Source organism: Pseudalkalibacillus berkeleyi (genome assembly GCF_021608225.1).
Lineage (GTDB): Bacteria > Bacillota > Bacilli > Bacillales > Fictibacillaceae > Pseudalkalibacillus > Pseudalkalibacillus berkeleyi.
Genome location: NZ_JAKIJS010000001.1, coordinates 2,768,232 through 2,987,061 on the forward strand (window position 1 = coordinate 2,768,232; position 218,830 = coordinate 2,987,061).

198 protein-coding genes, 3 tRNA genes, 2 pseudogenes and 1 riboswitch (1 of these 204 running past the window's edge) are annotated in these 218,830 nt (G+C 39.7%); of the genes and pseudogenes, 55 read left to right on the forward strand and 148 right to left on the reverse strand.

Annotated elements, in window-relative coordinates:
* Positions 1 to 170 carry the start of a response regulator gene (locus tag L2716_RS14425; protein WP_236337486.1) on the reverse strand. 199 nt of this gene lie to the left of the window's left edge, so 170 of the gene's 369 nt are visible here — the first part of the coding sequence; its start codon is at positions 168 to 170; its stop codon lies beyond the left edge, outside the window.
* 169 nt (positions 171 to 339) lie between these two features.
* Here L2716_RS14425 and L2716_RS14430 point away from each other — a divergent pair, with 169 nt between their 5' ends.
* Complete coding sequence (locus L2716_RS14430; RefSeq protein WP_236337488.1) at positions 340 to 861, forward strand: DUF2529 family protein; 522 nt, start codon at positions 340 to 342, stop codon at positions 859 to 861.
* A 527-nt stretch (positions 862 to 1,388) separates the two neighbouring features.
* On the opposite strand, the gene pyrG is transcribed toward L2716_RS14430, so the two are convergent.
* From pyrG to L2716_RS14480, 10 genes are all read right to left on the reverse strand, one after another.
* A complete protein-coding gene (gene pyrG / locus L2716_RS14435; RefSeq protein WP_236337490.1) occupies positions 1,389 to 2,993 on the reverse strand; it encodes a CTP synthase in 1,605 nt (534 codons plus the stop codon).
* A gap of 515 nt (positions 2,994 to 3,508) precedes the next feature.
* Positions 3,509 to 4,027, reverse strand: coding sequence for a DNA-directed RNA polymerase subunit delta (rpoE, locus tag L2716_RS14440; RefSeq protein ID WP_236337500.1), 519 nt, complete (start codon positions 4,025 to 4,027; stop codon positions 3,509 to 3,511).
* A gap of 437 nt (positions 4,028 to 4,464) precedes the next feature.
* On the reverse strand, positions 4,465 to 7,728 hold the full coding sequence (gene icmF / locus L2716_RS14445) for a fused isobutyryl-CoA mutase/GTPase IcmF (RefSeq protein ID WP_236337501.1): 3,264 nt from the start codon (positions 7,726 to 7,728) through the stop codon (positions 4,465 to 4,467).
* A 245-nt stretch (positions 7,729 to 7,973) separates the two neighbouring features.
* The gene (locus L2716_RS14450; RefSeq protein ID WP_236337503.1) at positions 7,974 to 8,615 is read right to left on the reverse strand and encodes a TetR/AcrR family transcriptional regulator; all 642 of its coding nucleotides are present in this window, start codon (positions 8,613 to 8,615) and stop codon (positions 7,974 to 7,976) included.
* Positions 8,616 to 8,617: 2 nt separating this feature from the next.
* On the reverse strand, positions 8,618 to 9,580 hold the full coding sequence (gene meaB, locus L2716_RS14455) for a methylmalonyl Co-A mutase-associated GTPase MeaB (protein ID WP_236337505.1): 963 nt from the start codon (positions 9,578 to 9,580) through the stop codon (positions 8,618 to 8,620).
* A gap of 30 nt (positions 9,581 to 9,610) precedes the next feature.
* A complete protein-coding gene (locus tag L2716_RS14460; RefSeq protein ID WP_236337507.1) occupies positions 9,611 to 10,753 on the reverse strand; it encodes an acyl-CoA dehydrogenase in 1,143 nt (380 codons plus the stop codon).
* Between the two features lie 495 nt (positions 10,754 to 11,248).
* Positions 11,249 to 12,391 carry an acyl-CoA dehydrogenase gene (locus tag L2716_RS14465; protein WP_236337508.1) on the reverse strand — a complete coding sequence of 381 codons (1,143 nt, stop codon included), beginning with the start codon at positions 12,389 to 12,391 and terminating at the stop codon, positions 11,249 to 11,251.
* 32 nt (positions 12,392 to 12,423) lie between these two features.
* On the reverse strand, positions 12,424 to 13,275 hold the full coding sequence (locus L2716_RS14470) for a 3-hydroxybutyryl-CoA dehydrogenase (protein WP_236337510.1): 852 nt from the start codon (positions 13,273 to 13,275) through the stop codon (positions 12,424 to 12,426).
* A 21-nt stretch (positions 13,276 to 13,296) separates the two neighbouring features.
* Positions 13,297 to 14,484: an acetyl-CoA C-acetyltransferase gene (locus L2716_RS14475; RefSeq protein ID WP_236337512.1), complete on the reverse strand. Its 1,188-nt coding sequence runs from the start codon at positions 14,482 to 14,484 to the stop codon at positions 13,297 to 13,299.
* A 154-nt stretch (positions 14,485 to 14,638) separates the two neighbouring features.
* Positions 14,639 to 16,771, reverse strand: coding sequence for a (Fe-S)-binding protein (locus L2716_RS14480; RefSeq protein ID WP_236337514.1), 2,133 nt, complete (start codon positions 16,769 to 16,771; stop codon positions 14,639 to 14,641).
* Positions 16,772 to 17,007: 236 nt separating this feature from the next.
* Between L2716_RS14480 and cls the strand changes: the two genes are divergently transcribed.
* Together cls and L2716_RS14490 are read left to right on the forward strand one after the other, a co-directional pair.
* Entirely contained in the window at positions 17,008 to 18,204 is a 1,197-nt protein-coding gene (gene cls / locus L2716_RS14485; RefSeq protein ID WP_236337515.1) for a cardiolipin synthase, read from the forward strand.
* Between the two features lie 71 nt (positions 18,205 to 18,275).
* Positions 18,276 to 19,049, forward strand: a complete 774-nt coding sequence (locus tag L2716_RS14490; RefSeq protein ID WP_236337518.1) for a class I SAM-dependent methyltransferase — start codon at positions 18,276 to 18,278, stop codon at positions 19,047 to 19,049.
* A 43-nt stretch (positions 19,050 to 19,092) separates the two neighbouring features.
* Here the strand turns inward: L2716_RS14490 and L2716_RS14495 are convergent, their stop codons facing one another.
* From L2716_RS14495 to speE, 8 genes are all read right to left on the reverse strand, one after another.
* Entirely contained in the window at positions 19,093 to 19,551 is a 459-nt protein-coding gene (locus L2716_RS14495) for an RDD family protein (protein ID WP_236337528.1), read from the reverse strand.
* A gap of 84 nt (positions 19,552 to 19,635) precedes the next feature.
* Positions 19,636 to 20,394 (reverse strand): alpha/beta fold hydrolase, encoded by a 759-nt coding sequence (locus L2716_RS14500; RefSeq protein ID WP_236337890.1) that lies wholly within the window; start codon positions 20,392 to 20,394, stop codon positions 19,636 to 19,638.
* Between the two features lie 23 nt (positions 20,395 to 20,417).
* Positions 20,418 to 20,591, reverse strand: a complete 174-nt coding sequence (locus L2716_RS14505; RefSeq protein ID WP_236337530.1) for a XapX domain-containing protein — start codon at positions 20,589 to 20,591, stop codon at positions 20,418 to 20,420.
* Positions 20,592 to 20,848: 257 nt separating this feature from the next.
* Complete coding sequence (argS, locus tag L2716_RS14510; protein WP_236337532.1) at positions 20,849 to 22,519, reverse strand: arginine--tRNA ligase; 1,671 nt, start codon at positions 22,517 to 22,519, stop codon at positions 20,849 to 20,851.
* The gene (locus tag L2716_RS14515; RefSeq protein WP_236337534.1) at positions 22,516 to 22,953 is read right to left on the reverse strand and encodes a YwiB family protein; all 438 of its coding nucleotides are present in this window, start codon (positions 22,951 to 22,953) and stop codon (positions 22,516 to 22,518) included. Before L2716_RS14515 ends, argS begins: the two co-directional genes overlap by 4 nt.
* A gap of 97 nt (positions 22,954 to 23,050) precedes the next feature.
* Positions 23,051 to 25,144 carry a PAS domain-containing sensor histidine kinase gene (locus tag L2716_RS14520; protein WP_236337536.1) on the reverse strand — a complete coding sequence of 698 codons (2,094 nt, stop codon included), beginning with the start codon at positions 25,142 to 25,144 and terminating at the stop codon, positions 23,051 to 23,053.
* 258 nt (positions 25,145 to 25,402) lie between these two features.
* On the reverse strand, positions 25,403 to 26,275 hold the full coding sequence (gene speB, locus L2716_RS14525) for an agmatinase (RefSeq protein WP_236337540.1): 873 nt from the start codon (positions 26,273 to 26,275) through the stop codon (positions 25,403 to 25,405).
* Positions 26,276 to 26,285: 10 nt separating this feature from the next.
* Entirely contained in the window at positions 26,286 to 27,113 is an 828-nt protein-coding gene (gene speE, locus L2716_RS14530; RefSeq protein ID WP_236337542.1) for a polyamine aminopropyltransferase, read from the reverse strand.
* A gap of 273 nt (positions 27,114 to 27,386) precedes the next feature.
* On the opposite strand from speE, the gene L2716_RS14535 reads away from it, so the two are divergent.
* Positions 27,387 to 29,453 (forward strand): transglycosylase domain-containing protein, encoded by a 2,067-nt coding sequence (locus tag L2716_RS14535; RefSeq protein ID WP_236337543.1) that lies wholly within the window; start codon positions 27,387 to 27,389, stop codon positions 29,451 to 29,453.
* A gap of 467 nt (positions 29,454 to 29,920) precedes the next feature.
* Here the strand turns inward: L2716_RS14535 and L2716_RS14540 are convergent, their stop codons facing one another.
* Positions 29,921 to 30,472 carry a YwhD family protein gene (locus L2716_RS14540; protein ID WP_236337544.1) on the reverse strand — a complete coding sequence of 184 codons (552 nt, stop codon included), beginning with the start codon at positions 30,470 to 30,472 and terminating at the stop codon, positions 29,921 to 29,923.
* A 196-nt stretch (positions 30,473 to 30,668) separates the two neighbouring features.
* Here L2716_RS14540 and L2716_RS14545 point away from each other — a divergent pair, with 196 nt between their 5' ends.
* Entirely contained in the window at positions 30,669 to 31,979 is a 1,311-nt protein-coding gene (locus L2716_RS14545; protein WP_236337545.1) for an NCS2 family permease, read from the forward strand.
* A gap of 200 nt (positions 31,980 to 32,179) precedes the next feature.
* The gene (locus L2716_RS14550) at positions 32,180 to 33,019 is read left to right on the forward strand and encodes a glycerophosphodiester phosphodiesterase (RefSeq protein WP_236337547.1); all 840 of its coding nucleotides are present in this window, start codon (positions 32,180 to 32,182) and stop codon (positions 33,017 to 33,019) included.
* A 306-nt stretch (positions 33,020 to 33,325) separates the two neighbouring features.
* Here the strand turns inward: L2716_RS14550 and L2716_RS14555 are convergent, their stop codons facing one another.
* From L2716_RS14555 to L2716_RS14580, 6 genes are all read right to left on the reverse strand, one after another.
* Entirely contained in the window at positions 33,326 to 33,694 is a 369-nt protein-coding gene (locus L2716_RS14555; RefSeq protein ID WP_236337548.1) for a DnaJ family domain-containing protein, read from the reverse strand.
* A gap of 111 nt (positions 33,695 to 33,805) precedes the next feature.
* Positions 33,806 to 34,855, reverse strand: a complete 1,050-nt coding sequence (locus L2716_RS14560) for a ribonucleotide-diphosphate reductase subunit beta (RefSeq protein ID WP_236337550.1) — start codon at positions 34,853 to 34,855, stop codon at positions 33,806 to 33,808.
* A complete protein-coding gene (locus tag L2716_RS14565) occupies positions 34,845 to 37,073 on the reverse strand; it encodes a ribonucleoside-diphosphate reductase subunit alpha (RefSeq protein WP_408005312.1) in 2,229 nt (742 codons plus the stop codon). Before L2716_RS14565 ends, L2716_RS14560 begins: the two co-directional genes overlap by 11 nt.
* Before the next feature lie 200 nt (positions 37,074 to 37,273).
* Positions 37,274 to 37,476, reverse strand: a riboswitch (cobalamin riboswitch).
* Between the two features lie 229 nt (positions 37,477 to 37,705).
* A complete protein-coding gene (locus L2716_RS14570) occupies positions 37,706 to 38,215 on the reverse strand; it encodes a YwgA family protein (protein WP_236337560.1) in 510 nt (169 codons plus the stop codon).
* Positions 38,216 to 38,228: 13 nt separating this feature from the next.
* The gene (locus L2716_RS14575) at positions 38,229 to 39,521 is read right to left on the reverse strand and encodes an HD domain-containing protein (protein WP_236337564.1); all 1,293 of its coding nucleotides are present in this window, start codon (positions 39,519 to 39,521) and stop codon (positions 38,229 to 38,231) included.
* A 434-nt stretch (positions 39,522 to 39,955) separates the two neighbouring features.
* Entirely contained in the window at positions 39,956 to 41,194 is a 1,239-nt protein-coding gene (locus L2716_RS14580; RefSeq protein ID WP_236337566.1) for a dicarboxylate/amino acid:cation symporter, read from the reverse strand.
* A gap of 364 nt (positions 41,195 to 41,558) precedes the next feature.
* On the opposite strand from L2716_RS14580, the gene lipL reads away from it, so the two are divergent.
* Positions 41,559 to 42,401 (forward strand): octanoyl-[GcvH]:protein N-octanoyltransferase, encoded by an 843-nt coding sequence (gene lipL, locus L2716_RS14585; RefSeq protein ID WP_236337892.1) that lies wholly within the window; start codon positions 41,559 to 41,561, stop codon positions 42,399 to 42,401.
* A 261-nt stretch (positions 42,402 to 42,662) separates the two neighbouring features.
* Here the strand turns inward: lipL and L2716_RS14590 are convergent, their stop codons facing one another.
* Both L2716_RS14590 and pta read right to left on the reverse strand, forming a co-directional pair.
* The gene (locus tag L2716_RS14590; protein WP_236337568.1) at positions 42,663 to 43,112 is read right to left on the reverse strand and encodes an SRPBCC family protein; all 450 of its coding nucleotides are present in this window, start codon (positions 43,110 to 43,112) and stop codon (positions 42,663 to 42,665) included.
* Between the two features lie 376 nt (positions 43,113 to 43,488).
* Positions 43,489 to 44,460 (reverse strand): phosphate acetyltransferase, encoded by a 972-nt coding sequence (gene pta / locus L2716_RS14595; RefSeq protein WP_236337569.1) that lies wholly within the window; start codon positions 44,458 to 44,460, stop codon positions 43,489 to 43,491.
* 334 nt (positions 44,461 to 44,794) lie between these two features.
* On the opposite strand from pta, the gene L2716_RS14600 reads away from it, so the two are divergent.
* The 4 genes from L2716_RS14600 (at position 44,795) to gerQ (ending at position 47,721) form a co-directional block, all read left to right on the forward strand.
* On the forward strand, positions 44,795 to 45,571 hold the full coding sequence (locus L2716_RS14600) for a sporulation protein (RefSeq protein ID WP_236337571.1): 777 nt from the start codon (positions 44,795 to 44,797) through the stop codon (positions 45,569 to 45,571).
* 247 nt (positions 45,572 to 45,818) lie between these two features.
* Positions 45,819 to 46,565, forward strand: a complete 747-nt coding sequence (hemQ, locus tag L2716_RS14605) for a hydrogen peroxide-dependent heme synthase (RefSeq protein ID WP_236337572.1) — start codon at positions 45,819 to 45,821, stop codon at positions 46,563 to 46,565.
* Positions 46,566 to 46,725: 160 nt separating this feature from the next.
* Positions 46,726 to 47,157: a cell wall hydrolase gene (locus L2716_RS14610; protein WP_236337582.1), complete on the forward strand. Its 432-nt coding sequence runs from the start codon at positions 46,726 to 46,728 to the stop codon at positions 47,155 to 47,157.
* 138 nt (positions 47,158 to 47,295) lie between these two features.
* Positions 47,296 to 47,721 (forward strand): spore coat protein GerQ, encoded by a 426-nt coding sequence (gerQ, locus tag L2716_RS14615; RefSeq protein WP_408005313.1) that lies wholly within the window; start codon positions 47,296 to 47,298, stop codon positions 47,719 to 47,721.
* A gap of 107 nt (positions 47,722 to 47,828) precedes the next feature.
* On the opposite strand, the gene L2716_RS14620 is transcribed toward gerQ, so the two are convergent.
* The 15 genes and pseudogenes from L2716_RS14620 to L2716_RS14690 all read right to left on the reverse strand — a co-directional run bounded on the left by L2716_RS14620 (position 47,829) and on the right by L2716_RS14690 (position 60,624).
* The gene (locus L2716_RS14620; RefSeq protein ID WP_236337584.1) at positions 47,829 to 48,200 is read right to left on the reverse strand and encodes a DUF423 domain-containing protein; all 372 of its coding nucleotides are present in this window, start codon (positions 48,198 to 48,200) and stop codon (positions 47,829 to 47,831) included.
* A 70-nt stretch (positions 48,201 to 48,270) separates the two neighbouring features.
* Complete coding sequence (locus L2716_RS14625; protein ID WP_236337586.1) at positions 48,271 to 48,555, reverse strand: helix-turn-helix domain-containing protein; 285 nt, start codon at positions 48,553 to 48,555, stop codon at positions 48,271 to 48,273.
* Positions 48,512 to 48,718, reverse strand: coding sequence for a YvrJ family protein (locus L2716_RS14630; RefSeq protein ID WP_236337588.1), 207 nt, complete (start codon positions 48,716 to 48,718; stop codon positions 48,512 to 48,514). Before L2716_RS14630 ends, L2716_RS14625 begins: the two co-directional genes overlap by 44 nt.
* Positions 48,702 to 49,232 carry a sigma-70 family RNA polymerase sigma factor gene (locus L2716_RS14635; RefSeq protein WP_236337597.1) on the reverse strand — a complete coding sequence of 177 codons (531 nt, stop codon included), beginning with the start codon at positions 49,230 to 49,232 and terminating at the stop codon, positions 48,702 to 48,704. Before L2716_RS14635 ends, L2716_RS14630 begins: the two co-directional genes overlap by 17 nt.
* A gap of 343 nt (positions 49,233 to 49,575) precedes the next feature.
* The gene (locus L2716_RS14640; RefSeq protein WP_236337599.1) at positions 49,576 to 49,854 is read right to left on the reverse strand and encodes a YwdI family protein; all 279 of its coding nucleotides are present in this window, start codon (positions 49,852 to 49,854) and stop codon (positions 49,576 to 49,578) included.
* 698 nt (positions 49,855 to 50,552) lie between these two features.
* Positions 50,553 to 50,918, reverse strand: a complete 366-nt coding sequence (locus L2716_RS14645) for a DUF1499 domain-containing protein (protein WP_236337601.1) — start codon at positions 50,916 to 50,918, stop codon at positions 50,553 to 50,555.
* Between the two features lie 113 nt (positions 50,919 to 51,031).
* Positions 51,032 to 51,457 carry a chemotaxis protein CheX gene (locus L2716_RS14650; RefSeq protein WP_236337602.1) on the reverse strand — a complete coding sequence of 142 codons (426 nt, stop codon included), beginning with the start codon at positions 51,455 to 51,457 and terminating at the stop codon, positions 51,032 to 51,034.
* A gap of 375 nt (positions 51,458 to 51,832) precedes the next feature.
* Positions 51,833 to 52,426 (reverse strand): annotated as a pseudogene (locus L2716_RS14655) (DsbA family oxidoreductase); the annotation flags it as partial.
* Positions 52,427 to 52,636: 210 nt separating this feature from the next.
* On the reverse strand, positions 52,637 to 53,266 hold the full coding sequence (wrbA, locus tag L2716_RS14660; RefSeq protein ID WP_236337604.1) for an NAD(P)H:quinone oxidoreductase: 630 nt from the start codon (positions 53,264 to 53,266) through the stop codon (positions 52,637 to 52,639).
* Between the two features lie 167 nt (positions 53,267 to 53,433).
* Positions 53,434 to 53,868 (reverse strand): MarR family winged helix-turn-helix transcriptional regulator, encoded by a 435-nt coding sequence (locus L2716_RS14665; protein ID WP_236337605.1) that lies wholly within the window; start codon positions 53,866 to 53,868, stop codon positions 53,434 to 53,436.
* A 121-nt stretch (positions 53,869 to 53,989) separates the two neighbouring features.
* Positions 53,990 to 55,975 (reverse strand): TRAP transporter permease, encoded by a 1,986-nt coding sequence (locus L2716_RS14670; RefSeq protein WP_236337606.1) that lies wholly within the window; start codon positions 55,973 to 55,975, stop codon positions 53,990 to 53,992.
* A complete protein-coding gene (locus L2716_RS14675; protein ID WP_236337607.1) occupies positions 55,968 to 56,483 on the reverse strand; it encodes a DUF1850 domain-containing protein in 516 nt (171 codons plus the stop codon). Before L2716_RS14675 ends, L2716_RS14670 begins: the two co-directional genes overlap by 8 nt.
* Before the next feature lie 152 nt (positions 56,484 to 56,635).
* Positions 56,636 to 57,607, reverse strand: a complete 972-nt coding sequence (locus L2716_RS14680; protein WP_236337608.1) for a TAXI family TRAP transporter solute-binding subunit — start codon at positions 57,605 to 57,607, stop codon at positions 56,636 to 56,638.
* 83 nt (positions 57,608 to 57,690) lie between these two features.
* On the reverse strand, positions 57,691 to 58,083 hold the full coding sequence (locus L2716_RS14685) for an SLAP domain-containing protein (RefSeq protein WP_236337609.1): 393 nt from the start codon (positions 58,081 to 58,083) through the stop codon (positions 57,691 to 57,693).
* 189 nt (positions 58,084 to 58,272) lie between these two features.
* Positions 58,273 to 60,624 carry an FdhF/YdeP family oxidoreductase gene (locus L2716_RS14690; RefSeq protein ID WP_236337610.1) on the reverse strand — a complete coding sequence of 784 codons (2,352 nt, stop codon included), beginning with the start codon at positions 60,622 to 60,624 and terminating at the stop codon, positions 58,273 to 58,275.
* A 284-nt stretch (positions 60,625 to 60,908) separates the two neighbouring features.
* Between L2716_RS14690 and L2716_RS14695 the strand changes: the two genes are divergently transcribed.
* On the forward strand, positions 60,909 to 62,387 hold the full coding sequence (locus L2716_RS14695; RefSeq protein ID WP_236337611.1) for an amidase family protein: 1,479 nt from the start codon (positions 60,909 to 60,911) through the stop codon (positions 62,385 to 62,387).
* On the opposite strand, the gene L2716_RS14700 is transcribed toward L2716_RS14695, so the two are convergent.
* The 12 genes from L2716_RS14700 to L2716_RS14755 form a co-directional block, all read right to left on the reverse strand.
* Complete coding sequence (locus L2716_RS14700; RefSeq protein WP_236337612.1) at positions 62,384 to 62,950, reverse strand: cysteine dioxygenase; 567 nt, start codon at positions 62,948 to 62,950, stop codon at positions 62,384 to 62,386. The two genes, L2716_RS14695 and L2716_RS14700, sit on opposite strands and share 4 nt — an antisense overlap.
* Before the next feature lie 21 nt (positions 62,951 to 62,971).
* A complete protein-coding gene (locus L2716_RS14705; RefSeq protein WP_236337613.1) occupies positions 62,972 to 63,898 on the reverse strand; it encodes a DMT family transporter in 927 nt (308 codons plus the stop codon).
* A gap of 127 nt (positions 63,899 to 64,025) precedes the next feature.
* Positions 64,026 to 65,204 carry a beta-aspartyl-peptidase gene (gene iadA, locus L2716_RS14710; protein ID WP_236337614.1) on the reverse strand — a complete coding sequence of 393 codons (1,179 nt, stop codon included), beginning with the start codon at positions 65,202 to 65,204 and terminating at the stop codon, positions 64,026 to 64,028.
* A gap of 152 nt (positions 65,205 to 65,356) precedes the next feature.
* On the reverse strand, positions 65,357 to 66,052 hold the full coding sequence (locus L2716_RS14715; RefSeq protein ID WP_236337615.1) for an MOSC domain-containing protein: 696 nt from the start codon (positions 66,050 to 66,052) through the stop codon (positions 65,357 to 65,359).
* A 113-nt stretch (positions 66,053 to 66,165) separates the two neighbouring features.
* Entirely contained in the window at positions 66,166 to 66,351 is a 186-nt protein-coding gene (locus tag L2716_RS14720; RefSeq protein WP_236337616.1) for a hypothetical protein, read from the reverse strand.
* A gap of 57 nt (positions 66,352 to 66,408) precedes the next feature.
* Positions 66,409 to 67,020: a YczE/YyaS/YitT family protein gene (locus tag L2716_RS14725; protein WP_236337617.1), complete on the reverse strand. Its 612-nt coding sequence runs from the start codon at positions 67,018 to 67,020 to the stop codon at positions 66,409 to 66,411.
* A 66-nt stretch (positions 67,021 to 67,086) separates the two neighbouring features.
* Positions 67,087 to 67,593, reverse strand: a complete 507-nt coding sequence (locus L2716_RS14730; protein WP_236337618.1) for a DUF6886 family protein — start codon at positions 67,591 to 67,593, stop codon at positions 67,087 to 67,089.
* Positions 67,590 to 68,183: a histidine phosphatase family protein gene (locus L2716_RS14735; protein WP_236337619.1), complete on the reverse strand. Its 594-nt coding sequence runs from the start codon at positions 68,181 to 68,183 to the stop codon at positions 67,590 to 67,592. Before L2716_RS14735 ends, L2716_RS14730 begins: the two co-directional genes overlap by 4 nt.
* 132 nt (positions 68,184 to 68,315) lie before the next feature.
* Positions 68,316 to 69,389, reverse strand: a complete 1,074-nt coding sequence (locus L2716_RS14740; RefSeq protein WP_236337620.1) for a GGDEF domain-containing protein — start codon at positions 69,387 to 69,389, stop codon at positions 68,316 to 68,318.
* A 15-nt stretch (positions 69,390 to 69,404) separates the two neighbouring features.
* On the reverse strand, positions 69,405 to 69,938 hold the full coding sequence (locus L2716_RS14745) for a DUF420 domain-containing protein (protein ID WP_236337621.1): 534 nt from the start codon (positions 69,936 to 69,938) through the stop codon (positions 69,405 to 69,407).
* Between the two features lie 253 nt (positions 69,939 to 70,191).
* Entirely contained in the window at positions 70,192 to 71,244 is a 1,053-nt protein-coding gene (locus tag L2716_RS14750; RefSeq protein WP_236337622.1) for an FUSC family protein, read from the reverse strand.
* A 43-nt stretch (positions 71,245 to 71,287) separates the two neighbouring features.
* Positions 71,288 to 72,061 (reverse strand): SDR family NAD(P)-dependent oxidoreductase, encoded by a 774-nt coding sequence (locus L2716_RS14755; RefSeq protein ID WP_236337623.1) that lies wholly within the window; start codon positions 72,059 to 72,061, stop codon positions 71,288 to 71,290.
* 240 nt (positions 72,062 to 72,301) lie between these two features.
* Between L2716_RS14755 and L2716_RS14760 the strand changes: the two genes are divergently transcribed.
* From L2716_RS14760 to L2716_RS14775, 4 genes are all read left to right on the forward strand, one after another.
* Positions 72,302 to 73,447, forward strand: a complete 1,146-nt coding sequence (locus L2716_RS14760) for a hypothetical protein (protein ID WP_236337624.1) — start codon at positions 72,302 to 72,304, stop codon at positions 73,445 to 73,447.
* Positions 73,448 to 73,531: 84 nt separating this feature from the next.
* Positions 73,532 to 74,665 carry a S1C family serine protease gene (locus L2716_RS14765; protein ID WP_236337625.1) on the forward strand — a complete coding sequence of 378 codons (1,134 nt, stop codon included), beginning with the start codon at positions 73,532 to 73,534 and terminating at the stop codon, positions 74,663 to 74,665.
* A gap of 303 nt (positions 74,666 to 74,968) precedes the next feature.
* Complete coding sequence (locus L2716_RS14770; RefSeq protein ID WP_236337626.1) at positions 74,969 to 75,517, forward strand: 5' nucleotidase, NT5C type; 549 nt, start codon at positions 74,969 to 74,971, stop codon at positions 75,515 to 75,517.
* Positions 75,514 to 76,443, forward strand: coding sequence for an NAD(P)/FAD-dependent oxidoreductase (locus L2716_RS14775; RefSeq protein WP_236337627.1), 930 nt, complete (start codon positions 75,514 to 75,516; stop codon positions 76,441 to 76,443). Before L2716_RS14770 ends, L2716_RS14775 begins: the two co-directional genes overlap by 4 nt.
* Before the next feature lie 232 nt (positions 76,444 to 76,675).
* Here L2716_RS14775 and hflC read toward each other — a convergent pair whose 3' ends face one another.
* The 4 genes from hflC to L2716_RS14795 all read right to left on the reverse strand — a co-directional run bounded on the left by hflC (position 76,676) and on the right by L2716_RS14795 (position 82,008).
* Positions 76,676 to 77,608, reverse strand: coding sequence for a protease modulator HflC (gene hflC / locus L2716_RS14780; RefSeq protein ID WP_236337628.1), 933 nt, complete (start codon positions 77,606 to 77,608; stop codon positions 76,676 to 76,678).
* Positions 77,601 to 78,545, reverse strand: a complete 945-nt coding sequence (gene hflK, locus L2716_RS14785) for an FtsH protease activity modulator HflK (protein ID WP_236337894.1) — start codon at positions 78,543 to 78,545, stop codon at positions 77,601 to 77,603. The genes hflC and hflK overlap by 8 nt, the downstream gene beginning before the upstream one ends.
* A 202-nt stretch (positions 78,546 to 78,747) precedes the next feature.
* Positions 78,748 to 81,147: a penicillin acylase family protein gene (locus tag L2716_RS14790; protein ID WP_236337629.1), complete on the reverse strand. Its 2,400-nt coding sequence runs from the start codon at positions 81,145 to 81,147 to the stop codon at positions 78,748 to 78,750.
* 21 nt (positions 81,148 to 81,168) lie between these two features.
* Positions 81,169 to 82,008 (reverse strand): cytoplasmic protein, encoded by an 840-nt coding sequence (locus L2716_RS14795; RefSeq protein ID WP_236337630.1) that lies wholly within the window; start codon positions 82,006 to 82,008, stop codon positions 81,169 to 81,171.
* Positions 82,009 to 82,264: 256 nt separating this feature from the next.
* Here L2716_RS14795 and L2716_RS14800 point away from each other — a divergent pair, with 256 nt between their 5' ends.
* Together L2716_RS14800 and L2716_RS14805 are read left to right on the forward strand one after the other, a co-directional pair.
* Complete coding sequence (locus L2716_RS14800) at positions 82,265 to 83,365, forward strand: mechanosensitive ion channel family protein (RefSeq protein WP_236337631.1); 1,101 nt, start codon at positions 82,265 to 82,267, stop codon at positions 83,363 to 83,365.
* On the forward strand, positions 83,362 to 84,234 hold the full coding sequence (locus tag L2716_RS14805; protein ID WP_236337632.1) for a hypothetical protein: 873 nt from the start codon (positions 83,362 to 83,364) through the stop codon (positions 84,232 to 84,234). The genes L2716_RS14800 and L2716_RS14805 overlap by 4 nt, the downstream gene beginning before the upstream one ends.
* Before the next feature lie 43 nt (positions 84,235 to 84,277).
* Here the strand turns inward: L2716_RS14805 and L2716_RS14810 are convergent, their stop codons facing one another.
* Positions 84,278 to 84,496 (reverse strand): DUF2188 domain-containing protein, encoded by a 219-nt coding sequence (locus tag L2716_RS14810; protein WP_236337633.1) that lies wholly within the window; start codon positions 84,494 to 84,496, stop codon positions 84,278 to 84,280.
* 119 nt (positions 84,497 to 84,615) lie between these two features.
* Here L2716_RS14810 and L2716_RS14815 point away from each other — a divergent pair, with 119 nt between their 5' ends.
* Both L2716_RS14815 and L2716_RS14820 read left to right on the forward strand, forming a co-directional pair.
* A complete protein-coding gene (locus L2716_RS14815) occupies positions 84,616 to 84,738 on the forward strand; it encodes a YuzL family protein (RefSeq protein WP_236337634.1) in 123 nt (40 codons plus the stop codon).
* 113 nt (positions 84,739 to 84,851) lie between these two features.
* On the forward strand, positions 84,852 to 85,826 hold the full coding sequence (locus L2716_RS14820; RefSeq protein ID WP_236337635.1) for a YbgA family protein: 975 nt from the start codon (positions 84,852 to 84,854) through the stop codon (positions 85,824 to 85,826).
* 126 nt (positions 85,827 to 85,952) lie between these two features.
* Here L2716_RS14820 and L2716_RS14825 read toward each other — a convergent pair whose 3' ends face one another.
* Positions 85,953 to 86,636: a uracil-DNA glycosylase gene (locus L2716_RS14825; RefSeq protein WP_236337636.1), complete on the reverse strand. Its 684-nt coding sequence runs from the start codon at positions 86,634 to 86,636 to the stop codon at positions 85,953 to 85,955.
* A 186-nt stretch (positions 86,637 to 86,822) separates the two neighbouring features.
* On the opposite strand from L2716_RS14825, the gene L2716_RS14830 reads away from it, so the two are divergent.
* The 4 genes from L2716_RS14830 (at position 86,823) to bshB2 (ending at position 89,871) form a co-directional block, all read left to right on the forward strand.
* A complete protein-coding gene (locus L2716_RS14830) occupies positions 86,823 to 88,073 on the forward strand; it encodes a GNAT family N-acetyltransferase (protein ID WP_236337637.1) in 1,251 nt (416 codons plus the stop codon).
* Between the two features lie 25 nt (positions 88,074 to 88,098).
* Entirely contained in the window at positions 88,099 to 88,665 is a 567-nt protein-coding gene (locus tag L2716_RS14835; RefSeq protein WP_236337638.1) for a GNAT family N-acetyltransferase, read from the forward strand.
* A gap of 114 nt (positions 88,666 to 88,779) precedes the next feature.
* Complete coding sequence (locus L2716_RS14840) at positions 88,780 to 89,112, forward strand: YojF family protein (protein ID WP_268964067.1); 333 nt, start codon at positions 88,780 to 88,782, stop codon at positions 89,110 to 89,112.
* A 90-nt stretch (positions 89,113 to 89,202) separates the two neighbouring features.
* Positions 89,203 to 89,871, forward strand: a complete 669-nt coding sequence (gene bshB2 / locus L2716_RS14845) for a bacillithiol biosynthesis deacetylase BshB2 (protein WP_236337640.1) — start codon at positions 89,203 to 89,205, stop codon at positions 89,869 to 89,871.
* Positions 89,872 to 89,911: 40 nt separating this feature from the next.
* Here the strand turns inward: bshB2 and L2716_RS14850 are convergent, their stop codons facing one another.
* Positions 89,912 to 91,381 (reverse strand): potassium/proton antiporter, encoded by a 1,470-nt coding sequence (locus L2716_RS14850; protein ID WP_236337641.1) that lies wholly within the window; start codon positions 91,379 to 91,381, stop codon positions 89,912 to 89,914.
* Positions 91,382 to 91,475: 94 nt separating this feature from the next.
* On the reverse strand, positions 91,476 to 91,919 hold the full coding sequence (locus tag L2716_RS14855; RefSeq protein WP_236337642.1) for an RrF2 family transcriptional regulator: 444 nt from the start codon (positions 91,917 to 91,919) through the stop codon (positions 91,476 to 91,478).
* A gap of 210 nt (positions 91,920 to 92,129) precedes the next feature.
* On the opposite strand from L2716_RS14855, the gene hmpA reads away from it, so the two are divergent.
* The gene (gene hmpA / locus L2716_RS14860; RefSeq protein ID WP_236337643.1) at positions 92,130 to 93,347 is read left to right on the forward strand and encodes an NO-inducible flavohemoprotein; all 1,218 of its coding nucleotides are present in this window, start codon (positions 92,130 to 92,132) and stop codon (positions 93,345 to 93,347) included.
* A gap of 41 nt (positions 93,348 to 93,388) precedes the next feature.
* Here hmpA and msrB read toward each other — a convergent pair whose 3' ends face one another.
* Positions 93,389 to 94,357 (reverse strand): peptide-methionine (R)-S-oxide reductase MsrB, encoded by a 969-nt coding sequence (msrB, locus tag L2716_RS14865; protein ID WP_236337644.1) that lies wholly within the window; start codon positions 94,355 to 94,357, stop codon positions 93,389 to 93,391.
* Between the two features lie 290 nt (positions 94,358 to 94,647).
* Complete coding sequence (locus L2716_RS14870; RefSeq protein WP_236337645.1) at positions 94,648 to 95,817, reverse strand: class I SAM-dependent methyltransferase; 1,170 nt, start codon at positions 95,815 to 95,817, stop codon at positions 94,648 to 94,650.
* 159 nt (positions 95,818 to 95,976) lie between these two features.
* On the opposite strand from L2716_RS14870, the gene L2716_RS14875 reads away from it, so the two are divergent.
* On the forward strand, positions 95,977 to 96,333 hold the full coding sequence (locus L2716_RS14875) for a DUF488 domain-containing protein (RefSeq protein ID WP_236337646.1): 357 nt from the start codon (positions 95,977 to 95,979) through the stop codon (positions 96,331 to 96,333).
* A gap of 61 nt (positions 96,334 to 96,394) precedes the next feature.
* Here L2716_RS14875 and L2716_RS14880 read toward each other — a convergent pair whose 3' ends face one another.
* Positions 96,395 to 97,327: an SDR family NAD(P)-dependent oxidoreductase gene (locus L2716_RS14880; RefSeq protein ID WP_236337647.1), complete on the reverse strand. Its 933-nt coding sequence runs from the start codon at positions 97,325 to 97,327 to the stop codon at positions 96,395 to 96,397.
* Positions 97,328 to 97,375: 48 nt separating this feature from the next.
* A complete protein-coding gene (locus L2716_RS14885) occupies positions 97,376 to 97,948 on the reverse strand; it encodes a TetR/AcrR family transcriptional regulator (protein ID WP_236337648.1) in 573 nt (190 codons plus the stop codon).
* 159 nt (positions 97,949 to 98,107) lie between these two features.
* Here L2716_RS14885 and L2716_RS14890 point away from each other — a divergent pair, with 159 nt between their 5' ends.
* Positions 98,108 to 98,542: an SRPBCC family protein gene (locus tag L2716_RS14890; RefSeq protein ID WP_236337649.1), complete on the forward strand. Its 435-nt coding sequence runs from the start codon at positions 98,108 to 98,110 to the stop codon at positions 98,540 to 98,542.
* 44 nt (positions 98,543 to 98,586) lie between these two features.
* On the opposite strand, the gene mscL is transcribed toward L2716_RS14890, so the two are convergent.
* Entirely contained in the window at positions 98,587 to 99,066 is a 480-nt protein-coding gene (gene mscL / locus L2716_RS14895; RefSeq protein WP_236337650.1) for a large conductance mechanosensitive channel protein MscL, read from the reverse strand.
* Positions 99,067 to 99,225: 159 nt separating this feature from the next.
* Here mscL and L2716_RS14900 point away from each other — a divergent pair, with 159 nt between their 5' ends.
* Positions 99,226 to 100,176, forward strand: a complete 951-nt coding sequence (locus L2716_RS14900) for an isopenicillin N synthase family dioxygenase (RefSeq protein WP_236337651.1) — start codon at positions 99,226 to 99,228, stop codon at positions 100,174 to 100,176.
* A 49-nt stretch (positions 100,177 to 100,225) separates the two neighbouring features.
* Here the strand turns inward: L2716_RS14900 and L2716_RS14905 are convergent, their stop codons facing one another.
* The 3 genes from L2716_RS14905 to desB form a co-directional block, all read right to left on the reverse strand.
* A complete protein-coding gene (locus tag L2716_RS14905; RefSeq protein ID WP_236337652.1) occupies positions 100,226 to 101,119 on the reverse strand; it encodes a hypothetical protein in 894 nt (297 codons plus the stop codon).
* 121 nt (positions 101,120 to 101,240) lie between these two features.
* Positions 101,241 to 103,073, reverse strand: a complete 1,833-nt coding sequence (locus L2716_RS14910) for a cation:proton antiporter (RefSeq protein ID WP_236337653.1) — start codon at positions 103,071 to 103,073, stop codon at positions 101,241 to 101,243.
* 414 nt (positions 103,074 to 103,487) lie between these two features.
* Positions 103,488 to 104,549, reverse strand: coding sequence for a Delta(10) desaturase DesB (gene desB, locus L2716_RS14915; RefSeq protein ID WP_236337895.1), 1,062 nt, complete (start codon positions 104,547 to 104,549; stop codon positions 103,488 to 103,490).
* A 295-nt stretch (positions 104,550 to 104,844) separates the two neighbouring features.
* On the opposite strand from desB, the gene L2716_RS14920 reads away from it, so the two are divergent.
* The 3 genes from L2716_RS14920 to L2716_RS18420 all read left to right on the forward strand — a co-directional run bounded on the left by L2716_RS14920 (position 104,845) and on the right by L2716_RS18420 (position 109,561).
* Positions 104,845 to 106,383, forward strand: a complete 1,539-nt coding sequence (locus tag L2716_RS14920) for an FAD-dependent oxidoreductase (RefSeq protein WP_236337654.1) — start codon at positions 104,845 to 104,847, stop codon at positions 106,381 to 106,383.
* A 79-nt stretch (positions 106,384 to 106,462) separates the two neighbouring features.
* Entirely contained in the window at positions 106,463 to 108,019 is a 1,557-nt protein-coding gene (locus L2716_RS14925; protein WP_236337655.1) for a glycine betaine uptake BCCT transporter, read from the forward strand.
* A 405-nt stretch (positions 108,020 to 108,424) separates the two neighbouring features.
* Entirely contained in the window at positions 108,425 to 109,561 is a 1,137-nt protein-coding gene (locus L2716_RS18420; protein ID WP_236337656.1) for an ATP-binding protein, read from the forward strand.
* Between the two features lie 83 nt (positions 109,562 to 109,644).
* Here L2716_RS18420 and L2716_RS14935 read toward each other — a convergent pair whose 3' ends face one another.
* Both L2716_RS14935 and abc-f read right to left on the reverse strand, forming a co-directional pair.
* On the reverse strand, positions 109,645 to 110,301 hold the full coding sequence (locus L2716_RS14935) for a YdeI/OmpD-associated family protein (RefSeq protein WP_236337657.1): 657 nt from the start codon (positions 110,299 to 110,301) through the stop codon (positions 109,645 to 109,647).
* Positions 110,302 to 110,383: 82 nt separating this feature from the next.
* A complete protein-coding gene (abc-f, locus tag L2716_RS14940) occupies positions 110,384 to 112,201 on the reverse strand; it encodes a ribosomal protection-like ABC-F family protein (protein WP_236337658.1) in 1,818 nt (605 codons plus the stop codon).
* 336 nt (positions 112,202 to 112,537) lie between these two features.
* Here abc-f and L2716_RS14945 point away from each other — a divergent pair, with 336 nt between their 5' ends.
* On the forward strand, positions 112,538 to 113,761 hold the full coding sequence (locus L2716_RS14945) for a DUF418 domain-containing protein (protein WP_236337659.1): 1,224 nt from the start codon (positions 112,538 to 112,540) through the stop codon (positions 113,759 to 113,761).
* Positions 113,762 to 114,534: 773 nt separating this feature from the next.
* Here L2716_RS14945 and L2716_RS14950 read toward each other — a convergent pair.
* From L2716_RS14950 to L2716_RS14960, 3 genes are all read right to left on the reverse strand, one after another.
* The gene (locus L2716_RS14950; RefSeq protein ID WP_236337660.1) at positions 114,535 to 115,731 is read right to left on the reverse strand and encodes a class I SAM-dependent rRNA methyltransferase; all 1,197 of its coding nucleotides are present in this window, start codon (positions 115,729 to 115,731) and stop codon (positions 114,535 to 114,537) included.
* An 86-nt stretch (positions 115,732 to 115,817) separates the two neighbouring features.
* Positions 115,818 to 116,375, reverse strand: coding sequence for a DUF6944 family repetitive protein (locus L2716_RS14955; RefSeq protein ID WP_236337661.1), 558 nt, complete (start codon positions 116,373 to 116,375; stop codon positions 115,818 to 115,820).
* A gap of 424 nt (positions 116,376 to 116,799) precedes the next feature.
* A complete protein-coding gene (locus tag L2716_RS14960) occupies positions 116,800 to 117,447 on the reverse strand; it encodes a glycosyltransferase (RefSeq protein WP_236337662.1) in 648 nt (215 codons plus the stop codon).
* A 180-nt stretch (positions 117,448 to 117,627) separates the two neighbouring features.
* Here L2716_RS14960 and L2716_RS14965 point away from each other — a divergent pair, with 180 nt between their 5' ends.
* Together L2716_RS14965 and L2716_RS14970 are read left to right on the forward strand one after the other, a co-directional pair.
* Positions 117,628 to 118,968 (forward strand): MFS transporter, encoded by a 1,341-nt coding sequence (locus L2716_RS14965; protein ID WP_236337663.1) that lies wholly within the window; start codon positions 117,628 to 117,630, stop codon positions 118,966 to 118,968.
* Between the two features lie 293 nt (positions 118,969 to 119,261).
* Positions 119,262 to 119,546: a hypothetical protein gene (locus tag L2716_RS14970; protein ID WP_236337664.1), complete on the forward strand. Its 285-nt coding sequence runs from the start codon at positions 119,262 to 119,264 to the stop codon at positions 119,544 to 119,546.
* Between the two features lie 122 nt (positions 119,547 to 119,668).
* Here the strand turns inward: L2716_RS14970 and L2716_RS14975 are convergent, their stop codons facing one another.
* From L2716_RS14975 to L2716_RS14995, 5 genes are all read right to left on the reverse strand, one after another.
* A complete protein-coding gene (locus tag L2716_RS14975) occupies positions 119,669 to 121,471 on the reverse strand; it encodes an ABC transporter ATP-binding protein (RefSeq protein ID WP_236337665.1) in 1,803 nt (600 codons plus the stop codon).
* Positions 121,472 to 123,187 (reverse strand): ABC transporter ATP-binding protein, encoded by a 1,716-nt coding sequence (locus tag L2716_RS14980; protein ID WP_236337666.1) that lies wholly within the window; start codon positions 123,185 to 123,187, stop codon positions 121,472 to 121,474.
* Positions 123,188 to 123,483: 296 nt separating this feature from the next.
* A complete protein-coding gene (locus tag L2716_RS14985; protein WP_236337667.1) occupies positions 123,484 to 124,650 on the reverse strand; it encodes an iron-containing alcohol dehydrogenase in 1,167 nt (388 codons plus the stop codon).
* A gap of 170 nt (positions 124,651 to 124,820) precedes the next feature.
* Positions 124,821 to 125,207, reverse strand: coding sequence for a DUF1761 domain-containing protein (locus L2716_RS14990; protein ID WP_236337668.1), 387 nt, complete (start codon positions 125,205 to 125,207; stop codon positions 124,821 to 124,823).
* 18 nt (positions 125,208 to 125,225) lie between these two features.
* The gene (locus L2716_RS14995; RefSeq protein WP_236337669.1) at positions 125,226 to 126,167 is read right to left on the reverse strand and encodes an AraC family transcriptional regulator; all 942 of its coding nucleotides are present in this window, start codon (positions 126,165 to 126,167) and stop codon (positions 125,226 to 125,228) included.
* A 119-nt stretch (positions 126,168 to 126,286) separates the two neighbouring features.
* Here L2716_RS14995 and L2716_RS15000 point away from each other — a divergent pair, with 119 nt between their 5' ends.
* The 3 genes from L2716_RS15000 to L2716_RS15010 are packed head-to-tail and all read left to right on the forward strand — an operon-like array spanning position 126,287 to position 127,460.
* Positions 126,287 to 126,610: an ArsR/SmtB family transcription factor gene (locus tag L2716_RS15000; protein ID WP_236337670.1), complete on the forward strand. Its 324-nt coding sequence runs from the start codon at positions 126,287 to 126,289 to the stop codon at positions 126,608 to 126,610.
* On the forward strand, positions 126,594 to 127,040 hold the full coding sequence (locus L2716_RS15005; RefSeq protein ID WP_236337671.1) for an SRPBCC family protein: 447 nt from the start codon (positions 126,594 to 126,596) through the stop codon (positions 127,038 to 127,040). Before L2716_RS15000 ends, L2716_RS15005 begins: the two co-directional genes overlap by 17 nt.
* 27 nt (positions 127,041 to 127,067) lie before the next feature.
* The gene (locus L2716_RS15010; protein ID WP_236337672.1) at positions 127,068 to 127,460 is read left to right on the forward strand and encodes an SRPBCC family protein; all 393 of its coding nucleotides are present in this window, start codon (positions 127,068 to 127,070) and stop codon (positions 127,458 to 127,460) included.
* Between the two features lie 222 nt (positions 127,461 to 127,682).
* On the opposite strand, the gene L2716_RS15015 is transcribed toward L2716_RS15010, so the two are convergent.
* From L2716_RS15015 to L2716_RS15085, 15 genes are all read right to left on the reverse strand, one after another.
* On the reverse strand, positions 127,683 to 128,159 hold the full coding sequence (locus L2716_RS15015; protein WP_236337673.1) for a DinB family protein: 477 nt from the start codon (positions 128,157 to 128,159) through the stop codon (positions 127,683 to 127,685).
* A 26-nt stretch (positions 128,160 to 128,185) separates the two neighbouring features.
* The gene (locus L2716_RS15020; protein WP_236337674.1) at positions 128,186 to 128,638 is read right to left on the reverse strand and encodes an SRPBCC family protein; all 453 of its coding nucleotides are present in this window, start codon (positions 128,636 to 128,638) and stop codon (positions 128,186 to 128,188) included.
* Between the two features lie 13 nt (positions 128,639 to 128,651).
* The gene (locus L2716_RS15025) at positions 128,652 to 128,987 is read right to left on the reverse strand and encodes an ArsR/SmtB family transcription factor (protein WP_236337675.1); all 336 of its coding nucleotides are present in this window, start codon (positions 128,985 to 128,987) and stop codon (positions 128,652 to 128,654) included.
* 129 nt (positions 128,988 to 129,116) lie between these two features.
* On the reverse strand, positions 129,117 to 129,419 hold the full coding sequence (locus L2716_RS15030; RefSeq protein WP_236337676.1) for an antibiotic biosynthesis monooxygenase family protein: 303 nt from the start codon (positions 129,417 to 129,419) through the stop codon (positions 129,117 to 129,119).
* Between the two features lie 16 nt (positions 129,420 to 129,435).
* Positions 129,436 to 130,620 (reverse strand): chromate transporter, encoded by a 1,185-nt coding sequence (locus L2716_RS15035; RefSeq protein WP_236337677.1) that lies wholly within the window; start codon positions 130,618 to 130,620, stop codon positions 129,436 to 129,438.
* 120 nt (positions 130,621 to 130,740) lie between these two features.
* Positions 130,741 to 131,289 (reverse strand): hypothetical protein, encoded by a 549-nt coding sequence (locus tag L2716_RS15040; protein WP_236337678.1) that lies wholly within the window; start codon positions 131,287 to 131,289, stop codon positions 130,741 to 130,743.
* A 9-nt stretch (positions 131,290 to 131,298) separates the two neighbouring features.
* Positions 131,299 to 132,483, reverse strand: a complete 1,185-nt coding sequence (locus L2716_RS15045; protein ID WP_236337679.1) for a ParM/StbA family protein — start codon at positions 132,481 to 132,483, stop codon at positions 131,299 to 131,301.
* A 681-nt stretch (positions 132,484 to 133,164) separates the two neighbouring features.
* Complete coding sequence (gene aceA / locus L2716_RS15050) at positions 133,165 to 134,448, reverse strand: isocitrate lyase (RefSeq protein WP_268963997.1); 1,284 nt, start codon at positions 134,446 to 134,448, stop codon at positions 133,165 to 133,167.
* Positions 134,449 to 134,470: 22 nt separating this feature from the next.
* Positions 134,471 to 136,060, reverse strand: coding sequence for a malate synthase A (gene aceB, locus L2716_RS15055; RefSeq protein WP_236337680.1), 1,590 nt, complete (start codon positions 136,058 to 136,060; stop codon positions 134,471 to 134,473).
* 89 nt (positions 136,061 to 136,149) lie between these two features.
* Positions 136,150 to 136,287 (reverse strand): protein YhfH, encoded by a 138-nt coding sequence (yhfH, locus tag L2716_RS15060; protein ID WP_236337681.1) that lies wholly within the window; start codon positions 136,285 to 136,287, stop codon positions 136,150 to 136,152.
* Between the two features lie 272 nt (positions 136,288 to 136,559).
* Positions 136,560 to 137,084, reverse strand: a complete 525-nt coding sequence (locus tag L2716_RS15065; RefSeq protein WP_236337682.1) for a GNAT family N-acetyltransferase — start codon at positions 137,082 to 137,084, stop codon at positions 136,560 to 136,562.
* A 12-nt stretch (positions 137,085 to 137,096) separates the two neighbouring features.
* A complete protein-coding gene (locus tag L2716_RS15070) occupies positions 137,097 to 138,299 on the reverse strand; it encodes a cation:proton antiporter (protein WP_236337683.1) in 1,203 nt (400 codons plus the stop codon).
* Positions 138,300 to 138,592: 293 nt separating this feature from the next.
* Positions 138,593 to 139,486, reverse strand: a complete 894-nt coding sequence (locus L2716_RS15075; RefSeq protein WP_236337684.1) for a hypothetical protein — start codon at positions 139,484 to 139,486, stop codon at positions 138,593 to 138,595.
* Positions 139,487 to 139,617: 131 nt separating this feature from the next.
* Positions 139,618 to 141,270 (reverse strand): methyl-accepting chemotaxis protein, encoded by a 1,653-nt coding sequence (locus L2716_RS15080; RefSeq protein ID WP_236337685.1) that lies wholly within the window; start codon positions 141,268 to 141,270, stop codon positions 139,618 to 139,620.
* Positions 141,271 to 141,273: 3 nt separating this feature from the next.
* A complete protein-coding gene (locus L2716_RS15085; protein WP_236337686.1) occupies positions 141,274 to 142,224 on the reverse strand; it encodes a BMP family lipoprotein in 951 nt (316 codons plus the stop codon).
* A gap of 240 nt (positions 142,225 to 142,464) precedes the next feature.
* On the opposite strand from L2716_RS15085, the gene L2716_RS15090 reads away from it, so the two are divergent.
* The 3 genes from L2716_RS15090 (at position 142,465) to L2716_RS15100 (ending at position 143,680) form a co-directional block, all read left to right on the forward strand.
* Positions 142,465 to 142,698 (forward strand): hypothetical protein, encoded by a 234-nt coding sequence (locus L2716_RS15090; protein ID WP_236337687.1) that lies wholly within the window; start codon positions 142,465 to 142,467, stop codon positions 142,696 to 142,698.
* Positions 142,679 to 143,002 (forward strand): YbjQ family protein, encoded by a 324-nt coding sequence (locus tag L2716_RS15095; RefSeq protein WP_236337688.1) that lies wholly within the window; start codon positions 142,679 to 142,681, stop codon positions 143,000 to 143,002. The genes L2716_RS15090 and L2716_RS15095 overlap by 20 nt, the downstream gene beginning before the upstream one ends.
* A 162-nt stretch (positions 143,003 to 143,164) precedes the next feature.
* Entirely contained in the window at positions 143,165 to 143,680 is a 516-nt protein-coding gene (locus tag L2716_RS15100) for a DoxX family membrane protein (RefSeq protein ID WP_236337689.1), read from the forward strand.
* Between the two features lie 5 nt (positions 143,681 to 143,685).
* Here L2716_RS15100 and L2716_RS15105 read toward each other — a convergent pair whose 3' ends face one another.
* From L2716_RS15105 to L2716_RS15130, 6 genes are all read right to left on the reverse strand, one after another.
* On the reverse strand, positions 143,686 to 144,996 hold the full coding sequence (locus L2716_RS15105; RefSeq protein ID WP_236337690.1) for a lysine N(6)-hydroxylase/L-ornithine N(5)-oxygenase family protein: 1,311 nt from the start codon (positions 144,994 to 144,996) through the stop codon (positions 143,686 to 143,688).
* 333 nt (positions 144,997 to 145,329) lie between these two features.
* On the reverse strand, positions 145,330 to 146,679 hold the full coding sequence (locus L2716_RS15110; RefSeq protein WP_236337691.1) for a dipeptidase: 1,350 nt from the start codon (positions 146,677 to 146,679) through the stop codon (positions 145,330 to 145,332).
* A 149-nt stretch (positions 146,680 to 146,828) separates the two neighbouring features.
* Positions 146,829 to 148,331, reverse strand: coding sequence for a malate:quinone oxidoreductase (locus L2716_RS15115; RefSeq protein WP_236337692.1), 1,503 nt, complete (start codon positions 148,329 to 148,331; stop codon positions 146,829 to 146,831).
* Between the two features lie 263 nt (positions 148,332 to 148,594).
* Positions 148,595 to 148,978, reverse strand: a complete 384-nt coding sequence (locus L2716_RS15120) for a YbaN family protein (RefSeq protein WP_236337693.1) — start codon at positions 148,976 to 148,978, stop codon at positions 148,595 to 148,597.
* A 101-nt stretch (positions 148,979 to 149,079) separates the two neighbouring features.
* The gene (locus L2716_RS15125; RefSeq protein WP_236337694.1) at positions 149,080 to 149,706 is read right to left on the reverse strand and encodes an NUDIX hydrolase; all 627 of its coding nucleotides are present in this window, start codon (positions 149,704 to 149,706) and stop codon (positions 149,080 to 149,082) included.
* A gap of 120 nt (positions 149,707 to 149,826) precedes the next feature.
* Positions 149,827 to 150,006: a hypothetical protein gene (locus L2716_RS15130; RefSeq protein ID WP_236337695.1), complete on the reverse strand. Its 180-nt coding sequence runs from the start codon at positions 150,004 to 150,006 to the stop codon at positions 149,827 to 149,829.
* Positions 150,007 to 150,286: 280 nt separating this feature from the next.
* Between L2716_RS15130 and L2716_RS15135 the strand changes: the two genes are divergently transcribed.
* The 4 genes from L2716_RS15135 to L2716_RS15150 all read left to right on the forward strand — a co-directional run bounded on the left by L2716_RS15135 (position 150,287) and on the right by L2716_RS15150 (position 154,717).
* The gene (locus tag L2716_RS15135; RefSeq protein ID WP_236337696.1) at positions 150,287 to 151,288 is read left to right on the forward strand and encodes a tRNA dihydrouridine synthase; all 1,002 of its coding nucleotides are present in this window, start codon (positions 150,287 to 150,289) and stop codon (positions 151,286 to 151,288) included.
* Between the two features lie 863 nt (positions 151,289 to 152,151).
* Positions 152,152 to 152,433 carry a hypothetical protein gene (locus tag L2716_RS15140; protein WP_236337697.1) on the forward strand — a complete coding sequence of 94 codons (282 nt, stop codon included), beginning with the start codon at positions 152,152 to 152,154 and terminating at the stop codon, positions 152,431 to 152,433.
* Between the two features lies 1 nt (position 152,434).
* On the forward strand, positions 152,435 to 154,081 hold the full coding sequence (locus tag L2716_RS15145) for a sodium:solute symporter family transporter (protein ID WP_236337698.1): 1,647 nt from the start codon (positions 152,435 to 152,437) through the stop codon (positions 154,079 to 154,081).
* Positions 154,082 to 154,147: 66 nt separating this feature from the next.
* On the forward strand, positions 154,148 to 154,717 hold the full coding sequence (locus L2716_RS15150; protein WP_236337699.1) for a YIP1 family protein: 570 nt from the start codon (positions 154,148 to 154,150) through the stop codon (positions 154,715 to 154,717).
* Positions 154,718 to 155,307: 590 nt separating this feature from the next.
* On the opposite strand, the gene L2716_RS15155 is transcribed toward L2716_RS15150, so the two are convergent.
* From L2716_RS15155 to L2716_RS15180, 6 genes and pseudogenes are all read right to left on the reverse strand, one after another.
* Positions 155,308 to 156,678 (reverse strand): SIR2 family NAD-dependent protein deacylase, encoded by a 1,371-nt coding sequence (locus L2716_RS15155; RefSeq protein ID WP_236337700.1) that lies wholly within the window; start codon positions 156,676 to 156,678, stop codon positions 155,308 to 155,310.
* A 255-nt stretch (positions 156,679 to 156,933) separates the two neighbouring features.
* Positions 156,934 to 157,323 (reverse strand): annotated as a pseudogene (locus L2716_RS15160) (IS110 family transposase); the annotation flags it as partial.
* A 157-nt stretch (positions 157,324 to 157,480) separates the two neighbouring features.
* Positions 157,481 to 158,674, reverse strand: a complete 1,194-nt coding sequence (locus L2716_RS15165; RefSeq protein ID WP_236337701.1) for a DUF262 domain-containing protein — start codon at positions 158,672 to 158,674, stop codon at positions 157,481 to 157,483.
* Positions 158,675 to 159,090: 416 nt separating this feature from the next.
* On the reverse strand, positions 159,091 to 159,468 hold the full coding sequence (locus L2716_RS15170; RefSeq protein WP_236337702.1) for a hypothetical protein: 378 nt from the start codon (positions 159,466 to 159,468) through the stop codon (positions 159,091 to 159,093).
* Between the two features lie 255 nt (positions 159,469 to 159,723).
* Complete coding sequence (locus L2716_RS15175) at positions 159,724 to 161,118, reverse strand: DNA cytosine methyltransferase (RefSeq protein ID WP_236337703.1); 1,395 nt, start codon at positions 161,116 to 161,118, stop codon at positions 159,724 to 159,726.
* Positions 161,111 to 161,329, reverse strand: coding sequence for a helix-turn-helix domain-containing protein (locus tag L2716_RS15180; RefSeq protein WP_236337704.1), 219 nt, complete (start codon positions 161,327 to 161,329; stop codon positions 161,111 to 161,113). The genes L2716_RS15175 and L2716_RS15180 overlap by 8 nt, the downstream gene beginning before the upstream one ends.
* A 136-nt stretch (positions 161,330 to 161,465) precedes the next feature.
* Between L2716_RS15180 and L2716_RS15185 the strand changes: the two genes are divergently transcribed.
* Entirely contained in the window at positions 161,466 to 163,085 is a 1,620-nt protein-coding gene (locus L2716_RS15185) for a MutH/Sau3AI family endonuclease (protein WP_236337705.1), read from the forward strand.
* A gap of 462 nt (positions 163,086 to 163,547) precedes the next feature.
* On the opposite strand, the gene L2716_RS15190 is transcribed toward L2716_RS15185, so the two are convergent.
* The 3 genes from L2716_RS15190 to L2716_RS15200 all read right to left on the reverse strand — a co-directional run bounded on the left by L2716_RS15190 (position 163,548) and on the right by L2716_RS15200 (position 169,289).
* Entirely contained in the window at positions 163,548 to 163,700 is a 153-nt protein-coding gene (locus L2716_RS15190) for a hypothetical protein (RefSeq protein WP_236337706.1), read from the reverse strand.
* A 358-nt stretch (positions 163,701 to 164,058) separates the two neighbouring features.
* Positions 164,059 to 164,607: a DUF1643 domain-containing protein gene (locus L2716_RS15195; RefSeq protein WP_236337707.1), complete on the reverse strand. Its 549-nt coding sequence runs from the start codon at positions 164,605 to 164,607 to the stop codon at positions 164,059 to 164,061.
* A gap of 221 nt (positions 164,608 to 164,828) precedes the next feature.
* Entirely contained in the window at positions 164,829 to 169,289 is a 4,461-nt protein-coding gene (locus L2716_RS15200) for a sacsin N-terminal ATP-binding-like domain-containing protein (protein ID WP_236337708.1), read from the reverse strand.
* Between the two features lie 572 nt (positions 169,290 to 169,861).
* On the opposite strand from L2716_RS15200, the gene L2716_RS15205 reads away from it, so the two are divergent.
* The gene (locus L2716_RS15205; RefSeq protein ID WP_236337709.1) at positions 169,862 to 171,577 is read left to right on the forward strand and encodes a recombinase family protein; all 1,716 of its coding nucleotides are present in this window, start codon (positions 169,862 to 169,864) and stop codon (positions 171,575 to 171,577) included.
* On the opposite strand, the gene rlmH is transcribed toward L2716_RS15205, so the two are convergent.
* The 25 genes from rlmH to L2716_RS15330 all read right to left on the reverse strand — a co-directional run bounded on the left by rlmH (position 171,518) and on the right by L2716_RS15330 (position 196,181).
* Complete coding sequence (rlmH, locus tag L2716_RS15210; protein WP_236337710.1) at positions 171,518 to 171,997, reverse strand: 23S rRNA (pseudouridine(1915)-N(3))-methyltransferase RlmH; 480 nt, start codon at positions 171,995 to 171,997, stop codon at positions 171,518 to 171,520. The two genes, L2716_RS15205 and rlmH, sit on opposite strands and share 60 nt — an antisense overlap.
* Positions 171,998 to 172,079: 82 nt before the next feature.
* Positions 172,080 to 172,238, reverse strand: a complete 159-nt coding sequence (locus tag L2716_RS15215) for a CxxH/CxxC protein (protein ID WP_236337711.1) — start codon at positions 172,236 to 172,238, stop codon at positions 172,080 to 172,082.
* A gap of 189 nt (positions 172,239 to 172,427) precedes the next feature.
* Positions 172,428 to 173,630 carry a S1C family serine protease gene (locus L2716_RS15220; protein ID WP_268964071.1) on the reverse strand — a complete coding sequence of 401 codons (1,203 nt, stop codon included), beginning with the start codon at positions 173,628 to 173,630 and terminating at the stop codon, positions 172,428 to 172,430.
* 181 nt (positions 173,631 to 173,811) lie between these two features.
* Positions 173,812 to 174,606 carry an MBL fold metallo-hydrolase gene (locus L2716_RS15225; protein WP_236337898.1) on the reverse strand — a complete coding sequence of 265 codons (795 nt, stop codon included), beginning with the start codon at positions 174,604 to 174,606 and terminating at the stop codon, positions 173,812 to 173,814.
* Entirely contained in the window at positions 174,602 to 175,414 is an 813-nt protein-coding gene (gene yycI, locus L2716_RS15230; protein WP_236337712.1) for a two-component system regulatory protein YycI, read from the reverse strand. Before yycI ends, L2716_RS15225 begins: the two co-directional genes overlap by 5 nt.
* 3 nt (positions 175,415 to 175,417) lie before the next feature.
* The gene (locus L2716_RS15235) at positions 175,418 to 176,845 is read right to left on the reverse strand and encodes a YycH family regulatory protein (protein ID WP_236337713.1); all 1,428 of its coding nucleotides are present in this window, start codon (positions 176,843 to 176,845) and stop codon (positions 175,418 to 175,420) included.
* The gene (walK, locus tag L2716_RS15240; RefSeq protein WP_236337714.1) at positions 176,845 to 178,674 is read right to left on the reverse strand and encodes a cell wall metabolism sensor histidine kinase WalK; all 1,830 of its coding nucleotides are present in this window, start codon (positions 178,672 to 178,674) and stop codon (positions 176,845 to 176,847) included. Before walK ends, L2716_RS15235 begins: the two co-directional genes overlap by 1 nt.
* Before the next feature lie 5 nt (positions 178,675 to 178,679).
* Positions 178,680 to 179,387 carry a response regulator YycF gene (gene yycF / locus L2716_RS15245; protein ID WP_236337715.1) on the reverse strand — a complete coding sequence of 236 codons (708 nt, stop codon included), beginning with the start codon at positions 179,385 to 179,387 and terminating at the stop codon, positions 178,680 to 178,682.
* Positions 179,388 to 179,564: 177 nt separating this feature from the next.
* Positions 179,565 to 181,055, reverse strand: a complete 1,491-nt coding sequence (locus tag L2716_RS15250) for a peptidoglycan DD-metalloendopeptidase family protein (RefSeq protein WP_236337899.1) — start codon at positions 181,053 to 181,055, stop codon at positions 179,565 to 179,567.
* 252 nt (positions 181,056 to 181,307) lie between these two features.
* Positions 181,308 to 181,383, reverse strand: a tRNA-Phe gene (locus tag L2716_RS15255).
* Positions 181,384 to 181,488: 105 nt separating this feature from the next.
* Positions 181,489 to 181,564, reverse strand: a tRNA-Asp gene (locus tag L2716_RS15260).
* 30 nt (positions 181,565 to 181,594) lie between these two features.
* Positions 181,595 to 181,670 (reverse strand) — tRNA-Lys (locus tag L2716_RS15265).
* Between the two features lie 588 nt (positions 181,671 to 182,258).
* Entirely contained in the window at positions 182,259 to 183,548 is a 1,290-nt protein-coding gene (locus tag L2716_RS15270) for an adenylosuccinate synthase (protein ID WP_236337716.1), read from the reverse strand.
* Between the two features lie 210 nt (positions 183,549 to 183,758).
* Positions 183,759 to 184,880, reverse strand: a complete 1,122-nt coding sequence (locus L2716_RS15275) for a CapA family protein (protein ID WP_236337717.1) — start codon at positions 184,878 to 184,880, stop codon at positions 183,759 to 183,761.
* A 244-nt stretch (positions 184,881 to 185,124) separates the two neighbouring features.
* The gene (gene dnaB, locus L2716_RS15280; protein ID WP_236337718.1) at positions 185,125 to 186,489 is read right to left on the reverse strand and encodes a replicative DNA helicase; all 1,365 of its coding nucleotides are present in this window, start codon (positions 186,487 to 186,489) and stop codon (positions 185,125 to 185,127) included.
* Between the two features lie 20 nt (positions 186,490 to 186,509).
* On the reverse strand, positions 186,510 to 186,956 hold the full coding sequence (gene rplI / locus L2716_RS15285) for a 50S ribosomal protein L9 (protein WP_236337719.1): 447 nt from the start codon (positions 186,954 to 186,956) through the stop codon (positions 186,510 to 186,512).
* Positions 186,953 to 188,926 (reverse strand): DHH family phosphoesterase, encoded by a 1,974-nt coding sequence (locus L2716_RS15290; RefSeq protein WP_236337720.1) that lies wholly within the window; start codon positions 188,924 to 188,926, stop codon positions 186,953 to 186,955. Before L2716_RS15290 ends, rplI begins: the two co-directional genes overlap by 4 nt.
* A gap of 19 nt (positions 188,927 to 188,945) precedes the next feature.
* Entirely contained in the window at positions 188,946 to 189,875 is a 930-nt protein-coding gene (locus tag L2716_RS15295) for a YybS family protein (RefSeq protein ID WP_236337721.1), read from the reverse strand.
* Between the two features lie 145 nt (positions 189,876 to 190,020).
* The gene (locus L2716_RS15300) at positions 190,021 to 190,740 is read right to left on the reverse strand and encodes a Type 1 glutamine amidotransferase-like domain-containing protein (protein WP_236337722.1); all 720 of its coding nucleotides are present in this window, start codon (positions 190,738 to 190,740) and stop codon (positions 190,021 to 190,023) included.
* Positions 190,741 to 191,402: 662 nt separating this feature from the next.
* The gene (gene rpsR, locus L2716_RS15305; protein ID WP_226552531.1) at positions 191,403 to 191,630 is read right to left on the reverse strand and encodes a 30S ribosomal protein S18; all 228 of its coding nucleotides are present in this window, start codon (positions 191,628 to 191,630) and stop codon (positions 191,403 to 191,405) included.
* 52 nt (positions 191,631 to 191,682) lie between these two features.
* Entirely contained in the window at positions 191,683 to 192,222 is a 540-nt protein-coding gene (ssb, locus tag L2716_RS15310; RefSeq protein WP_236337723.1) for a single-stranded DNA-binding protein, read from the reverse strand.
* A 17-nt stretch (positions 192,223 to 192,239) separates the two neighbouring features.
* A complete protein-coding gene (gene rpsF / locus L2716_RS15315; protein WP_236337724.1) occupies positions 192,240 to 192,530 on the reverse strand; it encodes a 30S ribosomal protein S6 in 291 nt (96 codons plus the stop codon).
* Positions 192,531 to 193,382: 852 nt separating this feature from the next.
* Positions 193,383 to 194,480, reverse strand: a complete 1,098-nt coding sequence (gene ychF, locus L2716_RS15320) for a redox-regulated ATPase YchF (RefSeq protein ID WP_236337725.1) — start codon at positions 194,478 to 194,480, stop codon at positions 193,383 to 193,385.
* Between the two features lie 405 nt (positions 194,481 to 194,885).
* Positions 194,886 to 195,083, reverse strand: a complete 198-nt coding sequence (locus L2716_RS15325; RefSeq protein WP_236337726.1) for a DUF951 domain-containing protein — start codon at positions 195,081 to 195,083, stop codon at positions 194,886 to 194,888.
* A gap of 105 nt (positions 195,084 to 195,188) precedes the next feature.
* Positions 195,189 to 196,181 (reverse strand): YkvI family membrane protein, encoded by a 993-nt coding sequence (locus L2716_RS15330; RefSeq protein WP_329610123.1) that lies wholly within the window; start codon positions 196,179 to 196,181, stop codon positions 195,189 to 195,191.
* Positions 196,182 to 196,303: 122 nt separating this feature from the next.
* Between L2716_RS15330 and yyaC the strand changes: the two genes are divergently transcribed.
* Positions 196,304 to 196,921, forward strand: a complete 618-nt coding sequence (yyaC, locus tag L2716_RS15335) for a spore protease YyaC (RefSeq protein WP_236337728.1) — start codon at positions 196,304 to 196,306, stop codon at positions 196,919 to 196,921.
* A gap of 249 nt (positions 196,922 to 197,170) precedes the next feature.
* On the opposite strand, the gene L2716_RS15340 is transcribed toward yyaC, so the two are convergent.
* The 12 genes from L2716_RS15340 to rpmH form a co-directional block, all read right to left on the reverse strand.
* A complete protein-coding gene (locus L2716_RS15340; protein ID WP_236337729.1) occupies positions 197,171 to 197,908 on the reverse strand; it encodes a DUF554 domain-containing protein in 738 nt (245 codons plus the stop codon).
* Between the two features lie 130 nt (positions 197,909 to 198,038).
* Complete coding sequence (locus tag L2716_RS15345; RefSeq protein ID WP_236337730.1) at positions 198,039 to 198,887, reverse strand: ParB/RepB/Spo0J family partition protein; 849 nt, start codon at positions 198,885 to 198,887, stop codon at positions 198,039 to 198,041.
* Positions 198,880 to 199,641, reverse strand: coding sequence for a ParA family protein (locus L2716_RS15350; protein WP_236337731.1), 762 nt, complete (start codon positions 199,639 to 199,641; stop codon positions 198,880 to 198,882). Before L2716_RS15350 ends, L2716_RS15345 begins: the two co-directional genes overlap by 8 nt.
* A gap of 278 nt (positions 199,642 to 199,919) precedes the next feature.
* Positions 199,920 to 200,807, reverse strand: a complete 888-nt coding sequence (noc, locus tag L2716_RS15355) for a nucleoid occlusion protein (RefSeq protein ID WP_236337732.1) — start codon at positions 200,805 to 200,807, stop codon at positions 199,920 to 199,922.
* Positions 200,808 to 200,918: 111 nt separating this feature from the next.
* On the reverse strand, positions 200,919 to 201,632 hold the full coding sequence (rsmG, locus tag L2716_RS15360) for a 16S rRNA (guanine(527)-N(7))-methyltransferase RsmG (RefSeq protein WP_236337733.1): 714 nt from the start codon (positions 201,630 to 201,632) through the stop codon (positions 200,919 to 200,921).
* Positions 201,633 to 201,644: 12 nt separating this feature from the next.
* A complete protein-coding gene (mnmG, locus tag L2716_RS15365; RefSeq protein ID WP_236337734.1) occupies positions 201,645 to 203,534 on the reverse strand; it encodes a tRNA uridine-5-carboxymethylaminomethyl(34) synthesis enzyme MnmG in 1,890 nt (629 codons plus the stop codon).
* Positions 203,535 to 203,562: 28 nt separating this feature from the next.
* Positions 203,563 to 204,939, reverse strand: a complete 1,377-nt coding sequence (gene mnmE / locus L2716_RS15370) for a tRNA uridine-5-carboxymethylaminomethyl(34) synthesis GTPase MnmE (protein WP_236337735.1) — start codon at positions 204,937 to 204,939, stop codon at positions 203,563 to 203,565.
* Positions 204,940 to 205,253: 314 nt separating this feature from the next.
* On the reverse strand, positions 205,254 to 205,874 hold the full coding sequence (gene jag / locus L2716_RS15375) for an RNA-binding cell elongation regulator Jag/EloR (protein ID WP_236337736.1): 621 nt from the start codon (positions 205,872 to 205,874) through the stop codon (positions 205,254 to 205,256).
* Positions 205,871 to 206,647, reverse strand: a complete 777-nt coding sequence (gene spoIIIJ, locus L2716_RS15380) for a YidC family membrane integrase SpoIIIJ (RefSeq protein ID WP_236337737.1) — start codon at positions 206,645 to 206,647, stop codon at positions 205,871 to 205,873. The genes jag and spoIIIJ overlap by 4 nt, the downstream gene beginning before the upstream one ends.
* Before the next feature lie 51 nt (positions 206,648 to 206,698).
* The gene (gene yidD / locus L2716_RS15385; RefSeq protein ID WP_236337738.1) at positions 206,699 to 206,932 is read right to left on the reverse strand and encodes a membrane protein insertion efficiency factor YidD; all 234 of its coding nucleotides are present in this window, start codon (positions 206,930 to 206,932) and stop codon (positions 206,699 to 206,701) included.
* Positions 206,933 to 206,936: 4 nt separating this feature from the next.
* Positions 206,937 to 207,287: a ribonuclease P protein component gene (rnpA, locus tag L2716_RS15390; RefSeq protein WP_236337739.1), complete on the reverse strand. Its 351-nt coding sequence runs from the start codon at positions 207,285 to 207,287 to the stop codon at positions 206,937 to 206,939.
* A gap of 99 nt (positions 207,288 to 207,386) precedes the next feature.
* Positions 207,387 to 207,521, reverse strand: a complete 135-nt coding sequence (gene rpmH, locus L2716_RS15395) for a 50S ribosomal protein L34 (protein ID WP_221567513.1) — start codon at positions 207,519 to 207,521, stop codon at positions 207,387 to 207,389.
* Positions 207,522 to 208,246: 725 nt separating this feature from the next.
* Here rpmH and dnaA point away from each other — a divergent pair.
* The 8 genes from dnaA (at position 208,247) to L2716_RS15435 (ending at position 218,501) form a co-directional block, all read left to right on the forward strand.
* Positions 208,247 to 209,602 carry a chromosomal replication initiator protein DnaA gene (gene dnaA, locus L2716_RS15400; RefSeq protein ID WP_236337740.1) on the forward strand — a complete coding sequence of 452 codons (1,356 nt, stop codon included), beginning with the start codon at positions 208,247 to 208,249 and terminating at the stop codon, positions 209,600 to 209,602.
* Between the two features lie 233 nt (positions 209,603 to 209,835).
* Entirely contained in the window at positions 209,836 to 210,978 is a 1,143-nt protein-coding gene (gene dnaN / locus L2716_RS15405) for a DNA polymerase III subunit beta (RefSeq protein WP_236337741.1), read from the forward strand.
* A 99-nt stretch (positions 210,979 to 211,077) separates the two neighbouring features.
* A complete protein-coding gene (gene yaaA / locus L2716_RS15410) occupies positions 211,078 to 211,287 on the forward strand; it encodes a S4 domain-containing protein YaaA (protein ID WP_236337742.1) in 210 nt (69 codons plus the stop codon).
* 14 nt (positions 211,288 to 211,301) lie between these two features.
* Positions 211,302 to 212,423, forward strand: coding sequence for a DNA replication/repair protein RecF (gene recF / locus L2716_RS15415; protein ID WP_236337743.1), 1,122 nt, complete (start codon positions 211,302 to 211,304; stop codon positions 212,421 to 212,423).
* 12 nt (positions 212,424 to 212,435) lie between these two features.
* The gene (remB, locus tag L2716_RS15420; protein WP_236337744.1) at positions 212,436 to 212,702 is read left to right on the forward strand and encodes an extracellular matrix regulator RemB; all 267 of its coding nucleotides are present in this window, start codon (positions 212,436 to 212,438) and stop codon (positions 212,700 to 212,702) included.
* Between the two features lie 58 nt (positions 212,703 to 212,760).
* On the forward strand, positions 212,761 to 214,680 hold the full coding sequence (gyrB, locus tag L2716_RS15425) for a DNA topoisomerase (ATP-hydrolyzing) subunit B (RefSeq protein ID WP_236337745.1): 1,920 nt from the start codon (positions 212,761 to 212,763) through the stop codon (positions 214,678 to 214,680).
* 54 nt (positions 214,681 to 214,734) lie between these two features.
* Positions 214,735 to 217,320, forward strand: coding sequence for a DNA gyrase subunit A (gyrA, locus tag L2716_RS15430; protein WP_236337746.1), 2,586 nt, complete (start codon positions 214,735 to 214,737; stop codon positions 217,318 to 217,320).
* Positions 217,321 to 217,433: 113 nt separating this feature from the next.
* On the forward strand, positions 217,434 to 218,501 hold the full coding sequence (locus tag L2716_RS15435; protein ID WP_236337747.1) for an HD-GYP domain-containing protein: 1,068 nt from the start codon (positions 217,434 to 217,436) through the stop codon (positions 218,499 to 218,501).
* Positions 218,502 to 218,830 lie beyond the last annotated feature (329 nt).

The window sequence follows — 218,830 nt, forward strand, 5'->3', positions numbered from 1 at the left end:
GGAATTTTCATATCAAGGATCAGCAGGTCAGGCTGTTCATTTTTTACTATTGAAAGAGCTTGAACGCCATTGGCAGCTTGAAATGTTTTGTACCCTTCTTTTTTAAAGATTTCATTAAGAAGGATTCTTATTCCGTATTGGTCATCTACAATAAGAATTTTACCTTTCATTCCATTATCACACCCTAGTTTTCTTTGTTGTTGTACCCCTAGTACTATTATCTCTTTACATATTTCGCTTTACATTTCATAACTCCTGCTTTATCGTCAAAATCTACCATTTCATCTCACGTTTTATTGTTTTCTGCCGACACGTTATACTAATTTGGAGGTGATCGAAATGTTGAAAATTTTTACAACCCAATTGTTCGGTGTGTTCCGTAAAATACAAGAACAAGAAGAGGATCGTATAGAGGATTGTGGTAGATTGCTCGCCCAGACGATTATAGGCGACGGTACAATCTATATTAAAGGGTTCGACGAAATGGACGCAATCGCAGGCGTCATAATGAATAGTAATGAAAAATTACCATCCATTCAACGTTATCACGAAAAAGTAGAGCTCGAGCCAGAAGATTGCTTGCTCATTTTTGCAAGGACGGCTGATGATGAAAGATTGCAACGACTAGTCGAGGCTACGCACTCATGTGGCACGTCCGTTTTAACAATCGGAGCTGTTGAAGAAGATCAACCTTCAAAAAATGAAGAATTTCATATAGATATGAAAATAATTTATGGACTCGTTCCTGATGATGAAGGCAAACGGGTTGGTTATCCGCCTTTCATGTGTGCCCTATATGTGTACTACGCACTGTTCTTCACTGTCTCGGAAATGCTTGAAGAATACGAAATCGAAAGATAAGCTCTACTGGGTAATTTTAATATTGTTAAATTTTTTGGTTTTTTTTAATATGTTAGAAGGATTTATGTAAAAAGATGGAGAATCTTAGATTAAAGCGTGACAAAAGTCACTCTTTTCCGCCTTAACCCACTACAGTCCTCCTATAACCCCTCAAAATGATTCAGAGTCTACCTACCCCTTCTCCAAACTCTGATAAAGATTAATTTTACAGAAGATGACCCGTTTTGATACTTCGTCAAGACTGTAGTCGGGACCACGTACATAAGTGGATCGTAAGGACCTTCTCAGGTTATGTGCATTTCGGAACCAGCGCCGAAATGTGCATAGCCTGTTTTGGTGTCCATAATATGCAATGATCGATAAATATCGAGTTTTGATCGATAAAATCGGAGTTTTGATCGATAAATCCCGAGTTTTGATCGATAAATTCCGAGTTTTGCACGATAAATTCCGAGTTTTGCACGATAAACGTTTTTCACATAAAGAAAAAGCTGATCGAAAATTTCCGATCAGCTTCATTTATCGTATTATTTCTGTAAATTCGTTGCTGCGTTTACAAAATCACGGAACAATGGTTGTGGTCTTGTTGGTCTAGAGATAAATTCTGGGTGGAACTGTGATGCTACAAACCACGGGTGATCTTCTAGCTCAATAATTTCGACAAGACGGCCATCCGGGCTTGTCCCAGAGAACAAGAATCCTGCTTTTTCCATTTCTTCACGGAATTCATTGTTGAATTCGAAACGGTGACGGTGACGCTCATAAACAACTTCTTCGTTATAAGCTGCATATGCGTGCGTGTCCTGTTTCAGCTTACATGGGTAGATTCCTAATCGCAGCGTACCTCCAAGATCTTCAACGTCTTTTTGCTCAGGTAGTAAGTCAATGATCGGATGAGTCGTTGCTGGGTCAATTTCAGCTGAGTGCGCATCCTTATGACCAAGTACGTTTCGTGCAAATTCTACGGATGCTAGCTGCATACCAAGGCAAATTCCGAGCATCGGCACTTTATTTTCCCGAGCATAGCGGATCGCAGAAATTTTACCTTCAATACCTCTGTCTCCAAAACCTCCAGGAATTAAAATCCCGTCTGCATCACCTAGAATTTCTGTAACATTTTCATCGGTAACATTTTCAGAGTTCACCCAGTCGATTTCAATGTCTGTGTCGAATTCGTAACCTGCGTGGCGAAGAGATTCAACAACAGAAATATAAGCATCTGGTAGAGAAACGTATTTACCTACAAGCGCAATTTTCGTTTTATTTTTCAAATTAGTAACGCGATTAACAAGCTCTTTCCACTCAGTCATATCCGCTTCCTGACAATTGAGCTTCAAATGATTACATACAATTTTGTCAAGGTTTTGATCTTGTAAAGCGAGTGGCACCTTATAAAGTGTTTCAGCATCCATTGCTTCAATTACTGAATCAGGATTGATGTCACAGAATAATGCGATCTTGTCTTTCATTTCTTGTGGAAGTGGCATTTCATTACGCACCACAATGACATTTGGCTGTATGCCAAGACTACGTAATTCCTTCACACTATGCTGAGTCGGTTTTGTTTTCATTTCCCCTGCAGCTTTAATGTACGGAACGAGCGTACAGTGAATGTACATGACATTTTCCACGCCGATATCACTCTTAATTTGGCGAATTGCTTCAAGGTATGGAAGGCTTTCGATATCTCCGACCGTTCCGCCGATTTCAGTGATGACAACATCTGCGTTCGTTTCACGTCCAGCGCGGAACACTCTTTCTTTAATTTCATTTGTTATGTGAGGAATTACTTGAACTGTTCCTCCGAGGTAATCTCCGCGTCGTTCTTTTTTTAGAACTGTAGAATAGATTTTACCTGTCGTAACGTTGCTATATTTATTAAGGTCAATATCGATAAACCGTTCGTAGTGACCTAAGTCTAGGTCGGTTTCTGCACCGTCACCGGTAACGAAAACTTCACCGTGTTGGTATGGGCTCATCGTTCCTGGATCGACGTTAATGTATGGGTCGAACTTTTGGATCGTCACCTTTACGCCACGGTTTTTCAATAGTCGTCCGAGTGATGCTGCTGTGATTCCTTTACCTAAGGAAGATACTACTCCACCAGTTACGAAGATATACTTTTTTGACACGTTGCTTCCCCCTTGAGTTCCGTAATTTTTGTGTTGATATTTTTCTGTCCCTTAACAGTATGCCGAAATTATGGCGTATTAATAGTGAGGGTGGCTTAAAAGTTGGCTCCGTTATTTAGACCTTATTGAATCTCGCTATAGGGTACTCGCTTTCCGCGGGCGGTTCGGGAGCCTCCTGACTTGTAGAGGATGTACTTAGTTCTTAGTCAAACATCCTCAATGCTGAAATGGAGTCTCCCCTGACCCGCTTTTCCCGCAGGACAAGGAACACTTCGGCAGCGTTCCATCGCACGAAGAAAATGCGAATTTCATTTTCGAGGAGTCTCGTACCCATCGCTGCAATCAATTCTAATCTAAAACTGAGTCAAAAAATAAAAAAGAACAAAAGCGACACGTATCCCGTTTGGGGGCGCTTTTGTTCTGTGAGTATTGTATATTTGATTTCGTACATTTTAAGACTATAAGTAAAGCCCAAAAACGATTTTATCCTCTTAACATATAAAAGTCAAGGTCTATTATTTTTCTTCCTCTTCATCATCAACGTCTTCGTCATCTGGTATATCTGTGTCGTCATCGTCCAGATCGTCATCCTCATCGTCATCGTCGAAATCGTCTTCCAATTCCTCATCGTCAAAGTCATCTTCAAGATCATCGAAATCGTCTTCTAAATCTTCCTCGAAGTCTTCGAAATCTTCCTCTTCTTCAGCAAGTTTAGCTTTTGATTTCTTTTTCGACTTTTTCTTCTTTGGTTTGATGGTTGATGCAAGTTCTTCATCACTTGTTTCAACAGGGTACCAGACTTTAAGACCCCACTGATTATCACCCATACATACGAAACGTCCATCAACATTGATATCCGTGTAAAATTGAGCGATTCGTTGTTTTTGTTCAGCTGAACTCATGTTACGCATTTTCGCAACCTGACTTACCAATTCAGTGAATGGCGTCGGTTTCTTATTTTCTTGTAAAATATGAAATGCGATCTCAATCATAGAAACTTCTTTCAATTCTTCCTTAGAATACGTATCGAGCATCTAAAGGCACGTCCTTTCTACTTATGAATCGATATCGTGAAACAACCAATTTGGTTGCCTATACAATAAAGCGTTCGAGAGCACAAACAATAGCTCAAAAACACATATTTAACGTAATCATACCATCCATTATAAACAAATTCTCTTAAGATATGCTATAGCTGTGCATAATTTTTTCAAATTAGCTAAAAAATATTCGGTTGTTGATATCTTCGAAATTCACTCCCTTTCCGCGGGCGAACCGCGAGCCTCCTCGCTAAAAGACCTCCCTGCGGGGTCTCGCCTGGTCCGCTGTTCCCGCTGGAGTGTCGTGAATTTCTTCTTTCATCAACATTGTTATTTTAATTTAAGCATAGTTGTTTCTCATTTTGTACCACCAAATTTTTATCATTTCAAAAAATGAAGGCTGACATAGGTCAGCCTCCAGAGTGTTTCATTTACATGTTTCTTCGGTATTTTCCGCCTACTTCATAAAGTGCGCGGGTGATTTGCCCTAGACTTGCATGACGTACAGTGGTCATAAGCTCTTCAAACAGGTTTCCACCGGATAGTGCAGTCTGTTTTAAACGCTGTAACGCTTCTGTTGTCGTATCTTCATGTTGTGCTTGGAATTCACGAAGGTGTTTAATTTGTTGTTCTTTCTCTTCTTTTGTCGCACGAGCGAGCTGCATATCGAAATCTTCCTCAGAAGCTGGATTAGGATTTAGATATGTGTTCACGCCGATAATCGGTAATGAACCGTCGTGCTTTTTCATTTCATAATACATGGACTCTTCTTGGATCTTACCGCGTTGGTACTGCGTTTCCATCGCGCCAAGGACACCGCCACGTGAATTGATGCGTTCGAATTCCTTCAAGACAGCATCCTCAACCAAGTCCGTTAACTCTTCGACGATGAATGATCCTTGTTGAGAGTTTTCATTTTTCGCAAGACCAAGCTCTTTCGTAATGATCATCTGAATGGCCATTGCACGGCGTACAGATTCCTCCGTTGGCGTCGTAATCGCTTCGTCATAAGAGTTCGTATGAAGTGAGTTACAGTTATCGTAAATCGCCATCAACGCTTGTAGCGTCGTACGGATATCGTTAAAATCAATTTCCTGCGCGTGTAATGAACGTCCAGACGTTTGAATATGGTACTTCAGCTTCTGGCTTCGCTCATTTGCTTTATATTTATTCTTCATTACCGTTGCCCAAATTCTTCGAGCTACGCGACCGATTACTGTGTATTCAGGGTCAAGTCCGTTACTGAAGAAGAACGATAAGTTTGGTGCAAACGTATCAATATCCATTCCTCGGCTCAAATAGTACTCTACGTACGTGAAGCCGTTTGCCAGTGTCAGCGCAAGCTGTGTGATCGGATTCGCGCCCGCTTCAGCAATATGGTAGCCAGAAATAGACACAGAGTAATAATTTCGAACTTTATTGTCGATAAAATATTCTTGAATATCTCCCATTAGGCGAAGTGCAAATTCAGTAGAGAAAATACACGTGTTTTGACCTTGGTCTTCTTTCAAAATGTCTGCCTGAACGGTACCACGAACGACAGCCATCGTATTCGCTTTAATGTCTGCTGCTTCATCTTCATTAGGCTTGCGGCCATTTTCTTCTTCAAAACGGGCAAGCTGCTGATCGATTGCTGTATTCATATACATCGCAAGAATGATCGGTGCTGGTCCGTTGATCGTCATCGATACTGATGTTGTAGGTGACGTCAGATCAAATCCAGAATAAAGCTTCTTCATGTCATTAAGCGTACAAATGCTTACGCCACTCTCTCCAACCTTCCCGTAAATGTCGGGACGATGGTCTGGATCTTCACCGTAAAGTGTTACGGAATCAAACGCTGTAGAAAGACGTTTCGCATCATCATCCTTTGAAAGATAGTGGAATCTGCGGTTCGTACGTTCCGGTGTACCTTCCCCAGCAAATTGACGCTTCGGATCTTCCCCTTTACGTTTGAACGGGAACACGCCAGCTGTGAACGGAAAACGCCCTGGCACATTTTCAAGCATCGACCAGCGAACGATTTCGCCCCAGTCTTTAAACTTAGGTAAAGCAACTTTCGGAATATCAAGTCCGGATAAACTGCGTGTCTTCAGTTCCGTCACGATTTCTTTATCACGGATCTTCGTTACGAATTCATCTTTGCTGTATTGTTCCTTCAATGTGTCCCATCCGTCTAAAATTTCTTTAACCTCAGGGTGCACTTTCTTTTCATACTTACTTTTTACGTCATTAATCGTTTTGATTGTGATGTCACCGTCAGCGTTCGTCTCTTCAATCGCTTCAAGTGTCCCCTCGATTTGGAAAAGCTTACGTGCTGTTTCCGATTGTTCTGAAACGTATTCATGGTAACCCCGAACCGTTTGTACAATTTCATTCATGTATCCAACTCGTTCAGGAGGAATGATCATATTTAACTTTTCAACCTTACCTTCACTGCTTAAAGAAGTCGTCCATCCAAGGTCGAATTTATCATTGATGACATCAACTAATGCGTTGAAAAGGATGTTCGTTCCTTGGTCGTTAAACTGACTTGCAATGGTTCCAAATACCGGCATTTTCTCAAGATCTTGATCAAAAAGCATACGGCTGCGTTGATAGGCTTTACGCACTTCACGTAACGCATCCTCAGAACCTTTTCGGTCGAACTTGTTAATCGCAATCAGATCAGCAAAATCGATCATATCGATTTTTTCTAATTGGGAAGGTGCACCGAACTCACTTGTCATTACGTACATAGAGAGGTCTGAGATTTCAACGATTTCAGCGTTACCTTGCCCGATTCCGCTCGTTTCAACAATGATCAGGTCATAGCCTGCAGCTTTGACGACAGAAAGTGCATCGCTTATTGCGCCTGATAGTTCTGTCTTTGATCCGCGAGTTGCGAGACTTCGCATATACACGCGTGGTGAATGGATCGCGTTCATACGGATTCTGTCTCCGAGAAGCGCTCCACCTGTCTTTTGTTTCGTCGGATCGACCGAGATGATTGCAATCGTTTTATCATCAAATTCGTTCAAATAACGGCGTACGAGCTCATCAGTCAAGGAGCTTTTACCGGCTCCACCTGTACCTGTAATACCGAGCACTGGCACTTTATTTGTTGTTTCTTTCATTTGTGTAATCGCTTGTTCAGCCGTTGCGGCCATTTCTTCCTTTTTCACTTTACCGAAGTTCTCAGCAACTGTAATCAGACGAGCGACAGACTTCGGATCTTTCGCTGGAAGGTGCTCAAGCTCATCCTTCAATTCTGTGAAAGTAGGGAAGTCACAATCCTTCACCATCTGGTTGATCATGCCTTGCAGACCAAGCGTGCGTCCATCTTCTGGGGAGAAAATGCGAGCAACTCCGTAATCATGAAGCTCCTTGATTTCTTTCGGGATGATGACGCCCCCTCCGCCTCCGTATACGCGGATGTGGGATGCACCATATTCATTTAAAAGGTCTACCATGTACTTGAAGTATTCGACATGTCCACCTTGGTAGGATGACACGGCAATACCTTGCACATCCTCCTGAATCGCCGCTTGGACGACTTCATCAACAGAACGGTTATGTCCTAAATGGATGACTTCAGCACCACAAGCTTGGATAATTCTTCTCATGATGTTAATTGACGCATCATGACCATCGAATAAACTTGCTGCCGTTATGAACCTTACATGATTTTTCGGCTTGTAAATTTCCGTTTCCATGTTCGGATTGCTCCTTTCTATGTTAAAAAAATAGTTAGTAAGTTAATTACCCTTCGCAGTTGAAATACACTTCGCTTTCCACGGGCGACCATCAAGCCTCCTCGAGATCGTTTCACTCTCTCTGCGGGGTCTCGATTTGGCCGCTGTTCCCGTAGGAGTCTCGTTTATTTCAACAACTCACTTAATGAAATAATCATCTAAAAGCAACGATCATTTAGAAAATGCCTTTTCTATGAAAAGTTAAACTACACCTGGTTTGTTGGTTGGTCGTATGCAATTCCGTTCAAGAGTATTTGAATTTGGAATTGTGTGTAGCTTTCTAATGTATGTTCTTTTTGCAAAATCCAGCGTCTGAATGTCCACATTTGGCCTTGTAGCATGATGTTGTGCGCGAGTAAGTTCACTTCTTTTTCTGTTAAGTTCAGGTTACCCGCATCAACTGAACGCTGAATGAGTTTTTCAAACATGCTTGTCATTTCGATTTCTTTTCTCAATACGTAAGGAAGCGCCTCGTCTGACAGTGATTTCGCTTCTTGATACATGACGAGCACTTCGTCCTGCATTTCATCCATTACTTTAAAATACGCAGCAATGGCTTCTTTGAGCCTGTTAATGCCTGGCTGATCCATGACAATTTCACTTTGAAGCCTTGAGCGTACCTCATCATAAATCGAGTCACAAACGAGATAAAGCACATCTTCCTTCGTGCGAATGTATTCATAAAGCGTACCGATGCTGAATCCTGCTGCCTTAGCGATTTCTCTTGTTGTCGTTCGGTGGAACCCTTTATCTTTAAAAAGGATGACCGCCGCTTTCACCATTTCTTCTCTACGCTTTTGAATGAGTTTTTCATCTTTTACTAATGAAGGTACTTGTTTTCTTCCCAACCTCATCCCTCTTTCGTAGTTGATTCGTCATTCCGATCCTCGCTAAACTCCAACAAGATGCTTGAAGCAGCAGTGTAAGGATCGATTTCTCTCCGTTCGATCTGTTCTCTCCAGCTCCCGTGCTGGTTCTGTTCTTCTATCTTTTTCATCAGTTCGTAGTGAACGACTTCTAATACTTCTTCTTGTAAAATTCTCGTCTTCTTCCGCTCGCCTTCTCCACTCTCAACGAGATAGCTTCGGTGCTTTTCAACTAGCGACCATAATTCTGCTAAGCCTTTATTTTGAGTCGAAATTGTCTGAGCAATCGGCGGTCGCCACGGCGCATCATGTTTGACAAGATCGAGCATCCCTTCAATTTCGGTCATCAGTTTAGAGACACCAGGAAGATCCGCTTTATTAATGATGAATAAGTCTGCGATTTCCATGATCCCTGCTTTAAAAACTTGAACGACGTCTCCGCTTCCAGGATTCAAAACGACTGCTGTCGTATCCGCAACCTTCATAATGTCGAGCTCAGACTGACCGACGCCAACCGTCTCGACAAGGATGACATCGAATCCGTAAGCATCCATGAGACGAATCGCTTCCTTCGTCGTCCTTGCAAGTCCACCTAAGCTTCCACGGGTCCCCATGCTTCGGATATAGACACCAGGATCGGTGAAGTGTTCCGCCATCCGTACCCTGTCACCTAACAAGGCTCCTCCGCTAAAAGGACTGGTTGGATCGACTGCTACGATTCCGACTGTGAGTTTTTTTGAGCGGAGATACTGAATGAACCGGTTAACGAGTGAGCTCTTCCCTGCACCAGGAGAACCCGTAATTCCGATGATGTGAGCGCCTTTTCCTTGGTCATGTACATCTTTTAAAATGTCCAGCTTATCGTCGTGGTCATTTTCAAGATAGCTGATGCCACGGGCGAGCGCTCTCATATCCTTATCGATCAATTTCTTTGCGAGATCGTGCATCTTAGGTCCTCCCTGTACAGCGTTTCGCTATTAATCTGCCAAAAGCATTCTTGAGATGACGAGTCGTTGAATTTCTTGTGTTCCCTCGTAGATTTGAGTGATTTTCGCATCACGCATGTAACGCTCTACTGGGTAATCCTTTGTATAACCGTATCCACCGAATACTTGGACCGCTTCTGTTGTCACTTCCATAGCTGTATCTCCAGCAAATAGTTTAGACATCGCTGATTCCTTGCCGTACGATAGCCCTTCACTTTCACGCCATGCAGCTTGGTAAGTTAATAGTCTTGAAGCTTCCACTTTTGTCGCCATATCTGCTAGTTTAAATCCAATTCCTTGTTGCAAGCCGATCGGTTTACCGAATTGTTGACGCTCCTTCGCGTAAGCTACTGAAACATCAAGCGCACCTTGTGCAATTCCAACTGCTTGAGCAGCGATTCCGTTACGACCACCGTCTAGTGTTTGCATCGCGATTTTAAACCCTTCGCCTTCTTCACCTAGTCGGTTCTCTGCAGGCACGCGGCAATCTTCGAAAATGATTTCAAGCGTTGGGGATGAGCGGATTCCTAGCTTCTTTTCCTTCTTCCCGAATGAGAATCCTGGCGTGCCTTTTTCTACGATAAATGCACTAATTCCTTTATGCTTGCTCTCGCGGTCTGTTACGGCAAAAACAACATAAATTTCAGCGTCTCCAGCGTTTGTGATAAAGATTTTCGAACCGTTGATGATGTAATCGTTTCCATCACGAACCGCAGTTGTCTTCATTTTCGCAGCATCTGAACCTGATCCTGGTTCAGTCAGTCCGTATGCACCCATCTTCGTTCCTTCTGCCATCGGACGAAGGAATTTTTGCTTTTGTTCCTCGTTACCGAACTTGTAAACCGGCCACCCTGCAAGTGATGTGTGAGCAGATAAAGTAACACCTGTTGAAGCACATACTCTCGACAGCTCTTCAACTGCGATTACGTAACTTAAGTAGTCCGCGCCAATTCCACCGTACTCCTCTGGCCATGGAATTCCTGTAAGACCGAGCTCAGCCATTTGATCGAAAAGTCCGCGATCGAAACGCTCCTCTTCATCTCGCTCAGCAGCTGTCGGTTCCACTTCATTCTTGGCAAAATCACGAACCATCTTTCTAATCATTTCATGCTCTTCTGTTAGTTGAAATTGCATGCTGTTCTCTCCTTTTTTCCCTTTGGGTTTGCTATTTGGCTATAAATCACTCAATATTGAACGAAAAATGGATAAAAGCTGCTTCGATGCGTTTGAAACAACCATTTTTCCACCTTTTTTAAAGTAGGTTTAGTCTTTGCAGATCCTTTTTAAGAGGAAAACTGCGATTATCTAGAAAAATCACGAACTATCTAGAAAAATCACAGATTATCTAGAAAACGGAAGATTATCTAGATAAAGTTAGATGTGCCAACGGATTAGAAACAAGAAGTTCGAGGCACGAAGGTTTTTATATTCCGAAGCGTATTAAAAATACGTGAGGACTTATAAAAACCGAGTAACAATCACTGCCTAATAACGTCACGTCCTGTGACAACGGCAGTACTAACACGTCCTGTGTGTCGGAAATTCGCCGTTTATCATCATAAATAGGATCTTCGACTAAGTGCCAACACGTCCTGTGTTGAACGTCGAAGTCACCACATCCTGTGGAAGTTAGTTGTTCATCAAATGCTTGCTGATCACCAACCGCTGGATTTCGCTTGTTCCTTCGTAGATTTCACAGACTTTCGCGTCTCTGAACAGTCGTTCTACTGGGTATTCCTTCGTGTAGCCGTATCCGCCATGCACCTGCACGGCTTCAATAGCTGATTTCGTTGCAATAGATGAAGCGAACAGCTTCGCCATCGATGCATCCTTGCCGCACGGCTTTCCAGTCGACTTCAAGTTCGCTGCTTTAAACGTTAATAGCTTAGCCGCCTCAACTTCTGTACCCATGTCCGCAAGCTTGAATCCAATTCCTTGCTGTAGTCCGATTGGCTTACCGAATTGCTGGCGTTCTTTCGCATAACCCGACGAGTATTCGAGCGCTGCTTGTGCAATACCGAGCGCTTGTGCAGCAATCCCGATTCGACCAGCATCCAGATTAGACATCGCAATTTTGAAGCCCATGCCTTCTTCTCCAAGTCGGTTCTCGACAGGCACTTTCGCATCTTCAAAAATAAGCTCACTCGTATTTGATCCGTTCAGACCCATCTTCTTCTCTTTCTTTCCAACTTCAAATCCTGGCGTATTTTTATCGACGATGAATGCGGTAATCCCACGACTACCTTCTTCAGGATTAGTCGAAGCGAAAACGATATACACATCTGCTTCTCCAGCATTCGTAATGAACACCTTTGAACCATTTAAAATGTAATGATCTCCTTTTCGCACTGCTTTCGTCTTCAAGCCGCCTGCATCTGATCCTGCACCTGGTTCTGTTAAACCGAATGCACCGAGGTACTCTCCACTTGCAAGCTTTGTAACATACTTCTTTTTCTGTTCTTCCGTCCCAAAATAATAGATTGGATTAGTCCCGACAGAAGTATGGACAGATAAGATGACGCCAATCGTCGCACTGACTCTCGATAGCTCATTGATCGCGATGATATAGGAAGTGAAATCCATACCCGCACCACCATACTCCTCAGGAATCGGGATACCCATCAGTCCAAGCTCACCCATCTTATCAATTACTTCTCTTGGAAACTCATCGGTTTCATCCATATTCTCCACAATCGGTCGGATCTCAGCTTCCGCAAAATCACGGACCATTTTTCTCATCATCTCTTGTTCTTCTGTAAAACGAAGATTCATGTTCATCCCCCTGTCAGTCGATAATCGACGATCTAGTTGTATTGGTAAAATCCTCTTCCAGCTTTCTTACCGAGCCATCCTGCTTTCACGTACTTACGTAATAATGGGCATGGGCGGTATTTGTCATCTCCGAAACCTTCATGTAGCGTTTCCATAATGAATAGACAAGTATCTAATCCTATAAAATCAGCAAGCGTCAACGGTCCCATTGGATGATTCATCCCAAGCTTCATTACTTCGTCAATCGCTTCCGGTTCAGCAACACCCTCATAAACCGTGTAAATGGCTTCGTTGATCATTGGCATTAAGATGCGATTTGAAACGAATCCTGGAAAGTCGTTCACTTCAACTGGTGTTTTCTTAAGCGTTTTCGTCGTTTCTTCAATCAATTGATAAATTTCATCAGTCGTTGCAAGACCTCGGATAATTTCAACGAGCTTCATGACAGGTACTGGATTCATGAAGTGCATACCAATTACGCGTTCTGGACGGTTAGTTGCTGCCGCGATTTCAGTAATGGGTAATGAAGATGTATTGGTCGCTAAAATGGCATGATCTGGCGCGATGTCATCCAAGTGTGTAAACAGCTTAGCTTTTATATCAAGGTTCTCAACAACCGCTTCGACTACTAAGTCAACATTTGCAGCATTATTGAGGTCTGTTGATGGCTTCAATCTACCGATCACCGCATCTGCTGCTTCCCGTGTCATCCGTTCTTTTTCAACTTGACGATTCATGTTTTTACTGATGTAATCCATCCCTTTTTGGACGAATTCTTCCTTCAGGTCATGTAAAATTACGTTATACTCCGCTTGTGCAAAAACTTGAGCGATTCCCGCTCCCATTTGTCCTGCTCCAACTACCATTACGTTTTTGATTTGCATGTATATTGAACCTCCTAGGAATTATTGCTTCGCTACTTCTACCATTACAGCGTCACCTTGACCGCCACCACTACAAATCGCTGCGATTCCAATTCCGCCACCGCGACGTTTTAATTCGTGTACGAGCGTAATGATGATGCGCGCTCCACTTGCTCCAATTGGATGACCGAGTGCAACCGCACCGCCGTTCACATTCACTTTTTCCGGATCAAGATCTGCGATTTGCGAGCTTGCAAGTGCTACTGCTGCAAACGCTTCGTTTACTTCAAAAAGATCAATTTCCGCGAGAGTCTTTCCAGTCTTCTTAAGCAATTCATTAATGACCACACCTGGCGTTTGAGGGAAGTTTTCAGGTTCCAACGCAATTGCTTTGTGTCCAATAATCGTAGCCATAACTTCTTTGCCGTCTTTCTTTGCACGTTCTTCAGACATAAGGACAAGTGCTCCTGCTCCGTCGTTGACGCCTGGTGCGTTTCCTGCAGTAATTGTGCCATCATGACCGAAGACCGGCTTCAATTTTCCAAGTGCGTCTGCTGTCGTATCTTTACGTGGTGCTTCATCAGCATCAACGACAACCGGGTCACCTTTACGCTGAGGGACTTCAACTGAAATGATTTCTTCTGTTAATTTTCCAGAATCCGTAGCGGCTACCGCACGTTGATGACTGCGATAAGCCCACTCATCTTGCTCTTCTCTCGAGAGATTAAATTCGTTGGCTGTCGAATTTCCGTAAGTACCCATATGTACTCCTTTAAAGGAGCACGTCAAACCGTCTGAAACCATTGAATCAACAACTTTACCGTCACCCATTCTGAAGCCCCAACGAGCTTTTGGCATCATGTAAGGTGCGTTACTCATCGATTCCATTCCACCTGCGACGATGACTTCCTCGTCACCAGCACGGATAATTTGATCAGCCATTGTGACACTTCTCATGCCTGATGCACACACTTTGTTGACCGTTTCCGTCTTCACTTCCCAAGGGATACCCGCATGGTTTGCTGCTTGACGAGAAGGAATTTGACCTTGACCTGCTTGTAACACACATCCCATGATGACTTCGTCGACGTCTTTTGGTTCAATGCCAGCGCGGACGAGCGCTTCCTTGATTGCAGTTCCTCCTAATTGAGACGCTGTCAATGAGCTAAGGGCACCACCAAATTTTCCAAACGGCGTACGTACGCCACTAACGATAACTGTCTTCCCCATTTTGCTTCTCCTCCTTTAGTTAATTGAAATCAGATAAAACCTACTCCATCGTGAGCTTACTCTACTTGAGATATTAACGAGCGAACGCTCAATCAGGAAATAGAAACAGATCAAGCTCGGTAAAAGCCGAGCTGATCTTTTTTACTTGTTTTATTTATTGAGCGACTCGTTGTTCTTCACTTCCAAGTACGGATTTTTCTAAGATTTCAACAACGTCTAATGTTTGGACGTTTTCATCTACTTCTTTCGCTTTCGTTCCATCACTAAGCATTGTGAGGCAGTATGGACAACCACTACCGATCATCGTCGGTTCTACTTCAAGTGCTTGTTCAGTTCGCGCTACATTCACTCGGTGACCTGAATCTTCTTCCATCCACATCAATCCGCCACCTGCTCCACAGCACATTCCGTTTTGACGGTTGCGGTTCATTTCAACGACATTCACGCCCGGAATCGCTTTCAAAATTTCACGAGGCGGTTCGTAAACTTCGTTGTAGCGACCAAGGTAACAAGAATCATGATACGTGATCGTTTCGTTCACTTCGTGTGTAGGCTTCAAGCGTCCTTCGCGAATCCAGTCCGCTAACAGCTCTGTATGGTGATGAACCTCAACATCTTCGAGACCGAAATCAGGGTACTCATTTTTAAACGTGTTATAAGCGTGAGGGTCAATCGTTATGATTTTCTTCACATTGTGCTTTTGGAATAGCTCAATATTTTTTGTTGCAATTTCTTGGAACAAGAACTCGTTACCGATTCGGCGTGGTGTATCTCCTGAGTTCTTCTCCTTGTTACCGAGAATTGCAAACTTGATACCAGCTGAATTCATCATGCGTGCAAGTGACAACGCAATCTTTTGGCTTCGGTTATCGTAAGAGCCCATTGAACTTACCCAGAACAGATACTCGAACTCTTCTCCTGCTTTTTCTACTTCTTTTACTGTTGGAATATGAACATCGTCGTGCCCGTCGCGCCAGTCTTCGCGCTCTTTACGGCTTAGACCCCAAGGGTTTCCTTGACGTTCGATGTTTTGGATTGCACGTTGGCCATCCGCATCCATTTTTCCTTCCGTTAATACGAGATAACGACGCATGTCGATAATCTTATCAACGTGTTCGTTCATGACTGGACATTGGTCCTCACAGTTACGGCAAGTCGTACATGCCCAAATCTCTTCTTCTGTAATGACGTCACCAATCAAGTCGATTGTATATTCAAAGCCTTTCGTCTCTTCCTCTACTGCAGCTGCTGTTTCTTGACTACCCACGCTTTGTGCAGCAAGCTGGTTACCCGTTGTATCTGCAAAAGCGACAGCCGGAACCCAAGGTGTGCGAGATGTAACCGCTGCACCTTTTTCAGTTAAGTGATCACGAATCTTCACGATCAAGTCCATAGGGGATAGCATCTTACCAGTTCCTGTCGCCGGACAAACATTCGTACAACGGCCACATTCGACACAAGCATATAAATCAACAAGTTGCTTCTGGTTAAACTCCTCTACTTTACCGACTCCGAACGTTTCTTGTGATTCGTCTTCAAAATCGATTGAAGCAAGTCTTCCAACTTTATGCGTGCGACCAAGGAATACGTTGATTGGACCAGCAATCAAATGCGCGTGCTTCGATTGTGGAACATAGACAAGGAATGTCAGCAAAATCAATAAGTGAATCCACCAAGATACATAGAACAACACCGCTGCTCCTGTTTCTCCAACCCAACCAAATAAGAAGGCAATTGCACTAGCAACCGGTGCAGTCCAACTCAACTCAAGGTCATGCCAGATAATTTCCATTCCATTTCCGAAAAGGACAGAAAGCATCAATCCACCAATGAAGATGAGCACCAATCCTGCTTTAAACCCTCTCTTCAAGCGGACGAGCTTTTCAATATATCGACGGTAAAACGCCCATATAACAGCGACGAGAATCATGAGAGTAATAAATTCCTGGAAAAGCGTGAACCCAGGATAAAAAGGTCCTAGTGGAAGGTGTGATTCTGGCGAAAGACCTTTCCAGATCATATCAATCGCGCCAAATTGAACCATGAGGAATCCATAGAACATCATGACGTGGATGATTCCACTCTTCTTATCTTTCAATAATTTCTTCTGTCCAAATACGTTGACGAGGATCGATTGGAACCTTTCCTTCAACGTATGGTCAAACTCAGCTTTCTTACCGAGCTTGATAAATTCGTAACGCGTTTTAACGACATATGCGAATAAATAAAGTGCGTAAGCGGTTACAAAAAGAAATGCAAGCCAATTAATGATTAATAGTACGTCCAAGACGTGTCAGCCCCCTTCAGTTTTTCATATTCGGAATTAATTAAATTAGGACCTCAATTCAAAATCAAACTAATTTTCTGACATCATTATAGCATAGATTCCTATGAATGAGCATTCAGTCAACGATATTTTTGTAAAAAATTCTAGATTTTCGGACAATATTTGCCTCGTCATATTTCATAGAATTGGCTTGAAATGGGGATAGTAAGGTCACTACTTGTATTAGGGGCGGTTACATGGATATTCTGTTCATTATATTCTTAAGTCTTGCGATCATAACAATTTTGGCAGTTGTTGACTTTTATTTAGGTCGAAAAGCGCATATCAACGCATCCAATCGGTTGATGCTCCCTCCTGAAAAGGGAGACTGGGATTTTTATTCTGAAGGAACGACTTTTTTTAAGCAATTGTTTGAGGATTTAAAGCGTGCTGAATCGTTTATTTATGTGCAATTTTACATTGTTCGTGACGATCCGATTGGTCAGGAACTCTTTCAAATTTTGAAGAAGAAAGCTTCAGAAGGTGTAACCGTTTTTCTAGTTGTAGATGCTGTCGGCAGTCATCAGCTACCGAAGAAAGTTGTGGAACACTTAAGAACATCCGGGGTTCAGGTCTATGAGATCGAGAAACCGAAATTTCCATTTTTCTTTTACTCGCTCAATAGAAGGAACCACCGTAAAATTTCAGTTATTGATGGGCACTATGCCTATATCGGAGGATACAATGTTGGCGTTGAATATCTAGGCAAAGATCCGAAATTCGGACATTGGCGGGATTATCACTTGCGTTTACACGGTAAGGTGGTTGCGCATTTTCACAAACTTATTCATTGGGAGCTACAACAAGCTACGAAACAGACGGTTGAACTCTCATTTCCTGAGGTTCAAGATCAGGGTACAGACGATTTTGGTTTGCTTGCTACAAACGGAGAGCATATCGAGGATTTCTTTCTAAAAAAAATTAGCGAAGCGAAGCAATCTATTTTTATCGGATCACCCTACTTTATTCCCGGACGGAAGATTACTCAAGCATTGAAAGCAGCTTGTCAAAACGGTGTAAAGGTGCAAATCCTAATTCCTTTAAGAGCAGATCACCCATTCGTTAAAGAAGCAGCTATACCATTTTTGCTGCCACTCTTACATGCAGGTGCCGAGATTTACCGTTACTACCCTGGTTTTTACCATGCAAAAGTGTTCATGATCGACAAAAGATTTTGCGATATCGGGACGGCTAACTTTGATAAACGGAGCTTTTATTTAAACAATGAGGTCAACTGTTTATTTACATCTGAAAAGTTAATTGAAAGCATCCGAAAGGTTGTTGATTTTGATTTAAGACAGAGCGAGCAATTGACATTGCCAGATTTGACGAAACGGTCACTTTTAGAGCGAACGAAAGGATTATTCGCCAACACGATTTCTCGATTTTTGTAGGATAGCAATTGGACTAGCGTTTAAAGCGTAGTACAATAAGTTAAAGTTTTTATACACAAAGGGGTTTCATAATGGATTTGAAAAAGCACAATGAAAAAGCTTGGGATCGATTAGTCGAAAAAGGTGATGGTTGGACTGTTCCGGTTAGTGCTGAAGAGGTTGAAAAAGCTCGAGACGGAGAATGGGATATTGTTTTGACGCCGACCAAACCTATTCCAAAGAACTGGTTTCCATCCCTTAAAGGAAAAAATGTGCTCTGCTTAGCATCTGGTGGTGGTCAACAAGGGCCGATATTAGCAGCTGCTGGCGCAAATGTTACAGTTTTCGATCAATCTAACAATCAACTAGCTCAGGATCAGTACGTAGCAGAGAGAGATGGTCTCAAAATTCAAACCGTCCAAGGGAGTATGGATGACCTTTCTGTATTTGAGGATTGCGCTTTCGATCTTATTATCCACCCAGTTTCGAACGTATTTATTGAGGATGTTCTACCGGTTTGGAAGGAAGCATTCAGAGTGTTAAAGCCTGGAGGATCACTACTTTCCGGATCATCAAATCCGCTTCTGTATATTTTTAGCGAGGATCAGATGGATCAGGGGAATTTAATAGTTGAGCATTCGATCCCTTATTCAGATGTGAAAAATTTATCTAAAGAGAAGTTAGAAATACTTAAGGATGATCACGCTCCATTCCAATTTGGTCACACACTTGAAGATTTAATCCAAGGTCAAATTTCCGCTGGATTTATGATTGCAGGATTTTACGAGGACAACTTCGGCGGTAAAATGGTACTCGACCAATACATCAATAGCTTTTTTGCAACGAAAGCCGTTAAGTTTAATTAAAAGAAATGAAAACGACAGCCCTTGAGCTGTCGTTTCTTCATATTCATGCAGAGATTTGAGATTGCTTTGGTACGTATTTTGGTGAATTGCCTTTCACTACGACGGTATTGGCTACTAGGTCATGTAATGATTTTCTATCCGTACGGAGAACCATCATGCCGATACTCACGAGTAAAAGCCCTCCAAACGAGACAACGTAAAAAAACGGGACTACGCCATAACGTAGAAGCGTACAGAAATACCCTGGTGGACTCCCTTTACGCATTTCAATTCGAATGCCAGCCATCCACTTTCCAATTGTGTAACCTCGCGTCAATACTGGAACGGCGAGCCAATATAATACTTCAATTGCGATTGTGACCCAATCTCCTCTCCAGTTACCGAACACAAGAAAACTAATGACAGCAAGCGGAGCCGTCACCACAACGAGATCGACTGTCAATGCGAGTAATCGTTGCCAAATTGTAGCGTACACTTGAATATTGGGACGGTTCTGTTTCATACCTTCGCCCAAAAGCCTCTCCTCCCTCAAACAATAGCTTGTTTATAACTACTGTATGCATGGACAATGACAAATATTTCGATGTCAGTTAACGCTAGAGCTCACAAATGTATCGACAAGTTGGTTAAACGCGCGCCATTCCCTCACTGGAATTTCATGAAACGCATGAGGTACAATCGCAACTTTTCCATTTTTCACTTTCGTTTCATATTCCTTTTGATACGTGCGAATATGTTTCACGTATTGTCCATAAACGACAAGAACGGGTGCATTGATTTCAGATAAGGATTCTGAGCAGGAGTAATGATAGGAAGCTTGATAGAAATCAAGCCAATTTCGATGATTGGTACTACTAACCGTTTTCCACAACAGGTCACGATCTTCCTGCTTGATTCCATGACTTGTCACCAGTATTTTTCCAAGAAGGTTTGGACTGTATTTCAATAAAGTCATTCCAGCTTGAAATTCTGCTTTTAACCAAGGATTCGTGACATGGGGAAAACCACCGCTAAGAACGAGGGCAAGTACCCGATCTGGGTATGTCAATGTAAAATGTTGCGCTACCGTACCTCCAGCAGAATATCCACAAATAACAGCTTGAGCAATATGTAGCTCGTCCATTAATTGAAGGAGTTCTTCTGCTAAAAGTTCAATCGTTACCTGTTGAAGTGTGCCTTCACTTTCTCCATGACCGCACATATCATAACGGATAATTCTGTATGATTGGGAGAGTTTCTCTTGATACTGAAAAACTTCTTTACCGAGCCCAGGCGGATGCAAAAAAATGATCGGGGTGCCTACTCCACTATCAAAATAGCTCAGTTGACGATTTTGAACGGTCATTGTCCTCAAATACGACTACCTCCTTAGCTGTTCATAATATAAGGTAGCACGGAGATGACAAACTTATACCCTAAGTAAATGCCGACGATTCCAAGAATCCCCGATAACGCAGGTGGTGCTGGTATTGGTAGTTTGAAGAGGGCGAAAACGACCCCTACGATAAAACCTGAAAAAATAGATAATAATGCAATTTTCATTTTGTAATGCCTCCATATGTTTGTTTGTATTAAGTTCTAGCGTTGATTGATTTTAGGACGAATCACCACTTATTTGAGCTCATCTACCGATATATGTGGAGATTAAGCGCTTTTCACAACTTATTTGAGCTCTTTCACCGATATATGTGGGGATTAGGACTCATTCCTTGCGCACTTGTTCGATTGTTTATAAACTTCTCGTCAAAAACAATGCTCTCTGCACTAGTATGACAGAGAGCATCTTAAAATATGTTAGATTACATTTTCTCTGGTGCTGATACACCGATGAGTTTCGTACCGTTTTCCAACGTTTGTTGGACAGCTTTCATCAATACGTATCTCGCTTTACTTTGCTCTGGTTGCTCATCATCAAGTACACGCTCTGCGTTATAGAAGCTGTGTAACGCTGATGCGAGTTCGAACAGATAATTCGTCATCCGATGTGTCGAAAGCGTAAGAGCTGCATCGTCAACTGCTTCTGGAAATTCTCCTAGCTTCTTCAACAGGTCATATTCTTTTTCTGATTTTATATAAGACAAGTCCACATCGCCGTCAACTGTGTAGCCTTTTTCCTCACCTTGGCGAAGCATACTACATACGCGCGCATGAGCGTATTGAATGTAATAAACCGGATTCTCATTTGAACGTGACACGGCCAAGTCCATATCAAAATCAAGGTGTGAATCTGAGCTACGCATCGCAAAGAAATAACGCATAGCATCAACGCCAACCTCATCCATCAGGTCGCGGAGCGTGACAGCTTTACCTGTACGTTTACTCATCTTCACTCTTTCACCATTTTGGAACAGACTGACAAGCTGAATGATTTGAATTTCTAATTGATCACGGTCATATCCCATCGCTTCAACTGCTGCTTTCATTCTCGGAATATAGCCATGGTGATCCGCACCCCATACGTTAATGAGCGTTTCAAATCCACGTTGGAATTTATCAAAATGATACGCAATGTCTGGAGTTAAGTACGTGTATGTTCCGTCATTTTTGATTAGGACACGGTCTTTGTCATCACCGAATTCAGTTGTCCTAAACCACGTTGCCCCGTCCATTTCATACGTGACACCTTTTTCACGGAGCATATCTAGCGCTCGGTCAATTTTTCCTGAAGTATATAGAGAAGTCTCTGAGTAGTATTCGTCAAAGTTAACTCTGAATTCTGCAAGATCTGATTGAATTTTCTCGAGCTCTTTCTTTAAACCGAATTCACGGAAAAATTGCAAGCGTTCCTCTTGATTGTAGCCGACATACTTATCGCCATCTTGTTCAACGATTTCTTTCGCGAAGCCGATAATATCTTTACCGAAATATCCGTCTTCCGGCATGGAAGCTTCTTTCCCTAATGCTTCTAAGTAACGCGCTTCAAGCGAAAGGGCTAAATTATGAATTTGATTCCCTGCATCGTTAATATAATATTCTCTTGAAACATCATAACCTGCTTTATCTAGCAAATTACAAAGTGTATCACCAACCGCAGCGCCTCGAGCATGTCCTAAGTGAAGACTACCAGTCGGATTTGCTGAAACGAACTCGATTTGCACCTTTTTGTTGTTTCCAGTATTCGTCGAACCGTATTCCTCTCCCGCTTCAACGATCGCTGGGATCAGCTTTGTTAGATACTGATTATCTAAATAAAAATTAATAAATCCTGGTCCAGCAATCTCGATTTTTTCAATGGAAGCTTTCGTTTGGTCAAAGCTCGCGACCATTTCTTCTGCAATTTGTCGTGGTGCTTTCTTCGCAATGCGAGCTAGCTGCATTGCCATGTTCGTCGCATAGTCTCCATGGTCTTTGTTTTTCGGAAGCTCAAGGATCACCTCTGGTAACTCTTCCTTTGATGCGAGACCGGCTTTCACAACTGAATCTGCTATTTCTTGCCTTAATAATTCTTTCACTTGTTCAACGATTGTCATGCTTTTTCCCCTTTCAGCCTAATGATCAATTCATGATATCCAGCCTCTTCACCTTGGAAGAGAACACGATAATTTAATGTCAGCTTACCTTCTCTTGTTCCATCATGCCAATTGAAATCAAGCGAATCCGTTTTTGTCGCAATTTGAATCGGACCATACGGACTTTCATATGTACCTTCTTTTAGAGTATTCGCTGCAAACCATTGTTTCATGGAAACAGCACCACTTCGTATAATCGTAACATCTTCTTGCTTAATCTTTATCGTCGTTTGCACTTTATCGTTTTCATTCATTACTTCATCGTATCGGAGGTATACAGCGTCAGACTTTTCGAAAAGCGTTCCATCCGAATGGAGCTCGGTATGATCCGTTTCACCTGCGTCCGTTACTTTTGTATGTAGCGATACTTTTACTGGAATCGATTTAGCATCCACACTGTTCACCCCTTCTATTCGTTAACTAACACATTATATAAAAAAAGCGCTCCCTCTTTCAAGGCGAAGCGCATTTTCTATCATAAGGAAATATTTTCTATTGGATGCTCAACGGGAATAAAATATCGACGGTTGTCCCTTTGTTCACCTCACTGGAGAAATGAATTGAGCCTTGGTGGTCTTTAATAATTTTGAAGCTGACCATTAAACCTAAGCCCGTCCCCTTCTCTTTCGTTGTATAGAACGGTTCACCAAGCCTTGATAATCGATCCTCTGGAATTCCGGGTCCTTGGTCAGTGATTTGAATCAACAAGTGATCTCCATCTTTTTTACAACTCAGTTTGATTGTCCCACCATCCGGCATAACCTCTATCGCATTTTTAATTAAATTAATGAAGACTTGCTTTAACTGATTTTCTTCACAATCAATTTGTTCGTGCTCATTCTCAATCTCCTCTACGAATTGAATGTTGTGCAAATTCGCTTGTCCTTCTAACAACTTCAGAACATGACGAATCATGCTTCCAATTTCTTTCCTTTGGAAACTCACGCTTTGCGGCTTTGCTAGTACGAGAAGTTCACTAATGATTTGCTCAATCCGATCTAATTCAGATAAGACGATATTATAATATAACGCTTTTTCATCTAGGCCGTTTTCCATCATTTGAACAAAACCTTTAATGGAGGTAAGCGGGTTGCGAATTTCATGCGCTATAGCTGCTGCAAGTTCACCAACTACTGACAGCTTTTCGGAGCGTCTCAACAATTCTTCTGAGCGCTTCTCGTCCGTAATATCCCGCAAGATTCCGTACATGCCAACAATTTCTTTGTCCACTATCATCGGGAATCCGACTACGCGAACCGTAATCACTTCACCATCTTTTCTTTTCATTCTTTTTTCAAATTTAACCGTTTTGCCTTCGAAAATACTTTCATAGTTAGCTACGATTTGATCCTGATCTTCAGGTAACAAGAAATCTACATAATGTCGCCCGATTTGTTCTTTTGCAGTAAACCCTGTAATTCTAACGATTGCAGGATTAATACTCGTCAATTCACCCTTCAAATTAATCGAATAAATACCATCTGGATTATGGAGGAACAAGGATCTGTAGCGCCGTTCACTTTTTTGAAGCGATCTTTTCGCTTGATTTTTCTCCGTTACATCACGAAAAACGGCTAATACATAAGTCTTTCCGTCTTCTTTAATTGGTATGGCTTTCCCTTCCGTCTCGAGCACGTCTCCGTCAGGACGCACCACTTTCATCGGAAACATCTGTTCATTCCGTTTGCCTTGCATCACTTTTTGAATGCGTTGATTAGATTCCTTCTGATGATCGACATGTATATACTTTGAGATTTTTTCGCCGATTAATTGGCTTTTGTCCTCAACTCCTAGAAGGATCGCTGCCACATCATTTACATAAATAATACGTTCTGAATCGTGTAAGCAAACTGGATCTGGAGAGTGATCGACAAGTTGTTGATATCGATGTTCCGACTCGAGTAAGGCTTCTTCTGTTTTTCTTAATGCTGAATTATTTCTTGCTATACAATACGCACCTGTCAGTTGCTCGTTTACATACATCGGTATATGGGTAAATTCAAATTCGAGTTCATCACCAGAACTGCTTTTCAACTGAACTTGTTGTGTTGCGATGTTTCCTTTATTGATTTCATCTATACAACGCTCCATTTGTAGATCTTTTGTACCCACGTATGTTTTAAGAAATTTACCAAGGAGTTGCTCTCGATTGTATTGTAGGGCTTCTTGTCCAGAACGATTGATATCAACAATATTTCCATGGAGGTCTATGATAAATATCGGGACATCATTTTCATAAAAGAGAGAGTCAAAACATTTGTCCTTCGATTCATTCTGCACTTTCTTAACGAGTAGATCCGTTCCACCACTTTTTGTCTTTGTTGCTAAGATTTTCACTTCAATTAAACGGTTCTCAACAGTTATGGATTCTGTAATGACCCATTCACCTTCGTTCATTTGAGCAACATTTATATGAGAAAAGAATGGTTGAATTGGCTGATTCGTAATTGTTCCACCATACCATTCATTTATAGTCGGATTCGCATGAGTGATCACTCCATCCGCTCGGACTCGGATAAAGCCATCTGATAACTGATCGATTAATGAGGGGTTCATTTCAATGGGAGCTGCTGAAGTCTTATGCACATTACATTCCCCCTTTCTTCTGATACTTATAAATTAGACCTTTTATGAGGAAATCCTGCTTGTAAAAAGTATGCAAACGTCGGGATGTGTCGTGATTTGTGGAACTTCCCCTCTGATTCAGGGGAATTCTCCTATGACTTGTGGAACTTCGCGTTTGACTTGTGGAACTTTGCGGCTCACTTGGGGAAAATGATCATATGTTACTACGAAAATTATCACATAAAAAGAGGATGAACAATTTGTCCATCCTCATCCTGACTATTTCACCCAACCGAGTAGCATTTCTCGGATGAACTTACTTGCTGCAATTGGTGTTTGTTCTGAATGGTCATATATTGGAGCAACTTCGACAAGATCAGCTCCAATGACATTCACTTCAGATTTTGCAATCAGCATAATCGCTTCTAATAATTCTTTAGAGGAGATGCCGCCCGCTTCAGCTGTACCCGTTCCAGGTGCATGCGCTGGATCAAGCACGTCGATATCAATCGTCACATACACATTGCGACCAGACAGCTCTGGCAGAACTTCTTTCAACGGTTCTGCTACATCAAATTTCGCCATGTACATTCCTGATTCTTTCGCATATTGGAACTCTTCCTTCATTCCAGAGCGAATGCCAAATGAGTAGACGTTTTCTGGTCCAATCAACTCACAAGCTTTACGAATTGGTGTCGAATGAGACAGTGGCTCTCCTTCATATTCCACGCGGAGATCAGCGTGAGCATCAATATGAATAATCGCGAAATCGTCATACTTCTTGTGAAGTGCCTTAAAGATCGGCCATGAAACGAGGTGCTCTCCACCAAGACCTAGCGGAAACTTCCCTGCCTCCAAAATATTATCGACGTAGTTTTCAATCATGTCGATACTTTTTTGAGGGTTTCCGAATGGTAACGGGATGTCTCCTGCATCGTAAAACTTCACTTCTTCAAGCTCACGGTCCATATAAGGGCTATATTCTTCTAACCCGAGGGAAACTTCACGAATTTTTGCTGGACCAAATCGGGATCCTGGACGAAAGCTGACGGTCCAGTCCATTGGCATCCCGTAAATGACCACCTGGCTCTCTTCAAGGTTTGGGTGACTTTTTATAAAAACATTACCTGAGTAAGCTTCTTCAAAGCGCATAATCTTCCTCCTACTTAACTAAATCGCGCACAAATTTCGGTAACGCGAATGCTGCTGTGTGTAACTCTTTCGTGTAATACTTTGTATCAATCTCATGGAACCGGTCTTCTTCAACCTTCAATGGATCGTGCTTTTTGGAACCGATCGTGAACGTCCAAAGACCGCTTGGATATGTCGGGATATTGGCTGTGTAAAGACGCGTGACCGGGAAGATTTCTTTCACATCACGGTTCACTTGTGTGATCAAATCCGCTTTAAACCAAGGGTTGTCCGTCTGTGCGACGAAAATGCCGTCTTCCTTCAATGCTTTTGAAATCCCCTCGTAAAATCCGCGTTCAAACAATTTCGCTGCAGGTCCTACTGGCTCAGTGGAATCGACCATGATGACATCATACTCATTTTCGCTTTTCGCGATATGCATGAATCCATCGTCGACTTGTACGTCAACACGCGGATCGTCTAAATCACCTGCGATGCTCGGTAAATACTTTTTCGAGTATTCGATGACTTTCCCATCAATTTCAACTAAGACCGCTTTTTCTACAGATGGGTGCTTCAACACTTCTCGGATTACGCCGCCATCGCCACCACCCACAACGAGTACGTGCTTCGGATTAGGGTGCGTAAACAAAGGTACGTGCGCGACCATTTCGTGGTAGACAAATTCATCCTTCTCGGTTGTCATGACCATTCCGTCCAATACGAGCATGTTGCCGAATTCTTCTGTTTCAATTACATCTAAGCGTTGGAAGTCTGTCTGTTCTGTATGGAGCGTTCGTTTAATTTTTGCCGTGATTCCAAATCGCTCTGTTTGTTTCTCTGTATACCATAATTCCATTTCTATCACCTCATCGGATATTCGTTCATCTTAATGTGAATTGTATCATAGCTAATCGTTGATTCTCGAATGACCACTTTATAATCTGAAATGCAAAATACTATTGATTAGAACAAGAAAAGTATACTCGAATTTGCTCGTTTTGCAAGTTTATTTTTTTCCAGATTGCGTTGTATAATTGCACGTTTAGAAACGCCGAATCCCTCCCATACTAGTAAAAAAGAACACTAGGTTCGGAATGCAGTAATCCGTTTACAAGGGAGGGGATTCTAAATGGAGATTATCAAGGTTGAAGATTTAAGAAAGACGTGGAAATGGGCTTGGCTGTGGATTCGTACGTTACTATTATTCTCCTTACCCGTTCTCGTATTAGGTTTAATCTTCCTTATCTATATTAACGTTCTTGGTCCCCCTCCGCTGAAGGTTCCGCAGACGACCGTTTTTTATGGAACGAATAATGCGATTATTGGAGAACATGAGCCACTCGGTCAGAATCGTTTCTGGGTCAAGCTCGATGACGTTTCCCCTCATATTATCGATGCAACGATTGCAGTTGAGGACCGCCGATTTTACAATCATCACGGTTTTGACTATAAGCGGATTGCCGGAGCCCTTCTTGCTGATATTAAAGCGGGAGCGAAGGTCCAAGGGGCAAGTACAATCACTCAGCAATACTCTCGGAATCTATTTCTTGACCCCGATAAAACTTGGAGTCGTAAGCTGAAGGAAGCTGTGTATGCAGCAAGAATCGAAGCGAATTATACGAAAGAAGATATTCTCCAAGGTTATTTGAACACGATCTATTACGGACATGGAAACTACGGGGTAGAAGCAGCTTCCCAATATTATTTTGGTAAAACCGCTAAAGATCTAAGCCTTTCGGAATCTAGTTTGCTCGCAGGAATCCCGAAAGGTCCAACATACTATAGCCCGATTCGAAATTTAGACAATGCAAAGGACCGTCAGCAGATTGTCCTAGATGCAATGGTCGCAAATGGTGTCATCAATAAGAAACAAGCAGTTGAAGCCTACCGTACACCTGTTGAAATTATCGGAAAAGCTTCATTACCAGAAGAAGCTGCCTCTTACTTCCAGGATGAAGTTGAATACATTTTGAAAAACAAAGCAGGTCTCGATCCTGACCTCGTTCAACTTGGCGGATTTCATGTCTATACGACTCTCGACCCTAAGCTTCAGGAAAAAGCTGATCATTGGGTGGAACAGACGATACCCAATACATCAAGCATCCAAGTTGGTATGGTCGCATTGGATCCAAAAACAGGTGATGTTAAAGCAATGGTAGGTGGTAGGTCTTATAAAGATAGCTCTTACAACCGGGCTACCCAGGCAAGACGTGCTCCCGGTTCTACCTTCAAGCCATTTCTCTATACTGCTGCTCTGAAGAAAGGCTACACGCCATCTAGTTTGTTAAGAAGTGAACCGACAACTTTTTACGAAGGGGAAGAAAATCAGTACACCCCAGAAAATTTCGGGAATTATTATGCGAATGAAGAAATTACACTTGCCCAAGCCGTTGCGGTTTCTGATAACGTCTATGCTGTGAAAACGAATATCTTCATCGGTACTGACGAGCTTGTGAAAACAGCAAAGGACCTCGGAATCAAAAGTGATTTGTCTCCTATTCCGTCTTTGGCACTCGGAACGAAGCCAGTCGGCGTCTTAGAAATGGTGTCCGCTTATAGCGTGTTCGCCAATAACGGAGAACGCAGTGCGCCTCGCTTCATCAAAAAGATCGTCGATTACAAAGGGGATGTCGTTTATGAGCAAGGTGTTCAGAAGGAGAAAGTGATCGAACCAGAGTATGCTTTTGTGATGACAGATTTACTACGAGGTGTGTTCGACGAAAGGCTTAACGACTATACGCGCGTAACCGGTGCTTCGGTGAAAGGATTAATTGATCGTCCAACTGCTGGTAAAACGGGTTCTACAAACTATGACAACTGGATCGTCGGGTATACACCACAGCTTGTAACAGGCGTTTGGACTGGGTACGACAAGGGAAAAACGCTACATGAATTTAATGATGTCCTCTACTCGAAAAATATTTGGGCGCACTTTATGAAGGATGCAATGGCCGATCGTCCAATCGCTCAATTTCCGAAGCCAGAAGGTGTCGTCGGCGTTTATGTAAATCCAGATAGCGGGTTACTCTCAAATGAACATTGTCCGCAAAAAAGGCTTTCCTATTACATTGCCGGAACAGAACCAACATCCTATTGTGAGGGACAAGCTACTGAAAACCCTGAAAAGATCACTACCCCTAAAGCGAAACAAAAACAAGGGATATTTAAGCGAATGTGGAACTGGCTGTTGAATTAGAAATAGCGGATATCCTTTGAGTGCTCGAGAATCGAGAAAACCTTATACGGAGCACCCATAGAGGGTTTATGAGTGCTCGGGAACCGAGAATACTGGATACGGAGCACTCAAAGAGGTGCTATGAGTGCTTGGGAGCAAGAGAAACGGTCTACGGAGCACTCAAAGAGGTGCTATGAGTGCTCGGGAGCGAGAGAAACAGTCTACGGAGCACTCAAAGACGTGCTATGAGTGCTTGGGAGCCGAGAAAACCGAATACGAAGCACCCAAAAGGTATCAATCGAATATTGACGACCGCATAAAGATTTCCACGTACGAAAAAGGGATTAGCCCTCGGAGGCCAATCCCTTTTTCTGTCCTAGTAAATATGTGTGTAAAGATAAGATTACTTTCATTTTACTTTATTTTTCGACATACGCACAGATATTTTTTACTTTGTTCAAAAATAATTCAAAAGATCCAAATGTCGGCTATACTTCTAGTGCTTTTTTAACATCTTCAGTTGCGCGATTCCAAAATTCTTCATTATGATCGATCAAGAATTTTTTCAATAATGTCTTAGATTTATCATCCATTTGATCAGCTACTACTCGCTTTTTCAAGGCTTTATCCATATTATTCACATGTTCTGGCATGCTCTTATAGCCTCGTCGTGCTTCTGCATCAACTTGCATTTCGCATGCACCTAAACCTGCATAGAATGGTCCTTCACTCCCGGAGTCAACCATAACCCAAACGAGCCAATATAACTTCGGATTCGGGGTATTTGCACGATCTGCAGTAAATTTAATACGCTTTTCAACCGAACTACGGGCATGCAGAGCACCCATATCGATGAAGACTTCTTCGTCTGTAGGGTCGACAAAGATCGGTGTTAAATTGTTCAAGGCAATTGTACCAACACCATAACCTCCGTGTCCGTCAGTAGAGTCTCCACTTAGTATCGTAAAGCCTTGTTTTTTCTTCGGCTTACTCTCCTCATTACCTTCATTGTTTTTATCGTTATCAAAGAGATTCTTCACGAATCAAAACCTCCTACAATTGTTGGATATATTAATCTTTACGATTGAAGCAAGAAACGATGAAATGTATGGTTTTATCTTATCATATTATTCATTTGTTATGAATGATTGTGAATTTCCTCTTGCATCCGATTCGAAAAACGAATAATATAATGGATGGTTATTATTAATGTTCGTATTTTGGGGGTCATTCTTTATGTTATCGAATTTTTTCAAGCTAAAAGAAAACAAAACAACCTTTAAAACAGAAATCATCGCAGGTATTACGACGTTCTTGACGATGGTATATATCGTTGTCGTCAATCCAGGTATTTTAAGTGAAGCTGGTGCGCCATTTGATGCCGTATTCATGGCAACAATCATTGCAACCGTCATCGGTACTTTATGGATGGGGCTTTTCGCCAATTATCCGATCGCCATCGCACCTGGAATGGGATTGAATGCTTATTTCGCTTATTCGGTCGTTGGTGGTATGGGCATTTCATACGAGGTCGCTTTTGGAGCGGTGTTTATCTCAGGTATTTTATTCGTCATTCTTTCATTAACTCCTTTTCGAAAAAAATTAATCGAAGCGATTCCTTCGAATTTAAAGCATGGGATCACTGCAGGAATCGGACTTTTTATCGCGTTTATCGGCTTGCGTTTAACAGGGTTAGTCGTATCACACCCTGTAAACTTAGTCGCACTAGGTGATCTACATTCCCCGACCGTTATATTAACGTTAGTCGGTCTTGCCATCACATTAATTCTAATGGCGTTAAACGTGCACGGGGCATTGTTCTTCGGAATTCTTGCAACCGGTACGATTGCTTACTTTACTGGACAGCTTAGCTTTGAAAATGGGGTTGTTGCAGCTCCTTCAATGCCTGATGCGTTCATTTTCGGAAGTCCGATTACTGCATTTACGGACATGTTCCAGTACGGACTTTATGCAGCGGTCTTCTCGTTCTTACTCGTTACGATCTTTGATACAACTGGTACGATGATCGGTGTAGCTGAACAAGCAGGTCTTATGAAAGGCAATAAAATGCCTCGCGCTCGTCAAGCACTTCTTGCTGACTCTGTTGCAACTTCTGTCGGTGCGATTTTCGGAACAAGTCCGACAAGCGCGTACATTGAATCGTCTTCAGGTGTGGCTGCAGGTGGACGAACTGGTTTGACCAACGTCGTCGTCGCCATTTTGTTTTTATTCGCGATGTTCTTTGCCCCTCTTGTCGGGACCATTTCAGGACTTGCTGCGATTACCGCACCGACGTTAATCATTGTCGGGAGCTTCATGTTATCAAGTCTTGCGAAAATTGATTGGAATACATTCGATGAATCATTTCCAGCTTTCCTGATTATTTTGACGATGCCACTCACATCAAGTATCGCTACTGGGATCGCACTCGGCTTTATTTCTTACCCACTTTTGAAAATTGTTCGAGGGAAATGGCGTGAAGTTCACCCACTAGTCATGTTGTTCGCAGTATTGTTCTTCATCCAGCTTGCATTTGTACCCCACTAAAGTTCACACAAAGGACTGACTCGATACGTCGAGTTGGTCCTTTTTTTCATACAAAAGACTCACTCATGACAATCCCATTACAAATATAAGGACGATCAACCTCTTCTTCTTCATAATTCTTGATTTCACATTCACACGCCGTTAATGATCGAACGTTAGGGTAAGTGATGAGAGAAAAAATGATTGAAGGAGATGAAAATATGGTTCAATCACATTTTAAAAAGGTAGCATTTATTCTGTTTTCATTAGCCATATTGGGTATGTTAATCGGATACGTACCTGAAAAAGCAAGTGCAGATGCGGAAGAGGAAAATGATGTTGAAAAAGTTGCTCACAGGGGAGCTGCTGGTTATGCGCCAGAAAATACAATGGCCGCTTTCGATAAAGCAGTTGAAATGGACTCAGATTATATTGAATTAGATGTGCAAATGAGTAAAGACGGTGAGCTTGTCGTCATTCACGATATAACTGTCGACCGTACGACAGATGGATCTGGAAGAGTCGGAGACCTTACATATGATGAGCTTCGTAAACTAGATGCAGGAAGCTGGTACGGCGAAGCGTTTAAAGGTGAGCATCTCCCCACATTAGGCGAAGTATTAGATGCGTATGAAGGCGATATGAAGTTTCTCATTGAGTTGAAATCCCCTTCGTTATACCCTGGCATTGAAGAGAAAGTGAATGATGCCCTTGAAAAGAGGGACTTGGACGAGGCTGAAGAAGAATCCGTAATTGTGCAATCTTTCGACTTCCATTCGATGCAAATGTTCCACAAAATAAATGATGAAGTACCAATCGGTGTTCTCACTTCAAACCCGAAGGATCTTACGGCACAATCACTAGAAATATTTAAAGAGTATGCCGATTATGTCAATCCGAGTAAAGATGAAGTCGACCGCGATCTCGTCAACCAAATTCATGAACTTGATATGGGCATCATGCCTTGGACAGTTCGAGCGAAAGAGGATGTACAACCCTTACTAGATGCAGGGGTTGATGGCATTATTACTGACTATCCTGACTATATTCCAGAAGACTGACGCTAGCAGAAATTCAATCAGTTAGCACCTATTTCAACATTTGGTCATGCAATCTGATCATTTCAGCAGTTTATTCGATCATTTAGGCTGTTTATTCGATCATTTCAACAGTTTTTTCGATCATTTCAGGTGTTTATTCGATCATTTCAACAGTTTTTTCGATCATTTCAGGTGTTTATTCGACCATTTCAACAGTTTATTCGATCATTTCAACAGTTTATTCGATCATTTTAGTAAAAAAGACCCAAACGCGATATGCATTTTACACTTTAAATAGAAAAGGACTGCCCCGCGGCAGTCCTTCCTTTATTTCTCTTTCAAATAATCTTCTAGTTTCACTTTTCGTTTTTGAGCAGTTGGAGGGCAGCTTAGGTTGTAATTGAAGATCTTCTTGTTGATTTCATCAACCGTTTTACGAATATTGTATTCGCTTGTGTAAGCGGATAGTTCTTCTTTCAATTTCTCAATTTCCTTGTCCATCTGGATCCATGGAGGCAAAATGTTATTGTTTTTCATCACTTTGTTTACGAGTGCATCCGGATTATAAGTTAAGTCGCCATCGAGGTTTAACGGCTTCCCTTTGCCTTTCAAATTGTCGAATGCACCCTCTTCTTCAGATCGTTTAATAATTTCTCCAATATGGTCCTGATAAAAAAATTCGTCATTCTTTCCCAACTCTATCCCTCCTTAAAATCACTACACATAAAAAAACGTCCTTATAATAGTAATACGGGATAGACTGAGAAATTCCCCGCCTATTTTTTGGCAACTTTATGACGATAGCGATTATAATTCGTCAAATCCGTTGTCATCTGACACTTTCGTATATTGTCTCGATTTTTGCTCGAAAAAGTCGCTCTTCCCTTCATTTACAGATTCATAGGCTTTGATCCATGGCATTGGGTTCTTTCGATGTTCAGGAAACGGCCGATCCGCTCCTAGTTGATTCACTCGAATATTCGCCATGAACTTAATATAAGAATCTAATTCAGAAGAAGTAATACCTGGGAATCGATCACCTAAAATGTAGTTGCCCCATTTGATCTCTAAATCTGCGGCTTTTTTAAATGTTTTCGTCACGAATTGCTTTGCTTCCCTTTCATCTAAGGAAAATTCAGCTATAACAGCATGATAAATTTTCGTAAAAAGGTGAACGTGTAGCTGCTCATCGCGATTTATATAGTTAATCATCGTGGAAGTGGAGACCATTTTCTGGTTTCTTGCTAAGTTGTAGAAGAAACTGAACCCTGAATAAAAGTTCAAGCCCTCCAACACGACATCATAAACAATTGATTCTAGGAACGTTTCAGGCGTCGGGTTGTTCACAAACGCCTCGTACCCTTCAATAATAAATTCATTGCGTTCTCTCAAGACTGAATCATGCTTCCAATATTCGAAAATTTCATCCTGCTTCCCTTTATCGACAAGACTTGATAGCACATAGGAATAAGACTGGTTATGAACGACTTCTTGAAAACCAAGCACAGTCATTAATGCAGTTAAGCTTGAATCAGTTAAATAGTTTGCGACTCGACTTGCGTAGTCAGTCTGAATACTGTCTAAAAACGCTAACAGTCCGATGATCTTGTTGAAAGCTTCCTTCTCATCAATAGACAGCTCACCGTATTGCTTCCGATCGCTCGCCATATTAATTTCAAATGGCGTCCAAAAGTTTGAGAGCATTTGTTTATACAACGGATATGCCCATGAGTAGCGAACGTCGTCCCAGTTCAATACGTTTGAGCTCTGTCCGTTCAAAATAGCTGTTGAAGCATTCGTAGCTTCAGGAACATATAGCTTTCGTTCTGATAAGGGTTGGCTAGCATTAGCTTTCACAAGAATCACATCCTTCTAAGTCTTCATGAGAGGTCGATCTCACATAATACGTCGTCTTCAAACCGAATTTCCAAGCTGAGATGTGTAAGTCAAGAAGCTCTTTCGCTTTAACGGTATTGCGTACATACAAGTTAAACGATACAGATTGGTCAATATGACGTTGTCGCGCAGCATTTTGTCGAATGCTCCACTTTTGATCAATATCGAACGCACTCTTATAGAACCACGTCGTTTCTGGTGATAAATCCGGTGCGGTGACTGGAATTTTGGAATTCTTCTTCTCCTCGGAATATTGCTTTTTAAAAATCGGGTCTATGCTCGCGGTCGATCCAGCGATAATACTTGTCGATGCGTTCGGCGCGACAGCCAGTAACCAACCATTTCGTATCCCAGACGTACGAACCTTTTCGGCTAGTTCGTTCCATTTTGCACCCTCATACACTCTATCTTTAAAATACCGGCCATTATGCCAATCACTATCTTTAAAAGCGGGATAAGCACCCTTCTCTTCTGCTAAAGATTGACTGGCTTGGATCGTGAGGAAGTTGATTTTTTCATACAACTCATCAGCAAGTTGAACCGCTTCCTCAGATTCCCAGCGTATACCTTTCGTCGCAAGGAGATGATGCCATCCGAATGTACCAAGACCGATTGCACGGTATTTCTCATTTGTCATCACAGCTTGTTTCACTTCAATTTTATCCTTATTCAGTTCAATGACGTTATCAAGCATTCGGACCTGAATTGGAACGACCCGCTCAAGTACATGATCTTTCATAACCGTAGCGAGTGAGAGGCTTGAAAGGTTGCAAACGACAAAATCACCTGGCGTTTTTGTAATGATAATTTTACCGTCCTTCGTTATTTCCTCTTCAACGGTCGTAGCGGATTGATTTTGGGTGATTTCTGTACAAAGATTTGTACAGTAGATGATGCCTTCATGTCGATTGTTGTTCATCCGATTAACCGTATCCTTGTAAAACATGAATGGACCGCCTGTTTCTAGCTGACTGATCATGATTCGCTTCATGATTTCAATTGCAGGGACGCTTTCTTTGGATAAGAGTGGGTGCTGCACACACTGCTCATACCGATCTCGAAAACTTCCTGCCCCCTTTTGTTCATCATAAAAATCATCTAGCTCAAAGCCCATCAGCTTCTTCACCTCATGAGGGTCGAACAAGTACCAATCTTCACGACGTTCCACTTTTTCCATGAACAAATCTGGGATGACAATTCCTGTAAAAAGATCGTGTGTACGTTGACGCTCATCACCGTTATTCAGTTTCGCATCAAGGAACGCGAATATATCCTTACCGAAGACTGGATAATAAACGGACACCGCTCCATTCCGTTGTCCAAGCTGATCGACGTTCACTGCAGTCGTATTGAGCTGCTTCATCCAAGCGATGATCCCAGAAGACGTATTTTTATACCCTTTGATATCCGAGCCTTTACTACGGATCTTACCTAAATAAACCCCAATACCACCACCAGCCTTGCTCAGTGTTGCAATGTCCGTGTTAGAATCATAGATTCCTCGCAAACTATCATCGACTGTGTCTATAAAACAGGAACTAAGCTGCCCATGCGCCTTACCCGCATTTGCAAGTGTCGGTGTCGCTACAGTCATATACAAGTTTGATAGCGCCCAATATGCTTCTTTAACGAGTGGCAGACGTTTCTCCTTAGGCTCTGGCATCATTAATGTCATCGCAATGACCATCCATCTTTCTTGCGGTAATTCATATAAGTTTCGCTCGTAATCTCTTGCCATATAACGATCGGCTAACATCCGGATTCCAGCGTACGTAAACAAGTGATCTCTACTTGGGTTGATCACTTCCTGAAGTTCATCCACTTCACTTTTTGAATAAGTATTGAGCAGGCTTCGGTCAAACAACCCTTTTTCAATTAATCGTTCAAGTAAATCGTAAAAATGATCGTACGGCTTCGACAGTCCTCTATTGATGCATGCTTCTTCATAAATCGATTGCAAGTAAATACGCGCGCAAACGTACGTCCAATCAGGCTCCTCCTGTGTAATACGGGATAATCCTTCCAGAAGAATCGTATTGATTTGAGATGAAGGATCCTTCATGTCTTGTTGAATGGAGGATTTTTCAATCAGACTTTCAATATTTAAATGCGGAAATTCCGTCTTTAACGTCTCCGCCAGCATAGTAATCGGGTCATCCGTTTTCATTGTCGTTGTCATACTATTTCCTCCTTTAATTAGAAAGCTTTGTTCGTTAATCCAAAATCAACATCAGAACTGAACAAAGGCAAAATAAAAAACCACTCGAATGGAGTGGTTGAAACGGAGACGGTTATATGACATTCGAAGCGACATTGCAAAAATTGAAAAGAAGCCGCTCGAAAGACGCCCACGCTTCAACCCTCAATCCCCGAAGAATTGAAACACTCAAGCTATGGGCAGGTCTACTGACTTATGCTTCTTCCTACTAGGAGCCTTCCCATATAAGCACCTTTTTCAAGACTGACTTATACAGTGGTCTTCTCCGTTCGTCCACAATTACAGTTGCGGGGACAGCTCTGGCTTTGCACCAGATTCCCTATTAAGCCTCCATTAGAGAGGCACCCAACGCTCAAATATTCAATATATTGTGTTGTTTATATAAACTTCTCACTAAATGTGGTGTTTGTCAATGATTAATCCATATTCTTTGATACTCTTTATTGTTGATTTCGGTATAGGATAATTGCTTTCAACCAACATAGATAAAAAAGGTTCAGTAAATCTTCTACGTTTGAATTTCAAAGAAATCAACATTAACAAAGGGCTGTCAGAAGCTCAGTTTTCACTGAAATTCTTACAGCCTCTTTCCTTTAATTCATAATGGTTTGTTTTTTCAGATCGTCAATATAGCGGAAGGCTTCTTGGATTTCTTCATCTGTGTACTTTTGTTTTTGTTTGACGGTCTGTACCTTCTCAACAATTTCTTCATTCGTCATATGGTCGAAATATAGAATCGTAGAGATTAGCTCTAAAATGCGTGACGGTTGCTCATTCATCGAGGTTACACAAGATTGGAGTGGTCCTAGATCCAAGTCAAAGTGCTTTAGAAATTGCTCACCTTGTTCCGTCAGCACATAACGATATTGGTAATAGCCTGAAACTTTTTCTTTCGTTTCTTCTATGAATCCGAGGTTACATAATTCTTCGACACGGAGTGTCAGCTCTTCTGAATAAGGTCCGTAGAAATGAAATTGATATTTTTCCCCAAATGGAAACTCTAACTTCTTTGCAATGTAGACAATCTTTTGAAGCTTCTTACGACCCACAACTTCCCTCGCATAATTAAATAGTGCTATCAACCGCGCATGATGCTCAAGCACGATGAATCCCCTCCTAAATATCTAATATCTCACTTATTTTTCTCTTTAAGTCTTGATCATCAATTTGTTCGATTAAATCTGCTGGGTAATAAAGCTTATGATCGGTCCGTTTCTTCCCAGAGATTGCTTCTACAACGGTCGACTCTCTAGAAAGCTCGCGGTATTCCCCTTTTTTCGTTAATAAGTGGATTGGTAATCGCTCTTCTTCTTCACCCGGACGGTAAAAGTCGTACGGAAGGTCTGATGATGAATCGACAATCAAGTAATAATCAGGATCTATGCCCGCTTTGATGAAATACGTATATAACTGATGCCAATCTTCCATTTGTACGTTCGGATTGAACTCCATGTATTTAAACAACCGTCTGTTCAAAAATCGCTCGCAAAGATCGCTCAGAATAGGATCGTCTTCCTCTTGCCAAGCTTGAAAGTAATATTGAATAATGCCCTCATCGAGCTTTATGTAATCATCTAGCTCGACCTTTTCCTTGAAAAGTGAAATGAAGTGCACCGGCTCCAACTTAAACGTATACCCTTCTTCAAATAGGGACTTCGCACGATGTAATATTTTGGATAAAATAACTTCTGCACTGCGTGTAACCGGATGAAAATAGACTTGCCAATACATTTGATAGCGACTCATAATATAGTCTTCAACCGCATGCATGCCACTTTGTTTAATGACGACTTGATCTTCTTGCGGTCTCATAACCCTCAGGATCCGTTCAATATCGAACTGACCATAACTCACTCCTGTAAAATAAGCGTCGCGTAACAAGTAATCCATACGATCCGCATCGATTTGACTTGAAATCATACTTACGACTAACTTATTTGCATACGTCTTCGCAATGACTTCAGACACTTTTTGCGGAAAGTCATCATCTACTCTTTTTAAAACTTCATTCACTTCTGTATCGCCAAGAATGATTGCCCTTGTGAATTCTTCATGATCAAGACGAAAAACTTTTTCAAATGAATGGGAATATGGACCATGTCCAACATCATGCAATAATGCAGCTGTCAAACAGAGAATACGTTCCTCATCGTCCCAATGGGGTCGGTTCTGGAAGATCTCTACAATCCTTCTGACAATCTCATAAACACCTAATGAATGGCTGAATCGACTGTGCTCAGCACCATGAAACGTCAAGAAAGTCGTCCCTAATTGGCGAACCCTTCTTAACCGTTGAAATTCTTTCGTTCCAATCAAGTCCCAAATAATGCGATCTCGCACATGGATGTACCGATGGACAGGATCTTTAAATACCTTTTCTTCATCTAATTGCTGCTGCATGTAGCTCATTGTCCGAAATGTACCCCTTTCATCATGCGAATCCTGTATATGTGCTTGTTCTGCTATAAAAATTATTGGTCACATGGATGTAATGTCTAGCTTCAGCACCCAGTCACTTGGATCACTTCAGTCCTCCTGCGGCGGCGACAGCCTCCTCGCGGACTTCCAGTGACCTTCGTGACTAAGCGGGGCGCTTCCGCTTTTCTACTTTTGTAAGTATGTTAACTGTTTTTTGATTCGGCAATAGTTAATTATATATTCTTCAAAAGAAGAAGAAAACCTCTTGAAAAATTCTTCAATGACTTTCTATTATGCCTGAAGCGGAATGAAGCGGGGTAAAAATATTTTAAGGTCTTGTTAAATGTCGTGTTTGCTAACATCCCTTTTGCATCAAAAAAGGGCTATCCATTATGGATAGCCCCTTGAAATAATCTGATTATTACTTACGCATCTACTTTAGGTGCGGATCCCCCATGCTTTTCTTCCGTTCTTGCAACGATGACTGCACATGATGCATCACCTGTGATGTTGACTGCAGTACGCGTCATATCAAGAAGTCTGTCCACACCAAGGACAAGTCCTATTGCTTCGACTGGTAGTCCAACTTGATTGAGTACCATTGCAAGCATAATCAGCCCGACACCAGGGACACCTGCTGTACCGATACTTGCAAGCACAGCTGTAAGAACAACTGTAACCAAATCAGCCATTGATAAATCAATTGCATAAACTTGTGCGATAAAGACTGTTGCAACACCTTGCATGATTGCTGTACCGTCCATGTTTATCGTTGCACCCAACGGCTGTACGAAACTACTAACTTGTTTCGGTACTTTCAGGTTTTCTTGAGCTGTCTTCATAGAGACGGGTAGCGTACCACTACTACTTGACGTACTAAAGGCAACTGACATTGCTGGCGCGAAACCTTTGAAGAACGCAATTGGATTCATTTTACCTAGTGTTGAAACTGCAGTACCATACGTGATTACTGCATGAAGCAACAAGGCTAATACGACAGTTCCGAAATAGAGTCCCATTGCTTGCAGTGCATCTAGTCCAAAACCTCCGACTGCTGAAGCGATCAAGGCAAAAGCACCATAAGGCGCAAGAAGCATGACAATGTTGACAAGGTACATGAGTATATCATTACCTTCTTCAAGGATGCGATGAACCGTTTTTGTTTTCTCTCCAAGTACAGCTACTGCAAAACCGACAAAGATTGCAAACGCGATAATTTGAAGCATATCACCCTTCGCCATTGAATCAATCGGGTTCGTCGGTATAATGTTTAACAATGTTTCTACGACTGGCGGAGCTTCCTCGCCTCCATCAAAACTTGCTTGTTCAGTATCAAATCCACCACCTGCACCAGGCTGGATTAGTGTTCCAAGTGATAAAGCGATTACAAGAGCAATCGAGGTTGTCACTAAGAAATAACCGATCGTCTTCCCACCGATACGACCAAGCTTCTTGGGATCTCCAATACCTGCTGCACCAAGTGCAATAGAAAAGAAAACAATTGGTACAACTAGCATTTTAATCAGATTCAAGAATAATTTTCCAACAGGACCGAAAATGTATTTGTCCAATACACTAAATGCATCGGGTGAAAAAATATTAAGTAATAGTCCAACAATAATACCTAAAACTAGCCCGATGATAATTTTTATGCTTAGTTTCATAGTTCTCCTCCTATTAAATATACGTTTTTTGCATTTTTCTATCGATTATTCTCTAATGATTTTTGAAAATTGTCAAATGTAAATATAAAACAGCGCGTATCTTTATGCAGGTTTAGTTTGGTAAAGCACTGATATGTAAGCGTTTGTAAGATTATTCCTTGCTATAAAATAGCAGAAATTTTTTATCAATTTATATGCATTTTTTATTCAAAAACGGAGATTTTCGACAAAGACCCCTTGTTTGTTTACCCGAAATTACGCTAGAGTATGCAAAGAAAATTCGACAAAATGAAACCTGCAGATTTGAATTCATTCAGGACATGCTATAATAGAACGGTTGAAGATTAAAAGGAGATTAAGCATGATGGAAGAAAAAAGCAAACAATTACTCGCTCAACCTAAATGGAGAATCATCGATCAAACGACTTTAGGTGACTCATTCCACGCACTTCAATCGTTTGCAATGGATGACACCTTATGTAGCACAATTGGGTCTGATGAATCTCCACCGACCGTTAGAGCATGGGTTCATCAAAAAACTGTCGTACTTGGTATTCAAGATAGTCGCCTCCCAAACCTTAGAGACGGTGTGAACTTTCTTAAATCTCAAGGTTATAACGTTATTGTTCGAAATTCTGGAGGTCTAGCCGTTGTGCTCGATGATGGCGTATTGAACTTATCTTTAATTCTCTCTGAAAAAAAGAACAAGATCGATATCGATCAAGGCTATGACGCTATGGTCTATTTAACTCAAAAAATGCTCAACACCTATGGGTTGAGCTTTGATACGAAAGAAATTAGCACCTCTTACTGCCCAGGAAAATTCGACTTAAGTATAAATGGCAAAAAATTTGCCGGAATATCACAACGTCGATTAAGAGGTGGTATGGCCGTACAGATTTATTTATGTGCGACCGGATCAGGATCTGATCGTGCTGCACTTATAAGAGACTTTTATGAAGTAGCAAAAAGTAATGACAGTACAAAGTTCACTTATCCAACTGTCGATCCTAACGTAATGGCATCCTTATCGGAGCTTGCTGGACAGACAATTTCTGTAAGTGACTTAATGCGAGATGTGCTTATGTATTTGAAAGATCAAGATGCAGACTTAATAGCTTCTCAGCTATCCATAAATGAAATTAATCAATATGACTTCTACTTAAAAAGAGTGATTGATCGAAATAATAAAGCACTGGAGCTGTAAAATTTCCGAGTTCACTTGTGAGGTGCAAATCACAAGTTAGATTACATAATATTCGTGTATTGATTCACAGTATAATTCACAACGAAAAAAGCTCCTTGAAGCCTTTCTTTTCTATAAGTTATTCTAGAATATATATGGGCTTGTGCAAAGTATGCACAAGCCCATTCCCCTTCTCTCTTACCAAGAATAAACCTCACATCAAAAGAGAGGTTTTTGAGCTCTGTGAATCAAGATTATTCGAGTCATGACAAGCATGTGATACTACTTCTCCAAATAATTCTTCAACCCATATAAATCCTTGGCGCAAATTTTTCGGAATGTACCTGTCATTAGTTTACTAACCAGTTTTGCAATTCCAGTCATCCCTTTAATTTCACCGTGTAAAGTAACCTCTGTAGTGTTTCCTATTTCTTCAATTGAAAATGTATAAAAATGCTCCCCTTTACCGCTTGTCCCCTTTGAACCGTCTACATAAAGTTGAATTTTATTATTTTCCAGACCCGTTACTTTAAATACTTCCGTTGCTTCTTGCCCCATCATTTTCCTTGTTTCTTTCCATCCACTTCCAACTTGCATAGGACCTTCATCCAATCGCTCTATTCGAACTAATCCTTGCATCCAATGCTTTGCTGAATCCAAATCCAACAAGCCTTGATATACTTTTTCTCTCGGAACATTAATGGTTTCTTTCGTTTCAAATTGAATACTCATACCATTTTTCCTCCACTCACTTTTTAACTCCTTAATTGGAAAACGTGTTTGGTATACACCGAAAAACTATGTAATTTGAATTCAAAAATTGTTTTATTAATGAAATACTACGGCAAAATTACAAAAAAATCCTCCTTTTTAGGAAATCTTCTTGTGAAAACATAATAATAAACTCCCATATCTGGTAACAGGTTAGTTTCAAGGCGAGAAAATCGTAAAAAACACCCCCGAAAGTTAGATTTTCTACTCTAACTTTCGGGGGTAAGTACCTTTTCAATGTGAAATCCAGTGCGTTTTGCTATGATATTTAATGGTTTGGGACTCTGAAGTAATCCCGTTTAAAGATCTCCAGAGCGTTTTTAAACTCATTTCTTTTTTATAAGGCTTGCATCGCTGTAATTAACGAGAGCTTGTATACATCATCTGCGTTACAGCCTCTTGAAAGATCATTGACTGGCTTATTTAAACCTTGTAAAACAGGTCCAATTGCGTCAAACCCGCCTAGACGTTGAACCATTTTATAGCCTATGTTCCCCGCTTCAAGACTTGGGAATACAAACACGTTTGCTCTGCCACGTAGTGGTGAGTCTGGTGCTTTCTTTGCTGCAACCTCCGGTACGAACGCTGCGTCGAATTGAAGCTCTCCGTCAACTGGAAAGTCCGCATTCGATTCATGTAGCAACTCAACAGCATCTATGACTTTCTGTGTTTCTCCTGATTTTGCCGACCCTTTTGTTGAAAAGCTTAGCATCCCTACCTTAGGATCAATACCAAAGATTCTTGCCGTTGCTGCACTTGTTGCTGCAATCTCAGATAAATCAGAAGCTGAAGGATTGATATTGATTGCACAATCTGCAAAAATATAGCGTTCGTCCTCTTTCACCATTAAGAAAGCTCCTGAAGTACGCTTGATGCCATCCTTCGTTTTAATGATTTGTAGCGCTGGACGGACCGTATTAGCTGTTGAATGAACAGCCCCACTTACGAGACCTGCTGCTTGATCTGTATAGACAAGCATCGTTCCAAAGTAATTCACATCTTGGAGTATTTCACGAGCCTCTTCCGTGTTGACTTTACCTTTTCTCCGCTCAACAAATGTTTCAACGAGCTGATCAAATTGCTGATAGGATTTCGGTGAGATCACCTCAACGAGATCAAGGTCCACACCTTTTGATGTTAACGCAGCTTTTATGACATCCTCTTCACCTAGTAGTATCGGTTTGATAATTTTATCTTCAGCAAGGCGTGCCGCTGCATCCAAAATCCTTTCGTCCTCCCCTTCTGGAAAAACGATGGAAGGATACTTCGCTTTAAGATTTTGTTCCATTGCCGTAAACATGTTACCCATGTCTATGACCTCCTTTTCTACTGCATATATCGATCGAGCAAATTGCTCTGTCCTGTCATATAAAAATACCTACTCCTTATTTCATTTCCTACAATACTCCTTTTTAACCCTATACGAAACCAAAAAGATAAGAGTAAGCGTTTTCGCTCTTAAAGTTTTAACTTTCGTAATTGTTTTAACATTCATCTCTATTCATCTTGTCAGTTGATTTTCGCTATAGGGTACTCACTTACAATCAACATAACCCTCCTTAAAATGAAACTTGTTTTCGTATCAAACGTATTAGAGGTAGAATGTAGTTAGCATCTAATTATTTTAATAGGAGGGGTACATGATGTCTTTCGTGAATCGAATGTTAGCTAGTGTTGGTGTTGGCGCTGCCGTAGTCGATACAAAGTTGAAGGAAAATACTTTCCAAGCAGGTGGCAATATTCAAGGAGTCGTTGAAGTTCAAGGTGGAAAAGTGGATCAAAACATTGATGATATTTATATTTATCTCATGACAGAATACCTTCGGGAAGTTGATGATCGTACGGTAACTGAAACACATGTACTTGGTAAATATCATGTTGCAGATAGCTTCACGGTAACCGCAAATGAAAGCATGGAAATCCCGTTTGAGATTCCTCTTTCACATGACGTACCTTTATCTATGGGTAAAACACCTATTTGGTTGAAAACTGCGCTAGACATTAAACAAGCTGTGGATCCTACTGATCATGATTACATCACAGTTATACCTAATGAGTTAGTTGATCGCATCTTTACTGCTGTTGAACAGCTTGGATTTCGACTACGGAAGTCATCCTGCCTGCACGTGAAAGGACACATGCAACGCAATCATCCATTCGTCCAAGAGTTTGAATATGTACCGACATCAGGACCTTTCCAAGGTGAGTTGGATGAAATCGAGCTGATCATTTATCCTGATCAAAATCACGTACAGCTTATGATTGAAGTCGATAAACGAGGAAAAGGGCTTTTCGGATTTCTAGAGGATGCACTCGACCTCGATGAACAAAAATCGATGATGAATATCTCAAGAGCGGAAACAGAAGATGTACAATCGTTGAAGGATATGTTCGAAAACCACATTCGTTCATATATGTAAGATACCTCATACAGAAGACTGCCTTATTAAGGCGGTCTTTTTTGTTTATGATATGTTAATTCATGTTGTTGATTTTAAATAGCATAAGGCGGACGTTTTCCGTTCATTTCAACTTCGTTTCTTCCCCACTCTTTTCGAGCTCTTCATTAATTAGGCTACGTTTTTTAGAATAACCGTGTTTTGTGATATGATAGTAACGGTGTAAAAACAGAACATATACGTATAAATGATAAAGGAGTGTCTAATGATGAGCGAAGCAGCTAAGACATTAGATGGTTGGTATTGCCTACACGATTTTCGTACGATGAATTGGACTGCATGGAAGTCTCTATCAAGCGATGAGCGTGAGCATGCGATCCAAGAACTACTTACATTTCTAGAAAAATGGGAAGTGACCGAGGCTCAGGAAAAAGGCAGCCACGCTTTCTATTCAATCGTTGGACAGAAAGCCGACTTCATGATGATGTTACTTCGTCCTACGATGCAAGAGCTTAACGAGATTGAAAATGCCTTCAATAAAACGACATTTGCTGAATATACGATTCCAACGTACTCTTACGTTTCCGTCGTAGAACTGAGCAACTATATGGCTTCTAAAGATGTTGACCCTGAGACAGACCCAATGATTCAAGGTCGCTTGAAGCCGACTCTTCCGAAGTGGGAGCATATCTGCTTCTATCCAATGGACAAGCGTCGTGAAGGTAACGATAACTGGTACATGCTTTCTATGGAAGAACGTCGCGACATGATGCGCAGTCACGGCATGATCGGCCGCGGCTATGCAGGTAAGGTGAAGCAGATCATCACAGGTTCTGTCGGTTTCGATGATTGGGAGTGGGGCGTAACACTATTTGCGAATGACGTCCTTCAATTCAAGAAACTCGTATACGAAATGCGCTTTGATGAAGTAAGTGCACGCTTTGGTGAATTTGGATCCTTCTACGTAGGTAACATCCTACCGAAGGAAAAAGTAAGTTCATTCCTAAACGTGTAATATTGGTAGATACGAACTCAGCCCTCCAACTGGAGGGCTGAGTTTTTTTAGTATTACGTATAAGCGAAGTTTCATTATGTGAAAACGGTATTGCTCAGCATTGATTACGGATTCACGCATATAGATAGTAAGTGAAAGCCTACTTAACGGGGGTGTCATCATGGGAGTAGTAAAGGCGACTCAAGAAGATATCAAAACACTCGCGAGACTAATGCGGGCCGAAGCTGAAGGTGAAGGAAAGCTCGGAATGCTCATGGTTGGTAATGTCGGGGTCAATCGAGTGAAAGTACGATGTCTTGATTTTAAAAACATTAATACGATCCCGAACATGGTTTTTCAATCTCCTGGAGGATTTGAAGCTACCCAGAAGGGTTACTTTTATCAACGTGCTCGCAAAAGCGAAATTAAGTTAGCGAAAAAAGCAATCAATGGTGAACGGTTCCACCCTGCTTCTTATGCATTATGGTTCTTCAAGCCAGGAGGAAGTTGTCCTGCACAGTGGTTTAATCAATGGAATGCTGGCCGCTATCAATCTCATTGTTTTTATAAACCTACTGAATCAGATTGTGCAGGCGTTTATTCAACCTATTAGTCTGACTCCAGCTTTCCATCAATATGTTCGTTCCATTCCTACTATATCAATCCACCTCATATTAGTAGTCATAAGTTAAACGAGCGTTGAGTATATCTGTTTAATAGGGAGTACTACTTGAAGATGAGGAGGTTTGTTATGAACTATCCCAATTATCGCCAAAACCAAGGCGGAATGATGCAAGGAATGCCTGGTATGCCAGGCATGCAGGGAATGCAAGGCATGATGGGTGGTGGAATGCCTGGTGGTTTTCCATCTGGATTTCCAGGATCATCACAAATGAACGGGCAGCTTCCAGTTGAACAGTCCTATATTGAAAATATCCTTCGACTCAATCGAGGTAAAGTTGGTACTTTTTATATGACGTTTGACGGAAATCCGAAGTGGCCTGCAAAGATCTTTAAAGGTGTGATTGAAGCTGCTGGACGGGATCACATTATCATCAGTGATCCTGAAACAAAAAAACGATACCTGCTGTTAATGGTTTATTTGGATTACGTAACCTTTGATGAGGAAATCGACTACTTCGATCAAGGTCAAATGGCAACCTACTCCCCACGATAAAGAGGCGGGAAATCGACTGATCCCTTAACTGGCATCTATGATACCTTCTAAAAACGACAAAAAGTGTCTGATCCCATGAAGATAAGGGATTCAGACACTTTTTCACATTATACCTTTAATATGGCTATAACAATGAGCAACCAGCTGATGATAAATGCCAGTCCTCCAAATGGTGTAATGATGCCGAGCTTTGAAATGCCACTTACACTAAGGACATATAAGCTACCTGAAAACAGGATAATTCCGATCATCATTGTCCAACCAGCCCAGCTCAACATGGATGAGGTCGGAAACTTGTCTGCTAAGAAAGCAATAACAAAGAGTCCAAGTGAGTGGAATATGTGATATTGCACACCCGTTTTGAATACATCCATCATTTTTGCTGATAATTTGGATTCGAGTCCGTGTGCACCAAATGCACCTAAAACAACTGAGAGACCTGCGTTAATAGCACCTAACAGAATGAATAACTTAAACATACGTATGCTCCTTACTTGAATCTTGTACTAGCTTCATCTTAAATCATCCTGTTAACCATTGCCAACCTTTTCACGAGAGCTTCTCTGAATTGTCATTTTTCAAGTTTTGTAAAATGCTCCTGCCTTCCTTTGATTTTTGCAGCATGTCAGCTAAAGACGGAACCCTTTTTAACTCATAGGTTTGGACAGCCTCCATGATCTTTAATTTCACTTCTTGCTCAACATCCTCTTGATACTTTTTTTCTATCGAGTGGATCGAATGCTTAATTTTAGGATCTAAGCGCTTTAACAACTGTTCCATTGCTTGCGAATCATTTCTTTGCGCGTTTCGAACGAGTTCGTCTAGACTTCTCATCTTCATTCCCCTCTTCAATGTGGTCCCCAATCTCCTGCATTGTACTTTCTAAGCTAACAAGACGCCTTTCTAATTGGAACAACAGATACAGCGCAACAACTGCCGGAAACCCTATGTTTGAAATGAGATTAAACCACCCTACTACACTAGCTCCCTCTAGCATGCTGATCACTCTCCATCCATGTTCTGATTTCATTTAACGCTCGCCTATGTGCTTTGGAAATAGATTGTGGGGAGACACATAAAGCCTCTGCAATCCTCCTGAGCTTCCAATTCTTCTGATAATGTAGATGGATCACTTTTTGTTGCAGGTCTGTTAAATTCTTAATCCCCTTCATCAGAACTGGGCACTCGATTTCACTTTTTTCAAATTTGTTCATCAGATAATCCTCACCCACAACGCTTTCAAAAGCTTCGGGTAAAGATTGAAATTGATTCCTACGAAGCTTTCTTATTGTATTAATAGTTTGAAAGTAAATGAACTTAGACATATAGTGAATAAATCTGCATTCAAAACAAAATTGTTGGAAGCGGTGATTGAGCTCCGTGTACCCGTCGATCGTGGGTGAATGAATGAACTGCAGCATGTCCTCCCTATCTTCATCCCGATCCATAAAGGCTGTTAACAAATCTCTCTGTTTCTGAATTTGTCTTAATAAATGTTTGGCTTCTCTCATTTTTGCTTCCCTCCTTTATCTATAAAGCAATAGAATCTCCATAAAAAACAACCGAAAAGCGAACGTTTGTTCTTGTTTAAATTATAAAAAAGCGAACACCCTTTTGCCATAAGGCTTTTAGAGTGTTCTTCCATCGTGTCTAATGTCCTATTTTTCCCAAGTTTGGTTTGATCAGGTGTTCACATTATCCGGGAAATAATTTTGTGAATCACATCATTAATTAAAAGAGAACATGCGAAATAGCCGTTAAGGTTTGCCCAAACGACCTCCATTTATGGGAGCGACACTCGATTTTTTCCGAACAATAACTTACAAGTGCCCTCCCGTTTTCTATATGAACTTGTTAGAAATCAAAGATCGAATCTCCGTTCACATCATCATCTTCTTTTAAACGCTTAGTGGATATGTTTTGCACAGGCGTAGGATTGTTTGTTTTATTTTGGACCGTACGTATAGTAGACGGCTTATCATCCTTTACCTCCATCAACAAATCACAATAAGCCTTAATCGCTGACAGCTCATCACGAACTGAGCTAGAAGATGCGTTCTCATCCACCTCTTCTTTTATTTTCTCAAGGCGGTCAATCATTTTCTGTACAACTATGCTGGACTTTATACTCAAGAGAATCCCTCTTCCTTTACTTCATACTACTATCATTATAAAGGGCTTCTCCCGCAAAGAAAAGTTATCGTGTGGATTGTATTCCCTTCGCTTGATCAGGCTCAAGGTCTTACCGATGGATTTACGATGTGTCCCAAAGCACATTCCTCTTCAGTCGGTAGATACCATTCACACTAAAATTCGGCCTCAAACTTTCTAACAGTTTGCACACCTGCTTTTGTACACGATCAGGGATGTATGTCTTTGCGTCCGATCGGTTCCATTCATGGTGTTTGGTTCGAACTACATGAATAATGGCTAACCACATTACCAAACAATACGTAACCAAATCGCTCATCATATTTCCCCTTACCCCTTTCTCCCTCACAAAATAGTATTTGTGTTCCGAAGCTGATCACACACCTCCTTGGATTCGGAACTTAACATTTTATTCGTCTATGGATAAAAGTATACGAAAAGCTCGTCTCAATGTTTGTCACAATCTGGTAGTTGGGTGCAAGAAATTATCTACAAAAAACTTTTCGATTTGCTACTTCAAGTCAAAGTTATTGGTTCTAAAGTTGAAAGTACTTCAAAATCGCATCGGATTAACACAAGTTAAGACGTAATATCGGTTATGATTCCCATAAAAAAAGAATTGCCAAGTACAAACGGCTCAAAACCGCACGTACTCGACAATTCCCTCTTTGATTTTTTCCTTATAGTTGATTAATAAATTGCTGCCTGATCTTTTCCATTCTTTTACGATTGACGCCAAAATCTGAATATCCTTTACGAGAAGCGGAACGCACCTCGATGACTTTATTTTCTGTATCGAATAAAAATTCTACATCATCTGTAAACCTGAACACTTTAGACTTACACTCCACATGAATATAGTCTGGCTCTTCTTCGACGATTTTTGTTCGTTTCATTTTTTTCAATACATTGACAAGCGTTGCTAACGCATGCTGTGACGACCCATTGTATGAGATGGGTGAAATATAATGGGATTCCTTTTCCGTTTGAGATGAAACACAGTTTGGAGAGGATGGACATTCCTTTAATTGACGCTTGTTCGTCATACTAATCTCCTCCTTCTCTCTTTCTATTCCCCGTTTCACCTGATTTCATAACAAAGAAAGCTCAGCGAAGGCTGAGCCTTAGTTGCAACTGTACTGTGAATGTAACCTTTCATCTATTCAGTTATGATCAGTATCATCAACTCAAAACCATCAAGTTTCATAGGAACAGAAATTACTTTTTCATCTGCTGTAAAAGAAACCGTGTCCACCACTCTAGGCGTAGTAATATCGATGGTAATGTTTTCAGTAGATAAATGCGTCGCGATGTTTCCTGCAAGAATATTTCCTAGCTCCCCCATAAATGAATCAAGCATTTCTCCTTCAAATGGCATGCCGAACATTTTGTTGCCACATTCTCCGAACAATTCACGAGATCCAAGAAATAGTAAAGTGCCATTGATTTCTTTTTCCAAGCCAATCGCGACACCAGCCTGATTTAAGTTTACGGAATCATAACTGCTTTGTGGCTTTCCAACTTCACAATCCATTGGAAGGACAGTCTTCACCACGTTAATCGTACCATTCAGTAAATTAGTCATATGTTCAGTTGCTGCAATCCCCATCTTCAACGATCCCCCAAGAAACCACACAAATATTTACCTTTATATCGACAATAAACGAACGAATTGAAGAAAAAACTGAAAAAGATTTTGTTTGTAGGCTGGTTGTGGACGCCTATTAAGATAAAAGTGAATGTAATGATCAAATATTTGTTCTTGTTCTACCTTCTCAGGCTTCTCAGGTGAAATTCCCGCTCACTCGGGGAACTTCTGCTCTTGCTTGTGGAACTTCTAAGCTTACTCGGGGAACTTTCGCCTTTTCTTAGGGAAAATAATATAAATTTACTACCTAAAAACAGTCAATCTAATAAAGAAAAAACTACTGAGCGCGCTCAGTAGTTTCCTTATTCATCATTAACAACCATTAATGTCGCAGCTGAGTCCTTCTTCTGTCGTGTTTTCAGCTTTTTGTTGTTTTTCAATTTCTGAATCAATAATTTGCGTGAGCCGATCTGCTGGATATAGCCCTTGTAACTTACGATCACCGATAAAGAATGTCGGTACTGCCCGGATATCTTGCTCAGCAGCTTCATTTAGTGCTGCCTTATGAACATCCTTATATTTTCTTGATTCTATCGCTTCTCGGAATTCCTCTGAATCTAATCCAACTTCTTTGGCAAGCTCGACAAGTACATCCACATTACCAAGGTCTTTCCCTTCTACGAAAAAGGCTTTGAGCATGCGGTGATTGTATTCATTCGCTTTATCCTTCCCTTTCGCAAACTGAAAACCTTCGAATGCAAGGTGGGTCCGTGGTTGTACGGGTGGGAAATTCATCTCCACACCAAGCTTTTCTGATAACGGCTTAACAGAATGCTTCCACGCGTTTTGTATATAATCTGAATCGGGATCTATTGGTGGGACCGGTTCAGGTCGCAGTTCAAACGGCTTCCATTCAACTTCTATATCCTTACCTGCCATTGCTTCTTGTAGCGGAGCCTCCGCTAAATAGCAAAATGGTCAAACATAATCTGAATAGATCTGTACTTTTAAAGACATTTAACAATTCCTCCTTCTTGCTTATTTTATAATTGTAAAAGGAAAATACTTTCAAGCCAATTTATTTGCCTAATTTGGTAAAGCGATAAGCTGTAGTCCGGCGTTTTTCATAAAAAAAGACTAGCTCAAACAAACGAGCTAGCCTTCTCAATTCGAACTTTATCTTAATGTTTTCAGTGCGCCTGCTACTTTCGCAACGCGTGCTCCAAGTCTTCCAGCCATTGTCATGTCGACTTCCTTCGGCTGCTCGCCACCTTCAGGTCCTGCAACCGTTGAAGCGGAGTAAGGAGATCCACCAACTGCATCTGACGTTAACTGTTCAGGATTTTCACCGTAAGGGAGACCGACAAAGATCATACCGAAATGCATGAAAGGTACGAATGAAGTCAATGCAGTTGTTTCTTGACCACCATGGATGGAACCAGTGCTTGTGAATACAGCCGTTGCTTTCCCCTCAAGTTCTCCGTTCATCCAAAGGCCACCAGCAGAATCTAAGTATTGCTTCATTTGTGCAGGCATGGAACCATAGCGTGTCGGAATGCCCCAGATAATACCGTCCGCCCATTTAAGATCTTCATGTGTTGCAACAGGAATATCAGATTGCATTTCTTGCGCTTTTACATAATATTCATTCTCAGACATGGCTTTCTCTACTTCAGCGAACTCTTTGATACGAACAATTTTCACTTCCACATCGTCTACTTTTCTAACACCTTCTGCGACTGCCTGTGCCATGTGATAAACGTGTCCAAATGCGCTATAATACGGAATTAAAATTTTCGTTGCCATTTTAATCTCTCCTTTTCATTTAACCTCGTCTCTTATCCCATTCCCAACTCACTTGCTGATTAATCTCTTTTCGTAAAATAATCCTATTTTCGAGTATCTTTAATTCGAGATAATAAGGTAAAGAAAACTTGGCAGATCCAAGCCTATGCGCTTAACGTGCCAAGAAATTAAGAATGCTCTGAATCGGCGTACTTCCCAAGCTTTTTTAGAATCGGTATGATGAGCTGCTTCTCTTCTTCTGTTATGCCTTCCATTGCTTGCTTAAGGACTTTATGGTGGGGCGGAAATATTTCTTCCATTCGTTTTTTCCCTTGCTCAGACAAGTAAGCATGAGTGATCCGGCGGTCATTTGGACATGCTTTTCTTTCTAAGTGCCCTTTTTCTTCTAACTTATCGACGACATACGTAATGCTGCCACTTGCTAGCAGAATTTTTTCTCCAATTTTCTGAAGTGGATGTGGACCCTTATGATAAAGTAATTCCATCACCGCAAATTCCGTTGGATTAAGTCCGTAGCTTTGGATATCTTTGCGAGCTACCTCCATCATAGATTGAGAAGCTTTCGAAAGTACGACAAATAGCTCTAATGATGTGTCCTTCATGATCCATTACTCCCTCAATTTATCTCGAATTCAAGATAATTATAGCGCTCACTATTTTTAAAGTCAAATAAGATGTAAGGGATGACATTTAAGCCATCCCCCTATTCACCTTATGAGATTATTATGCGCCAGCTGATTGTGGCTCTGTTTCCTTACCTTTAATAAAGTACTGGAGGGCGAATAATGCAATAAATACGCCTAGACCGATAAAGTCTGTACTTCCCTCTGGATAAATAAGCATGATACCTGCCCCTAGAGCAACGATACGCTCTGTCCAGTGCGTTTTTCTCAGCCAATAACCGATCATTGCTGCACCAATAGCGATCATACCTGTTAGTGAAGTGAAGACGATCCAAAGGATTTCTGTCCATGTCGTGTCGATCATCATCAATTCAGGTGAATAGACGAAAATGTACGGTATGATGAAGGCTGCTATGGCTAGCTTGGCCGAATTGACCCCGGTTCGCAGAGGTTCTCCCCCTGACACCCCCGAAGCTGCAAAGGCTGCTAACGCAACTGGTGGTGTAATATCGGCTATAATTCCGAAATAGAAAACAAACATATGAGCGGAGAGCACCGGTATGTCTAGTGCGATCAACGCAGGCGCTGCAATCGTCGCCGTAATAACATAGTTCGCTGTTGTTGGTGACCCCATTCCTAAGATCAGGGATGCAATCATCGTGAACAATAGCGTCAAGAATAATATGTCATTAGACAAGGCGATGAGACCGCCAGCCATCTTAAGCCCTAATCCAGTAATCGTTACAACCCCGACGATCATACCTGCAGCTGCTGTCGCAGTCGCAACACCGATTGCTGTACGAGCACCATTGATTAACGCATCTGCATAATCTTTCGGCTTCATTCTTGTTTCTTTATTAATAGAACCAACGACAATTGCTGAAACGATCGACCATAGTGCCGCCTTCGTTACACTCATTCCTGACATTAACAGGATTACGACGACAAAGATTGGTGCAAGGAGGTAGATCTTCTTAAGTACCTCTAATCGATTTGGCATTTCACTTTCTTTAAGTCCACGTAAACCAATCTTCTTCGCTTGGAAATGGGTCATAATCCAGATTCCTGTAAAATACAGTAACGCTGGAATGGTGGCAGCCTTAGCAATTTCCCAGTATGTGATGCCACCACCGATGAACTCTACCATCAAGAAAGCAGCTGCACCCATAATCGGAGGCATTAATTGTCCACCCGTAGAAGCTGCTGCTTCAACTGCACCTGCAAATTCCCTACGGTATCCGAGACGTTTCATCATCGGAATTGTGAAGGAACCTGATGTTACAACGTTTGCAACAGAACTCCCTGAAATGGTTCCTTGCAAAGCACTTGAGAAGATCGCAACTTTCGCTGGTCCTCCAGTCCGTTTACCTGCAATTGCTACAGCTAAATCATTAAAGTATTGACCAACACCCGTTTTAATTAAGAAGGCTCCGAATAATAAGAATAAGAAAATAAAGGTCGATGATACTTTAAGTGGCGTACCTAAGATCCCTTCTGTCGTAAAGAACATCGTTCGAATAATTCGGTCAATGCCTATCCCCTTATGGGCCAAAAATCCTGGCATGATCGGTCCTAAATATGCGTACGAAAGGAACACGGCAGCAATAATAGTAATCGGCAGACCGACAACTCGCCTTGTTGCCTCTAGAACGAGAACAATCGCCAATGCCCCGACTATTAAGTCCGTTAGTTCAAGACGTGCTACTCGCATGACAAGTTGATCTATATTGAGTGGCCAATACAGACCGACCACGACACTGAGTGACGCGAGTAATCCGTCTACCCATGTAATTTGAAAACGCCCTTTTCTCCCTTTCATTTTCGCCTTTTTCGATGCTGGAAAGAGTAAGAAGGCCAATGATAAAGCAAACCCTAAGTGAATCGATCGGTGAATTTGAGGTGAGAAACGATCGATTGTCGATGTGTACAATTGATAAAGAGAAAAGCACAGCAGCCCTATCGTGACGATCCATCCGATGATGCCGGTTAGCTTCCGGTACCCTGCTTCAGGATCGAACTTTGACATAAGTTGGTCTAATTCTTCATCTGATAGTTGTTGATCTTTCTTTAATCCTTTTTCATCCATGAATATCATCTCCTTTCAGCCGCTGCCATAGACTGATCGGCCGAACTTTCAAACGGATCCAAGTGCCGGGTTCAATCCAGTCTTTCAACTGTATTTGCTTTTGACCAACCTTTAACGAATGGTCTGCAATAACTTGTCCCGTTCGCAAGTCGACGTGCGAAAATACACGATTCATATCGGTGATGTAATATACACCATCTTTTACTATGAACTTCTCTTCACCAGTTGCATTCGACGGCATGCCTATTGCAAAATTTTCATAAGCTAGATCAGTTTGAACGATCTCACTTAGATTGTTCACTTCATAATACTCGATTACAGGTGTTCGATGAACGGAATGGGTATACTCGACTTCAAATTCTGTACCATGCTCGACATCCGTATAGACAAGAACATCTCCGCTGTTTTCATATTCGATGGAAAGCACTTGCCCGTATGGGACGTAGGTCAATCCAATAAGCGTGAAACCTAATACACTAATTATGATTAATACTTGATACCGTTTCATAGGGAACACCTAATATTCATTCGTCATGATAAGCAAAAACAAAGTGTCAGACTCCTCCTGAACAACATATCGGTCAGAACCATTCGGTTACCTCAATGTTGTAATGAGCGGAGAGAGTCAGACACTTAAGGGTTAACCCCGTGAATTTGCGATTATTTTAAACCTTTTTCTTTATAGTATTTTTCAGCTCCAGGATGAAGGTCGATTCCGACACCGTTCAATGCATTTTCAGCACTGATCTTTTCACCTTTTGCGTGCTTGATGTCACCAACATTATCGAAAAATGCTTTCGTCAAGTTGTAGACAGCATCTTCACTTAAGTCTTTACGTACTACAAGCATAGCAAGTACGGCAACTGTGTTGACTTCTTCTTCAAGCTGATAAGTTCCAGATGGAATTGTATCTTGTGCATAGTATGGATACTTTTCGCTTAATTCCTTCGCTTTATCATCAGCAATCGGAAGGATACGAACAGGCTTCAATGCTGATAGACCTTCAATTGCACCCGTTGGCGCACCAGAAGTGATGAATGCTGCATCTAGTTCGCCGTCTTGAAGCAATTCAGCAGACTCATCAAATGGTAAGTTCTTTACTTCGATATCATCCGTAGAAATACCGTGTACTTCTAGAATTTGTTTTGCATTTTCAGCTGTTCCACTACCAATGTCACCAATTGAAACACTCTTGCCTTTTAGGTCTTCAACAGATTTAATGTCACTATTTTTCATGACAACAATTTGGATCGTTTCAGGATAAAGTGTACCAATAGCTTGTACATTATCAGACTTTGCGTCTTTAAACATCATTTTTCCTTCTACTGCATAGCTTGCAATATCCGTTTGCGTAAATGCTAAGTCCGCATCACCGTCTTGTAGTGTTTGAATATTTTCTACAGAAGCACCTGACGCTTGCGCGCTAATCGACTTTTCTGTATTCTTTGACATGATTTCTGCGATTTCACCACCAAGTGGGAAATATGTACCACCTGTCCCACCAGTTAGCATGCTTACTTCTTCTGGATCCGCTTCAGCTTCTCCGCCTCCGCCTAGAGATCCACACCCTGCTAAAACAAGTGTAAACGCTAACATTAACACGAAACTTAATGAAAACACATTCCGTTTCATTACCAAACTCCCCCTTTTACAAAATAAATAACGACCTTATTTTATCACAATAAAGCATAGAAGAATAGGGAAAAACTCTCAAATTATCTGATTTTTTCCGCTACTTCTACTTGCCAATCCGACAAACGTGGTCGTTTTCTTACCGTCTGTTCTGGAAAAACAAAAGTCCATGGCATTGAAGCGCCACTAGGTACCTGCACTTGTTTCAGCTGAAAATTCGCTTCCGCAACAACCCCTCTTGTATGTTCACGATAAATAAGGGATAGGTTTTCAGCTGTGAACGTTTCTTCTAATCCGTTTTGAATCAGAACCATTGCAAGGATTGAACCTTGATGATTAAGAGCTACATTAATAGGCGTCCAGGATAGCTCCCCATTCACAACAGGATGACTTTGATGTAATTGTTCAATCGACTCTCGATCACGGGGGGCAATTGCTTTCTCCCATGCTGGGTCGAACAGTAAACGCTCTTCCATGCCCCTCATCAAACCTCTCTTTAGCACAATACTTTTATGATACATGCTAATGAACGGATTAACAAATTCGTAAAGAACACACATTCTACCAAAACCACCTGTTAGTAGTAATATGAGTTATTCAACGAATTTTTATCATAAATAAAGGTGAAAAAGGAGTGACCATTTTTTATGGTCCTCCCGTTTTGCCTAGCCTATTTCCATTTCAAGTTCTTCTATCCGTTTTTCTAGGTACTTCGTATCTTTCTGTGCGTGGAAGGTTTCTGCATTTTCAACAATTACGGATGTGTTGTATTCAGGTATTCCCGCATGCTTTTCATATACCCCTTTTGGAATCAATACGTTTCCTTCAGGCCAATGAACTTGTATATTTCCAGATTTCACATCGACAAATCGTGCTTTCCCGTGGAACAAACCGTGCTTATTATAAACGACAACTGCATCTCCTTGAAGAATGCCATGTTTTTGACCATCGCCTTCATTCATAAGCACGTCGTAACGATCCGCCTCGTTGAATGGATCCTTTTCTGCGTAAATCATTGAGTTGAACTGCTTACCACGTCTTGTCGTTACATAAAAATGTCCTTCTGCTTGCCGTAGCTCGGGGATATCCATCGCTATCAAGTTCCCTTTTCCATCAGGTGTCGGACAAACCCCGTCTTCACAAAGCCATGCGCCACCCCATTGGAAGACGTCACCCTTGTTCTTTAAATTTTGAACACCTTCATAATTTGGTGCAGCCTTTGCCATTTCTTCACGAACTTCAAATGCATCTTTAAAATCTATTAAATGCTGCTCTTCAGGTTTGACTCTTTTCGCAAGGTCAACGTAAATTTCCCACTCGGACCGGGCTTCTTCAATTCTAGGTCCTTTTATTTCTGGTGAAAAATAAACCATACGCTCAGTCGAAGTTGATGTCCCTCCGCCAGGTTGTTCATAACGTGTCATCGCTGGAAGCACGACTACCGCTTCCTTGGCATCAACAAAGGTCGATGTATTGAAAATGATATCTTGATGCACCCGAACATCGACGTTTTCAAGACACGCTTTCACAAAATCAGGATTAGGCATCGTTTCAAGGAAGTTACCTCCTGACATATAGTAGAGTTTCAACTTCCGTTCATGATCCTCTGGGAGTAAAGCATTTTCTAACGATATACCAACGATATCCCCTTGCCATCTTGGAATTTTAAAGTTCCAAACCTGTTCAACTCGCTCGACGTTGGCCTCGTCAAAACCTCCTCCTGGGAGAACAAACGGATCAGCGCCCATTTCACCCGATCCTTGTACACCAGAGTGTCCACGAATCGGCATGACCCCACAATACTCTCTACCTAGGAATCCTCTTAACAGTGCCAGGTTTGCGACTTGAGAAACATTGTCTGTTCCGAAGCGATGCTGCGTTAGTCCCATTGACCAAACAAATACAGCAGACTTCGATTTTGCGAGTAAAATTGCGAGTTCTTCCATTCTCGATTTTGATAGACCTGATGACTTTTCTAGTGTTTCCCAGTCATAGGACTCTACTTTTTCTTTCAGCTTTTCGAATCCGTTAACATGCTCAGCGACGAACGCATGGTTGATTGCTGAACCTTGCTCGCGTTCTTCCATCTCAAACCAATGCTTCATAATTCCATGCATGAAAGCAATATCGCCACCAATGTTCACTTGATAAACATCGTCAGCAATCTTCGTCCCGAACAAAGCTGATTCAGGAATGGATGGAATCCAGTAATTGTCCATAGAAGGCTCATAATAAGGGTTTATGATGATGATTTTCGTACCTTTTCGTTTAGCTGCATACATGTATTTCGTTGAAACGGGCTGGTTATTAGCCGCAACAGAACCCCAGAAAACGAGTACATCGGTGCCAATCCAATCTTTATAATTACAGCTTGATGCGCCAATACCTAGTGAGCGACTAAGCGCAGTTTTTGAAGGTGAATGACAAATGCGGGAAGCATTATCAATATTGTTCGTCCCTAGATAGCGTGCAACCTTTGCAGCTGTGTAATACGATTCATTCGTAATACCTCGTGAGGTGAGGTAAAAACCGTATTGCTTCGGGTCAAGTGCCTTCATTTTATCTGCGACGATATTCAGCGCATCATCCCATGAAAGGCGACTGAACTTCTTTTCCCCTGGCTTTCGAATGAGTGGATACGGAATGCGACCAAGCTTACGTAACTCAGTACTGCTTTTCTTTCGTAGTACGTCAATGTCTGCATGGACGACTTCAGGTTTCATGGCAGGCATCGTGTTAAGCCGAAGTACATTTAGGCGGGTTGTACATAAATGTGGACCTTGCAACGTTTGGTCTTGTAACCCCGATACGCCAAGTGCACAGCCATCACAAACTCCTTGGGTCAATATTCTTGTTGCATACGGGAGGTTGTCCTTATTCTCCCAAGCGACTTTTGCTGTATCGCGTATATGCTTTGGTTTGATTTTACCTAATCCGAACGGAACCTTACTGACCCAAAGAGATGGATCAAGGTCTTTTGCTAGTTTCATTGGGCCTGTGTGTTTTGTTTTTCCCACAAGAATTCCCCTTCCTTCAGCACCTATATGGCTGAATGACAATCTATATTGATAGAGCCTTTTTAAACATACTTTAATAATTTAATAGTAGTATGAAAGCGATATCAATTCAACATTCCTTATAAAGAATCATTATTTCAATGCCATGAAGTGATTTACAAAATAGAGAAGTAGTATAATCTCATTAAATAGCCGCAATATGTATATGAGAAGCTTCTACAGAGGAATCACGAATTATGATGTTGAATGTAATAGGTAGACAATTATAGAAGGGGTTAGAACGTATGAGAAAAAGCTATAAATTACGCAACGATGATTGGTCAGAGAAGGCAACTGTCTTCGATCTCCAAAAGGTAATGAATAATGGCGAGCTTACTTCCTTACAGTTAGTGAGTCGCTGCCTAGAAAATATAGCCAAGCACAACCATAGTGGAGCAAACTTAAACGCAGTGTTAGAGGTAAACCCAGAAGCCTTGCAAATCGCGGAGACATTGGATGCAGAGCGGAAAATCAGAGGTATGAGAGGTCCTCTTCACGGCATCCCTGTTTTATTAAAGGATAATATCGAAACAGCAGATCGGATGCATACGAGTGCAGGATCGCTCGCCTTATCCGATCACTATGCGAGCGAGGATGCTACAATCGTACAAAAATTACGCCAAGCAGGAGCAGTCATCATAGGAAAGGCGAACATGACGGAGTGGGCGAACTTCATGAGTATGTCTATGAAAAATGGATATAGCTCACGAGGAGGGCAAGTTCTTAACCCTTATGGAAGTGAATTCGATGTCGGTGGTTCGAGCTCTGGTTCAGCTGTTGGAGTCGCAGCACATTTCGCTACACTGTCTGTCGGGACTGAAACTTCAGGCTCTATTTTGAGTCCGGCAAGCCAGAACAACGTTGTAGGTATAAAGCCAACCGTTGGACTAATAAGTCGTACCGGAATCATCCCCCTATCTCATAGCCAAGATACAGCTGGTCCAATGGCTAAATCGGTTACCGATGCCGCAATCTTACTTGGCTCGATGACTGGACAAGACGACCAGGATATGATTACCCAGACTAGTATCGAGAGAAGCTTTCGTGATTTTACAATTTATCTAAATGCGCATGCGCTACAAGGGGCTCGAATCGGAATCTGTCGTAGCCTTTACATAGATATTTTACCCGAACCACAACGAATCGTGATGGAAAATGAAATTGAAAGATTAAAGGAAGCAGGCGCGATCATTATTGAGCTTGAATCTGTTTCTCCTATGGAAATGGACGAACAATGGGATTTCAACGTATTACTTTATGAGTTCAAGTCAGATTTGAATGCCTATTTACAAAAATGTCATCCTTCCTTACCTGTTCATTCATTATCTGACGTCATTCAATTCAATGAACAAAACGAGGACAGCGCGTTAAAGTATGGTCAAGATATCTTGATTCAGTCGAACGAGACTTCTGGAACGATGACAGAATCCGCGTATTTGGAAAGCCGATTGAGAGACCTACAGCTGTCGAGGACACGCGGAATCGATGTCGTCATGGAAGAGCATCAATTGAATGCCCTGCTGTTTCCGAATTCGAATGGAGCAGGCGTACCAGCTAAGGCGGGTTACCCTTCAATTACTGTACCTGGTGGATTTACAAGTGACGGCCAGCCAGTCGGTGTCACGTTTACCGGAAAAGCGTATACAGAATCAACGTTAATTGCCCTAGGATATGCGTATGAACAACTGACAAAGCATCGGAAAGCACCTAGATTGAAAGCTTAGCTTTGGGCCGACTTTTGTAGCTTGTATTCCCTGATCTTTTGCTTGATGTCTTCAGGCCACCAAGCTCCACAATCATCTGACACGACACATGCTGCACATGTTTCAATATCATAAACCACCATCCCTGTGATCGGTGGTGAATAAAGGTGCAAGGTGACTAGATCCGATTTTGCTGGGTCGGTCATCTTGTGCACCCCTTTTTTCGGAGCAAAGAACAGCCTGCCGCTTTTCTTATATTCGGAAAAAAGTTCTACAGGGAGTTCATCCCCCTTCACTTCATACACTGTGTTTCTAGATATACCATTCATCACCTGAATCCAACCATAAGAATCTCCGTGGTCATGCGGAGCACATTCAATATCTGACCAATTCATGACTAGCATTTCGACATTTTCGTCTTGATAAAGAAGCTTTCTATAATAGGGCTTGCCTTTTGGATCTTTCAAATACGGAACTAATTCTTCATACTGGACATCGAGTTCTTCTAAAGCCCCTTTTAACGACTCTTTTGAGGTGGATTGAATTTGTCCGAAAATCCCTTCTATACGTTTTAATATTTCCATTCGTATCCTCCATCCTGTTTGTCAACTCTTGTTCTTCCACATCAAACGGTGTACAAACATCAGCAATTGCCCATTCACTAAAATGACTCCTACTATAATCATAAGACCACCTAGAACACTTATGATGAATATTTTCTCATTGAGCAAGAGCACTGCTGCAATCAATGTGGCTATCGGTTCCAAATACAGAAAAACTGAAACCTGGGAAGCATCGAGAACATCCAATGCTTTCGCCCAATACCAGTAAGCAACTCCTGAAACGAATATTCCGAGGAACAATAAATGGGACCACTCACTAATCGAGAGTAGCGTCAGTTTGGTCCACCCTTTGTTACGAATGATAAATGGGGTCGTCAATATGAAACCTATTGTGCTCATGTAAAAAGTAAGTACAAGTGGCGGAATAGGTACACTCAACTTTTTCAATAATACGGAATAAACCGCCCAATTCAAGGTACTTAAAATCATAAGAAGATAACCGATATTCAAAGATAGGTTGAATGAGCCACCCGTACCTTTCGTTGTGACCATAAGCACACCGAAGACCGCTACCGTCATCCCAATCGCTTTGCGGAAAGTCATTTTTTCATGAAGGAATAGCATCGCAAGTATGACGGTGAATATGGGTGAAAAAGAAATGAGCCACCCTGCAGATGAAGCATCGATCGTCATGAGTGCCGTAGCCTGAAACACTTGATGGATGAAAACCCCTAATATGCCAAGAACGATTAAATGCGGAATGTAGGATAGGGGTATTCTCAGTTTTTCACCTAACGCAATCATGAGTACGAATAAGAATAATGAACCGATCCCAAAACGAAGGACGAGCAATGTAAAAGGATCGAGTTTATCCAATACTGCTTTCGTAGAGACAAACGAAACTCCCCAGAATGTAATCGACATGGTTGCATATAGGGATGATGCAAGCTTCATTTTGTATGGAATCATGACGTGTTCTCCTCAAATAAGTCCTATAAGACCATCCTATGCCTGTCCATCCGAGGCATGTCTAAATCATAAGAACAAATCGAGGAAATAAAAAAAGGACTGAATGAAATAGTCAGTCCCCCTTTAGCTATTCAAAAGTCCCTTTCACAACCGCTACTTTGTCTTTTACCATCAGGGTTCCTTTTGCAAATACCGTGTTGATGATAAGAGAGTCTTTATCTAAGATGACGATATCTGCGTCATTTCCCTTTTTGATACGACCTTTTTGTTTCAGCTTAAGGATATGCGCTGGCGTAGAGGTGACGACTTGAATCGCTGTTTCTAGTGGAATACCCTCATCTAACACCGCATCGCGCACTTCTTTAAATAAGCTCGACACCTTTCCTAGCTTTAATCCTTTTAATTCGCCATTTGCATCAAACTCAGGTAAGCTCGCTTGACCGTCAGAGGTGAAGGAGATTTGTTCAATCGGCACACCCGCATCAAGCATGCGTTTAAGACCTGAACTACACTTCACTTCTCCTTCCTCAAGGAATTTTGGAATCGTACTGGTCGTAAAGTCGACGTATCCACCCTTTTTTGCATAAGTAATACCAGCTTCGAACAATTTTCCGTTTCTATTGATATGGGTAGGATAAAATTGTTTGATTGGGATATCGGTCGTTTCGACAACTTCCTCTAATAAATTCAGGCAGTCTGGACTGTCTCCCACATGGACATTTACGATGCCCGATTTACCTGATAAGAGACCTCCTAAACGAGCTGCAGAAGCGATTTTCGCCATTTCTTCAACAGTCGGCTGGGATGATCGGTGGTCTGAAATCGCAATTTCTCCAGCTCCGATCACTTTGTCGACGAGTATGATGTCATCTTCAATTTTACCGGTTAGCGTTTTTACGGGAACTTGATAGGACCCCGTTTGGACAAAGCAAGTAATCCCTTCTTCTTCAAGTCCTCTCGCCTTTGCGATTAAGCTCGTCATCGTCCTCGTTGTACCATCAGTTCCGATGACTCCGATCACTGTCGTAATACCAGATAATGTAGCATCCGTCAGCATGAGTTCAGGCGTTCTTGTTTTGTAGCTGCCTTCTCCACCGCCACCTATGATATGTACGTGAGAATCAATGAACCCAGGAACTATCAAATGACCTTCCGCATCTATTACCTCCACATGCTCTCTGAAAAAATCGCCTTGCAAATCGATTCGATCATCTATGAATCCGATTTTGTTATCGACGATTAGAAGATCCTTTTTCCCAAGATATTCTGGCGCATATATCTCAGCATTTTGAATTAAAGTTAGCATGATGGAAGCCTCTTTTCATGTGAAGTAGCCTTTTTCTGGGATCAAAATTTCGTTTTTCTAGATAATTTCCAATTTTTCTAGATAAAATCTGTTTTTTCTAGATAATTTCTTGTTTTTCTAGATAACTCCTATTTTTTCTAGATAACAGCGCTTTATGCCCTTTCGATAGAGTCTCCTACACGTATCTCACCCGTTTTCTTGACCGATGCATACACGCCGAAGATATTTTTGTTTTCTTTTACAACGGTTTTGAGCACATTTGCGTCTATTTCTTTCGTAATTGAATCAACATTGACATAAGAACATCGTTCACAGCCCTTTTCAATCTTCAAAACAACATCGTTGATCGTAAGCTCTTCCCCGATCCATTGTTCTTCTAAAAATGGCGTATCTTTTTCAAAATCAATGATCAAATTGGGACGAAATCGGAGCATATCCAGCTGTTCACGCTTCGATAACTCCTTCATTTTCTCTAGTGAAGAGGTGCTTGCAATCAGAAGCGGATATTCCCAGTAGCTCGTTTGCCCCTCTGCGATGTTCATTGAAGCTAATGTAACGTGGAGCCCTGCCTTATCTGAAAAGTGAGAATCAACCTCTTCTAATTTTTCGCTTGAAAAAATGTTTTCGTTTTCTGAAATCGAAAGTGTACCGTTTGATTTCAGATTCACACCATAATTAAGTAAGAACGGATACTTAGGTATGGTTAGATAGTCACCGGGCTGACCTTTCTTCTCCCATGCAAATATATGATCACCTTCGACACCATGAGTATGTATACGTACTGCTTCCATATATTCACCTTGCATCGATTTAACTGGATAACGAACGATTTGTTTTACTTTCGCCAAATGAATCCCCTCCATTCCACTTCTCTATTAATATATACAAAGGATCGGTATGCAAATCCTTTTTCATATTAAAAAAAGCGATTACGTTTTTGAGTAATCGCTCCCTTATACGATTAGAAAATCTCACCGATCAACCTTCCTAAACCTCTTAGCATCCAATAACTGATTCTTAGAGGCAAAAGAATCAACTCAGGTATCCAGAACATGACATCTACAAGTAAATCTGAAAATGTATAACGACCTTTACCTTTTCTAGCTTTTCTCGTCCTTGCCTTCTTTCTGTTCCACCATTCTTTCATGTATTTGCCTCCCATAAACTAAAAAAAGAGACTGACTCCTAAGCCAGCCCCTTCCTATCATGTTTGTAGTCGTTGTTGAAATTTGTGGACGCGTGGCGCAAATAACTGTACGAGCGGGCCAATCGTAAACGTTACAATCAGAGTACCTAACCCAATCGGTCCACTGAAGAAAAAGGCGGCGACAAGTGCAGATAGCTCTCCAATCGTTTTGGCTACACCCATACTCACGCCAAGTCGTTCTTGAATCGCAAGCATCAATTTATCAATTGGAATGAGCGGAAACTTCGCTTGTAAGTAAACAGCTATACCAAACGAAAGTATAATCACTCCGATTATAAATACCGCAATCTGTTCCCATAAATCGCTTGCTTGATATGTGTCAAATACGACGAGAAGCCACCCGTCTATAAATACCCCAGCAAGGAATATTGTAAAAACAGCGAGAAAGTCTGGTCGTGTTTTCAGAAGAATCGCGTTTAGACCGATGAGGACGATTCCGACAATGAAGACCCAGCTCCCAACTGTCAAACCAACTGTTTTAGAAAGTCCTACATTGAGGGCATCCCAAGCTCCAGTCCCTAGTTCTGCTTTTATCGTTAAACTTACACCGAATGAAATTAAACTCAGTCCAAGTACAAAGCTAATTAACCGTACGATGAATGATTTCATGTTGTTGTTCCTCCATAGTAAAATTCATCTATCCATCATACCACGTTCTATGTTTATAGTGAATTGTCAGTTTCTTGCATTTCGAAGTCGGATCATCGAAAAGTTTAGAGTGGAGCCCAATACCTCCTCCTTCACTTTATGAAGAGTAGGAACTAACCTTAATTCTACTCCTTCATTTAACAACATTTTAGTTAAACTATTCAGACGATCCACACGCCTCGGCTCAACAATTGAGCGCGAAGTATAATATCCAGCATTTTCGTCGAAACATGAAAAGGATTGAGCTGAAAACGTGTATTGATATAAAGCAACATCTTCTAATCGGTAAAACCAATCCGCTTCTATTACGATGACCATTCTCGTATTGAGTTGAAATGCTTCAACATCCTGTTCCGTTGTTCCTCCCCCTTTCCAATACGCAATCCTTGGACATTGTCTTGGAAAATAATAAAGCGGTCGATGTGTTTCATCGATCGCCCAAACCATTGGAGGCTCGTCAGGAAATGATGGAGACAATCGGGGTTCAAACCGTTTAATAGTAGCGTCTTCGCTGTAATGAAAATAGTTTGTCACTCATCTCGACCTTCAATAAAAGATAAGTGATTCGTACAGTTCAACAGCTTCATATCACAGGATTGATCTGTAAATTCGACAATTGATAATGAGGTATTGTCTAGTCGGCATTTTTCAAATCGCTGTTCGAGCAAATACACAAACATATCATTCAAGAAGGCACCATGACTTACGACAATTACCTTTTGTCCTTCGTGTTTCGAACGTATTTCTTCAATAAAACCTCCTGCTCTTTCAATTACGGCGTCTGTTTTTTCAATATTAAGGTTACGGTCTTTCCAGCCTGGTCCAAACTGTGCTACACGTTCTTCTTCCGTTGTTCCTTCCATGTCACCAAACGATATTTCTCTTAGCCTCTCATCAGGCTTCACCTGAATATCAAGGACTTCGGCTACTGCTTCAGCCGTCGTCTTCGCTCGACTTAAGTCACTCGTATAAATGGCATCCCACTTTTCGCCACTAAATCTACGTCCTAGAGCTTTCGCTTGTAACATCCCTTCTTCATTCAAAGGAACGTCAGACTGACCTTGTGCTCTTCTTTCTAAATTCCAATCCGTAACCCCATGACGGATAAAAGCAATTGTTGTCATCATACATCCTCCTCTAGAAAAAATGCGAGATTCCCTATATTCCATAAAGGAAGGGCGACCTCCTGCAACATGTCAAAAAAACAGTCAAAAAAAAGAAAAACTGCAGTCACCTGCAGCTCTGTTTTTAAGTTATTATCCCGTCATCACTTGGTTCTTCCCGTTTCGCTTTGCATCGTACAATAAGGAATCCGCTTTTTCAAAAAATACTTCCTTGCCACTTTTTGCTTCATATTCTTGGAGTCCTATACTCACCGTCACACTCTCACCTTCTAGGACCCGGTAAGATATGCTTTCGATCTTCCTTCGAATCTCTTCGACCAATCCAATCGTTTTTTCCATAGGCTTACCTACAAAGAGGACGATGAATTCCTCTCCTCCATATCGGGCTGCAAAGTCATCCGCTGTGATTTCGTTTTTAATTAAATCCGAAATTTCCTTCAATACTTCATCCCCAGCACGGTGTCCGTATGTATCGTTAACCCGCTTGAAGTTATCAATGTCGAAGATTGCCATCTGAATGGAAAAATGAAACTGCGCATGATGAGCTAACAATTCATCCATAAATTGATGGAAGGAAATTTGGTTATACATACCTGTCAAAGAGTCTGTCTTTGTCAGCTTCTCCATTAGCGTGTTTTTCACGAGCAACTCTTGCTGAGCAACGATTGATTGACGGTAATGCCCGGCTAACTCTAGTCCACGCTCCATAATACCAATAACTGCAATGGCCGCTATGATCAACATCGCCATCATCGTAAATTGATCGATAATGCTAATACCTGTCCTAAGCACAGGTTGGACTAACGTGAGTAAGCTATAACTTACAATGGTCGCTGCTGTCGAAAAGATGATTATATTTCTCCTGAAATATGCACCTGAAACAAGGATGGGCAGAAATAGGGCAGAACGAAGGATGATAATATCCGGGCGACTATAAATAAAATTGAGTGCAATAAACAAACCAGCAAGTACAATAATCAAGTCGATATGTTTGCTCATCCTTTTCACACTTAACTCGCTGAATAGCACAAATATCAAACCAAATCCACTCGGAATAAGGACGTAATAAATTAAGTACTCACCCAATGGTACAGCTGTGAAATTGTAATTAATCAGTTTAATAATGAATGCAAGTCCGATGACAACCCAGTAGACGTTTAGGATTTTCCGATTTAACTTTTTGCTGTCGAGACCTGAATGCCCCATTGCCCACCCCACCTGTTAATAATATGGAGAAATCATGATGTACACCAATACTCCTGTAAGGCTGACATAAAGCCATAATGGCATGGTCCACCTTGCAATCTTCCGGTGCTTTTCCACTTGCATCGTTAAACCACGTACTAGTGATAACAATGCCAGCGGTACAATGACTGCCGCAAGAATGATATGGGTAATCAAAATAAAGTAATAAATATATTTCAGCGGGCCCTCTCCACCAAAAGAAGTTGATTCCGCTAAGTAATGGTACGATACATATGAAATCAAGAATAGTGCGGTACTCGTAAATGCCGCAAAAATGAACCTACGATGTAACGCGATATTTTTTCGCAAAATAAACCACAAAGCTGCTAGTAAAAAGACGAAAGTGAAGCTATTAAACACCGCATTTAGCAAAGGTAAGATTGTTATATCAAACCCTGTCTCACCCTGATACTCTGGTAAAAAGAACAAGACGACAACAAGTGCGTTAATGACAATTGATAATAAAACGACGATGCCTGTATAACTTTTTTGAGATTTTTGTGCTACCATAATTGGTTCCTCTCCTATACATTAAGTCCTTAAATAAGAATATAGGATGTTCACCACTATCGGCAACTATGTAACCAATAATCCACAAAACCGTCATACCTATATCCTCCAGCCAGATAAAATGAAGTCCGACAAGGAGGCCACAATTCGAACATTTAGAAACATGTAACTTTATACCTAGTTCTATTTCTCGATTTATATCCGTAAACCCTTTAAATTTGTACAAAAAGACACCAAAAGTTTTTTGGTGTCTTTAGCTCAGCTTCTCTCTTGAACAGATTTTATCAAGATCCTCTAACACATCTTCCAAAGCTAGCAATTCATAAATAATCGCGACCCGAACAGAAAGATGTTTCTTTGCACTTTTTTGGTCAGTATATATTCTTCTTTCCCTTTCAGAAGCGAAAAGTGCATCAAGTTCCTCAATTAACGCAATATGATCTGCTTCTATACGATGGGCGGGATCTTTCAAAATGGCACCTATAGAATCTACGGCTTTCATGATGACCTCTACTTTTTCTGGACTAAGTTTTGCATGATCTAAGTTCAAATAAAGTAAATTAGCAAAATGATAAAGGATTTTTTGATAATATTCGAGCTTTTTCATGAGAATTCCGAATTCACGTATCTCCTTCAAATTATGTCGGCGGTATTTCCACTCCTCGCGTTGATATTGCGAAAGTGAAAAGGTTCGCTCCATTTCTTGACTTAAAGTTCTATACTCGGTTTGTAGCTCTCGATGTGAGCCTCCCTTTACAAAACGACTTAACAGGGTTCCTGATCGTTCATATAGCTGGTCGACCTTTTCTCTCACCATCTCGTGATAATGAGGTGGTAGAATTAAATAGTTTATAACGGTTGAAACGACAAGTCCGATGAGCGTTGTAGATAATCTCACGACAAACGATGTGAAGAATTGATCCTCCGTTTCTGCAATCATCGCAACCGCTGTCAAGGTTGCCACGAGCATCCCCGCATCCAAACGTAATTTATGACAAGTAAGTAATGTTAATGTTGCTGCCAACGCGTATGTAAGAGAACTTGGTCCTAAGAAAAATTCGAAGCCCATCGCAAAAGCCGCTCCGATCATCGCAGCGGGGAATCGAATCATCCCTTTTTTGATAGAATCTGAAGCGGTCGGCTCTACAGTTACGATTGCTGTAATGACAGCAAAGAGAACAGGTAATTGAAGCAGGTTACAAATTAGCGCAGTAACAAATGCAGCTAGACCTGTTTTGATTACACGTCCTCCTACCCATTTTTGAATGTTGAGTTTCTTCATAACATCACCACTGACATTGCTCATTTCCTTCTATTGTATCAATTGGTGATGGGTAATTCTACATGAGCTATTTCCGTTCTTGTACTTTACGTACTGTCGTTGTGACCAGTTTCCGAGGCATGAATCGAATCATGAATGAAAGTAGCTTATTTTGTGTCCCTGGAATAATCAAGGTCTTTCCATCCATAAACGCTTTATAAGCAATATCCGCAACTTGATCTGCGCTCATAACCCCGCCGTCGAGCAGCTTGGAATCTTCCATACGCGCCCGTTGTTGAAAACCTGTCTCAGTAGGTCCCGGGCACAGAATAGAGACCGATACACCTGTTCCTTTCAATTCATTTTCTAATGCTTCTGAGAAAGACAGCACATAAGCCTTTGTCGCGTAGTAAGTAGCCATAAGTGGTCCTGGTTGGAATGCAGCTGTCGAAGCAACATTCAAAATTTTTCCTGACTTCTGATTGATCATTGTCGGCACAACACGTTTCGTCAATTCTGTTAGTGCCATCATATTAACCATCATCATTTCTTGTTCTTGGGCCCAATCAATCGTGTGGAATTCACCATACAACCCGAAACCGGCATTATTGACAAGCATTTCTATTTGAATCTTACGCTTTTCGATTTCATCCATAACGTGTTCAACAGCTGTTGACTCCCCTAAATCTGCTAAAATCACTACTGTTTTAATGGCATACTTTCCTTCTAACTCTTTAGCAAGATTTTCAAGCTTTTGTTTAGATCGGGCAACAAGAACAAGATGATGTCCATCCTTTGCAAAATGATGCGCTAATTTTAAGCCTATACCACCCGAAGCACCTGTAATCATTACAGCTTTCATCTATCATCAACCTCTTCCGTTTATTCGTTTAACTGTTTAAACATATAATAATAAAGGACGGTATATTAGTCAAATCAACACACTTGAGTATAAGGTCTTAGTAAAGGAGACCCACGCCTGATCTGACAACAAAATTAATTCAAAAAGATTGCAAATTTCGTTAAAATAAGAGTTCCATAGCGTCCTAAAATATGACAAAATAAGTAGAGATGAATAGCTTTTAAGGGTGAGGGTGTAATCATGTATTGTTCTAATTGCGGAAATCCATTTCAATCAAATATTTCATTCTGTGATACGTGCGGTGCAAAACGAACGGCTACAGTTGACCCCTCTTTAAATCAGCGAAAAAGATGGCACTGGCTTCTTCCCTCGTTATCATTCTTAATAATTGTGTTCAGCCTGGCTGGTTATTTTTATAGCGAGCATTATAAAACGTCAGCTGCAATTCAAGATTTTAAAGATGGAGAAAAAGCAGCTTTAGACGGTGATTATGAAAAATCTCGTAAAAAATTTGAATCTGCATTAGAAAAACGCCCTCTCTTCCCATCGGCAAAAGAGAACTTGAAACTCGTTGAAACAGCTATACAAATTCGAGAAAGATTACAAATCTCCAGTAATCATATGAAAGAACAAGAATTTGAGAAAGCTTCTGAACAAATTCAGCATGCAGAAGACAAGCTGTCGGCATATAACGGAAAGCTGCCGACTCAAATTAATCAAAAGATCGTATCTGCAAAAAATAGTTTAGTAACTTCTGAAATACGGCGTGATATGGGAGGAAAATCGACACTCGAAGATCTTGAGCCGTTGCTAACAAAAGCTGACGCGTTAAAATCTCCAGAAGCGGAAGAGATCTCAAAGAAAATCCGTTCAAAAATCGCTGAAATTGCTTATGCACAGGCGAATGACTTTCTGACAGACCACCAATTCTCGGCAGCCCTTGCTTCTGTAAAAAAAGGACTATACCACGAACCGAAGAGTAAAAAGCTTCTCAGTTTAAAGACGACCATACATAATGAAAAAGTAGAGTTTGAACAAGCCGAGCAAAAGCGAATTGAACAAGCAATCGTTGCTGCAGCTGAAGAGAAGGAACATAATTTGAATAACGCTATAGAGCTTGTTTCAATTAAAGCAAAGCTCAACCACCTTGGTGACATTGAAGTATCTGGAACGGTGAAAAGTAAAGCTACCGTACCACTCAGCTCAGTCAGTATTTCCTATACACTAGTCGATTCCAAAGGAAAGAAATACGCTGAAAATGAAGTGGTGATTGATTCAGACATTTTATACCCAAATGAATCTGGCACCTTCGAGCACAAACACCACCTAGTGGATCAAGAACTGAAAGTGACATTCAACGAAGCAAGATGGCGTTTAAGTAGATAATGCACTTGAGTCATCCTTTAACTCGGGTGTCAAAGTCAGTATATTTCTGGAAGTAGGTGTCACGCATTGTACCCTCGAAAACTCATGTCCATCCTCATTACGTCCCTCATCCTCTTAGTGGGTATTGCAGGGGCTTTTGTCATTAACAATTACTATAGCCATTATACGGTAGAAGCTACCTCTTCTATTGGAGATGCACACAATGAGAAAAGGAACGCCCCTTCTGTTGAGAGAGATTTGAAGTCAATCATTCATGAAAGTCAAAAGGGCGTCGTGCAGCTCGATGTGGAAAGTGACGCTGGAAAGAGCGTTGGCTCAGGATTTCTTTATAACGAAAATGGAGATATCGTTACAAATGCACATGTCGTCACAGGTGCGAAGAAAATTACTGTGCGTACAGCTGATGCCCAACAGTATGAAGGGAAATTAATTGGTATTGGCGAATCGACAGATGTTGCTGTTGTTAGGGTTCTAGATTTACAAGGTCAAAGCCCACTCCCTGTTATGGAAGACCATGTTGCAGATATAGGGGATGAAATCATTGCGCTTGGTAGCCCGTTAGGATTACAAAACTCTGTGACGACTGGTATTATTAGCGGACTGGATCGTGATTTTGCGCTCGATCATTATACATATTCAGGTGTCTATCAAATCTCCGCTCCAATTGCACCTGGAAATAGCGGTGGTCCATTAATTAATAAAAGCACGGGGGAAGTTATGGCAATTAATTCAGCTGGAACTGAAGAAGGATCAATCGGCTTCAGTATTCCGATGAAAGATGTCTATGACCAACTCCTAGAATGGTCAAAACATCCTGAAAACCTATCAAAAAAAGATCAAGAACCGAATACAGACCACGATGTAACACCTAAGCTTAATGCTGAAGACAGCGAATACCTAGTTAAATATTTTTATGATAGTCTCGTAATCGGGGATTATGTAACAGCTTATTCACTACTCGGTAGTGAGTGGCAGAAAAATACACCATATGAGAAATTTAGAAAGAGCTACATTCAAACGATTGATATTACGATTAATCAAATTAAAAGCGAGCCTTCAAAAGAAGAAAACACGATGAAAGTAACGATTATTATAGATGCACTAGAACGTAAGAAGGACCGGGAAACGAAAACATATGTCTACAAGTGCTCCTATACGATCAGTTATGAAAACAATCAGTTAAAGATCATCAGTGGTCAAACCACTAAAATTGAATAAGAAAAGCGCAAGCGCCCAGACTTACACAGGATGTGTTGACTTCGACGTTCACTACAGGACGTAGTGGTTCTTAGTCGAAGATCATATAACAATAAGGTCACTGGAAGTCCGACGAGGAGGCTGTAGCCGCCGCAGGAGTGCTGAAGTGATCCAAGTGACTGGGTGCTGAAGCTAGACAATTCATCTCTGCGTCCCAAACAAAAACGCTTTCTTTACTAAACAAAGGGTGGTCCCATTTCCAACGGGCCACCCTCTTGCTATAATTTGTGTAAACTTATGTAATGGTATAAAGGAGTTTTACGCATGAAAACGCTATTGATCGATATGGATTCTGTCATTTGTGACTTGATGACCGAATGGCATAGCAGATACAACAAAGATTATAACGATAACCTGAGCGTTCAAGACCTTGCGTGTTGGAATAGCGAGAAATATGTAAAGGAAGCATGTGGTAGTAAAATCTATGATTATCTTGATGAACCCGGACTTTTTATTAACCTCAAACCATTGCCTCATGCAATTGAAGTTCTAGGACGTCTATCTGAAAAACATGACATTCTCATCGTAACGAGTAGCAGAACGTATGCTTACACTGAGAAAGAGAAATGGGTTGAGAAGCATCTTCCTTTCATAGGATCACGTAACTTAATTTTCACACATAGAAAAGAAATGGTCATAGGTGATGTGCTCTTCGACGATGCACCGCATAACTTAAATGCATTTAAAGAAACAGGAAGAATGTCAATCGCAATGGATTATCCATATAACCGAAATGTAAAAGTAGATCGCGTGTCGAATTGGTTAGAATTTGAGAAGTGGATTGAAAAATTCGAAATGGGTGAACAAATTTGATAACGAAGGATATTCTCATTATTGGTGGTGGACCTGCAGGCATATCTGCGTCTATATGGTGTCAGCGGTTGGACCTAGATTATTTGTTGATTGAAGAGAATGACGAATTAGGTGGTCAGCTGAAAGATATTCACAATCGAATCATCGACTATCCAGGTAAAATATATGAAAATGGTATGGTCCTCCAGCATCAATTTACAGACCACGTTAAGGAATTAGATTGCAAGTATCATTTAAAAATATCAATCAAATCTTTAGATCATGAAAGCCGGACTGTGCTTCTTAACGATGGCGATGGAGAAATGTACATTAAATACAAATATATTATTTTTGCTACAGGTACATCTGTGCGCAGACTTGAAATTCCAGGTGAACAAGAAATGATTTTACGTGGTGAAATCTATTCAGCCACAAAAGACCGTCACCGATTCCAAGAAAAGAATGTCGTTGTGGTTGGTGGAGGCGATCGAGCATTTGAGGGCGCTTTATTACTCGCGGAAAGTGGTGCAAATGTCTTTCTCGTGCATCGTTCAAAAAGTTTCAGAGCACGAGAAGCGTTCAAAAATCCGGTGCGCGCACACTCTAAAATAACAGTCCTGGAAGACACGGTTGTACGAAAAATATATCACGGTGACAAAGGAATCACTGGATTGGATTTATTTAATCTCCTTGATCAAAGTACAAGCCACATAATAGCTGAGGGTGTTTTTATTCGAATTGGGGTACAGCCGAATACCCGGTATTTGAAAAAACATGTTCACGTTGATGAAGAAAATTATGTCGTCGTCAATAACTGTCAACAAACAAGTGACAGTTCAATTTATGCGATTGGGGACGTTTGTACACACCCTGTATTTTCAAGCATCTCATCTGCTACATCCCAAGGCATGATTGCCGCTAAACATCTTTCACTTAGACTATCGTAGATTGTGGAATAAGAGAATTTTTCATAATGCTCAGAAGACGGCGACTCCAGCGGGAAAAGCAACAGACTGAAGACCCCACAGAGCGAGGAAGCTAAGGAACTTCAACTGTTAATATGGTTGTTCTCCATCAAAAATGGGTTGGATCCGTTGAGCTTATCACTCTACGGCCAACCCATTTCTTTATTCAATATATTTTCTCATGATTGGAGCCGTTGCACATTAAAGTACGAACTTACTCCAAGTACCCCATGAGTAACCGTGCATATGGTGAATCTTTTGGTAGAATAATCAATGTTTCGTCATCAATTGTCTTTTTATAAGAGTTTAATGTACGATACAACGAATAGAACTCGCGGTCCTTACTAAAGGATTGGTTATAAATATTGGCAGCTTCTTTTTCACCCTGAGCACGAATTTTCTCCGCCTCTGCTTGTGCCTTCGCTAATAACTGCTTCACTTCTTTATCAGTGTTCGCTATAATTCGGTTTTTCTCAGCATCCCCTTGTGATAAATACTGCTGTGCCTTCGTTTCCCGCTCAGATATCATTCGTAAGAATACAGACTCCTCATTTTCATCTGGAAGGTCTGTACGTTTCATACGTACATCTTTAACAATAATTCCAAAATTATCTCTATTTAACAAAGTGTTTACTTTCTTCGTTACACGTTCGTTTATGCTTCCCCGTGAAGAGTTTTCATCATTAATAATTTCATCATAATTCAATTTACCAAGCTCAGAACGGAATATGGAGAAGATGAATTCAGCCATTTTCGCTTCTGCATTTTCAGTCGTACGCAGGTTAGAAATCATTTTCTTCGGATCATCAATTCGCCAAACTGCATAGTTATCGATAATGATTCGTTTCTTATCCTTTGTGTTGATTTCTGCCTTCGTGACATCATACATCATTTGATATTTTGGTAAAGTAGAAACGGTTTGGATGAATGGAACCTTATAGCTTAATCCCGGCTCATCAACAATTTTAACAACTTCTCCAAACTGACGGATTACACGGTATTCATTTTCTTTTACAATAAAAAGATTACTAATGATAAACGCTAAAAGGAGGAGAGTGATGACCCCAAAAATGATTGGTTTCTTATGTCTATTCCAATTGAACGACCTTTTCTGCTCATTGATGTCATAAATGTTATTATCACTCATTCTTTTTATCCCCCTCTTGTGCCGGAGCAGGCTTCGCCTCTGCAGGACGAATTGGTAAGTATTTTAACGTGCCGCCTTCATCACTCATAATGTAAATTTCAGCTTCTGCTAATACTTCATCAAGCGTTTCTAGGACTAGGCGTTCCCTTGTTATCTCTGGTTGTTTCGTAAATTCAGAGTACAATGCATTAAATGTTGCAACGTCCCCACGTGCCTTCTCAATCCGGGCAGCCTTATCACCTTCAGCTCGGGACATGACTGCATCCTTCTCACCTTCGGCTTCTTCTTTTTGTTTATTTGAATATTTCTTCGCTTCGTTTATTTTCGTATTCATTGTTTCACGCGCATCAGTAACCTTCGTAAATGCACGTCGGACTTCTTTATTAGGTAGATCGACATCTTGAAGCTTTACAGCTAAAATAGAAACCCCGATATCATACTCTTCGATTAGTTTAACTAATAAATCTCTAACTTCTGCTTCAATTTCTGCTTTTCCAGATGTCAATGATTCGTCAATCGTAGATGTCCCGATAATCCCTCTTAATGATGCTGAAGTAGCATTATAAAGAATTTGCTTCGGATCATTTGTTGCGTACAAAAACGCTTTCGGATCCGTGATTTTCCATTGTACAACCATATCAGCTAGTACAATATTTTCATCCCCTGTAATCATCTTCGTATCCTCTGGAAACTCTTTTGTCACTTCTCCATCGACTTCTTCATAGCCGAATTGCAAACTGAATGTTTCCTTTGAGAATTTTCGTACGTTTTGAACCGGCCATGGCATCTTGAAATGTAGACCAGATGTAATAATCCCTTCCTCCACCTGACCAAACGTTTCAATAACCGCTTGTTCGGATTCATCTACAGTGTAAACACTTGTGAATAATGCTGCAGCAACTAACAACCCAAGTGGTATGAAGATAATTAATTTCATTGTGCGATTCACTTGTTGCAACCCCCTTTATATACTTCCTTATTGATTTATACGTTCATAAGACCGTTTGGTTTCGTAAAAATTTTAATAGTAAATGAATGTAACACTTCTAATAAAAATCTTTTCATGAAAAAACTACCTCAGAATTGTTCGAGGTAGTTGAATTTACACATGACCTATGAACCTATTTAAGTATAGCACACTAGTTACTCGGTACTAGCTTGAGTTGGTGTCCATTTTCGTAGTCACGTTTGTTTATGCTAGTTGTGTGGTAGGTTCCGTTCGCCCAGTCTAACACTTGATCATCGTACCAGGTGCTTAACACATGCCCTGACTGCCCTGGGCCTACAATATTTTGGCTTTGTTCAATGTTGGCAAGATCGACGATCGTTCTCCACGCTGCCCCGTGGTTGACCTTCCCAGTCTTTTTGCTCCATCCAGCTGCCATGACGGTTACTCGACTCCCCCCTACCTCCACTTCATTGGGATTGAATAACAATTGTAAGGGCGAAGTAGAGCCTAGCGGATGTTCAAATAATAAGGAGTGATATTTCCCCCAGCGCCAATCTTCTATATCCTTTCCTTGAAGAGTCGTAGCTTCTGATACAGCTTGTTGAAATGCTTTCGTAGCTACTTCTGTAATTCCACCTGCCTCTTTCATCCAAATACTTGATTTTCCTTGGTCAGCACCTCGAATCAATTCATCCACGACTTGCGCTCGACCATCAAAAAACTTCATCATTTTAGGATCAATTTGTTTTTCAAATAATTGATCACTGATCGCATACATCCATAAATGAAACAATAGAGGAGCGCCAGATTCTTTACGGTCTATATAATCCCATTTTCCAACAAGTCTATAGGCTTGTTGTTCTCGCTCACTGAGATTTAATGGATCCATTTTAGGTAAAAGGATTTTCACCATTTCTTCGGCTTGCAAATTGTACTTATCCATCTGTAGCTCTTTCATCTCTTGCGTTTTCAACGGACCAATACCCGACAAAATCTCCACTATTCTTTCTTGTCGATAGGGTTGTGCCCAAGTGTGGGTAATATGGTAAGGGTAGTCATCATCAACGATTTTATTATTTGCGGTGGCAATGTAACCTTTACTCGGATTGACAATCGTCGGAAGCTCTTCCCAAGGTACAAAGCCTTCCCATTCATATTCACCTGTCCAACCAGGGACGGGTAGTAAGCTATCACCCTTGCTCCGAATCGGAATCAATCCATTTGCTCGATAAGCGATATCCCCGTCTACAGAAGCAAATACAAAGTTTTGAGCAGGGGTATGAAAATACGTCAGAGCCTCTTTAAAAGAAGACCAATCATCTGCCTGGTTCATCCGAAGCACTGCTTCTAGCTCAGTAGAGGGTTGTAGAGCTGTCCATTTTAATGCTAAAGCTGTATCCTCTTCCTTGTATCGAGCAAATTCCGAAATGATTGGACCATGGCGTGTAATCGTTACTTGATGGTCTACTGTTGCACCATCCTTCACCTTGATAGGTTCTTTGATGATTTCAGCCTCTTCCCATTCATTTTTATACAAGAATTGATCGGGTTTATTCGGATTTCGCTTCTCAATATATAAATCCTGAACATCGGGTCCTACGTTCGTCACGCCCCAAGCAATCTGTTCATTGTGTCCGACGATGATCCCTGGAATACCTGCAAAAATAACACCACTTACGTTTAAACGATCTGTTTTCAAATGTGTTTCGTACCAGATGGAGGGCGTACCTAATCCAAGGTGTGGATCATTTGCTAGGATAGGAAGGCCACTCTCGGTTTTCTGTCCCGATACAACCCAATTGTTACTGCCATTAAAAGGATCAGGAATAACAGCACTAGCTAGCGATTCTTCGATGTTGACTGGATTATTTTTCGCTTCTGATATAATCATCGCACCGTCGTCTGGATAGGCAGGAAATAATTCCAATGCTTTTTCTTCAGGAAAGTTTTGAACCAAATAATGTCGAAATGCTTGTCCTTCCCAATGGCCACCAAGGTCAAAGGCCATGTATTTGGCGATCGTAAGGGAATCTACTGGACTCCACTTCTTCGGTTCAAAATCTAGTATCGTGTATTCTGGTGGGAGTTTGTTCTTATCAATCGCTTCTTTTATGTAAGCATTGACGCCATCGGTGTACCAATTTAATACGTTACGGGCTTCTTCTGAATATTGATCTAGTGAACGTTCGGCTGCTCGCCTCAGACCTAGCGTTCTGAAGAAACGATCTCGATCAAGTGTGGCTTCTCCAATCACTTCACTTAATTGGCCTGATGCAAGCCGTCTACTCAAATCCATCTGGAATAAGCGGTCCTGGGCGGTAACGTATCCTTGAGCAGTATATAAATCTCTTGGGGAGTTAGCTTCGATATGAGGCGTTCCCGACTTGTCCCGAATAACCGATACTGGCTCGTTAATTCCAGCCAGAACAATCTCCCCTTTTGTTTCTGGGAGGCTACGTTGAAGAATATAAATGACTACGGAAGAAAGAATTAAAACGAAGATAAGAATAATAATGAAACCAATCGTAAACCCTCTTCGAAGCTTATTGCTCCGACTGGTCTTATACGCTCTTTCAATCACCTTTTCCATTCTTTCTCCCCTTCCACCTGTTTATTCTGATTTCACACTATGACGTAACATACACGCTCGCTTCAATTGTTCAGTTAAATGAATTTGAGGTATGTGATCTTCGATTAACTTTCCGGTTTCTTGAATGAGAACCTCAAGTTTTTTTACTGAATTTTTTTTGTCAGGACTTGTTACTATTTCTGTTATACGTTCTACGTAACAATTTGGTTTCAATACCATCCTATCTACTGTTTCTGAGAGCCATTTCAATCCTGGGTGATGAATATACGTGTCATTAAGTGCGTGTAGAGCAATCAAATTCTTACTGCAAACGTCTATGATCGTTTTTTGTAGAAATAATGAATCGTCTCTATGTACAAGTGCTTCGCGATTTTGCCAAGGACCTCCAAATTCAAATGCACGCTCAATTAATCTCGCTTTCAAACGCTGTGGATACGGGTAAATCTCTTTGACTTTCTGATTAAACATTTCCTCCCCTTTATACGGTTTACCATCAGCTATCGCAGCAATTAGACACTGTTTTGTCATTGAAAGATCACCTAATTTCAACTCTTCGATAAATTGATCGACTGTTTCCATTAGGAAGCTACTTATTTCAAATTTAGTACCATCAACGATGTACGATTCGGACCACTCTAAGTCTTCATATGGATGGAAATTAATGATTTTACCACCAACTCTATTAATCGGTTCCAACCTATCCTCATCGAGAGGAGGTTCTTTCCATAGTAAAAATAATTCGATATCAGAGAACTGGTCTTCCCAGCCCTTCGAAACCGATCCCCCTAAGAAAACAACCTCTAACTTAGGGTTATGTTTGTAATCGTTCGCCATTTTTCGTGCTTGTTCTCTTAATGTCATATACATTCTCCTAATAATATTGCGTTCATTACAGATGATATCAAAATTTTCCGAAAAAAACTGTCGTATTTTGGTAAAATGTTGAAAAAGTAATCTAGAATGACATGATGCATAGATACCTCTTGAGTCCTCTATCATGTATACCCCCACTATGGCGGGAGAAGATTAGAACATATATGAATAGCAACCAAATTTTACCCCTGTCCTTATTTCTGATAAATTTATTCTAGAGACTACACTTTAAGGGAGTGTCAACATGCTGGGCTGGTATAACACAACACTTGAATATGTTACCGATCTTGATTTCTGGATCGATATCGGAATTGCGCTTGCCATTTTTATTGGCTTTGTTTTATTTCGCAAATTGTTTACGAAATATATATTCAAACTCATCTCGAGGACGACTGATAAATCTTCTACTCAAGTACTACATAAAATATTACTCGCATTTGAACGACCGTTATATGTTTTTTTCATTTTTCTAGGACTATATATGGCCTATCAATCGTTAGAAATCAGTCGTGAAGTCTATCAAGTACCTTCACGTCTCTACCGTTCATCGGTCATTTTAGTCATCACATGGGGGCTCGTCAACCTATCTTCCTCCTCATCGATTTTGTTCAATCGATTTCAACATCGGTTAGATCTACAAGTCGATCAAATTTTGATTCCTTTCATTTCAAGGGTGTTGAAATTCGTCATCGTTGCAGTAAGTATTAGTGTACTTGCGCAGGAATGGGGATATAACGTAAATGGATTCGTAGCTGGACTGGGGATAGGTGGACTCGCATTCGCTCTTGCAGCGAAAGAGTCATTGTCCAATCTTTTCGGCGGAATTGTCATCATCATCGAACGTCCTTTCTCAATCGGTGATTGGATTCAAACGCCTTCTGTTGATGGTATTGTAGAAGACATCAACTTCCGAAGTACGAAGGTTCGTACGTTTGCAGATGCACTCGTGACGGTACCAAATGCCAATATCTCAAATGAGGCAATCACAAACTGGACAAGAATGCGTAAGCGTCGAGTGTTCTTCAATCTAGGTGTCACTTACACAACACCGAAAGACAAGCTTGAAACGTGCGTGAAACAAATCAAGACATTATTAACAGAGCATAAAGAAGTGCACCCGGAATTTATCGAAGTGCGATTTGATAAATACAATGATAGCAGTTTAGATATTCTGATTTACTTCTATACGAAAACTACTGCATGGATTAACTACCTTGAAGTGAAGGAAGACATCAACTATAGAATCATGGAAATCCTTGATCGAGAAGGTGTTTCTGTTGCATTCCCAAGCAGAAGTATTTATATGGAAAAAGAAGATACAGCTGAATCGGGTGAAAAAGAATGAAACTAACGATTCGTCCTTTCGAAGATGAACGTGATATGGATTTACAGTATGCATTCTGGGAATCTGTCACAGCAGATCTTCCGTATGCATGGAAGCCGACATTATCACCGATCCACTTTAAAGATCAAAAGAAATTCGATCCGAAGACGCGTTGTTTCGCATTCGATGGGGATGAGTTAGTAGGACATATGGGATTTACAGGTGAAGGGAAATTTGTTTCATTAGGTTACCCATGGGTACGTGAAGGTTACGAAGGTGTGCTTCAGGAAGAAATGTTTGAACGGATTCATGGATATGCTGTGAGCTCAGATTATGGCGCTGAAATGATTGCACAAAGATTTCGATCCCAATGGAAAGATCAAATCGCTTTTTTCAAAAGTAAAGGGTTTGAAGAAACGGGGCGTTCACCCATTTATGGTAGACCCGTTACAACAAATGACCTGCCGAGGGACGGTAATGATTATCAAGTAGCTGTGGAGACTGGTTTCAATATTGAGACCTTCGTTTCGGTAGCGGAGCAAAACGATGCCACAACTGAACAGGACCTCACCTTTTATCGATCCTATTATAATTCTGTCGATTTTGACTTTGCAGTAGCTTGTAATCTTGAAAATACGACTGTTGCCTATTTCGGGGTGACGGTTCGAAAAGATACGGGTTATTCTGAAATCATTGCTTTTACCAATGCACAAGGTGATAGCAAAACCTTCCGAGAAGGTTTGTCGGAAGTCATGCGTGAGCTTACTAGAAGAGGTGCAAAAGAAGTCGGCATCTATGAAGCTTCAGCACCGGAAAAAGAGGATCTAACCGACTTTAACTTCAAGCAAATTACGGAAGACGTCATGCTGATGAAGAAGGTTAATCATTGATTTTGAAAGCGACCCATTTATGGGTCGCTTTCATCTTTTCATATTATCCATTCGTCGAGTATTTACTTACGTCCTCAATTTCGCCATTTTCTCTATGAAGTACGACTTGGCTTGGCCGCGCTTCGTCTGCTAATTTTCTCGCCTCATCTGTTGCGATGTCTTTCTTATCAAAGGTTTTTTCTGCGTGATCTCTGCCTTCAATCTTGATATCCCATTTGTTCTTTTCTTCATTTGGAACTACATGAAATATTTTTGCTTCCACGATTTATTCCTCCTTAAATGATTTGTGTAAATCATATACCCGGATTGTAAATTTTTACACATCGTATACGAGTGAATCATCCTCTTTTCGGTGAAAGTAACGATACGGAGGTGAACATTTTGAAGAAAAAGAAGAAAGATCCAACAACGATCGGATTACCGTCCTCTCAACCGGAAGGACAAGGAACGGGATATGAAAAAGGTGCTGGTCTAGATTCAGCGCGAAAAAAGAAGAAGAAATAGATTATATCGGGGCATGTATTCATTTCGGTGCCCCACAACATATTAATTGGAATAAGCTTCACTCATATCGGGTACATAAGAAATAAGAAGCTATGAAGATATTGGAGGCATATATGCGGTCTTTTCCTAAGCCAAGAGTGGTTGTAAGTAAATGTTTAGAGTTCGAAGCTTGCCGATATAACGGCGATGTATTGAAAGACAGAACGATTCAAACCCTTATCCCTTACGTAGAATTTATTCCAATTTGTCCTGAAGTAGAAATTGGGCTCGGGACACCTAGAGAAACCGTCAGACTTGTTTCAGTGGGCAACGAAACGAAGATGATTCAACCTTCGACAAAAATTGATTTAACAGCCGATATGCAAAGCTTCACAAGGTCATTTTTCGAGTCCTTATCAGATGTAGATGGTTTCATTCTAAAGAATCGTTCTCCAAGCTGTGGAACGAGAGATGTAAGAATCTATACTGGTGTTGAAAAAGCCCCTGTTAAGGAGAAAGGCAGTGGTCTGTTTGGTGGTATGGTGTTAGAAGCGTTTGGAAAATTAGCTGTTGAAGAAGAAGGACGTTTAACAAACTTTACGATTAGAGAGCATTTCCTCACCAAACTATATACGTTAGCAGCATTCCGTGAATTAAAAAGTAATCCGACGATTCAAGCGCTCATACAATTTCAATCAGAAAACAAATACCTTTTCATGGCTTATAACCAAACACGCATGAAAAACATGGGACGAATTATCGCAAAACATAAGAATTTCGACTCTATTGAGGAAGTATATTCGGAATATGAGCAACAGCTCTATCTCCTATTTCAAAAAGCAGCGAGATATACTTCTAACATTAACGTTTGCCAGCATATCATGGGGTACTTTTCTGATAACATTTCGAAAAACGAGAAAGATCACTTTATACATTTACTTGAAAGGTATAAAGACAAGAAAATACCACTTAGCAATTTATTGACCATCTTAAAATCCTGGGTATATCGCTTTGACAATGAGTACTTACTACAACAATCCTTTTTTGAGCCCTATCCTGAAGACCTCGTTGAAATGGCTGATTCAGGTAAAGGGAGAAGCTACGCGTAATAGAAAAGATCGAGCAGAGTGCTCGATCTTTTTTCATAATGTTTTTCGTAAACATTGTTGCTCTTGTAGTAATTGTTAACAAACACATATCACTTAAGAGCAACAGAGCCTTTTCCATAGATCTCTTTATTGTTCCTCAAGATTCGGTATTTTCCAGTCGATTTCTTCCATATCGTTTTCTCGGAGAAACTGGTTGATTTTCGAGAACGGTTTACTACCGAAAAAGCCTTTATTTGCTGAAAATGGGCTCGGATGTGGTGATTTAAGTATGAAATGGTGGTTGTTCGTAATGAGCGCTTCTTTTTGTTGTGCATGTTTTCCCCAAAGGAGAAACACTAGAGGTTGCTCTCTTTCATTTAGTGATTGTATAACCGCGTTTGTGAAGTGCTCCCACCCAATTCCTTTATGTGAATTGGGCTCCTTTTTCCGAACCGTCAAAACGGTATTCAATAGAAGAACCCCTTGTTTCGTCCAATTCAATAAAGACCCATGATCGGGTATGTCATAACCGAGATCTGCATGGAGTTCCTTAAATATATTTTTCAGCGAAGGAGGCTGACGTACACCAGGCTGAACGGAGAAGCTGAGCCCGTGCGCTTGTCCAGGTCCATGATAAGGATCTTGACCGATTAAAATGACTTTCGCATCTCGGTAGGATGTGAAGTGAAGCGCATTAAAAATGTCATACATGTCAGGAAAGACGGTATAATTGCCGTACTCCACCTTCAACTTCTCTCTCAACTGTAAATAGTATTCTTTCTCAAACTCAGCTTGGAGAATTTCTCCCCAGTCATTCGTCAAATTCGTCATGTTTACTCACCCGCATATGCATGATTTTACGGGTAGTATAACATACGACATTGTTACATAGCCGAGTGATTATTTCCCCGACAATATTCACTTTAATTCTACAAATCTATCTCAATTCTCACATAAATCTGATACTTTGCTATAATAAGTAAAGGTTTGTCAGAAACGGCTTTTAGGAGGGGAACTATGGAGATTAGAAGAATGGAAGTTGAAGACGTTAAACCATTTATCGAGTTAATGAGTCGATCCTATCCTGGGATGAAACTCGTCACAGATGACGACATTGAAAAGATGGCTGATCGATTTATTGATCTACAACAAAACGATACATCTACCGCTCTTTATGGCGCTTATCAATCAGGACAGCTTGTCGGCGGTATGCGCTTCCATGATTTTGAAATGATGTTTTATGATCAGAAAGTGCCTGTAGGTGGCATCGGAATGGTAGCTGTAGATCTACTACATAAAAAAGAGCGTGTCGCAAAGTCGTTACTTGAGTATTTCCACAAGCATTACCTGGAGCGAGAAACATATATGACCGCTCTCCACCCTTTCCGTCCAGACTTTTACAAAAAAATGGGGTATGGTTACGGAACGAAGAAGAACCGTTATCGTGTTCAACCGCATCATCTGCCTAAAGGAAAGTCTAAAGCACATATTGAATACATTCCACTTGAACAAATCGATGCCATTGTAGGGTTTTATAATAAAGTGGCTACAAAGACACATGGAATGATGATTCGATCTCATTCAGATTTTGAAAGACCTATGAAGCAGCCAGGAAATTATACAATTGGATTTGTTAAAGACGGCGAAATCAAAGGATACGTAGGGTTTTCCTTCCAATCTGAGCACGGAGATAGCTTCCTCCAAAACGATATTCTCATCCATGAGATGGTTTATGAGGATACAGAGGTCCTTTCAGAATTCCTCACTTTCTTCCATAGCCAACATGATCAAGTACGTTCGATTTATTTTGATACACAGGATGAATATTTCCATCATCTTTTACTAAATCCGAGCAATGGGTCAAATCACCTTATTCCGCACGTCTTTCATGAAAGTAATACCCAAGGTGTCGGGCTAATGTATCGGATACTCGATACGGTAAAATTTCTAGATTCAGTATCAGAAATGAATTTTGGAGGCGAAAGTCTTAACTTAAAAATGAAAGTGAAAGATAGCTTTCAACCTAATAATGAAAAGTCAGTTTTCATGAAAGTAGAAAACGGACATATTTCAATTAAACAAGAGTTGAATACTGATGTTGAAATCGAGCTTGATGTGTCGGAGTTCTCTACCCTACTTATGGGTGTTGTTCCTTTTGACACACTCGTGATGTATGGCAATGCAACTATTTCATCTAAAGATTACATAGCTCATGTGACGAGGCTATTCTACACTCGTCAAAAGCCAGTATGTTTGAACAGATTCTAATGATTAACCGATTTGGGGGATAAATATGATTACAAAATCGATTCGTAAAGGTGACCGAGTCTACTTAGGCCGTTTTACAGAAGAGGATTTGGATAAGGTATCCACTTGGTACCATGATGATGAGTACATGCGATGTATGGACGCTGCTCCATCATTCCCATTATTAAAGAGAGACTTCAAAGATTGGGTAGAGCTAAAGCCTCGAGAGCAGAAATCCTTTTTATTTGCTATTCGTATGATCGAGGACGACAGCGTCATTGGTTGGGTAGACTTGGATGACATTCTATGGGTTCATCGTAATGCTTGGCTTGCTATTGGTATTGGTGAAAGAAAGATATGGGATCAAGGTCTAGGATATGAAACGATGCAGCTCGTACTGAACTTTGCCTTTAATGAGCTCAATTTACACCGCGTACAACTCACTGTTTTTAGTTATAATAAGCGTGCAATTAACCTATATGAACGACTCGGATTCAAATATGAGGGTGCACAACGTGAATTTCTCCAAAGAGATGGTGAACTGCATGACATGCTTATGTATGGCATTTTAAGTCACGAGTGGTTGAAGAATGATGAGAAGAAACGTTCTTAATGGACGTTTCTTTTTTTCATTTATAAGCTCCTACACAAACATACTTGTCCTTTTTTTAGTACAATAGTGAATACTAGTTGTAAAGTAGGAGGGATCTTTGTGGATTTAATTGATATGACAAAAGTTCAGCCACTCATAGAACGATTTGTGGACCAGGACGTATACATTCATTTAGAAACGACTAATGGCGCTTACGCCTCTCACTTTGGTGAAAAGCCATTTTCTGCAGGAGCGTATATACGTAACGGCAAAATAAAGTACTCACGAGGAAAAATCACTGGAGAAGGTCCTTACAGAGTTGGTTTGAAAATGGAATTCGGCTGGATCTATGCTGAAGGTATTACCCATTGGGAGCTTGATGCTAAGAATCGATTGCTCATGGCTGGGCATGACAAAGACGGAAAGCTCGCTGTTGCACTGCAAATAAGTGAAACGCCGTTTGAATAAAGAAAAGCGTCAGCACGGAGGTCTGATGAAGTGGTCCAAGTGACTGCGTGCTAAAGCTAGACAATAAGCATAAATGAAAGGAGAACATGTATGGAGAAACAAGTACTGGTCATATTTCCACATCCAGATGATGAAGCTTTCGGTGTATCTGGATCGATTGCAAAGTACATCGACGAAGGCACGCCTGTAACGTACATGTGTCTAACGCTCGGTGAAATGGGTCGTAATATGGGTAACCCACCTTTTGCGACAAGAGAAACACTCCCAGAAATTCGTAAACAGGAATTACAAGAAGCAAGTAAAGTCCTCGGCATACAAGATTTACGAATGATGGGGCTTAGAGATAAGACGATTGAATTTGAAGATCCTGAGATGCTTGCTGATCTGTTCACTGATGCGATTAACGAGTTGGACCCTTCATTAATCATTACGTTCTATCCAGGTTACAGTGTCCACCCAGATCATGATGCTTGTGGGGCAGCAGTCATTAAAGCCGTACAAAACATGCCAAAAGCGAAACGGCCAAAAGTCGAATGTGTTGCGTTCTCACATAATTGCGAAGAGGAACTAGGCCGACCTGACGTCATCCGTGATGTTAGTGATTTCATGGACCAAAAGCTTAACACACTCGAAGCACACAAAAGTCAAACAGCTGGGTTAATGGAAGGTATGAAGAAGAGACTACAAGCCAATGAAGAAGAATTGATGAATTGGATTAAGTTTGAACGGTTTTGGACATATCCATTTAATGAACGATAGAGAAAATGGCTGACTCTAAGGAGTCTAGCCATTTTTTACGTTATTCGGATGTCCTATTCTCCTCTGATGGTTGTTTACGGATAAGCTGTTTCACCATATTCCGCTGTGTTTTATGTATGAGAATGTATAATCTATCTCCTTCACATAAAACCGTATCCCCTGTTGGAGTAATGAGCGCTTCCCCACGAATGACGCCTGTAATCAAAGTATGATCCGGAAGTGAAAGATCCTTGATTTCACAACCTATAACGGGAGACCCGCTCTCTACTTGGATTTCCATCATTTCATTCTGCGTCTTACCAATCGAAATGAGTTCTAAACTATGTGGTGGCTCTACTCTAGCACCATGTAAAAATTTAAAGTACTTTCCAACAGGAGAGATGGTAGCTCCTTGAATCAAAGCTGACGTGAAGACGACGAAGAACACGACATTAAAGAGCAATCCGCTGTTTTCTAAACCTGCGACCATAGGATACGTCGCCAGTACAATCGGTACCGCACCTTTTAACCCTGCCCAGGAGATGAAGAGCTTTTCTCTTACGTCGAATTTGCTCCCTATTAAACTTATGAAAACCCCGATGGGACGAGCCACTAGCATGAGGATGAAGGATAGGATAATTCCTTGCCACACGACGTCCAGCAATTGATTAGGAAACACCAGCAGTCCTAGTAATATGAACATGGTGATTTGCATCATCCATGCAAATCCCTCATTGAATCGAACAATTGAATGCCGGTATGTAATATCGTTGTTTCCTAGAAATACAGCCATAACATAAACGGCCAGAAAACCACTAGCGCTTAATAGACTAGCGATTCCAAAAGTGAAAATCGCTAAAGCAATTGATAGAACCGGATATAGACCTGATGAATCCAAATTGATTTGATTGATCATCCAAACCGCCACTCTTCCCAGGAGCAAACCGATAAGGAGGCCTACGCCCATCTGCCAAAAGAAGTCCAACAGGAACGTTGCCGGATTCACATCTTGTATCTGGATCAACTGTAAAATAGAAACTGTCAAGAAGATCGCCATTGGATCATTTGTACCGGATTCTGCCTCTAATGTTGATGTCAGTTTTCTTTTGATGTTCTTATTGCCTAACGCCGCAAATATTGCAGCGGCATCAGTGGAACCGACAATCGCACCAAAAAGAAAGCCCTCTAACCAACTGACATCCAATATGTATTTTGCTGCTAGTCCAGTCACCAATGTGGTAATGAGCACTCCGAGTGTTGCCAATGATAATGACGGCTTATAAACCTTTTTGATATCATACCACCTAGTTTTCAGACCACCTTCAAATAGTATGACGATTAGTGCAAAGGTACCGATCAATTGGGTAAGCAATGCGTTAGCATAATACACGTACTCGTTCAGCATCATACCTACTACGATAAACAACACTAATGAAGGCAACCCTAACCTGGCAGAAAATTTCGCTGTTACGACGCCAATAATTAATAAAATCGAAACAAGTAGAATTGTACCATCTACGCTGAAATCCATTTCCGTCCTCCTGTCCAATTAAATATACTAAGCAAACTTTAAAGATTGAAAAGCCCAATGAAATCAATATGATCATTGGACCCATTGTTTGTTATCATTCCTGTTCGACTGAAAAGAGTGTTTGCAATTGATCTACATTCCTAGTCAGATCTGCTAGCGTGTACTGATCCAACACTTCAAAATATGCGCTCAATGCTTTATTCAATACGCCTCTCAATTTACAAGCAGGACTTATGATGCATTTGTTATGCTCAGCATCAAAGCACTCTACAAGATAAAAGTCTTCCTCTGTCCTTCGAATCAGCTCACCGATATTGATCTCTTCAGGCTTCTTACCAAGGGTAATGCCACCGTTTCTTCCCCGTACTGTCCTAATCAAACCGAGCTTACTAAGCTCATGCGTCACTTTCATCAAGTGATTTTTGGAAATTTTATATGTGTCAGCGATCTCTTTAATTTGTACTAGCCGTCCATCCATCTGTGCCGCCAAGTACATCAACACCCTCAAAAAATAATCACTGTATTGGGTCATTCGCAACCGAACCCCTCCTTCGTTAGGAGTTATTATTATACTCTAATCGTACCACTGCCAATCATGCAGGAAAAGGCTTCAGCTTACGTGTGACAGTTTTTTGAACGTGAATGTGACAAAATTACGAAAAGATATATTTATTATACATCTTTAGGTAAGTCCTCTTTTATAATAAAGATGTATTTAAAATATATGTTTACTGGAAGGATGATTCCTATGTTAGATCAGAAAACGATACTTACCATTAAATCAACTGTCCCTGTTTTAAAAGAATATGGAACTGCTATTACGTCAAGATTTTATGAACTGCTTTTTAAGAACCACCCAGAGCTATTAAACTTATTTAACCATTCCAATCAACATAAAGGAAGACAACAAGGGGCCTTATCTAATGCTGTTTATGCCGCTGCAGTCCATATTGATCGCCTTGAGGAAATTTTACCGGCAGTAAAGCAAATTGCTCATAAACATAGAAGCTTAGGAGTAAAACCAGAGCAATACCCTATTGTTGGAGAGAACTTGCTCGCAGCTATTAAAGAAGTACTCGGTGATGCAGCGACAGATGAAATTTTGGAAGCATGGGCTAAAGCATATCAAGTCATCGCTGATGTGTTCATACAAGTAGAATCAGAAATGTATGAAGAAGCTGAAATTCAAGAAGGTGGCTGGAAAGATTTCCGTGAATTTAAGCTTGTTCGTAAGGATGTCGAAAGCAAAGTGATCACTTCCTTCTACCTTCAGCCCGTTGACGGGAAAGATGTTGCCTCCTTCCTACCCGGACAATATGTAAGCGTGAAAGTACAGATACCGAACGATCCACACACACATATTCGTCAATACAGCCTGTCCGATGCACCTGGGAAAGGCTACTACCGTCTTTCAATCAAACGTGAAGGACGTGTGTCTATGCACCTTCATGACAATATCGAGGTTGGAGACAGCCTGTTCCTAAGTGCTCCAGCTGGAGATTTTTCTCTTAAAATGAATGAAGAAAAGCCACTTGTATTAATCGGTGCAGGTGTTGGACTTACACCGCTCGTGAGTATGCTAGAAACAACGCTTTCTGAATTACCGAACCGAAAAATTCACTATTTCCATGCAGCCATTAACGGAGACTATCAAGCGATGGGAGATCGTATACAAGAATTGGTGGCACAACACGAAAACTTGAAAGCCCACTTCTGTTTTGAACACCCAACAGAGCAGGATCAACAAAATCAGTGTTTTGCCTTAAAAGGCCGCATGGATATGGAATGGCTTCAAACGAAAATTCCACTAGATGCTGATTTTTATATATGTGGCCCAGAAGGATTTATGAAAATGATGATTGGTGGGTTAAATCAATTCGGCGTATCTCCAGAACAAATCAACTACGAATTCTTCGGTCCAGCAATTGATCTTGATAATGTGATGACAGTTAAAAGTGGAGCATAGAGCAAAAAAAGAGCTGACTCTGATAGGTCAGCTCTTCCCCTCTATGATTCAAATAAAACTTTATACTCTCCGTACCCTTCGTTTTCCAGCTCTTCTTTCGGTATGAAGCGAAGTGCAGCTGAGTTAATACAATACCTTGATTTGTCTGGCCCAGGCCCATCCTTAAACAAATGACCTAAGTGCGAGTCCCCACTCTTACTTCGAACTTCTGTACGGATCATGAAATGACTAAGGTCGGTTTTTTCTTTGACCCGAATTGAATGGATTGGTTTTGTAAAACTCGGCCAACCACAACCCGCATCATATTGATCCTTTGAACTAAACAACGGCTCCCCAGAAACGATATCTACATATATGCCTTCACCCTCGTTATTATAGTACTCATTTTGGAAGGCAGGCTCTGTCCCGTTTTCTTGTGTAACTTTATATTGGATATCGGATAATTTTTCTCGAAGTTCTTTATCGTCTTTCTCAATTACCCAATTCTCTTCAACAAATCCTTTGCGCCCGGATCCTTTGTAGTAAGCTTTGTAATGGTCTGGGTTCTTTTTATAATATTGTTGATGTTGTTCATCTGCTGGATAAAATGCCGATGCAGGAAAAATATCCGTCACGATCGGTTTCGAGAACCGCCCGCTCTCCTCAATTTCCTTCTTAGAAGCTTCAGCTAGAGCCTTCTGTTCATCATTATGATAATATATCGCTGTTTTATAGGATTCTCCGCGATCTCCGAATTGACCTCCAGGATCTGTCGGATCGATTTGCTGCCAATATAGTTGAAGTAATTTCGTATATGGAAAGATTTCAGGGTCAAAGGTAATCTGAACAGCCTCACGATGACCATATTGATTCGATGTCACGTCCCTATACGTTGGGTTATCTTTCGTTCCACCTGTATATCCCGATACCACTTCTTCAATTCCAGGCATCTCATCAAATGGCTTTGTCATACACCAGAAACAACCACCTGCGAATGTCGCTTTTTGCAATTGTTCATTGTTTTCAACCATGTTCATCCCTCCAAAAATACTGCCTATTGATAACATATCCTTTTTCAAAAATGAATTACAAAGAAAATGCTTATTTATTTTTTTAGATAAAGAATTTCATTCATTTGCGGCGAAGAAACGATCCTTTCCAATTGAAAACACCGCAAAAGCGCGGTGTTTTTTCCTTTTTGAGGCGGATTTATTGTATTTTGGTTGCTAATTATTGCTTCTTACATGTTTACGTTTGAATGGATCTCAACAAATCGAGAGTTATCTAGAAAAATATGAAATTATCTAGAAAACCGCCCATTCTACTTCTCTGCAATTAAGGTGAACATTTTCGGCAGTCCGATGTCATGAACTTTTTGGTTTGGCTCTTCTTTTAACACCTTCACGGTCAAACCTTGTTGTGCAACAGATGTTACGACTTCCCCAAGTGTCCACTTCCGCTGTAGGACTTCAACCTCTTTCTTCTCTCCATGTGTTGCATATTTGGAAAAGGCGACATCTCTTCGTTCAAGTGTAGGATCGAAATAATTACCGTCTACTTTATGCTTTTTCCCTTTAGAAGTGATTAACTTCGTTGAAATAGGATGGAATTCTTGTAAAATAAACCTTCCCCCTGGTTTCAAAAGTTGATGAATGACCTGAAATAACGGATTTAAGTCTATAAAATAGTGGAGAACACCTAATTCCATAAGGACAATGTCATACTGACATCTCAATTCATCATTAGACTTTAATGACAAAACATCTGAGATCAAATAGTTCATTTCTACATCGCACTCTTTAGCTACCTCTTTTGCAAAAGCAGCATTTTCTTTTGAAAAATCAACTACCGTCACCTCTGCTCCCAATAAAGAAAGAGCCGTTGCCTTAATGCCATTGGATCCCATCAAGTGCGCGATTTTCTTGTCTTTTACATTGTCTAGAAAAGGAAATACCGAACCGATTCGACCTTCCGGAAATTTTTTTATTTTAGATGCTGCCGTTTCAGGTTCACCAAATCGATTAACGAGTGCTTGATAATTATTCTGGTTCCACGCAGACTCATTTTGTTCGGTCATTTCTTTCTGTTTCTGAGACAAATATGCCTGCACGACTTTTCCGTGGTCTCGATCATCAGTAAGTGCATACAGGGACTGACACCAAAGGTCTACGCCTTCATTTTTAACTTCAATACGGTATGGATCCGTTCGTAATGCTGTGTTATATCTACAAATAACGACGACATTCGTTCCTTCCATCACAAGTGTAAATCGTCCTTGTTCATTTGTTCGTTCGATTGTCGTCGGTGTATAAGGTTCAAAAATGTCATGCACAGACTCCATTTGATCCCATTGTACTTCGACATGTACTTCATTTTTCTCAATATCCAGCCCCTGAATAGCTAATCCAGTTTCATCTATGAATTGATAAGGAATTGAATGTTGAATCAATGTTGAGGCTATATTGTGTATCGTTGTCCAATATGTAGACATGTACGTTCCTCCGTCTTCTCGAATATCTATTTTTTAAAGATGACAGAATCCGGAGTAAATTTCAAATGCATGACCTATGACCAAGGTATTTTCTCCTGCAAAAGAGGAAGAAGCAGTACGAAGATGTTTAACATATCAAACTGGATTGGAGGTCATTTGGTGTCTATACAAATTAAGCGAATCTACGAAAAACAAAACTCTAAGGATGGCAAAAGGTTATTAGTGGATCGTATTTGGCCGAGGGGCATCTCAAAACAAGATGCAAATTTAGACGAATGGCTAAAGGAAGTCGCACCCTCACCTGACTTAAGAAAATGGTTCAATCATGATCCAGAACGGTATGAACAATTTAAGAAAAAATATAAGAAAGAATTAGACAATGATGAAGATAAGTCGAAAGCAATCGAGACTATTCAAAAACTCGAAAACGATGGAAAGGTTACATTGTTATATGCCGCTAAAGATGTTGAGCACAATCACGCAAATGTGTTGAAAGAATACCTAGAATCCAAATAAATCTATAATGAGGCTCCCTCTAAAGCGTTGTCCAAGCTTATGAGACAGCCTCTTCTTTTCTTTAAATGTGCTTCATGTGTTTGATTGTCTGTTGAATTCCCTCTCTATATGAAGTTCGAGGAACAGGACCTACTTCTCTTTCGTATTTCGCGCCAGAGAGTACAACCGGCTGCTCGGTCAAATACATCATTTCGACCAGTTCACGCATCTGTGGATTAAATATGCCTACGAATCGGATCATATTCTTAGTCACGACAGATACCTTTTTCTCATAACCGGTCATCTTTCTGACTTCTCGAATGATTTCTTCTCCAGATATGACACCAGCAGAAGGGATGTTCCAGTGTTGACCAAAAGCTTTTTCATTATTTGATAACTCTACAATCGCCTTTGCTCCATCTGGAGTATAGAGAAACTCCCTTTTGACATTTTGATCACCAACAAAGCTTGCTCGCTTATTTGTAACAACATCTTTCAAAAGAAAGTGTATAAATGTATTTTCTGCATAAGGACCATAGAAATCTGGAAAGTGTGCAATCAATACGGGGATATTTGCTTTAAAAACAATATCCTCTAACTGAAGACGGATTTTACCTTTTTTCGTATGAGGTTCCTTTGGCGTCTGCTCATCAACAGCTTTGCCCAACCCTTTTCCATACGCGTATATGTTATCAACCATCGCTAGTTTCGCGTTGACCTGTTCAGCTGCATAGACAATGTTCTGAACGATTGTAGCTTGTTCTATCTCCCACCGATGATACGGGATATTAATCGCATGGAATATGACATCTACACCTCTAGCCGCAAGTATTAACGCGTCTTGGTCAAACACATCACCAGTCTTAATTTCCACATTCGAATTATTTTCGTACATTGCATTGAGCTTACTCCCGTTTCTAGCAAAAGCGACTACCTTCACCCCTCGATTAGACAGCTCATTTACAATTGCATACCCCATACCACCTGATGCACCAAGTACTAATGCTCGATCCATTTATTCTCCTCCTTTTATTAACCATTGGTCAATTAAACGCAAAAAATATTACTTCCTCAATAATTTGATCAAAAATGATACATGCGCTTCTGCTAATAATCGCACCTCATCAAAGGATTGATTACATCGCCAATAATGTGCAACAAATCCATGTAATGATAAAAACAACGACCAAACGTCTTGAACCGTCAATGTAACTTCACTTAACTGATGAACGGTCTGTGCAAAGTTTGCATAGCTTTGATTCGGTCCTACTTGGATATGATGTTGAAATTCTTCGTCCTTGATCAGAAACATGATTTCATAATGATTCTGATGTGTTAGTCCGAATTCGATGAACCCAATCAAGACCTTTTGAAGCTTCTCAGAATCTGAAAGAGGTTGTTCCATAATTCTATTCACTGTCTGATCCAGCAGGTGAAAATCTTGATCCACAAGCGCATAAAATAAGTCTGCTTTGTTTTTAAAATGGTAATAAATTGCTCCATGGCTGTAGTCCAATGTCTTAGCAACCTGTCGCATTGAAACGCTTTGGAATCCCTTCTCAACGAATAAGACCCTAGCAGCATCAAGGATCATTTCCCTTGTCAATTCTTGCTCTACTTTTTTTCTAGGTGTCATGCGATACTCCTATCTAATTGACCACTGTTTAATTAATTGTAATTATAAGTAAGAAACCAAATAATTACAACCATTTACCTGAAATATTTGGAAATAGATTGTATTCTTTGAACTTTTATGTTACCTTATAGTCACATAAAGAGGGAAAAGGTGAGCTAAATGATTAAAATAAATGTAAGTAATACCATTCATGCTCCACACGATCGTGTCTTTTCATATATCTCAAACTTCGAAAACAATCCTAAGTGGCAAGGGGGTATGGTTTCGGCACGATTTACATCTGAAGGACCGATCGGTGTAGGCTCCACTTATGAGCAGGTAGCTAAATTTCTTGGTAAAGAAATTACAACCACGTTCAAGGTTGTCGAATACGAAGAAAACCGGAAGATCAAAATTGAAAGTATTAAGAGTACATTTCCGATTACTGTCACGCGGACTGTTGAACCCCATAAAGAAGGAACGCTTGTATCCGCAATTGTTGAAGGTGATGCCAGTAAAACGTTTAAAGTTGCACAGCCACTTATGAAACTGATGGTTAAGAAATCGGTGAAATCCGATTATAAAAACTTGAAGAAGCAATTAGAAAGCGCATAGATCTAAAGCTCAGCCTAAACAGGACTGGGCTTTTCCTCTTGTCATCATTTAAATCTAACCTTCATCCGGTCATGATTACTTGATGGGGTGCCATTTAGATTGGATGTACAATTCGGACAGCGTGAAGCTAAACTTGATATCGTTGTATAACAATAAGAGCATGTTGTAAATCTAGTTTGTTCAATCGGTACATTTCTTACCTTATTCACTTGTATGATGAACAAATAGACTGCAAATGCAACAATAAGAAAGTGTATGAGTGTTTCTATGAAAAGACCTACATTGATTGTGGCTGCCCCAGCAGCTTGAGCATCCTGTAGGGAGGCATATTTCGTCCCGGAGAGATTCAAATACAACTCAGAAAAATCTGTACTGCTTAATAAAAGGCCGATTGGTGGCATGACAATATCGGATACGAACGACTGTACAATTTTACTGAAAGCTGTACCTATGATAATTCCTATTCCCATATCCACAACATTTCCTCGTAACAAGAACTCTTTCAATCCATACAAAAATCTCATTCTTTGTCCTCCCCCCTGTTATCACTATATGAATCCTTGTACAAGATATGTTTTCCTATAAATCTATTAATTTCCAAGTTGTTAGACCTCTTATGTCATGTTATACTCAAAAAGGATTGAAATCGCTTTCATACCAATACCTTTAGGAGGTTCACCACATTGACGAAACCATTTATTAGAACGTTAAATTTGAAGGACTACACACATGGAGACTCACAATCTCGCCAAGCATTCTCTGAAGAGTTTGCAGCTGGACTTAAGGATATCGGATTCATCATTCTTGAAGGACATGGTGTAGATCATAAATTGATCGACAAAAACTATGAGCTATGGGAAAAGTTATTCAGCATGGATACTGAAACGAAGCAAAAGTACGAAGGTATCGATGGTGGACAACGTGGTTATACAGGATTCGGTAAAGAGCATGCAAAGAACCGTACTGTCGGTGACTTGAAAGAATTTTGGCATACAGGACAGGAACTTCCTCATGGGCACCCTCTAACTTCTGAGTACCCTTCAAACGTATGGCCAGATGAAATTCCAGAACTACGTAAAAATGCATTGAACTTCTACCGTGAACTTGAAAGAGTTTCACGCAACATGCTTGAAGCACTTGCGATGCACTTCGATCTTCGCAAAGATTTCTTTGCAGATATGTTGAAAGATGGAAACAGCATTCTTCGCTCTATCCATTATCCTAAGTTGGACGAGTCAATGGATCCAAATGCAATCCGTGCTGCTGAGCATGAAGATATTAACTTAATTACATTGTTGGTTGAATCTACTGCTTCAGGACTTGAGCTTCTTACACGTGATGGTGAATGGATGGAAGTTAAGGCTGAAAAAGGACAAATCATCGTAGATGCTGGAGACATGCTTTCTCGCATTACGAACGAAGTCATTCCTGCAACAACTCACCGCGTTGTGAACCCTGTTGGAGAAAATACTTCACGTTATTCTATGCCTTTCTTCGTGCACCCTTACAGCAGCTGCTTGTTAGAAACAATTCCTGCTACAGTGACGAAGGACAACCCTGAAAAGTATCCTGCTATAACTGCAGGCGACTTCTTATATGAAAGATTGGTTGAAATCGGCCTAATTAAAGCTTAAGCTTACTTTTTAAAAGCAAAGTCCCTACACGATTGTGTAGGGACTTTTTTTATGCAGCAATTTTCTGATTGTATTTTTGCATTGGTTTTCTTACGGCTATTCCGTAAGATCCTATTCCGAAAATGGTGATGAAGCCCGCTCCTGCTAACACTGCAGAGAGAAAGTCTACATATAGCTGCTTCATGACAGTTTCCACGTAATCAGAAAGAGGTGAGAACAACTCTGGGAAATCAATCCCTGTATTCATCCAATCAATCCCAATGATATGGAGGATGACTGCCGTAACGGCTAGCGATATACCCGATACAATACATGCTCCCGATAGCCAGCTTAACGTTGTACGAACATTTCTGAGGACTAAGAAACTGAATCCTATAAGCGTAAGTAATGACAATGCACAAATCAACAATAGTGAATTGATCCGATCATAATGTGTTTTTAATTGGTCGATTGAGTCTGATTTTACATTCATTATGGATGACCATTCAAGCTCATCAACGAATTTGTCTACATAAATCACTCTGTTATTGAGCGATGATTCCTGATTGATTTCTTCAAGTAATATCAATCGTATATCGCTAATGTTGAGAGGCTCAAGCTCCGTGTCTTTTTCAAGTATATAATCCCAAATGTCTGTCTCAATGTAATTCATCATCTCTTTGACCCTGTTTATGGTCATTTGCTCTCTTATTACTTTTTCAAAAGTTGGGTTAAGTGCGTCGTCTGAAGTGATTTCCTTCAGTTCATCTGTTTCTTGTATTGCAACAGGTAAAATCTCTTGTAATTCTGAATATGCTCCTGTCCCATCTAGCTTGTCTATCGTACTGTATGGGTCCAAAACGGTTTGTTTAAAAGCAAGTAGAAGAAAGGTTGTCGTCAGCAAACTGAAGATCAACGTATACAAAATGACCGCGGGGATTTGGCGTATGATTTTTCGAAACACAATAACACTTCCTTGATATAAGTCTCCTGTTAAAATTCTCCACCAAACAGAACAAGTCCTTTGTTTTGATCTCATTCGCGCCTAAAAAAGGTACCCATGCACTGGATACCTTTTTCGTCGATTATAGTTTGCTTCCTACGATAGGCTTCGGTTTTTCCTTTCCATTGTTCGGTGGTCCGAGACTAACGACTAGATCACCTATTTCAGGATTAACTTCTCCTTCTTGGAAGTAGAATGTAACCTTTCCACCTTTAACAATGTAGAGCAGAATCGTGTCATCGTTCCGCTCAGCTAAATATTGTTTGTACGTATACTTTTCTGTAAGCTTTGTTTTACGAATGACATGTCCGCATTCGACTCGTTTATTCAACTCTTCCCATGTAGCACCTTTTTTGAAGAGAATCTTCCCTCCAATTGTATGAACGAGATCTTCTAGATCATCAATATGATCATTGTGAAGACATAATTGATATAGATTGTTCCGACCGAATTCAGGCACAAAATTCGTACAGACAAGCGCGTTATAAGAATCGATTTCAGTCATCGCAATCAACTGTTCATAAGGTGTATAGTCTAAATGGTATTCGGTATGTTCCGATAGTATCTCTCCATGATAGGAAGATACGCCCGCCTTTCGAGCTGTAATTAAACGCTCCCAAGATGAGTCCGCAACCATAGTGGAGATATTTAATTCTTCAAAAGACTTCGCTAAAGCCGTACTAAAGCTACTCCCTCCAACGATCAGAATTCCTGGTTTTCCTTCGACAGCAAGGTCTAGCTTTTTCGCGAGTGGCACGATTGAAAATCCATGGACGACAACTGTTGCAAATACAAGCGCAAATGTGAGCGGAATTAACAGCTTTGCGTCTTCAAACCCTTGATTAAGTAATACACTTGCAAAATATCCTGATACGGTAAGGGCAACAATTCCACGCGGGGCAATCCAACCGACTAAGATTTTTTCTTTAAGCGTCAAATCCGTTCCGATTGTAGAAAGTGCAATGGAAATCGGACGTACGATAAACAGCATCAACACGACGAACAAAATAATTTTCCAATTCAGGATCTCAAGTAATGTTTCAAGCGATAGTGATGCCGTAAGCATGATAAAGATAGTTGAGATTAGAAGTACTGAAATGTTTTCTTTAAAGTTTCTCATATCGTCAATGGAAGATATGTGCATATTCGCAAGTACTAGCCCCATTACGGTTACGGCTAGTAAGCCGGTTTCATGCACAATTTCATCTGTAATTGTGAAACAAGCGATTACGACGGTGAATACCATCGGTGATTTAAGGAATTCTGCTACATATCCTTGTTCAAACATCCAGCCGACTAGCTTCGCACACAACCATCCAAACAATGCGGCGAACACAGAACCTAGGAAGAAGAAAAATAAGACAGTTGCTGTAACTTCTTCAGATGAGAAGAATTTAATGATTTCAAATGCAAATACGGCAAGTAGCGCGCCAATCGGGTCCACTACAATTCCTTCCCACTTTAAAATCGTCGCTGGTCTAGATTTTAACTTCGCCTGCCTCAAGAGCGGCAAAATAACAGTCGGTCCTGTCACGATGAATAACCCGCCAATGACGAACGAAACAGCCCAAGAGAGTCCGGCAACATAATGGGCAGCTAATGATCCTAACAGCCATGCGATAAAAGCACCTACTGAAACGATACGTAATACCGAATGTCTAAGACCGCGAATTTCACGGAAATCAAGATTCAAACTTCCTTCAAACAATATAATGGCAACTGCAATAGAAACCATTGGACCAAACATATCTCCGAAGTCTTCCTTTGGATTCAGAATCCCCAAAAAAGGACCTACTAGCAATCCAACTAAAGACATTAGCACGATAGCAGGAAAACGGTAGCGCCATGCTACCCATTGTGAAGCTATACCTAACGTAATCGTTAGCATAAGTAAAAATAATAGCGAGTCCAGCATTCGTCTACTCCTTTAAATTCAAAGTACAATAATCGTATGTATAATAAGGGGCACTAGATGACTTTTTCCTACATCTTCATTGTCCCTCACAAGTTCGTAATTTACTCAACAGGTTTATGAACCTTTTAATAAATTATACATGTTTCAAGAATTACGTCACTTATTTTATCCTGTTCGATACAAAAAAAGCTATCATTTCCACTTAAATTTTTTGTGACTTTTTTATTACAGTGATTGTCGCGCTGTTTATACCGATTCGTCACTTATTTCGGGGAATGAGCTTAAATATGTGGTGAATAGCCCTTAATCCCAACTTATTTCGGTGATCCAGCTCAAATATGTTGTGAATAGCCCTCCATCTCGCATTGAAACAAAAATACCACAGTGAATCAACACTGCGGTATCAACTGAGATTTATCTCAATTTTAATTTTGACTTTTTAATGGAAAGGTTCTTTGGATTCATTCCGTTTCCTAGTGAACCAAATAAATTGCCTTTGTGCGGATCAATGAACTCTTTGTCCTTATAATACACACGCGGTGTAATAAACAGTGCGACCAGTGCTTTACCAAATGGCATTTCGTGATACCGCTCCGGCCATTTTTGTTTGATTTGCTCTTTAACCAATGGATAAAATTTTGGGCTCATTCCTGGGAACAAATGATGCTCCGTGTGGTATGAGAAGTTAAAGTGCAATACATCCACCCATTTAGGTGTCGTGACCGTTAGGCTGTTTGCTAATGGGTCATTCACAGGTACAAGTGGGTTTAGACGGTGATTGGTTGAAATGTATGCCATGACAATAAAGTTTGCGATCAGGAGAGGCAATAGAAAAGCAAAGAACCACTTTCCAAATCCAATCCATACAAGTAATCCAATCCAAGTTGCCCAAGGTAAGACCGCTTCTAACCAAACACTTGGCTGCTTTTTCGGATTAAACTCCTTCACATATACCGTAAACATCTTCATTGAATGCAAAGTAAACGTTACGGCAAGTGATGCGAAGCTTGCAATTGCTCTAATCCAGAACGGTACGCGATACATCCAACGCATGAGACGACTTTCCTTAAACTTCTGCATACTTGGCCAAGCATCTGGATCATTTTCCTCGTCCTGAGTATGAACATGGTGCGTAAGGTTATGCCATTTACGCCATAATTTCGGTCCTGTCGTCAATGGCCAAAACGCAATTGCTCCAAGTAAATCACGTAACCAAGGCTTTCGTACAACGGTTCCATGTAGAATTTCGTGTCCTAGGAAACCCATTCCTGCAAAGCTAGATCCTAGGATGAAGCTCAGCAAAAGATTGATCCAAATATTCGTGTCAAAGAAGATGATCGTGACAAAGCTTGCAATGATTATGAGAAAATAAGCCAAACCGCCAAATAATCTTGAAGGGACAGGCTTGAATGCTTGCTTAGGTAAGTGTGGTGCAATTCGTGCTGCATACCACCCAAATGAATGAAATTCTTTCATCTCAACAATCCTCTCTTCTGTTGTAACTTCTTTACTGATGTCCTGATAATACATGCATCGAACAAGTTTTTATATTAAACACATTCGAAGCAAAAAATAATCTCTGTATATTGCTTTATTAAAGCTAACAGTGTTCGCATGAGCTTGTCAATCAATACTTATTACCAGCTACTAATATTAGATACTATTTTATCACCTCTACCCTTGTCTATACATGAAAATTATTCTTTCGGAAAGAACTAATATAGGTCGAATTATTTTTTTAGTTTCACTTTTATAGTATAGGAGGATTCTCATGTCCAGAGCGATGCAATTCCCACATTTTCCAGAGCCGATATGGCAATCAAACATCCAAACACCTCAATTTGATGCTTTAAGGGAACACAAAACCGTTGATATCGCCATTATTGGTGCAGGAATTACAGGCATTACAACTGCCTATTTTCTGCTAAAGGCTGGATTTACTGTTGCCCTCATAGATGCTGGGAAAGTAATGAGTGGTACGACAGGTCATACGACAGCGAAATTAACTGCTCAACATGATCTCATATATGACGAATTGATACATCATATCGGTAAGGACCAAGCCAAGTTATATTATGAAGCGAATCAAGAGGCTATTGAATACATAGCTCAGTTAATCACAGAACATGGTGTCGATTGTGGTTTCTCAAGAGAACGGGCAACTCTTTATGCTACAGATCCATCCTCTCATCAGAAATTGAAAAAAGAATTTGAAGCTTATGAGAAGCTAGGTATTCCTGGCAAGCTATCAAATGAAATCCCTTTTAACATAAATATCGAATCAGCCTTAGTCATGGACAATCAGGCTCAATTCCATCCTTTACAGTACTTATTGTTTCTCGTAAATGAAATAAAGAATGCCGGTGGATCCATATATGAAAACACAACTGCGATTGATATTCAGACCGATGCAAAGCCGGTCGTTGTAACTCGAGAAGGTTGGAAAATCACGTGTGATAACGTCATTACAAGTACTCACTTTCCATTTTTCGATGGGAAAGGTTTTTATTTTACGAGAATGCATGCAGAAAAATCATATGTACTAGCAATTAAACCAAGCAAGGAGTATCCGGGTGGTATGTATTTGAGTACAGATCAACCGAAGCGCTCACTTCGTTCTGCCACCATCAACGGTGAGCAATATGTCTTGGTTGGAGGTGAAAGCCATAAAACCGGACAAGGCATTAATACGATGAAACACTATGAAGCTTTATATCAATGGGCAGAATCAACAATCGGTATTAAGAATGCTGCTTTTAGATGGTCCACACAGGACTTAGTTACGATAGATAACATCCCTTACATTGGACCGATTAGTTCAAACCATGACAATATCTTTGTTGCAACAGGGTATCGAAAATGGGGGATGACAACGAGTGTGGTAGCTGCCTCTATACTAAGGGACCTCATCACCAAAACCGATAATCCTTATTGTAAAATATTTACCCCATCGCGTTTCATAGCAGATCCAGGGGTGAAAGATTTTATCGTCCAGAATGCAGATGTAGCTGGCCATTTTATTGCTGGAAAGGTCGGTCTGAAAGAAAAGCGTATAGAAGAGATGTCATCTGATGAAGGTGCAGTGGTCAAAGTAAAAGGGAAACGAACGGGTGCCTATAAGGATGAAAATGGCTACATTCACCTTGTCGACACAACGTGTACCCATTTAGGTTGTGAATGCGAGTGGAATAGTGGCGACAGAACATGGGACTGCCCTTGCCATGGATCACGTTTTTCTTATGATGGATCTGTCATTGAAGGTCCAGCAAATCGTCCCCTTAAAAAAGTCTCACCTGAGAATAATTCGTAAGTCCTTCCATAAAAGGATTATTTCTTACTTAATAGGGTATTAGTATAGATAGAATTTACTACAAATCGGAGGTTATCCTGTGAAACAAGTATCTAGCGTATTTTGGATTTCTATCGTTATCGCAGTCATCTTTGTCCTTTGGGGAGCCATCCTACCTCAGCATCTGATTGACACTATGAGTGTTACCCAGTCTTTCTTTATGAAAAGCTTTGGCTGGTTTTATCAATTATCTGCTACATTTTTTCTCGTCTTTTCACTTTTCTTGATTTTCAGCCGGTATGGAAAAATCAAATTAGGTAAAGACGAAGATAAACCTGAATTCAGTAGACCTACATGGTTTGCCATGTTGTTTAGTGCTGGAATGGGAATTGGTTTGTTGTTTTTTGGCGTATCTGAACCCATTGCTCACTTTACCAACCCTCCTATTGGAGAGGGTGGTACAAGTACCGCTGCAATAAGAGCATTGCAATATACGTATTTACATTGGGGGTTCCACGCTTGGGCCATTTACGCGATTGTGGCACTATCTCTTGCCTACTATAAGTTTAGAAAAGGCTATCCAGGTTTAATAAGTGCCACCTTATACCCAATATTAGGTGATAAAGTAAAAGGTCCAATCGGTAAAACCATTGATGTCATCGCAGTCATTGCCACGCTTTTCGGTGTAGCTGCATCATTAGGGTTAGGTGCAGCTCAAATTAACGCTGGTCTTAATTACCTGACGGGCATCCCAAATAATTTCACCGTTCAATCAATGATTGTATTAATTGTTACAGTCTTGTTCCTGATCTCAGCAGCCACAGGGATTAAACGAGGAATTAAATACTTAAGTAACGCCAACCTTGGTTTGGCTCTCATCTTGTTTATCGTGTTCATTATTTTAGCACCGACTGTATTCGTATTAAATTTGTTTACGACTACACTTGGAGGTTATGTACAAAACTTAGCCAGTATGGGCTTACGGTTAGCACCCTTCAACAAAGATAATGCCGAGTGGCTACAATCATGGACAATTTTCTATTGGGCTTGGTGGATTGCATGGGCACCATTTGTAGGTACGTTTATCGCCCGAGTATCTAGAGGACGAACCATTCGAGAATTCATTACAGCAGTCTTGATCATCCCTACCTTAGTTTGTGCTTTCTGGTTTGCGATCTTTGGAGGCACAGGCATTCACATGGAATTCAACCTAGGACTTGATGTATCAGGACAACCTTTAGAAACTGCATTATTCTTTGTATATGAACAGCTTCCATTCACAATGGTACTCGTCGTCGTTACATTGTTACTGATCTTGACGTTCTTCATTACATCTGCCGATTCGGCGACATTCGTACTGGGCATGCAAACGACGTACGGCAGTATTAATCCACCTAACGTTGTTAAGATCGTCTTAGGCTTGATCTTATCAGCCTCTGCCCTTGTATTGATGTATACCGGAGGATTAGCAGGATTCCAGTCCGCCATCATTATTAGTGCTTTTCCGCTCGGTGTCATTCTATTGTTCACTTCGTATGCGCTAGTGAAAGCCTTTAGTGCAGAACTAGCTCAAGAAAAAAGAGCAAAGAAAAAGATGAAGCCAGGTAAAATTCGAGCAACTATTAAAAGAAGCCGGGTTCGTCCAAAAAGAAGCTAAGACTTATTTATAAAAGTAAATATTTCTTTACATCTAGGATGACTCTTCAAAGAACAGTGCCTAAACACTTTCATGAGTCATCCTTTTCAATTCTTATTAAACAAGAAATTAGACCTATTTTTCTTACCATTTTCTCCACATCTTTATTACTAAAGTTGTGTCTTATCATGCGAGAAAAAAGGTGAATGAGGCTTTGGAAAAGAATTAAATCTATTAGAGTCCAAAAATCTGTTTATTTCATTTATGGTGTAGTCAACCATTTGTAAGAAAATCCTTAAATGACGAGGTTGTTTTATGTGGATTTTTGTTAAAGATATTTTGGTTAATGTACTTTTCATACTTTTCCCGACACTCTTTTACATCGTACTTCTGCGAGAAGATGAGCGCGTGCGGGGGAATCTTTTTGTGTCTAAATTTTTCTTCATTCTTTTGTTTTCAGTCATACTGACTATGACACTCCCCGCCGTTTACTCTACAGAATTTAGTTATGATCTCAGGATTATCCCGATTATCATTGCATTTATTTACGGTGGTATGAAACCGGGACTATCACTTACAGCCGTTATGCTTGGCTTAACCTATTTTCTCAATCCGACTATGTTCTTTCCGACGTTAGGGAATTATATCGTAGCTTCCGTCATTCTTATTTATTTACATAAGAAGTATCACAAACAAACCAATAAGAATAAGGTCATCATTTTATCTGTATTCTATTTACTGATAGCTGCTAGCAGGGGCATCTTCCTTCTTCAAGAAGGGTATACCTATCAATTTTCGATTAGTTTATTTCTATCATTTGTTACTTTAATTACATTAATTTCAGTGATTATGCTTATTGAGACATTACGAAAGCAAATTACTCTCCACCGAGAGCTTGAACACATTGAAAAAATGAATGCTATTAGTCAATTGGCCGCTTCAGTCGCCCATGAAATTCGTAATCCGATGACCACTGTTCGTGGATTCTTACAAATACTTAGTACGAGTAAAGATATACCTGAGACAGATCGATCTTTCATATCGATTTCTATTGAAGAGCTTGACCGAGCCCAAACAATCATCAACGAATACTTATCATTGTCTAAACCCCAAGAAAGTGCACTAGAAGTTGTCGATTTCTCGAAAGTCATCAATGATTCTATTCAAGTCATCTCAACTTATGCAATCATCAACAATGTAGAAATTTCTAAAGCGATTGATGAAGAAATCCGAATGAAGTGTTACAAGCATGAAATTCAGCAAGTGTTCATTAATATTATGAAAAACGGCATCGAATCGATGGACAGTAATGGTAGGATGCACGTTGCTGCAACAAGACAAAACAAATACGTGAAAATCATCATCCAAGATAATGGATGTGGCATACCGAAAGAACAATTAAAGAGCCTCGGTACACCATATCATTCAACAAAAGAACAAGGAACCGGCTTAGGACTCACTGTTAGCTATGAAATCATCAAACGAATGAATGGTTCTATTGACGTCCATAGTAAGGTCGGACAAGGCACAACTTTCACGATTCTCTTACCCACTACAGACTGACAAAAAGCCATCCGTCTAGCGCAACGGATGGCTTATTTTACTTTTTATATATGCATGTACCTAAATGATTGTCTTTGCCATGTTTACTTTCGGCGATATAGATCAAGCGTTTTATAACCTTCTGATAAAATTTGTACCATTTGTTTCGTTCGTTTATCACGAGTGGCTTGCTGTTTAGCTGAAAAGATTTGGCGAGCCCAGTCTCTTTGATATCCAGGTGTCAGGCTTTGAAAGAACGCCAATTCGCTTGGATGATCTTTTAATAAAGCTTCGACATCTTTCACGTGATCTTCATAGTCCGCAACACATTGACTGGCAGGGGCTGTTTTCGGTGTTTTTTTCTTTTCTTGTTTCAGACCAACAACCGTGAAAACTTCATCCATACTAACCATGCGCGAGAATTTGATGTCACTCCCTGCAATGTACCCGTCCTCTCCAACGTTCAGTGCCGGGAACATCTCATCCCGATGAATGTACGTATCATATCTTTTATTCCCTTTTTTCGGATAGGCCATGAAGACATACCCTTTCGGTGTAAGGACGTCATCATTCGAAATAATTAACTTTATATTCTCTGCCATTTCTTCGATGTCTTTTACAAATATGAAAATGGCATCATGGTTTTTTGACAATTCCTTCGTTTGATTTTCAAATAATCTATACTCTTCTGGCTCGTTAAGAACAGCCATGTTTTTGTACTTAGATAGCTTTAGTTTATCAACAATCGTCGACACATCCATCTCCCCCTGTGTAATGCTGATGCATATCCATTTTATCACATTTCCATCCAATGCTTACCTTTCTCAGAGCAACCGTATCTGCTTAGTTGATAGTAGATTTTAATTGTTCAATTCGCTTGTGTAATGCCTGCATTTGGCCCATCAAGTCCTCTTCCTCATCCGTATTCATTTCTTGGTTGATTAAATTGGATAGTTCTAGCTTCAATCGCTCTATTTCATTATGGATGTGTTGCGTTTCTGTTGAGCGACGATGATGCTGCTTCCAATTTTGATAAGAATCTCGATAATCGTAGAAACCATCGTCTAGTGTAAGAACCCTGTTTGAGACTTTTTCAAGCATATATGGATCATGGGATACCATTACGACTGCACCTTGATACCATTCGAGTGCATCTTCTATCCTTTCGCGCGTCTCAATATCCAAGTAGTTCGTTGGTTCGTCTAATACGAGCAGGTTCGCGTTGGAAAAATACAGCTTAACGAATGCGACTCGGCACTTCTCACCCATGCTTAAGTCTTTGAGCTTTTTATAAACGGTATCTCCTTTAAATAAAAAGCAAGCAAGAATGGTGCGCGCATCGGATTGTGTCATGCCTGGTAAATGAAGGATTTGATCTAGTACTGTTCCGTCACCTTGAAGTCCTTCTAATTCTTGCATGAAAAACCCAGTTTGAAGGTTGGGATGATGTTGAACATTTCCTGACGTAGGTTGTAGGGCTCCTGTCATCAGCTTCAACAACGTTGTTTTCCCAGTACCATTCTTACCAACTACAGCGATCCTATCTCCCCGTTCGATTGTAAACGTCATGCCTTCTAGTACATTCACCCCTGCCTCATAGCCGAATGATACATCTTCAAACCGAGCAAATGTCCTGCTATTAAACGCTTGGGATACTAAATCTACATGGATACCTGTGGCTTGCTCCGGCTTCTTAACCTTGTTCGCTTCTAACCGTTCTAACGCCGCTTCTTTTGCCTTTAGTCTTGTCATATTTTTGTTCGCTTTTTTCTTAGCAAATGGATCTCTTTCACTTGCAGCATCGTGCGCTTTTTGAAACCATTGTCGATAGTTCGTTACAGCTTCCATCAGCTTATTTCGTTCAGCCTGCTGTTTTTGATAAGCAGCTTCTGCAGAACGAAACTCATGATCTTTTTGTCGCTTATACTCGGTATATCCACCTACGTATTTTTTCGTACCCTCATAAGACAACTCATACGTAACATTAGCAACATGATCAATAAAGGCTCTTTCATGTGATATGAACAAAACCGTGCCTTTATATGCTCGAAGCCAGTCAGCAAGCCACTCTATCGTTTCCGCATCGAGATGATTTGTCGGTTCATCTAATAAAAGACAGTCAGGGTCTCGTTGTATCACCCTAGCTAGTTTTGCCCGTGTCTTCTGCCCACCACTTAATTGATCGAAAGGAACCTCCCAAAGGGCTTCAGAGATACCCAACTGCCTAAGGTATTGTTCCACGCTACTTTCCCAGTCATATCCATCCAAATCCAAATAGGTCTGTAAGGCTTGATTGTACATATGGATTCGCTTCGCATCTTCCGGACAGTTTTGAAGCATTTTCTCTGACTGGAGAAGTTGTTGTTTTGCTTCATAAAGAGGTTGGGTTTCAAGCTCAACAAATGAACGTGCGGTCATATCTCCATCGAGTGCAGCCTCTTGGCAGACAACTCCCCAGCTCTCTTTTTTCACGTAATGGTGAACAGATCCGTACGTCGGTAATGTCTCTCCCATTAAACATTTAATGAGCGTCGTTTTACCGACTCCATTTCGTCCAACCAACGCAACATGATCCCCTTTATGAATTTCGATATTCGCATTTTCAAATATGGTTTTGCCTTCAATCTCTACTCCTATATTTACCGCTTTTAAAATAAGCATAAAATCCCCTCCATCATTTAAGAAAAATAAAAAAACACAGGACTCTGCCTGTGTTTGATAGGATAAATGGATTCCATGCTAAATAAATGCATAGGAAGAACAATTCGTGCTTTTGTTGATATCGATTTTGGACATACTTATCCCATTACTCTGACTACAGGCAGAGTCATTTTTCGTATTAAGCTACGCGAAAAATGTTTAGGGACTTCATGGCTTGTAGATCGATACCTCCTCTAATTTGTAATTTTATTATACACAATATTCCTGATAATTCCAACAATTATGTTAAAATGTTTCACATGGAACAACCTATCTTTGAGACATGGAGGATCAACAATGCAGCCAACACCTTTACCTATGAATCAACGGATCGCAACGATCGATATCCTGAGGGGCATCGCGCTCTTTGGTATTTTCTTAGTTAATATGCCTACTTTTTTCATGCCTGATTTCAAAAAGAGTTATTATTCGTTATCTATTCAATATGAGGGCTTCGATCAGTGGGTCAGGCTATTCTTTGATTTGTTTGTGCAAGCTAGATTTTATCCAATCTTTTCATTTTTGTTCGGATTCGGATTCTATATCTTTCTTTCAAAAGCAGAATTGAAGTCCAGTCAACCTAGAAAGTTATTTTCTAGACGGCTCTTTATTCTTCTAGGCTTTGGTATCTTACACTTAATCTTTCTTTGGTACGGAGATATTTTACATACGTATGCACTGACAGGTTTCTTGTTATTGCTATTTTATTACCGGAAAGCAAAAACAATTTTCATATGGGCAATTTCACTGATTGTCCTCTATTACACAATGACTGCATCCCAGCTATTAATTCCACAATCTTATATGGAATCCTTACGATATACGAATGAAACAGTCGGCACTAAAAAAGTTGCAGATACGATTCAAATGTACACGGGTGCAAACTATGGCGAGCTGATTGGTTACCGGTTTACGAACGAGGTTATGCCAATCATACAACTTTATTTGTTTAGTGCACCTCTCATACTCGCTCTTTTCTTACTCGGTTTATATGTTGCAAAGAAAGGCTTTATCTCGGACGTCGCATCCCATTTGAAGCTTGTAGGTAGAATATGGGTGATGAGCGGTCTACTCGCAGTACCTCTATTAATTTGGCTAGCGATCGTGCAGCTCAACGGCGTCGATTACGGATTCCACCAGGATACTGTCCACTACCTCATACAACAGATCAGCGGCTTGTTTCTCGCAACCTTCTATATTTTCTCTGTCGTGCTGTTCTTACATAAAGCGCCACTGACAAAGTTCTTCAGTGCTCTTGGAGCAGCTGGCAGAATGGCATTGACCAACTATTTATTGCAGACCGTATTTGCGGTCACGCTCGCCTTAGGCTTTGATTTATATAACAAGGTTGGTTTAACCGTCGGAATGTTGATTTCAATCGCTTTCTTCTCTCTTCAACTAGTGTTCAGCATGTACTGGCTGAAACACTACCGATTTGGACCAGCCGAATGGCTCTGGCGTACACTGACATATAAAGAAAAACAACCATTCAAGAAAAATCAAATGGAACTTAGTAAGTGAAAGAAAAACGCTCAGAGTTGGATGCTCTGAGCGTTTATTATTTTGGTGATTAGTATTCGATCATGTATTGCATCATTTCCTCCTTTTTTTCACCAGAAGTAATTAAAAATAAGTACGATTAGGATAAGTAAAAAACATATGGAAGACATCCACACGAAGTATTTTCTTGTATTGACCAGCAGTAATTCTTCGTACACGAAAAGTAATAGGAATGGTACAAAGGCGAAAATACCCATACCAAACAGCGGCACTAATAAAATGATAAAAAATATAAAGGACCATAAGACATATAAAATAAACTTGAATAGCTTCGTTCCTGACGGGATTCTTTTTAAAATTTTCTCAGTGATCATCGAAAACGGTAATGCATACAAACATGAAATAATATAAACGTAGATTACCATTGAAAAAAAGTCTGCCAAAATCTCTAACGTAAGTTCATTAAATTCATATTCAAACACAGGCATTAATAGAGTAGAAATGATAATTACCGACAATGGAAGCACTATTCCTAACCCTATTAGCTTCGCTTTAAATAATTTCAAAAAATCACCTGTTTCCTTGAAACGATTTGAGTTGAATTCCGAAAACCCTAATTTCAGTACCCGCGACATGCCCTCTCGCACCCTGAAATCACCACTTTGCTGATTTGAGGGTCACAGAGATACTCTCTTCAAATATTTTAACATCATTTTCCTTATTAGATGGCTTTCATCATAACAAAAACCGAGTGATCATCTATTCGATTTTCACTCGGTTCATTTTGCTTTTCGTTATTTAATTTTCTCGATGAAGAGTACTTTCAAGTAATCTCCTTCTGGAAAGTCTTTGGTTGTTTTGAAGTCTGCTGGTAGTGAATGTTCTTGAATGATTTTGTACTTTCCATTCGTTTCTTTAAATGCTTTTTCCACGAATGATTTGAATTTCTTCATATCGAATCCTGCGTAATTTGTGGACGCTACGATCATACCTTTATCCTCTGTGACCGCGATGGCATCCTTCAGTAGATCCTTATAGTCATTTGCTACACTGAATCGATGTTTCTTCGATCGTGCGAAGCTTGGTGGATCAAGAATGACCATATCGAATTTAATGTTCTTTTTCACTGCATATTTGAAATAGTTGAATACATCCATAACACGGATTTCATGTGCTTCATAATCGATTTCGTTCAAGCTGAATTGCTCTTTTGTTTTATCCATACTACGGTTTGCGAGGTCGACGCTTGTTGTTTTCGCCGCTCCACCTAGTGCTGCAAATACAGAAAATGCGCCTGTGTAAGAAAACGTATTAAGGACTGTCTTCCCATTCGAGTACATGTCTCGAATACTTTTCCTCACTTCTCTTTGATCTAGGAATACGCCAACCATTGCACCATCGTTTAAGTAAATCGCAAAATGGACCCCGTTTTCTTTCACGACAATTGGAAATTGTGCACGTTCTCCGAGTACAAAGTCATCATCCTCTATGTACTGTCCTTTTTGATCAAATCGCTTTTTCTCATATAGACCTTTGAATTCAAAAATGCTTTTCAATGCCTCTAAAACAGATTCATTGAATCGATAAATTCCTTCACTGTACCAATTTATCAATAGGAAGCCATCAAAATAATCGATCGTGAGACCACCGATTCCGTCACCTTCACCATTAAATAAACGGAATGCGTTCGTATTCGGGTCATTAAAGAATTTCTCTCGTGCATCTATGGCTTTTTTCAATTTTCGCTCGAAAAAGTATTGATTAATCGGTTCTTCTTCATCACGCGTCAATACCCAACCATAGCCTTTGTTTTGAATGCCGTGGTATCCTCTACCGATAAACTTTTTTTGTTCATCCACCAACTTGAGTATCGTGCCCTCTTCTTTTAAATCATGAAAGTTCACAACCGATTCTCTAAAAATAAGTGGATAGCCCTCATTGAATTTGTTTGCATGTTTCGATTTTATTGTTAATGTCATTTCTTGCGTCATATTTAACATCCCTAACTTTTTAAAAATGAATTTGCTCCCTACATAGTATCATGTTATCCAAACGAGTCCACATTTAATGGTGTTTATCAATCTTCGCCCTCATCTTCACTTTGAAAAGTTGTACCCCCTGCAGTGAAAACGGAACCTAATGCTTGAATCCAACTCCCGTTTACATCTAAAGCTGTACTCAATTGGTCGTTTCCTTCTAAACCGATAATACCACCAATTGCTTGCAGAGAATTCCCCCATGATTGTAATACATTTCCGAGTATATTAATGAATTCCTTTCGAATATCACTTAATTGTTCAAAGACAGCAAGGAGTGCTCCTAATGCTTGTAACCAGTTCCCTGCAATTTCAAACTCCTGTTTTTTTACATTAGGGATGTCAGCGACTATGCCATAGATAACCGTCAAGTTCCCCACAACTTGAATCTTATTACCCGTTGTTTCTAGCGTAATGGTTGGGCTGCCAGCGGCTTGAATTGCATTTCCGAGGGCTTGAAGCGCATTCCCTACAATGCGGAGGTTTTTATCGACTTGTTTTGGTAGGTTAAAACTAGGCGTACTTCCAATAGCAGCAAGAATTGTACCGACTGCTTGCGTCCAAGAACCCGTAATTTCAATGACCTGCTGCTTGCCCACTTAGCCCACCCACCTCTCGCATCTCTTTCTAAATCATATTCATGTCCAGATGAGACTGTTCGAGGGATTAAGGAAGCCCTGGGTACCAAACTGGCACAGGATGTATTGACTTCGAAGTTCTCTACAGGGCGTAGTGGTCCTTTGTCGAAGATCCTTAAAGGAAACTCGGCAAAGCCAAACCACTATCTATATATATAAAGTTCTGTTAAAGAATACTGTTGCTTCTTGTAGAAAAGTTGATGAAGGGAAATTCACGAGACTCCTGCGGGATCAGCGAGCCAGGCGAGACCCCGCAACGAGGAACGAAGTGAGGAGGCTCGCGGATCGCCCGCGGAAAGCGAGTGAATTTCGAAGAAATCAACAATATCATTTAACAAAGCCTACATAAAAAAGCCCAGATAAACTGACTTATCTGAGCTCTTGTCTATTCAAATTTCTTCGGGAATTGTTTAATGATGCCTTCAGAAAGGGCGTCAGCAAATTTTATTATATGAACTTCTCCTTTATCAAACGCTTCGATGTCTGCTTCCCACTTCTTCTCAAGCCTCGCTACCGCTTCATCTAAAGTGAGGACGAGATGCTCATCAAGTAACGCTTTCAAGTCCTTCTTAGACCAATTCGGATTAGCAGAGCTTAAAAACTGTGCAATGTCATCTGCATTCCGATACCATTCTTCATTGTATTTTTTGACATTCGCTTGATCGTTGTTCTTAGCCGCTTCAATAAGTTCTCCAGCAATTACAATGTGTTCCGTTAGCAATTCAGCCAGTTTCTTACTTGCTTTCTCACCATAGTACGGTTTAATCGCATTACCAATGTCCTTTTGATTTTGTAGTAGTCTCGATAAGGCAGCATCTTGGTCTTCTGCACTTGCAATCGCACTAACGATATAATTTCTCGTCCAGATTGTATGATCGATCCACAATTTACGTAAATCAGACATTAGTTTGGCTTCTTTTTGGGTATACGTTTCTTGTACCCTTTCATTCATTTTTGCATCTGCTTGGTATGGTGAAGAGATGATGAGAACTGAAAAGATGACTAAAGCCACTTTAATTAAAGTTGTTTTCATTTTTGCGTCTCCTTTTGTACTTTAGAATGATCTTCCTAATTATTTTGGCTTTAGGTCACTATTTCATACTGCTTTTCCCCATAATATAGTCAACGGAAGAATGAAGTCATATTGTTTTTAAAAAGACTACGGCTATGCTATAGTTTTTCGATGATGTTCGAAAAGAAGGAGCAAAATCCAATGAATTACGCAACAGAAAAACAATCTCATTCATATAAACGGACGATTATGATCTTGAGTGTGGCGGTCCTACTCGTTGTCATGAATACGACGATGTTTAATGTAGCACTACCTACTATCCTTAGGGATTTCAATTTATCTGCGTCAGAGGGCGCATGGATTGTGTCAGGATACTCAATCGTGCTTGCAATATGTACCATTACTTATACAAGATTGTCAGATTATTTACCGATAAGAGGTTTACTCATTACTGGAATTGGTATTTTCGGAATCGCATCAATTCTCGGGATCTTCGCCTCAAGTTTCGCGTGGCTACTGGTGGCACGCCTATGTCAGGCTGCTGGAGCTGCTGCAATACCGGGGCTATCCATGGTATTTGCTAGTAGATATATACCGAAAAGGACCAGAGGACAGTCGATGTCGATGATTGCTTCTGCAGCATCGTTTGGTTTCGGTTTAGGACCTGTAGTCGGAGGATGGATGACAAATGCTTTTGACTGGAATTATTTATTTATCGTGACACTGTTTGTCCTTATGGTCATACCTATTTTGTTTAACCAGCTCCCTACAGAAGGAATACGCAAAGGTCAATTCGACGTTCTCGGTGGTATATTGACTGGCGTGACGATTACATCCTTTCTACTCTTCATCTCAACTAGGGAGTGGTACTTTATTGCCTCATTCCTCGTTCTTGCCTATGTTCTTTGGTTAAGAATTTCACGCGCTGAAATACCGTTTATTCAACCAAAGCTCATCCAAAATCGAGGATACAGAAAACTTCTTTACATTAGTTTTCTCGGCTTTTGTACGCACTTTGCTATTCTTTTGCTCATGCCCATTATGCTGGAGCAAATTTACGGAAAGTCACCTTCATTAGTTGGGATGATTATCTTCCCAGGAGCGATGTTTTCAGCTGTTGCAGCCATCTATGTTGGACGACTCATCGATCGATATGGAAATATTCGAGTCATGGTTTGGGCAGCATTTTTACTCGGTTTATCAACATTAATTTTCGGCTTTTTATCACCGATTAACGAGTATATGATTATGGTCGGATATATGTTCACAAGCTTCGGATTCTCTAGCCTCTCCTCAAGTTCAACGAATGAAGTGACTCAGATTCTACCGAAAGAGCAAGCAGCAGCTGGTATAGGCATGAAGCAATTGACTCAGTTCGTAGGAAGTGCAACTGGAGCCGTTTTAGGAGGAATCTTATTGGAGTTAAACGATTCCACTTATACATTGTTTGATTTCCAATTCACATTTTTCACAATGGCCTTCCTCATGACAATTGCATTCTTGTTCTTATTAAGCTATAAGAAAAAAGTAGCATCTGCATAGAATATCAGCGTATTCTCAACATATATAGGTGGAAAACGGAATGTATGTGGGGAATAGCCTTTATTCTAAACTTATATTGATGAAAACATGAAAATAAGTGGGGAATAGCCCTTATTCTCAACTTATATTGATGAGAATCGAAAAATAAGTGGGGAATAGCGCATATCCTTCACACATAGGGGCTCAGCGAGAGTTTTCCAAGCCAAAACCCTCCTCTTTCAAACATTTTTTGTCATAATCTATACTTTTCGCTTATATAATGACAGTAAATCCACTTGAAAGGGGAGTTCATGATGAGTAACGAAAAATCGAACGACAAAAAGTCAAAGAACATCCTAAAAAACGCTACAAAGGGTGTAAATGATGTCTTCCACAAGAGTGTCGATACAGCGAACGATACCATCAAAAAAGTCTCTGGTGAAGGTGGAATTATTGGGAAAGCATCCGATACAGCTTCTGATGCTGCAAAAGGCATTTCCAATACAGGAAAAGGCATTGTCGACAAAACGGTTGATACTTCATCAGATGCTTACAAAGGTGTGAAGAAGAAAGTTACGAACCGGAACAAGGATCAATAGGAGTAGGTACAACACTTGGAAACTGTATCTCAAAAGATCTTCTGCCTAAAAAATAGAGGAACCACCCTTGGCGCAAAGCCCTAGGGTGGTTCTTTCTTTTATTAAGCTAACAATAAGCTCGGTTACATATTTGAAGTAACCTTCGCATCACTGACTTGTGCTTGAACTAAGTCTGCATAATAGCCTCTTCTGTTCATGAGTTCGCGGTGACTTCCTTTTTCAATAATCTCTCCATTATGCAAAACTAAGATACAATCTGCGTTTCTAATCGTATTCAGTCGGTGTGCGATGACAAAGCTCGTGCGCCCCTCCATCAACGTATCTATCGCATCTTTAATCTTCATTTCAGTAACCGTGTCGATACTGCTTGTCGCCTCGTCTAAAATGAGCAAGGCAGGATCCGCTAGCATCGCACGAGCAATGGAAAGGAGTTGTCGTTGCCCGTGACTTATCCCTTTACCATCTGAGTCAAGAATGGTTTCGTATCCTTCAGGGAGCTTCATGATAAATTCATGAGCGTGAGCAGCTTTTGCAACCTTCTCAACCTCATCATCAGTCGCATCCAGTCTTCCGTACCGGATATTTTCTCTAATTGTCTTATGAAACAACATCGAGTCTTGTAACACAACGCCCATTTGTTTCCGGATTTGCTCGCGATCGATCGTTTGAATATCCGCGCCATCGACTAGTATTTTTCCTTGATCATGGTCATAAAACCTTGATAATAGTGAGATAATCGTTGTTTTTCCCGCACCTGTTGGTCCCACTAAGGCAATCGTTTCACCTTGTGAAGCGTGAAAGCTTATGTTCTTTAAGATTGGCTGTCCTTCATCGTATGAAAAATCGACCGATTCAAACGTAACGTCCCCTCTCACTTTTTCGGGAACAGAGACTGTTTTATCACGAGAGGATTCTTCTTGTTCATCTATAATCTGAAACACTCTTTCTGCTCCTGCGACTGCTGATAAAATCATATTATACTGGTTGGCAAGGTCATTAAGCGGTCTTGTAAACTGCCTAGAATAGGTTGTGAAAGTAACGATGACACCAATTGAAACTAAACCATTTAATGCTAGCAATCCTCCTGCACCTACTATGATTGCGAAACTCACGTTATTGAGCATATTCATTAGTTTAGGAATGAAGCCAGAATAAGTTTGCGCCCAGTAGCTTGCTTCTCTTAAGGATTTGTTTTGTTGAGCAAATTCTTCCATTACACGCTGTTCTTGCGAATACATCTTAATGATTTGATGTCCAGAAAACATTTCTTCCGCGTAGCCATTCATATCACCAAGTTGCTTCTGTTGTTGCTTGAAAAATATACTCGTTCGCTTTGTGATCCACTTCATGCCAAAATACATGATGGGTACAATCGTTAGCGTTAACAGAGTCAAAATAGGACTGAGCCAAATCATCATGCCAATTGTGCCTGCAATCGTCAATACACTTGTTGTAAATTGAATAACTGCAGAATTCAATGTACGACTAATATTTTCGATGTCATTCGTTAGACGGCTCATTAAATCCCCTTGTTGCCGCTTTTGGAAAAAGAGTATGGGCAACCGCTGTAAATGTGAAAACAAGTGATTCCTTATCAAATAAACCGTGTCCTGAGCCAGACCAATCATCCAATAATTCTGAAGCCAAGTTGCAATGGCGTGCATGACGTATACGAATAGCAATATACTCACCATCACTATTAACGTTTTTGTCATGGGATCAGCTATGACCGCATCCACTGCTCTACCTAATAGATAAGGACCAATTAAAGATAATAGTGAACTGATCACAACGAGAGAAACGATGGCAATAAACCGTTTCTTTTCCCCAGCCATATATGTCCAGATTCGTAGCACGGTAGATAGAACGTTGTCGACTTTCGGTGGCTTCGTTCCAATTCCTTGATGTCGCCGGTTTGGAGGCATCTAAATCACATCCTCTTCCATTTGGGACTCATAGACTGATTGATAATACGGATTAGATCTTAATAGATCATGATGGTTTCCTATTCCAATGAACTCACCATCATCTATTATGAGAATTTGGTCAGCATTGCGAACGGAACTGATTTTTTGAGCGACGAGAATCACCGTACACGCCTTTTCTTTTAACATGGTGAGGAGTCTTTTTTCAGTATGAGCATCAAGTGCGCTCGTACTGTCATCTAGTATTAATATATCCGGGTCCCGAACAAGAGCCCGTGCGATGGAAAGTCGTTGTTTCTGACCTCCGGATAAGCTCACACCTTTTTGACCGAGCAATGTTTCATAACCTTCAGGCAAGCTTTCAATAAAATCATGAATTTGTGCATCCTTAGCTGCCTGCACGACCTCATTCTCTGTTGCATCTTCTTTACCCCATCGGATATTATCAACAATCCGACCTGAGAATAAATGCGCCTCCTGAGGAACGATACTCATCCTACTTCTTAAATATTCTATATTCACATCGTTAATGTTCGTTTCATCTATCAAGATCTTACCCTCAGTATGTTCCAATAGACGCGGAATTAAGTTTAATAGCGTCGTTTTTCCTGAACCCGTTTCACCTAGAATGCCAACTGTTTCACCTGGGTGGATCGTAAAAGAGATATTTCTTAAGACTGTTTGTTGATTGATTAATTGATACGTCACATTCTCAAATCGAATGCCTCCATTGAATGCAGGTTTCAAATCCTCGCCAGGTGCATGTAGCGGTCCCGTTGTTTCTTCCAATACGCCTTCAATCCTTTTAGCTGACGCACTCCCTCTTGAATAGTTCATGATCAGGAATGTGAATACTGTGAACGTGAACATGATTTTTGTCGCGTAGTTGATGACCGCTACAAGTTCCCCAGCCTGAACAGTATTCATGTCCAATTGCATGGCCCCAAACCAAAGGATCAGGATGATCACCACATTCATCCCGAGCATGACAACAGGCATGGCTACCTCCATCACCCACAACGCTTTCTTGTTTTCATCCATTAACGTCCGGTTAACGCCTTTGAACCTCTTCTCCTCATAGGCCCCTCTATTAAAACCTTTGATCAGTCTAATGCCTGCAAGGTTTTCTCGAATAACTGTGTTAATCCGATCTAGTCTTTCCTGAACCTTTCTGAAAAGCACCATACCTTTTTTAAGGATAAAAAAGAGAAACAAAAGCATGATTGGAACGGATAATAAGAGAATTGTCGCAAGACCTGGATGTACAACGAAGGACATCACGATACCACCGATTATAAAGAGCGGCGCACGCATTGCAATTCGCATAAGCATAAACAGGACACCCTGAACTTGCGTAACATCATTCGTTAGTCGAGTAACGAGCCCAGGTGTTGAAAAGGTCTGAAAGTGTTTACTAGAAAAGGCTTGAACCTTTTGAAACAGATCTCTTCTCAAGTCATGTCCAACCCCTTGACTTGCATGAGCAGCAAAATAAGAGTTGGTTATACCTGCTGCAAAAGCAATGAGAGAAACGCCTAATAAGACGCCTCCCCAAATCAAGACAACGTCCATATCCTTTGTTACAATACCCTCATCAATGATTTTAGCCATAATCAACGGTTGAAAGAGTTCAACAATTAATTCTAGGATCATTAACGATAGTGCTACAGAAACTGAAATTTTATATGTAGGTAAATAGGAAAAAACCTTCCGCATAATATCCACCGATCCAATCTTGAGTTGGTACAATTATACAGGATAAAGGAAACTTGGCAAAGCCAAGCCCTGGCGCAGGCTGAACCTTAGTTGCGCTTATACTTTGTTCATAAACTTTTCCACCACGCCGATTTATAACTGTGCTGAAAAGTTATACTTAATTCTGAAATTTATTATTCTAATCTATGCTTTAGTTGATGAATCTTATGAGTAGGACAAGCGCCTAAGCGACATATTTAACAAATAAAACAAGAGCTGACTCGACATTTCTATGTCTGAAGTCAGCTCTTTCGTCGTTATTTCGATCGTTCTAAAATATCTCGAACGTTTTCTGGGTCTAATTCTTTATATGTTCCTACGCCTGGTTTGATAAACGTTTTCTCAACGATTGCATCAAATTCCTGATCGTCGATTTCATAATCGGCTAGTCTACTCGGTGCACCAAGTGAGTTCCAGAAGCTACGTAGTGCTTGAGCACCTTCCTTCGCAACTTCGCGATCACTTTTACCAGTATCATCAATTCCAAATACATTGACTGCCAGTTGTTTCACACGACTAGGATCGTCTTCCAGCACGTGTTCAAGCCAGTTCGGGAATAGAATCGCAAGTCCGCCGCCGTGAGGGATATCGTAAATAGCTGAAATCGCATGTTCGATGCGGTGCGTTGCCCAGTCTCCACCATCTGTTCCATTCATCAACGTCCCGTTAAATGCAGTCGTACTAATATACATCATTGTTTCTCGGTGTTTGAATGATTGAAGATCCTCCAACAATTTCGGACCTGTTTCAATTGCCGTTCTAAGTAAAGATTCAATAAATCCGTCAATCATCGGTGTATTATTTGTACGATGGAAATAATGCTCGAGCGCATGAGACATGCTGTCAACAATTCCATAAATGGTTTGATTTTCAGGTACAGAATACGTATATGTCGGATCAAGAACGGAGAATTTCGGATAAACGAGCGGTGAACCCCAGCCAAGCTTATCTTTCGTCTCCCAGTTCGAAATGACCGATACATTATTCATTTCTGAACCAGTTGCCGCGAGTGTCAGGACCGTTCCAATTGGTAATGCCGCTTCAATTGGTGCTTTTTGTGTAATTAAATCCCAAGGATCACCATCATATTTTGCTCCAATTGCAATCGCTTTTGTGCAATCAATGACACTTCCTCCGCCGACTGCTAAGAGAAAATCAATGCCTTCACTTTTACAAATATCAACACCACGTTGCACCGTCGTTAAACGAGGATTCGGTTCAACACCAGAAAGCTCAAATACTGTCGCTTCAGCCTTGTTTAGTTCACGCATGACGTTATCATAGACACCATTCTTCTTAATGCTGCCTCCACCGTAAATGACGAGCACTTTCAGATTCTTTTCCCCTAACTCTTCAGGTAGTTGTTCAATTTGATTTTCACCGAACAACAAACGAGTAGGGTTATATTGTAGAAATGTATTCATACATTAGCACCTCATTACTTGTTAGAATATTTCCCTTGAAGTTTAACATGCCCTTTTCTAGATAGAAATGAATATGACTCCGACTAGGATTCGGTAAACTGGTCATAGTTGATTTCTTGCAAAAAAACTACCACAGCACATGTGCTATGGTAGTCAATCTCACTTCAATATTATCCCCAAATCGCGTGTAGCATACCGAGTACACAGAACATGATGAAATGGTCACTTACAGCGATTGCATATACCTTTTTTGATGTCATTCCGAAGACCATATTTTTAAAGAAACCGAGGAGTAATAAGATCCCGACGAGTGCACCAACCTGCAGTCCTGCAGCCAAATCTGTTGCTCCAGCAAGATCGACAATAACAGCCATGAAAAAGGAGCTTGCAAATGCAACAACAGCAGACCATACAAAGTTAATCGGCTTCGTGCCTTCCTCACCGACGTTGTTTAGTTGTCCCCACTTATTTCCGAATAACACTGGTGAATAATAAAAGGCACCAAATGCCATGTATATAAAACCACCTACGATAATTGCAATTACGTTTAGATCCATATGAATCTCATCCCTTTCTTATTTAGGTAAAATAGGCAAACCAATTTTGACGATTTTCGGCTCCATTTTAAAGCGATCTGAACTGGAATCAAGCTCAATGATTTCCATTGGTGTGCTTAAACACTTGTATCCACTTTTCGGAAGCCAGTAACTGTACAATTCTGAATAGCATTCAATTAATAATCCACGATCTGCAAACGATACAGCTTCTTCAAATTCATAGAAAACGTATTTACTCGCTGCAAAAACTTTAGTTTTCATATGAGGTTCAGGCTGAAACCCTTGCGGAATCGTAATACAACAATCGTAACGGCAAAGGTTTTCTGGAGTGATATATGGATTATTATGAGGAACGCCAATCATCCTTGTTTCATCTGTAATTAAATCTCTCGTTTCTGTATACTGATAAATTTGATCCCACGTATTCGAAATTTCTTCGGTATATGCCCCGAAATGTTGTAAAAATAACACGCTCATCTCAGGGAGCCGTTCAATTTTCACTCTCGCCAAGTCCACCCACTGAAACCCATTATATCCTCTCGTTTCACTTGGTTCTTTTGGATTCGTGCTTTGTTGTTTAGATTTCTTGCTATCTAAGTACGGTCTAGGGAATTTTTCGAGATAAGCACCTTCCCTCCAGGCTTTAGGGCTATGTTTAAAGAACGCTTTAAAAGCAGAAGTGAAATAAGAATTAGATGAAAAACCACACTTAAACGCGATTTCAGTAACAGACATGTTTGGTTCATAAATTAAATAGTGCGCCGCCTCTTCCATACGAACCCTTTTCACATAATCAGACGGTGTTTCTCCCATAATACGATTGAATAACCGGTGGAAATGGTACGGAGAATATGTAGATACTTCTGCTAGATTCTCTAGTGATAAATCGGTATGTAAGTTGTTCTTAATGTAATCTAAGACGGTATATATGTGTCTTTTTTGCTCGTCGTTTGTCGTCATTTATACAAAACTCCCTATAAGGCTACTCTCCAACTTATTATCGTCTAAAGTACACGAATTATAAAACTCAAGCCCTTACTTAAGTTGACACTTAATTAAGTGTATGCTAAATTAATGTCATGATTGAAAAAGCGATACACTCATTAACCGTTCCTACTCGTCGCGAAATACTATTTTTATTACGTGGTAACGAGCTCACCTCAAGCGAAATTGCTTCTCATTTCGAGATATCTGCTCCTGCCATATCCCAGCATCTCAAAGTCCTTGAGCAGTCCGGACTTGTTACGGTTCGGAAATCTGGTACGAAGCGCTTTTACCAAATTAGGAGTGAAGGATTCGCAGCATTGAAAAATTTTGTCGATCAATTCTGGGATGACAGCCTAATACGCCTAAAAGAAGCTGCAGAAGAGGAAGAAAGGAGGAACCATGACTCAAGCGACTGAAACTTTACAAAAGGAAATATTCATTGAATGTCGTCCTGAAACGCTTTTCCCTTTTTTCATTGACCCGGACAAAATGATCCGTTGGATGGGTAGGCAAGTCCTGCTTGAGCCGAAAATTGGTGGAAAATACCGAATCGACATTAACGGCGAAAATATTGCGATTGGTGAATATAAAGAAATTGTCGAGAATGAAAAGGTCGTCCTTACTTGGGGATGGGAAGGCTCCAGCATCATGCCACCTGGATCTAGTACAGTGGAATTCATTATGGAGCCGAAGGATAACGGAACATTGCTCATCTTGAATCATTTAGAAATTCCAAGTGAGAAGTTGACTTCGAATAACAATGGATGGACACATTACTTGCAACGAATCAAGCAATTAGGAGAAGGAAAAGACCTAGGTACAGACCCATGGTCGATTACAAAATAAAACGTAATAAATTGGAGGAGAAATATTATGATTCACAAAATCTCAGAAGAAATCAAATTCAATACAAGCCCTGAACGACTTTTCGAAGCACTGACAAACGCAGAACAATTCAGCGAAATGACAGGAGGAGCACCTACAGAAATCCACACAGAAGACGGTGGCGCATTTTCATGCTTCGGTGGTATGATCCACGGAAGAAATATTGAACTCATACCTGGTCAGCGTATCGTACAAGCTTGGAGAGCAGGAAACTGGGACCCTGGCGTATATTCCATTGTCACTTTCAACTTTAAGCAAGATGGAGAAGGCACAGTTCTCGTATTTGACCATGTCGGTTTCCCAGAAGAACAAGCTGAGCACTTGAAAGCAGGATGGCACGAAAATTACTGGAGTAACCTTAAAAAATATCTCGAGCAGTAATTATACTGAAGAGACGATCAGTGACTGGTCGTCTCTTTTTATGTTCTTATCTACTTTAAATTGTTATTATTTCCGGGACTAAATTACTAAAATGGTCAGATAAATCGATGAAATGATCGGATAAATCGCTCAAATGATCAGATTAAGTTCGTATATAGCTGAAAATGAGTACAAAAAAGAGAGTGACCCGAAAAAAATCTTCCGGATCACTCTCTTTTTCACTTATTTCGTTCCTTTAATACCAGCTTTCAATCCCTTGATGCATCCGATGTGCTCGCTTTCGTGGAAGAGCGCAAATAGGATCATCTCTCCGACTGTGTTAAATTCAATTGGTCCTGCAGCAAACTTTTCTGGAAGCTTTTCATCAAGACGACCATCAAATGTAGCTCTCACTCGCTCCATTTGCTCAGCTAGTTGTGCTTTCAACACATCAACCTTTGGTGGTTCATTCGTCCAATCTTTCGGACTTGTGCCTCTACTGAACATTTCCGCATAACCTTCTGGTAGTTTCATACCTTCTCCAGCTTGGTGGAAAACCAAGTATTCAACGGATACAAGTACATGCCCTAATTGCCAACGTAGGTTATTCGGAAATCCTTCTGGAATAAGATCAGCATTTTCTTCTGTAATGTGTTCTGCGCCCATCATTAGGAATTTACGTCCCATTTCGAATTGATTAAAGATTAAATTTTGATCCATTTTAAAATACACCTCTCCCAAAAATTTTATCCTAAGTAAGTCTTTAAGCTACCTTCTAGTGAACTGCTCCAGCCTTTGTTATGTCCTTCAGCTGCTTCTTCACTAGGAAGTTGTTCATGCTTAATCGTTAATTCTGTCGAACCATCTTGATCTATAAAGCCAACAGTAACGAGGGTTTCCGGGAATTCATTTTCGTTATTGTCCCATTTCCACGTGAACACAAGCTTTTCATTCGGTACAATTTCAACATAACGACCGACCAACACGTGTGAATCGCCTTCTGGTGGATTCATAATAAACTTATATTCTCCATCAACTTCAACGTCCATTTTTTCAATGTTAGTTGTATAGCCTTCTGGTCCCCACCATTTAGCAAGTTCTGTTGAATCTGTCCAGGCTTTAAATACTTTATCAACCTTAACAGGGAATACCTTGTTTAGTTCGAGTTTATAATTTTGTTCAGTTTGCATCGTAATCATGCAAGTGCCTCCTTTAATCATCATCTAAATTCTCAAAATATGTGTCCAACCTTGATAATTGACTTTCCCAATACGATCTCCAGTGGTTCATCCATTGTATTGCGCCCTCAAGCGCTTCTGGTTTCAGGCTGTAGTACTTATACCTTCCCTCCTTCTTAAAAGTTACTACACCAGCGTTCTCGAGCACCTTCAAGTGTTTCGTGAAAGCCGGTAGGGACATATCAAATGGCTCAGCGAGCTTTTTGACAGTCATTTCACCTTTGGAAAGTTCCTCTACAATCTTCCGTCTGGTAGGATCAGACAATACGGAGAAAACTTGATCAAGGTTATCTTTATAATAGTTAACCATGTGGTTAACTATAAGTGATTTTTATTCAAACGTCAAGGAAACGATTTAAGGTTTTGTTGGAAATTCTTTCTTATTAGAGTCTTCACTTTGTTTGGGAGCGAATAGAAAAAAGGGATGACCATCAACTGGTCATCCCTTTTTAGGTTGCACTAATTTAAAGTGCTCCATATAGACATCTGGTTTAAAATAATGGCCAACTTTTTCGTTAAATTGTTCGAAAAGAGTCGACTCTACAAATCCTATCATATGACTCTCTAGAGTCTCCCACTCTACTTGGACCATATATTTCCCTTTCGTTTCTATACATGCATGCATCGTATGTGAGAGATAGCCCTCAACCTGACTAATAATCGCTCCTGCCTCTTCAAACGAGCGCTCAAAGTCTGCCTCCAAACCTTCTTTTATATTGAAAAATGCTACTTCAAGAACCATCCCATCAATCTCCTTATTATAATATACTGATGATCATACCACCGATTGCGCCAATTAATACAACGAGCCAAGGTGCATATTTCCAGAAAAATAATAACCCAAATAAGATAAGCGCTAATATGAAATCATAGGTCGATTTTATAGAACTCGTCCAGACTGGATCGTACAGTGCCGCAAGCAAAAGGCCGACCACCGCTGCATTAATCCCCGTAAGTGCAGCTTGAAAACGCGGTCTTTTTCTAACTTCATTTAAGAACGGCAAGGAACCGATAATGAGTAAAAATGATGGTAAGAAAATACCGACTGTTGCAATGACAGCTCCCCCGATCCCATTAATCATTGCACCTAAATAACTCGCAAATGTAAATAAAGGACCTGGAACAGCTTGCGCGAGCCCATAACCAGCAAGGAATTCACCAGATTCTACCCAGCCAATTGGGACAACTTCTCTCTCTAACAATGGGAGCACAACATGACCCCCACCAAAAACAAGCGATCCGACACGATAAAACGTATCAAATAAATGGAAGGCTTGGCTTTGAACCAACGGCCTTAAGATGGGTAAACCGATGAGGAGTCCGAAAAATATTACCCAAGCAATGAGTCCAACTTTTTTGCTGATCTTAATCTGCATTTGGTGAACACTTGGGACTTCCTGTTTTCGATACATGTAAACCCCAAGTAGGCTTGCAGCTAAAATAATTAGAATTTGACCAATCGCTGAGGGCCATGCGAGCGTTACAATTGCAGCGAGGATCGCAATCGTAATTCTCGGTCTGTCAGGTGTTAGTTTTCGGCCCATACCAATTACAGCTTGAGCTACGACTGCAACGGCTACAATCTTCAAACCATGAATCCAGCCTGCATCAGCAATACCTGCATTTTGAAAAAAGAGAGCAAACAACACAAGCGCTATGATTGATGGAATCGTAAACCCGATCCATGAAATGATGCCTCCGAGAATACCACCTCTTAACATCCCTATAGCAATACCAACTTGACTACTGGCAGGACCTGGTAAGAACTGACAGAGCGCTATAATGTCTGCATATGTTTTATCGTCAAGCCATTTTCTTTTATCGATATACTCATTTTTAAAGTATCCTAAATGAGCAACCGGACCACCGAATGAGGTAAATCCTAGCTTTGTCGAAGCTCTTAAAATTTCTAATCGTGAATTTTTATTCGTAGTTTTCTTCATATTTTCTACCTACCTATATTTAATCAATACTCACAATCACCCAAAAATTATAGACCCATTCTACACCTTTTTTGCACATAAAAAAAGGCTAACTCTATGTGAGTCAACCTTCATTCATTACTATTTATTCATACTTGTAAGAAAATCACCTAGTGGATCATCATCTTCTTCGATATCTTCTTCTTCAACCTCAGAATGGATTTGCAAATTGTCTAAGCTAAGATCATTTAACGCATCTTCGCTTGTCCAATTTCTTTCCTCCTCAAAGGATGGTTCTTCTGAAGCTGCTTCTTCTTGAAGATACAGTGCCTCATCAATATCAACCGAATTACTGTTCAGTGAAGCGAGAAGCGTCGTTGCACGCATCGGATCGTTCAATAACTGATAGACGATGCTTCCAATTAAAGCTTCAGAATGAGCGTGTTTCATCCAATTCCGTTGCTCCTTAGAAAGTTGTTTAGGAAGGGGAATCGTTAGTGTTTCCCGGTCTCTGCCCACACTTTCATTAACTCCCTGCAAGACAAATTGAGCGATTCTACTGGAAAAATTCCTTCTCTCTGTCTCTTTCAACTTTTGAAGTTGTTTTAAAAGATAATCAGGCGTGTCAGATGGCACACGAAACGTAATCGTTTGACCTCTTTCTACTACACCCTTTTTGGAATCTCTCATACAATCACCCTACTTAGCAGCTGAAGTTTCTTTTTTCTCTTCTTTCGGTTCTTTCGTATTCTTACGGATAAAGTCGGAAATCAACTTGTAATAAGCATTCGCCATCATCCAGATGCTTTCATTTTCATCCTCAAAAAACTCAATATTGAATCCATCTAAGTTGTTGTTCAATGTTTTCAGATAGTCCTTAAGAACGGCCGATCCTCCACCTACAAAGTAGCAGATTTCAGATTGGGAGTTTCTTTGCCATACATTACGAAGGTATCGGTATTGTTTCTTAGCTAGCTCCAATAGGATACGGTCCGTTATGTCATGGACATTTGTACGACTACCTTTGACCATAATATGGTGTCGATTGTTCTTTCTAGTGATGATATCGACAACATCACGACGACTATCAAGCTCTACGCCATGTTTTGTCAAAATTTCATCCCGAATTTGTTCAAGAGATTCAGCTACTCCAAGGTTAAAGCCTTGTGCCTTATCATCATCGACATTTCGGTTACGAATAACGGCGATATCTGTTGAAAGTCCTCCGATATCCTGAATCAAGATCTGTTTATCAATCAAGTCTTTATTAATGATTTTAAGGTCGTTATCCATGACAAGGTTCACATATGCTGCAAATCCTTCTGGATACACTTTCACTTCATCAAATTTAATATTTACTTTCTTACCTTGGAATTGAGGAGTAACTAGGAACTCTACTTGGTGAACGGAACCTAGTAGTTGGGAACGATACCCTACATCCTTACCTTCCTTCACTTCTCTTAAAGGTAAGCCTGTACCTAATGTATAGTTCGCTTCGACAACATTATTGGATGTTTTGAAAGATGATGCACCACTACCGTATCCAACTGAATCTAAAGCTAAAGCAGCAAAAAGCATCACTAACGTTTGATCTTCTTCTGACTTACTACTTCCAGGGTCTAGTTCAGTAGAATTCGTCGTTTTCGTCGCTAAATTACCCACACGATAAACCGCATTATTCTCTTTTAACGCTGGAGAGTGGACGCGTATATGTAGATTATCTAGAGGATCTTTCTCGTCCAATTCTTCAATACCAATTACCGGGCGGTCTTCCATATCTCTTGCAATGACGTTTGGAATATACAATTCATTTTCTAGTTTTCCGAAGTTAGCTTTCACAGCGTCATTTCCAACATCGACAGCTGCAATTCTTGATTTTGTCATTTTTACATTACCCCTCTCAGAGAAAGTATCTTACTAGATTAAAGGTATTAGAGAAAGTGAGAATAGTCAATGCGCCTTTAGATGTATTCTTTTTTGTATACTTGTACACATTTTGCAAACTACTGATATACCAACATGTGTACATGTTTGTAAACTTGTACACGAAATTGAATACTTGTTGTTTTCTTTTTGTATACATGTGTACAAATTTGTATACTTCCATAAATTGTCCTGCAATGTCCCCTACCCTACTCCTGAAAATAAAAAAGTGTTCTTTAAATGTTTAAGAAATACACGAAAAAAAGGATGGAATCTTGTAGAAAAAGCAATCCAATTGATAAAATACCCCATTATTTTTATGGGTACAGATGGACGGTACAATGAAATTCGCTTGAAGATGATTAGAGGATGGAAATGCTGAGAAATCACTTTAGGTGAATGTAATCTATATTAGGAGGATGAAATGTTAGTTATTTAGTTAGAGAGGAGGAAGATGCCAGGAAAGGGGGATAAGTGTCTGATTAATGGATGAAATGTGCAAAATTAAGGGACCATTTAGCATCATTCCCTATTTAGAGGAGGAAGAGAGGAAGAAAACAGTCATTTGATGGCCGCCTTGCTTCTCTCTCCTACTGAAAAAGGGGAAGAAGATTTCTAAATGGTCCGTGGATTCTCGATTATTTAGTTAGCAGATTGAAATTGATCGGATTCAGTCGAACCTTTAAGTGCTGTCGTAGAAGATGTTCCACCAGAGATGACATTTGCCACTTCATCAAAGTATCCTGTACCTACTTCGCGTTGGTGTCGAGTAGCCGTATAACCGTGTTTTTCACTGTTGAATTCAGCTTGTTGTAGCTCCGAGTATGCTGCCATACCATGGTCTTTATATTGTCGAGCCAGCTCGAACATACTATGGTTTAGAACATGGAATCCTGCTAGTGTTACAAATTGGAACTTATAACCCATTTTTCCTAACTCTTTTTGAAATTTAGCAATTGTGAGATCATCTAGCTTAGCCTTCCAGTTAAAAGATGGTGAACAATTGTATGCAAGCAGCTTTCCTGGGTACTTTTCATGTATAGCTGCTGCAAATTTCTGTGCTTCTTCTAAATTCGGTTCAGACGTTTCACACCAGACAAGATCTGCGTATTGCGCATATGCTAACCCTCTTGCAATTGCTTGATCTATCCCTGCTTTTGTACGATAAAATCCTTCAGGTGTGCGTTCTCCTGTAATAAATTCAGCGTCTGTTGGATCAATATCACTTGTGATAAGGTCCGCTGCATTTGCATCCGTACGAGCAACAATTAGCGTTGGAACACCCATCACATCCGCTGCAAACCGTGCAGAAATTAAATTCCGTACAGCCGTTTGGGTCGGGAGTAATACTTTACCACCGAGGTGTCCGCACTTCTTCTCAGAAGATAATTGATCCTCGAAATGCACACCTGCGGCACCTGCTTCAATCATACCTTTCATCAGTTCAAATACGTTCAATTGTCCGCCAAATCCAGCCTCAGCATCCGCTACTATTGGAGCGAACCAATCTATATCGTCTTTACCCTCCATACATTGAATCTGGTCTGCACGCTGTAATGTTTGATTAATCCTCTTCACGACTTGAGGTACACTGTTTGCAGGGTATAAGCTTTGGTCCGGATACATCTGCCCTGCAATGTTTGCATCGGCTGCAACTTGCCAGCCACTCAGATAAATAGCTTTTAATCCTGCCTTCACTTGCTGCATTGCTTGATTACCAGTAAGGGCTCCTAATGCATTTACATAGTCTTCTTCGTGCAGTAGTTTCCAAAGCTTTTCAGCTCCAGTCCTCGCTAATGTGTGCTCGATATCCAGTGACCCTTTTAACCGAATTACATCCTCTGCAGAGTAAGAACGATCAATTCCTTTCCACCTTGGGTCAGTACTCCAGCTTTCCTTTAATTGTTCAACTTTCTTTTGATTCAATGTAATCCCCTCCTGATGGGTTTTATAATTTTTGATAGGCTGGAATGGTGAGAAAATCAGCGAATTGATCGTCTGAAATTAACTCTTCAAATAGGTAACCAGCTTCTTCAAATCGATTTGCTCTATAGTATTCATAGCCAAATTCACTCAGCATTTTGTTCATCTCTTCTTCTTTCAAGTCTTTAAACAGTTCCATCGTTACTTTACGTCCGTCATCTAATACACCTTTAGGATGACGAATCCATTGCCAGAGTTGCGCCCTTGAAATTTCTGCAGTCGCTGCATCTTCCATCAAGTGGTTAATAGGTACTGCACCTTTTCCTGAAAGCCACGCAGCCAAGTATTGAATGCCTACGCTAATATTTGTGCGTACACCTTGTTCTGTTATCGCCCCTTCAGGAACCTTAAGTAAATCTTCTTTCGTCACTTCCACGTCCTCACGCTTCTTGGTGATTTGATTCGGAGTTGGTACATGTTCATTGAACACGTCTAAAGCGACTTGGATCATGCCAGGGTGGGCAATCCATGTTCCGTCGTGTCCATCTTTCGCTTCACGCTCTTTGTCAGAGCGCACTTTTTCAAATGCAGCATCATTTTGTTTTGTATCGTTCTTCACCGGGATTTGTGCCGCCATCCCCCCAATTGCATGGGCATTTCTTTTGTGACAAGTCTTAATTGCAAGTAAAGAATATGCGCGCATGTTTGGCACAGTCATCGTCACGATTGAGCGATCTGGAAGTATCACTTCATCACGACTACGGAATTTCTTTATGAAACTGAATATATAATCCCAACGACCGCAGTTAAGCCCTGCCGAATGTTCTTTAAGCTCATAAAGGATTTCGTCCATTTCAAATGCCGCTAGAATCGTCTCTATAAGTACAGTTGCTTTTATAGTTCCTTTTGGGATCCTAAGCTCCTCTTGGGCAAATAAAAAAACATCGTTCCATAAACGTGCTTCTAGATGATTTTCAAGCTTTGGTAGATAAAAATAAGGCCCGCTACCTTTATCTATTAAGGTCTTTGCATTGTGATAAAAATAAAGACCAAAATCGAAAAGGCTTGCCGACACCGGTCGATCATCTACACAAACATGTTTTTCTTCTAAATGCCATCCGCGGGGACGCACTTTAAGGACGGCTGGATTATCGCTTAATTGATACAGCTTTCCTTTGTCGTTCATGTACGATATTGATCCAAGATTCGCATCTCTTAAGTTAATCTGTCCTTCTATGCAATTGTTCCAGGTCGGAGCGTTTGCATCCTCAAAATCAGCCATAAATACCTTAGCACCAGAATTCAATGCATTAATGACCATTTTCCGATCAACAGGACCTGTAATTTCTACTCGTCGATCTTGAAGGTCATCTGGAATACGATCAATGGTCCAATTTCCACGTCGAATCTCTTCCGTTTCTTGTAAAAAATCAGGGTCAATCCCTCTGTCTATTTCTTTTTGGACTTTATCTCGTTCATTTAATAAAGCTAGTCTTCTACTGCCAAACTTTCTTTCTAGTTTTTCAACAAACGCTAATGCATCCGGGGTCACAATTGATTCATGTTCAGGTTGGAGGGATACATTGACTTGTATCCCTCGTTCTTCTGTCTTCATTTACAATAGACACTTCCTTCCACACTGTTCATCAATTTTCTAAGTATACAAATTTGAAATAGAAAAAGACGAGGATCTCCTCATCTTTACTATTCTGCTTTTTTAGCTAAGCAACGTTCACATTCCATGAAGTATGACTCAGCTTGCTCTTGAATGTGTTCACCACATTCAGGACACTTTTTCTTAGGTAGGTTACGAAAGAATTTCACTGGATTTTCCAAAGCCATTTCAATTACCTCCTTGTTTTGTGTAACAGAATAATCTGTTTGTTTTCCTGTTGTAGTACAGTATACATAATTAATACAAATTTGTGTACCCATTTTCGAAAATTTCTAAAAAATATGCATGAGCACAGCTGTAATGCACTGTTATCAAAGGTTTTTAGGCTGTAAATTTTTTATTTCTGTTATAGTACAATGTAAAATGAGACAAAAAAAGAACACCGGTCATCAACTTGTGATTGATGAACAGCGTTCTTTTTCGTGGAAAAGATTAAGCGTTATAATTCGTACTCTAATTGTATATCAAGTGGTTCCCTTTCATAAATTTCCGGATTTATTTCTTCTGCATATGTACACCCGACAGATTGGTAAAAGTGTTGCGTTTCAATTGCTGGATGCGCTCCAATATAGAGCTTTTCAGCACCCCATTCTTTAGCTTTATCCGTACATTTCTTAAATAGCTTCTTACCTATTCCGTAACCCCTATATTCATCTGAAACATGAATATAAGGCAACTCAATATATTGATTGCGGGAGCCGAATCTTCGTCCTTCAATATTTGCAAATCCGACTAATTGAGCACCTTTCATTGCACAAAAGACCGCTCCATTATGCTTTAGGCATCTTTTCAAATCAGCAATCACTTTTTCCTTTTGAGCATCATCCCACTGATCTACGAAGTAATCTTCCTTAATTTGATAGCCTTCTTTACTCTTATACCACACATTAGTGGTCACTTGAGTTCTGTTGAAACCTTTTAACATATCGGAATGCAAATGTTCTAGTTCCATCTCTTTAATCATCATATGTTTATCCTATTCTTCCTTTTTGTTTGTACTTAAACGCCTCGATAATGGGTAAATACCTAGACTTTGGATTGTTAATGACAAGACAACTACTGCAAAAGAAAGTGATAGTAGTATGTCCATCTCTTTTGTCGCCTTTTCTTGTAGACTGAGAACGAGAACGACAGACACCGTTCCACGAATTCCTGCCCAAGTAATCAACGAAGCTGTTTTCCAACTAATTTGTTGTCTCCAGCCTTGGAAGATTTGTGTCGTACCGAAAATGACAATGAAACGTACAACTAAAGATGCGACAAAAACAATGACTGCAAGACTCCAATATTGGAAGTCAAGATGATCAGTCGTTACGATACCGATCAATAAAAAGAGGAGTGTAAGTATCGTAGGTTCGACAACACCCCAGAACCCATCAAGCGCTTCCTGGTAATGGTCCTCCTTATTCGTGTGCTTGAACTCCCAGGATAACATGACACCTGCAGCAACTGTGGCTAATACGCCAGACAGCCCCAAATGTTCAGCGATATGAAACACGCCATACGAAATGATGATACTCAGCATAACTTGATAGTCTTTATGATGCGTAATGTGAACAGCCTTACTGAAAAGCCAACCAATGACGAGCCCAAGTACCGCTCCTCCAAGAGCCGTGTACAGAAATTCACTTAGAAATGAAATCATGCTAAATGAACGATCCTCAATGAAAATACCAACGAGTACTGTATACAACACGACGCTCGTACCATCGTTGATCATTGATTCGCCGTCCACAACATCTGCGACTTTAGAGTCATTGGATGATTGCTTAAGAATCGATACGACCGATACAGGATCCGTAGGTGTTAAAATCGCCGCAATGACAAGAGCCCCAACAAATGATAAGTCCACAAACCAACCACTTACCCAGTATATCGCACCTCCTAATAAAATAGTGGTCACTATGAGTCCGAGAGTGCTTAACGAAGCGATGATACCAGCATTTTTTCTTAACGCTGTAGGAGAGAAGCGATACGCTGAAACAAATAAAAGACCTGGAAGGAAAACGTCATAAAGCACTTCTTTCGTGACATCTACATTAGAGAAGTACGGAATAAACGATAATCCGATCCCAATGAGTAGCAATATGACAGGAACAGGGAAATTCTTTTGTTTCTTATCTATTGTAAAGACAATATAGCCTATTAATAAAAGAATAATGATCTGTGAGACCGACAAGTACGCGCCCTCCTCTCATGAAAATTAGAGTTTCTAATGATATCTCTATCCTTAAACCACTGAAATTAAACAGAATGCCAAAAAGGAAGGGGTTATATGGGGGGAATTTGATTTTATCGTGCAAAACCCAGGATTTATCGATCAAAACTCGGAATTTATCGTGCAAAACTCAGGATTTATCGAGCAAAACTCGACTTTTATCGTGCAAAACCCAATATTTATCGATCATCCAGCCTTAATCCCTAAAAATTTCCCATAAAAAAAAGCGCCCCTTTAGAGGCGCTTTGTCATCATTAATCCTGTATCAAGAAATCTCTTAAACCTAAGAGTATTTCCCCTCTTAAGGTGATGAGTTCAGGGAATTGATCGAAGAATGCAATCTTTTCTTCCCTAATCCTTGTTTCAGATGGCAGTGGCTGAAATACATAATAGGCAAATGATTCAGCAAAATCTTCAACGACATTTGTCGCCGCATAATCGTTCACAAACTGATCCGAACGATCTTCGTAAAAAGCGTAAACCGAATCTGAGTCCTCCGGGTCTACAGAGTCTTCCCAATCAAGCTGCAAATCTTCCCAGAAAGATTTATGGAAAAGATAGATGTAGGAATCTTCATCCACACATCCTTCATCCAAGGACAAGGTGTCGCACTCATCGCTCATATGATTGGTTTGGTCAACCCCTAAGCTCATGACATGACCATACTCATGTACGATCGTTGGAAAGATCGACGCATTCTTTCCATCCTGTACATCAATATACATCCCCCACTCAGCTGGCTGACCATCCATTTGTTCGACGTATGCTAACGTATCATCAGGTCCGTCTGTATAAAAGCCGAAATGTGTAATCATCTTACGCTTTTCGGCTGGAATCATTTCTGAAAAAGTTTCCCAGAGACTTTGCTGTTGATGTTCATCCTTTTGAAGCGTTTGAAATTCCGGGGCTACACTTTCAAGCTGTGGGTTTTCAAGTTCTCCACCAATCACTTCGTAAGTCACTAAAAGGATATCCCCATCCGTCTCAATAGAATCCTCAGTATCTGTTGTCAGCTCATCACTTAATAAAGAAACGCCTAAAATTGTTTGGATTTCATCTAGCAACTGATCCGTGCTTTCTCTATCCAACTCTGTTTCTACTGGGGTAACCTGTATATCGGTGCTTACTGAGAAAGGGTCCAAATACATGTATACGGCAAGTAGGATTATAGATACGACGAGAAAAATCCCCCACCTTTTTATAGCAAGCCCCCCTAAACTCTATTTAGATGTTTATATTCCCCTTTAAGTCCTTATATACCTTTCGCGACAAACGTGATTTAGATTTTGAACTTATTTAGCTGCTGTTCTAAGCTTTTGATCAACGTTCCTAACCGTTCTGATTTCTCTTGAACCGCTTGGAAAGTAAGCTGTTGTTGATCAGTAGAGGCGTAAATTTCCTCAGTGCTTGCCGCTGTTTCTTCGACTACTGCACTGATATTTTGCTGAGCTGCAGCCATCTGCTCAGCCATTTCATTAGACTGCTCAACACCTTGAACAAGGCTAATGAGTTGGTCGTGAATGCCGAGTACTTGCTGATTGATTTTTGAAAATGAGCTTTCCGTTTGCCCCATCGTTTGTTGCTGCTCTTTGGAAAGTGTCATCGTTTGCTCTGTGACAACTTGAATGTCTTTAACACCGGTTTGGATTTGTTGAACCATTTTAGAGATTTGAACAGTAGCTTTGCTGGATTCATCAGCTAACTTTCTAACCTCTTCTGCTACGACCGCAAATCCTTTTCCATGCTCTCCTGCTCGCGCCGCTTCTATAGCAGCATTTAATGCTAAAAGATTCGTCTGTTCCGCTATTTCTTTAACGAACTGAACGGTATTTTCTATTTGATCCGTATATTGAACGAATGATTGAACAGATTCTTCAACCTTTCGAGTTGCATCAACACTTTCATCTAAGTGTTTCCGTTGATTGGTGATGGAAGATTGACCTTCCTCTACAGATTGCAAGGCAGCTTCACTTTGAGATTGAGAGCGTTTTGTAGATTCGACATTGTCTTGAAAATCGGATGCCATTTTCTCAATTAATGTTGTCGACTCCTGAATATCATGTGAAATGGATTCACTACCTTGTGCCAATTCTTCTGTAGATCCCGCAACCTGCTTCGATCCTTCTGTTAAAATATTAACTTCATCGTTTAGATCCTTACTAAATTGGTTGACTTCTACATTCATTTTTTCAATCGATTGAATCGTTTCCTTCAAGCTTGTCACCATATATTGAAAAGCACTTTCCAATTGGCCAATTTCGTCTTTTCGGTCACCTTTATCATCCAGCTGGACCGTTAGATTTCCTTCAGCGACACGGTTTGCGTTTTGGGCTAACTTTTGAATTGGTTTAGCCGTCCTTCTCGTTAACATGTATGAAGCAAGGATTGAGAGTACTATTAAAATGATACTGGCAACAACCGTCAGCACGATCAGTTGTTGGATATTCTCTTTTCGCTCTGCCATTTCTAGTTCATACCATTGGTTCGCTGAACGGTTTAACATGAAAACGTCATTTAAAATTCCGCTCGTTCTTGCTGCCTGTCTTTTCACTTCGTTGACATCATTTGTATTAAGCGCTTTTGTTGCAGTTGTCGATAATGTATCAAATTTCATCGTCACTCGATCATACCAGGCCTGCTGCTCTTTCGTTTTTAGATGAGGCTTTAGTGCAGTAATATCACCTTTAACGGTTGTTAACGCAGCTACAGCCGCTTCCTTATTTGCTTCTGAAGCATTCGTTGAGTAATAGCTTAAAGCTTGCTCAGCTGAAATGAAATCACCATTCATTCTTTCTGATGTGAGTAAAAGCTGTACTTCATTACTAGCTGATTTTTGAATCCCGACCATTTGAGATATGATGAAACCAATTAATAACAAACTCAAAACGAGAGGGATTGAAGAATAGAATAATATACGTTTTCCGATAGACATGTCTTAATTCCCCTTCCCTTGAGCTTGTTCTAGAATCGCTTGCTCTTCGTTTGTTAATTCAATGAGTCGGATTGGTGCAAGACCAACGCCTCCTTGATCGAGTCCTAGCACTTTATGTTCCCCAGTAAATTTTTTGCCGTCTTTCAATTGCTTTGCCATTTCATAAATAGCGTTGTCTACCCGTTTTAGCATAGAGGTTACAATCGCTTCTTCAGCGATATAATATTGATCACTATCTACTCCAAATGCGTAAATCCCTTGTTTCTGAGCTTCTTTAAGTGCTCCAATCCCTGTGAATCCGGCTGCCGGGAATACGAAATCCGCTCCATTTTCGATCTGTTTTCTTGCTGTTTCCGCTCCCTTTTCATCGTCACCAAACGTATTCGTGTATTCCACGAGCACTTCCGCATCTGGGTTTACTGATTTAACACCGTCTGTAAAACCTTTTTCAAACTTCTCAACGACTGAGATCTTCTCTCCACCAATAAAACCAACTGTGTTTGTAGTTGTACGCATGCCAGCAATCACTCCGACCAAGTAACTACCTTCATCTTCCTTAAATGTGATGGATGTAATGTTGTCATAATCCGATACAGAATCAATTAATACGAATTGTTGATCAGGATACTTTTCAGCTAACTTTTCCATGGCTTCTTGCACGCGAAAGCTTAAGCCGATTATTAAGTCGTGGTCATTTTGAATGAGCTCTTCCATTTGTTTCTCGTGATCTCCTTCAAGAGGCTCTCGATAATCAAACAAGACGCCTTCTTCATCTCGTGCTTTCTCTACACCTAATAGCGCAGAGTCACTAAACGACTCATCGCCTAGACCATTTTCTGTTACGACAAGACCCACACTTTTATCCGATTTCGAATTTTTATTGTCCGCTTTGCTGCTACATGCACTTAATACGAGCAATATACAGCCTAATAAAATGATATAACGATTGTTCATTGTTATTATTCTCCCATTCTCTGTGTTGTAAGATGTCAGACACCTCCTTTGTATCGGTAATATAAACGTTATGTTTTAGATAAATGGAGAAGTTTCGTATGAAAATAGCTCCCATTGCACGTCAACCATAATTGATGTAATCAATCCATACATATATTTCATCCTCATTGTGTTTTAAGATACTCCGAGATAAAATTAAAGAAAGTCACTATTGTAAGACAAAAAGGAGGGCGTCGTTTTATGGTTCGGTTAGGGTCTTATGTTGTGATTCTCTCTCTCGTTCTATTGGTTGTTGCTTACATGGGATTCATCTCTTCCATCCAGATTAGCTTTTTAGAAGATCAAGCCTCGATTCTGCTCGTAATCGCCATTGCAATTGGGTTCATAGGGGCACTGATCTTAATCATTGGCGTCTTTCGAGATCGGTTAAGAGAAAAGAAGGAGGAAGAGAACAATGATTATAGTAAATACTGAGACGGTTACAGGATATGAAATTGAAGAAATGTTAGGGGTTGTACGCGGAAATATCGTACAGGCGAAGCACCTCGGAAAAGACATCGTGGCTGGATTCCGAACTTTATTTGGAGGAGAAATTAAGGAGTACTCCGAGATGTTGACTGATGCCCGGAAACGTGCCATGTTTTTAATGGTCGAGGATGCTAAAGACATCGGAGCAGATGGCATCGTTAACGTTAGATTTGTCACATCACAAGTCATGCAAGGCGCTTCAGAGTTACTCGTATATGGAACAGCGGTTAAATTAAAAAAGAAAGATTGACTTAGAAACTTTTCTATACCGAATTTATTTTAGTTATGGTAAAATGTTTTTCATAAGGGAAACATTTATCCCACTCCTTGATTAGGAGTCTTTTTTTGCCCCGGTTTTGCCCAAGGTAAACAATTTTAGATATGAGAAATAAACAGTTAAGGAGGAATAAATATGAAGCTATCCATTTTCAATCCATTTTTTTCAGTCTCGATCTTGCTTATGCGCATTTTATTCGGTTTTGGATGGATGTTAGCCGGTATAACTAAGATCACAGATAAAGGCTGGTTTTCTAACCCTGGTGTTTTCTTAAAAGAATATTTGTTAACTGTATTAGGAAACCCTGACGTTCCAGGGTTTTATAAATGGTTCATTGAATGGATCGCCTTAGAGCATACCATTACATTAAATTATCTCATTCCAATTGCTCAAATCATTCTAGGTAGCTTGATTATTATAGGGTTTCTCACAGTACCCTCAGTCATTACATGCCTTGTCATGCATATCAACTTCTTGCTTTCAGGGAATATAAATTTGATTAGCATTGTGCTATACACGAGTGGGTTCATGCTCATTATTTTCAGAGCAAATGTTTACAGTTTTGGTCTAGATCATTATTTGAAAGGGGTTCCTTTACGGCAGATTAATTATCCAATGCCATTAATGAACACGAAAATAGAGCACAAATAAGTGCTCTACTCTTTTCCTGAGAATTTTTGAAAAATAGATTGCTTTGACATAGGATAATACGGTTTACCCAACAGATGGTTAATGATGATTTTATTCCGTTGCACGGCTAATCCTAAGTTCGTCGATCCTACTCCGTGAGAATGAGAAATGCCACTATGAACATAGATTTGATTCGGCACGTCTTTTCCAAGCTTCAATCGATAGTCCGAGTCAACAATATATCGATTGCAATCATCCCATTGGAGATAATCACCTAGTTCATGAACAAACTCGGGTATATTGGGACGATATCCTGTTCCGACGATGACGACTTGGCTATCATGTGTAAAATCGGCTTCCTGTTGCCACTGATGACATTTTAATCGATAACCATCACCCAACTTCTCCATACTCGATACTTCTGTTAACACTTGGAGCCCGACATCTAATGATTGGCCACCAAGGGAATATTCGTAAAGCAAATCATATATATCTGTAATCGTGTGTGAGCTGATTCCTTTATATAATAATTCCTGCCCAGCAAAGACTTGATCTTTCTTTTCTTGTGGAAGTTGATAAAAATAATCCACATAATCCGGTGAAAAATGCTCGAGACTTAGTTGCGACTCCTCCATAGAAGAAAAGCCTTTGGACCGTGTAATCCAATCGAGTCGGTACCCGTTTTCCCCTTGTTCTCTTAGTAGTTCTCTGAATACCTCAGCTGCACTTTGACCTGAGCCGACCAATGTGATGGATTTCGCTTTTCTACATCTTTCTTGATGGGTAATGAATTCGGATGTGTGGAAAAGATTTTCTCCTTCAAGCTCTTGAAAAGATTTAGGCATACTCGGGATACTCCCTGTTCCTAACACTAGATTTTTTGCCAAGTAAGTTTCTGTTTGTTCCGTTTTCAAATTTAGCACTTTGACCCGGAAAACTTCTTCATTTTCATCGTGTACAAGTCCAACGACTCTATGATTAAACCGACAGCTTTCAAGCTTGTTTACGGCCCACTGACAGTAATGATTGTATTCATTCCGAGGAATCTCAAGGCGTTGTAGAAAATAAAAGCGATACATCCGATTATGCTCCGTCAAATAATTTAGGAAGCTGTAAGGACTCATTGGATCCGCCATCGTAACAAGATCCGCTAAAAAAGGCACCTGCATTCTCGTACCGTCAATTAACATCCCCGGATGCCAATCAAACCCCTCACGCTGCTCGAAAAATACTGCATCCACTTCTGGAATTTGATCAAGTAAAGCAGCCAAGCTTAAATTAAATGGACCAATCCCAACTCCGATCAAGTCATGTACATGCTCATGTTCAATCCCCATATAAAATCACTTCCATTCAAAGCTTTTCATTCTTCCTATTATGCAGAGGATCGTTGAAAAGCATTCATCTCAGGGAACTTTTGCTCCTACTCGGGGAACTTTCGCTGCAACTTGTGGAACTTTCGCTCCTACTCGGGGAATTCAGTACCATCTTACTACCGAATTCCATATAAAAAACCCAAAGGAATGCCACGTTAGTGGACCCTTTGGGTTTCATCTGATTTTATCGATCAAAACTCAAATTTTATCGTGCAAAACTCAGGATTTATCGTGCAAAACCTTAATTTTATCGTGCAAAACTCAAGATTTATCGATCATCAGCCACACACTTCCTTAAAACGACTTCAAGTATTTACAAACGGTTTCGATCCCTTTCGTAAAATTCTCGAGGTGGAAGTGTTCATTTGGTGCATGGAGGTTTTCGGAGGGTAATCCGAATCCCATCATGACGACTGGAACGTCAAGCACCCTTGAAAACACTTCGACTATCGGAATTGACCCGCCTTCCTTAGGGAAGAGTGGTCGCTTACCGTATACGGATTCATATGCATCAGCTGCTTTGGTAATCATCGGTGTATTGGAATTTAGCGAGACTGGCTTAGCTTTAAGATACTGCACCATTTCGACTCGTGTGCCAGCGGGCTTGTTCGCTTCGATATGCTGCTGAATTTTATCATATACGTACTGAGGATCTTGATCTCCAACTAGGCGGCAGCTCATTTTCGCATTCGCTTGACATGGAACGATCGTTTTAAACCCCTCGTCCGCAAATCCGCCTTTCATTCCGTTAATCTCTAGCGTTGGACGAATTCCAGTCTGTTCTTGGAATGTGAAGCCTTGCTCACCGTAAAAATCATCAAGACCTAGTTGTTCTTTCGTCTTTTCCTTGTCAAAAGGTATCGCCGCTACTTCTTGCTTCAATTCATCTGTCAGCTCGGGTACACCATCGTAAAATCCTTCAACCGCTACCTTTCCGTCCTGATCATGTAACGAATCCAAAATTCGAACGAGTTGATGAACGGCATTAGGAACACCGCCTCCATAAACACCTGAATGGAGATCTGAATTCGCTGTTGTTACAGTGAGTTCCATAGCAAGCGCACCTCGTAACGATGTACAAATCGCAGGCTGTCCTTCTTCAATAAAAGAAGTATCTGAAATCACCACAGCATCACAAGCTAACCGCTCTTGATTTTGTTCAATGAATGGTGGCAGATTCGGGCTTGCTTGCTCCTCTTCCCCTTCTATACAGAACTTTACATTCACAGGCAGCTCACCGTTTTCATCCATCAATAACTCAAGTGCTTTCACATGAATGAATAACTGTCCCTTGTCGTCGGTTGCCCCTCTTGCATAAATCTTGTCATCCTTCACCACGGGCTCAAATGGTGGGGAATCCCATAGGTCTAGAGGTTCAACAGGCTGAACATCATAGTGACCATAAATCAGAACAGTCGGTTTTCCTTCAGCATGCAGCCAGTCTGCATAAACGACTGGGTGCCCTTCTGTTTCAATGATTTCTACATTCTCCATATTGATCTTTCGAAGTGATTCTGCCAGCCACTCTGCAGCTTTAACCACATCTTTTTTATGTTCCTTAATTGTTGAAATGCTTGGAATACGTAAAAAATCCTTCAGTTGCTCGATATACTCCTCTTTATGTAGTGCAATTCGTTTTTCCAACCGACACCCTCCTCAAATACTTGTTATTTTTATTATAACAATCCATAAAAAAAGTTGCCGAAAATGGCAACATTCAACTATTACAAAAAATTAAAAAGCCTTCAATCTCAAATTAGATTGAAGGCTTTAAGAAAACATGAATTTATTTGTTAACTCTGAACGAGTTCTTTTTCATCTAGTCCAAGCGTATGAGCGGTAGATGCGTGGATTTCTTCAAACAGCTCAGGGTTGTCCACTAAAGAAACACCATAAGATGGAACCATTTCTTTAATTTTTGATTCCCATTCAGGCATATGCTCTGGGAAGCATTTTTGTAAAACCTCGAGCATGACGTGTACAGCTGTAGAAGCACCTGGTGATGCTCCGAGAAGTGCTGCAATCGAGCCGTCAGAAGCACTCACAACCTCTGTTCCAAACTGAAGTGTTCCTTTACCGCCAGCTTCTGTATCTTTAATGACCTGCACGCGTTGACCGGCAACAACAATGTCCCAATCCTCGCTTTTCGCTTCCGGAATGAATTCACGTACTTCTTCCATACGTTTTTCAGCAGATAGCAATACTTGCTGGATCAAGTATTTCGTCAATCCCATCTCTTTTAATCCGGCTGACAACATCGTTAGAACATTATTCGGTTTTACAGAACCGATTAAATCCATATTCGAACCTGCTTTTAAGAACTTTGGTGAAAAACCAGCAAACGGTCCGAACAACAAGGATTTTTTATTATCAATATACCTTGTATCCAGATGTGGTACAGACATAGGAGGCGCACCGACCTTCGCTTTGCCGTACACTTTCGCATTGTGTTGTTTAATAACCTCAGGATTGTTACATACCATGAACAGTCCGCTTACTGGGAAGCCTCCAATATTTTTCGACTCAGGAATCCCGGTTTTTTGAAGTAATGGTAGACTTCCACCTCCACCACCGATAAAGACGAACTTGGCTGTGTGATGCTCAATCTTCCCAGCATCCAAATCCCGTACTTTCACATCCCATGAACCATCGGCAGTACGTTTAATGTCCTCAACACTATGCTTATAGTTGATCTCTACGTTTTCACCCTTTAGGTGGTCAAACATCTTACGCGTTAAAGCGCCAAAGTTAACATCCGTTCCTGAATCGATTTTCGTTGCAGCAATCGGCTGATCTAATTTACGACCTTCCATAATGAGCGGAAGCCATTCCATCAATTTTTCAGGGTCATCAGAAAATTCCATGCCATTAAAAAGTGGATTACCTGAAAGCGCTTTAAAACGTCTTTTCAAATAATCTACGTTACTTTCACCGTGCACCAAGCTCATATGTGGCAGTGGCATAATGAATTCCTGCGGATTGCGAATCAATCCCTTGTTTACAAGATAAGACCAATATTGTCGTGAAAGCTGGAATTGTTCATTAATTTTCAGCGCTTTGCTGATATCGATCGTTCCGTCTGCATCTTCTTTCGTGTAGTTCAGCTCGCATAATGCAGCATGTCCCGTCCCTGCATTATTCCATTCGTTAGAGCTTTCTTCTCCTGCTTTTTCGAGTTTCTCAAAGACTTTGATTTCCCATTGAGGTACTAACTGTTTGAGTAATGATCCCAAAGTCGCACTCATGACTCCGGCACCAATTAAGATCACGTCTGTCTTTTTCTGAATGCTGCTCATGCTACCCATCCTTATATCGTTTATTTGCAAAAAAGTAGGCGCTCCTGCTCAGATGTCATAAAATGCAAGGCGAAATTAGGAACAACCTTTTCTATTTCAATCCAATTTAAATTGCTTGTGTATTAGTTGTAAAAGATAGATTAGAATTTTTACTATTATCTTATAATTATAAACCATTTGAAGCGCTTTCGTCCACAAGACTCAAGGAATCATCCAGTTCCTGGTACCTAAATCGTTTCACGTGGAACATTTGTACTTCTCATTTACGTATCTTCGTGCTTCAAGGTTTTCGTTAAAGAAATGACTACAGTGAAAAAGCATGCTCCAAAAATAAATCCAATACGCAAAAATAGATGGGAAGCGATAAAGATTGCAGAATAAAGCATTGAACTCCAGATCATCAATAGCACCGTAATCTTTGCTTTCAGCGGTATACCTCTACCTGCTTTATAGTTTTGTATATATGATCCGAACCACTTATTTGTCATTAACCAGTTGTAAAGACGCTCAGAGCTTCTTACGTAACAGGCAGCTGCCAGTAATAGAAATGGTGTAGTCGGAACTAATGGTAGAATAATGCCTATTACGCCAAGGATTAGCGAGACTGTGCCAACAAATATGAGTAAGATTTTGATTACTTGCTTCATACAATGAATCCCCTTCACGTTCATAACTATCTACAAGTTTATCATCTAAGTATTCATCGTGAACAAAAGAAAAACCACATGCTAGGACATCATGCGGTTCCTCAATCTATTTCTTTTAACTTTTCAACAAAATGATAGAGAATTCGCGCAGTCATTCCCCAAATGACTTTGTCCTCATATCGATAAAAGTACTCTTCAAACGCCCTCGCTGACCAATCGTAGTCTCGGCCATTCGGGATGAGATCGAATGGGAAGGTATCATCCGGCTTTACATTAAAGTTCACGTGATGAATTTCTGGATGATTTTCTTTAAAAAAGGAAAGCGGGACCGTAAATACTTCTTCCACTTCATCTGGATTTGGATTCAACTCTGAAGCTTCACCATTCAAAAAGCCTGCGAACGTAAACACGATTGTACCGAATGGAGAAACCATATAATCGAACGGATACACATTCGTAATCGACGCTCTTGTCACCCTAAGCTCTTCCATCGTTTCTCTAATCGCAGTATCTTCGACTTTTTGATCCTTTGGGTCAACCTTACCACCAGGAAAACAAATTTCCCCCGGCTGTCTTCGCATTTGTAATGAACGTACTTCAAACAGCACGTGTAGCTCGTCCTCTTTTTCAATTAACGGAATCAAAACCGAAAACTCTTTAAATGCCTGATTGCCCAGAATAGACGGCTTATGATTTTTCATATGTTCAATAATCTTTTTCGAATCCATCCTACATACTCCTCGACGTCTTTCCTCTAGTATAACAAAATCTATCTGTCGTTTTGAGAAATCCGTTTACATGAAAACCCGAGAAGCTGTTTTGCTCCTCGGGTTTAATCATTAGGATTTTTATTGTTTTTTACGTCGCTTTATTTTGTGATATGATTTCGTCTGTTTCATATGTTTCCGTAGCTCTTCAAGTGGTATATCATCAAGAAAATAACCGTCATCCCTAAACATCACGTCAAAATCCAACTCTTGATCCAACGGTTTCTTTGGAACATTCTTGCCCACATTTATTCTCGGCATCCATCCACCTCCAAAGTTTCTTGAAAAACTTCTTTCACCAATCGAGCTACCCTCATTAAATATTCATTTATCCATTGTTATGACGGATCAAAACAAAATATTCATTCCGTTCATATGACCTAAATTTAACCAAAACGTCTTGCCCTCTTGCACTTTTCATGTAATACGATTAAAGTATATACTGGTTGAAATCTAACCAAACTTGTAAAAAGACAGAAATCATTTTACTTTTTAATTTTGGGAATTTGTTTTCCCTTAAAGGAAAGGGTTCAGATATATTATGAAAGATAATTTTTGGCATGAGTTGCCGAAGCCGTTTTTTGTGCTGGCACCGATGGAAGCTGTTACGGATGTCGTTTTTCGTCATGTCGTGAGTGAAGCAGCGAGGCCTGACGTGTTTTTTACAGAATTTACGAATACGGACAGCTACTGTCATCCAAATGGAAGAGACAGTGTAAAGGGGCGTCTTGCGTTCACGGAAGATGAACAACCGATCGTCGCTCATATTTGGGGAGACAAGCCCGAATACTTCCGGCAAATGAGTATTGGCATGGCTGAAATGGGCTATCGTGGGGTTGATATCAATATGGGATGTCCAGTGCAGAATGTTGCAGCGAATGGAAAGGGATGCGGGTTAATCCGCCGTCCGGATGTTGCAGCGGAAATCGTTCAGGCAGCCAAAGCAGGAGGACTACCCGTAAGTGTGAAGACGCGTCTCGGTTATTCGAAAGTCGAGGAATGGCATGATTGGCTGAAGCACCTCTTAGAGCAGGATATTGTCAATCTTTCCATCCATCTCCGCACAAAAAAGGAAATGAGTAATGTAGATGCGCACTGGGAGCTGATCCCTGAGATCAAGAAACTCCGTGACGAAGTGGCCCCTCATACGCTACTAACAATCAACGGAGACATTCCTGACCGTCAGAAGGGCCTTGAACTCGCAGAAAATTATGGCATTGATGGCGTAATGATCGGAAGAGGCGTATTCCATAACCCGTTCTGTTTCGAGAAAGAGAAAAAGGAGCATACGAGCGAAGAATTACTCGACCTTCTCCGTCTGCAGCTTGACCTTCATGATAAATATTCCGAAGAACTCGAGCCACGACTCTTCAAACCGCTCCGCCGCTTCTTTAAAATATACGTCAAAGGATTCCGAGGAGCCGGACAATTAAGGAATCAACTCATGGAAACAGAAACCACCGAGGAAGTACGTGCACTGCTAGATGAATTTACAGAAAAACACGGCGTAAAAGAAGAAAACGGATTTTCAGTTCATAAATAATGTCTAGAAAGCATGGGGACGATTCGAATCGTTCCCATGCTTTATTTTTGTTAGATAGAAAGTAAAAAATAATTAGCCACTAAAACATAATAATCTATTATCAGAGTAAAGAATGAGATCACTGTATTCGTAATAAATGTGTGATGAATTATTATTAGTGTAATATTTTCTTATTTTATATCTTTTAAATAAAACTTTGTTTCTTGATAACAATTTGGACACTGACCTTTTAAAATAATTTTTGACTCTACCTACTGTATTTATCAACTCTGTACTATTTGTTAAACCTTTGTATGACAATACACCAACAATAATAACTGACAGGAGAATTGCGATTAAATAGATAATTTTAAAAAATATATTTATAATAGCCCATAGTTTTTTAATAGTAACCATCCTCATATTTCCTTGATCCCTTTCCCACCTAAAAAGCATGATCGGTCTGTAAGGTAAGGATTGTAGTATTCAAATTTCATATTAAATATGAGTCCCTGTCACATGTCGAATTTGATTAAAACAAAAAAATTTAATTACCTATGACAAAAATGACAATTTTGTGTATACTTGTATTTGATAATATTTTGATTTTTCTAAAAATTATAGAAGGGGGAAACAGAAAATATAATAAGTGCCAACCATGTTGTAAGTTTTAAGCACCATAAACGTCTCTATTTAGAATGAGCGTTCAGTCAGCTTCAAATTACATTGAGTATGAACAAAAATTAAATAGCAATAAGATTATAAAAAAATTTTCTACTTTATAACGATTGAGCGTTCAATCAGAAGCCCGTTGTATAAGTATTTCAGCAAAAAATGTAAGCGCTTTATAATCAATAATTTTTACATAGTAAAGGTGGGTACCAATGGGAGCTTATAAAAAAGAGGTTTGGTTTACGATTATTCTATCAGGACTGTTTTTGGTGACTGGGCATATGGGATTATTATTTTCGATTTTCCCGGTTGAAGGTAATCTTTTCGGTTTTCCAATCATGTATATCGTTCCTGTTTTGGTCGGTTGGTTTGGTGTATTTTTCTTGACGTTAATCGCCGGTAAAGTAGGAAATCACATCGATCAGGCAATTGCCGAAGAAGACGAATTAAATCAACAAAGAGCAAAACATCAGCAGGAAAAGGAGGTCGTTTAATATGGAACAAACCTGGCAATTGGAAAATCCAATCATAGGAATCGGTATAGTAGCTGCTTCTTTTGTGCTGTTCTACTTTATAAGTTGGTTTTCTAACCGGGCTAGTAAATCGGTAGAAGATTTATATGTTGCTGGTGGAGGAGTCGGGCCGATAACCAATGGTTTAGCTATGGCATCTACATATATGAGCTTGGCAACTTTTTTAGGGGTAACAGGACTTATTTTAAACTTGAAAGCACCTTTCGTTTTTATTTGGATTCAGATGATTTTGGCTATACCGCTTATCACGATTATTTACGGGACGTGTTTGCGACGAATGGGTGCATACTCTCCCGCACACTTTGTTAAGGAAAGGTACGGTAGATCAGCAGCCGTTATTGTTGCACTTTGGATGATCTTAATTTCCATTATGTATGCTTTAGGGCAAATGATTGGTATTGCCAAAACCTTCGAGTTGCTATTTGGCATTCCTTATATGACCGGGTTGTTCGTAGGTGGTTTATTAATAACTGGATACGTTACCATCGGCGGTATGAGAGGTGCTACAAATAACGCAGCCATTCAAATGGTTATCATCGCATTAATGTTCATCGTCCCCCTCGGTGCGATCATGAAGGCTATGGGCTCTACTGGCTGGTATTTCCCACCGCTTTTATATGCTGACATGGTGCCTTCCATGTTAGAAGCTGTTCCTGACTTTTTTGATTATCAATTTGGGGTGAAATGGTATTTCGCAATCATTCCAGCCTTAACGTTAGGTTCATTAGGATTGCCTCACCTTGCAATGCGTATCTATACTGCCTCCAGTCTAAAGAGTGCGCGTCAGGCTATGGTATGGTTCGCGTTGATCCTTGGACTTGTGTTTTCTGCTACCTACACAATGGGATTTGCAGGCGTGTTTTTTAATAATACAAACGGAAATATTATCTCTGCTGCTGATGCAGACAAACTAACGATTATCTTAAACCTTGTCTACAATCCAGATTGGGTAACAGCATTAGTAATTGCCGGAGCTATTTCAGCCGGTATATCAACTCTTAGTGGTAATCTGTTAGCGATCGGTGCTTTACTTTCTCAGGATATTATTACAACATTAGTTCCGAACATCACAAATAAAGCAAAAATGAGAATTGGGTATTTTGCAATTGCACTCGGAGGTATCGTTAGTATTCTATTAGCTCTTCAACCACCTGCCTTCCTTGTAGTAAGTATTCTCTGGGCATTTGGATTAGCAGCTGTTACAAATGCACCGATCATTTTAATGGGTGTATGGTGGAAAGGTGCGAATAAATTTGGTGCGATTACTTCAGTAGTCGTAGCAGGGCTTTTGTATGTTATTGTGTCGCCTTTTGTTTTCCCGGGTATCGTCGTAAGCGGACATGCGTTAACAGACAGTCTTGGTTTATCAGGTGCTATGCTGTGTGTGCCAATCGCATTCATCGTGCTTATTGTTGTATCGATCATCACGAACAGAATGCCGCGCTTCCAGAACAGACTTACTACTCAGCAGGACCATAAGTTAATTGAGCTGATCCATGGCTGGAGTGATGTTAATCCAGCGAGATACAACAGTGTGATTGGGACAGTTGTCGTTATTGTGGTGAGTGCTTTGACACTTATCTGGGCAATCACTCCTTGGCAGTTTTAAAAGAAAGGGTGAAGATTCCTTCACCCTTTCCCTTAACTACATAGAATTTAGAAGCAGGTGAAAGAAATGGAATCATTGTCAACTATTTTTAATACTCTCCTATTAAAGAAAGAGTCTATTTCAACCATTATACAATCTGAAGTATATTCCAGGTGGGCTGCCATTTTCACCTTACTTGTCGGGGTATGCCATGGAATTATTTCCTATTTTCAGATGCCCTCTGCTTATATTGAGTTTGACTCGCCAGTTTTGCAATCGATCGCATTTTTAATTGTAATCTTAATAGGTATTTTTATGGTTTTTATCACGCGGGTTGGATTAACCTTTTTATTATGGGCCGGTGGAAAAGCATTCGGAGGTCCCGGGTTGCTTCGTGTTTTGAATAGGTTGACAAGCTTCGCAATCGTTCCGATCATTATTGGATTACCAGCGATCACATCTATAAATGCAGGAAATAGCGGAAATGTCTTATTGAATAGTTTACTATTCATTGCATTAATCTGGATTTATTTCATCTCAGTTAAAATCATCGAGGTCTCTCAAAATCTGAACAAATGGAAGGCATATAGCGCTGCACTATTCGCGTTCATTTTCTTTGCAAGTGTCTATTACATCATCATTCCACCTGCCTCTTAATAAATACGATTCAACTGACCACTGCCTTATGCAGTGGTTTTTAATGCTTTTGTTGCTTTTCCATCGTCAGCCTGCATACCTTTTATCACCACCTAGTATCTTCACAGGAATGATTTTCCTTTCTTATTAGGATGCCTGTCACTTCCCGAGCAAAATGAACGACAACCGCCAAGTCAAGGGACGGTTCTTGTGGTTCGATTATATAGTCCAGAGCAACCGTCCCGTCTGTTCCCTTGTCTTCTACTATGCTATAAAATTTCATTATTACATAATTCGTTATTATCAAATAATACCTCAAACACAAAATGATAAACTATATTCAACTGCCTCTCCGAAGAGATGACTCCAACTTGATTATATACGAAGCGTCAAAAACTGATTTATTTCTAATATTACTAATGAACTGCTCGTAGAGCGTCTTTACGATTCATATCAAAAGAAAATCGGACGGACTTCTAAAAGTGTAATTCATTCGGAGAACTCCCTGGAGAAGCATAAGAACGATTCTCAGCTTCTAAGTTATGTATTCACAGTTCAGGAAGCAAGAGAACCGTCCCGGTGCTTCGTATGATTAATCTAAATAAGGGTTTTCAATCTTCTTTCACTAGACCTTTTAACATGGCGCGTAGATTGCTTAAGATATTCTGCTTAGAATAATGGTATAACTGATTTATAGTTTCTTCTGGTATTTCCTTTTTTCTTATATGCCAGGAATCCGTGGCATCCCAGCTATCACCGAAGACTTTTACTGTCTTGCTGGAGCTTACATAATACAAAACCTTATCTAATGATTGTGCTATTATTTGAAATAACCTAGGTGACATCCTTTTATAATTATAATTAATAATAACATCTAAAATAATATTTAAATATTTATCGTACATATTAAATGCTCCATTTTCAGATGTTTTTTCCCAAACCTTATCCATACATACTGTAAGAAACTGTATATATGGAGAAATCATATGATGTTCAAATCTAGATAATACATCTATTAATTTTAATCTTACTTCTCTTTTATCTATAAAAGACTGTATAAACTCTTCATTCTCTCCTTCAAGCCTTCCTATTAACTTACTTAATTGAAGTAGTTGTCTGTCATATTCTTCTTGTTTGTTAACAATATAGACTATTAACTCATTTAACAAATCCTCTAAATCACTTATTTCAATAATTATATTTCCATTTTCATCTATATAAGCTTCCTCTTTTGGTGATGAAGTCCAGAGAGCTTGTATTATTTCATAAGGGTATTCGTTTTTTTCTGTATAAATATTTTTTGACCAATCAACGGCCGACAAAACATTAACATCCCCTAAGCCGTAACCCAAAATTAAGGTAGTTGATTCTCTAATGGTCATTGATAATTTAGACTGCCTATATTCATTAGGCCGAAAGAGTGGAATATAATCTTCTTGGGTAATAATAATTGATTCCGAATCTAATCTAGTCCCATGTAGATGGTAAATCGGAATAATATTTTTAGGGGCTGATAGATAATTCATTGGGCCAAGACTCTTGCTCTTCCCGGTAAGAATGGTCTCTAGAACCAAATCATAGTTTGTTGTAACTATCCATGATGGGCTTAAAATATCAAAAATTTCTCTAAACTCTTTTGTTCTTTTTTCACTTGGGAGCCAGTTAGATAAATTACAAATCTCTTTTTTAAATAGGCGTTTAGCTTCAATGTAATCAATACTCCGCTTAATCGCTAACCTTTTACAAATTAAAGTTGCTAACTCAGGTAATGAAACACCAATTAATTCATCATCATTCGGGAATTCTATCTCAAATTTTTCACTTACTTCTTTAATTAATTCAAACCATCCTAGAGCTGGTGGAAAATCATCTCCAATAACAGCCTTAGAAAATCCAGCTCCAATAAACATACCTAAATTTCCATAGTTAAATGCATTAAATAGTTTCTCAAAAACTATTTCTTTTGAAATGTCTTCACTCATAAATATACCTCCAAGAAGCACATGTTTAATGAACTAACAAACTATAATTATATCATCATTCAACTAAATATTGTAAAACAAGGAAGGGTTAATTCAATTCTATTCTTAAGAAAATCAAAACCACCAGTGTGAACTAGTTTGCTCTGCGGCTGAAAGCCTTTGGTACCGACCTTGGCCTAAAAGGCCCAACATGGCCAGGAGGACGGTTCTTTTGGTTCAATAATGTAGTCCAGAGGAACCGTCCCCTCGGTTCCAGAGATTAGGTACAGAGTATCGCCCATTCTTAATCAACTGTGCGATCACACGGGCATCTTTCGTGTCATTTTTGGTAGGGGAATTTTCATCAAGCTCTTTACTTTTCTTAACATGAATAGGGTTCACAACGACAAAGTCATACCCCTTCGCTCTAAGAAAATATGCAAGACTAAACCAATAATGACCAGTAGGTTCAACCCCAAATATGACATGACGCTTGTCATGTTGTTTCCTGTGTTGTTCTACCCAGTCCACTAGCTTTTGAAAGCTGTGTATTCGGTTTTCAAAAATCATGCGTTTCCCGAACTCAATGCCTCGGTCATCCTGACCACGTGCAACGTGTTTGTCTTTGGCAATATCAATGCCTACTATGAGAGTTGAAGGTATAATTAAATAAGTCTAGCATTTGTACAACGCGGACCATTCTAAAAGCGAAAAAAGCTCATAAATCATAAATGGGCAGCACCCAAGGATTAACTTAGTATGCTACCCGTTTGATTCTTGTTACTAGCTTGAAATGGTAGAAAACATCAGTAACTTAATGAGATTAAGTCAACACGGTTATTTGATTTAATAAGTCAGTGAAAATTTTACGGCGAGCGGTGTTGGTTTGGTTTTTAAAATTAACTTCATCTACCCATTGAACCAATTCTTGCATAATATTTTCTGGTATATCTTCTATTCCTTCAAAATCACTGTAAGCAAAGAACCCCGATAGATACAGTATATAATCCACTCTGTTTACTCTATCTAAAAGTGAATTATCATCTAAGAATCTCATAGTCAACTCTAATGAGTTTAAGGATCTAGATATAATATTCTTTAATACAGGAATATCTAATTTCACCAATATGTCTTCCTTTGTATCTGATGGAATAGGAGCATGGTTGTTATTATGGTGCCTATTCTTCACTACTACTTCGTACGGTGCATTCAGTGCCGCAATAGGGTAAGAAACGTTTGTTGTAAAGGGGCTAAATAACTCATCCACCCCATAACTTTTTAAAATTTCCTTAAAAGGTCTTGTGTATTCTTTGTAAATATCTAAATTGTGCACTTTTAGTTTAGAAAAAGCCATTTGAATGGTAGTGACCCTACTCCCTGCATTATTTAAGATTTCAAACCACTCAATTTGCTCTTTCTCGGTAAGGTCTTCTGCGATATTTATTGTGTAGCTATAGCTATGAATTTTACTCCTAACTTTGACTAACACAGTGTAGAGACTCGGAATTAAATCTCTCTCGGAAAGATACTCTTCTATTAAACTGTCATCCTCGTTTAATAGAATACCTACTGGAATTTGTGAATTGGATGGGGCAGATTCAATAATCCTAAACTTTGCCCTAGAAACATCTAAAACTAAGTTGCTGAAGTCTGGATGGTTCGTAAAAGCTTTAAAATTTGTGGTTAAACGTTGTTGCCCATCTACAATTGAAAGATGCGCATTAGCTATCCTCTCATTAGGTACTAATTCTCTATCAATAAATGAAATTTGAGGAATTGGAATTCCATTGTTTATTTCATTTATGGATATAGGAGCAACTGGTGCTTTCCCAAAGAGTTGATAGTTAAATAGATCTTTACATTTCTTTAGTGTCCAACTTACATCACGCTGATACAAAGGCAATGTAATCTTATCATTCATTATTTTTTTACACATATCATATATTTCCATACTGTGACTCTTCTTAGTTGGATTAAAAGATGTAGCAACTCTAAGATTAGTATTAACTCTTACCATAAAAACCGTCTCCTTTTTAGCAGCTATATTTAGCAGCCACATTTATTTAATACGAATTATTCCACAAAAATGCTGATTAGTCAACATTTAATCCGAATTATATAAGTAGCAGCTAATTAAATCTGGTCTATCTATAGCTCCTATGAAACTTTTTTGAATGTATCTAGTGGTGAAGTAGATATATGTAAATTGTTTTAAATTTTCTCCTTGGACTACAACCTATCAAGCAATCTATTATCGAAAGGGCACCATCACATGTCCCTTAATATTAATCTATTCCATTTTTAGCTCAAATTCGTTAACAACTTCATTTAAACTTGTTAATTTCCCTTTTTAGACCGCTTAATAGTACTAAATGTATTTTTTAACAGATTCTAAAGCTATTTCGATCTGAATACTTTTACATGGGGTAAAGTTTAGGGATTAGTTATATAGCTTAGTAACAAACAGTGACTGTTTGACAATGAAACATGTTCTTCTGGAGTTAAACAATAACAATGAGCAATACGATTTCTAATTGGATATACTATATGTAGATGTAAATAGAATATTTGTGGAAGGTCTTTAAAAGGTGGATAAATACGAAGAAAAGATCGTTCCAGTTCATAAATATAGAGGTTTTCTAATAGTGCTTTTGGTGGCTTTCTCTGAAGAAGTTTAGGGGCTTTATTAAACCAAAGTGGACCATAATAATCTGTCATATGTTTTGCAATATAATTCCGTAACGTATTTTCAACTTCATACAATTTTCGATATGCAGACTGCATCATTACAACTTCTTTATCTTCAATCAACCATAATCACCTCAAATCATATTATTCATCAATTGTTAAACCCTTTCGTTCATAGTCAGCAGTTGGACTAGATTATTTGAGTTTATGTATTTAGTATACTATATAATTTACATAAAATGGATTTATTCTAAGAGAATGTTGTTTTATAAAAAAACTCACAGTAGAGTTACTGTGAGTTTTTTAATCTTGTATTAATAACCAACATTATGTCTTATATGTTTTTGTTCTGTTTTAAAGAAAACAAACATTATTAACTTAAATTTTTACTGTATTGTACTCACGTACGATTTCTCCTAACTCAATTCCTATACGTTCAACGATTCCTGTAACTAAGGCATTCCCCATGAAGAACAAACGCATACGGTCTGAAACCTCATGGACATTTTCAAGACTATCTTTTTTGAATTTTGTCCAGTCTGGTGGGAAATCTTGCAATAATTCAGCTTCAATAGGTGTAAGCAGTCGGTATTTTCCATCGACTTTAAGCAAATGTGTTGACCGGTTTACAGAGCCTTCACTTGTAAGCATTGTGCGTCCCGGCAAGTTAAGAGAATCATACGGACTCATCCCACCTTCACTAAAGGTGTATTTATGCCCCGTATCAGTTTCTCGCTCAATTTTTTTAGGACCACGTAAGTATTCAAACTTTTTTAGCTTTGGGTCGTCATCGTCCAACTGGTAATTTGCGATATATTGGTTGTACGCTTCTTCACCATGTTCTCGTACATAATATTCTTTCGCTTCCCGAACAATTTCCCCCAAGGTCTTTGGTTCTTCCTTAACTGGTACCGTATCAATCGTGAAGTATTGACCGTAACGCATAATACCAGTATTCCAGATAGTACCTGTAAAATTGTCAGAAATGTCTACAATATACTCTTCGTTGATGATGTCTTTATCAGACAATGTATCTGAGTAGTGACGGTTCTTGTAAGCCTCTTGTTCAATTGGAAATTGACGAGCGAACAATCCATGTTGAAAGATATAGTTATCGAAAGTTGCTTCATCAAATGTCATTACATTTTCCTCTTTCATAAGGTTGCCATACTTTTCATCCATCGCCAAGGCAAATGGTGTGTCATTTCGATACACATAAAAGAACGCACGCCGGCGACGTTGAGCGCGCCCATAATCTGCAGCGTTAATCACACGCCATTCAACAGAGTAACCAAGTTGAGCAAATGCCCCAAGCATGATTGCAAAGTCTCGTCCACGTTGTGAAGATGGTGATTTTAATAAACGGTCAACGTTTTCTAAAATCAAATATTCAGGTTTAATATGGTTAACTGCACGGATGATTTCCCAAAAGAGAACACCTTTCTCTCCTACGATACCCATTTCATGTTTTTTAGAACGAGCAACAGAATAGTCTTGGCAAGGGAACCCACCAACTATCATGTTTACACCTTGGGCTTCCATTTCCTCGAAATATTTATTTGAAACCTGTATGATATCATCATTACTGTGTTGAATATGCGGATAATTATAGACACCTACTTCAAAGGCATCTTGTGATTTACGAGATGGTTCAAATTGATTAGTGTTTGTTGTTTCAAAGAACGTCTCTTTGAGTGTTAAGTTGGCGTTGTCAAGACCTACTACGAAGCCTCCAACCCCGTCAAACATTGAAAATACTTTATACTTAGACATTCACTTTTCCCTCAACTTTCTCAAAGATTTCGTTGTAATCGGTAATTTCCAAACAATCCATTACCTTCTCGAGTTGTTCTAAGTTCACTGTTGAACGGATGCCTCTAACCATATCACTAATAGAACTTTCACGCAGCCCACTAGCTTTTGCTAAGTCCTTTTGGCGCATTTCTCTCTCCTTGAGAATTTCATTCAAACGTAGTTTAATCATGCCTTTTGCTCCTCCAAAAAATACGGGATATCGTATAACTAAATTATTATAACCTATACAGACAAAAATTTGAAGGTATTTTATAATAAAGTTGAACATGAACAGAAGATTAAAATTTACTATTAGGGAGATGGCGATGGATAGAGAATATAAAACAATTAGAGAAATAAAAGAACATGGTGAAGCTGCTATTGGAAAAATGATAAAGGACCTTGTAACACAGGAGAATGTCGATAAGTGGTACGCTAGCCCAAGAAATAAAGGTTGGCTTGGGAATGCAGTTGAAAAAGATTGGTTCGGGCTAGAGAATAACAGTCGACCAGAGGCTGATTTCAATAATCTTGGTGTAGAACTCAAATGTGCTGGGCTTAAACTCTTCAAAAAAGAAAATTCTTGGGGTGCCAAAGAAAGATTAGTTCTTAATATTTTTGATTTCAATGAAGAATATAAGAGGGATTTTCAGAATTCTTCCTTTTTAAAAAAGTCAAAGCTTGTAGAACTCATGTTATATAAATATAATCCAGTTGATTATTATCAATTCGAAGAAAAGGAATACCCAATATATCCAGATTTCTATATGACCCACTCTATTCTTTTTAATTTGAACGACTTACCAGATGATGATTTGGCAATCATTGAAAATGATTGGAACATTATTATGGATATGATTCGTCAGGGGAGGGCTGAGGACATTTCCGAAGGTATGACACAATACCTTGGAGCAGTGACAAAAGGAAGTAAAACTGACAAGAACCAAACAAAGCAACCGTTTAGTGATAAGAAAGCGCATAGACGAGCTTTTTCTTTAAGACCTACTTACATGAAGGAAATAACGAAGCTAATTGTACAGGGTGAATTAAAGAGTTCGATTACTTACGCTTCTTATCAAACAGACTATCCTGAATTACATAAAAAAAGCGACGCTAAGCAAAATGGGACTCAAGAGCATGTTATAAAAGATTTATCCGAGTTAAAACACAGGACGTTTGAACAAATCATTCTCAATCAGTTTAAACCGTTCTACAATATGGAAAAAGAAGTTTTAGCAGAAAAATTTGGCGTTAAAATTAAGAAAAAAAATGACAAAGCAAGTTCACGGCTAATTGCGCAGAAGATGTTTAATCTAAATGGTGATTTAGAAGAAACAGATGAGTTCAAGAAGGCTGGAATTGCTGTAAAAATAGTTACCGTAAATTCTTATCAGAAAAAGAAAGCATCCGAAAACAGAATCACAACTGAAGGATTTAAACTTGAATCGTATGTTAGCTTCATTAAAGATATTACTAACCTTGATTGGGAAGATACTAGAGTGTATGACTATCTTTCAACAACAAAATTCTTATTAGTCGTTTACGAGGAAACACCAAAAGGAGAGATATTTAAGGGTGCAAAATTTTGGTATATGCCAGAAAACGAGCTCATGGGTACAGTCAAAAAAACATGGGAAATAATTAAAGAAACTCTCCTTAATGGTGTCGAGTTAACGTTTAAAAGGACGTCCAATCAGAAAGGTTACAAAATAGAGAACAATCTGCCGAGCCAAGTGAGTGGTCCTCAAATTCTTCACATTCGACCTTCAACTTCCGAATCGGATTATTATGAGAGTATTAATTCAGATAGGCTACCTTCTCCTGCAATTTGGAAGAATAGACCTGAGCATATGAAAGATATTTTGACAGATAATTTTATGGTTAAGCAAGCCTTTTGGTTAAATAAAAATTATATGTACCAACAAGTAAAAGAATTTTTCGAATGAAATTCCTTGATTAGTACTAATACACTTAATTTAAACACCAATAAAGAATCCAAAAGGTTTGAATTATATTATTGAAAAATACTATTGGTATTATATTTGTAGTATTATCTCTCAGCGGCTAATTAAGAAGTTTCTAAAATAATATTTATATACTGGTGGCTTGGGTTATTGCCTCCATAACATCACAAGTCTATTTATTAGTATGCTCGATAATTAATTTAACTGTAGATAGTCATTCAAAGTTGCCTGATGTTTTTGCTTTAATAAATGAAAAATGTTGTTACTATATATGAAGCTGTTGCTTCTTCAGGACCCAAGCTTTTGTATCCAAACAGCTGATTCCGCAGAAAGGTCTTGTGAATATGTGATTTTTGAAATTCGAGATTTTGACATTTAACCCTCTCCTCCAAGTTGATATAAACATAATTGACAGGAGAGGAACGGTTTATACTTGTTGTCTTTTTAGGGACTCTTTTGACCTTTTTTCGAATCATTGCCAAAGTCTAGCTTTAATTGGAAAGAAGCTTCTGATTTAAATCCTTCAATAACTCTAGGAATGAGTACCTTTTTCGGTTTTGACCCAGGAAAATTATATTGTTCAAAAGACTTGTTCATTCTTTTCACTCCTTTCCAATTGTTTCATTATATTTTTTACAATGTGTTTCGAGATGCTATAAGAAGAGCTTGATTCAGCACACCGAGATAATGATTTAATTATCGATTGCTTAGAAATTTCATTTTCTTTTACTATCAATACAAATTCTCCTCTCAGGTAACGAAAAACAAAAAAGCACGCAAGGAACATGACCACCAATATAGATTGGTAGCAACATGTACCTAGCGTGCTTCGCTTTAGGTTACTGTTTAATTATTGAATTGATTTCATAATATACCATGTAAAACAGGATTGCAAAGATAAGTACAAAAAATTTTTTACCTTACATCAATTATATAAACTTATTAACCTACATTATTAATCATAGTTCAACACATATTTGACATCAAACCTAGCTAGTTTCAATTCTTGAACTGGAATGTTTATTTTGGCAAACGCAGGGTGCATTGGAAACCATTTTCCAGGCTTGCCTCGTTCGATTTGTACGAGACGTTCTTTATGTTGTGTCAAAAGTTCTCGGAATTCTTTCGGCAAAAGAATGCGAGTTTTCTTTTTAATCAATTCTCCCCAACCAATCCAAACAGGAATATTCGTTTCATTTAATACTCCCTCAATGACTTGAAAATTGATTTGATCAAATAGATAGTCTTTTTCAGTTAACTTTTCTGGTTTTCCTGCTACTGTGGGAATAAGATTAACAATTGAAAAATTCGGATGAAACTCCCGGAGATAACGAACTGTTTCATCATCACCATCTGCTGTGCTTGCATTAAACAATATTAGTATATAATCAGGGTCTCCTTCCCAATAATAGTAACGTTTAGTACCTTTTTTAGAGGTAATAGCGGTCCCGTATTTTGTTACGACTTTTTTAAAACCACTATTCCCCAAAATATGTGGCCACATTAACGAAACCCTCTCTTCGATCTATTACTAATATTTTTTTGTAATAACAATACTATTCTATCTTTTTTATTTTAAACAAAGGTGCTGTTAATTGCATGTTATAAAGATTCCACCTAGTAGACTGAAAAACTGATAACCCTAGAAGATCGCTTATGGTGGTATGTTTAATCAGTTTTAAAAGTTGTTAAACTAGCCTGTCTAAACTCATTAAAACATCAAAATTACTGCATATTATAGGAAAATCTATATTGAGTTGCCGTTTTTGACGCTTCAAATTCGTCAATGCTATGGGGTCCATTAATATCCTTTTTTTCCAAATCAACTAAATATATCTCATATGAGCCAGTTTGTTCATATGCAAAATCGTACTCAGCAGAAGACATATAGAAATGATTAACCGCAGCTTTGACTTCAACATATACAGTCTTTCCATCCTTTTGATATTCCATATCATATATCGACGATTGATTCCTCTCTGCTGGGATATCCGAATTCTCTGATGTCCATCTTAATGTATCATAAATGCCCTTTAGTTTGTTACGTACTAACTTTTCGGCATCTTTACCATTTTTGCTCTTTGTAACATCACTTCTCTCAATTGATGATCTTGTTTGAGGTTTAATATTGGTAGGTTGATTCGTTTTTACTCTAGGTTGGAGTGGATTTACAACTCCTTTCGACAGGGTTATCTCTGAAGTAGGTGTTACCATTGTAGTTACTGAACTGTATACTTTATTTCTATCTTGATTTTTTTCAAATTGTTTATTGATGTAGTTCACGTACTCATCATTAAGAAAATAAACTAACGATTTTAACTCAAAATGTTCATCAATATAGTCATTGAATTTTAAATCACTAATCTTACTACACAATAGACCAAAGTTTTTGTTATACACCTCATCTATATCTATTCCAGTATTAATCATTTTAATCGCAGGGAATTTATTTGCTATAAAATATAGCACATCAAAGTCAACAGAATTTGATATTTCATCCTTTTGAGGATTAAAGTTTATAAACTTATTAATATCCTTTATAAAGTTTTTCTGTTCGCTTTGACTATAACCGGTATATTTTACAAATAAGTTGGCTTTATAGATTTCAAAATTTTTTCTAATAAATGATTTTATCTTTTTTGTCCAGTAAGCTCTTAAATCAATATTGTATTCAAAACCTCTTTCTTTTAAGATATCGATATCGGTATCATGATTTTTTAACAAGATAATTAAGTGCTCAGAATTATCGATAGTATTAAACTGGTTGTAATCAATATTGTCTAGTTCTTCTGAATCATAAATCAAATTAAGTACTTCAGCCAAATTTGTGCGAATTGCACTTTTTGATATTTGATTTATTACATCAATAGACCCAAAATGCTTTTCAACTAAGAATTTTCTGCCTTTACTATCTCGATACAATTCTCCTAATTGATTTGGTATTTCATTACTTGTCGTATTTGCTACTTGAGCAAATAGTTCTTCTATACATTTTGAAATTTGTCGCCAATCCACTGTTTGATAAGAGTCTAAATAAATTAACCAGTTCTTCTTGTTTTTAATGAGTAAATAATCAGTTGATACAGTTTGTTCAACTCCATTATCAACTAACACAACTTGGGAAACTAAACTCACCCGAATATTATCGATTCGCATTTTAATATTCGTATTTTTTTCGCCCCACGCTCTAGCGTAACCAATAAAATCAATAAAATCACTTTGAAATAAAGCATTATCCTCATGAAAATTAATACTTTCTTGAACGACATGATAACGCTCCCTGAACTCATTAACACCAAAGATGCTATTGAATATTTCAAAAGTGCCGTTTCTTAAAGGAGTTCTCATAATGTGGTAATTACCAACATTAACTTGGATGCTGCTGCTAAAATAAGATTCTTTTGCAGGGTGATAATTTTTTCCGTTACGGTTTTGTGTAAATACCATTCCTCGATTAACAAACTCATTATATTGTCTGGAATCTTTAAATGGGTTTGCATCTAACTCTACGATTTCACGGTAAATTTTCTCAGATATTTGTCCACTCTGATCTAATAGTGGCAACTTTAGTAGAACGCTATAAAAATCATTGGATTGCAGTTCTGTTATTTTTTCCTTTACACCTATTTTAACCAAGAATTCTTTTAATTCTTTTTGTTTTATTCCCACCCCATCAGCAAGCTCTTTGATATGTTGGTTCGTGATTGTTGCAGAAACACTTGAAATATCTAAGCCGGGATATGAAAATATACATTGATTTGGAGCAAATTTCTCTCTGTCAATTTCAAACCATTTAGTATTCTCAAAAATAAATTTGATATAACTCTGCATATAATCCGAATACCGATGATATCTTTCTGCTTGTATTCTAGCTGTATAATGGAATGACACAATACCGGAATGTTTCTGATTTAACTCTTCTTGCAATTCAGCATCTGATTTTATCCAAAACACAATATCTTTTATAGACATTTTTTCCAATATTTCTTTTAGATTGTCTATGGTATTAAATTCTATGCTAGTAAGCTTTGGATTTCTTTCATCCACATCATTTCCTGGTAGTTTTTTAAATAAATATTTTTCAGAAAATATTTTTTTAAATTGATCGTCACTAATGATTCTTTTATTGATTTGAGGGAATTTATGTACACCAAGTTTTTCGACAAACAATCTTAAATCAACTTTTCTATCATCATCGACTCCAATTTGATTAATTTTCACAAACGCTTTATACCTGTCGTCTATAAATAATTTATCACCTAACGCATTACCATATTGTTTATCGAAATATAAATTGTTCGAACGTTCAACAGTTTCTTTTATGCTAGGTAAATTGAACCTGATTTCTTCAGGGGGATGCCATTTTGTATTGGAAGAATAATTCTCCCATAACCATTTAGTAAATTTTTTAGCCTTTTCATAATTATCAACTGAACTATTCACAGGAGATAAAATAGTTGCCGAATCAGCATCTCTAAATTTCAACTGTGGCATTAGACTATTCCAACCGCTTCCCGAGTTTCGTGAGATGACCCTCTCGAGAATATCTTCATCTGCTAAATCCTCTTTTATTCTTTCGATTTCTTGTAATTGTCTTTTTAATTCTTTTTCAAATTCTATATCCAGCTGAGTTATTCTAGCCCACTCAGGAATGTTGAGCTTCCTACCGCGCACAAAGTACACTGTTTCATTTGCCTTTATAAAACTATCTTGTGTACTCTTTAATAAATTCGGCAAGAAGTTAGAATTTTTATATGTTTGCCCCCACCAGATAAATGCTTCGATCTTTTCTTGTGTATCCCAACTACTTGCAGCACGACTAATTATTTTGCACAATTCTTCATCACTATATTCCAATTGAACATCATTTTTCTCAGCAAGTACCTTTAATAAATCATCATTATCTGTGGTAGGTAAATATTCCATTAAATCCTCAAATTCTTCACCGGTAAAACAATCAGGAAAAGTTGAAGTCAGCAATTTAGGGTTATCATCTATTGAAACAAAATCTCCATTTACAGTTGGAATAGCCTTACAGAACTTGAGAAGTTCCAAGTAGTACTTGAATAAATTAAAGCCATTCTCGTTCCACAATTTACTTTTCTTATCAGTAGGTGTTAAAGTTTTAATAGCCAATAGTCTATCATTTTGGAATATGAGTTCCTTCTCACTTATTGTTTTAACAAACTTTAATAAATGCTCAAATACAGCCTTGTTAATATCATTTAAGGGCACGTCATCCCTACTTGTATTCAAATCAAAAGTAGCGTGCATTAAACAATTCAATTGTGTAGAAAAGTTTCTAATTGGAAAAAAGCAATATAATTTATCTTCTGAATAGTCAGGTTCTTTGTCTAAAGAAATTGCGACCGAAGACCTGATTTTTCTTTTCTCATTTTTCCCTACTTTGATATATGGCTCATCTGGATTTTGATAGAATAAGTATTTTTCAACTTCTCCTCCTTTATGTATCTCTATTTTTTTATTTTCTTTATTTACCTTCTCTATGACCTTATCAAACTCGTCTGTCCTAATAGTTATCTTTCTAATATTCGGGAGGAATATCAAAGTTTTATAATCAAAACTATTAATCTGATTCAATATATTCTGCTGGTCATGTTGAAAAGATTCATCAGTTATAATTCTTATTACAGTGTCATAACTTGATTCAATACTTTCTGCTTCAAATGGGCAATGAAGAACTGGGATAGAAAGATTGGGAACGTTATGCTGCTGTTCTTTGATAATTTTAGATTCTATAAGTAATTTAATAAATTCTTTATCAGCAAAAGCTTGAGAAAAACCAACGTGGAACCCACCAGAGTGAATTTCGATTTGTTTCCCCCAATTTAATAATGATCGGAAGCCTGTCCCCTTATTTCCTATAAAGTCATCAGATTTATTACTAGCAGAACCATGACACAGACGTTCGATAGTTTCTTTTGTAAATACTGTCCCGTTATTCGCTACTGTAAAAACATTATTTTTGTATTCAAGTAGGACATCAACTTCACTCAACGTAGTATTAACTGCTGCATCATCTACGTTCTGCAACAACTCAAGCAACTCTCTACCATGATAATCCGTTTTTCTTTGTTCATCTTCTTTGAAATCTGATTCTAACCTATATTTTAACGTTTTGTATTCATTGAAATATCGGTTTCTTATTTCGTCAACTAAATTCATCCAAATATACCCTCCAGAACAAATCTTTAGCATATTATACCATTTTCAATAAATATCACTCTGTTTAAATTTATCCTGAGCAATTCAAAACGCAAAAACTCCCACAAGCTAACCGATTTGTCATTTTATAACTCAATCACTACACCCGACTAAATCAACCGTCTCCCTCCATCTAGCGCTGGATTTGTGCAGCGCTTTTAACACGTATGAGATACGCTTATTTATTATTTTTTTCTTTATATAATCTGAATAAATTTTCATGGGAGTTTATGTGTATTCCTTTATAAAGTCCTCTAAAACTGATACTCTTTTGATGGGAAGTATGTTTTCTCCTACGTAGTGTAATTGTTACTTCAATGATTATAAGGAGCACGTTGAATTCGAATAAGCGTTCAATTATAATATATTTAAGCGACACTTCCCTTGAGGGAGTAAAAAGAAGACCCTTGCCTATATATATAGGTAAGGGTTTTTTTAGTTTACGTTCATCTTCATTGTGTTTTTCAAAGCAATGTATTTTTTATCTCCTTTAATACCAATACTGTTATAAAATGTTAAAGGAGTGATCACAATTGAATGAAATAAAAAGTGTTGCCATTTACTGTCGTGTCAGCACCGAAGAGCAAGCAAGTGAAGGCTATAGTATTTCTGCACAACTACAGACTTTACGACAATATTCATCTTTATATGGGTGGCAGATTGCTGAGGAATATGTTGATAAAGGCATAAGCGGCAAAGATATAAAAGGCCGACCTGCAATGCAAAGGCTTATATCAGACGTGGATAAAGATAAATTTCAAGCTGTACTTGTATGGAAAATATCACGTCTTTCCCGCAATATGTTGGATACTCTTGTGCTACTTGATAAATTCGAAGAATACGATGTAAAGTTTATATCCTATTCTGAGAATTTTGATACATCGAATCCTATTGGTAAACTTGTCGTCCAACTAATGGCTTCCATTGCTGAAATGGAGAGAAATACTCTTTCAGAAAATGTGAAGCTAGGAATGACACAAAGAGCTAAAGAAGGCAGCTGGAATGGCGGAGTGGTTTTCGGATATGATTCGATAAAAAAAGAACTTGTTATTAATCCAAAGGAAGCAGAAGTTGTCCGAATGATCTTCAACCTATATGCAGAAGGGAAGGGTCTTAAAGCCATAGCGAATCACTTAAACAAAGCAGGATATAGGACAAAACGTAATAGACACTTTTCCATTAATGGAATCGCTACAATATTAGATAACCCTGTCTATAATGGTAAAATCCGATGGTTACAAGTTGAGAACTGGGATAAAAAGCGAAGGCGAGGCAAAAATTCAAATCCCATTATAGTTGATGGGAACCACCAAGCAATAATCCCCAACGAGCTTTGGAATATCGTTCAAGCCCGAAGACAGAGTAAATCTTTTAAGCAGCGTCAGTCCCACGAACCTTTCCTATTAAGTAGTATCCTTCGATGTCCTGATTGTGGTCAGGGTATGGTGCCGTCTATCACAACATATACTCGAAAAGATGGAAGTAAACGAAAACATCGCTATTATGTATGTGGTGCATTTCACAACAAAGGATCATCCGCCTGTAAAGCGAATTCAATTAAAGCTTACTATGCAGAAGATGCTGTCCTTAAACGTATAATTGACTTTTTTAGCGATGTAACTATCTTTAGTCAAACCATAGAAAATATAAATAAAGAAACGGTTCAAACAAATGTGAAACTTAAAGAGCAGCTAGAGAATATTGAAACAGAGCTTTATGAAACAAGCGTCATGCTTGATAAATTAATGGAAGCATTTGAACAAAATCTCTTCCCTGTTGCCATACTACAGGAAAGGTTACAAAATGTTTCTAAATCAAAAAATGAACTAGAACAAAAGAAAAATGAACTCAGCATTAAACTGAATTCATCAGATTCAAAAGTTATTCCACCAGACGTGGTTAAGCTTTTATTAGAGTCATACGTTCAAATATTTCAACAGTCATCGAGAGAAAAACAAAAGCAACTCTTTCAGCTATTGATAAATAAGATATCAATCAAACAATCGGACGGACGTTCTCGAACTGTTGATAAAATTGAACTTGATTTTGATTTTTCCGAGGTCAACCTGTCTAAGACATTTACACTGATTCACATGCTGTACCTTGAATCAGGTAATTCAAAGGAAAAATCCTCCTCTAATCTCGATTCAAAAGAGAAAATTCCACCTTATCTTCAACTTTTTTTGCCTCTATTTATGGTACGGTTCCCCCCTATTAATTTTAAACGCTCTATAAATCTGTTCAACTAAAACAAGACGCATAAGTTGGTGGGGGAATGTCATTTTTGAAAACGAGAGCTGCTCATTGGATCGTTTTATGACAGAATCGCTTAATCCCAGTGATCCACCGATGACGAAAGCGACTTTCGATTTCCCGTAGGTTGCGAGGTTGTCTAGATTTTTTGCCAGCTGTTCGGATGTTTGCTGTTTTCCTTGTATCGCTAATGCGACTACATGTACATCTTTTCCTATTTTCGAAAGTATACGAGCTCCTTCTGCTTCTTTCACTTGTTCCATTTCGGTTTCACCTAATTGTTCTGGTGCTTTCTCATCTGGTACTTCTACAATTTCTACTTTTGCAAAAGGACCTAGCCTTTTGACGTATTCCGCTATCCCTTGCTTCAAGTATTTTTCTTTCAATTTACCTACGCTAATAATTTGTATATTCACAGGTTGTCCACCTCTATAAACAGGTTATCCACAAAAGTTATCCACATATGCACATTTTCTATCCACATTCGGTATAGGAACATTAGTTTGACACCATATATATGGCTCTGTTTTCGCAATATTCACATGTTGTGGATAACTGCTCTTCTTCTGTGAGTATTTTCATTTCCGGAGCGACTTCATGCTCGTCAACGATGATATCAATAGCTAATTCGACGTGTTCTTTGCAACAAGCGATCATGTCCTTCACCCCTTTCTAGTTGTTCACATGTTAATAGTGTAGCATATTAGAAAAGCGCAAACGCCCTGACAGTCACGAAGGTCACTGGAAGTCCGACGAGGAGGCTGTTGCCGCCGCAGAAGGACTGAAGTGAACCAAGTGACTGGGCGTTGAAGCTAGACAATAATAAGAAAAAAGGAGAGTTGTGGATTACTCTCCTTTGCCTTTTGATTCTCCTAATGTCATTGTCGTTGTTTTCTTTTCGCCTTCTCGGTAGTATGTGACTTCCATTTCTTCGCCTACTTCTTTTTCAGAATATAGGTGTTTTCGGAGTGCTGCAGGTGAATCGACTTTTTCACCATCTAGCGAGATAATCACATCGAATTCCTTCAATCCGGCTTTGCCAGCTGGTGACGTGCCTTCCACTTGTGTAACCACTACACCTTGATTAACTTCACTTGGAATCTTCAATGTTTGTTGACGGTGATAGTTGGAAACTTGCGTTAGTGGAACGATAGCAACGCCCATATATGGTCGTTTCACTGTACCATGTTGTTCAAGATCCGCGATAATTGGACGGGCAATATCGGCTGGGATGGCAAAACCAATTCCTTCAACTGCTTGCTGAGCAATTTTCATTGAATTGATCCCGATGACCTGACCTTTAATATTGATGAGTGCACCGCCACTGTTACCAGGGTTGATCGCAGCATCTGTTTGGATAACTTCAGCCTGCCAATCAGGTTGCCCATCTCCATTAGGATCTACTGGGATTGTTCGATCAGCAGCACTAATGATGCCTTGTGTAACTGTCCCTGGGAAGTTCCCTAGTGGATTTCCAATCGCAATAGCAGGTTCACCTGGTTTTAAGCTACTGGAACTACCAAACTCTGCGACTTCCTCAATTTTACTACCATCGACTCTTAGTACAGCTAAGTCCATGATTTCATCTGAACCTAGCAATTCAGCATCGAGTTTAGTGCCATCCACTAATGCAATTTCTAACTGTCCTGCATTGGCAACAACGTGTTGGTTTGTAACCACGTATGCATAATCGCCTTCTTTTTTATAGATGACACCCGATCCAACGCCAGCTTTATTTTCTTGATCAAATAAGCTAGATCCTTGGATGTTCTCTACTTCAACAACTGCACCTTGTGCTTTTTCAACCGCTTCTGTTATGGCTGTGTTCACATCTACTTTAATCGTTTCACCTGGTGTCGTTTCTGTTGTTTCACCACTTGCTTCTTCATTTGTATCAGGTTTGACATCACTTGAAAACAAGCCAAATTCAGTTGCAAATAGGACTAGAAGAGCACCAAGCAAAACCCCAGTCAATCCCATCAAAAAACTGCGAGATTTATTCCCCTTTTGTCTTTGAGGATTACGATATTCTTGATCATAGTAACCCATTATTTTCATCAGCCCTTTCACTATCTTTGGTATTCCCATTATAAGAAAAAAAAACCGTCTAGTAGCGGAATTTGAGTGATTTTTGACATTTGTCTACCACTTACTATATTTCCGTTACTGACAGTTATTAAACAGCTTTAGTATCGACGTTCATCATTTGCTCATTATTTGAACATTCCTATTAAACCGTGATAAGATCCGTCGGCTGTTCCGCATCCGTATCATACAAACTAAGTGCTTCTCCAATTTGATAGCCTCGTTTTTCGAGTGTTTGTTGGACTGACATTCTAGCTAGGTCCTTCATGTTGTTGTCTTTGCTTAAATGAGCGAGGTAGACTCTTCGTGTACGGTCTCCAATAATATCTGCTAACGCTTCTGCTGCGTCTTCATTGGATACGTGTCCTTGGTCGCCGAGAATACGTCGTTTAATATTCCAAGGGTATTTCCCCATCATGAGCATATCGATATCATGGTTCGATTCGAAGATGAGCATGTCCGAATCTTTTACGGTTCCTTTAATCCGATCACTGACATAGCCCATGTCTGTTGCCAAGGTCAATTTCTTTCCTTCATGATGGAAAACATAAAATTGTGGGCTAGCAGCGTCATGTGAAACGCCGAATGATTCCACTTCAAGATCTCCAAACGTTTGTACTCGCTCACATTCGAAATGGAACTTTAAGTCAGTTGGAATGGCTCCTATTTGGTTTTCCATTGCGAGCCATGTCTTTTCGTTCGCATAAATGGGTAGTTTGAAACGACGTGACAGCACACCTAATCCTTTGATGTGATCACTATGTTCATGTGTCACCAAGATACCATCTAGGAGCTTAGGGTCGCGGTTGATCTTTTGGAATAAAGCTTCAATTTTCTTTCCGCTTAAACCAACATCAACGAGTATTCGACTGGTTTCAGTTTCTACATAGCAAGCATTTCCCGTACTGCCACTAGCAAGTACACTAAATTTCAAATTAATCCACTTCACTTTCTGTTTTCTCATCTAGCTTGGTAACTTCTGTTGAATTCGTGACATCAACCATCCATTCGCCGTTTTCAGTTATAATGTGCCAGCTTGGTACAAATACTTTCCAGCCTTCATTATGAATTCCGGTAAAGTAAACAAGCTCGATTTTCTCAAGCGTAGTACCGATACCAGGTAGCAACACAGCTTCTTCTGCTTTTAGACCTTTTTCTACTTTTTCTTGTTTATTAACGTCCATTTTCGTCAGTCGATAACTCGCAATATTACCGCTGTCATCAGGAATTAACTCAATGAGTCCGGTCAAATTGTTTCCGGCGACATTTTCACTAAAATAAAACGGAACACGGTCCAACTGTTGTCTAAAAACAAAGATATTGCGTTCCTGATCGTGCTTCCAGTACACGTAGTCTTCAGCATCAGGTATGTTCGCATCAACAAAATGTTCAAGTTGTGATGTGAGATCTCCACTCTCAGCGTTTATTGAATACGGCTTCTTCAGCTTCGCACTCATCACATTCTCTTCCTCTGATTCTATTGTAAGTTCCTGATTAGAGTTTTTGTTTAAGAATTCATCGATATCTTCTTCAGTAAACTTTTTTGACGTGCTACTAATCATGGAGATTTTCTTGTTTTCAATTTTAGGGAGCTTACCACTATACTGGATATCCTCCAGTTTCTCTTGTGTTTCTGGGTTTAGCACATCTAAATCAGGATTCACTTTATTATTAAACTCTGTTCCTAAATACAAATTCAATATTAAGAAGGTAAAGATGAATATGGTTTTGATATTTTTCCAGTCCATACATTACCCTCCTTTATTCGTTGGTGTTTCATTTTTGTCAAAATCAATCTCAATCCACGACGACAGACCTTTATAATACCAAGTCGGGGTCAAAACGTAATCACCAGAGGCTGGATCCTTTTCAATCGCTTTATAACCGAGCATGACATCTGAAATCTGCGTAGTTGGATAAACTTCTAGTTTTCTTTCTAGCGCTTTCTTGACTGCTTCGCCATCGGGAACAGTTACGTTAGACCATTCTATAACACTATGTGGATACATGAGTGACCGGCTGTATTTACCCGCCTGGTTATTCATCCATTCTATTTCGATTTTACTAATGGAGTTGCTAGGTATGTCATCTACAACCGGAAAACCTTGCATGACCATACGATAGTGTAAATCTTTCTGTGTGCTTTTTGTTTCCGAATTCAACTGGGAGTCATAATGGTACAAGTGATAGTCGTTCTCCTCTCCAATCCATCCCTGATGATTATTCATGAAATCTAAGCTCTGAATGATTGGATTTTGTTGGATCCCATCCTCTTGATTCTTCCAGTTGATGTACGTAAATTCTTTGCTATCTTCATAGTAAGTAATTTGATTTCTCAGCTTCATATATAAGATTTTATTAGGATTAGTAAATTTTCTAGATGCAACATCCTTCGATAAAAGAAGTGCCTTAACAAATTGATCTATGTTCACTTCATTTGTGAAGAATGAATAACTCTTGATCTCCATTTTCTCTTTCGGAAGATAAACGGGTTCTGTGTCTTCTTCAGTAATATACACTTTAGAAACTTCTGCTTTAGGGCCTGCCTCTAGTGTTTTCGTAATTAAGCTGTTAATCGTATTTTGCATATCACTCGTTAATTCAAACTGAGGGATCTTGAAATCACTAGGATTTTCTCCTTTTGGAGGATTTTCTAGAACAAATTGTAGCTTCCATTGGTCGTTGTCTTTGAAAACCTGTACTTTCTCAACGTTTCCACTCTTATTAGAAAGAAAATTATTATTACTAAACGTAAAGGTTTCCTTCAATACTTCAAGCGGAATGGATGTTGGATAAATGATTTCAATTTCATCTCTGGCAGCATTTTGTTTGAAATTGACGAACTCTCCATTCACTAATGTAGCCGATTGTAATTGCTTATATAAACGCTTTTGAGATTTAGCATACGCCCAGAAGTGCTTCCCATCTTGATGGATAATGATTTGCTTCGGTTGAATGATATTTGATAACCGTTCTTTTTTACCCTCTTCAATCGCTGTTTTAATTGGGGCTTCATTTTCCAAAACATTGATGTTCGGCGTATACGTCCAGAGATTCCAAGTAAGGAATATGCTCAGTGCGATAAGAAGAAAAAGCAAAGCAGATTTTATCTTTTCTATATTATCCCAAATGGATGTGTAGAATTTGTTTAAATGATGTACGATTCTCTTCCAATCCATTATGCGCTTTCCTCCCTCGTTTGGTGAGTAGGAAGCTTCACATGAATGGTCGTACCTTTCCCGTACTCACTCTCTGCCCATATTTCACCGTTATGTGCATTCACTACCTCTTTCGCAATCGCAAGCCCAAGACCTGTGCCACCGATCTCCCTAGACCTAGCTTTATCAACACGATAGAATCGGTCAAAGATCTTCGTGAGGTTCTGTTTCGGAATTCCGACCCCTTCATCTTTAATGCTGATATGAACACTGTTTCCTTCTTTGTTCATGGTAAAGATTACTTTGCCTCCATCTGGAGAGTATTTAAGGGCATTAGAAATAATATTATCAAGAACTTGAATGATCTTATCACGATCAACTCGTACTGGTAATGGCTTATCATATATATACTTTTCAAACGTTATTTTCTCGTTTTTAGACATTTCGAATCGATCAATGACTTGGTGGATCAGCTCACGTAAATTCACTTTTTGGAAATTGAGATTGTAATCCTTATTGTCCATTTTCGACAATTGCAAAAGATCTGTCACAAGCCTAATCATACGTTCTGTTTCTTGTTGTGTTACATTCAAGAATTTTGGAGCTAGTTGTTCATCGCTCATAGCGCCATCTTGAAGGGCTTCTAAATAACTACGCATCGTTGTTAAAGGCGTTCTAAGCTCATGGGAAACATTCGAAACAAATTCCCTACGCTCTCTTTCAATTTGCTCTTGCTCTGTAATATCATGAAGGACGGTTATTACACCATTAACAGGTCCGTCGTCTTTTTGTATGACTGAAAAACTTGCACGGATAATAAACGGTACTTCATTCGAGCTAAAGTCCAAAATGTGTGAGTTTGCTGAGTCTTCTAACCCGTCTGTTGAAAACTCCTCTTCAATTCCCAATACCTCAGGGAGAAAACGACCCATTGCCTCGTGTCTTGATAACGAAAGCATTTCTTCAGATCGATCATTCATTAAAACGATATACCCTTCGCGATCCGTTGCTATTACCCCATCCGTCATATAGGAAAGAACCGACCGAAGCTTCGTTCGTTCACTTTCCGTAATGTCATTTGCTTCTTGTAGTTTCTTCGTTAAATCGTTGAATGAGGCTGCAAGCTGTCCAATCTCATCTTGATCATACACCTTTACTTTCCGTGTGAAATCTCCTCTAGCCATTACTTGCGCTTGCTTTTGCATATCAGCAAGTGGTCTCGTTATTGTACTCGCGAGAATAATGCCTAAAATTGCTGTAATTGCCAGGGCAATAATTGTCGCATTTGCTAGAATTTCGTTGAGTGTCCGTGATAGCTCATAGATTTCCTCAATCGACGCTTCTATGTAAAGCGCACCAAGCTTCTGCCCGTTTTGTCCTTGGCCAACTTGTATCGGTTTTGATACGACATACGTTCGAACAAGCTTATCATTATCTTCCTTTTGGAAAATTTCATTCGTAACAATCCCAAGGAGTGCTTGAGATACGATCGTTTCATCAGTTTTCTTACCGACGAGTGCTGGGTCATTCGCAGCTATAATTTGTCGATCAGCGTTTACAATCATCATTTTATCAATATCTGAAAAAGAAAAGTCCTGAAGCAACGAGGATAATCGTTGCTGTGACTCTTCCTTCTCAGATTGGGTCAAATAGTTTTCAAGCTCTTCTTCTAAATTGACTTCAATCATATCCGCATTTTCGTCAATATTTTTCGTGAAGTTCCCTTTAAGCTTCTCTTCTTGCCGCTCCATAAAAAGAACGCCAATGACCTGCATGGCGATAATGATGAGTAAAATATAAACCACAACAAACTTAAAATGTATTGATTTAAAGAAGCCAACCTTTTTCATTTAAACTACTCCTGGTCTGGATTTCTTAAGTAATACCCTACTCCACGTCTTGTAATGATCCACATTGGATGACTCGGATTGTCCTCCACTTTCTCTCTAAGTCGGCGGACCGTAACGTCAACTGTACGTACGTCACCAAAATAGTCGTAACCCCAAACGGTTTGTAGAAGGTGCTCACGTGTCATGACTTGTCCGGTATGTTTTGCCATATAATGAAGCAACTCAAATTCACGGTGTGTCAATTCAATTGTGTCACCGCGCTTGGTTACCAAATAAGCTTCGGGGTGAATTGTAAGTGCACCAATTTTAATCTCACTTGTAGAATCAATTCCGTCTTTTTCACCTTCAGTTTGGTGACGTCTCATGTTAGCTTTGACACGCGCAATTAACTCACGTGTACTGAATGGCTTCGTCACATAATCATCTGCACCTAACTCAAGTCCGAGAACCTTATCAATTTCTGAGTCCTTAGCAGTTAGCATGATAATTGGCATATCATACTTTTTGCGAATCTCTCGGCATACTTCCATTCCGTCCTTTTGAGGCAGCATGATATCTAGTAGAATCATGTCAGGCTTTTCCTCTTCTGCTTTTTCAATAGCTGTTGCTCCATCATAAGCACAAATAACTTCAAAGCCCTCTTTTTCTAAGTTAAATTGCAAAATATCCGCAATCGGTTTTTCATCGTCTACTACTAAGATTTTCTTTTCCATTATGTGGTCTCCTTTTCAACAAAGTTAAAACCAATTCAACTACATGTATTTCATTATCGTTATTTTTCATAGTTTTCACTTATTTTACCACACTAAGCCGTTAACAGGAAATTTCCTAGGTTTGTTCAAATTATAGAAAAACCTCTAGTAGGTAAAACCTACCAGAGGTAATTGCGTTTATTGACTAATATATTTCAGTGGGTTCAATAAGCTACCATTCTTATATAGTTCAAAGTGCAAGTGAACACCAGTAGAATTACCAGTAGATCCCATAACGCCAATCTTTTGGCCTTTCTTGACTGTTTGTCCAACTTTAACATTCATAGATGCCAAGTGAGCATAAACGGATTTAAACCCGTTGTTATGATTAATAATGATCCGGTTACCATAACCACCACTGTTGAATCCAGCAGAAGACACTGTTCCATTATCAACTGCTAATATTGAGCGACTACTCGGTCGAGCAATATCAATTCCTTTATGTGATCTTCCCCAACGCTGACCCTTCTTACTAGAGATATATCCTCCAACCGTCGGCCAGTGGAATGATCCAGTTCCTCTAGAAGGAATAATCTTAGTACCTTCTAGCTTAATTTCAGTTACGGGTTCAGAAAGAATCTCTTCAGACAATACTTTCTCTTCTGCTACTTTTCCATTTACTTTGGTAACTTCGTATTGTACTCGCTTCTTTCCGTCTTTCCCTGATTGTTCGATCTTGCTGTCGCCTTTTGGCATTTTGTCATCTTTTTTCACTTCAGACTTATGCTCAATGGTATGTTCTTTCGTTACATTCTCTTTAACGATCACCTTTGCAAACGGCGCATATTCAGTGACATACACCTTCTGACCTTCTTTTAAGTTCTCTTTCTTCTTTAAGCCTGGATTTAACTCATAGAACTCGTCCATTGTTAAATCATATTGCTCTGCTACTTCCTCAGCAGATTCATCTTCTTTAACTTCATGAACTTTTGTCTTAAGTATCCCTTTTTTGAAGATAGAAAGTGCTTTCTCTTGGTCAATCAATTCATCTATCGTCACTTTAGTAGCTGTAATGTCTACACGCTTATCGAATGAAACACTCTTAATTTGATCTTTTTCTTGCTTATCTTCTTCTTTTTCTTTCGTAGATAGTGAGATTGTCTTAATATCGCTTGTGTTCGTTACAGCTTGCTTTTTAAGGCTATTAAGTGTGTCTTCACTAATGTGTTGCAGCTTCAGTTCTTCAATTATTTTCTCAGCCTCTTCTTTCGTTTTGAAGTGACCGAGCGTTTTTCCATCAAAAGAAACTTTGACACCCATTACTCCAATAGTGAGCTTGTCAGCTAGCTTCTCTTTCATTGCTTTATTGTTTATCTCAGGATTAAAGATTCTTTCAGGGACGTACTGAATATCTTCATTTACAGTAAGTTGTATATCCTTGAAACGATCTTCAGCCTTATTGATCATCTGTTTTTTCGTGTCCTCAACGACACTCTTTTCATCTACTATTCCTATTTCTTCACCATCGACATACACATGATAGACTGTCTTAATTAATTCGAAACGGTCATCTGACGCGTACGTGTTGGCACTAAATCCGAACAATCCTAGTGCGAAAGTGAATAAAGTAAGTATCATGACTTTTTGTATAATAGTTTCTTTATGCTTTTGTGAATTCCTGATCCCCATGCCCAAACCGTAGTTCTCCTCTCTATCTACCTTTTCTCCTAATTGAATATATAAACACGTGACTTTTTATCTATGTTTGTTTCACCGTCTTTTACATTATCATAGGACTTATTTAGTCGACAATATCTTACATCCTTTTGTAACGGAACTGTATTATTGCTGTAAAAAGATTTCCATTTAAATAGATATTGAGAGAGAATATGGAAAAAAGACAACAAAAAAAGCATGATTTCTCATGCTGAATACATAAAATGGTGGCTCGAGACGGAATCGAACCGCCGACACGAGGATTTTCAGTCCTCTGCTCTACCGACTGAGCTATCGAGCCAAGTTGTTTATTAAAGTCCGTGTTTCCCTTGTTGCTTCCTCTAGCTGTTGCAATGACCAAAGTGACTGGGCGTTGGAGCTAGACAATAATAGATTTAATTAAAAATGGCGGACCCGACCGGATTTGAACCGGCGATCTCCTGCGTGACAGGCAGGCATGTTAACCCCTACACCACGGGTCCAGTTTTATAAGAGTACCTTGCTAAGTTATATGGTGAGCCATGAAGGACTCGAACCTTCGACCCTCTGATTAAAAGTCAGATGCTCTACCGACTGAGCTAATGGCTCTTGCTGCTTATTCAAACTGTGTCCTTTCCTCTGCTAGCATCTCTTTCGTAGTGTGCTGCGTCAGGACAATTCACAGTTTATTCATAGATGTTTCGTTCATAGCTAATGGCTCTAAGTTTATATGATGATTAATCAATTGTGTCCTTTTTTCCGACAAAATAAATAGTATCACGTAATCTATCAAATTACAACGAGAAATCTACAAGTTTTCAGTTTGTACATCATTCTTATACAGATCCAATTGATTTTGTACTAATAATGGATGGAAATCGTTCAATCTGTACTTAAATTGAACTGATTTTTACCAATTTATATTTTCTAGACCACTATATAGATGCAATTAAACCCTGATTAGGTCATTATCTAGAAATTTGGGGAATTATCTAGAATTCTGAGAATTTATCTAGAAAAACGAGAATTTATCTAGAATTCTGAGCGATTATCTAGAAAAACGTGGATTTATCTAGAAAAGTGGTTTAAGCCCCCGCCGAGTCGTCTCCAAAAGCGGTTTGCGGCACACTCGAATCAGCCCCTACCACCTATCTAAAAAAGAGCTAACCAGAAATCATCCTGGTCAGCTCATCTTAATTATGAAGAAAATACGCCTCTTACTTTATTTGTTTGTTTACGGTCTGGACCGACAGAGAAGATAGATAATGGAATGCCAGTCAACTGAGAAATTCTCTCTACGTAGTGACGTGCATTTTCAGGTAGTTCGTCTAACGAGCGGACACCTGTAATATCTTCATTCCAACCTGGCATTTCTTCGTATACTGGCTCACATTGCGCGAGTACCTTCAAGCTTGCTGGGAACTCTTCAATAATTTCGCCTTTGTATTGGTAAGACGTACAAATTTTCAACGTTTCGATTCCTGTTAATACATCAATCGAATTCAATGAAAGGTCCGTAATTCCGCTCACGCGCTGAGCGTGGCGAACGACAACACTGTCAAACCAACCTACTCGTCGAGGGCGACCTGTTGTTGTTCCGTATTCATTACCGACTTCACGGATTTGGTTACCGACTTCATCGTGAAGCTCAGTTGGGAAAGGTCCGTCACCAACGCGTGTCGTATATGCTTTAGATACGCCAACAACATGATGAATCTTTGATGGACCAACACCTGAACCGATCGTTACTCCTCCAGCAATTGGGTTAGAAGAGGTTACAAATGGATACGTTCCTTGGTCAATGTCTAGCATGACGCCTTGTGCACCTTCAAACAAAACTCGTCGACCGTTATCTAGCGCATCGTTCAACGTAACTGAAGTATCACCAACATACTTAGCAATTTGCTGACCATATTCGTAATATTCTTCTAAGATATCTTCAAGCTTAAGTCCATCAACCTCATACACTTTTTCAAAAAGACGGTTCTTCTCACGTAGGTTTCGATCAAGCTTCTCAGCAAACTCTTCTTTATCAAGTAAGTCTGCAATTCGGATGCCTGTACGTGCAGCCTTGTCCATATAAGCAGGACCGATTCCTTTTTTCGTTGTTCCGATTTTGTTCTCGCCTTTGCTTTCTTCTTCTAGAATATCAAGCTTTAAATGATAAGGAAGAATGACATGCGCGCGATTACTAATTCGTAGATTATCTGTACTTACACCTTTGTCATGTAAATATTTCAGTTCTTCTACTAACGCTTTCGGATCAATCACCATTCCGTTTCCGATGACACAAATCTTATCCTCAAAGAAAATGCCGGATGGGATTAAATGTAGTTTATATTTCTTTCCATTAAATACAATCGTATGTCCGGCATTATTACCACCTTGATAGCGGGCAATGACTTCCGCTTCTTGTGATAAATAATCCGTAATCTTTCCTTTTCCTTCGTCTCCCCACTGGGTACCTACAACGACTACAGAGCTCATACTGTGCACCTCCAAGGTATTTAAACAGTTCGTTATTAGCATTAAAAACCATGCTAAGTGTACCAACTCACATATGTAATGTCAATTAAATCCGAACATTATTATATAAAAAATACTTTATGTTCGTTAAAATTCAAAAAACCTTAAAACGACCGACATAAAAAATAGATGCAAGCGTTAGTCTGCATCTATCAATAATGATTTATAAATTTATTGAGAAGTTTCCTTCACTTCGCCATTTTCATTGATTTGTACGTTATATGAAAGGCGATTTATTTTATCGATCAGAAATTGATTATAAAATTCATCTATTGGCTGCGGCTGGAAATCAATGATATTCAGTGGTTTGATCTCAGTTGAAATTTGATCGTCCTCAATCTTAAAATCTGCAATCATTGATTCATGACCTTTTGGATTATGAGAATTCGTGAAAACGAAGTTGCCTAAGCTGTAGTATATAGGCGCCCCTTTGTAATACTCGATTCCCATTAGTGAGTGACTATGACTACCGATGACACCAGACACGCCGGCATCAATAAACTTCCTTGCGAGCTCACGAGCATAGTCTTCAGGATAGTCTGCTCTCTCTTTGTTCCAATGGATATAAATAAATGTATAATCTGCGTTGTTCACTGCTTCCCTCACATAATGCATCATCGGTTCGTCCGTATAAGCAGATGCCAGACCTTCACGATTGTCTGTCGAAGCCCAATCAGCAAAAGGTAAAACACGACTTAAGCCTAAGATGGCGATCTTTTTTCCTTTTACCGTTTTGTAATAGGCTTTAAAGGCTTCTTCAGAATTTCGACCAGCTCCACTGTATCCGATGCCTTTTGCATTTAAATGATCCATCGTGTCATATAAAGCTTCCGAACCATAATCGAGTGTATGGTTATTTGCTAAGCTGACCATATCGTACCCTGCATTCACCAGTCCGTTTAGTGATTCTGGTGTTGATCGGAACGTGTATGACTTATCGACAGGTACCCCTCTTGTCGAAACGGATGTTTCTAAGTTCCCGATTGTGAGGTCGGCTCTACTTAAGATCGGGCTTACTTTTTCAAAAGGATAGTCAGGTCCGTGTTTCTTTATTGCTTCACCAACAGTCCCGTCTAATAAAATGTCTCCGGTAAACGAAAGGGTGATCGCGTCATCTTCTATAGGTTCAGCATTTTGTTCTTTATTAGGTAAGGATTCACTCTTCTTACCTTCATTCGATTGTTTAGGTGTAGATGACGCAGGATTACTCACCGTATTCAAAACAGAGGAAGAACAACTAGAAACAATAACCAACAATGACAAAGTAACAATCCATCCATATAGTAACTTCATTCATCATTACCTTTCGACTTATGTATTCACTCCTCTACTATAGAACCTTTCGTACAATAATGTAAGTCTTGACATTTCAATCAATTGTGAACATGAATGTTGTCTTCAGTTATCATCTATAAAATGAAGAAAAGGCAACCCTTACAAACGATCTGCTCTATCTACCATAGCATCATTGAAATCGTAAAACTTCAACCTTTTGCTATATCTAGATAGTTTCAGAGTCGGTAGGGTTACCTTCTACTTATGCGCCAGGTGGCATTTCGCTTTCATCATGGCGGCGTTCTAGGTTTACGAACTTATTGTATTCTTTCACAAAGGCGAGCTCGACAGTTCCAACTGGACCGTTACGTTGCTTCGCAATGATGATCTCAATAATATTCTTCGCTTCACTCTCTTTGTCGTAATAATCATCACGATATAAGAAAGCGACGATATCGGCATCCTGCTCAATACTTCCGGATTCACGAATATCGGACATCATCGGACGTTTATCTTGTCTCGATTCAACACCACGTGATAACTGAGATAGGGATATAACGGGAACTTCTAGCTCACGAGCTAAACCTTTTAATGAACGTGAGATTTCAGAAACTTCCTGTTGTCTGTTCTCACCGGACTTGCCATTACCGCGAATGAGCTGCATGTAGTCAATTAAAATCATACCGAGCCCTTTTTCCTGTTTCAAACGGCGGCATTTCGCTCGAATATCACTGACCCGAATGCCTGGTGTATCATCGATATAAATACCAGCGTTAGATAGGCTTCCCATTGCCATCGTTAGCTTCTGCCAGTCTTCACTTTGTAGGTCACCTGTACGTAGACGTTGGGCGTCAATATTGCCCTCTGCACAAAGCATACGCATAACGAGCTGCTCTGCACCCATCTCTAAACTGAAGATCGCGACGTTCTCATCTGTTTTCGTGGCGACGTTTTGAGCGATATTCAAGGCAAAGGCTGTCTTACCTACAGAAGGTCGTGCAGCGACGATAATTAAATCATTTCGTTGGAAACCAGCCGTCATTCGGTCTAGCTCTACGAACCCTGTCGGAATACCCGTAATGTCACCTTTATTATTTTGAAGCTGTTCAATATTATCGTAAGCATCAACGAGCACATCTTTAATGTTTACAAATGCGCCTGCGTTCTTTCGTTGTGCTACTTCAAGTATATTTTTCTCCGCTTCATTTAAAATCTCTTCAACTTCATCTTCACGGGCGTAACCATCTGCGGCTATATCGGTCGCTGTACGGATTAATCGTCGTAATAACGATTTCTCCTCCACAATTTGTCCATAGTACTCTATGTTAGCAGCTGTAGGCACTGAGTTCGCCAAGTCACTAAGGTAGGATACGCCTCCAACTTCCTCTAGAAGCCTCCGATCCTGTAGTTCAGACGTTACCGTAACCAAATCAATCGGTTCACCTTTCTCGGACAAATCGACCATTACCGAAAAAATCCGCTGATGGGCAGCACGATAGAAATCTTCTGGCATCAACAGTTCTGTAGCTGTTGTCAATGCTTCAGGCTCGAGAAAGACAGCCCCTAGGACTGCCTGTTCTGCTTCTATATTGTGAGGAGGGATACGATCTGAGAATAAATCACTCATAGCTTTTCCTCCAGTTCAATTTACTTCTGTTCAGTGACATGGACCTTTAACGTTGCTGTCACTTCAGGGTGGAGTTTAATAGGAACATTCGTATATCCAAGTGTACGGATAGGTTCGGAAAGTTCGATCTTACGCTTATCCACTTTATATTTCTTCTTTTTCAATTCATCAGCAATTTGCTTGCTTGTAATGGAACCGAATAATTTTCCGCCTTCTCCTGCTTTTGTAGAAAGCTCAATCGTTAATTTTTCAAGCTTATTTTTCAACTCAACAGCTTGGATGCGTTCCTCTTCGGCTTGCTTTTCTTCACTTTCTTTCTTTTTCTCAAGGGACTTCATGTTGCCTTTATTCGCTTCCTTCGCAAGGTTGTTTGGGAATAAGTAGTTTCTTGCATATCCTTCGGAAACGTTTTTCACTTCCCCTTGTTTTCCTTTTCCTTTTACGTCTTTCATGAAAATGACTTTCATTCCTCGTCTCCCCCTTCAAAATATTCATCTAATATTTCTTTTAAGCGTCGTTCCGCTTCTGCTATTGTTACATCTTCTAATTGTGCCGCTGCATTCGTCAAATGACCACCGCCATTCAACTTTTCCATGATCAATTGTACATTCACATCGCCTAATGAACGTGCACTTATACTAATTTTATCATCAATTCGTTTCGAAATGACAAATGATGCAAGCACACCCGACATGGATAACAATGTATCTGCAGCTTGAGCGATCAGCACTTGGCCATATTCTTCGTCTTCTTCACCAAGCGCTATGGCAATACCGCCTTTATATATAGCGGCGTTCTCAATTAACCTTGAGCGTTTCATGTAACGCGCAATGTCTTCCTTCAAGAACTTCTGGACAAGAATCGTATCTGCACCATGTGACCGTAAGTATGAGGCCGCGTCAAACGTCCTTGATCCTGTTCTAAGGGTAAAGCTTTTCGTATCCACTATAATACCTGCAAGTAAAGCTGTGGCTTCGAGAATGTCCATCTTTCGAAGCTTTGGTTGATACTCAAGTAATTCGGTTACGAGCTCTGCAGTTGAAGAGGCATACGGCTCCATGTAAACAAGAACAGGATCGTTAATGAATTCTTCTCCTCTTCGGTGATGGTCAATGACAATCACCTTCTCGAGTTTATTTAATAATTTCTCTTCAATGACAAGAGATGGTTTATGAGTATCTACAACGACGAGCAGCGTATTAGGTGTTGCTCGCTCTAGCGCTTCTTCTGGTGTGATGAAGTGGTCCCAAAGCTCTTCTTCTTCTTTTATCTCTTCAAGCAACCTTTGAATACCAATATCCACATCATTTTGATCAAGTACGATGCTCCCAGGCTTATCATTAATACTTGCGACTTTTAAAATTCCTATACTTGCACCAATCGCATCCATGTCCGGATTCTTATGACCCATGACAATGACTTGATCACTATCTAACACGAGTTCCGTCAATGCATGAGAAATAACTCGGGCTCTCACACGTGTCCGTTTTTCCATCGGATTGGTCTTTCCGCCATAGAAACGTACTTTACCATTCGTTTGCTTAATGGCTACTTGGTCACCACCACGACCAAGCGCTAAGTCTAGACTTGATTGAGCGAGTTGTCCTAAGTCTGGTAAATGAGCCGATCCACTTCCAAGACCAATACTTAATGTTAAAGGAATGTTCTGCTTCGACGTTAGGTCACGTACTTCATCTAGTAATGCGAATTTTGTTTTCTCTAGGTCTGACAATATACGTTGGTTCAAAACCGCAACAAATCGTTCGGATGATGTACGTTTCAAGAAGATTCCGTAATTATTTGCCCATTGATTTAAGATGGAGGTCACCTTGCTATTGATATTACTTCGTACTTGGTCATTCATTCCTTGCGTCACTTCATCATAATTATCAAGGAAAATCAGACCCATGACCGTTTGTTCCTCATCGTAAAGTTGTTCCGTTTCTACTTGTTCGGTTACATCTGAAAAATATAACAAACGTTCTTCCCGTTTTAAATAGACTCGGTACTTCCTTTTATTAACTTTTATGATCTCTTCTTTCTCTTCACCTTTAATAAAAGGGATCAGTTCTTCAGAAATCAAGTTCAGTGAGTTCCCTATAAACGACTCCTGTTCGATGATTGTCGTTAAATAAGGATTCGTCCAGTCGATCTTATACTGGTCATTATATAAAATAATTCCAATCGGCATTTCCATTAATGCTTCTTCCCCAACCTTTTTCACTCGGTGGGACAATGTAGATATATAATCCTCAATCTTGGATCGGAATTCAATTTCTTTAATCAAAGCAAAATAAATCGTTGCGCTTAAGACGACAAAAGCAACGATTCCGACAATCCAATTATAAAAGGTAATGATGCCAATAAATACAGCCAAGATGACAAGTAACAAGATGATATGTAAGTCTTGCCACCTTTTCTCAAAATACTTTGGCATGAAGGTCAGCTCCCATGCTTCAGGCTTTAATCCGATTTCTTAAATCAAACCCTAGGTCAATTATACCTAAGATACGTACGAGATAAAATCCTAGCGGTATGATAAATAGCGAAATGGTAATCAGTACAGGGAAGGTCTTTCCTTTCCCCTTCTTCCAAAAATAAAAATATATAAACGCTAGCCCTTGAATAACGAGTATGATTTCGAGGACAAGATATAAATTCATTGTAACGATATATAAGGCAGAACCTTCTTCCGGATTAGTAAAAAAGACTAAAATCGTTGCAAGATAGTACCACATGATACTCCTTGGAAAAGACCAGTTACGGAACGGCTTCCATTCCGGTTGGTCGACTTTTAATCTTTTGAGCACTAAAGACGAAATAAAGATCGTTATAAAAGCGAGAACTACTGCCATTAGAATAAAAAATGCCGGGAGTATATAAGGGATAATCGTGACTAATTCTTGTAATTGTTCGACACTCTCTTGTACGTCTCCTCCCATCATGCCACCAACGCGCTCAGTAAGTGCAATCGTCTCCTTAATAGATTGCTGGGATAAGGTTGCAAGATTAATATCCATAAACAAAATACTAACGACGTAAATGAGGATTAAGTTCGCTAAATAAGCTAGCGTCCCCCCTAACAGCAAAGCAAAAGCAGAACTTTTCCTTTGGTAGAGCGCACCTAATACAACTCCGACCGTACCGAACATAATCGGTATGTTAATAGCTGCTAAACTACCGAGAATAACAGACAAAACGATCGCTATGATGCCGAGTAATATACTCTTTTTGAATCCATGTCTCACTGTATAAACAATAAAAGGTAATGGTAATAAAAATAATGTAAACGCAGATAATATCGGTACATAAAGCGTTATTAAAAATAATACAGCATAAAGGGATGCCAGTATAGCCCCTTCAGTTAGTGCGCGTGTTTGATTCACTTTGTCACCTCATCTGTGTCCTTTTCTGTATGTAAGATACCTTTTCTATTGTATGAGTTATTCCATTGCCTATCAAACGTTATAACCTATGAAATTAGCTACCACATTTGATCTTCAAATTAGAAAAGGGTTCTTATCTGTCATGTTAGCCGAGATAATGAGGATTTAACCTATCTTCTATTACGTTTCCATCCTTTAATCTCATATGATAAGCATACGCTTCTTGTCTAGATGAAACAATCCTTTTCAGTGTTCCGTCAATATAATGAAGCGCTACTCCATCATCCGTAGCAATTCCTTCTTTTATTTTCCCTTCAGATAATGCATCAAGGTAAGCGGGTCTTCTTGAAGTCTCCCCATCAAAATGCGGACAGTTACTTCCATTTAAGAAACCAAGACAGGTGATTGGTGTTATCTTCCCAGGGATTGAGTCTGTAAGACCCTGTTCAAACCAACATATTGACCCAGCACTCAAACCTGCAAGGATTGTTCCCTTTTTCCAGGCCCGATATAAGATCGTGTCTAGTCCCCAAGCTCGCCAAAGCGCAAGAAGATTCTTCGTGTTGCCGCCTCCCACATATAAGATGTCTTGCGCCATTACAAATGATTCTATCGACTGAGGAGGTTGATACAACGAAAGATAGTCTGGTTCACAATCCAATGATCTGAATGCGTTCATAAATCGATTGATATAACCATCAGAATCGCCGCTAGCAGTAGGAATGAAACAGATTTTCGGCTTTTTAACATTGGTTTGATTTAATATGTATTGATCGAGCAAGGGGTTTTCCGGTTCCATTGAAAAGCCGCCTCCACCCATCGCGATGATTTGAGATGCCAATATAAACACTCCTAAAAACACCATAAGTATGAATAAGTTCCATGCACGACAATGAAATCCTTTATAAAAGTTATGTAACTTACTTAAGGAAAAAGAGCTCAATAGGCTCATTCATTTAATTGAGCTAGTTAATTGATACCTGGTCATGTAGGCCCATTTATTTCACATCGTGTGTCAAGCGATGGAGGACACCTCTACACTGGAATCGAGATGAGGGTATAACAATAAAGGAGAATGGGGGTTGGCCATACATTTCCGGCTCTATTAACTAGCTACAATACTTATACTATGCTCAGTGGACAAGTCTGTTTGGACAAGTGTTGACGTCTCCAGCACATTTTTTAAAAGAAAAGCAAAATCGCCTTGTTCAGGTGCGAAGAGCGCTGGAAGTTCCTCGCAATATCACGCTCTTTGTGTTGTAAGAGGAAACGAAGCGACCTCGAGCACCTAGGCGATGCAGCTAGACATCAAGAAAAGCTGCAGCCACCTGATAGACACGTAGGTCACTGGAAACCTGACGAGGAGGCTGTTGCCGCCGCAGGAAGGTTGAAATGATCCAAGTGTCTGGTGGCGAAGCTAGACATCAAGAAAAGCGCAATCGCCTTGTTCAGGTGCGTTAAGCGCTTACGTACTACAATTTTTTTAATCAAAAAACAGTAGGGAACGAATCCCTACTGTCCTTTATACTACTCTGCTGAGTATGGTAGCAATGCCATTTGACGGGCACGCTTAATTGCTCTAGTCAATTGTCGTTGATACTTCGCAGAAGTTCCAGTTACACGACGTGGAAGAATCTTTCCACGCTCGGAAACGAAACGCTTAAGAAGATCAATGTCCTTATAGTCGATGTAAGTGATTTGGTTCACTGTAAAGAAACAAACCTTTTTACGCTTTCTACCTCTAGGTCGAGCCATTATTACCCCTCCTTCTATTTTTATTTCGCTCATTTATTAATGGTTGATGTCCTTAGAACGGTAAGTCGTCATCAGAGATGTCGATTGGTTTACCGTCATTCGCGAAAGGATCATCATTAAAGTCGTTTTTACGGTTCTGATTGCCACCGCCGAAATTCTGGTTGCCAGAATTTCCGTAGCCGCCTTGACCACCTTGTCCTGAACCGGAACCTGCGAATGGATTGTTGTTGTCTTGACCACCATATCCTCCGCCTTGATTCGACGATCCAGATCCTTTAGGTTCAAGGAATTGGACACTTTCTGCCATAACTTCGGTTACGTATACCTTCCGACCTTCATTGTTGTCATAAGATCTCGTTTGCAAACGGCCGTCAACACCGGCTAAGCTTCCTTTTTTCAAGAAATTCGCTGCGTTTTCAGCTTGTCTGCGCCACACTACGATGTTAATGAAGTCCGCTTCACGTTCACCTTGTTGGTTCGTAAAAGGACGATTCACTGCTAGTGTGAAATTCGCCACGGCCACCCCGTTTGGAGTATACCGTAACTCTGGATCTTTCGTTAGTCGGCCGACAAGAATAATGCGGTTGATCACCAGAACCACTCCTTATATTACTGCTGTTCGTTTACGATAGTCATAAATCGAAGAACTGTGTCATCGATTTTCATTAGACGGTCAAATTCGTTAATAGCTTCAGTTTCTGCATTTACATACATTACTGAGTAGTAGCCATCACGGAAATCATTAATTTCATAAGCAAGACGACGCTTACCCATGTCATCAACTTTTTCAATTTCAGCACCGTTATCTGTTAGGATGCTCTTAGCTTTTTCAGCTGTTGCTTTCTTAGCTTCCTCTTCTAGATTCGGGCGCAGAATGTACATGATTTCATATCTACGCATTCCGGTCACCTCCTTTTGGTCTTAGCGGCTTTTACGTTTGTAAAAGCAAGGAGAGTCAATTATTTGTTCAATAACAACTCACACCGACCTATTATAGCAAAAAGCCTAAGTATAGACAAGGGTTTTAGGAAATCAATCGTTCTCTACAGTAATCTGCTCTTTTTGAAAGGCTGTTTTCGAAAACTTTGTCGCTCTTTAAAATTAGTTGATTTCCGATCAAATTGCACAAGATGTTTCGTAGTCTATGGGTGGCAGCGAGGAAATCGTTCTACGGAGCACTTATAGATGGCTAATGGGTGCTCGATAGCAAAGAAATTGTTCTACGGAGCACTCATAGAGGGCTAATAGGTGCTCGGTAGCAAAGAAAATGTTCTACGGAGCACTCATAGATGGCTATTGGGTGCTCGGTAGCGAGAAAATTATTCTACGGTGCACTCATAGAGGGCTAATAGGTGCTCGGTAGCAAGAAAATCGTTCTACGGAGCACTCATAGAGGGCTAATGGGTGCTCGGTAGCAAAGAAATTGTTCTACGGAGCACTCATAGAGGGCTAATGGGTGCTCGGTAGCAAAGAAATCGTTCTACGGAGCACTCATAGATGGCTAATGGGTGCTCGGCAGCAAAGAAATTGTTCTACGGAGCACTCATAGAGGGCTAATAGGTGCTCGGTAGCGAGCAATTCGTTCTACGGAGCACTCATTAATGGCGAATGGGTGCTTGGCAGCGAGCAATCTGTTCTACGGAGCACTCATAGAGAAGACATACATGCTCAACAAAATGAATAAGGGAAGATTTTGTGCCAAAAATCATTCAAAAAAAAACGACTACCGTTTCCGGTAGTCGCAATTTGTTGTTATACGTTAAAGCGGAAGTGAATAACGTCTCCGTCTTTGACGATGTATTCTTTTCCTTCGAGGCGGACTTTTCCGTTATCACGAGCAGATCCCATTGAACCAGCACTTACTAAGTCATCATAGGAAACAACTTCCGCACGGATGAATCCACGTTCAAAGTCTGTGTGAATGATTCCCGCTGCTTGAGGCGCTTTAGTACCGTGTCGGAATGTCCAAGCACGTACTTCTTGTTCGCCGGCTGTGAAGTATGTTGCTAATCCAAGCAGGTTGTAAGCTGCACGGATTAATTGATCAAGCCCACTCTCTTCAATGCCAAGCTCTTCAAGGAATGCTTGCTTCTCTTCCCCTTCTAACTCAGCAATTTCGGATTCCACTTTAGCACTAATGACAATGACTTCTGCATTTTCATTAGCAGCAAATTCACGAACACGATCAACAAGCTCGTTTCCGCCTTCAAGCAACTCATCTTCAGCGACATTTGCTACATAAAGAACGGGTTTCATCGTTAATAAATGAAGACCTTGAACGAGCTTTTTCTCTTCTTTTTCCAGTTCGACACTACGTGCAGGCTTTTCCGCTTCAAACGCTGCTTTCAATTTAGAAAGGATTTCATATTCATACGAAGCATCTTTATCTTTCTGACGTGCTAATTTTTCTACACGAGTCATACGTTTTTCAATCGTATCCATATCTGCAAAGATTAATTCTAAATTGATGGTTTCAATATCGTCAATAGGGTCGACTTTCCCTGAAACGTGTGTGATATTCTCATCTTCAAAACAACGAACAACGTGAGAAATCGCATCTACTTGGCGAATATGTGAAAGGAATTGGTTACCTAGCCCTTCGCCCTTACTTGCTCCTTTAACAATACCTGCAATATCGGTAAATTCGAAGTGGGTTGGTATCGTCTTCTTCGGATTCACAAGTTCTGTTAGCTTTTGTAAACGTGAATCTGGAACATCAACGATTCCAACGTTTGGATCGATTGTACAGAACGGGTAGTTTGCACTTTCCGCTCCAGCTTGAGTAATTGCATTAAATAAAGTAGATTTACCAACGTTCGGTAATCCTACAATCCCTGTTGTTAAAGCCATCTATATACACTCCTTTAATGTGTGAACACCAGTTATACATCTTTTCCAATTATAGAGAGAGATGAGCAAAAAGACAAGCAACGAAACAGATTCGCGCATATTCAACCTGTCATTTCTAGGTCTTTTGTTTCACGTGAAACATTAACCATATAGAAGTGACCTCAAGCACCTAGGTACCTGTCCATCTGTACAGGGAATGGTGATCGTTAGTCAAAACAAAAACAAAAGGCGGCGACTCCAGCGGGAAAAGCAACTGCCTGAAGACTCCGCACTAAATTTATGATCTTCGACTAACTTCCACTACGTCCTGTTCAAGTGAGTTCGAGGAGGCTGAAACGTTGCCCGCGGAAAGCGTCCACCTTTTACTGTTCATAAGCAAAAAATAAGCAAGCCGTTGGTTTCGGCTTACTCTTTTTCAGTCAATACTTTCTTCATTTTCCTAACAAATTCTCTTCTTGGAAGCATGACACTATGTTCACACCCCATGCATTTAATTCGGATGTCTGCACCTAATCGAATGACTTTCCATCGATTTTCTCCACAAGGGTGAGGTTTCTTCATTTCAACAATATCATTCAGTTCAAATTCTTTTGTTTGACTCATAGTGTCAACCTCCTATCACGGTCTTATTGATATCTATATCTTACAAAGGAAAACATTTATACGCAACTATCATTGTGTTTATTAAGTGGGCTTCCTAACATCCGTTTACCCTCCACTTCTATTCAAAAATGGCTGAAGGAGGATAGCGGCGAGAATGTATAGGTTAAGGATGCCATAAATCGGGTATAAAATCGCTATAAGCGTAGAAAATCCAAAGCTTGTCATCGGGATCATGATGAATAATAAAATGGCACTCATGAGCCAAAGAGGAAGATTAATGGACTTGCGGAAGCGCGTGACAATACCAAAAACGCCTGATGCAGCTGTCGTATAAATCGCGATCCATAAGAGAATGGACATGATTAGCACCCAAAAGTAAGGATAATGCTTGAGAATGGCAAAGAGCGGTATTTCATATAAGACAATTTCATTGGCTATTGATAGCAGGGATTGATTGTATAAAAGGGAAATGCCACCTAAAATGACCCCACTTCCGATACTAGCAATTAAGATTTCTCCTTTCCTACGGATCTGATTCCCCACTGCAGATAACACGGCAACTAAAGGTAAAATATTGAGCGCTGTAAAGGTGAACGCAGATGGCCAGTTTGCATGGTGCTTAAAGTCAAATGGAATTTCGGTCATATGATGTTTTGTGAAGACGAACAAAACAAAGACTAACAGAGTAACGAGTATGGGAATGACGAACGTGTTCATAGACAGCATGCCCTCGACATCCCAGAAGAATAATACGATCAATAATCCAACAATGATTAGAACCCCGAACCAATACGGAATTCGAAAGGTATGTAAAGTCGCACCTCCCCCTGCCAACATTACAACAGTTGTTGAAAATAAATAGATAATGATTAAACCATCAAAGTAGATTGTAAGACGAGACCCGATCAGTCTTTCTAATATAGGGCGATAATGCATACTTTTATGTTGTTGACTAATCGACATGATGACATAGCAACAATAACTGAACAAGAGGGAAAACAGTCCTATAGCCAGTACACTTTCTTGGCCAAAAAATTGCCACAGTTCGCGTCCTGAGGCATACCCTGCTCCAATAACGGTACCTAATATTAGAAACATCCATTGAAACCCTGATCGCACCAAATCTTTATCCTCCCTAACGTCTAGTATTTATCGGATTTATGTATAACGTCCAAATTTTATCCGTATACTGATACTACTATTACAAAGGAGAGGGTCCTATGAATCTAAAACGGAGAATACTTTCAAAAAAGCCGTTTCAATATAAAATTCATCATGAGGATGAAGATGCGGTCCAAGAAGTTACACGTAATTTAGTCAAGCTGTTACCGAGTGGTCGTCCAATTGTAATTGTTTGTATTGGAACAGATCGTTCAACCGGCGACTCTTTAGGGCCACTGGTCGGTACTAAATTAAAAGCAAAGCATTCTGCGTTTTACGAAGTTTATGGGACCCTAGAAGACCCTGTTCATGCGGTTAATTTAGAGGAAAAGCTAGCGCAAATTGAGAAAGCACATATTAATCCTTTTATTATTGGAATCGATGCTTGCTTAGGGAAGTTAAGTAGTGTTGGGATGATTTCATTAGGAGAAGGACCAGTCAAACCTGGAGCAGCAGTCAAAAAACAACTTCCACCAGTTGGTGACATTCACATGACCGGTATTGTTAACGTGAGTGGATTCATGGAATATTTCGTTTTACAAAATACGCGATTGAATCTAGTCATGAAGATGGCCGATTCGATTGCAGAGGGCATTTATCTGTCCAGTTTGAGGAAAAGCTTTCAAAAGCGACCACCAGAACGCCCCATTACAAAAGATATCGCAGAATTACATTAGGAAAATGTAAAGAGCTGACCCAAAAGGATTTTGATGTCCTTAATGGGAAGCTCTTTTTTGTGTTTAACCGTTTATGCACGATAATTTCGATATATGCACGATAATTTCGATATATGCACGATAATCTCGATATATGCACATTAACCATCTTTTTAACGAAAATAGGATGCCCCATACAACTATTTCATAGATGTTTTGGGACATCCCCTTTCTTTGGTTAACTACCAAAGTTAACAGGATCCCTTTTGTTTAAAATGGTATAAATGAAAAAAAGTCTAAGATCACTTTTTTATACGGCAAGAAATAGATCAGTACCCCAGCGATTAATAGGCTTGGGAGAAGATTCAATACTTTCACATGTAATACTTTCAGTAGGTTCAAGCCAATAGCACAAATCAATATGCCTCCGGTTGCAGTCAATTCTGTAATTAACACGTCCAGCTGATCGGGACTGAATAAGCTTTGGATTTGAGTCGCCATTAATGCGATCGTCCCTTGATACAAAACAACAGGAACAGCTGAAAATATAACACCAAATCCCATCGTCGTAGTAAAAATCATGGATATGAACGCATCAATTAAAGCCTTCGTATAAAGCACCTCATGATCAAGTCTTAGCCCACTATCCAGCGCTCCGACAACCGAAAGCGCACCAATTACAAATACTAATGTAGCCGTTACAAATGCTTTTGCTACACTTCCTTCGCGTTTTGCACCTGATTTACGTTCAATCCAAGAACCGAGTGCATTTAAGTGATCATCTAATCGGAGACTCTCTCCAATGACACCACCTAGCGCAAGACTAATAATAACAATAAGGATATGGTTGCTTTGCAGTCCCATTTTTATGCCGAGTAGAACTACAGCTAGACCCATTGCTTGTAATACTGTTGTCTTCGTGCTTTCAGGGATTTTCGTAAAAATCAACCCAAACAGCGTACCAATGGCAATGGCTAACCCATTTACGATTGTTCCTAGAAGTACCATGGTTCCCCTACTTTCTCACAAACTATAACTTGTTTAATAATCGACTAAATCACCAATGGATCAAGGTCTCCCTTCTCCATACACATCGATATTGTTCGAAAAGAAAAACCATCTTCACGGATGGTTTCTGTCACTCTCTGCCTTCTAGTAAATCCAATATCCGGTTTAGATCATCTTTTGAGAAAAAATCAATTTCAATTTTTCCCTTTTGTTTCTTCTGTTTGATCGTTACAGATGTTCCGAATCGGGCTCTTAGATTTTCCTCTTTCTCTTTCACAAAAACATTCTTCTCTTGTTTTGGCTCTTTCGTTTCACGTGAAACATTTTGATTCATTTGCTGGACTAGCATTTCTACTTGTCGAACACTTAAGTTTTCTTTTGTGATCCTTTGTACGATTGCGGATACTTTCGCTTTATTTTTTAATGCCAATAAGGCTCTGCCGTGACCCATGCTGAGTTCCTTTTCGGCTAACATTTGCTGAACGAGCGATGGTAGCTGCAATAGGCGTAAATGATTAGCGATATGGGGACGACTCTTTCCTAATCGGCTGGCCAATTGTTCTTGGGTTAGATCTAATTCTTTCATCAGGCTAGCGTAAGCTTGTCCTTCCTCAATTGGATTTAGATCTTCCCGTTGCAGGTTTTCAATGAGAGCGAGCTCCATCATATTCTGATCATTCAAGTCTCTCACCAAAACAGGTATTTTCTTAAGTCCACATTCTTTGGCAGCGCGATACCTCCGCTCCCCTACTACTATTTCATAACCCTTAATGCTCTTTCTTACTACAATAGGTTGTAGAATTCCATATTCTTTAATAGACTCTTTCAATTCTTCTATCGCATCTTGATTAAATGTCTTCCTTGGTTGATAAGGGTTGGGTCGTATTTCATTCATTTTAACCTCTTGGATCTCATTCTCTTGATGTGATTCATTCGGAGGAAAAAACGCATTAATTCCTTTTCCTAAACCTTTAGCCATTCGACATCACTTCCTTTGCGAGCTCTAAATAAACTTCTGCTCCCCGGGATTTCGGGTCGTAAATAATAATCGGTTTGCCATGGCTTGGTGCTTCACTTAGACGTACATTCCTAGGAATGACTGAACGGTACACTTTATCTTGGAAATATTTCTTAACTTCTTCTATCACTTGAATACCTAAATTGGTTCTCGCATCAAACATCGTAAGCAACACACCTTCAATCATTAACTCCGTGTTGAGGTGTTTTTGAACTAATCGTACTGTGTTAAGTAATTGGCTTAATCCTTCTAGCGCATAGTACTCACATTGTACAGGAATGAGGACTGCATCAGCAGCTGTTAATGAATTGATCGTCAATAAACCAAGAGAAGGTGGACAATCAATGATTACATAATCAAATTGATTACTAATTTGATCAATCGCACGCTTCAAACGCACCTCTCGAGAAATGGTCGGTACGAGCTCAATTTCTGCACCAGCAAGTTGAATAGAAGAAGGAATGACAGATAATCCTTCTACGTTGGTTTGATGAACGACTTTGCGAGCATCTAAATCATCGACAAGAACATCGTATATGCACTGATCAATATCACCTTTATCTATACCTACCCCACTCGTGGCATTACCCTGAGGGTCTATATCAATTAATAACGCCTTTTTTCCTAAATAGGCTAAACACGCACCAAGATTTACTGATGTGGTCGTTTTGCCAACTCCGCCCTTTTGGTTAGCAATTGCAATGACTTTCGCCACAATGTCACCTACCCTTACCCTACACTACTTTTTTCTTATTCTATCATAATACTCGAAGGCCAATGGACTTTTTTAGAACGCTCTTTTTGTATTCCTTGTTGTTTTCTTTGATTGCCACAGAAATATATTCGCTTCCTCCTCGCTCACTTGTACAGGATGTACTGGCTTCGACCTTAGGCCCAGAACGTGGCTGCTTTTAGTCGAAGATCAATTACTAAATACAAATAAGACTAGCTCCGTAAATGGTAGCTAGTCCTAGTAATCAGTCAATCTAACGATTATTTCTTAGGAATTCTGATTGTAATTTGGTAGCAATCTTCCAGATCCTCTTCCTCTGTATCAATGGTTAGACCCGTTTGGTGGACCATATCAATAGATTGTCGGATTGTATTCATTGCTAAACGCATATCTTTACTAACAGATTTTCTTTTCGGCTTTGGTTTCGCCTTCTTATCTGGATTTTCAGCCTCTAGCAACTGTTTAATCCGCTCTTCTGTCTGCTTTACATTTAAACTACGCTCTTTAATTTCCGCAAGCACTTTTTCTTGTTTTTCAGGTACTTTCAAAGAAATGAGCGCTCTGGCATGACGTTCTGTAATTTCTTTATTCAACAGGGCATTCTGAACCGCTTGTGGCAACTTTAACAGCCTAAGCTTATTGGCAATTGTTGATTGCCCTTTCCCTAGGCGTTGAGCTAGACTCTCCTGTGTTAGACCGTGTATTTCAATCAATTTAGCATATGCAGTTGCTTCTTCGACAGCTGACAATTCTTCTCTTTGTAAATTCTCAATCAATGCAATCGAAGCAGTTTGAGATTCGTTAAATTCTTTGACGATCGCTGGTATCGTCAACCAACCGAGCTTTTGTACTGCACGGTAACGGCGTTCACCAGCTATAATTTCGTATTGCTCTTCCCGACGCCTCACTACGATCGGCTGTATAATACCATGTGTTTTAATCGTCTGAGATAATTCTTCTATACGTTCATCAATAAAGACCGTACGTGGCTGGTATCGGTTAGGTACTATATCTTTGATTGGTATTTGAAGCACTTCTTCGTTTCCACTAAACTCTTCTTCTACATTCGATTCAGCTTCAACAGAACCCTCTTCAGCCTCAGAAGTCTTCTCTCCTAGACCAAACAATCGTGAAAACGGATGTTTCATCACTTACACCACCTTTATCAAACTCCATACATAACTTTCTACAGGCTGATTCCTATTTCCTTTCATCAAGGGGTATCTTTCTTCCGACAAAATAGGATGTTTCACGTGTAACTAAAGTGGGGCTTTATTCGGTGTACCAGGCTTTCTAGGGTATTTTTTCGGTGTCGATTTTTGTTTTCGGACGAAAATTAAATTTCGTTCACTTTCTTCAATTGGAAGGTGGAGTTGTTCCAACTGCTCAAAACGACCACCCAATAAATGAATGGCATTCTTAGCATCTTCCAATTCATCGGATGCATTGGCTGCTTTCATTGCCAGGAATGTTCCGTTCTCTCGGACTAATGGAAGACATAATTCTGTTAGTACAGAAAGACGCGCTACCGCTCGAGCCGTAACAAGATCATAGCCTTCGCGATGCGATTTATTCTTCGCAAACGTTTCAGCTCGATCATGGTAAAAATGAGTATTTGTTAAATTCAATTGTTTAGAAAGGTGTTCAAGGAACGTAATCCGTTTATTCAATGAATCAACGATTGTAACATCTAAGTGTGGAAAACAAATTTTCAGTGGGATGCTTGGAAATCCTGCACCCGCTCCTACATCACAGACTTTTGTCACCTTCGTAAAATCAAAATGAAATGCAGCGGTGATAGAGTCGTAAAAGTGTTTCAAATATACACCTTCCCGATCCGTTATAGCTGTCAGGTTCATCTTTTCATTCCACTCTACTAATGTCTTGTAATATGTATCAAATTGATGAAGCTGGTCTGGAGAAAGGTTAATACCTTTCTCCTCCAGCATGTGTTGAAATTGTTCAATATTCATAGGGGACCCCCATTACTTGGCAAGTTTTGCAATCTTACCTTGTTCAAGATAGACGAGTAGAATTGATATATCCGCAGGGTTAACACCTGAAACGCGGGAAGCTTGTCCGACAGATAACGGACGAACTTCTGATAGCTTCTGCTTAGCTTCAGATGCTAGGCCATTAATCGCATCATAATCAATACCTTCAGGAATTTTCTTCTCATCCATTTTCTTTACTTTTTCCACTTGTTGAAGCTGCTTATCGATATAACCTGCATACTTTGTCTGTATCTCAACTTGTTCGCCTACAACGTCTGGTACCTCTTGCTCAGCCGGTGCAATCCTTCGAATCACGTCATATGTGATTTCCGGTCTTCTTAAAAGTGACGCTGCACTCATAGGTTCTTTCAATGCACTGCTTCCTGCTTTTTCAAGGATCGCCTGAGTTTCTTCGTCTGGTTTAACGGACGTATGCTCGAGACGATTAATTTCTTCTGCGATTTGTTCTTTTTTATATAAAAATCGTTGGTAACGAGCTTCAGGAATCAACCCAATATCATAACCGATCTCTGTGAGTCTAAGATCCGCATTATCATGACGCAATAATAATCGATACTCAGCTCTTGAAGTGAGTAATCGATACGGCTCATTTGTACCCTTGGTTACAAGATCATCGATTAATACACCAATATAGGCTTCAGAACGATCCAAAATAAGGGGCTCTTCACCTTTAGATTTTCGAGCTGCATTAATACCAGCCATTATACCTTGACCTGCTGCTTCTTCATACCCGCTTGTTCCATTCAATTGGCCAGCAGTAAATAAATTGTTCACTAACTTAGTCTCAAGTGATGGCCATAATTGGGTCGGAACAATTGCATCGTATTCAATCGCATAGCCCGCACGCATCATTTCGGATTTTTCAAGCCCTGGAATCGTTGCTAATATCTTCCGTTGAACATCTTCAGGCAGACTCGTTGAAAGTCCTTGTACATACACTTCTTCAGTGTTTCGTCCTTCAGGTTCTAGGAAGATTTGATGACGAGGTTTATCATTGAATCGAACGATTTTATCTTCAATGGAAGGACAATATCTTGGACCTGTTCCTTCAATCATACCAGAATACATCGGAGAGCGTTCTAGGTTGGCATTGATTAACTCATGCGTTACTTCCCCCGTATACGTGAGCCAGCAAGGGATTTGGTCCGTAATGTATTCCGAAGTCTCATAAGAGAAAGCTCTTGGCTGATCATCACCTGGTTGCATTTCTGTTTTACTGTAATCAATTGTATTTGAATTTACCCGTGGTGGTGTACCGGTCTTAAAACGCACCATGTTGAATCCTTGTTTCTGCAAATCATGTGAGAGATTAATGGATGGCTGCATGTTATTCGGTCCACTTTCATATGTCAGCTCACCTATAATAATTTTACCTCTTAAATACGTTCCAGTAGTCACAACGACACTTTCCGCATAATAGGCAGACCCAGTCTTCGTAACGACTCCTTTACATACGCCGTCTTCTATAATTAACTCCTCAACCATACCTTGTCGGAGGGTCAAGTTTTCTTCTTGTTCCATCGTCTTTTTCATTTCATTCTGGTAAAGGAACTTATCTGCTTGTGCACGTAAAGCACGTACTGCAGGACCTTTTCCAGTATTCAACATTTTCATTTGGATATGGGTCTTATCAATATTTCTTGCCATTTCCCCACCAAGCGCGTCGATTTCTCGAACGACGATCCCTTTAGCAGGACCACCTACTGATGGATTACAAGGCATATAAGCAATTGTATCCAAATTCAACGTCAATACGAGCGTACTAGCCCCCATTCTTGCTGAAGCCAATGCAGCTTCTACCCCTGCATGACCTGCACCAACAACAATGACATCAAATGTACCCGCATCATATCGTTTCATATCGGAACCTCCTATTTTTGTTCCTTGATTATTTCCCGAGACAGAATTGCGAGAATAACTGATCAATTAAACTTTCTGATACAGTATCTCCAACAATTTCACCTAAAATTTCCCACGTTCTAGTAATGTCAATCTGAACCATATCAACTGGAAGTCCAGACTCTATACCATGAAAGGCTTCTTGTAACGATCGTTTTGCTTGTTTTAACAAAGAGATATGTCTTGAATTGGAAACATACGTCATGTCCCCTAACTCGACACTTCCTGAGAAGAACAGCTCTTTAATGGATTCTTCTAATTCGTCGATGCCTTCTTCTTCTTTAATAGATGTACTGACGACTGGATGATCGGATGCTAAACGACGAACTTCATCCATGTCGATTTCTGGAGTTAAATCGGTCTTATTTACAATGACGATTACGTCCATCCCACGTGCCGCCTCAAATAATTTTCGGTCTTCATCCGTTAAGGCTTCACCATTATTCAAGAGCAATAGAATCAAGTCAGCCTCTTTCAATACTTTACGCGATCGTTCTACACCTATTCTCTCAACAATATCTTCTGTTTCACGGATACCTGCTGTATCTACAAGTCTAAGTGGAACACCTCGAACATTGACATATTCCTCTATGACATCCCTTGTCGTACCAGGAATGTCTGTGACGATTGCTTTGTTTTCATGAACAAGACTGTTGAGTAAGGACGATTTTCCGACATTCGGACGTCCAATTATGACCGTAGACAATCCTTCTCGTAAAATTTTCCCTTGTTCTGCCGTTTGGAGTAGAGAATCAATTTCATTTTGAACATATCCTAGCTTCTCTATTAACAGTTGATGCGTCATTTCTTCTGCATCATATTCCGGATAATCGATGTTAACTTCAACGTGTGCGACAGTCTCAAGTAAAGTTTGTCGAAGCTTTTGAATCAAATTAGACAACCGACCTTCCATTTGATTCAATGCAACATTCATCGCTCGATCTGTTTTCGCACGAATTAAGTCCATAACCGCTTCAGCTTGAGAAAGATCAATTCGACCATTTAGAAAAGCTCGTTTTGTAAATTCACCAGGCTCAGCAAGTCGAGCGCCTCCGCTCAATGCAATTTCAAGAACACGATTGACTGAGATGAGTCCACCGTGGCAATTAATTTCAATCACATCTTCACGCGTAAAAGTCTTCGGTGCTCTCATGACCGTCACCATGACTTCTTCTGCTTTTTCCTGCGTATCTGGATCAATAATAAACCCATAATGTATGGTGTGGCTATCTACTTCTTTTAATGATTGTTTTCCACGAAACATTTGATCAGCAATGTCGAGCGCGTTTTCACCACTCAATCGAACGATGGCAATTGCAGCTTCCCCCATAGGGGTGGATATTGCTGTGATCGTATCTCCTTCCATCGTTTTCACCTCTTTTCTCTATGTTTTCCCGATTCATACTTCCTAACACAACAGATTAGCATACTTTTGTATTTCTATAAATTATCTATCTTCTATAATCGTTACATTATATAACATGAACTTCGTTGTGTATTTCGTTTATCCACTGTGGATAATTATTGATCGACCTTTTTTGAGTTAAAAACAAACTTATCCACAACTTACTAGTTTAATTCTTTCCTAAGCAAGAATCAATCTAAATGCAATAAAAAAAGTGTCTATCCCTTCTCCTAGCATTAGGATCTGGAATGAGACACTTTTCAATGTTCGTTCTCTTACATCGAAGTAGGCTTAATGATCACTCGACGGTGAGGTTCACTACCTTCAGATGAAGTTTGAACTTTATGATTAGATTTCAATGTCATATGGATAATTTTACGTTCCATAGAAGGCATTGGCTCTAAGGAAACTTTCTTGTTGATCTTTAACGCTTTTGAAGCCAAACGATGGGCAAGTCTTTCTAGCGTTTCTTTTCGACGCTCACGGTAATTTTCAGCATCTAAGATAATGCGTTGGTATTCATTTGACGATTTATTAGCAACTAAATTGGTCAAATACTGCAATGAATTGAGCGTTTGACCACGCTTACCTATTAGAATCGCTATTTTTTCACTTACTAGATTCAAAATGGTTGCATCTTCATCCTCTAAAACCTCGACGGAAAGCTCAACCCCCATTTTTGAAGCAACACTTTTCAAAAATTGGATCGACTCACCAATCGGATCTGGTTTAAGAGTAACTTGAACGACTGCAGGCTTTGAACCTAATCCGAGAAAACCTTTCTTCGATTCCTCTAATATCGAAACTTCTACCTTATCTTCAGATGTCTGTAACTGCGCTACGGCTTCTTGAATCGCTTCTTCTACTGACTTGCTCGATATCGTTACTTGCTTCACTTTTTCGCGCCCCCTGTTACATCACTTTCCTTTTTTTTCATAGGAAGGGTAATAAAATAGGTTTGTGCAATCATGAATAAGTTCCCGACTACCCAATAAAGGGAAAGTGCAGCTGGAAATGTTACTGCAAATACAACAATCATGACTGGCATGATGTAAAGCATCATCTTCATTTGCGGATTAGCTGACATTGCATCAGATCCGCCCATCATGATTTTTTGTTGTAGATAGGTTGTCACACCTGCAATTAAAGGTAATAAGTATATTGGATCAGGATTTCCTAAATCAAACCATAAGAAGTTATGATTAGCGATTTCCTCTGTCCGCATAATAGCATGATAAAAGCCTAATAGAATAGGCATTTGGATAATCAACGGCATACAACCTGCTAAAGGATTCACACCATTTTTTTGGAACAGTTGCATCGTTTCTTGTTGTAATTTCTGCTGTGTCTTTTGGTCTTTTGAACTGTATTTCTCACGTAAAGCTTTAATTTCTGGCTGGATTTGCTGCATAGCCATTGAACTTTTCGTTTGTTTAATCATTAATGGTAATAAGACTAAACGAATCAACAATGTAACAATGACAATTCCAAGTCCATAGTTTGAATTGAAGAACTCAGATACCTCAGTAATCAACCAAGACAATGGATAGACGATATACTCGTCCCAGAATCCAGTGCTTTTATCATTTATGGGCTTGTCAAGTGAACACCCTGCTAATACCATAACCATGAAAATGGCCGGAATTATTAAGCCTATTCTCTTTCTCACTTGCTAAATCCTCCTTACAACGGTACCTCTTTTCACAATATATAAAAAAGGTTATTCCCGTCCCATCTTCTCCTTTTCAGGTACAGGATCAAATCCCCCAGGATGAAACGGATGACATTTCAAAATCCGTTTCAACGTCAACCACCCTCCAACAATAGCACCATGCTTCTCTACTGCTTCCAAACCATAGGATGAACAGGTTGGATAGAATCGACACGATGGTGGAGTAAATGGTGAAATGCATTTCCGGTAAAATTGGATAAGTACCATGAATATATATTTCATACCTTTATCCTCTCGATACTTTCAAAAGCTTGGAACGTTTCATCACATGGATTAAACTACTCTTCACTTCATGAAAATCCATACTAGAGGTTGGTTTTCTTGCGATAATCACATAGTCATATGAAATCCGAATATCTTTTTCTAATTCATGAAAAGCTTCACGTACGTAACGCTTTACTCTATTTCGTGTAACTGCGTTCCCGATTTTTTTACTAACGGACAAGCCTAATCTAAAATAGTCTTGATCCGATTTTTTAAGAAAATAAACGACGAATTGTCGATTAGCGAAGGATTCTCCATTTCGGAAAACCTTTTGAAATTCATCGTTCTTCTTTATTCGATACTTTTTTTTCATTCGGATTCACTCCGTACTAGCACTTTACTTAGATCCATAACACTGTCGAAAATTGAATGTTTCATGACAGTGAAAAAAGACCACTGTTTATCCAGTGGCCTAGGCAGATAATACTTTTCTTCCTTTTTGACGACGACGAGCAAGAACTTTACGTCCATTCTTAGTACTCATACGCGCACGGAACCCGTGTACTTTCTTACGCTTACGATTATTTGGTTGAAATGTAGGTTTCATGTATTTACACCTCCTCGAGGATTTCAGGTACAATTAAAAAATTGCTTTTAGACAGTCTTTGTAATTATAAGAACATCTGCAGTTTCTGTCAAGCTTCTCTTAAATGTTTGGGCTGTTTTCGTATAATTTGTTTTCTATTGTATTCCATCTACTGGTCATTAATGGATCACACTTGTCCATCCATTATTTAAACTTGTCCTCTATCTTTTCTCCATTCTATGCTCACAATTTTCCTCAAATAGATCACCTATCATTTTTCACTATAAAGTTATCAACAGTTCAGAAAAAATGATCGTACAAATAGTAAATGTTCTGTTGTGGATAAATAATCGACACATTTTTTGCTATCCACAACGTTTATCGACAAATTACACACAAAATATAGTGCTGTGGAAAACTTTTCTTCACAAGGTGTTGTAAATGTGGATAACCATAAAAAACTCATTGCAACAACAGGTTCCTTTTGATATGATTATTGTGTTTTAGTACGTTCAAAACTTCCTTAAATAAATATCTTATCCACAGCGTGTGGATAAAAATGTGGACACTCGTGCACGGTTGTGTATAAGCTTGTCCACACATTTGTGTATACAGAATATATCTCCTGTTTCTTCTATATTAATAGTTATTCACAATACTTGTGAACGAATAGAGATAACGATATGGTGTAGTACGTGAGCCATGTACATACCTTTATTTATTTTCGACAAAAAAGGAGGGTGATGATGGAAAATATCACTGATTTATGGAACAAGGCTTTGGGCGAAATTGAAAAAAAGTTAAGCAAGCCGAGCTTCGAAACTTGGCTGAAGTCAACGAACGCTCATTCGCTACAAAACGACACACTCATTATTACAGCTCCAAATGAATTTGCTCGCGACTGGTTAGAATCACGCTATTCAAACTTAATATCAGAGACATTGGATAGTATTACCGGAACGAAATTATCCGTGAAATTCATCATTCCACAAAATCAATCTCAAGACGAGATCGACCTAGAGCAGGCTTCTAAGAAGAAAGCAAGGGTTGCCGCAGAACAATCAGAAGAAAATTTATCTCAAAGTATGTTAAATCCAAAATATACGTTCGACACATTCGTAATTGGATCAGGAAACCGCTTTGCGCATGCTGCATCACTTGCTGTAGCTGAAGCACCTGCTAAAGCGTACAATCCATTATTTATTTATGGGGGAGTTGGACTAGGGAAAACGCACTTAATGCATGCGATTGGTCATTATGTAATTGACCATAAACCGAATGCAAAAGTGGTTTATTTATCTTCAGAGAAATTCACGAACGAATTTATCAATTCTATTCGTGACAACAAAACAGTTGATTTTAGAAACAAATTTCGAAATGTAGATGTATTGCTAATTGATGATATTCAATTCTTAGCTGGAAAAGAACAAACCCAAGAAGAATTTTTTCATACATTTAATGCTTTACATGAAGAAAGTAAGCAAATTGTTATTTCAAGTGATCGACCACCTAAGGAAATTCCGACACTTGAAGACAGATTACGATCACGTTTTGAATGGGGTTTGATTACGGACATCACTCCGCCAGATTTAGAAACACGTATCGCAATCCTCCGCAAGAAAGCCAAAGCGGAAGGGCTTGATATACCTAATGAAGTGATGCTATACATCGCAAATCAAATAGATACGAATATTCGAGAATTAGAAGGCGCGTTAATTCGAGTTGTTGCGTATTCATCACTTATTAATCAAGATATGAACGCAGACTTAGCAGCAGAAGCACTTAAAGATATTATTCCTTCTTCTAAACCAAGAACGTTGACGATTCATGATATTCAAGAAATGGTTGGAGAAAAGTTCGATGTTCGTTTAGAGGATTTTAAAGCAAAGAAGAGAACCAAGACAGTTGCATTTCCTCGTCAAATTGCCATGTATCTTTCTAGAGAAATGACTGATTTTTCATTACCAAAAATCGGTGAAGAATTTGGTGGAAGAGACCATACGACTGTCATTCATGCACATGAAAAGATATCAAAATTAATTGCTTCTGATCAGCATTTCCAAAACAAAATAAAAGAAATTCGCGACGCACTGAAAAACTGAACTGTGAACAACTGTTAATAACATGCTTTTTCCGGAACATCTTATTCACAACCTGTCCACATGTGGATAACCTTGCTGTGAAGGGGTTCAGCTACTTATCCACAAAATCACAGGCCCTACTATTATTACTGCTATATTTTATTTATTAATAAAGAATAATATGTCTCCGAAATTGGATGAATGAGATTGAGAAAAGAGAGCGCCAATTCTCTCTGTTGAGGAGGAAAAGATTCATGAAATTCATAATTACCCGAGAACAGCTGGTCAACAGTGTACAAGATGTTATGAAAGCTGTTTCTACTCGAACAACGATCCCCATACTTACTGGAATTAAGATAGAAGCACATGAGGATGGAGTTACGTTAACAGGCAGTGATTCAGATATCTCTATAGAACGTTTTGTACCAGCAGAAGAGGATGATCATGTAAATGTCACGATCGAAAAGCCTGGTAGCATCGTTTTACAAGCGCGCTTCTTCTCTGAAATAGTTAAGAAACTTCCTGATTCGAAAATAGAAATTGAAGTATATGATAGATTTTCTACCCATATACGATCAGGGTCATCAGAATTTAATTTAAATGGATTAGATCCTCAAGAATATCCACGATTACCGGAAGTGCAAGAAAATAATCGATTCAGCATCCAGGCAGACCTTCTAAAAACATTGATACGACAAACTGTATTCGCAGTGTCCGTGTCAGAAACACGCCCTATCTTGACAGGTGTAAACTGGCGAATTGAAGACAATGAATTAAAATGCGTCGCGACAGATAGTCACCGACTTGCATCGAGAAGTGCTACGGTAGAAGCATCGTCTGAGGATATGGATTTTTCAGAAGTCGTTATTCCTGGCAAGAGTTTGACAGAGCTTTCTAAGATTTTGGATGATTCGAGTGAATTGATCGACATTATTTTGACGGAGAGCCAGGTCTTGTTTAAAGCGAAAAATATTCTCTTCTTCTCAAGATTGCTCGATGGGAATTATCCAGACACATCTAAGCTAATACCAAATGATTCAAAAACGGTCATGATTGTGTCAACGAAGGAATTTCTTCAAGCGATTGATCGTGCCTCATTACTTGCTAAAGAGGGAAGAAATAATGTCGTCAAGCTTTCAACAATGGACCAAGACCAAGTTGAAATATCCTCTAACTCACCAGAGATCGGGAAAGTATTCGATCATGTGAAAACCGAATCGTTAGAGGGAGACGAATTAAAGATTTCTTTCAGTGCAAAATATATGATGGATGCTCTAAAAGCGATGGATTGTTCAGAAGTACAAATCCAATTCACTGGGGCAATGAGACCATTCGTCCTCAACCCAATTGAAGAACGATCCATTACACAACTGATTCTGCCAGTTAGAACTTATTAATTCATAGGAAGAGCTACTAGTGACGAAAGAAAGATGTCCTAGTAGCTTTTCTTGCACAAAAGGTGCTTATGCTTTTCTAAATAGGAGGTGTCAGAATAAATGGATATTCAAATTACGACAGAATATATAACGCTTCAACAACTACTTAAACAAGCAGATGTGATTCAATCCGGTGGAATGGTAAAATGGTATTTAGCAGAACATGTAGTGTTAGTGAACGACGAACCCGAACAGCGTAGAGGAAGGAAATTGTATGAAGGTGATACGGTGACTCTACCAGGAACAGGATCCTTTGTCGTAACACGTTGAATGGGGGATTCCCTTTGCATTTAAAAGAATTACAACTGAAAAACTATCGAAACTATGAAACCCAAGAAATTAGCTTTCAAGATCATGTGAATGTTTTCATTGGTGAAAACGCTCAAGGCAAAACAAATATCATGGAGGCGATTTATGTTCTAGGTTTCGCAAAGTCCCATCGTACACCTCGTGATAAAGAATTAATACGTTGGGACTCTGAGTATGGTAAAATAGAAGGTAGGGTCCAAAAACGGAACGGACCATTATCATTACAAATCGTTATTAGTCAAAAAGGGAAAAAAGCAAAATATAACCATATCGAACAGCGTAGATTGACCGATTATATAGGCGCATTGAACATCGTCATGTTTGCACCTGAGGATTTGAACTTAGTCAAAGGCAGCCCTCAGGTGCGACGTCGTTTTATTGATATGGAGATTGGCCAAATCAGTCCTCTATACTTACATCATCTCAGTCAATATCAAAAGATCCTACAACAGAGGAACCATTTGTTGCGTGATTTACAACGAAGACGTAAAGAAGAACAAGAAATCATGTTAGATATTTTAACAGAACAGCTAATTGAGCATGCTGTGAAAATTGTTTATAAACGTCATGAGTTTCTTCAAATGCTTCAAGAATGGGCTTCACCTATTCATTCGGGCATTACCCGAAATCAAGAATCACTAGAAATTCAATACAAATCTTCTGTACAGGTATCAGATTCAGCTGATATGACGAAAATAATAGAAGAATACGAAACAAAATTTGATAAAATAAAAGAAAAAGAAATGGATCGAGGTACAACCTTGGTTGGTCCACACCGAGATGACCTCGCACTCTATGTGAACGACAAGGATGTTCAGACATACGGATCGCAGGGTCAACAACGGACGACAGCTTTATCTTTGAAACTAGCTGAAATTGAGTTGATTAAATCTGAAGTTGGTGAATATCCACTTCTATTGTTAGATGATGTATTATCAGAACTGGATGACAACCGCCAGTCCCACTTATTGAATACGATTCAAGGAAAAGTACAGACATTTGTCACCACTACCAGTGTAGAAGGCATTGAGCACGATACATTGAAGAGTGCAAGTCTATTTAACGTTGAAAATGGGACAGCGGCTTTAATAAAGTGAGGTGAGCAATCCTTGTTTATTCATTTAGGCGAAAATGTCGTCGTGCAATCGAGAGATGTGGTTGCAATCTTCGACTATGAAATTGCAAAGGAATCAGAGGATACGCTTGAATTTCTTAACTATCATAAAGAGCATCAAAATCTAGAGACGATTAGTGACGAATTGATCAAATCGATCGTGCTGACCACTCAAGAAGTATTTTTGTCTCCCTTATCTTCAATCACTCTGAAACGACGAGCGAAAATCAACAATAATTTCGAAAAACTGTTAAACAGTTAAATTCGGAAATCATATATGAGATTTTAAGGATGTTCGAAAAAAGAAGCAGGTGAAAAATATGAGTATTGACCAAGATTTACAGAAACAATCATATGATGAAAGCCAGATTCAAGTTCTCGAAGGATTAGAAGCAGTTAGAAAACGTCCGGGGATGTATATTGGATCGACGAGTAAAAGGGGACTTCATCACCTTATTTGGGAAATCGTTGATAATAGTATTGACGAAGCACTAGCAGGTTATTGTGACGAAATTCGTGTAACCGTAGAAGAAGATAACAGTATTACCGTTCAGGATAATGGACGTGGAATTCCAGTAGGTACCCATGAAAAAATGGGCAGACCAGCTGTAGAAGTTATTATGACTGTCCTGCATGCCGGCGGTAAATTCGGTGGAGGCGGTTATAAAGTTTCCGGGGGACTGCACGGTGTTGGTGCATCCGTTGTTAATGCTTTATCTTCTAAGCTTGAGGTAAAGGTGCATCGTGATGGGAAGATTCATTATCAGATGTTTAACCGAGGTGTTCCAGCTGCAGACCTTAAGGTGATTGGTGAGACTGATATTACTGGAACAGTTACTCATTTCGTTCCTGATACTGAAATTTTCACAGAAACACAAGAATACGATTTTGAAATCTTATCCCATCGTTTACGAGAACTCGCATTCTTGAATCGCGGGTTGAAGATCATTGCCGAGGATAAACGGGGCGAACATGCAGAGCACGTTTATCATTATGAAGGTGGTATTAAGTCTTATGTCGAGCACATTAATCGTTCGAAAGAGACGCTTCATGAGCCGATTTTCGTAGAAGGTGTACGAGATGAGATCTCTGTTGAGATTGCAGTCCAATACAATGACAGCTTTGCAAGTAACTTATATTCATTTGCAAATAACATTAACACGCACGAGGGTGGAACCCATGAATATGGTTTCAAAACATCTTTAACTCGTGTCATTAATGATTATGCGAGAAAGAACAACCTCTTGAAAGAAGACGGAAACCTTTCAGGTGATGATGTACGTGAAGGTTTAACTGCAATTATTTCGATTAAGCATCCAGACCCACAATTTGAAGGACAAACGAAAACGAAGTTAGGGAATGCAGAGGCACGGACGGTTACGGAGTCTGTATTCGGTGAAAAGTTCTCTCAATTTCTATATGAAAATCCTTCAGTAGCGAAACAAATCGTTGAAAAAGGAAGCATGGCATTACGTGCAAGACTAGCAGCGAAGAAGGCTCGTGAATTGACGAGACGTAAAAGTGCATTAGAGGTTTCTGCACTACCTGGTAAGTTAGCTGATTGCTCCTCTAAAGATGCTGCTATTTCAGAAATCTATATCGTAGAGGGTGACTCTGCGGGAGGTTCCGCTAAGCAAGGACGCGATCGTCATTTCCAAGCGATACTTCCTCTGCGCGGAAAGATTATTAACGTTGAAAAAGCACGCTTAGACAAAATCTTATCTAACAATGAAATACGTGCGATCATCACGGCTTTAGGTACAGGCATTGGTGAAGAATTTGAACTATCAAAAGCGCGTTACCATAAAATCATCATCATGACGGATGCGGATACAGACGGAGCTCATATCCGAACGCTATTATTGACGTTTTTCTATCGATATATGCGCCCATTGATTGAACAAGGATATATTTACATTGCTCAACCACCTTTATACAAGATTCAACAAGGTAAAAAAGTGATGTATGCTTACAACGATAAAGAGAAAGAGCGCATCATGAATGAGATTCCGAAATCACCTAAACCAGGTCTTCAGCGTTACAAGGGTCTTGGTGAGATGAATCCTACTCAACTATGGGAAACGACGATGAATCCCGAAGAACGGACCACCTTACAAGTCGAACTACAAGACGCTATTGAAGCGGATGAGATATTCGAGATCCTTATGGGTGATAAGGTAGAACCACGCCGGGATTTCATCCAGCAAAATGCACAATACGTAAAAAATCTCGATGTATAAATCGAATTCGTAATACAAGATAGACAATGAAGTGTAATTGGAGGTAATCGGGAAATGACCGATATCGAACAATCTCGAAAGAAAGAAATAAACATTAGCGATGAAATAAGAACATCGTTTATGGATTATGCGATGAGTGTAATCGTCAGTCGTGCTCTTCCAGACGTTAGAGACGGTTTGAAGCCTGTTCATCGCCGAATCCTATATGCTATGAACGACCTCGGTATGACTGCAGATAAAGCATATAAGAAATCTGCTCGTATCGTTGGTGAAGTAATCGGTAAGTATCACCCGCATGGTGATACTGCTGTTTACGATGCAATGGTACGTATGGCTCAAGATTTCAACTATAGAAATATGTTAATTGATGGACATGGTAACTTCGGTTCTGTAGACGGAGATGCTGCTGCGGCAATGCGTTATACAGAGGCTCGTATGTCTAAAATTGCTATGGAAATGGTCCGAGACATCCATAAAGATACGATTAATTATCGTGAAAACTATGACGGTAGTGAACAAGAGCCTGTTGTCCTACCAGGACGTTTTCCAAACCTACTCGTAAACGGAGCAGCGGGTATTGCCGTGGGGATGGCAACGAACATACCGCCCCATCAACTAGGTGAGGTCATTGATGGCGTACTTGCTTTAAGTAAGAATCCTGATATGGAAATAACGGATTTAATGGAATATATACCTGGTCCAGACTTCCCAACAGGGGGAGAAATCCTTGGCCGTGAAGGCATTAAACGTGCGTATCATACAGGTCGAGGTTCCATCATGACGCGTGCGAAAGCACATATTGATGAAAAGGAAAATGGCAAAAAAGCAATCATTGTCACTGAAATTCCTTATCAAGTCAACAAAGCAAAACTAATTGAAAAAATTGCGGAGTTAGTTCGGGATAAAAGGATTGAAGGAATTTCAGACCTGCGAGATGAATCCGATCGAACTGGAATGCGCATCGTCATAGAAGTTCGAAGAGATGCAAACGCAAATGTTCTTTTAAATAATTTATATAAACAGACAGCTCTTCAAACAAGCTTCGGAATTAACTTACTTGCATTAGTTGACGGGCAGCCGAAAGTACTGAATTTAAAGGAATGTCTGCATTACTATTTGAAGCACCAACAAGAAGTTATTCGCCGTCGTACACAATTCGAATTGAAGAAGGCGGAAGCGCGCGCACATATTCTCGAAGGATTAAGAATTGCACTCGATCATATTGATGAGATTATTGCGTTAATTCGAGGATCCCGTACGACAGATATCGCACGTGAAGGATTGATAGAGAAGTTCTCATTATCACACGAACAATCTCAAGCGATTCTTGATATGCGACTACAGCGTTTAACAGGTTTAGAACGCGACAAGATCGAAGATGAATATAAAGAGCTAGTTAAGTTGATTGAAGAACTACGTGCGATTCTAGCTGATGAAGAAAAAGTGCTTGAAATTATTCGTACTGAACTTCTAGAAATTAAAGATAAGTTCAACGACGTCCGTAGAACAGAGATCACAATAGGTGAAAACGCAATTGAGGACGAAGACTTAATCCCTCGTCAGCAAATTGCGATTACGGTTACACATAATGGTTACATTAAACGTCTACCTTTATCGACATACCGTGCTCAAAAGCGTGGCGGTCGAGGAGTTCAAGGTATGGGAACGAATGATGATGATTTTGTTGAACATCTACTTTCGACAAACACCCACCATACCGTCCTTTTCTTTACAAACCTAGGAAAGGTATACCGATTGAAAGGGTATGAAATTCCTGAACTCGGCCGGACGGCAAAAGGAATTCCAATTATCAATTTACTTCAAATTGAAAAAGGCGAATCAATCTCTGCCATTATTCCTGTTGAAGAGTTTGTAGATGATTGGTACCTATTCTTCACGACGAAAGACGGGATTTGTAAGCGATCGCCATTATCGGCATTCGCCAACATACGTCGTGGTGGTCTCATTGCACTGAACGTACGTGAAGAGGATGAGCTGATCGGTGTCAAACTAACTGATGGTGAGAAAGATATTATCATAGGAACCAATAGTGGAATGGCTGTTCGTTTCCATGAAACCGATGTTCGATCAATGGGAAGAACCGCAACGGGTGTTAAAGGGATTTCTCTAAGAGAAGGTGACGCTGTAATCGGTATGGAACTTCTTTCTACTGAAGAAGAGCGTGATATCTTAATCGTTACGGAAAAAGGATTTGGAAAACGGACAATCATGGATGAATACCGTGTCCAATCACGTGGTGGTATAGGGCTTCGAACTTGTAACATTACTGATAAAAACGGTAATGTCATTGCACTCAAAACCGTTACCGAAGAACAAGAAATCATGATCATTACGACAACAGGAATCGTCATTCGAATGTCTGTCGCCGATATTTCACAATACGGACGCAACACACAAGGTGTTCGATTGATTAAATTAGGTGATGGTGTCGAAGTTGCAACCATAGCAGTTGTTGACCCTGTTGACGAAGAAGAAGAGCATGAAGAAGAAGCAGAGTCACTTGGGGAAGAGTCCAATGAAGAAGAAACTTCTCAAGACGATGTTCAAAATGAATCATCAACTACCGATGATAGTAATGAAGAAGAAAAATCTGGTGATGATGAAACAAATGAAGAGTAATTAAGACGGAGGAAAATCTTTTCCTCCGTTTCTTACAATACCCACCTTACATATTTTTCAAATTATGATCATAATCGATTCACATGGAACCATGAATTAAAGGGGCGGTTAGGTTGAAAGTTCATGTACATCAATTGCATACAGGTGACATCCTTAGTGAAGATGTTTTCTCACTGACTAGTCGCCCAATAGTAGCGAGTGGAACTGAAATCAGAAATGAACATATTGAAATATTGAAAGCTTTTAACATACAAGAAGTTAATGTAAAACAGGTCCAATCAACTGATCGGCAGCAAACTGACAAATCTGAAGTGAAAGAAGAAATAACAAAACGTGACGCAGACTTCTATATGATATATACAAAAGCTGTGTCTCTATATAAGAAACAATTCAACAATTGGCAGGCTGGAATGCCGATTGATTTGTATCAAGTTCGAAAAGAAATCGTTCCATTAATAGAGGTAGCATTAGAAAAGCCCAAAACGATTTTATCCCTACATCATTTTTCGAATGTGAAGGAATATATTTATCACCATGCCATTTCGGTAGGCCTCATATCTTCATTCATAGCTAAGAAATTAGGATATACCAAAGGCGATATTATTCAGATAGGTTTAGCAGGGGCATTAATTGATTGCGGCATGTCGAAGGTGCAGCCTAGAATTCTTACAAAAAAGAGTGCACTGAACAAAGAAGAGTATGAAGAAATTAAACAACATCCTATTTTAGGCTATAAAATGCTTAAAGGAATGACAGGGATTAAAGAAAATGTAATTCTTAGCGTTCTTCAACATCACGAACGTGAAGATGGTAGTGGTTACCCATTAGGTACAAAAGGAAACCAACTGGATATTTATAGTAGAGTAGTAGCAATTGCTGATGTGTTTCATGCGATGACATCTGAAAGACTTTATAGAAAGCAGCAATCTCCCTTTAAAGTTCTTGAACAAATGTTACTCGATCAGTTCGGTAAATTCGATCAAGCTATCTTAAATCTGCTTGTTAGGGAACTTTCTCATTTCTCAGTAGGGACGAAAGTTAAACTCACAAATCATCAGGTTGGAGAAATTGTCTTCATTGACCCGCACTCTCATACACGACCAATGGTCAAGATAGATTCGGGAGAAATTATCTCTTTAAAGCAACGAAACGATCTGTATATAGAAGATGTATTATCTTAAAATGAAAGGGAATTTAACCTTTTCATTTTTTTTGCATTTAAGGGTTGATGTTGTTTGCTACGCATGGTATATTATTTATTGTCGCTTTTGAGAGACGACAACAACATTCATTAAAACATTTTAAAAAAGTTGTTGACGAGCTACTCGAGAGATGATATATTAATAAAGTCGCCAAAAACGACAAACAAACCGATAAAACGACAGCGCATTTCGCAGTCGAGTCGGAAATCAGCTCTTTGAAAACTGAACAAAAGCCAAGCGTGAAACACGGGTCTTTTTATAAAGAACCCTGAATCAATTTCGATTTAAAATTATGAGCAAGTCAAACA

What these genes read in the sequence shown, in the direction of transcription:
- L2716_RS14880 (WP_236337647.1), bottom strand. Translation starts at nt 97,327, where the DNA reads ATGGATCGAGCATTAGTACTTGGTGCATCAGGTGGTATGGGGTATGCA.
- L2716_RS14460 (WP_236337507.1), bottom strand. Translation starts at nt 10,753, where the DNA reads ATGCAATTTCAACTAACAGAAGAGCATGAAATGATTAGAAAGATGGTT.
- yycI (WP_236337712.1), bottom strand. Translation starts at nt 175,414, where the DNA reads ATGGACTGGAAAAATATCAAAACCATATTCATCTTTACCTTCTTAATA.
- mnmE (WP_236337735.1), bottom strand. Translation starts at nt 204,939, where the DNA reads ATGGAAGGAGATACGATCACAGCAATATCCACCCCTATGGGGGAAGCT.
- L2716_RS15025 (WP_236337675.1), bottom strand. Translation starts at nt 128,987, where the DNA reads ATGGTTAACTATTATAAAGATAACCTTGATCAAGTTTTCTCCGTATTG.
- L2716_RS14740 (WP_236337620.1), bottom strand. Translation starts at nt 69,389, where the DNA reads ATGGGGCATTCAGGTCTCGACAGCAAAAAGTTAAATCGGAAAATCCTA.
- L2716_RS15095 (WP_236337688.1), top strand. Translation starts at nt 142,679, where the DNA reads ATGATTATAGTAAATACTGAGACGGTTACAGGATATGAAATTGAAGAA.
- L2716_RS15250 (WP_236337899.1), bottom strand. Translation starts at nt 181,055, where the DNA reads ATGGGGATCAGGAATTCACAAAAGCATAAAGAAACTATTATACAAAAA.
- icmF (WP_236337501.1), bottom strand. Translation starts at nt 7,728, where the DNA reads ATGGAAACGGAAATTTACAAGCCGAAAAATCATGTAAGGTTCATAACG.
- L2716_RS15105 (WP_236337690.1), bottom strand. Translation starts at nt 144,996, where the DNA reads ATGGGGATTGAACATGAGCATGTACATGACTTGATCGGAGTTGGGATT.
- L2716_RS14765 (WP_236337625.1), top strand. Translation starts at nt 73,532, where the DNA reads ATGTCCATCCTCATTACGTCCCTCATCCTCTTAGTGGGTATTGCAGGG.
- yhfH (WP_236337681.1), bottom strand. Translation starts at nt 136,287, where the DNA reads ATGGCTTTGGAAAATCCAGTGAAATTCTTTCGTAACCTACCTAAGAAA.
- L2716_RS15115 (WP_236337692.1), bottom strand. Translation starts at nt 148,331, where the DNA reads ATGAGCAGCATTCAGAAAAAGACAGACGTGATCTTAATTGGTGCCGGA.
- L2716_RS15325 (WP_236337726.1), bottom strand. Translation starts at nt 195,083, where the DNA reads ATGAGTCAAACAAAAGAATTTGAACTGAATGATATTGTTGAAATGAAG.
- dnaA (WP_236337740.1), top strand. Translation starts at nt 208,247, where the DNA reads ATGGAAAATATCACTGATTTATGGAACAAGGCTTTGGGCGAAATTGAA.
- L2716_RS15100 (WP_236337689.1), top strand. Translation starts at nt 143,165, where the DNA reads ATGAAGCTATCCATTTTCAATCCATTTTTTTCAGTCTCGATCTTGCTT.
- L2716_RS14650 (WP_236337602.1), bottom strand. Translation starts at nt 51,457, where the DNA reads ATGACTAATTTACTGAATGGTACGATTAACGTGGTGAAGACTGTCCTT.
- L2716_RS15075 (WP_236337684.1), bottom strand. Translation starts at nt 139,486, where the DNA reads ATGTATTTGGACCCTTTCTCAGTAAGCACCGATATACAGGTTACCCCA.
- L2716_RS14840 (WP_268964067.1), top strand. Translation starts at nt 88,780, where the DNA reads ATGACAAAAGTTCAGCCACTCATAGAACGATTTGTGGACCAGGACGTA.
- L2716_RS15180 (WP_236337704.1), bottom strand. Translation starts at nt 161,329, where the DNA reads ATGATTAAACTACGTTTGAATGAAATTCTCAAGGAGAGAGAAATGCGC.
- msrB (WP_236337644.1), bottom strand. Translation starts at nt 94,357, where the DNA reads ATGGTTGAAAACAATGAACAATTGCAAAAAGCGACATTCGCAGGTGGT.
- L2716_RS14760 (WP_236337624.1), top strand. Translation starts at nt 72,302, where the DNA reads ATGTATTGTTCTAATTGCGGAAATCCATTTCAATCAAATATTTCATTC.
- L2716_RS15090 (WP_236337687.1), top strand. Translation starts at nt 142,465, where the DNA reads ATGGTTCGGTTAGGGTCTTATGTTGTGATTCTCTCTCTCGTTCTATTG.
- L2716_RS15290 (WP_236337720.1), bottom strand. Translation starts at nt 188,926, where the DNA reads ATGCCAAAGTATTTTGAGAAAAGGTGGCAAGACTTACATATCATCTTG.
- L2716_RS14685 (WP_236337609.1), bottom strand. Translation starts at nt 58,083, where the DNA reads ATGGAAGAGCGTTTACTGTTCGACCCAGCATGGGAGAAAGCAATTGCC.
- L2716_RS14745 (WP_236337621.1), bottom strand. Translation starts at nt 69,938, where the DNA reads ATGGTAGCACAAAAATCTCAAAAAAGTTATACAGGCATCGTCGTTTTA.
- L2716_RS14680 (WP_236337608.1), bottom strand. Translation starts at nt 57,607, where the DNA reads ATGAAACGGAATGTGTTTTCATTAAGTTTCGTGTTAATGTTAGCGTTT.
- L2716_RS15345 (WP_236337730.1), bottom strand. Translation starts at nt 198,887, where the DNA reads ATGGCTAAAGGTTTAGGAAAAGGAATTAATGCGTTTTTTCCTCCGAAT.
- ychF (WP_236337725.1), bottom strand. Translation starts at nt 194,480, where the DNA reads ATGGCTTTAACAACAGGGATTGTAGGATTACCGAACGTTGGTAAATCT.
- L2716_RS14755 (WP_236337623.1), bottom strand. Translation starts at nt 72,061, where the DNA reads ATGAAAGCTGTAATGATTACAGGTGCTTCGGGTGGTATAGGCTTAAAA.
- L2716_RS14465 (WP_236337508.1), bottom strand. Translation starts at nt 12,391, where the DNA reads ATGAATCTTCGTTTTACAGAAGAACAAGAGATGATGAGAAAAATGGTC.
- L2716_RS15165 (WP_236337701.1), bottom strand. Translation starts at nt 158,674, where the DNA reads ATGGTAAGAGTTAATACTAATCTTAGAGTTGCTACATCTTTTAATCCA.
- L2716_RS14635 (WP_236337597.1), bottom strand. Translation starts at nt 49,232, where the DNA reads ATGAGAGAAGCCAAACATTTATTAAGACAAATTCAGAAACAGAGAGAT.
- L2716_RS15185 (WP_236337705.1), top strand. Translation starts at nt 161,466, where the DNA reads ATGGATAGAGAATATAAAACAATTAGAGAAATAAAAGAACATGGTGAA.
- L2716_RS14610 (WP_236337582.1), top strand. Translation starts at nt 46,726, where the DNA reads ATGGGAGTAGTAAAGGCGACTCAAGAAGATATCAAAACACTCGCGAGA.
- L2716_RS15130 (WP_236337695.1), bottom strand. Translation starts at nt 150,006, where the DNA reads ATGCCGAGAATAAATGTGGGCAAGAATGTTCCAAAGAAACCGTTGGAT.
- hemQ (WP_236337572.1), top strand. Translation starts at nt 45,819, where the DNA reads ATGAGCGAAGCAGCTAAGACATTAGATGGTTGGTATTGCCTACACGAT.
- rpsR (WP_226552531.1), bottom strand. Translation starts at nt 191,630, where the DNA reads ATGGCTCGACCTAGAGGTAGAAAGCGTAAAAAGGTTTGTTTCTTTACA.
- L2716_RS14725 (WP_236337617.1), bottom strand. Translation starts at nt 67,020, where the DNA reads ATGAAATCATTCATCGTACGGTTAATTAGCTTTGTACTTGGACTGAGT.
- L2716_RS14980 (WP_236337666.1), bottom strand. Translation starts at nt 123,187, where the DNA reads ATGCGGAAGGTTTTTTCCTATTTACCTACATATAAAATTTCAGTTTCT.
- L2716_RS15140 (WP_236337697.1), top strand. Translation starts at nt 152,152, where the DNA reads ATGGGAGCTTATAAAAAAGAGGTTTGGTTTACGATTATTCTATCAGGA.
- L2716_RS14475 (WP_236337512.1), bottom strand. Translation starts at nt 14,484, where the DNA reads ATGGGGAAGACAGTTATCGTTAGTGGCGTACGTACGCCGTTTGGAAAA.
- speB (WP_236337540.1), bottom strand. Translation starts at nt 26,275, where the DNA reads ATGCGCTTTGAAGAAGCTTACTCAGGTAATGTTTTTATAAAAAGTCAC.
- L2716_RS14950 (WP_236337660.1), bottom strand. Translation starts at nt 115,731, where the DNA reads ATGACGCAAGAAATGACATTAACAATAAAATCGAAACATGCAAACAAA.
- L2716_RS14795 (WP_236337630.1), bottom strand. Translation starts at nt 82,008, where the DNA reads ATGACATTAAGAGAACAAGCACGAAAAATGGCGAACGATTACAAACAT.
- L2716_RS14600 (WP_236337571.1), top strand. Translation starts at nt 44,795, where the DNA reads ATGTCTTTCGTGAATCGAATGTTAGCTAGTGTTGGTGTTGGCGCTGCC.
- L2716_RS14990 (WP_236337668.1), bottom strand. Translation starts at nt 125,207, where the DNA reads ATGGATCTAAACGTAATTGCAATTATCGTAGGTGGTTTTATATACATG.
- bshB2 (WP_236337640.1), top strand. Translation starts at nt 89,203, where the DNA reads ATGGAGAAACAAGTACTGGTCATATTTCCACATCCAGATGATGAAGCT.
- L2716_RS15145 (WP_236337698.1), top strand. Translation starts at nt 152,435, where the DNA reads ATGGAACAAACCTGGCAATTGGAAAATCCAATCATAGGAATCGGTATA.
- L2716_RS15000 (WP_236337670.1), top strand. Translation starts at nt 126,287, where the DNA reads ATGATTGAAAAAGCGATACACTCATTAACCGTTCCTACTCGTCGCGAA.
- L2716_RS15030 (WP_236337676.1), bottom strand. Translation starts at nt 129,419, where the DNA reads ATGGTTCTTGAAGTAGCATTTTTCAATATAAAAGAAGGTTTGGAGGCA.
- hflK (WP_236337894.1), bottom strand. Translation starts at nt 78,545, where the DNA reads ATGAAATTAATTATCTTCATACCACTTGGGTTGTTAGTTGCTGCAGCA.
- dnaB (WP_236337718.1), bottom strand. Translation starts at nt 186,489, where the DNA reads ATGAGTGATTTATTCTCAGATCGTATCCCTCCTCACAATATAGAAGCA.
- speE (WP_236337542.1), bottom strand. Translation starts at nt 27,113, where the DNA reads ATGGAATTATGGTATACAGAGAAACAAACAGAGCGATTTGGAATCACG.
- L2716_RS15065 (WP_236337682.1), bottom strand. Translation starts at nt 137,084, where the DNA reads ATGATTAAAGAGATGGAACTAGAACATTTGCATTCCGATATGTTAAAA.
- mscL (WP_236337650.1), bottom strand. Translation starts at nt 99,066, where the DNA reads ATGAGATTTTTGTATGGATTGAAAGAGTTCTTGTTACGAGGAAATGTT.
- L2716_RS14835 (WP_236337638.1), top strand. Translation starts at nt 88,099, where the DNA reads ATGATTACAAAATCGATTCGTAAAGGTGACCGAGTCTACTTAGGCCGT.
- L2716_RS14735 (WP_236337619.1), bottom strand. Translation starts at nt 68,183, where the DNA reads ATGACAACAATTGCTTTTATCCGTCATGGGGTTACGGATTGGAATTTA.
- gyrB (WP_236337745.1), top strand. Translation starts at nt 212,761, where the DNA reads ATGAGTATTGACCAAGATTTACAGAAACAATCATATGATGAAAGCCAG.
- L2716_RS15150 (WP_236337699.1), top strand. Translation starts at nt 154,148, where the DNA reads ATGGAATCATTGTCAACTATTTTTAATACTCTCCTATTAAAGAAAGAG.
- L2716_RS15015 (WP_236337673.1), bottom strand. Translation starts at nt 128,159, where the DNA reads ATGGATCAAAATTTAATCTTTAATCAATTCGAAATGGGACGTAAATTC.
- hmpA (WP_236337643.1), top strand. Translation starts at nt 92,130, where the DNA reads ATGTTAGATCAGAAAACGATACTTACCATTAAATCAACTGTCCCTGTT.
- L2716_RS15190 (WP_236337706.1), bottom strand. Translation starts at nt 163,700, where the DNA reads ATGAACAAGTCTTTTGAACAATATAATTTTCCTGGGTCAAAACCGAAA.
- L2716_RS14575 (WP_236337564.1), bottom strand. Translation starts at nt 39,521, where the DNA reads ATGAGCTACATGCAGCAGCAATTAGATGAAGAAAAGGTATTTAAAGAT.
- L2716_RS14945 (WP_236337659.1), top strand. Translation starts at nt 112,538, where the DNA reads ATGCAGCCAACACCTTTACCTATGAATCAACGGATCGCAACGATCGAT.
- L2716_RS14490 (WP_236337518.1), top strand. Translation starts at nt 18,276, where the DNA reads ATGGATTTGAAAAAGCACAATGAAAAAGCTTGGGATCGATTAGTCGAA.
- L2716_RS14965 (WP_236337663.1), top strand. Translation starts at nt 117,628, where the DNA reads ATGAATTACGCAACAGAAAAACAATCTCATTCATATAAACGGACGATT.
- L2716_RS15155 (WP_236337700.1), bottom strand. Translation starts at nt 156,678, where the DNA reads ATGAGTGAAGACATTTCAAAAGAAATAGTTTTTGAGAAACTATTTAAT.
- L2716_RS14625 (WP_236337586.1), bottom strand. Translation starts at nt 48,555, where the DNA reads ATGAGAAGTCTAGACGAACTCGTTCGAAACGCGCAAAGAAATGATTCG.
- mnmG (WP_236337734.1), bottom strand. Translation starts at nt 203,534, where the DNA reads ATGAAACGATATGATGCGGGTACATTTGATGTCATTGTTGTTGGTGCA.
- L2716_RS14620 (WP_236337584.1), bottom strand. Translation starts at nt 48,200, where the DNA reads ATGTTTAAGTTATTCATTCTGTTAGGTGCTATTAACGCAGGTCTCTCA.
- L2716_RS14985 (WP_236337667.1), bottom strand. Translation starts at nt 124,650, where the DNA reads ATGAATACATTTCTACAATATAACCCTACTCGTTTGTTGTTCGGTGAA.
- L2716_RS14700 (WP_236337612.1), bottom strand. Translation starts at nt 62,950, where the DNA reads ATGGAAATATTAAAACGTATAGAAGGGATTTTCGGACAAATTCAATCC.
- rsmG (WP_236337733.1), bottom strand. Translation starts at nt 201,632, where the DNA reads ATGAATATTGAACAATTTCAACACATGCTGGAGGAGAAAGGTATTAAC.
- L2716_RS14870 (WP_236337645.1), bottom strand. Translation starts at nt 95,817, where the DNA reads ATGTCTACATATTGGACAACGATACACAATATAGCCTCAACATTGATT.
- wrbA (WP_236337604.1), bottom strand. Translation starts at nt 53,266, where the DNA reads ATGGCAACGAAAATTTTAATTCCGTATTATAGCGCATTTGGACACGTT.
- L2716_RS15340 (WP_236337729.1), bottom strand. Translation starts at nt 197,908, where the DNA reads ATGGTACTTCTAGGAACAATCGTAAATGGGTTAGCCATTGCCATTGGT.
- L2716_RS15005 (WP_236337671.1), top strand. Translation starts at nt 126,594, where the DNA reads ATGACTCAAGCGACTGAAACTTTACAAAAGGAAATATTCATTGAATGT.
- L2716_RS14495 (WP_236337528.1), bottom strand. Translation starts at nt 19,551, where the DNA reads ATGAAACAGAACCGTCCCAATATTCAAGTGTACGCTACAATTTGGCAA.
- L2716_RS14885 (WP_236337648.1), bottom strand. Translation starts at nt 97,948, where the DNA reads ATGACACCTAGAAAAAAAGTAGAGCAAGAATTGACAAGGGAAATGATC.
- L2716_RS15220 (WP_268964071.1), bottom strand. Translation starts at nt 173,630, where the DNA reads ATGGGTTACTATGATCAAGAATATCGTAATCCTCAAAGACAAAAGGGG.
- meaB (WP_236337505.1), bottom strand. Translation starts at nt 9,580, where the DNA reads ATGCACGATCTCGCAAAGAAATTGATCGATAAGGATATGAGAGCGCTC.
- aceB (WP_236337680.1), bottom strand. Translation starts at nt 136,060, where the DNA reads ATGAAGACAGAAGAACGAGGGATACAAGTCAATGTATCCCTCCAACCT.
- L2716_RS15135 (WP_236337696.1), top strand. Translation starts at nt 150,287, where the DNA reads ATGAAAGATAATTTTTGGCATGAGTTGCCGAAGCCGTTTTTTGTGCTG.
- L2716_RS15080 (WP_236337685.1), bottom strand. Translation starts at nt 141,270, where the DNA reads ATGTCTATCGGAAAACGTATATTATTCTATTCTTCAATCCCTCTCGTT.
- L2716_RS14645 (WP_236337601.1), bottom strand. Translation starts at nt 50,918, where the DNA reads ATGACGAACAAGCGTCAATTAAAGGAATGTCCATCCTCTCCAAACTGT.
- yidD (WP_236337738.1), bottom strand. Translation starts at nt 206,932, where the DNA reads ATGAAATATATATTCATGGTACTTATCCAATTTTACCGGAAATGCATT.
- rpsF (WP_236337724.1), bottom strand. Translation starts at nt 192,530, where the DNA reads ATGCGTAGATATGAAATCATGTACATTCTGCGCCCGAATCTAGAAGAG.
- L2716_RS14500 (WP_236337890.1), bottom strand. Translation starts at nt 20,394, where the DNA reads ATGACCGTTCAAAATCGTCAACTGAGCTATTTTGATAGTGGAGTAGGC.
- L2716_RS15020 (WP_236337674.1), bottom strand. Translation starts at nt 128,638, where the DNA reads ATGATTACGATGCAAACTGAACAAAATTATAAACTCGAACTAAACAAG.
- rpoE (WP_236337500.1), bottom strand. Translation starts at nt 4,027, where the DNA reads ATGCTCGATACGTATTCTAAGGAAGAATTGAAAGAAGTTTCTATGATT.
- L2716_RS15010 (WP_236337672.1), top strand. Translation starts at nt 127,068, where the DNA reads ATGATTCACAAAATCTCAGAAGAAATCAAATTCAATACAAGCCCTGAA.
- L2716_RS14890 (WP_236337649.1), top strand. Translation starts at nt 98,108, where the DNA reads ATGATTAAAATAAATGTAAGTAATACCATTCATGCTCCACACGATCGT.
- hflC (WP_236337628.1), bottom strand. Translation starts at nt 77,608, where the DNA reads ATGAGTGATAATAACATTTATGACATCAATGAGCAGAAAAGGTCGTTC.
- L2716_RS14565 (WP_408005312.1), bottom strand. Translation starts at nt 37,073, where the DNA reads ATGACAACGACAATGAAAACGGATGACCCGATTACTATGCTGGCGGAG.
- L2716_RS14505 (WP_236337530.1), bottom strand. Translation starts at nt 20,591, where the DNA reads ATGAAAATTGCATTATTATCTATTTTTTCAGGTTTTATCGTAGGGGTC.
- L2716_RS14790 (WP_236337629.1), bottom strand. Translation starts at nt 81,147, where the DNA reads ATGGAAAAGGTGATTGAAAGAGCGTATAAGACCAGTCGGAGCAATAAG.
- L2716_RS14665 (WP_236337605.1), bottom strand. Translation starts at nt 53,868, where the DNA reads ATGAAGGACACATCATTAGAGCTATTTGTCGTACTTTCGAAAGCTTCT.
- L2716_RS14800 (WP_236337631.1), top strand. Translation starts at nt 82,265, where the DNA reads ATGCTGGGCTGGTATAACACAACACTTGAATATGTTACCGATCTTGAT.
- L2716_RS14935 (WP_236337657.1), bottom strand. Translation starts at nt 110,301, where the DNA reads ATGGATGTGTCGACGATTGTTGATAAACTAAAGCTATCTAAGTACAAA.
- abc-f (WP_236337658.1), bottom strand. Translation starts at nt 112,201, where the DNA reads ATGCTTATTTTAAAAGCGGTAAATATAGGAGTAGAGATTGAAGGCAAA.
- L2716_RS14470 (WP_236337510.1), bottom strand. Translation starts at nt 13,275, where the DNA reads ATGCAAATCAAAAACGTAATGGTAGTTGGAGCAGGACAAATGGGAGCG.
- L2716_RS15200 (WP_236337708.1), bottom strand. Translation starts at nt 169,289, where the DNA reads ATGAATTTAGTTGACGAAATAAGAAACCGATATTTCAATGAATACAAA.
- L2716_RS14830 (WP_236337637.1), top strand. Translation starts at nt 86,823, where the DNA reads ATGGAGATTAGAAGAATGGAAGTTGAAGACGTTAAACCATTTATCGAG.
- L2716_RS14920 (WP_236337654.1), top strand. Translation starts at nt 104,845, where the DNA reads ATGTCCAGAGCGATGCAATTCCCACATTTTCCAGAGCCGATATGGCAA.
- L2716_RS14995 (WP_236337669.1), bottom strand. Translation starts at nt 126,167, where the DNA reads ATGACGACAAACGACGAGCAAAAAAGACACATATATACCGTCTTAGAT.
- L2716_RS14975 (WP_236337665.1), bottom strand. Translation starts at nt 121,471, where the DNA reads ATGCCTCCAAACCGGCGACATCAAGGAATTGGAACGAAGCCACCGAAA.
- desB (WP_236337895.1), bottom strand. Translation starts at nt 104,549, where the DNA reads ATGAAAGAATTTCATTCATTTGGGTGGTATGCAGCACGAATTGCACCA.
- L2716_RS15215 (WP_236337711.1), bottom strand. Translation starts at nt 172,238, where the DNA reads ATGATCGCTTGTTGCAAAGAACACGTCGAATTAGCTATTGATATCATC.
- L2716_RS15040 (WP_236337678.1), bottom strand. Translation starts at nt 131,289, where the DNA reads ATGAGAGATTCCAAAAAGGGTGTAGTAGAAAGAGGTCAAACGATTACG.
- yyaC (WP_236337728.1), top strand. Translation starts at nt 196,304, where the DNA reads ATGAATCTAAAACGGAGAATACTTTCAAAAAAGCCGTTTCAATATAAA.
- L2716_RS15035 (WP_236337677.1), bottom strand. Translation starts at nt 130,620, where the DNA reads ATGAAGAAAACTACGAATAAAAATTCACGATTAGAAATTTTAAGAGCT.
- L2716_RS14430 (WP_236337488.1), top strand. Translation starts at nt 340, where the DNA reads ATGTTGAAAATTTTTACAACCCAATTGTTCGGTGTGTTCCGTAAAATA.
- L2716_RS14580 (WP_236337566.1), bottom strand. Translation starts at nt 41,194, where the DNA reads ATGAAACTAAGCATAAAAATTATCATCGGGCTAGTTTTAGGTATTATT.
- L2716_RS15235 (WP_236337713.1), bottom strand. Translation starts at nt 176,845, where the DNA reads ATGGATTGGAAGAGAATCGTACATCATTTAAACAAATTCTACACATCC.
- L2716_RS15275 (WP_236337717.1), bottom strand. Translation starts at nt 184,880, where the DNA reads ATGAAGTTACTATATGGATGGATTGTTACTTTGTCATTGTTGGTTATT.
- L2716_RS14670 (WP_236337606.1), bottom strand. Translation starts at nt 55,975, where the DNA reads ATGGATGAAAAAGGATTAAAGAAAGATCAACAACTATCAGATGAAGAA.
- L2716_RS14750 (WP_236337622.1), bottom strand. Translation starts at nt 71,244, where the DNA reads ATGAGCAATGTCAGTGGTGATGTTATGAAGAAACTCAACATTCAAAAA.
- yaaA (WP_236337742.1), top strand. Translation starts at nt 211,078, where the DNA reads ATGGATATTCAAATTACGACAGAATATATAACGCTTCAACAACTACTT.
- L2716_RS14770 (WP_236337626.1), top strand. Translation starts at nt 74,969, where the DNA reads ATGAAAACGCTATTGATCGATATGGATTCTGTCATTTGTGACTTGATG.
- L2716_RS15195 (WP_236337707.1), bottom strand. Translation starts at nt 164,607, where the DNA reads ATGTGGCCACATATTTTGGGGAATAGTGGTTTTAAAAAAGTCGTAACA.
- argS (WP_236337532.1), bottom strand. Translation starts at nt 22,519, where the DNA reads ATGACAATCGTTGAACAAGTGAAAGAATTATTAAGGCAAGAAATAGCA.
- pta (WP_236337569.1), bottom strand. Translation starts at nt 44,460, where the DNA reads ATGGGTAACATGTTTACGGCAATGGAACAAAATCTTAAAGCGAAGTAT.
- L2716_RS14805 (WP_236337632.1), top strand. Translation starts at nt 83,362, where the DNA reads ATGAAACTAACGATTCGTCCTTTCGAAGATGAACGTGATATGGATTTA.
- L2716_RS14535 (WP_236337543.1), top strand. Translation starts at nt 27,387, where the DNA reads ATGGAGATTATCAAGGTTGAAGATTTAAGAAAGACGTGGAAATGGGCT.
- L2716_RS14960 (WP_236337662.1), bottom strand. Translation starts at nt 117,447, where the DNA reads ATGAAAACAACTTTAATTAAAGTGGCTTTAGTCATCTTTTCAGTTCTC.
- dnaN (WP_236337741.1), top strand. Translation starts at nt 209,836, where the DNA reads ATGAAATTCATAATTACCCGAGAACAGCTGGTCAACAGTGTACAAGAT.
- L2716_RS14695 (WP_236337611.1), top strand. Translation starts at nt 60,909, where the DNA reads ATGAGAAAAAGCTATAAATTACGCAACGATGATTGGTCAGAGAAGGCA.
- L2716_RS15175 (WP_236337703.1), bottom strand. Translation starts at nt 161,118, where the DNA reads ATGTCTAAGTATAAAGTATTTTCAATGTTTGACGGGGTTGGAGGCTTC.
- L2716_RS14705 (WP_236337613.1), bottom strand. Translation starts at nt 63,898, where the DNA reads ATGATTCCATACAAAATGAAGCTTGCATCATCCCTATATGCAACCATG.
- L2716_RS14820 (WP_236337635.1), top strand. Translation starts at nt 84,852, where the DNA reads ATGCGGTCTTTTCCTAAGCCAAGAGTGGTTGTAAGTAAATGTTTAGAG.
- gyrA (WP_236337746.1), top strand. Translation starts at nt 214,735, where the DNA reads ATGACCGATATCGAACAATCTCGAAAGAAAGAAATAAACATTAGCGAT.
- L2716_RS14590 (WP_236337568.1), bottom strand. Translation starts at nt 43,112, where the DNA reads ATGAGTATTCAATTTGAAACGAAAGAAACCATTAATGTTCCGAGAGAA.
- L2716_RS14550 (WP_236337547.1), top strand. Translation starts at nt 32,180, where the DNA reads ATGGTTCAATCACATTTTAAAAAGGTAGCATTTATTCTGTTTTCATTA.
- walK (WP_236337714.1), bottom strand. Translation starts at nt 178,674, where the DNA reads ATGAAAAAGGTTGGCTTCTTTAAATCAATACATTTTAAGTTTGTTGTG.
- L2716_RS15045 (WP_236337679.1), bottom strand. Translation starts at nt 132,483, where the DNA reads ATGACAAAATCAAGAATTGCAGCTGTCGATGTTGGAAATGACGCTGTG.
- L2716_RS15085 (WP_236337686.1), bottom strand. Translation starts at nt 142,224, where the DNA reads ATGAACAATCGTTATATCATTTTATTAGGCTGTATATTGCTCGTATTA.
- rnpA (WP_236337739.1), bottom strand. Translation starts at nt 207,287, where the DNA reads ATGAAAAAAAAGTATCGAATAAAGAAGAACGATGAATTTCAAAAGGTT.
- L2716_RS15125 (WP_236337694.1), bottom strand. Translation starts at nt 149,706, where the DNA reads ATGGATTCGAAAAAGATTATTGAACATATGAAAAATCATAAGCCGTCT.
- gerQ (WP_408005313.1), top strand. Translation starts at nt 47,296, where the DNA reads ATGAACTATCCCAATTATCGCCAAAACCAAGGCGGAATGATGCAAGGA.
- L2716_RS15270 (WP_236337716.1), bottom strand. Translation starts at nt 183,548, where the DNA reads ATGAGCTCTGTAGTCGTTGTAGGTACCCAGTGGGGAGACGAAGGAAAA.
- L2716_RS14545 (WP_236337545.1), top strand. Translation starts at nt 30,669, where the DNA reads ATGTTATCGAATTTTTTCAAGCTAAAAGAAAACAAAACAACCTTTAAA.
- L2716_RS15330 (WP_329610123.1), bottom strand. Translation starts at nt 196,181, where the DNA reads ATGTTTCTAATATTAGGTACCGTTATTGGAGCAGGGTATGCCTCAGGA.
- lipL (WP_236337892.1), top strand. Translation starts at nt 41,559, where the DNA reads ATGGAAGAAAAAAGCAAACAATTACTCGCTCAACCTAAATGGAGAATC.
- L2716_RS14850 (WP_236337641.1), bottom strand. Translation starts at nt 91,381, where the DNA reads ATGGATTTCAGCGTAGATGGTACAATTCTACTTGTTTCGATTTTATTA.
- iadA (WP_236337614.1), bottom strand. Translation starts at nt 65,204, where the DNA reads ATGCTAACTTTAATTCAAAATGCTGAGATATATGCGCCAGAATATCTT.
- noc (WP_236337732.1), bottom strand. Translation starts at nt 200,807, where the DNA reads ATGAAACATCCGTTTTCACGATTGTTTGGTCTAGGAGAGAAGACTTCT.
- L2716_RS14970 (WP_236337664.1), top strand. Translation starts at nt 119,262, where the DNA reads ATGAGTAACGAAAAATCGAACGACAAAAAGTCAAAGAACATCCTAAAA.
- L2716_RS15300 (WP_236337722.1), bottom strand. Translation starts at nt 190,740, where the DNA reads ATGGTGTTTTTAGGAGTGTTTATATTGGCATCTCAAATCATCGCGATG.
- cls (WP_236337515.1), top strand. Translation starts at nt 17,008, where the DNA reads ATGGATATTCTGTTCATTATATTCTTAAGTCTTGCGATCATAACAATT.
- yycF (WP_236337715.1), bottom strand. Translation starts at nt 179,387, where the DNA reads ATGGAAAAGAAAATCTTAGTAGTAGACGATGAAAAACCGATTGCGGAT.
- L2716_RS14630 (WP_236337588.1), bottom strand. Translation starts at nt 48,718, where the DNA reads ATGCTAGAGGGAGCTAGTGTAGTAGGGTGGTTTAATCTCATTTCAAAC.
- L2716_RS14675 (WP_236337607.1), bottom strand. Translation starts at nt 56,483, where the DNA reads ATGAAACGGTATCAAGTATTAATCATAATTAGTGTATTAGGTTTCACG.
- L2716_RS15120 (WP_236337693.1), bottom strand. Translation starts at nt 148,978, where the DNA reads ATGAAGCAAGTAATCAAAATCTTACTCATATTTGTTGGCACAGTCTCG.
- rpmH (WP_221567513.1), bottom strand. Translation starts at nt 207,521, where the DNA reads ATGAAACCTACATTTCAACCAAATAATCGTAAGCGTAAGAAAGTACAC.
- L2716_RS14910 (WP_236337653.1), bottom strand. Translation starts at nt 103,073, where the DNA reads ATGCTGGACTCGCTATTATTTTTACTTATGCTAACGATTACGTTAGGT.
- L2716_RS14825 (WP_236337636.1), bottom strand. Translation starts at nt 86,636, where the DNA reads ATGACGAATTTGACGAATGACTGGGGAGAAATTCTCCAAGCTGAGTTT.
- rplI (WP_236337719.1), bottom strand. Translation starts at nt 186,956, where the DNA reads ATGAAAGTCATTTTCATGAAAGACGTAAAAGGAAAAGGAAAACAAGGG.
- L2716_RS14720 (WP_236337616.1), bottom strand. Translation starts at nt 66,351, where the DNA reads ATGAAAGAATGGTGGAACAGAAAGAAGGCAAGGACGAGAAAAGCTAGA.